This is a genomic window from Rhodothermus marinus (genome assembly GCF_009936275.1).
GTDB lineage: Bacteria > Bacteroidota > Rhodothermia > Rhodothermales > Rhodothermaceae > Rhodothermus > Rhodothermus marinus_A.
This window is the reverse complement of the sequence record NZ_AP019797.1, coordinates 634,637-865,322: the sequence shown is the minus strand read 5'-3', so window position 1 is coordinate 865,322 and position 230,686 is coordinate 634,637. Positions and strand designations below refer to the sequence as shown.

Sequence of the window (230,686 nt, the reverse complement as noted above, 5' to 3'; positions counted from 1 at the left end):
GACGGCTCGAAAAACAGGTTGACCACCGTCACGCCCCGAAGCGTGGGCACACGCCGGATGGGGCGTTCGAGCACCTCCCGGAACTGGCGGGCCGTCTGCAGAATGAGCTGGATCTCCTCGGCGGAATAGGTGGCCAACCCCAGCAGGTGTCGGTGCCGGAGCCGGCCCTGAAGCGGCGTATCGGCTGACGTACTCATGTTCGGTTCAGCGCAGGTTCAGCTCAGCGCGGCCAGGTTGGCCTGCAGGCGCTCCAGTTCGGCCCGGGCATCCTGCTCCTTCTGGCGCTCGCGGGCCACCACCTCGGCCGGCGCCTTTTCCAGAAACTGCGGATTCTGGAGTTTTTTGCGCACGCTTTCCAGAAAGCGTTCCTTCTGCGCGATCTCTTTTTCCAGGCGTGCCCGCTCCTGCTCCAGATCGATCACGTCAGCCAGCGGCACGTACACCTCGTAGCGGCCCACCACCACGGTGGCGCTGGCCTTCGGCCGCTCCAGCCCGACCCCGACGCTCAGCTCACCCACACGAGCCAGTCGCGCAAAGTAGTCGCGATGGGCCTCCAGGTGGGCCACTTCTTCTGCCTCCGTCTCCGGGACGTTGATCAGCGCCCGGATTTCGCGGCCGGGCGGCACGCCGTAGGTGCTCCGCACGTTCCGAATGCCCGAAATCATCTCCTGAATGCGGCCAAAGCGCACCAGCGCCGTCTCGTCAATTTCTTCCGGGTTCTGCTCGGGCCAGCGCGAGACAATGCACGCCTCCCGTTCGCCGCGCGGCCGCAGCCGCCACCAGAGCGCCTCGGTGATGAACGGCATGAACGGATGCAGGAGCTGGATCATCTTTTCGTAGAGTTCGACGGCCAGCGCGATCGGCTCGTCGTCCATGGCCTGGCCGCGTGGCGGCTTGATCAGCTCCAGATACCAGTCACAATAGTCGCCCCAGAAGAGATCGTAGATGGTCAGCAGCGCCTCGTTGAGCCGGTAGCGATCGATCGCCTCGTTGACCGTGGCGATCGTCTGGTTCAGACGCGTCACCATCCAGCGCTCCACGAGCGACAGCTCCTCGAAACGGCGCTGGCGGCGATAATCCCGCAAGGGCCGCCCCTCGTCGTCGGTCTCCATGAACTGACCGAAGACGTTGAAGGCGTTCCAGATCTTGTTGGCAAAATTGCGACCCATCTCGAACTTCGAGGGGTCGAGCTTGATGTCCTGCCCCTGCGTGCAGAGCACCGTCAGCGAGTAGCGCACGGCATCGGCCCCGTACTGATCGATCATCTCCAGCGGGTCGATGCCGTTGCCCAGGCTTTTCGACATCCACCGGCCGTACTTGTCCTTGACCATGCCGGTGATGAACACATCCCGGAAGGGGATCTTGCCGGTGAAGTGAATGCCCGCCATGATCATGCGGGCGATCCAGAAAAACAGGATGTCGTAGCCCGAGACGAGCACCGTGGTCGGATAGAAGTACGCCAGATCGGGCGTCTGATCGGGCCAGCCCAGCGTGGCAAACGGCCAGAGCCAGGACGAAAACCACGTGTCGAGCACGTCTTCGTCCTGCACCATGCCGGGCTCGGGCTGCTCGATCGACACCACGAAGCCCTTCGACTCGTCGATCTGGCCGTTTTCGTCCGTGTAGTACCAGACCGGAATGCGGTGGCCCCACCAGATCTGGCGGCTGATGCACCAGTCGCGGATGTTTTCCATCCAGCGGAAGTACTCGTTGGCCCACCGCTCCGGATAAAACCGGATCTCTCCCCGTCGCACAGCCTCGATGGCCGGCTCGGCCAGCGGCCTCATCCGCACGAACCACTGCCGGGAGAGCATCGGCTCGATGATCGCCTTCGAGCGGCTGGAAATGGGCACCGTGTGGCGGTAGGGCTCCACCTTTTCGAGCAGCCCCTGCGCCCGCAGGTCCTCGACGATGCGCTTGCGCGCCTCGAAGCGATCCAGTCCGGCATACGGCCCACCGTTTTCGTTGATGGTGCCGTCCGGGTTCATGATGTTGATGATCGGCAGGCCATGGCGCTGGCCGATCTCGAAGTCGTTCTTGTCGTGGCCGGGCGTGATCTTGAGGGCACCCGCGCCGAAGTCCCGCTTCACGTGCTCGTCGGCGATGATCGGGATCTCGCGTCCGAGGAGCGGAAGCCGCACCTTCTTGCCGATCAGATGGCGGTAGCGCTCGTCTTCGGGATGCACGGCCACGGCCGTGTCGCCCAGCATCGTCTCGGGGCGCGTTGTGGCGATCGTGATGTAGCCGCTGCCGTCAACGAGCGGGTAGCGGATGTACCAGAGGTGGCCGTCCTGCTCGACGTTGTCCACCTCCTCGTCCGAGAGCGCGGTCTGGTCCACCGGGCACCAGTTGACCAGGTAGTCGCCCCGGTAGATGAGTCCCTCGTTGTAAAGCCGGATGAAGGCCTCCTGCACGGCCCGCGTGAAGCCCTCGTCCATCGTGAAGCGCGTGCGCGACCAGTCGCAGGAGTCGCCCAGCCGGCGTTTCTGCTGCAGGATGATGTCGCCGTACTCCTCCTTCCACCGCCAGACGCGCTGCAGGAAGGCCTCGCGGCCCAGATCGTGCCGCGTCTTACCCTCTTTGTCGCGCAGCTCGCGCTCGACCACGTTCTGCGTGGCAATGCCCGCATGGTCGATGCCCGGCAGCCAGAGCGCCTCGTAGCCCTGCATGCGCCGGATACGCGTCAGCGCGTCCTGAATCGTATCCTGCAGCGCATGGCCCATGTGAAGCCGCCCGGTTACGTTGGGCGGCGGCATCATGATCACGAAAGGCGTCCTGTCGGGTCGGATTTCCGCCCGGAAAAAGTTGTTCGCCTCCCAGTAGGCGTACCAGCGGGGCTCGATCTCCTGCGGATCGTAGACCTTTCGTACCCGCTCGGTCTTCAGCAGCGGCTCTCCTGCCATAACCTCGGCCGTTTCAGACGCACATCAGCTCAGCGTTTTCTCTCAACCTGAGGCACTGCCGGGAGTTCCGGCGGCATTTTTTTTAAAGATAGCACAGAAACACGTGCGCAACCTTTAATCCTTGTTGAACTGCAGTGCGCACATGTTGCACACCCCTCATTACTTCTTTTCGCACCCAATCACTGCTTTTCTGCTCATTTTGTGCAGATCTGTTACTGGCATCGTTGTTGCGACAGCAATTCAGCGTCGCGTGTCGTGTTTCACCAAACCAAATGGAGGCGATCATGCAACGCATCGCTACGACCCTGGCGGTAGCCCTGCTGCTGGGACTGCTGGCAGGCACCGCCCGCGCCGACGATCGACCCGGCGTTTCGCTGGAAGGAAGCATCGAGGCGATCGGCGAGGCCGATCTGACGCTACACGGCGTCACCTTCCGGGTCACCGCGCTGACGCGCATCTACAACACGATGGAGCAGCCCATTCCCTTCGGGCAGCTCACCGTGGGACAGCGCGTGGAGGTCGAAGGCTACCTGGGCTCGGACGGTTTCTACTACGCCCACAAGATCGAGCTGGAGCATGCCGAAGACCGGCCGGACCGCGTGGAAGCCCGCGGCCGCATCCACGCCCTGAGTGAAGACAGCCTGGTCGTGCAGGGCTTCACCTTCTGGCTGACCGCCCAGACCGAAATCGAGGGCGAGCTGGCCCTCGACCGCTATGTGGAAATCGAAGGTGAAGTCCAGAACGAACAGTTCATCGCCCTTCAGATCGAGGCCGGAATGCCGGGCGCCGAAGGCGGAGAGGACCTGCCGGAGATCGAAATTGCCGGGCCCATCCTGCAACTCCAGGATTCCGTTCTGGTGGTGCGGGACTTCCGGATCCGGGTGACCGCCCACACGCGCATCCAGGGCGAAGAAGACCAGCCGCTCACGCTGGCCGATCTGCAGGTGGGCCTGCTGGTCGAAGTCAAGGCCCGAATCGACCAGAATGGCCAACTGCTGGCCACAAAAATCGAAGTCAAAAATGAGACGCACGTAGAAGTCCACCGCCGGAAGGTGGAGATCAAGGGCTTCATCCGGGCGCTGACCGACAGCACGCTGACCGTGGGCGGCCTGACCTTCCGGGTGACCAACCTGACGCGCATCCACGGCGAAGACGACCAGCCGCTGTCGTTTGCCGACCTGCAGGTGGGCCAGTTCGTCGAGGTCAAAGGCTACTTCGACCCACGGCATCAGCTGCTCTTTGCGCTGAAAATCGAAGTGGAAGACGTCGACGAACACGAATTTGAACTGGTGGGCCGCATCGAGGCGATCGGCGGCGACAGCCTGGTCGTGGGGGGTCTGACCTTCCAGGTAAACAACAATACGGTGATCGAAGATGCCTGGGACCGGCCGCTCACACTGGCCGACCTGCAGGTGGGCATGCTGGTCAAGGTCAAGGCGCTGATTCAGCCCGACGGCACGCTGCTGGCCACCAGGATCAAGGTGCGCAAAGCGTTCCATCCGGTCGTGGACGTGCGCGGTCCCATCGAAGCGCTGACCGACAGTACCCTGACCGTGGCGGGTCTGGTCTTCCATGCCCGTCCCGGCATCTACGTGATCGATGCGCAGGGCCAGCAGGCCACGCTGAGCGACCTGCAGGTGGGCATGGTAGTGCGCGTGCGCGGCGTGGTGCATCCCGACGGTACCTACTGGGCCATGCGGATCCGGGTGCTGACCGGCGAGGACGCGCAGGAAGTGGAATTCAAAGGCACCATCGAAGCGCTGGGTGCCGACAGCCTGATCGTGGCCGGATTGACGATCTTCGTGGATGCCGGCACGCAGATTCTGGCCCATGACGGCACGCCCATCACGCTGGCCGACCTGCAGACCGGCCAGATCGTCGAGGTGAAAGCGACGATCCAGCCCGGACTGGGACTGGTGGCGCTGGAAATCAAGCTGGAGGACTTCGTTGCCGCCACCGGCCAGGCCGACAGCGTGCGCGCCGATGCCGTGGTCGTGCAACAGATGACGTTCCTGATCGACGCGCAGACCGTGGTGGTGGACGAGCACCAGCGGCCCATCGCCTGGAGCGACGTGCAGGCCGGCCAGCAGGTGATCGTCTACGGACGCCGACCGGCTCCGGCCGGCAAGACCGGCGCCACCACGGCCGGCACCACCTACACGGCCGACTACGTGACGGTGCTGGGCACGCCCTCAACGACCAGCGCCGAACCTTCAGCCCTGCCCGCCACGTTCGAGCTGGCCCCCAGCTACCCGAATCCGTTCCGCCAGCAGACCACCATCCGCTTCACACTCGGCGGCACGACACCGCAGCCCGTCACGCTGGAAATCTATAACGTGCTCGGGCAGCGGGTGCGCACGCTGGTGCAGGGCATGCTGTCGCCCGGGCAGCACGAGGTGATCTGGGATGCCACGGACGAGGCCGGACGTCCGGCCGCCAGCGGTCTGTACCTCTACCGCCTGCGTGTGGGCAACCAGGTGCAGACGCGCTCCATGGTGCTGATGCGGTAGCCGCGCGTCCCCCGAACCACCACCCCACAGAAGCCCGGCCGCAGGGGCCGGGCTTCTTTTTTGTTCAGGCGGTCGAGGTGTTCTCCGGCTTTTCCGTACGGCGTGGCCGGGCGGTCCGCAACTGGCGCAGCAGCCAGCGCCGGTAGACCTCGGCCGCCTCCTGCTTGCCCGACCAGCGCGCCCGGTTGAACATGGTCAGCGCCATCACCATCGCATGGTGCTGCCCCGCCCGGTCGCCGGTGCGGGCAAACTGCCGATAGAGCTGATCGATCAAGGCCACACTCTCACGGGCCGTTTCCACGTCCCGATAGCCCAGCCTGCCGGCAAAGTAGCGCGAATAGACGTTCATCGGGTGCCGCGTCGACGTGTACAGATCCACGTAGCCCGGCGCCAGCCCGGCCTCGCGCAGCACGGCGCCGACGTAGCTGGGACGGCTTCCCGTCAGCAACGCCAGATCCTCCACGTTCTGAATGCCGGATCGGTAAAGCGAAAGGATCTGCGCTTTTTTGGTCGGCTGTTTCGCTCGCTGCTTCTCCATCCCCACAAAAAATCTGTTTTTCCAAAAGTTAAAACGAAAACAACCCCGTTTCGTTCGCACAAAAAAAGCCCGCCGATCGACTGATCGGCGGGCTTGGTACCGCGTACGGGATTCGAACCCGTGTTACCAGCGTGAGAGGCTGGCGTCCTAGACCCCTAGACGAACGCGGCACATAGCGAAAAACCGCTGCTGCAAACGCACAAAGCTACTTTCGGGTTTCGCTTGAACGTTTTTTTGCGGAAAGCCGCCGCCGGCCGGATCTAATCGGCGGGCGCTCCGTTGCACTGCCGTTGTCTTTCCCCGTACCTCCATCACAACAGGTTGCTTTTATGTTTTCCGCACTGTTGCTGCACGCAGGCCGTCTGCTTCGCCTGCCGGCCCTGCTGAGCCTGACGTTGCTGCTCCTTCTGGGCTGCCGCGCGCAGGATACCGAAGCCAATGCCACCAGCGGCGACGATGATCGCTCCTATCAGGTGGGCGCGCCGGTGTCCGATTCGACGGTGGCGGCCATCGTCACCTCGGAATACGGCTCCGATACGCTGACCGCCGAGGAATTTCGCCAGCAGCTCGGCTTCATTCTGCAGCGCTATCCGCAGATTCAGATGAACCCGGCGCTAATGCCGGAGGTGCACAAGAGCATCATCGAGGACTTCATCGTACGCCACGTGGTCGAAGGTGAGATCGCCCGGCAGGGCATCCAGGCCGATCCGACCGCCGTCGAGCAGGAGCTGGAGCAGATCCGGGCACGCTTTCCCAGTCCCGAAGCCTTCCAAGAAGCGCTGACGCAGGACGGGTTGACCGAGGACTCGCTGCGCGGCATGATCGCGCAGATGGTCCGGCAACGGACGTTCCGGGAACAGATTGAATCGCGCGCCACCCCGCCCACCGACGACGAAGTCGAGCAGTTCCGCCAGCAGCAGGCCGAGGAAGTGCACGTGCAGCACATCCTCTTCCGCCTGGCGCCGAACGCCTCCGAAGAGGAAGCCGCCGCCGTGAAGGCCCGCGCGCAGGCCGTGCTCGACAGCATCCGGGCCGGCGCCGACTTTGCCGAAATGGCCCGCCGCCACAGTGAGGACGGTAGCGCCCAGGAAGGCGGCGATCTGGGTTTCATCCGGCGCGGCGAGACCGTCGAGCCTTTCGAGGAGGCGGCCTTTGCGCTGCGCGACTCCGGCGACGTGACGACCGAACCGGTGCGCACCCGTTTCGGCTACCACCTGATCCGCCTGCTGGAGCGTCGCCAGGGCACGCCGATGGACGCGGCCGAGGCCCGCGAACAGCTCCTACAGGAACGCAAGCAGGAGGCCGTGCAGCACCTGCTCGAAGAATTGCTGGCCAAGGCGACCGTCCGGATCAATCCGGCGCTCGTGCAGGCCCAGTTATAATTCCTTCATGGCAGCACCTCAGGCGCCGATCGGCTTCGGCCGGTCGGCGCTTTTTTGTTCCCGCCAGATCATCTGCACGTGCGGAATGCCAGCTTCCACGAAGCGATGGCCGGTGCTCCGAAAGCCCAGGCTTTCGTAGAAACGCTCCAGATGGGCCTGCGCGTGGATCAGCAACGTCGAGAACCCGGCCCGCCGCGCATCTTCCATCACGTACTGCACCAGTGCGCGGCCGTAGCCCCGTCCACGATATCCCGGCAGCACGGCAAAGCGCTCCAGCTTGGCCACCAGACGTTCGTTGAAGGGCACCACGCGCCAGCGTGCCGTCGCCACCGGCACCCCGCCGACCCATCCCAGAAAATGGCGGCTCACTTCGTCGAATCCGTCCCACTCCTCCTCGGGCGGACAGCCCTGTTCTTCGATAAACACGCGCGCCCGAATGGTCCGGGCCTGTGCCCATTCCTCTTCGTTGCGCACCGGATGGATATGGAAAGTCGCTGCGTTCATGAGTTCGCGCCTGCCAGTTCGTCCAGCAACGCCCGAATGCGCTCCAGGCTGCCGGGCAGCAAGATCAGCTCATGCGCTTCGCTTTCGTACAGGTACACCTGGAACGAGACAGGGCGGACCGAGGCGAGGCGTTCGGCCTCCGAGGCCGGAATTACCGGATCCTGGCGGCCGTGGTGCCACTGACCCGCCGGTAGCCGATCGGCGAACCAGACGGGCGAGCGCCGCAGCAGGGCCCACCGCGCTTCGGCCATCGAGAGCGTGCCGTCTCGAAGCGGCACGAGCACCTGCTCGCTGAAGGCGGCCAGTCCCGGCACGGGCCGGACCGTCCCCCGCAGGGCTTCCTCGACGACCTGCTGCATGAACGCCCCGAAGAAATCCGTCAGACCGGCCGCGCCGATCGCCGCCTGAATACGCGCGTCCCGCACGGCCATCAGCAACGCCACGGTAGCCCCGCGATCCATACCGAACGCCACGATACGCTCCGGATCGGCCATCGGCACCCGGGCCAGCACGACGTTGAGCAGAGCCAGTGCATCGTCCACGTCGCCGTCCCAGGGATTGCGCGCGCCCTCGGCCGAAAAGGTAAGCCCCTGATAGGCCAGCGCTTCGCCCCGAAAAGCCGGGATCACCAGCACGAAGCGGCTCAGGTCCAGACTGTCGACAAGCGGCCAGACGTCGGTCTCCAGTTGCACGCCTGCATCGCCGCCGTGCAGCCACACCAGCACGGGCGCCGGCGCCTGCAAACTGTCGGGCACCACCACCGCCCCCACATGTCGCTGCCCTTGCACCGTATGGTGCAGGATCTGCAGCGTCACAGGCGTGCCGTCGAGTTCAAGCGAAGCCCGGGCAACCTCCTGCGCGTTGTGGGCGGACACGTCGCGGGCCGCCCACGCGTCGAGCACCTGCTGTCGTTCCTGCGGCGTGGGCGGTGCAAAGAGCTGGTTCAGGTCCACCCCGGCCACGATGCGCTCGGTCTCGATCTCGAGGTCGGTCGATACCTCCCCGCAGGCTGCCAGAAGCAGTACCAGAAGCAACACGCTGCCCGCCAGGTACGGTTTTACGTTTTCACCGAATCTGCACAGCATATTGTTTAGATATAGTCTAAATTATTTCGACAACCAACCTGATGGCAGCCGGGTCGGTTGAACGGACAGGCGGCGGCGTCTTCGCAGCAAGGCGCCGCCGCTTCTGTTCTGCCTGCGAAACTCCCCCCGAGGCCTTCCGTTTCAACTCCAGTCCCGTTCCCCGACGAAATTCCCATGCGCCGACCGGTTTATCTGGATTACAACGCCACCACGCCCGTCGATCCGCGGGTGCTGGAGCGTATGCTGCCGTACTTTACCGAGCGCTTCGGCAACCCGGCCAGCAGGGGCCACACCCACGGCCTGGAGGCCGAGGCGGCCGTCGAGGTGGCCCGTGAGCAGGTGGCGGCCCTGCTGGGGGCCGATCCGGAAAGCCTGATCTTCACCAGCGGCGCCACCGAAGCGCTGAACCTGGCCATCAAGGGGGTGGCCGAGGCTTCCCGGCATCGGGGGCAGCATATCGTGACGGTCCAGACCGAGCACGCGGCCGTGCTCGAAGCCTGCCGGACCCTGGAACGCCGGGGCTGGCAGGTGACCTATCTGCCCGTCGATGCGCAGGGACGGCTGGATCCGGACGCGCTGGAAGCGGCGCTGACGCCGCAGACCGTCCTGGCGGCCGTCATGTGGGCCAACAACGAAACGGGCGTGCTGCACCCCATCGAGGAGATCGCCCGGCGCACACGGGCCCACGGTGTGCCGCTCCTGGTCGATGCCACGCAGGCCGTGGGGAAGATTCCGGTATCGGTCGGGGGAATCGATCTGCTGGTCTGCTCGGCCCACAAGTTCTACGGCCCCAAGGGCGTCGGCGTGCTCTACGTGCGCCGCCGCCCGCCGCTGCGCCTGGTGCCCCTGCTGGACGGTGGCGGGCACGAGCAGGGGCTGCGCAGCGGAACGCTGAACGTGCCGGCCATCGTCGGCATGGGAGTGGCCGCCGAACTGGCCGCCCGGGAAATGGCCGACGAAAGCCGCCGCCTGCAATACCTGCGCGATCGGCTGGAGCGCGAACTGCAGGCCGCCCTGTCCGATGTCCGCATCAACGGAGCGCAGGCGCCACGGCTACCCCAGACGAGCAGCATCACGATCCCGGGCGTTCGGGCAGACCGTCTGCTGGCCGCCGTGCGCACGCTGGCCCTTTCGGCCGGCAGCGCCTGCGGCTCGGGTCGCGGCAAGCCCAGCCACGTGCTCCGTGCCATGGGTCTCAGCGAGGCCGAGGCGCAATGCGCCATCCGCATCAGTCTGGGTCGCTTCACCACCGAAGCCGACATCGACGAGGCCCTTGAACAGCTGACGGCGGCCGTACATCGGCTCCGCCAGCGTTCCGTCGCCACGCCAACCACCTGAGCTGCTATAGGCCATGGAACCGATCGTCAACCGCGTCGCGCAGAGCGACATTGTCGTCTATAACCTGGAGGCGCTCTGGGACGAGCGCCCGATCGTCGAACTGGACCTGGCGCCGTTTCTCGAGGAAGGGTTGATCCTGCGCGAAAAACCCTTCCGGCAGCAGGTGCAGGCGCACGACTGGTCGCAGTACGCCGATCAACACGTGGCCATCTACTGCTCGACGGACGCCATCGTCCCCATCTGGGCGTACATGCTCGTGGCCACGAAACTGCACGGCATTGCCCGCTCCGTGGCCTTCGGACGACGGGAAGACCTGCTGCGCAACTATTTCGTGCGGGCGCTGGAGCGGGAGGACTGGTCGAAGTACCGGGACCGCATTGTGGTGGTCAAGGGATGTGCCAGCAAGATCGTGCCGGTCGATGCCTACGTGCAGGCGGTGCTCCGGCTGCAGGAAGTGGCCCGCAAGGTGATGTACGGCGAGCCCTGCTCGTCGGTCCCGCTCTGGCGCCGGCCGGAGGCGCGCCCGACCCCGCAGGCGCAGGCCGTGCGCCCGGCCTTCCCGGAACGTTCGGAGTGAGATGGGGCTGACGCAGCGCGTGCAGACGCTTCAGCAGCGGCTGGACGCCCGGCTGGGCCGCTTTCGCCATCTGCTTCCGGCGGCATTTTTTCTGGGCGGCGTCACCTGGGATGCGCTCACGCTGCGGCGCATCGACGCCTGGCTCGACAACCTGATCCTGCTCGGCTACCTGCTCATTCTGGGGATCGCGCTCGCCCTGGCCGTTCTGGTCGAGCACGAGCAACTGGCCGCGCCCCGCCTGAAGCGCCTTCGGCCCTACTTTCCGGCCATCCTGCAATTCTTCTTCGGCGCACTTTTCAGTGCCTACGTGGTCTTCTATTTCCAGAGCACCACGTTGCCTGCGCACTGGTTGTTTTTCGTCGGACTGGTCGCCCTGCTGGTCGCCAACGAGTTCATCCACCGCCGTCTGCTCAACCTGTACGTATTGCTGCTCCTCTATACGCTGGCCAGTTTCACGTTTTTCGTCTTTTTCGTGCCGGTGGTGCTCCGACGCATGACCGATCTGATCTTCGCGCTGTCCGGCCTGCTCAGCCTGGTACCGGTCGGACTGCTGGTCCACCTCTTCCGGCGCCGCGGCGTGGTGCACGGACGTCAGGCCGCCACATTACTTGGGAGTGCGCTGGCGCTCGTGCTTGTGCTGAACGGACTCTATGCGCTGAACTGGATTCCGCCGGTCCCACTGGCCCTGCGCGAAGGTGGTGTCTATCACCATGTGCGCCGCGAAGGCGACGTGTACCTTCTGCATTACGAGCCGGCCCCCTGGTATCGATTCTGGCAGCGGGTAAGCCCGCGTTTTCATTACACCGAAGGCGACACGGTCTTCTGTTTCGCGGCGATTTTTGCGCCGACGCAGCTGCGCACGGGCGTGCAGCACGTCTGGCAGCGGTACGATCCGGACCGCCGCGCGTGGATCACGCAGGACGCCATCGCCTACGCGGTGGTGGGCGGCCGCGACAACGGCTACCGGGGCTACACGTTCAAGCGCCACGTGCAACCGGGTCGCTGGCGCGTCGAGGTGCGCACCGAGACGGGCCGTCTGCTGGGGCGGATTCCGTTCGAGCTGGTTCCGGCCGAACGGCCACCGCGGCTCCACCTCCACCGCTATGAATAGGCGCCAGCTGATATGATTTCCGGGAAATCATAGTGCATGTGAGAAAGCACGGGCGCACACTGCGGTGCGCCCCTACAGATCCTTGGCGTTTTCCCTATCCCGTAGGGGCGGACCCCTGTGTCCGCCCGATCATACCCGCCGGATCACGTCCGCCACACGGGGTGTGGCCTCCTCATGCACCAGTAAATCAGCGATCCCATATGACATGATCCGGGCACACACTGTGGTGCGCTCCTACTTCAATTCGCCATTTTCTGTAGGGACTGTCCTCCGTGTCCGCCCGAACCCGGATTCAGTTCACGAAGGCGCGTTTCAGGTCGCTCCACGAAGGGGTTTCGCCCTGCTGGCGGTCGGTCCAGCGCGACAGCGCCCAGAGTCCACTCGGTTGCTGCGTGATTTCCCAGATCAGGCGTCCCTCGACGATGGTCGGCGCATCCGGGCGGGTGTGGGGCACGGTGAGCCGATAGCTGGCCTCCAGCACGTAACGGCTGTCGCTTTCGAAGCTGGCGGTCTGGTCGCTCAGCTGGAGCTGCGGCGCGGCCGAAGGCGTGATGGCCACCACCATGGCCGTGAAGTACTGCTCCTCCCGCGCCCGATTCCATCCGGCCCAGAGCGCCGGATCGCGGCTCTGCGCCGAAGCCGTGGGCACGAACGCAAAGTCCTCGGCCAGCGAGCGCCCGTAGTTGCCGGCATTGCGTTCGGCGATGGCCGCCTGCAGGTTTTCCACGACGCGCTCGGGTGTATCGGGCTGCAAAAACGTGCCACTTTCGGCGACGGGCGCTTCGGGCTCGCGCGGCGCGAACAGATCGCACCCGAGCAATCCCACCAGCACCAGCACCCAGCTATACCGCAGCTTTTCGCGCATAGAGAATCAGACGGGGGCTTTCCGAAGTGAACGGCCGCCCGGCATAGTCGCCGAGCACCGCCTGCAGATTCAGGCCGGCCGCCCGGTACAGCTTCTGAAAATCCGAAAGCCGGAGCAGCCGGACCGATTCGTAGAATACCTGCTCGATACCGTTTCGACGCAGGCGGATGCGTTTGTTGACGCGCCCGTTTTCGATCCAGCGTTCCTGCACCACCTCGATGCCGTCCAGCTGAAACCGATCGCGCGGCACCAGGTGACGCTGCACGTACTCGGCGTTCAGAAAATCCTGCACGAGCCAGCCGCCCGGACGCAATGCCGTCGCCATCGCCTGAAGTGCCCGCAGGTGATCGGCATCGTCTTCGAAAAAGCCGAAGGCCGTGAACAGATTCACGACGCCGTCGAAGCAGGTCCGGCAGAGCGGCTCGCGCATATCGTGCTGCAGGAAAAGCAGGTTGTGCAGCCCCTCGGCCTCGGTCCGCTTGCGGGCGATCTGAAGCGCGCGCTCGGCCACGTCGATGCCGGTCACCCGATACCCCCGTCGCGCCAGCACCCGCGCATGGCGTCCACGCCCACAGCCTACATCCAGGATCTCGCTGTCCGGCGCCGGTCGCACCAGTCGCTCGATCAGGTCCACCACCTGTTCGGCCTCGCGCTCGTCGCGCCGGTGGTAGACCAGTTCGTACTCGTCGCGGTCAAACCATTCCTGATACCAGGCCATGCGCGTTCAGGCGACGGCTTCCAGGTAGGGAGCCAGCACCTCCTCGACGGGTCGCACCGGTTCGAACCAGCGCAGCACGCGCTGCAATACGGCTTCCAGCAATGCGTCCGGGCACGAAGCCCCTGCCGTCAGCACGATCTCGACGGGCCGGTGCGCGGGCAGCCAGCTTTCGGTTTCCCGAACGGCGCCGAGCGCCAGATCGTAATGCCGGATGCGCGTGGGCGAAAGCAGCTCTTCCGGTCCCTTCACGAAGTAGGTGGGCATGCGCTCGGCGCACAGCTCCACCAGATGGCTCGTGTTCGACGAGTTGTAGCCGCCCACCACCAGCGCCAGGTCGCCGCCCGAGTCGATCAGCGCCCGCGTGGCCTGCTGGTTTTCGTGCGTGGCGTAGCAGAGCGTGTCGCTCGTGTCGGCGAAGTGTTCATGCAGGTTTTCCGGTCCGTAGCGATCGATCATGGCCTGGCGCAGCAGCTCGGCGATCGCCTGCGTCTCGGTGGCCAGCATGGTGGTCTGATTCACCACGCCGATGCGCACCAGGTCGCGCTCCGGGTCGAAGCCTTCCGAGTAGCGGTCATGGAACCGCTCGTAGAAGAACGCAGCGTCGGCCTCGCCGCGGATGACGCGGGCCAGATCGGCCGCCTCTTCCAGGTCGCGCACGACGACGACGGGCGCCTCGCGGGCCGCCCGCGCGAACGTCGCCCGCGTCTCCTCGTGGTAGCGTTTGCCGTGGATGACGATCGTGTAGCCGCGCTGACCGAGCTGACTGCTGCGTTTCCAGACCTTCTCGACGAACGGACAGGTCGTGTCGTAGCGGCGCACGTCCACACCCCGGGCGGCCAGCTCAGCTTCGATCTCGGGCGTCGTGCCGAAGGCGGGAATGATCACGATGTCGTCGGGCCGGAGCACGTCGAACGGGATGAGCTGCTCGCCGCGCGTGGTTCGCAGAAAGCGCACGCCCCGCTGCTCCAGATCGCGGTTGACATGCGGATTGTGGATCATTTCCGAGAGCAGAAAAATCCGACGGCCCGGATTTTCCTCCAGCGCCCGGTAGGCGATCTCGACGGCCTGTTCCACCCCGTAGCAGAACCCGAAATGCCGCGCCAGCTTGAAGCGTACCGGGCCGAAGTCCAGCACCGTCGGCGAAAAATCCTTCTTGCGCGGATCCTGGCGGCGGCGGGCCTCCTTGACGCGCGAGATGATCGGACTGCGATAAAAAACCGGGATGTCAAACTGCCGGGGCATGACCGTTGTGGATTGCCTGCTGCGAATGCTCCGCTCTAACGCCCCGGTTACCGGACCGGTTCGGTTTCAGAGGCGGCGGCTGATGCGCGGCAGCATTTCGTTCATCCAACTCCGGTAGCGCCCCTCCAGAATGGCCCGGCGGGCTTCCCGCATCAGCCACAGGTAAAAACTCAGGTTCTGGATCGTGGCGATCTGCAGGCCGAGAATCTCTCCGGCCTGAAAGAGATGGCGCACGTAGGCCTTCGTGAAGGTCTGCGAGACGTACCCGTCCAGTCCCGGATCGAGCGGCGAAAAGTCGGTCTGCCACTTCCGGTTGCGGATGTTCAGGATGCCCTCGGTGGTGAAGATCGTGCCGTTGCGGCCGTTGCGTGTGGGCATGACGCAATCGAACAGATCCACGCCGCGCGCGATGTTTTCCAGCAGGTTGGCGGGCGTCCCCACGCCCATCAGATAGCGGGGCCGGTCGGCGGGAAGAATCTCTGTCACCACTTCCACCATCGCGTACATGAGTTCGGTCGGCTCACCCACCGAAAGCCCGCCGATGGCATAGCCCGGAAAATCCATCGCCACCAGCGCCCGGGCCGATTCGCGCCGCAGTTCCGGAAATACGCCGCCCTGCACGATGGCAAACAGCACCTGCTCGTAGCCGTAGAGCGGTGCGGTTTCCTCGAAGCGACGCTTGCTGCGCTCGGCCCAGCGCAGGGTCAGCTCGTGCGCCCGGCGTGCCGCCTCCAGCGACGCATCGCCCGGCGGACACTCGTCCAGTACCATCATAATGTCGGCCCCGATCACGCGCTGGTAGTCGATCACGTTTTCCGGCGTGAACAGGTGGCGAGAGCCGTCCAGATGGCTCTGAAACCAGACGCCTTCTTCCGAGAGCTTGCGCAGCGCGGCCAGCGAAAAAACCTGAAAGCCACCCGAATCCGTCAGAATGGGGCCGTCCCATCCCATGAAACGATGCAGTCCGCCCGCCCGGCGGAGCACTTCGAGCCCGGGCCGCAGGTAGAGGTGATAGGTGTTGCCGAGAATGATCTGCGCGCCCACGTCCCGGCGCAACTCGCGGGGGCCGACGGCCTTCACGCTGCCGACGGTCCCCACCGGCATGAACATGGGCGTTTCGACGACGCCATGAGGCGTTTCGAGCCGTCCGGCCCGCGCCCGCGTTTCCGCATCGACGTGTTCCAGCGTAAACCGCATGGTGCGTTGCGCGTCTGCGGCGCCCTTCCACGCAGCCCGCTGCAAGAGGATCCTCAAGGGACGAAATGGATCGGCCTTACGTCGCGGCGTCGGCCGGAGTCGCCTGTTGCATGCGTTCGGCCCAGGCGGCCAGGGCGGCGCGCGCCTCGGCGTCGAATTCGGTCCGCAGCGCGCGCTGCAATCGGGGAAGGGCAGCTTTCAGTTTCCAGCAAGACGGTTGCGGGCACAGGTAGGCGCCCCGGCCGGGTTTTTTCTGTTCGGGATCCAGCTCGACGCGTCCGTCCGGCCGCCGCACGATGCGCACCAGCTCGTGTTTGGGACGCCGCGTGCGGCAGACCACGCAGGAGCGGATGGGCACGTGCTTTTTCGACATGGCCCTATTCCGTTACCTCGGTCGATTCGGGCGTCGTAGCACCGGCGAGTTTCTCGCGGGCTTCCCGGTAGCTCTGATAGAAACCCACCAGGATGGCTGTCGTGGGCACGGCGATGAGCAGCCCGAACGCACCCAGGAAGTATCCGAACACGAACAGCGACAGCAGAATCAGCACCGGGTGCAGCCCCACTTGGTGGCTGAGAATGTGGGGCGAGAGCACGCTGGCTTCCAGCAGTCCCTGTCCCAGCAGCACCCCGGTCACGATCACGGCGTCCAGCAGGGGCGGATCGCCGAACAGCAGGGCAATCAACAACGCGATGATGTTCGTCAGCACGGCGCCCAGGTTGGGAATCAGGTTCAGGACGCCGGCCAGCAGGCCGATCAGGAGTCCGAACGGTACATCGAAAATCAGCAGCGCCACCGACACGTTGAAGGCCGCGATCAGGCTGATCAGGAGCTGGCCGCGCAGGTAATTGCCCACCACGGTGCCTGCGTACATCAGGTAGTCGCGGCGGCCGTTGTGCTTCGGAAACAGGCTGATCAGCGCATCCCGCAGCTTCGGGTAGTCCTTGAGCGTGTAGAAGATCAGCATGGGCAGAATGGCCAGCACGGTCAGCGCGCCCAGCAGCGAGCCGATCGACTGCGCGACGGTCGCCAGCGCATCGGGAAGGCTCTGCGTAAGCGCGTTGAGTTGCTGCTGCAGAAACGTGGTAAACTGCTGGATCAACGCCTGTCGATCAATAGGCAGGACTTCCTCCAGCCGGTCCAGCAGGGGATTCTCATAGAGCCAGCGGCGCAGCTCGCCGACGCTGTTGAGCATCTGGCGGATGAGTTCGACGAGCTGTCCGACAATGGTCGGAATCAGCAGCAGCAGGATGGCGGCCAGGGCCCCCACCACCAGCACGGTGACGGTCAGCGCCGACACCCAGCGCGGCACGTGCAGCCGACGTTCCAGCAGATCGACCAGCGGATTGGAGAGATAGGCCAGCAGGTAGGCGACCACGAACGGGATGAGCACGACCCGGAGCTGGCTCAGCAGCCAGAACAGCAGCAGAAAGCCGCCGGAAAGCAGCAGCGCCCGCACCGAGCGGTACCGGCGTAGCGGCCAGAGCAAGATCGTGGCGGCGATCGCGATCAGCGGCGGATTCAGAAACTCCCGCATTTCGTAGAGCAGCGCTAGAAACAGCGCCAGCCCACCGCCCAGCAGGAGCGTCTCGAACGGCCCCAGCCGCGGTTCTTCCAGGTCGTTCGGCGTGAACTTCGGAGGCGTCATGTTGCCGTGCTCAACGTCTATCGGTACCGGCCAGCGAGTCGGCCAGGGCCGATAGGCGCGTTTCCAGCGCCTTCAGCCGGGCTTCTCGTTCCTGCAATTGTCGTTCCCAGGCGTCCAGCTCACGCATACGGGCCTGTAGTTGTCGGTAAGCCTGTTCGATGGCCCGCTCCCGCACCTCGAAGGGGGCCCGCTCCATGTAGCCGCGCTCCTCGAAGTAGCGCCGGAAGAGCCAGTTGTGCTTGGCCGCTTCCATCAGCTCGGCGAACCGATAGGCCCCCAGCGCCCCCCAGTTGGCCGCGTTTTCTGCGGCACCTGTGATGGCCCGCAGGTCGGAAGCCACCAGCCGGAGCGTATCGGCCGTAGCCAGCAGCCGCTCGTAAAGCGCCGGGTCGTTCAGCATCCGGGCCATCGTACCCTCGCCCCGGTCGATCTTGTCCAGGATCGACTGTACGCCCTGGGTGGCCTCTTCGGCCAGCGCCACCAGTGCCTCGGCGTTGTTCGCCAGGTTGTTCAGCACGCGCCGCGTCTCGTTCGTGGTGGCCACGAATTCGTCGTAGAGCGTCGGATCGTAGATCAGCTTGCCCAGCGTGCCCTCGCCGGCCCGCACGTCGAGCATGATCTGACGGAAGGCGTTGGCCGCGTCCTCGAAGCGCTGCACCGAGGCCAGCGCCCGGTCCGTGATCTCGAACAGGTCGAACGGATCGACCCCCACGATCAGGTCGCCCTCCGAAACCGGCTCGCCCTGCACGCCCGGCGGATTGACCAGCACGACGATCTGCTGACCGACCAGCCCCTCGCTTTTGATCTGCGCCTGCGTGCGCATGTGGATCACACGCCGGGCTTCTTCCTTGATCGCCATCGTCACTTCGATCTGTCCGCCCGGCTCCGGCGGCAGCTGCACCGACTCGACGCGCCCCACGTTCACGCCCTGAAACTGTACGGGCGCTCCGGGTACCAGCCCGGCCACCCGGTTGAAACGGGCGCGCAGCAGAAACGTGTCGCTCAGCAGAAACGAGCGGTTCGCAATCGCAAACAGTGCGATGACGAACAGCGCGATGCCCGCCAGCGCCAGCAGTCCGACCCGTGCTTCGCGCGACATGACGATAAGCGGTTGGTGAACAGTTATGCCGAAAAAGCCGTGCCGCAGCGGTTTGAATTCGTCAGGTTCCGAAGAAGTTGCGCAGCACGGGGTGATCGGACCGCCGTAGCTCGTCGAGCGTCCCGCTCATCAGGATGCGGCCTTCGTGCAGGAAGTGCGCCCGGTCGGCAATGATTTCCGCGCAGAGCAGGTCATGCGTGATGGCGATCGACGTAATGCCCCGCTCGTCGCGCAGCCGTACGATCAGTTCCGAGACGGTGCGGACCGAGACCGGGTCGAGGCCAGTTGTCGGCTCGTCGTAGAGCAGCAGTTTCGGCTGCAGGATGATGGCCCGCGCCAGCGCGATGCGCTTGCGCTGGCCGCCGGACAGTTCGGCCGGATACTGCGTGGCCGTATGGCGCAGGCCCACCCAGTCGAGCGTCTCCAGAATCCGGTCGCGGCGCTCGGCCCGGCTGAGTCGGGTGTGCCGCTCCAGCAGGAAGTCCAGGTTTTCGTAGACGGTCATCGAGTCGAACAGCGCACCGCTCTGGAACAGGTAGCCGATCGAAAGCCGCAGGCGATCGAGCGCTTCGCCTTCGAGCTGATCGACGCGCTGGCCGAACACCCACACGGCGCCCCGGTCGGGCACCAGCAGCCGCACGATGTGCTTGAGCAGCACGCTCTTGCCTGTGCCCGAGCCGCCCATCACCACGGCCGACGTGCCTTCCTCCACGTCGAGCGACACCCCGCGCAGCACTTCCCGCTCGCCAAATCGCTTGTGCACGTCGCGCAATGCCACCACGATCTCCGACGGGGGCGGCGCTTCGATCCCTTCAATGGTAGCGTGAGCTTCTTGCATCTTGCATATCGTCCTGAATTGGCTCCTTTCACAGCGCCCCGAAAAGGAACAGCGAAATGCGCACGACGACGACGTCGGCCAGCAGAATCAGCAGCGACGAGATCACCACGGCCTGCATGGCCGCCTGCCCGACTTCGCGCGTGCCACCCCGCACCGTGTAGCCCAGGTAGCAGCTTACGATCCCCACCAGAAAACCAAACACGCTGGTTTTGAGCGTATCGACGATCAGGTCCGAAAAGCGCAGGCTCGAAAAAGCGCTGTTCCAGAACAGCCGGTAGTCCATGTCGGCTGAGATGACCGACTCGACGTAGCCCCCGGCCAGTGCGATCATGTTCGTCCAGGTCGTCAGCACCGGAAACATCACGATGCAGGCCACCACGCGCGTGATGACCAGATAGTGAAAGGGCCTGAGGGCGGCCACCTCCAGCGCGTCGATCTGCTCGGTCACGCGCATCGAGCCGATCTCGGCAGCCATCCCTGCCCCGAGGCGCCCGGCCAGCACCAGCGACGTGATGACCGGCCCGATCTCTTTGAAGACCGACAGCGCCAGCATGTTGGGTAGCACCGCCTCGGCCCCGAAGCGGGCGAGCGTGCCCCGGCTCTGCATGGCCAACACCACACCGATGGCAATGCCCGTAACGGCCGTCAGGATGAAACTCTTCGAGCCGGCTTCGTCCATCTGGTTGATCAGCTCACGCACCTCGTAGGGCGGCCGCCACACGTCCCGGAAGAAGCGGCCCATGAACAGCACCAGCCCACCGGCTTTCTCGAAAAACGCGCGGCCGATGCGCTCAGGTGGACGCTTCGGGATGTCGAGCGCTTCCGACTCAGTAGGCATAGCGCCACAGCAGGTTAATCCGCATGGTCGTTCCCTGGCTGGTCACGCGCACGATCATCGCGTCGAAGATCGTGTATTCGACGGTGAACTCCGTGTAGACTTCGGTTCGTTGCGTGGCCGCATTGTTGCCGAAGGCGATCGGCCGGCTGACGGCGGCAAACAGCCGCGGCGAGACGTACTTGCCGACGGTCAGCTTGGCGCCCTGCAACCCGTCGGGTTCGATCTCGACCACGTCGAGTCCGAGTTCTTCGCCGGCCAGTCCCTCGACGACGCCGGCCAGCTGGCCAAGTGCCAGACCGGCTCCGCGGCCCAGCAATCCACCGCCGGCTCCGTTGCTACCGGGCGCCAGCGAGGCGAGCGCCTGCCCGGCCGGTCGGCCGAAGACAATGTACGAGATGATGTCCGGCAATTCGAGACCCGAAGGGTTCTCGGACGAAAACTCCAGGTTGAGCCGGTCCAGCCGTCCGCTGACCGAGAGCAGGATCGTGACCTGGCTGGATTGATCCTCACGGGAGGGCACCACGTAGCGGGCTTTCAGGTTGAGTTCCGGATCGTCGGCCGGCCCGTTGAACGACAGCGTTCCTTCCGTAATCTCGAACCGTTTGCCGAACTGCACGATGTAGCTGCGCTCCGGGATCACCTCGATCGTCCCGAAGAGCTGCAGATCCTGATAGGGCTCCTTCTGGACGGTGAGCGTGCCCGTGAACTGCACGTTCATCTTGGGGTTGGCATTCGAGCGCAGCCACACGTCGCGTTCCATGCGCAGGTTCAGGCGCATGCGCGAGGCTTCATAGAAGTCGAAGGTGGTCGTGTCCTCTTCGGTAATGCGCACGCCGAAATACTGACGCAGCATCTGCAGGTCGGCTTCGGAGAGCTGGACTGGTTCCAGGTCGGCCACCGTGGTCTGCTCGATCAGGTAGATGTCGGCGCTGACCACCTGCAGGTCGCCTTCGATTTCGGGCCGTTCGGTCGTGCCGGTCAGCCGGAGCGTTCCGGAAAGGACGGTGCGATAGGCGCGGTTGTCGGCGGCCAGGAACGAGCGGGCCCGCATGCGCAGGTCGAGCGTGCCCAGCGTGAGCGCCTCGAGTTCGACGGTGCCGCTGCCGGCGAGGCGACCGCCCGATTGCAGTTCGAAGGCGGTCAGGATGATCCGATTGCCTTCCATGTGGGCTTCGGCCCGGATGTCGCGGTAGGTGACGCCCAGCTCGGGAAGATAGACGGCCCCGTCGAAAAGCCGGGCCTGGCCCTCGAGCCGTGGAGCAGCCAGCGTGCCGCCGATATGAACACGTCCGGCCAGACGGCCTCGCACGTCGCGGAGGATCTCGGGATCCAGAAACGGCTCGATCCAGGCGATGGCGAACGTATCGGCGGCCAGCGTCAGATCGAGCGGTGCCTGGTTCGGATCGAACGGCGGCGCATCGGGCGGCACCTGTAGCCGGAGATCCATCGGAACCGTGCCGCGTAGCGTCATCGTGCTGGCATCGGCCCGGTGCTGGAGCCGGGCGTCCACCTGCAGCCGCAGGCTGTCGTATTGCAAATTCAGTTGTAGATCGCCCACCGACCGCCCTTCCGAGGTCAGATCGAGCAGAAGCTGCCCGCCGAGCCGCGGCGCCGCAGCCGGACCGGTCAGGTCCACCGTGCCGCTGAGCGCACCGCCCAGTCCGGCCAGGTCGAACAGGTCGGTAACGGTCTCGAGCCGGAAGCGTTCGAGCGTCAGGACGAAGCTCTGCATGCCGTCCGGGTCGATCACGCCGTCGGCCGCGAGCTGCTGATCCTGCGCTTCGGTGTAGAGCAGCAGGCCCTGAATACGATAGGCCTCGCCGTAGGTGAACGTGGCCGGCTGCAGCAGACGCCAGCGGGCGTCGTGCAGCCGCATGTCGAGCCGCGTCAACCGGATCTCCTGCTCCGCCGGAAGCACCTGGCCTTCGAGGCGGGCCGTATGCCGGCGATCGATATCGAGGCGCAGCTCGTAGTCGGCCTGCCGGCCGTCGTAGCGCAGCTCGGCCCGGGCGTCTTCGATCTGGAAGGTGCCCAGCGTCAGCAGATGCACCTGCGACCGGATCTCGGCCTTCGAGAGATGACGCTGCCGGTCCAGTTCGCCGGCCGTGCGGCCCTCGAGTTCCACCAGACGCAGTTCGTCGTAGATCAGGTTCTGGAGCGTCCAGCTCCCCTCGAACCGGAGCTGACCGGGCCGTCCGTAAGCGCGGGCTTCGATCCGGCCGCCGTCGAGCGCCAGCAGGCGCGCCCCGACAAGGCGTCGCAGCGGCTGCAACCGATGGAGCTGCACCTGCAGCGTCAGTTCCGACATGCGCACGCCTTCGGGATCCACAAGTGCCACCTGGCCGCCGCCCTGCGCCGTCGCCACGTTGCTTTCCAGCCGGAGCGTATCGAGGCGCAGCAGCCCTTCGGCCATCGAAAAGCGGGCGTCCAGTCGGTCGACGGCCAGCGCGTCGAGGTGGGCCCCGTCGCTCTGCAGGCGGCCGTGAGCCTGCATGGTGGCCGGATCAAAGCCTTCGCCCTCCAGCTCGGCGTCAAGCGAGAGCCGGGCCGAGAGCGTGTCGATGCCCAGGAGGGGCATCGGGTCGAGCTGCTCGGCCACAAGCGTCAGCGCGTAGCGGGGCGTAGGTCCATCCAGCAGCAGTCGGGCGTCGAAGCGGGCCTGTCCGTCGGCCACGCCCATCTGCCCGCCGAGCTGCCAGCGTCCGGCCACGGCGGCCACGCGGAACTGTCCCGAAACAGGCCGGTCGCTTACCTGCGAGGCGTCGAGCCGCAGCCTTGCGGCGAGCTGCATCGCGCGCGGCTCCATGCCCCGGCCGTGCAGCGTCAGCACGCCGTTCAGCCGGGTTCGGGGCCGCTGCTGCCCGGTCCAGGCCGCCAGATCCACGCCGCGAAAGACCAGCCGCTCGATCGTGTAGACCGGCGTGGTCGTCAGCGAGTCGGCCTGCGCCTCCAGCTGTAGCGATCCGTCGGGCCAGGTGGCCCGGGTTGCCAGCGTCAGCAGCCCGCGCCGCAGCGTGGCGTTCAGCGTGGCCGCTTCCAGTGGCTGTGCGTTGAGCCGGGAGTCCTCCAGTTGCAGCACCAGCTCGGCTTCCGCATCGGCCGACGTCGCGCCCCGGTAAAATCCTTCGAACGAGCCGTTCAGCACCGAAGACCAGTCCGGTATCACGGCGGCCAGGTTCACCCGCTCCAGGCGGCCGCGGTCGATCTGCCAGCGGGGCCGCCGGGCCATCGGCCGTCCCTGTAAGCGGAAAGCCACATAGCCCTCGTCCAGCCCGATTTCAGGCGTGGCTGTTAGCAATCCGCGATCCATCCGGACGGGCACGCGTACGGGCGCCAGTCGGTAGGTGCCATAGACCAGGCTATCCAGGTCGAGCGTGGCCTCCAGGCGAAGCGCCTCGGGCGCCGTCCCGCTCCCGCGCAGCCGGAGTCGACCGCTGACCGCGCTGTGCAGCGTATCGCCCAGCAGGGCCGCCACGTCGATTCGCTCCAGCACGAAGGGCTCCACCTCGTAGGAAGGCGTCGAGGCGCCGGCCAATCGCCCGCGTCCCTGCAGGCGGCCTCCGGCCAGCGTCGCCTCCAGCGCAAAGCGGAGCGTGTCGCCCCGCCGGTGTACGGCCAGTTGCCCGCTGTCGATCGCCGCCCGGTTCAACCGTGAAGGCTGCAGCATGAGCCGCCCGTCCAGCCGCGTCGCCCCTTCGCCCTCCAGCTGAAAGGCCAGGTTCAGTTGTCCCGTCCAGCTCGTGTCGGACAGGAAGCGGGCCGGGTTCAGGTTCTGCAGCAGACCATCCAGGCGATAGGTGGGCGTCGGGTCGAACGGACGCCCCCGGCCGTCCAGTTGCAGCCGGGCGCCGCGCAGACCGGTCTGTGCCGTCAATCGGCCTTCGCCCTCCACGAAGCGCACCTGAAGCCGGGTGGGATCCAGTCGGTAGGCGCCCAGTCGCGCCTCCGACACGTCGAGCCTGGCCTCGCCGTCCAGCGCCTCCAGCGACGGTCCCTGCAGGTCGGCCCGGAGCTGCAGATCGAGGCGGCCCGCCGGTCCGCCGAAGAAAGCCGGGTCCAGCCGTCGCACCTGCACGTCGGCCCGATAGCGCACCGAATCGTCCAGCAACGGCGTGAACGTGGCCGCCAGTGCCAGTTCGCCACCCGTGCCGGTACGCAGTTCGGCCTGCGCCTGCAGCAGACGGCCGCTGCCCTGCACGGTCACGAAGCCCGCGAGCGTCCGACCGGGATCCGGGACCGCCACGAACGGCGTCAGGTCGTAGAGGGCCAGCGGCTGCGCTTCCAGCCGGAACTGCACCGCTTCGATTTGTCCCGTATCGGCCGGGAGCAGCAGCGTCCCGCCACCGGTCACCCGGCTGCTGGCGGACCATACGCGCAGCGTGTCGAGCCGGAAGCGCCGCTCGCGCAGCGCCAGTCGGGTGAGGACGTGCACCGAGTCGGGAGCGCCGGGCGGCTGCAGCACCGCTTTCAGCGTGCGCACCGAGAACGCGGGCCAGCCTTCCGGTGGCAATCGCAGCGTGTCGAGCTGCACGTCGAGCCGGTGCAAATGCCAGGTCGAGTCGGCACGGGGCGTGTGGAAGTGCAGGGCCGCCGTCCCGTCGCGCAGCGCCAAGTGGTCGATCCAGATGTCCAGGACGGCACCGGCTCCCGTTTCCTTTGCGGTCGTGTCGGGTGCCGTGCCGAACAGACGCAGCAGGTCCCAGGTGCTGTCGGGTTGCTGCGTCAGCTCCAGGCGCGGACGGATCAGGCGCACCCGCCGCAGATGTACACGCCGGTCGAAAAGCAACGCCTCGGGCACGTAGGCTATTTCGAGCGAATCCAGCGCCAGCAGCGCACGTCCGGACGCGTCGCGCAGGGCGACGTCGTAGAGTGCCAGCGTGCGCACGAAGTTACCCCGCAGCGCCCCGATCTCCAGCCGTCCACCCTGAAGCTGCGCGTTCACCTGACGTTCGATCAGCCGACGCACCTGCTCGGCACCCCACGACGTCTGCAGCACCAGCAGAAGCAGCCCGACCAGCACGATCGGCGTGCCGATCACCAGAAGCAGCGCCCATCCGATGCGGCGCAGCCACCGACGTGCAGGCGTTATGGACGAGGTGGGTTCCATGTGCCGGCGCGTTTCAGAACGTCTGGCCGATGCTCAGGTGCAACCGCAGGCGGCGTTGCCAGTGGACCTCCGGAGGGCGATCCGTCAATCCCTGGCGGTAGCGGTACACGTCGGCCGGATCGCGCAGGTCCTCGTAGCTCGGATTGAGCTTGTAGGCCAGATCGAGCCGGATAAAACCGGCAGGCGTCTGGTAACGCACGCCCAGACCGGCCGCCCATCGGAAAGCCGTCGTGCGCAGCACCAGCCGATCCTGGCCGAGCTGGCCGCCATCGAGAAAGGCGGCGCCCTGCCAGTCGCTGCCGAGTCCCGGCAGGCCAAAGCGCAGCTCCAGGTTCAGCAACAGCTTCCGGTTGCCCCCGATCGGCTCGTAGTAGATCGTCGTATCACCGTCGCTGATCTGCAGACGGGTTACTTTCGGTCCGAGCTGTTGCAGTCCCCAGCCACGCACGTCGCTGCTACCGCCCGCGTAGAAAAGGATCGGGTCGAAGCGATTCTCGTAGCGCAGGCTATCGGCGCGCCCCAGACGGCCGGCCAGCGCCTCGCGGCTGCGTCCCAGCGGCTCCAGCCGTCCAAAGAGCAGGCGGCCGGCCAGCACGCTCCGACGCGTAAGCGGCAGGTAGCCCGTCAGCTCGGCTCCCAACCGATAGTATTCGATCTCCGAGCCGATGAGTCCGCCGCCCAGCTCGGCGAACGGTCGGACGAGATAGCCGCGTCGGGGATTGAAGTAGTTGTTCGTGCGGCCGAAGGTGGCCGTCAGCGACAGGATGCTTTTGTCGAACAGGTCGCGCGTGCTCGTCGTGTCGCGCCGCTGCTGCGTGAGCTGCAGCGCCCGGCTGAAGGCGTGCTGCAACGTAACGGTGCGAAACGGATAGATTTCATAAAACAGCGTGGTGTTCAGACCGAACTCGCGCGTGTTGATCTGGAGCGGCTCGTCGCTGTCTTCCAGCAGCGGATCGCGCTGATACTCCAGGAAGGGTGAGAGCAGCAGCTCCATCCGCCGCGAAAACAGATAGGGCTGGCGAAACAGCGCGCTGAAGCGAAACAGCCGGGGGGGTGGCGTGCCCGGTCCCCGACGGGCCAGCAGGCCGGTCTGCGCCGCCAGGTTCAGCGTCAGCGTGCGGGCATCGCCCAGAAAGTTGCGATGCGTCCAGCGCACCTCGGCCCCGAGCCCCTCGCTGCGGCCAAAGCCGCCCTGCAGCACCAGAAAACGCAGCGCCGACTCGGCCACCCGGTAGCGTACGGTCACCGTGCTGTCGCGTGGCTGCGGCGGGATGTCGGCCAGCGCCACGCGGAAGATCTCCAGCCCGAACAGCTGGCGCTGTCCTTCCACCACCTTACGCTGCGCGAACACATCGCCTTCGCGGAACGGCAGCTCCCGGCGCAGTACCCGATCGCTCACCCGCCGATTGCCTTCGATCTGAATTTCCGAAAAATAGCCGCGCGGCCCCGTGTCCACCACGAAGCGCAGGTCCACCGTGTTGAAGGTCGAATCGATACGGGCGTCGGAACGCACGCGTGCAAAGGCATAGCCCCGGTCGCGAAACCAGTTCAGCACGGCGTCCTGAATCTCCACGCGCCGCGCTTCAGTGTAGCGGTCGCCCACCCGAAAGGCGATCTGATCCCGAAATCGACGCCATCGCTCCCGCAGCTCCGGATCGAGCGTGGTCACCAGATAGCGTCCCTCCGGATCGAAGAAGCCCACGTCCTGGATGACGAGCGGCGGCCCTTCGCGAATGCTCAGCACGATGTGGATCTGGTTGCGTACGGTGTCGAGCTGCGAGGCCGGATAGGTGATCTCCGTATGCAGAAAGCCGTTGCGGGCATAAAAGCGGCGAAGTCGCACCACGTCGCGGGCCAGTTCGATCGGATCGAACGGATAACGGGCCGGCGAGACGAACGGCAGCCAGCCTTTGACGCGATCCCACCACGAGGGTGCCCGCAGCACCATCTGCTCCCGGAGCTGGTCCTCCTCGAAGCTTTTCGTGTCCACGAACCGAAACGAAATGGTCCGGATCGTGGTGCGCTCGTTGACCAACCACAGCGGCGCCTGCGCCATGAGCGGCCGCACCAGCCCCAGCAGCAGTGCCGCGACGATCCCGATCCGACAACGCCCGCGCTTCATGCGTCCACTTCAGAAATTACGGTGGTAGCCGGCATTTCCTTCCGGTCGCGCTGGTGTTTTTCGTAGAGCAGCACCAGCAACGCCCCCAGGATAAACACCACGCCCGAATAATACACCCAGAAACCGAAGGCCAGGATCAGGCCGAAGACGTGCCCGATCGCCGAAATGCCGCTATTCGCGAAGCGTTCAAAAAACGTGGAGCGGGCCGCGTAAAAGGCGAACGCGGTCTTGGCCGCTTCCCAGAGCAGCGCCGCCACGACGGCACCGAGCAGGGCGCCCTTGACGGGCGGCCGGGGCTTCGGTGTAAAGTAGTAGAGTTGAAAGAACATGGCCAGGCTGAGCAGATAGGGAATGAGCAGGCCCAGCACCTGGAGGATGCGCCGCCATCCTTCCTGCACCCACATGTAGTCCAGGTGCAGCCGCTGCAGCCATTCCAGACCGGCCACGTTGATCGCCTGAATCGTCAGCGAAACGCCGAACGTCAGCAGAAACAGTCCGCCGACCTGCACCATCATGCGCAGATCGAACAGATACCCGCGCAGGATGGAGCGCCCCTGATGCCAGGGCTCGTCGAACACCTGGCTGAGCACGCCGCGCAGCGTGGTGAAGAGCGTCATCGTGGCGTAGAGCAGGCCCAGAATACCGATGATGGTGAAGGTGCCGCTGGCCCGCTGGAGCTGCTCCAGAAACTGAATGAGCTGGTCGCTCTGATAGGGCGGCAGAAAGTCTCGGATGAAACGGGCCACGGTTTGAAAGGGACGCTCCTGACGCAGGATACGGCCCAGCAGACCGGTTGCCAGCACGAGCACGGGCACGATCGTCACCAGCACCTTGAAGGCGATGGCCTGCGCCCAGAGAAAGACCGGCTTGCGGTCGAGCAGATGGTAGAGCCCCACCAGGTAGTAGCGCAGGGTCCGCCAGATACGCCGCAACGCCTCACGAAAAGCCGCCCATCGAAGTTGCATGCCGGAAACAGGCCGGGTTCTGGGGGGACCGCACAACGCCAGGGCTAAATCCGTCGGCTACCAGGGGTTCCGGCCGCTTCTGCAACCGTTGCGTTACGCGCTGGCGCGACGTTCTTCGTAGATCGGGGCCTCGCCATAGCGGACCGTGGCGGCCGTAATCCGGCACACGCCCACGTCGGGCATCGTGTGGATGTTGAACATGATGTCGAGCATCACCTCCTCCATGACGGCCCGCAGTCCCCGCGCGCCGGTCCCCAGCTCCTTGGCCCGCTCGACAATGGCATCGAGTGCCTCCTCCTCGAAGATCAGCTCGATGCCGTCCATGGCGAACAGCTTCTGGTACTGGCGCACCAGCGCATTCTTCGGCTCGGTCAGAATGCTCCGGAGCGCCTCGTCCGAAAGCGCCTCCAGCGGCGTGATGACGGGAAGACGTCCGATGAATTCGGGAATGAGTCCGAACTTCAGCAGGTCGTCGGGCTCGACGTAGTAGAAAATACGCGGATCTTTCGGATCGACGCGCCTGCCCCCCGAGGCAAAAAATCCGATCGACGAGGTCGAAAGGCGACGGGCAATGATCTCTTCCAGCCCTTCGAAGGCCCCGCCACAGATGAACAGGATGTTGCGCGTGTCGATGTTGATCAGGTTCTGCTCCGGGTGCTTGCGGCCACCTTTCGGCGGCACCCCGGCGATCGTGCCCTCCAGAATCTTCAGCAACGCCTGCTGCACGCCTTCGCCCGAAACGTCGCGCGTGATCGAAGGGCTGTCGCTTTTGCGGGCGATCTTGTCGATCTCGTCGATATAGACGATGCCCTGCTCGGCCCGCTCCACGTTGAAGTCGGCCGCGTGCAGCAGGTGCGCCAGAATGCTTTCGACGTCTTCGCCCACGTAACCGGCTTCGGTCAGCGCCGTGGCGTCGGAAATCGAAAACGGCACGTCGAGAATGCGGGCCAGCGTGCGCGCTAGCAACGTCTTGCCCGTACCGGTCGGACCGATCAGCAGGATGTTGGATTTTTCCAGCTCGACGTCGTCGTAATCGGACAGATAGTGCTGATGGTCGATCCGCTTGTAATGGTTGTAAACCGCCACGGCCAGCGTCTTTTTGGCCCGCTCCTGGCCGATCACGTATTCGTCGAGGGCGGCCTTGATCTCCGGAGGGGTCAGGCGACGCCGATGCGCCTGGGGGCGCCGACGGGCGGCCGCATGGGCCATCAGATCGTTACGGACGATGCCGGCCGCGTCGTGAATACAACGGTCACAGATGTACACATCGTTCGGACCGGCCACCATCGAAAGGACTTCCTGGGTCGTCCGCCCACAGAACGAGCAGCGAATCGTGTCGTCACTTCGGCGCATTACGTTCTCAGGTTACCTGATCGAAGACACGGCGCCCTGCCTGCTATGGTAAGAATATCGGCATCTTCGCGCAACCTCTTCAATCACCGGGCAAAACTACCGGCAGCGAGGTGCGTTAAGGAGCAGGCCTGCAACCTACCGTAACTCCTTTTCCCGCTTCCGGTTCTTCGGAAAATGATCACCGCCCTGCCGGAAGCCTTCCTGGAGCGGCTCCGGCGGCTGGTGCCGCCGGACCGGTTGCCGATGGTTGAAGCGGCTTTCCGAGAGCCGCGCGCCATGGCCTTCCGGGTCAATACGCTGAAGGTCGATCGCGATACCGTGCAGGCCGCGCTGGAAGCCGAAGGCCTTCAGCCGCGGCCGGTGGCGTGGTATGCCGACGCCTTCCAGGTGCCCCCGGAAGCGCGCGCAGCGCTGCTCGAAAGCAGGCCCTACCGCGAGCGGTGGATCTACGTGCAGGACCTGGCCAGCATGCTGCCGCCGCTGGTGCTGGCGCCCGAGCCGGACGCGCGCGTGCTGGACCTGTGCGCGGCGCCGGGGAGCAAGACGCTGCAACTGGCCTGCCTGATGCAGGGCCGGGGCGAAATTGCCGCCGTCGAGGTCGTACGCCCGCGCTTTTATCGCCTGAAGGCCAACGTGCAGGCCTACGGCGCCCCCAACGTGCGGTTGTACCTGCAGGACGGCACGCGCGTGGGGCGCTACCGGCCCGAATCCTTCGACTACGTGCTGGTCGATGCGCCCTGCTCTTCGGAAGGACGCTTTCACCTGAGCGATCCCGAGACGTTCGCCTACTGGAGCCCGCGCAAAATCCGCGAGATGGCCCGCAAGCAGTACCGGCTGCTGGTGTCGGCCGTCCAGAGCCTGCGCCCGGGCGGCGTGCTCGTTTACGCCACCTGCACGATGGCGCCGGAAGAGAACGAAGCCGTGCTCGATCGCCTGCTGCGCACCTTCGACGGCGTGCTGACCGTCGAACCCGTCGACCTGCCCCTTGCCAACCAGCTGCCCGGCCTTGAAAGCTGGGAGGGTCGTTCGTTCCACCCCGCACTCCGCCATGCCCGGCGCATCCTGCCCACCACCGAAATGGAAGGCTTCTTCCTGTGCCGCCTGCGTAAGTGTGCTTCCACGCAGCGCGCCCGCCATTGAGTCAGGCCACGAGCACGCCCAGCTCGCGGCCGACTTTTTCGAAGTCTGGGGAAGCTCCGGTTTATCGAATAAGGCGTACCTGGCTCCCCAGTGCCTGCCAGGCCCGATCAGCCGTAACGACCGGCCATCCCAATCGTAAACCCAGGGCCAGACAGGCCCGGTCGGCCAACGAAAGCCCGAGCGGTCGCGTCTGCTCCCAGAGGCCGGCGGCAATCTCCGCATCCCGGATGATGAATGGCTCGATCTGCAGTCCCAGCGCCTCCAGATCCTCTCGCAATCCCTCCACTGCGACGCCGCGAGCCAGGCTTTTCTGGAGCACCTCTGACCAGTTGACGGCAGACATTACCGCCACCTCCAGCAGCGCTTCCACCTGGTCGCCGCCGGGCTCGTCATGTAGCCAGGCCAGCAGGGCCGAGGCATCGAGCACAACACCATGTTCCATATCAGGGACGCTGTGCGTCGGCCCGACGCTCCGCAATCAATTCGTCGGACAGACAGACCTCTGAGGGAATGTGGGCGAACCGGGCCTTCACCCGTTCGATCACTTCCTGGCGCTTTTCCAGGATCAATCGGCCATCTTCCACACGCACAATCAGCCGGTCGCCCGGCGCCAGTCCCAACTGCTGACGCACATTGGCTGGAATCACCACCTGGCCACGCTTGCCCAGGCGAATCTCTTGCGGCGTCTGTGTTTTTCTCATCACATCCCTCTGCTTTACGCCACGAGCACGCCCAGCTCGCGGCCGACTTTTTCGAAGGCCCGGATGGCAAAGTCCAGGTCTTCGCGCGTGTGTGCGGCGCTGGGCATGACGCGAATGCGGGCGGCCCCCTTCGGCACGGTCGGATAGCCAATCGCCATGGCGAAGACGCCCTCTTCGAACAGGCGGCGGCTGAACTCCTGCGCCAGCGGCGCCTCGCCCAGCATGATCGGCGTGATGGGCGTTTCGCTCTTGCCCGTATCGAAGCCCAGCTCCTGCATTTTCGCTTTGAAGTAGCGGGCGTTGTCCCAGAGGCGATCGACCAGCTCGGTGCTCTCCTCCAGCAGGTCGATGGCCGCCAGGCACGCGGCCACGTCGGGCACGGTCATGGCACTGGAGAACAGGAACGGCCGTCCGCGCTGGCGGAGCCACTCGACGAGCCGACGGCTGCCGGCCACCACGCCACCCATCACGCCGAAGGCCTTCGACATGGTGCCCACTTCGATGTCCACCACGCCGTGCAGGCCGAAGTGATCGACGATGCCCCGGCCGCCCCGGCCCAGCACGCCCTCGCCGTGCGCGTCGTCCACCATCAGGATGCAGCCGTAGCGTTTGGCCAGCTCGGCCAACCGCGGCAGCGGCGCGATGTCGCCATCCATGCTGAAGACGCCATCCGTCACGATCAGCTTGCGGCGGTACTGCGGGCCGTGCTCCTTGATCAGGTCTTCGAGCGCGTCCACGTCGTTGTGCGGATATGCCACAATGGTAGCCCGGCTGAGGCGGCAGCCGTCGATGATGCTGGCGTGGTTGAGCTGGTCGCTGAAGATCACGTCTTCGCGGCCCACGATGGCCGGGATCGTGGCCAGGTTGGCCGCAAAGCCGCTCTGGAACGTGATGGCGGCTTCGACGCCCTTGAACTTGGCCAGCCGCCGCTCCAGCTCCACGTGCAGCGTCATCGTGCCCGCGATCGTGCGTACGGCGCCGGGCCCGACGCCGTACTGCTCCATCGCCTTTCGGGCCGCCTCCACCAGGCGGGGATGATTGGCCAGCCCCAGATAGTTGTTCGAGCAGAAGTTCAGCACCCGCTTGCCGTCGACGGTCAGCCAGGCGCCCTGCGGCGACTCGATCGTGCGGATGTACGTGTACAGGCCGGCCTCTTTCAGCGCGGCCAGCTCGTCATCGATCCAGCTCAACGGGTGGCTCATGGCAGGCTCCGGTTGGGTTCGGGACGTTTCTTCAAAGATAGCAGGTTTCAGGGCTTCAGTCCATGCCGTTGGGGTACAGGATGACCTTGGCGACCACTTCGTCGCCGGGATTCATCAGCAGCCGGAACGCTTCCTCGTAGGCCTCCAGCGGCAGGCGGTGCGTGATGAGCGGACGAAGATCGACGGCGCCGGTCTGCAGGAGCGCCCGCATCCGGTGCCAGGTGTCCCAGATCTTGCGGCCGTAGATGCCCTGGACGGTGGCGCCTTTGATCACCACCAGGTCGTTCCAGTCGAGTGCGATCGGCTCGGGCGTCAGGCCGAGCGCGGCCACCTGTCCCCCGGGGCGAAGCGCTTCCAGCGCGGTCTGAATGGCCATCGGCGCTCCACTCATCTCCAGCACGACGTCCACGCCGTCCCCGCCGGTCAACGCCCGCACCTGCTCGGCCACCTCGTCGCGCCGGGGATTGAGCACCACGTCGGCACCCATGCGCCGGGCCAGCGCCAGCCGCTGCTCGTTGGGATCGGTGGCAATGATCAGCCGGGCGCCCGCCACGCGGGCCACCGGAATGGCCATGAGGCCGATCGGCCCGCACCCGCTCACCAGCACCGAGCGACCGGCCAGGTCGAACGTGTAGACAGCGTGCACGGCATTACCGAACGGATCCTGCAGCGAGGCGATCTCCGGTGGCACATCGGGTGCATTGACCCAGACGTTCTCGGCCGGCACGCACACGTACTCGGCGAAGGCACCGGGACGGTCGATGCCGATCACACGCGCATTGCGGCACAGGTGTGGCTGACCGGCCCGACAGGCGGCACAGGTATGGTCCACGATGTGCCCTTCGGCCGAAACCGGCTGACCCACCTCCAGCCCCTCGACCGCTTCGCCCACCGCCACGATCTCGCCGGCAAACTCGTGGCCCAGAATCAGCGGTGGCCGGATGCGCTGCTGACTCCAGCCATCCCACCGGTAGATGTGCACGTCGGTGCCACAGATCGACGTCGCCGTTACGCGAATCAACACATCCCGCGGGCCGGGCTGTGGCACCTCGGTCTCGATCAGTTCCAGCCCGGGCCCCGGGCGCATCTTGGCCAGTGCTTTCATTTTCATAGGCTCCCACAAAGCTCAGGGGCACAGAACCCCGACGTTTTTCGTCGCAAAATACAACGCGCGAGGGTTTCAACCGGGGGGCTTCAGTGAAAAAGATGTGGGCAGCCCTTTGATGGACGCCCGGGATAGCTTCTTGCTGAAGCGCCCGATCCCGCAGGCCCCTGTCGTTCAAACGGTCCGGATTGGCTACAACCGCTCTGCCCGCCATGAAGTTTATGAGCGAGCGGCGCGCTCGTGTTCTGGCTGCTACCCGGCTGATCGCCTCCCTGTGCCGGAACCAATCCGCAGGAACGTAGGGGCGGACACGGCGGTCCGTCCTACGTGGTAGAAATGGTATCGTTTATCCGGTAGCAACGTACCGCCGGAAACGCCCGTGCTTTCGGTCCGAAAAATGACGTGTGGTCAGGGGATTCTACGCACCTGCCTTACGTTTTAAGGGGTCCGCAGCACCACCGTAAACCGTCTCGGGCCGTGGATGCCGTGGACAAGCGTCTGCTCGATGTCGGCCGTCTTGGAGGGGCCGGCCACCCAGAGCCCGAACCCCTGCCACGTCGGCGCCAGTCGGGCATAGGCTTCGTGCAGGTCGGCCACAAGGTGACGACCGTCCAGCACGACGATCAGGTGCTCGACCAGAAAAGCGGCGGCCCGGTGGACGAGCGCTTCGTCGTCGAGCCAGACGGCTCCGTTTTCGGCCACGCCCAGCCGCGCAGGGCACACCAGCGTCTCCAGATCATCCAGCGCGTGCGGATCGTCCACGGCGTCCAGATGCACCGACCCGGCCAGTCCCGGCACCGTCGAAGCCCATTGCGCCGGAAGCAGGGGTTGCAGTACGGCCTCCAGTTCATTCTCCGGCGCTTCGAGCACCTCGCCCCCGGCCCGCCGGACTTTTTCCACGAAGCGTTCCCGCAGCGCCGCCTCCCCCGCCGCTGCAAAGGCCGGAATCTCGGGCAACGGCGCCGCGGGCGGCCGGTTTCGGCGAATGGCTTCCAGCATATGCCGACGGTCCGGGTCCGACATGGCGTTCGTAGATTTTCGATGGCGTTTCGGTAGGATTTACAGCCTGCCGTTTGAAGCACGACCCGTGCGCTCGTAGTCAGGCACGGAGCAAAGCGGAGTGCCGTCTCGGGTGATGCCACTACGGCTGGCGCCTTCGTGGCTTACTACAAACCCGTGCTCCTGACACGCAGCGCAAAGCCCTGGCTTACCGGATCATCCTCTGGTGTATGTGAGAAAACACGGGCGCACACGGTGGTGCGCTCCGGCCTGGGCAAACGACGACCTTCCTACCAGGTAGGGGCGGACCGTTGTGTCCGCCCCGTCGTACCGGATGATGTCCGGTACACAGAAGGTTGTGCCATCATGCACTGGCAAATCAGCGATCCCATATAAGTTCTAAAAACGACTCATCGGACGCGCGTACTGGCGCGTCCCTGCCGAACCCGCCGGAGCGGTTATCGTTGCGCCGTGGCCGAGGCTCTGGTTTTCCGATACCATTCCAGAAAACTTTCCGCCGGGGCCGAGGGTAGCTCGCGGGCACGTCCCCAGCCGTTCCAGGGGCCGTAGAGGATCCGGCGCGGCAGGCGCCGCAGGCTCCAGCGCAGCAGGCGTCCGGCCCTCCGGTAGCGCCCCGGCGAAGCCAGCACCCGGGCGGCCAGCCGCATGGCGAGGCGCTTCAGGCGGGGGACATAGCGCGGACCGACCTCCTGCCGCCAGGCATAAAGCTGCTCGTCGATGTCGATCTGCACGGGACACACTTCGCGACACGAGCCGCACAGCGACGAGGCATAGGGCAGCGTCCGATAGCGGGCCGCGTCGTAGCCGGGCATCAGAATGGCGCCGATCGGTCCGGGCACCGTGGCTCCGTAGCTGTAACCACCGCTCCGGCGATAGACCGGGCACGTGTTCATACAGGCCCCACACCGAATGCACTTCAGCGCCGGCCAGAAGCGTGGCAGCCCCAGCCGACGGCTTCGGCCGTTATCGACCAGCACCACATGCACTTCCTGGCCGGGACGCGGCCGCCCGATGTGCGTCGTGTACACCGTGAGGGGCTGGCCGGTAGCGCTGCGCGCCAGCAACCGCAGAAACACACCCAGATCGACGAGACGCGGGATGAGTTTTTCGATCCCCATTGCGGCAATGTGCACCGGTGCCAGGTGCATGCCCAGATCGGCGTTGCCCTCGTTCGTGCAGACGACGAGCGTTCCGGTTTCGGCCACGGCAAAGTTGACGCCCGTGATGGCCGCCTCGGCTTCCAGAAACTTCTGGCGAAGCACCCGGCGGGCGACGGCCACCAGTTCGTCGGGCGTCAGGTTTTCGGGCACGCCGAGCTTTTCATGAAAGAGCCGGGCCACCTCTTCGCGACGCAGATGGATGGCCGGGGTAACGATGTGGCTGGGCGGCTGCCGGAGCAATTGCATGATGCGCTCGCCCAGATCCGTATCGACCACCTCGATGCCACGCGCCTCCAGGTAGGGGTTCAGACCGCACTCTTCGGTCAGCATCGATTTGCTTTTGACCACGCGCCGCACATGGCGGGTGGCCAGCAGCTCATGCACGATACGGTTGTGGGCGGCGGCATCGCGCGCCCAGTGCACCTGGATGCCGCAGGCGCGCGCCTGTGCCTCGAACTGCTCCAGGTAGCGATCCAGATACGTGAGCACGTGCGCCTTGATCTCCGAGGCCAGTCGCCGCAATTCCTCCCATTCGGGCACCTCGGCAGCGGCCCGATCGCGCTTCAGCCGCACCTGCCAGAGCAGCGCATCGTGCCACTGCACACGTTCGGCATCGGCCACAAAACGGGCGGCCAGCCGGGCATGATCGACCACAGGCAGTTCGATGAACCCCTCCATCAGTCCGCTCCGGCAAGGATCTCGGCCACGTGCAGAAAGCGCAGGGGCAGCTGCTGCCGCCGTGCCAGCCCCTCCAGATGCATCAGGCAGGACATATCGGTACTGACGACCACTTCGGCGCCGGCCTGCAGGAAGTCGTCGAGCCGATCCTGCCCCATGCGCACCGACATCGCTTCTTCTTCGACGGCGAACGTTCCACCGAAACCGCAGCACTCGTCGGGGCGCGACGGCTCGACCAGCTCCAGTCCATCGACCTGACGCAGCAGGTCACGCACCACGCTGTAGGCGGGGACCATACGCTCGGACGGACGGCCCAGTCCCAGGCCGCGCAGGCCGTGGCAGCTGTCGTGTACTGCCACACGGTGCGGGAAGCGCGCTTCAATCCGCTCGACCTGCAGCACTTCGCGCAGAAACTGGCACAGCTCGTAGGTGCGCTGCTGCACGTGCCGGACGGCTTCGGCGTCGTCCGCTTCCAGATGATGTCGCACGTGAAAGACGCAACTACCCGAAGGCGCCACGATGTAATCGTACGGCGCGAACACTCGCACGAAATGCGCCATGACAGGCCGCGCCTCCCGGGCAAAACCCGCGTTGGCCAGCGGCTGCCCGCAGCAGGTCTGATCCAGCGGGACCTCCACGCGACAGCCCAGCCGCTCCAGCAGCGTCAGCGCCGCCCGCGCCACGCGCGGGTAAAACTGATCGATATAGCAGGGCACAAAAAGCGCGACGGTCATCGCAGAAAGCCTTCCGGAATGCCGCCGTCCACGTGGAGCACCTGGCCGGTGGTTTTGCTCAGGCGGCGTCCGCTCACCAGCAGGAAGATCGCTTCGGCCTGATCGTCCAGCGTGATCGGCGCTTTGAGCAGGTTGCGCCGCGCGTAGAAGTCGGCCAGTCGCTGGCGAAGCGTTTCGGTGTCTTCATTTTCGTCGAAGGGGATGCCATAGCGCAGGAGGGAAGCGATGACCCGCTCGCGCGGAAACATGGCGCTGCCTTCGACGACCGTCGCAGGCGCCACGCCGTTGACCCGGACGAGCGGTGCCAGTGCGAGGGCCAGCTCGCGCACGAGGTGGTTGGCGGCCGCTTTGCTCGTATCGTACGCCATACTGCCCACCTTGGGCACTACGGCGTTGACGCTGGTGGTAATCACCAGCGAGCCCGGGAGGCCCTGGGCTTCCCAGATGCGCCGAGCTTCGTCCGCTACGATGAACGGCCCTGTCACATTCACCCGGAAGGTGTCGTCCCAGCGGGCATCGGGGATCTCGCCGGTGGGCGGCGGCGGCACGTAGAGTCCGGCGGTGATCACCAGATGGTCCAGTCCACCATAGGCCAGAATCACCGAACGAAGCGCCCGGCGCACGGCCTCGCGATCGGTCATGTCCACTTCCAGGCCGATGGCGTCGCCGCAGGCCGAAATGCCCGTACCCGCTACCCCGATGCCCATGCCCACCTGCTCCAGGATGCGATCGGCCGTTTCACGGGCGGCCGGACCGTTCAGGTCCAGTGCAGCCACTACCGCGCCTTCCTGTACCAGCCGTTCGGCCACGCGACGGCCGATGCCACTACCCGCTCCCACGACGACGACAATCTGCCGAGCCAGTTCCTTCTCGGGCGGCATACGCCGCAGCTTGGCCTCCTCCAGTGCCCAGTACTCGATGTCGAACGCCTCCTGGCGCGGCAACGCCGTGTAGGTGCTGACCGACTCGGCCCCGCGCATCACCTCGATGGCGCTCTTGTAAAACTCGGCCGTCACGCGGCTTTCGCTTTTGGTCTTGCCCCAGGCGATCATGCCGACGCCGGGAATGAGCACCACCGTCGGGTCGGCGCCGCGCATGGGCGGCGAGTCGGGCTTGCGATGCGCTTCGTAGTAGGCCCGATAGTCGGCGCGGTACCGCTCCAGCCCTTCCTGCAGGCGCTCTTTGAGCACCTCCAGCGACTCAGCCGTCGGATTCCAGTCCACGTAAAGCGGCTTGATCTTCGTGCGCAGGAAGTGGTCCGGACACGACGTTCCCAGTTCGGCCAGTTCCGGCGCTCTGTTCGAGTTGACAAAATCTAGGACGTTTTCGCTCGCCTCGACGGTAGCGATCACCCGCTTCTCCTGGCTGAGCTGGCCACGCAGCCAGGGCAGGATTTCAACCAGCACGGCTTCCCGTTCGGCTTCGGAAAGCGCCGGATATTTCCGTCCGCCGAACGTTTCGATACCCCGATCGAAGCGAGCCAGATATTGCGCAGCCTGGTCGATCAATCGCAGCGTGAGCAGGTAGCACTCCTTGTCGTCGTCGGCCCAGTTGATGAGGCCGTGCCCTCCCAGAATCGCCCCGCGGGCCGAAGGATGCCGACGGCAGAGTTCCTGCAGTTTGAGCCCCAGCTCGAAGCCGGGCCGCTGCCAGTCCACCCAGAGCACCTCGTCACCGTAGATCTCCCGTGTCAGGTCCGGTCCGTCTTTGGCGGTCGCGATGGCAATGCAGGGGACCGGATGGGTATGGTCGACGTGCCGATAAGGGATAAAACTATGCAGCGGCGTGTCGATGCTGGGCGCGCAGGGGTTCAGGTTGAAGATGCAGTGGCGAAACAGTTCGACCATCGCATCTTCGGCTGGCGTCTTGGGGCCACGCGGTTCCATACGGGCGTAGATTTCCTGCAGCGCCAATAGTTTCTGCTGGTAAAGCGAGGCGAAGTTTTTCCGCGTAGCCGTGCGCAGATCACCTCCGGAGCCTTTGACCCAGAGCACCTCGACGGGCTCGCCGGTGATCGGATCACGCTCGATCAGCTTGGAGGACGTATTGCCACCGCCGGTGTTCGTGATGCGCCAGTCGCTGCCCAGCAGGTTGGAACGGTACACCAGGCGTCCCAGCGGATCCAGTTGATCCGCGACCGCATCGTCCCAGCGGTTTTCCACGAACGTAAACGTCATCTGTGTTTCCATCTATCCTTCAGTTAAGGTTTGCGGAATGGGTTCCTGATGAGGTTCGTAGATCCAGCAGGTCTCGGAGCGGGCCACAACGTCACGCAGTGTGTAGCCTTCGGGCAGGTCGCCCAGCGTGCGGGCCTGAATGAGCAGGTTGCCCATGGCCGTCGCCTCGGCTGGACCGGCCACCACACGCACCTCGCAGGTGTCGGCCGTGAGCTGACAGAGCAGCCGGTTACGGGCGCCGCCCCCCACGATGTGCAGCGTATCGACCGGCGCTTCGATGAGCGCCTCCAGCTGGCGCAGCGCCCGCCGGAAGTTCTGGGCCAGGCTTTCCAGGATGGCCCGCACCATCTGGCCCCGGCCTTCCGGTACCGGAAGGCCGTGCCGCCGGCAATAGGCCACAATGCGCTCGGGCATCTGCCCCGGTTCGAAGAAGTAGGGATCGTCCAGGTCGAGGTAGCACCGATCGGCGGGCGCCGCACGCGCTTCGGCTTCGAGCGTTTCCCACGAGACCGGTCCTTCCTGGCGCCATGCTCGAAGGCACTCCTGCAGCACCCAGAGGCCCGTCAGGTTTTTCAAAAAGCGAATCGTACCGTCAAGTCCTGCCTCGTGCGTGAAGCCGGCCTCCCGGGCGGCGTCGGTCAGGATCGGCGTGGTACGCTCCACGCCCAGCAGTGCCCAGGTGCCGAGGCTGATGTAGGCCCAGCGGGTGCCCGGACGAGCGGGCACGGCCGCCACCGCGCAGGCCGTGTCGTGCGAGCAGGAAGCGATCACGGCCACGGATGGATGCCCCCGCACCTGGCCGATCACCTGGCCTGAAGGCACAATGTCGGGCCAGCACGGAAAATCGAGCCCGAACGCGCGCAGCAGCTCCGCGTCCCACTGGCGGGTATGCACGTTCATGAGCTGGGTGGTGCTGGCCATCGAGACTTCGACCACGGGTTGCCCGCCCAGCCGTTGGTTGAAGTAGTCGGCGATCAGCAGTAGCCGTTCAGCCCGGCGAAGCATCGCCGGGTCCTCCTCCAGGTCGGCCAGCAGCTGGTAGAGCGTGTTGATAGGAATCAGCTGGATACCTGTCCGGGCGTAGAGTTCAGTCGGAGAGACCCGGGCAAAGGCCCGCGCCATCATCGGGCGCGTCCGCGTGTCCCGGTAGCTGTAAGGCGGCCGGAGCGGACGTCCCTCCCGGTCCAGCAGCACGTAATCGACCGCCCAGGAATCCACCGACACCGCACGCAGCGCTGGCATCTGCTCCAGCGCCTGCTGCAGGCCGGTCCAGATCTCCTGTTCCAGCGCCTCCACGTCCCAGAAGAGATGGCCGTCCCGTTCGATCAAAGGCGTCTCGAAGCGATGCACTTCGGCCATGTGCAGGACCGGCCCTTCCAGCCAGCCCAGCATGGCACGCCCGCTGGAGGCGCCCAGATCGAAGGCCAGGTAGCCTGCTCGCCGCTCACGCATAGCCGGGTGCCTGTGCGGTTGCCGGAGTGCTTCGTTCGCGGGCTTTCTGTTGGCGGTAACCGGACTCCCGGAAAGCCAGTACGGGGTCCAGGGCACCACCGCGACGGCGACGCACTTCGGCCACCAGCGGCCCGACGTCGGTCTCGAACGCCGCCCGTAGCGTTCGCTCGGCCATGAGCACGTCGCCCGTCTCCTGGTAGTGGCTGAGTGCCTCGCGATCGACCAGCAGCGCCCGCGCATAGGCCCGCTGCAGGTGATCGACCGTCTGCAGTAGCGCCTCGATCGGATCCTTCACGTTGTGGCTCTGATCGATCATGTAGGCCGGCCGAAAGCCCGGCACGCCCTCGCGCGCTGCATCGACCAGTTCGTTGAATACCAGGAAAAGCTGGTAGGGCTTGATCGAACCGGCCGTCAGATCGTCGTCGCCATACTTGGCATCGTTGAAATGAAAGCCTCCCAGCTTGCCGGCCCCGATGAGCCGTGCCACGATGAGCTCGATGTTGGTGTTGGGCAGGTGATGGCCCAGATCGACCAGACATTGCGCACGCTCACCCAGCGCCTGAGCCAGCAGCAGGGCCGAGCCCCAGTCCTGAATGACCGTGGCGTAGAAAGCCGGTTCGTAGGGCTTGTATTCGATGAGCATCCGCCAGCCTTCGGGGAGCGCCGCGTAGATTTCGGCCAGGCTTTCCTGCACGCGCTCGAAGCTGCGGCGCAGGTGCATCTGGCCCGGATAGTTGCTTCCGTCGGCCAGCCAGACGGTCAGTGCCGTTGAACCCAGCTCCTGTCCCCAGGCGACGACCTGCAGGTTGTGCGCGATGGCCTGGCGCCGGACGGCCGGATCGGCGTGACTGAGCGAGCCCAGTTTGTAGGAATATGGCTGGTCGGGTTGATCCTGAAACGTGTTCGAGTTGACCGCATCGAAGCCCAGCCCCAGTGCCTCGGCATGGGCCCGCAGCGCCGCCCAGTCATCTACCACGTCCCAGGGGAAATGCGGCGACACGCGCGGCGTGGCCCGCGTGAGCTGATGAATGACGGCAGCATCTTCGAGCTTTTCGAAGATGGTGCGCGGTTCGCCCGGTATCGGAAAGCGCCCGAAGCGTGTACCGCCGGCCGCCATGGCCCAGGTGGGCAGCGCCACCTCGAAAGTGGCCAGTTCGTCGAGCACCGCTTCCAGCACGATCCCGCTTCGCGCCAGCCGCTCGGCCAGGTACTCCAGATCACGCCGGTGCGCGGCCTCGCGCTGTCGGTTGTGTCGTTCCAGAATTTCCGCGTCGATCATGGCTTTTTTCAGAGCATGTCCGCTTTCGATCGCATCCAGAACGGTGCCGTCGCAAACCAGAGGGCCGTTCCCACCAGCATCAGATCGGCATGCATCTCCCAGGTGATCCGGCCGGCAAACACCAGCCACGAGGGAGCGACCGTCAGGACCAGCCCCAGGCCAGACAATCCCTGCAACAGACGGCGTAACATGGTTTTATTTCGTCACGTTTGCGGTAACTTCGGGTGTCGTCACCGGCGCCGCGCGGCGCTGCTGCAGGTAGCTGAGCCCCACGTAGAGCGCCACGGCCACGAACCATCCGGGCAAGCCGAGGAAGAAGATCTGCCAGCCCAGCAGCAGGTTCAGCAATCCGCACACGAGCAGCGTCCCACCCCAGGCCACGGCGGCGGGCCAGCTGAAAAGCAGTCTGCGCCACTCGGCATAGTAGGAGCGCAATCCCAGGCGCGGCAGCAGCCAGAAATCGGCAAAGATCACCGCACCCATAGGCATCAGAAGCAGCCCGTAGAGCGCCACGAAGTCGAGCAGCCGCATCATAATGGCTGGGAACAGCGCAGCGATGGTGGTCACGGCGCCCACGGCCAGCGTAACCTTCCAGCGCTTCCAGTTGGGCGTGATTGTCTGGATGGCCAGTCCGGCCCGATAGATGGTGGGGTTGGCCGTCGTCCAGCCGGCGATCACGACGGCGATCAGCCCGGCCACGCCGGCCCCCAGGTAGGCGATGGGGCCGGGGGCCACGTCGCCGCCCTGCTCCAGCGCGGCCGCCACCAGGATGCCCGAGGCGATCCAGGCGATGAAGTGCCCCAGGTACATGCCGGCCGCGCTGGCAAAGCCGTAGGTCCATTTGCGCGCGTAGCGCAACACGGTCAGATCCGCCATGCCGATATGCATGGCCATGTTCGTAAACCAGGAGAAAAACACCACATGCCAGAAGGTGAACTTCACGCGGCCCGGCATGGGCTCGCCGGTCCAGATCTTCTCCTGGGCCACGCGCCAGAAGTCGCTCCACGAATGCACGCCCAGCTGCGGCAGGACAGCCAGCGCGCAGGCCACAAACACCAGAAACATCCACGGGGCCGCCACCTTACCCAGCTGGGCGATCTTTTCGAAGCCCAAGATGGCGAAGACCGTCACCACCGCCCCGACGAAAAACACAGTCAGCACCCAGCCCACACTGTTCGGATACAGATCGTCGAGCCCGGGCATTTTCATGTCGAAGGGCATGCCGACGGCCGTGGCTGCCACCGAGATCATGGAGCCGGCCAGGAAGCAGAACATCAGGGCATTGACAAGATTGTAGAGCACCAGCAGGTACGGCCCCGTGATCTTGCGGAGCTGCCAGTAGAGGTTCAGGCGCGTGCGTACGGCAATCGGCGCACAGATGAACGCCCAGGAGAGCACGGCCAGCAGGTTACCCAGCAGCAATCCGCCGATCAGATCGGCCGCCGCCACGCCGTGCGCGACGAACAGCGGCCCGATGACGAACTCCGTGCCCGCCACGTGCTCGCCGGCGTAAAACCCCAGAAAACTGCCTAGCCCCTGAAGCCGATCGGGCGTTACCGGCTCGCGATCGAATTCGTTGAGCGCGTCGAGCCGCGCCGCCAGGGCCTGCATGCGGGAAGATTGTGCCATCCGTTACGGTGGGTTTTGTGTGGCTAAAAGCTCACCGTCACAGGCTGTCCTACCTCGGGCTGCGTCTGAATGCGCCGGACCAGCTCCGCCGAGGGCGGATAGGTGAACCGGTAGGTGCCCGAGCCGACTTCGATCACCACGTCGGCGCCGTCCTGATAAGCCCGATGCACCCCGGCCGCCGATTGCACCGGCTGCCGGCCTTCCTGCACCGACGCCAGCTGCGCACCCGGCAGGCGCACGGTGGCGGTGGTGTTCGGCGGGATGGTGACTTCCAGCACGAACGTCTGCGGATCGACCAGCTCCCAGCTTGAGGCCACCTCGCCGTAGAGCGAATGGTAGCGCGCCTGCACCCACTTCAGCCCACCTCCCGGCTGCGGCGCAATGCGCAGCCGCTGGTAGCCCGGCGTTTCCGTATCGATTCCCGCCACCACGCGATACATCCAGTCGCCCACCGAGCCATAAGCATAGTGGTTGAAGGAATTCATGCTGGGGTCCTGGAAGGTGCTGTCGGGCTTGATGCTGTCCCAGCGCTCCCACATCGTGGTGGCGCCCATTTTCACCTGGTAGAGCCACGAGGGGTAGGTGGTCTGCCGCAGCAGCGTGTAGGCCACGTCGAGCTGGCCGGTGTTGCTGAGCGCGTGCAGTAGCTGCGGGGTGCCCAGAAAGCCCGTGGTCAGGTGCATGTTATGAGCGCGCACGTCTTCGGCCAGCCGGCGCCCGGCTTCGGCCCGCAGGTGCTCGGGCAACAGATCGAACTGAATGGCCAGCGTGTAGGCCGTCTGAGTGGCCTGCGCAACGCGCCCGTTGGGTGTGACGAATTCGCGGTTGAAGGCTTCCCGGATGGCCTCGTACAACTGCCGGTAGTGCCGGGCCTCGTCGGTTTTCCCGATTACTTCGGCCGCCTGCGCCAGCAGCCGCGTGCTGTAGGCAAAGTAGGCGGTTGCCAGAAAATCGCGCCCGGTCGTCGCCCCCGGATAGGCCCGCCGCACATTCTCTTCGGGCACGAATGCCAGCCAGTCGCCAAAGTGGAAGCCCGTGTCCCAGATCAGATCCTCCCCTGCTTCCCGGCGCATGTACTCGACCCAGGCCTTCATGCTGGGATACTGCACCTCCAGAATACGCCGGTCGCCATACACCTGGTACATCGTCCAGGGAATGACCACGGCGGCATCGGCCCAGCCGGTCGCACCGCCCGGAAACCGTCCCGCAAAGGAAGGCAGGACGTTGGGCACGACATGGGGTACAGCTCCTTCCGCACTCTGATCGGCCGCTACATCACCCAGCCACTTGGTAAAAAAGCCGCCGACCAGCCCGTTGAACATGGCCGTCCGGGCAAACACCTGGGCGTCGCCCGTCCATCCCAGCCGCTCGTCGCGCTGCGGACAGTCGGTGGGCACGTCCAGGAAGTTGCCCTTCATGCCCCACTGGATGTTGAGCTGAAGCCGGTTCAGCAGCGAGTCCGAGCTGATCCATGTGCCGGTCGGCTCAAAGGCCGAGTGGATCACGATGCCGGTAATGGCCTCAGGTGTCAGCTCCCCCGGATAGCCGCTGACGGCCACGTAACGGAAGCCGTGGAAGGTGAAATGGGGCTCGAAAACTTCCTCGCCGTGCCCTTTAAGGATGTACTGGTCCGTCTGTCGGGCACGGCGGAGGTTTTCCGTGTAGAAATTGCCGTGTTTGTCCAGCACTTCGGCGTGGCGGAGCGTCACGACCGTGCCGGCCGGCCCCCGTACGCGCAGTCGCACCCAGCCCACCATGTTCTGGCCCATATCCACCACCGTATCGCCTTCGGGCGTGTACAGGATCGCGACCGGACGGATCTCCTGAATGCGACGCACGGGCGGACCGATGGGCGCGATCAGGATGTCTTTCGGGTGCTCCAGTACACGCACGCCCCGCCAGTCGCTGTCGTCATAGCCCGGCTCGGTCCAGCCTTCTTTTTCAAGGCGGGCGTCGTAGATCTCGCCCATGTAGATGTCCGACATGCGGATGGGCCCGGTCGTCGCCTTCCAGTCGGGGTCCGAGGTCACGACCTGCGTGCGGCCGTCCTCGTAGGTGATTTCGAGCTGGGCCAGGAGTGCCAGTCGGTCGCCATAGACGTTGCGGCGCCCACCCCATCCCAGATAGCCCCGGTACCACCCATCGCCCAGAATCACGCCCAGGGCATTTTCGCCCGGACGCAGCAGGTCCGTTACGTCGTAGGTCTGGTACTGGAGGCGATGGTGGTAGCTCGTCCAGCCCGGCGTGAAGAGCTGGTCGCCCACGCGGCGACCGTTCAGGTGCGCCTCGTAGAGTCCCAGGCTGGTAATGTAAAGGCGGGCGCGGCGCACGCGGCCATCGACGCGGAACGTCCGGCGCAGCATCGGTGCGGGTTGAGGCTGCGAGGTATCCTCTTCCCAGTCGTACGTGATCCACTGCGCCTGCCATTCCTCAGGCGACAGCAGCCCCATTTCCCAGAAGGCCGGCTCGCTCCAGGCCGAGCTGCGGCCGTGGTTGTCCCAGACGCGCACGCGCCAGTAGTAGCGCTGGCGGCTCTGCAGCGCCGGTCCGCCATAGGGGACGAAGACCGACTGGTCCGACTCGACGCGGCCGCTGTCCCATACGAGCTCGCGTCCGCGCGCGAGCGCTTCGCGGCTGGTGGCCACCTGAATCTGATAGGCCACCTGGCGTACATCACGCCGGTCGCTCTGTAATTGCCAGCTCAACCGCGGCTGCCGGACCTCGATCCCGATCGGATTGACATGGTATTCCGTGCGGAGCGAAGTAACCTGCAACGCCTGGTTCGACTGCGCAGCCCCCTCTTTCGCTCCTCCCAGCAAGAGGAGCACCATTAAGCAAAGCCAGATTCGCATGTTAAAATCCGGGGTTGGTTGTCAATAGCCGGGGTTCTGTTCCAGGTTATTCAAGATAACTTCGCGCAGCGGAATGGGGTAGAGCAGTCGGTACGGCTCGATCTGGTAGGCATTTTCGCGGGCCAGGCGTTCCGAGATCTGACGCATCCGCTCTCCGTGGGCACGCATCACGTCCAGCGCCTGGCCGGTCCGGAGCAGCTGGAACCAGCGCTTGTTCTCGAAGGCCAGTTCCACCCGCTGCTCGTGCCAGACGGCCTGCCGAAATTCCTCCTGGGACAGCCCCGTGAGCGGCGGCAGCCCGGCCCGTGCCCGCACCGCGTTCAGATAGGGCTCCGCCTCGGCCGTACGTCCTTCTTCGTTCAGCGCTTCGGCCAGAAGCAGCAGCGTCTCCGCGTAGCGGTAAACCGGCCAGTTTTCGTTCGTCCGGTTCAGTGCGTTGAAGGGCCAGGCAAACTTCTTGACGTAGGGAATGGAATCGCCAATGGCGACGTCGTACTGCACGTTGGAGGGATCTTCGTACCAGCCGATGGACACACCCTTGCGCAGATCACCGGGCTCATAGGCGTCGAGCATGTCGCGCGTCGGGATATTCCAGGCAAAGACGCGCGCCCCCTGGCACGGCCCCTGCATCAGCGCACAGCCCGAGTTGAACGGCGCAAACTGAAAGATCCAGTCCGCCTCTTCCCCCTCGTAGTTGTTGCTGTACTGGATCTCAAAGATGGACTCCCGGTGGTTTTTGTTGGCCGGGTTGAACACCTCCGCGTAATCCGGAAGCAGTTCGTAGATCCCCGCACTTACGATCTGCTCCAGAGCGGCACGCGCCTCGCTGAAGTTCTGGCGGGTCATATGCACTTCGGCCAGCAGCATCAGCGCCGCTCCTTTCGTGGCCCGGCCGGCCTGTTCCGCCGGATAGGTCCAAGGCAACTTCTGCACCGCATCCTGCACATCGGACAGAATCTGTGCATAGACCTCGTCCACCGAAGCCCGCCCTTCGGCATACGCTTCCGATGGCGTTTTGATTTCGTGCAGTTTCAGCGGCACGCCGCCGAACAGCCGGACCAGATTGAAATAGTTAAAAGCACGCAGAAATTTTGCTTCGCCAATATGCTGATCTTTCAAAGCAGTATTATTGCCATATTCCACCGACTCAATTCGATCCAGTATCACATTGGTCTGATAAATTCCCTGATATGAAGTCTGCCAGAAAGCTTGTATTTCTATATTTTCAGATTGTTCTCTAAATTCGTCAATCTGCTCGGCATGAAGCGCACCCCGATTGTCCACATTAAACTGATACGTTGTGTTATCGGAACGCATTTCGAGCAGACTATAGGCACCAGTAAAGGCACCAGGGCCATTTGCTGCATAAAGCGTCTGCAAATAGCCATAGGCGCCTAGGATCGCCTGATCAATCTGCGCAGGCGTGCGGAAGAAGGTCTCCGTCGAAATGTCCGATTGCGGCTGCACGTCGATCAGGCTGTCGCACGAAGCACCCAGCAGGCCGGCAATCAGAATGAGTGTATATCGTTTCATGGCTTGCCTCGCTGTTTGAAATCCTGCCATTCAGAACGAGAGTTCGATGCCCAGCGTCACCGTACGGGGCAACGGATAGGGCGCATAGTCCAGTCCGGGCGTCAGGTTGGGATTGCCATAGCGCAGGGGGTTGCCTGTATCGTTGTAGTTGGTCTGCTCCGGATTGCCCGGATAGCTCGTGAAGTAGTACACGTTCTGGGCGCTCAGATAGACGGACGCCCGGTTGATCGACATCCAGGACTGGAACCAGCGGTTGGGCAGGTTATAGCGGACCGTGATGTTCTTGATGGCCAGGTGCGAGGCGTCTTTGACCCACAGCGAGTTGACATCGCGATACAGGACCCGGCCAAGTGCGGTCCCGGCCGTCGTGGGCACCCGGCCGTTTCCGGGGTCTTCGGGCGAGCGCCATTGCTGCAGCATCTCGCGCTCCACATTGAACACGCCGTCGATGTTGTTCAGCGACTCCTTGAAGGCCATCAGCTTCTCCCCGCCCAGTTGCCCCGTAAGCACAAGCTGCACATCCAGGTTTTTATAGGTGATACTGTTGGTGATACCGAATACCAGATCCGGGTAGGGATTTCCAATGATGTCGAAGTCGCTCACCGGCGAGATCGTACCGTCTCCGTTTACGTCGCGGTACTTCACGTTCCCCGGGATCGCGCCCGGAAAATGCGGACTGTTGTTGACGTCATCCCAGTTGCGATAAAGCCCCTCAAACACATACCCGAAAAACATACCCACCGGCTTGCCGATCATCGTGATATGCGTAGGGTTTGCCTCGCCGCTGCGACCACTGTAGATGGGCGCGCCGGTGGGGCCCAGCTCCAGGACGACATTTCGGTTGGCCGACACGTTGAAGCTCGAGATCCAGACGAAATTGCTTCTTCTGACCGGGGTCGTCTGCAGCGCCACCTCGATCCCCCGGTTTCTGACCTTGCCGCGATTCTCCTTGATCGTAGTAAAACCGGAAGACAGCGGGATTTCTACGTCAAGAAGCAGATCCGTCGTATAGCTCTGGTAAACCTCGGCGCTCAGGTTGACGCGATTGTTCAGCAGCGTCACATCGAGCCCCAGGTTGGTCTCCCGCGTAGTCTCCCATCCCAGCAGATCGTTGCCCAGCGAGGAAACCACGCGGCCGGAAGCCAGGCCGCCGCCCAGTACGTAATTCTGCGAGGTCACCCGGCTGATGTAATCATAGTTGCCGATGTTGTTGTTACCGGTTTCGCCCCAGGAAAACCGCAGCTTCAGATCGTCAATCCAGTTAACCCCCCGCAGGAATCCTTCCTCAGACAGGCGCCAGCCAAGCGCGATGGCCGGGAAAGTCCCCCATCGATTCCTCGGGCCAAACCGGGACGAACCGTCGCGACGCAGCGACGCCGTGAAGAAGTATTTATTCCGATACTCATAGTTGACCCGTCCGAAATAGGAGATCATGCCCCATTCCTCGATCAGCGTCTGGCCCGTAATGCGCGCGGCCGCGTTCAGCGTCTTGACCTCGTCGCTTGGATATTCTTCGCCGGTAAAGCTTCCGGTCCGCTGCGTGTGTTTCTGAAAGCTGGTGCCCAGCAGCACCTCGACCGCATGATCCCCGAGCGCCAGATTCCAGGTGGCCGTATTTTCGTTCAGCCAGTTCAGATAGCTGCTGGTCTGGTAGCGTCCCTGCGGCGCCAGAGGAGGTGGCGTGTTAATTGTTCCGATCGTCGAAGGCCGATAGAACTGGGTCTCGCTCCCGAACACTTCCGTATTCAGCTGCGACTTCAGCCGCAAACCCGAGACAGGTTCGAGTTCCACGAAGGAACTGCCCACAAAACGGGCCGACTCCGTGCCAAGCGCCAGGCTTTCCAGCGCCTGAACAGGATTGGGCCAGGAGAAAGTGCCCGGGCATCCCACCTGCACATCGTCGAGACTGGCAATCGGGCAGGTTACCAGAATCTGTCCCATCGAAATGGCCCCTGCATTGCGCGCGAAGGTTTCATCCCAGATGCCACCTCCACCCTGGACGGGTAGATTGCGCTGTGCAAATACCGGCGACACGTTCAATCCCAGGTTGATCCAGTCGTTGGGATAGAAGCGCAGGTTGGCCCGGAGGGAATACCGCGTAAAGTCGGTGTTCCTGAGCACGCCTTCCTGCCGCAACACACCGGCCGAAAAGTAGGCGGTAACGAGCTGGCTTCCTCCACTGACGCTTACGTTCAGGTCCGACATCAGGGCCGTCCGTGTTACGGCGTCGAACCAGTCCACGCCCTGCACGCTTTCCGGATTGCGATAGGGCTCCGGAATATCATCCGGGGTTGGCTCCCGGCCCAGGTCGATCCGCACGTGATCCTCGTAACGTTCCTTCATCCACTGAGCAAACTCCCGGGCACTCATGATGTCCGGCTTGCGCTCCGGCGGGATCTGCTGCACGCCGATCGAAGAGGTGATCGTTACGGTAGGCCGCTGTCCCCGCCCGCTCTTTGTCGTAATGATCACCACCCCGTTGGCCGCCCGGGAGCCGTAGATCGCCGCCGCCGAAGCGTCCTTCAGGATTGTAATCGATTCGATGTCTTCGGGGGGAATGTCGTTGAGCGGATTGCGAATTTCATTGGTCGAACTGGGAAGCGGGAAGCCGTCCACCACGAAAAGCGGTTGATTTCCCGCGCCGATCGCACCGACGCCACGCACCTGAATCTGCGGGCCGCCACCGGGAATGCCGCTCCCCTGCAGCACCTGTACCCCGGCCACCTGACCGGCCAGCGCCTGATCGGGCCCCGTCACGGGCATCAACGCCAGGTTTTCCGTACGGACCGCCGCCACCGAACCCGTCACATCCTCCCACCGCTGCGTGCCATACCCCACCACGACCACCTCCTGCAAGCCCAGGGTCGTGGGCTGCAGGGCAAAATTCACCTCCACCGTCTCTCCGGCACGCACCACAACCGCTTGCGTCTGGTCCTCATAGCCCACAAAGGAGGCCCGTAGCGTGTAGGTACCCGGCCGCAGCCCGGAGATCGTATACCGCCCTTCCACATCGGTGGCTGCTCCGGTCGCCAGTTCTTCCACCACCACATTCACACCGGGAAGCGGCTCGCCCGTGTCGGCATCTGTCACGCGTCCCGTAACCGCTCCCGTCTGCGCTTGGGCTATCGAAGCGCTTGCTGTGAGCAGCCAGACATGCACCAACCAGAAGCCGAATCGCTTCCAGCCGTTTCGCCAGACGTTGTACCGGTCGTTCAACATAGTGCCTCCATTTTTAATCATTTGATCAGTTATGATCAATCTGATACGATAGAATTTTATCTTTTCTTGAAAGCTTCTACAAGATCTGTTTTTGAAGATAAGATGAAATTATCAAATGGACATTTGTGAGAATATGTTCAGATATTGTATTCTCCCATCAGCGTCGCACCCGAACGATTGGAAAATCCTCCATGCCTCGACCGCGGAGTCCGTTTGATCTACGGCTGCTGACGAAGGTCAGCGAGCTGTATTACCTTCAGAACCTGACGCAACAGCAGATTGCCCGGCGGCTGCGGCTGTCGCGGCCCAAAGTCTCACGCCTGCTGCAACAGGCCCGACGGCTGGGCATCGTCCAGATCACCATCCGGGGCGCCAGTCAGTTCGTCGAACTGGAATCGGAGCTGGAGCGGCGCTACCGCCTGCTGGAAGCGGTGATCGTGGAGACGCCCTCGCCGGGCGATGATGCCCTGCTGAAAAAGCAACTGGGTGCTGCCGCCGCCGATTACCTGCGCCGTACCGTCCAGGCCGGCGACGTCATCGGGATGACCTGGGGCACCACGCTGCAGGCCATGATCCAGCAACTGCAGGCCATGCCCACCACGAAGGTGCACGTCGTCCAGACCCTCGGCGGCATCGGTCCCCCGGAAGCCGAAGCCTATGCGGCCGATCTCTCCCGCCGGCTGGCCCAGCTCCTGCAGGCCCCGGTAACCCTGCTACCCGCACCGGGCATCGTGCACCGCCCGGAAGCCCGCGAGGTGCTGCTGAGCGACCGTTACGTGCAGGCCGCCCTGTCGCTCTTCCCCAGGCTAACCGTGGCCTACACCGGCATTGGCGCGCTGAACACCAATCCCGTCTTTCAAACGAAAGACGAGCAGCTTCAGCGTTTTTACGAAGAACTGCAAGCGGCCGGCGCCATCGGAGACATCGCCATGCGCTTCTACGACAGCCGGGGCCGCTCCGTGCGGACGTCGCTGGATCAGCACCTGATCGGGATCACGCTGGAAGAACTCCGGCGCGTTCCGCGTGTGGTGGGCATTGCCGGCGGCCCGGCCAAAGTGGAGGCCATCCGTGGCGCCCTGCGCGGCGGCTACATCAAGGTGCTGATCACCGACCACGAAACCGCCGAGCAGCTGCTGGCCGATTAGCGTGGCTCTTTGTGTCCGCCCTGTCGTGCCCGGAAAATGAAGCGGGGCCATGGATGTCCGGGAAATCGCCGGGCGGGCTTCAATGTAGCCACCATCGAATAGGCCGCTCGGATCTGCCCCAACCTGCCCGGTCTCGTCCAACCGGTGTACTCTACCGAAATAGAGCAGAGGTCACCAGATCGTTACACAGAGCCTTGATACGCTGATTTTATGGATTCTTGAAGCCCATCGATTGCTTTTGAAGCTACTCATTCACTATCTATACTGAGTCTAAATTCATGTCGAACCCAAAATCTCTTGTATCCTATGAGACGGCTGTTACTTGGCCTGCTGTTTTTGGCCCCGATGATAGCCCAGGCGCAGGAAAACTTCGGCACGCTGCAGGGGCGTGTCGTTACCTCCGATGGGCAACCCGCCGAATTGATCAACGTCTGGCTTCAGGGAACTTCGCTCGGTAGTGTTACCGATTCCACCGGACACTTTCTCATTGCACAGATTCCGCCGGGCACCTACACGCTGGTGGTGTCGGCGGTCGGGTTAGAGACCCAGACGCGCCGTGTGACGATTCGCGCAGGTGAGGTCACCAGCCTGCCTCCTGTGGTGCTGCGCGAAAGCATTGCCGAGCTTCAGGAAATTGTCGTCACGGCATATGCCACGAACTACCGCGCGGCTTATCCCTCCCCTACGCTGCTGCTGCAGGCGCCACTGGCCGAAATTCCCCAGAACATTCAGGTCGTCACGGCCGACCTGCTACGCAATCAGCAGTTGCTGAACATGCGAGAAGGCGTCGTGCGCAATGTCAGTGGGGCCATTGAAGCCGAACACTGGGCCCAGTTCACCCGCGTGCACATGCGCGGCGCCCGCGTCGCCGCCTTTCGAAACGGCCTGGACGTCTCGTCGACGTGGGGGCCGCTTTCGGAAGATATGGCGCTCGTGGAGCGCATCGAGTTTATCAAAGGACCGGCCGGCTTCAAGCTGGCCAACGGTGAGCCCGTCGGCTTCTATAATGTGGTGACCAAAAAACCGACCGGGCGCACCCGTCAGGAAGTTTCCCTGTCGCTGGGCAGCTTCAATCTGTACCGGGCCACTATCGATCTGGATGGCCAGCTGGGAAGCCCTCGGCTGCTCTATCGGCTGAACGTACTCGGCTACCGCACCGAATCTTTCCTGCAGCACGACTTTCAAAGCCGGCTGGCGATCGCTCCTGTCCTCACCTACCGTCTATCCTCTCGGACTACCGTGACGTTGGAGTACACTTATCAGTATGCCAGCCTGCTAAATCCCGGGAGTGTCTATCAGTTTTCCGCACGCGGCTTTGAACCGGACGCCCTGCCCGAAGGGTTTACCATTGCCGATCCAAGTCTGGACCCATCTAAAATCAGAGAAAACAGCTTTTTCTTATATTTTACCCATCAACTCAATGACAGGTGGCAACTACGTGCGCAGGGAACCTTTTTTGACTATCGACCCACTGGTAGCTCCATCTGGCCCGCCGCGATCGATTCGGCGGGAAACATGTTGCGTCAGATCGGCCTCTGGGATAGCCACCTGCAGCAAAAAGCAGCCCAGGTATTTCTCCAGGGGACTGAGCAAACCGGCGCTGTGACCCATTATTTGCTGATCGGCCTGGATATGGCCGACAAAGACTATTTTGCCGAATTCGGGCAATATCAGCTACTGGATAGCGAAGCGCAGCCCTTCAATATCTACCGGCCCACCTATGGCCTCTCTGCTGCGCAACTGCCCCGTTTCGATCGGTCGCAGCCGCTTCGGAATCGTGCCAATTACGTGACCTTCGCCAGCCATGAAGCGCTCTACGTGCAGGATGAACTGCGGTTCTTCGAGGAGCGCCTGCGGCTAACACTGGGGGCACGTTTCACACAGGCACGCAGCAATTCCCGTTACAATACGCCGTTCGGGGAAGAGCTGGTGGAACACGTCATCACGCCGCGCGCCGGACTCAGCGTAACGCTTCGTCCAAACACGCATGTATATGGTCTCTACGATCAAACTTTCCTGCCACAGGCTGGCTCCGACGCACAGGGCCGCGCTTTCAAACCCGTGCGCGGTCACAACCTCGAAGTCGGCTTGAAGCACGACGGCGGGGAAGGCCGCTGGAACCTCACGCTGGCCGCCTACCGAATTGTCAAAACCAACGTGCTGACCACCGACCCGGAAAACCCGAACTTTTCCGTTCAGCTCGGTGAGACGCTCACCCGTGGGATCGAGGTTGATCTGCGAGGCGAGCTGTTTCCCCGACTCGACGTGGTGCTCAATTATGCTTTCACCGACGCGTTCATTTCCAAAGACACGGACCCGGAACGCGAAGGGGATCGCTATGGCGGCGCGCGCCACGTTACCAACGGATGGGCCACCTATCATCTGCCCGCTGGTTTCAGCGTGAGCCTGGGCTACCGCTGGATGTGGGATCGCACTTCGGCCTGGGCTTCGCCCGGCGCTCAGGAATCGCTTCCCGACTATTTCCGGCTAGACGGCGGGCTGAGCTGGCGCTACGATCGCCTGCAGCTTGCGCTGAACGTGAACAACATCCTCGATGCCACACTCTACACCGGCACGCGCTACTACGGCTTCTACTACTGGCAGGTAGAGCCACCCCGCAACTTCCGTCTGCTGGTGCGCTACACGCTCTAAACAATGAAAACGGGGCCAGGGAGCAGGCTCCCTGGCCCCATAAACGGATCGGCACCACCATGACCGTTCGCACGTTTGCCGTCACGCTTCATCGCTGGCTTGGACTGATAACCGGCCTCGTCGTTTTCATAGTTGCCACAACCGGCGCCCTCTACGTCTTCGAAGAAGAGCTGCAGGATCTTTTCGATCGGGACGTGCGCTTCGTGGCCTCCCAGCCCTCTCCGATGCTTCCACCCAGCGAGGCTCTTGCCCGCATGCAGGCCCGGGTCGGGCCCGAATATGGCGTGCTCCTGATCAGCTATCCCAATGAACCCCGCACCTATCACGTCTGGGCCTGGAACCGCAACGATCTGGAAGACTGGATCGGAGCTTACATGAATCCCTACACGGGAGAATTTCTGGAAGTTTACAACTATCACGACACCTTCTGGGCCACGGTCGAGCACCTTCATACCACGCTATTGCTACCGCACGAGATCGGCCGGATCGTCGTTGGAAGCGCCACGATTATTTTTGTGATCCTGCTGCTCACCGGACTCATCCTCTGGTGGCCACGCAATCGCCGGGTCTGGACCACGCCACAGGGCCGCCGCTCCCGCTTCCGGATTACCTGGGGACTTGGCCCCAAGCGACTGACCTACGATCTCCACAACGTACTCGGATTCTACGCCTCCTGGATTGTGGTTTTCCTGGCGATCACCGGGCTGGTCATGGCCTTCGGCTGGATGAAAAGCGGCGTGTACTGGCTGTTCTCCGGCGGCCAGTCGATACCGGAGCCGCCCCGGTTCGAACTCGCCGCTTCCGCTGCTGTCGCATCCCGTTCGCCCGAAGCGCTCATGGACAGCCTCTATCTGCACACGCTGCGGACCTATCCCGATGCCCATATGGTGATCGTACGCGCACCCGCAACGCCTGCAATGCCTCTGCAGATCGACGTCTATCCGGATGAGGGCACCTTCTACCGACGGATTGAACAGTACTTCGACCCGTACACCGGTGAAAAGCTGGCCACCGATCGCTTCGAGGAAGGCAATCTGGGCGACAAAGTGCTCCGCATGAACTATGACATCCACAGCGGAGCGATTCTCGGCTGGCCCGGACGACTTCTGGCGTTTTTCGCCTGTCTGATCGTGGCCAGCCTGCCGATTACCGGCTTTCTGATCTGGTTTCCGCGCTGGCGGCGACAGCGCCGTTCCAGACGGAGTCCGACTACGACCCGTGGAACTGCTTCACGGGTTCGCCCGACCGCACCGCCGTCCGCTCAGCCGGCCGACGCTGAAGCGACTGCATAGTCGCTAAGCTGCACCTCCCGGATCGATTCACCTTCGTCCTGAATTACGGCCGCACGATCCCCGGGCGCCGGAAAGACCAGCGCGCTCAGGACGAGCCGGGCCTGCGGGGCGAAAACTTCCAGACTGTAGCGGTCGAAAAGGATCTCCAGGTCGAGTTCCTCTGGCGCATCGGGCGGTAGCAGCGCCGCAAAGCGAGCGGGAAAGTCGGGCGAAAAGTCGGTCCGGCCGGCCGCGCGGCGATCCAGAAAAAGACGGCGGGTTTCGGCGTCGTAGCCCACAATCACGCCCGGCGTGGTGCCGGTGAAAAACCGAACGTGCCATGCGCTGTCGGTACGCATCCGGAGCCGTAGCAGCCCGGCTTCGGGTAGCGGAAACGAACGCCCGATTGGCGGCGCCTCCACCGGCCGCATGCGTGCGTAGCACTCCCGACAGGGACGCTGCACGAGATGGTGGCGGCCATCGACTTCCACCATCGACAGCTCGCGCGGGATCGTCAGCATGCCCCGCCACGGATGGGTGGGCAACGCGTTCGCGTAGCGCCAGTTGTTCATCCAGCCCAGCCACACCCGGCGCCCATCCGGCATGTGATTGAAGGCCTGCGCCGCATAGAAGTCGGGTCCGGACTCCACCCAGCGGACCGTTTCGGGCGGATCGTCCGGCACGAAGCGTACGCCGTCGAAATGCCCGGTGAAATACTGCGCGCCCGAGCCGCCCGTCGGCGCCCCGCCGTCCACGTCCACCTCCAGCAGCCAGTGCGTGCGGTCGGAACCGTCCACGGGCAATTCCAGCAGGGCCGGACATTCCCAGTGGGGCGCCTCCTGCCAGCAGCCGGCCGGACCAAACGTGCTCAGCAGCTCCCAGCGTTTCAGATCGTCCGAGGCGTAGAAGGCCACCTGCCGGTCGTCGGCCAGGGCCACGGCCATCACCCAGTAGCCGTCCGGTTCGTACCGGAAGACCTGCGGATCGCGCACATGCGGCCGCTCGGGATCCACCAGCACCGGATTTCCCTCGTAGAACGTCCACCGCTCCCCACCGTCCGGGCTGTAGGCCAGGCATTGCGCCTCCCGATCGTCCCGGTAGTGGGCCGTATAGACGGCAATCAGCGCGTCGGCGCCGAAACCGGCCGTGCTGGTCTGATCAACGACGGCCGAGCCTGAGAAGATCATATGGTCGGGCTGCTCCGGGAGCGCCACAGGCCGATCCTCCCAGTCCAGCAGCGAAGGCCCGACGGCGTGTCCCCAGCTCATGTGCCCCCAGACCGGCGCGTAGGGATTGTGCTGGTAAAAGAGGTGATAGCGGCCGCGGTGGTAGACCAACCCGTTCGGGTCGTTCATGAAGCCCTGCGGCGGGGCGAAGTGCAACAGCGGACGGGGCCAGTAGTCGCGCGCCATCGGCTACGGAATGTTGAGTGGAAGGGAGACTTCACCTTCGAGCCATTGCGAACCGCAACGCCGATAGGCTTCGCGCAACGCCTCCAGTCCCCCTTCGGCCGGTTGCATTCCGGACAGATGCAACAGCAGCTCGGCGTGCAGTCGTTCGAAGGTGTAGCCGTGCCGACCGGCCCGTTCACGAGCCGCTTCCAGGTAGCTCCGGGCCTGCTTGGGGGCCCGTTCTTCGAGCAGCAGCAGCTCGGCCAGGCCCGTGTAGGCGTAGGCGATGCCCCGGTCGTCGCCCGTTGCGCGAAAGAGCGTAAGCGCCTGTCGGAATCGCTCGCGGGCCTGTTCGAGCCGGTGCGTCACCTTGAAAAGCGTCCCCTCGCCCCAGAGCGTGTAGGCGTAGCTGACCCGATCGCCGATCTGGTGGTAGCGCTGCTGGGCCTGGGTAAAATAATGATGGGCGGCCTCGACGTTGCCCAGCATGCGGTGGGCGTTGGCGATGCCGCAGGCGGCATAGGCGCGGCCGAAGAGGTCGTCGCAGGCCGTCAGGATACGCTCGGCCGCCTGGTAGTAGGCCAGTGAAGCGTCGTATTCGCCCCGCATCCGGCTCAGGCCGCCCAGCGCGCAGCGGACGTATCCCTCGGCCGTCGAAGGCTCCTCGTCTTCGAAGATGTCCAGCGCTTCCAGCAGACAGTCGAGCGCTTCGTCAAAGTCGCCGGTCAGGCGCAGCGCACCACCCAGACACCAGAGCGTGTAGCCGATGCCTTCCGGATCGTCCTGTTCCTGGTAGTAGTCCAGCGCTTCTCGGAAGCAGGCGATGGCCGTTTCAAGGTCGCCCATGGCACGGCGGGCCATCCCCTCGCCGACGCGCGCGTCCATCCAGAGCGCCTCGTCGCCGAGCTGCTGCGCCAGGGCCTGCACCCGCTCGTAGAGCTGCAGGGCCCGCCGAAAGTATCCCACCAGGCGCAGCGCATGCGCGGCCTCCAGCAGGGCCTCGGCGCGCCGGTCGGGACGATCGCCCAGCAGACGGGCCGCCGCCAGATACAGGCGTGCCGCCTCGGCAAACCGACTGCTTGCATGGGCCGCCCGCGCCCGCTGCAACAGCGTCTGGCTTTTGACTTCCTGTCGTGCAGGTGTTTCGCTCATGTGTCCACCGATGCTGAAACCCGAGCGAACAAACGATCCAGCACCGGCGGCGTTTCAAGCGGATGTGCATGGCCGAAGCATGCCACTGCGCCCGATGCTTTCATGGTCCGGCCGTCGGCAGGACCGTGCTTGCTCGAAGGCAATGCGCCCGGGCTTCGGCACCCGCGCGATCAGTCTTCGCGCAGTCCTCCCTGCATGCGTAGAAAGGCGTCCAGAGCCGCTTCGAGCCAGCGCAACGCCTGCGTTTCGGTCAGTTCAACCTGCAGGGAAGCGGCTTCGAGGTAGAAGCGATCGCCGCGGCGCTCGTACCGATCGATGAGCCCGAGTTCAAGGGCGCGTTGCAGCAGCTGTTCGACGGAGCCGGGGTGAGTGTTCGGCATACGACGTCCATGTTACTGCCAGGGTGACCATGCCGAACCCCTCTTCGTTCAGAGCTGAACAATCCGCACGCACGCGCCCAAAAAATGGATTTTTCATATTTCGAAATATCGCCTCCGGCGCACCCGAAGATGCGTTTTCAGCGCACCGAAGCGCCGTAGAGTTGGTGTTCGATGATGTATTGTCGGACCGGCTCGGGTACGAAATAGCGAATGGAACGGCCCTCGCGACAGCGCCGGCGGATCTCGGTGGCCGAAATCTCCAGCAGCGGGGCCTCGACGAACGTGGTTCGGGCCAGAAAACGTGGATCGACCGGATGGTCGGGCGCATCGGGCCGGCGATAAACGACCAGCGGCACGCGGGCGACGATCTCTTCCGGAGCACGCCAGGTGTGGAAGGTGCGGAGGCTGTCTTCGCCCAGGATCAGCCTCAGTTCCCAGTCAGGGTGCTGCGTCTGCAACGCACGGATCGTGTCGATCGTGTAGGAGCGGCCCCTCCGGCGAATTTCTATATCGGAGACCTCAAAAAATGGATTACCCTCGACGGCCAGCCGCACCATGGCCAGTCGGTGACGCGGCGCGGCCAGCTCCTGTTCGTCCTTGTGGGGCGGTGTGTGACAGGGCACCCAGAGCACCCGGTCCAGTCCGGCCTGCTCACGCACCTGTTCGGCCACGATCAGATGGGCCAGGTGCGGGGGATTGAACGAACCGCCGAAGAGCCCGACGCGCTGCCGTGCCATGCGTCAGTTCTGGCGTTGCCCCTGGGCCAGCGAAGCATCCCCTTCCAGCTCCGTCAGTCGCTGCCGGGCCTGTGTGTAAAGCGCTTCGGCCGTGCGCAGCAGCGGACTTTCGGGGAAGATCTGGAGCAGGCGCTCGTAGAGTTCGACGGCCCGCCGGTAGCGCTCCGGCTGGCGAGCCCGCACGCTCTGCTCGGCATAGGCGATGTAGGCCCGCATGGCACCGACCAGCGCGTCGTCGGCCCAGGGGGTGTCGGGGTAGGCGTCGAAGACCGCTTCGTAGGTGACGGCGGCCGCTTCGTAGAGTTCACGACGTTCGTACAGCCGGGCGGCCTCGTACTGCTTGCGGGCCAGCTTCGCGCGGAGTTCGCGGATTTTCTGCGTAGCGTCGTCGACCAGTTCGTGATTGGGGTAGCGGTCGATGAAGAGCTGAAAAGCCTCGATGGCCTTGCGCGTGTCGGTCTGGTCCAGTTCGTAGGGCGGCGAGAGCTTGTAGTAGCACATGGCCCGCTCGTACTCGGCCTGCGGCACGCGGGGGTCGATCTGGTAGATCTGGATGAAGCGCTCGTACTCGCTGGCGGCCAGCAGGTACTCCTTGTTCTGGTAGTAGGCACGGGCCAGGTAGAACTGCGCGTCGGCGGCCCATTCGTGCGTGCGCCCGTAGGTAAAGACCGCCTTGAAGTACTCGATGGCGCGGTCGTACTTCCCCTGGTTATAGAATTCCATGGCGCGCTCGAAGGCCTCCTGCGGCGAGCTGTGCCGCAGACGCCCGCTTCCCGCACAACCGGCCACCAGCAGGCCGATCACCAGCAGCCACCCGGTTCCAATCTGTCGAAAGCTTTTCAGCATAAGCTTCTGTTTTTAAAATGCCGCGACTGGTACGAAGCGCCGCAGGGCCTGTTCCTCTCAGCGCAGCAGCTCAAGCCGTCCGTCACGGTAGCGATGGAAATACAGGGCGCGATTGACCTGGCCGCCGTCGAAGTGCAGCCGGATGCCCAGTCCCTGGTAAAACGGGGCCGTCCGGATGCGGTCGGCCAGATCCACCAGCGCCGCGCGATCCGGCAGCTGCGTCAGCAGAAAGCGCGTCACATCGTAGCCGGTGTAGACCAGCCGGTCGGGCGCCTCCGTGCGGCCCAGGGCCTGATGGCGCCGGATAAAATCTTTCACTTCGGCCCGACTGGTATCGACGTAGAAGTCGTTGCTGAAGGTCAGCAGGTAGCGGCTGGCCTGCAGGGCCGCCTGCACGTCGCGCCAGGCGGCATTGCCCAGCACGCGCGGTGTGAGCCCGGAGCGATCCAGGCTGCTCAGTGCCGCACGGGCCAGCAGGGGTGCGTTCGCGCCTGAAAGCGGCAGGTAAAGCGCCCGCACCCGGGCCAGCGTATCGCGCCCGACGTGCTGCACCAGTTGTGCCCAGGCCTGCGCATCGGACAGCAATTTGTAGAACGGGACGGCGGCTCCCAGGCGGAGCGCTTCGGCCTGAAACGCCTCGGCCATGCGCTCGGCGGTCGGGTCGCCGAACTGGGCCACCACGCCGATGCTGTCGAGCCGGAGCCCGTAGACGGCCATGCGGGCCATGAGTTCGCCGCGCACGGTCAGTGTCGGGTTGGCCTGAAACACAAAGCGGCGGGCTTCGGAAACCCGTTCGTCGGTCGCCAGCGGGGCCACGAGCACGACGCCCCGCTGCTCGGCCACCTCGGCGGCCGCCCGTGCCTGCTCGCTGTAGAGCGGACCGATCACCAGATCGGCCTGCTGTTCATCGAGAAGCGCCCGCAGCGCCGCCTGCACCCGGGCCGGATCGTTTCCGGCATCCCGGAACACCATGCGCACCGGTGCGGCCAGGCTGTCGGCATTGTGCGCCGCGACGGCCAGCCGGATCCCGTCGAACAGCGCCTGGGTCAGCGGTGCGTTGTCGGCGTCCATGGGCAGCAAAATGCCCAGCGTGATCAGACGGGCCGCCTGTCGGCGGCGCAGCAGGGCCGCTTCGGCCAGATGCCGGAGTCGTTCGGCCTCGGAGCGGTAGCGACTCGTCGGGTACCGTGCCACGAACTCGTCGGCCCATCGGATCACATGGTCGTACTCCCCCATGCGATAGAGCGCCTTGGCGGCCATGATCCAGGCGGCCGTCGTGCGCCGATGCGCCGGATAGGCGTCGATCACCCGCCGGAATTGCCGGTAGGCCAGTCCGTAGTCGCCCCGCTCGAAGGCTTGCAGCGCCTGCCCGAATTCGGTTTCGGCCGCTTCGATGCGCGGGATTTCGGTCGGCTGAGCCCACGCGCCGAGCCCCATCAGGCCCAGCAGCCACCCGATCAGAAGCGCCTGTATGCCGCGGCGGCTCATTCCCATTCGATCGTGGCCGGTGGCTTCGAGCTGATGTCGTAAACGGCCCGGTTGATGCCCCGCACCTCGTTGACGATGCGGTTGGACACGTGCGCCAGGAATTCGTGCGGCAGGCGGGCCCAGTCGGCCGTCATGCCATCGACGCTGGTCACGGCCCGCAGCGCGCACACGTACTCATAGGTGCGCTCGTCGCCCATCACGCCCACCGTCTGCACGGGCAGCAGCACGGCAAAGGCCTGCCATACCTGGTCATAGAGGCCGTGCCGCTGCAGCTCTTCGATGAAAATCGCGTCGGCCTCGCGCAGCAGGTCCAGCCGTTCCTTCGTCACCGGACCGATCACCCGGACGGCCAGACCCGGTCCGGGGAACGGATGGCGGTGCAGGATCACCTCGGGCACCTGCAGTAAACGGCCGATGGCCCGCACTTCGTCTTTGAAAAGCTCCCGAAACGGCTCGATGATCTCAAAATTGAGTTTTTCGGGCAGGCCACCCACGTTGTGGTGCGTTTTGATCGTGGCCGAAGGCCCCCGGAACGACACGCTTTCAATCACGTCGGGGTAGAGCGTGCCCTGGGCCAGAAAGCGCGGACGGCGCCCCAGCTCGCGCGTCAGCTCTTCCGTGGCCTGCTCGAAAACCTCGATGAACGTGGCGCCGATGATCTTGCGCTTCTGCTCGGGATCGACCACGCCTTCCAGGCGCGAGAGAAACAGCGCTCCGGCATCGACGGCCTTCAGCCGGATGTGGAAGTGATCCCGGAACGTGGCCACCACCTGCTCGGCCTCGCCCTTGCGAAGCAGGCCGTTGTCCACAAAGATGCAGGTGAGCCGGTCGCCCAGCGCCCGGTGCAGCAGCACGGCCGCCACGGACGAATCGACGCCGCCCGAGAGGCCCAGAATTACGTGCTCGTCGCCTACCCGCTCGCGCACCTCGGCGATCTTTTCTTCGATGAACGAGGCCGGCGTCCAGTCGCCCCGACAGCCGCAGATCCGCAGCGCGAAGTTCTGCAGGATCTGGCGCCCGTAGTCGGTGTGCACCACCTCGGGGTGAAACTGCACGCCGTAGAGGGGGCGATCGACGGCCCGCACGGCCGCGATCGGCGCGTTTTCCGTATGGGCGATGACCTCGAAGCCCTCGGGCAGGCGCGTCAGGTGGTCGCCGTGGCTCATCCAGACCGTGGTCCCCGAAGGCACCCCGGCGAACAGATCCGAGTCGTCGTCGATCTCCAGATGGGCCCGCCCGAACTCACGCCGATCAGCCCGCTCGACGGCCCCGCCCAGCGTCTGGGCCATCGCCTGCAGCCCGTAGCAGATGCCCAGCACGGGCATCGGCGAGCCGTCTTCGCGCCGCAGCTCCAGCATCTCGCGGGGCAGTTGCGGCGCGCCCGGATCGTAGACCGAGCAGGGCCCGCCCGAAAGGATCAACCCCTTCGGACGCAGCGCCGCCACTTCGTCCGGCGTAAGCGTGCAGGGGTAGATCTCCGAGTAGACCCCCGCCTCCCGCACGCGCCGGGCGATCAATTGCGTGTACTGCGAGCCGAAGTCGAGAATGACGATCTTTTCGTGCATTGCCGCTCGTTTCCCTTCCTGCTCACCCCACCATGGCCGCGTACTCCTCGGCCGTCAGCAGCGTCTCCACCTCCGAAGGATCCTTCACCGCAATGCGGATCATCCAGCCCTCGCCGTAGGGCGACTGGTTGACCAGCTCCGGATGATCCTGGAGCGCCTCGTTGACGGCGATGATGGTGCCCGAAACCGGCATGAACAGCTCCGAGACGGTCTTGACCGCCTCGACCGTCCCGAACACCTCATCTTTGGCCAGTTCGGTCCCCACGGGCTGCAGCTCGACGTAAACAATGTCGCCCAGCTCCCGCTGGGCGAAGTCCGTGATGCCGACCGTGGCTTCCTTACCGTCGGCTTCCAGCCGCAGCCACTCGTGCTCTTTCGTGTAACGTAATTCGCTGGGGAATTCCATGGCGTCGTTGGGTTTCTGGTTCGTCAGGAGGTTGGCTCGGGTTCCAGGCGAAAAGTTGTTTCCAGAAAGCGCGTGTCGAACCGCCCCGCCTGAAAGTCGGGATGTTCCAGCAGCTGGCGATGGAAGGGGATGGTCGTGCGTACCCCTTCGATGACAAACTCCTCGAGCGCCCGCAGCATGCGGCGGATGGCCTGCTGGCGCGTGGGTGCCCGCACGATCAGCTTGGCGATCATCGAATCGTAGTAGGGCGGGATCATGTAGCCCGCGTACACGTGCGTGTCGAGCCGCACACCCGGCCCACCCGGCGGATGAAACACGGTGATCTTGCCCGGCGAGGGGCTGAAGTTCTTGAACGGATCCTCCGCGTTGATGCGGCACTCAATGGCGTGTCCCTCGATCCGGACGGCCTCCTGGGGCGGCAGCGGCTCGCCCATCGCGATCCGCAACTGCTGTTCGATCAGGTCGAAGCCCGTCACCTCCTCGGTGACGGGGTGCTCGACCTGAATGCGGGTGTTCATCTCCATGAAGTAGAAGTTACGGTTGGCATCGACCAGAAATTCGATCGTGCCGGCCCCTTCGTAGTTGACGGCCTGGGCGCCGCGCACGGCCGCCTCACCCATGCGTCGCCGCAGGTCTTCATCCATGATGGGCGAAGGGGCTTCCTCCAGCAGCTTCTGGTGGCGCCGCTGGATGGAGCATTCGCGCTCGCCCAGGTGAATGACGTTCCCTTTGCCGTCGCCCAGCACCTGAATCTCCACGTGGCGGGGCTGGACGATGAACTTCTCCAGATAGACGTCGGGCCGTCCGAAGGCCGCCTCGGCCTCGCGGCGCGCCGCATTGAACTGGCGCTCGAAGTCTTCCTCGCGCTGCACCACGCGCATCCCGCGTCCGCCGCCTCCGGCCGCCGCTTTGATCATGACGGGATAGCCGATCTCGGCCGCCACGCGCAGCCCTTCCTTCACGTTCTCGATCACCCCGTCGGAGCCGGGCACCACGGGCACCCCGGCCTTCCGCATCGTCTCTTTGGCCAGGCTTTTGTCGCCCATGAGCCGGATGGCTTCGGGCGAGGGGCCGATGAATTTCAATCCGTTGTCGGCACAGATGGCACTGAAGTCGGCGTTTTCCGACAGGAAACCGTAGCCCGGATGGATGGCGTCGGCGCCGGTCACTTCGGCGGCCGCGATGATGCGGTCGATGCGCAGGTAGCTTTCGGAGGAAGGCGGTGGTCCGATGCAGACCGCCTCGTCGGCAAAGCGCACGGGGAGCGAGTCGCGGTCGGCCGTCGAGTAGACCACGACGGTCTTGATGCCCAGTTCGCGGCAGGTGCGGATCACCCGCAGCGCGATCTCTCCCCGGTTGGCGATCAGTACTTTGCGAAACACGGCTGGCTCAGTCGAGGGCGATGACGAAGAGGGGCTGGTCGTACTCCACCGGCTGGGCGTTTTCAACCAGGATTTCTTTGACCACGCCGGCCACCTCGCTTTCGATCTCGTTCATGAGCTTCATCGCCTCAATGATGCAGAGCACGTCGCCGGGTTTGACGCGGTCGCCCACCTCGACAAACGGATCCGCATCGGGGGCCGGCGCGCGGTAGAAGGTGCCCACGATCGGCGCCCGCACAATGTAGGTTTTTTCCTTCTCTTTGACGGCCGCCGGGGCTCCATCGGCGCTCTGGTCGGTCTGCGCCGCAGGAGCTTCAGCCGCCGAGCCCGGGTTGGATCCCACTCCGGCCGGCGCAGCCACCGGCTGAGCGGCCGGCACGGGCGCTGGGGCCGGCGTCGGCATCATCTGGGGCATGCCGTAGGGCATGGCGTAGGCCGGCACGGGCGCCGACTGCATCACGATCGTGGGCGCATTTTTGCGAATGACCAGTTTGAAGTCCTCTTCCTCGATCTCCACCTCCGCCACGCCGCTTTCGGCGACGATTTTCAGCAGTTCGCGGATGCGTTCCAGGTCCATGGTAGGGCTGGGATGGTTGGGGGAGGATCACCCGGCCTCGGCCGTGGCCACGCGCGTGATGTATTCGCCCGTCTCGGTGTTCACGCGCACCACGTCGCCCTCGTTGATAAAGAGCGGCACCTGAATGACCGCCCCGCTTTCCAGTTTGGCCGGCTTCGAGCCACCCGTGGCCGTGTCGCCCCGCACGCCGGGCTCGGTCTCGACCACGCGCAGCTCCACATGTTTGGGAATCTCGACGGTGATGGGCGTCTCCGTTTCGGCATGCACGAGCACGTCGGCCTCACCGCCCTCCTTCAGGAATCCCCGCCGGGGCACCAGATCAGGCGAAATCGTAATCTGCTCGTAGGTCTCCAGGTTCATGAAGTGCAGCCCCAGCTCGTCCTCGTACAGGAACTGGTGCGGCCGGCGCTCGATGCGGGCCGTCTCGACGCGCTCGCCCGCCCGGAAGGTGTTGTCCACCACCTGTCCGGTCCGCACGTTCTTCAGCTTCGTGCGCACGAAGGCCCCGCCTTTGCCGGGCTTCACATGGAGAAATTCGACGATCTGCCAGAGATCGCCTTTCCAGACAAGGACCAGTCCGTTTCGGAAATCGCTCGTGTCCGCCATCGGTGCAACGGGTTTCGTTTGCTATAAAATACGCCACGCAGTAGATCAATATAGGCTGCCCGCCGCACAGGTGTCAACGAAACCGCCTCGCTGGCGCGACGGGCGCCGAGCAAACCTCGAAGAAGGGGCTTCGTCTCCCGAATCACGGAGATTTCACGAAGAGAGCCCGGCGTTCCGGCCCGTTAACGGTACGGTTTTTCGTGACGCAACACGGCCATCAGGTCTCTGACGCCCACCGGTCCGTGTCGGTACAGAAAGGGCTCGCCGTAGGTGGCGCCGATCATGTAGCCGTAGCTCCGGGCGCGCGCCTCGATCCACCGGAAAAACTCGGGATTGGAAACGAACGTCTCCGGCTCGTCCTCGGCCGGCTCGTATTCGGGATTGTAGAACTGGGAGCGAAAGGCGAGCAGGGCCTCGATGCGTTGCTCCCAGACCTCGGTGACATCCACCACGAAGGTGGGCTCGAAGGGCACGGCCTGCATGTAGTGGAGCACGTGGTGCGGGCGCCAGGGCTCCTGGGGAGTGCCATCGGGCTCGAAGGTCTCGATGCGACGCAGCCCGGCCATGAACAGCGCCGAAGCGGCCAGGCGAGCGGCCGCGCCGTGATCGGGATGGCGGCACTCCGGCGCGTTGATCAGCACGATGTGGGGGCGGTAGCGCCGGACGGCCTGCACGACGGCCAGCCGCTGCTCCCAGGAGTCCTCCAGGCGTCCGTCGGGCAGGCCCAGGTTTTCGCGTACGGCCAGCCCGATAATGCGGCCGGCCTCGGTGGCCTCCTCCAGACGGCCTTCCGGTGTGCCGCGCGAGCCCAGCTCGCCCCGCGTGAAGTCCACAATGCCCACCCGGTAGCCCTGGCGGGCGAGCAGGCAGACCGTGCCGCCCGCGCACAGCTCCACGTCGTCGGGATGCGCCGCCAGCGCCAGCACGTCGAGCGGCCGGCCGGGCTCGGCATCTTCGATGAGCACCACACGCCGATCTTCCATGAGCGCACCGCCGGTTAGCCCACCACGAAGTTGATGATGCGGCCCGGCACGTAGATGGCCCGCCGGATCGGTTTGCCGTCGATGTAGCGGGCCACGTTTTCATGCTGGCGGGCGATGGCCAGCGCCGTCTCCTGGTCGGCCTCGGCCGGGATTCGGACGGTCGCCCGCACCTTGCCGTTCACCTGCACGGCGATCTCGACCTCGTCCACCTTCAGGTACTCCTCGTTCACCTCCGGCCACGGTTCGTAGGCCAGCGACTCCGTGTGGCCCAGGCGCTCCCAGAGCTCTTCGGCGATGTGCGGGGCAAACGGGCTGAGCATGAGCACGAACGGCTCGGCCACCGCCCGCGGGAACGTATCCCAGCGGTTGGCCTCGTTGACGAACTCCATCATGGCGGCGATGGCCGTGTTGAAGCGCATCGCCTCGATGTCGTCCGTCACCCGGCGCAGCGTCCGGTGCAGCACGCGGAGCTGCTCCCGCGTCGGTTCGGCGTCGGTCACGCGCAGTGAGCCATCCGCGTCGTTCACGTAAAGGCGCCAGACCCGGTTCAGGAAGCGGTGGACGCCCTCGACGCCGCGCGTGCTCCAGGGCTTGACCTGCTCCAGCGGCCCCATGAACATCTCGTAGAGCCGGAGCGAGTCGGCGCCGTACTGCTCGACCACGTCGTCGGGGTTGACCACGTTGCCCCGACTCTTGCTCATCTTGTAGGCGCGGGCCTCCACACGGATCTCGGGATGCGCCTTGAGCACGAAGAAGTCGCCCTGCTTTTCGACTTCATCCTCTTTGAGCTTGACGGCTTCCAGCTTCTGGCCGGTGCGCACGTCGATGCCGTCGTCCACAAACTCAGCCGACACCCAGCGTCCCTCGGCATCGCGGAAGGCCGTGTACTCCATCTCGCCCAGAATCAGCCCCTGGTTGACCAGCTTCATGAAGGGCTCGGGCGTGGAGACCAGCCCCAGATCGTAGAGCACTTTGTGCCAGAAACGGGCATAGAGCAGATGCAGCACGGCGTGCTCGGCCCCGCCCACGTAGAGATCGACGGGCATCCAGTAGCGCTCCTTCTCCGGATCGACGAAACGCTCGTCGTTGTGCGGGTCGATGTAGCGCAGATAGTACCAGCAGGAGCCCGCCCACTGGGGCATCGTGTTCGTTTCGCGATGGAAGTTTTTGATCTCGACGCCGGGCGGTGGCTCCACGCCGGGCTTGAGCAGCCGGACGGTCCCCTCGGGCGTCACCCAGCCCCTGACGCGCACCCAGTCGACGGCGCGGGCCAGCGGCGGCTGGGGCTCGGCATCGGGATCGGGGGCCGGCTGCGGCCGGAAATCCTCCAGGTCGGGCAGTTCGACGGGCAACTCCGACTCGTCCAGCGGATAGGTGCGGCCGGTACGGCGCCCTTCTTCGTCCACTTCGTGCACGATCGGGAACGGCTCGCCCCAGTAGCGCTGGCGGCTGAAGAGCCAGTCGCGCAGCCGGTACTGGACGGAGCGCTTGCCCAGCCCTTTGCGCTCGAGCCATTCGACGATCACGCGCTTGGCCTCCTCGTTGTGCAGGCCGTTGAGCGAGACCTCGTCGTTGGCCGAGTTGACGTGCGGGCCGTCGCCCTCGTAGGCGCCTTCCTCCAGGTTGCCGCCCTGCACAACCTCGACGATCGGCAGGTTGTGCTTGCGGGCGAACTCCCAGTCGCGCTGGTCGTGGCCGGGCACGGCCATGATGGCGCCCGTGCCGTAGTGGCCGAGCACGTAATCGGCAATCCAGATGGGAATCTGCTGGCCGGTGGCCGGGTTGATGGCATAGCCGCCGGTGAAGACGCCGGTTTTCTCGCGAGCCAGTTCGGTGCGCTCCAGATCCGACTTCTGCTGGGCCTGGCGCCGATAGGCTTCCACTTCGGCCCGGTGCTCCGGCGTCGTGATCTGGTCCACCAGCGGATGCTCGGGCGCCAGCACCATGTAGGTGGCACCGAAGAGCGTATCAGGCCGGGTCGTGAACACGCGGATGCGGGCATCCAGCCCCACCACGGGAAACTCGATCTCGGCACCTTCCGACCGCCCGATCCAGTTGCGCTGCATTTCCTTGATGCTCTCGGGCCAGTCGAGCAGCTCCAGGTCTTCAAGCAGCCGGTCGGCGTAGGCCGTGATGCGCAGCATCCACTGGCGCATGGGCCGGCGATAAACGGGATAGCCGCCACGCTCCGACTTACCGTCGATCACCTCCTCGTTGGCCAGCACGGTCCCGAGCGCCGGACACCAGTTGACGGGCACTTCGGCCTCATAGGCCAGCCCCATCTTGTAGAGTTGCAGAAAGATCCACTGAGTCCACTTATAGTAGCGCGGATCGGTCGTGTTGATCTCGCGGTCCCAGTCGTACGAAAAGCCCAGGCTTTTGAGCTGGGCCCGGAAGCGGGCAATGTTGCGTTCGGTGGTGATGCGCGGATGCGTGTTCGTCTCAATCGCGTACTGCTCGGCCGGCAACCCGAAGGCGTCCCACCCCATCGGGTGGAGCACGTTGTAGCCCTTCATGCGCCGGTAGCGGGCCAGGATGTCGGTGGCCGTGTAGCCCTCGGGGTGCCCTACGTGCAGCCCGGCCCCGCTGGGATAGGGAAACATGTCGAGCACGTAGTACTTGGGCTTGTTCGGATCGAAGCCCGGCTCCTTGGGACCGGCCGTCCGGAAGGTTTTATGCTCGTCCCAGTAACGTTGCCACTTCTTTTCGATCTCTTTGAAAGGATACCCGGCCATAGTCCGTGCTCGCTTGCGCCATTTTTTCAAAAGCAGGGGCAATATACGCCGCGAATCGAGAGATTGTTTGTCGGAAAAATGTGCAGAAGGACCTGCTCGGGAAAGCGATCAAAAGCCAGCGCTCCTGGCTACCCGCGCCCGGAAGCCACCCGGCGGGCGAAGCGTTCGACTTCGTGGGTCAGACGCGTGCGCAGCGGCTCCAGGCGGGGGTCGTCGTGCCCGGCGGCCAGCTCCAGCAAAGCCCGGTGGAAGCGCAACTGGGCTTCGGGTCCGGCACTGAGCGCCCGCCGACCGGGACCGTCGGCGAACACGTCGACGCCGACCTGCAGGCTCTGGTTGATCGTCCACAGGTTGTGCAGCTTGTCGGCCAGACTGATGGCGACGGCGGCCGGCGTGGCCGTGCGCAGATGGGCCAGGTAATCGGCCTTACGCTCCTCCCAGCTCCGACGCCGTCCCTGTTCGTCGTATTTCTGTTCGGTTACATCGCGCACCAGTCGGGCCACCGCTTCGCCCATGCGCTCGCGCAGGACTTCATAGCGAAGCTGCTGGCCGTGGCGGTTCGTGTCTTCGAGGGCGTCGTGCAGAAAAGCGGCCGCCACGGTCACGTCGTCCCAGCCGGCCCGGTCCACCAGCAGCGCCACGGTCGTCAGATGGGCCATGACCGGCACGGGCACCAGATCGTCAGGGTCCGGCGAAGGCATCAGCGGCGGCCGCCACTGGCTTTTGCGGTAGGTTCCGTCGTGCCAGCGGGCGGCCAGTTCGATGGCCTGTTCCACCAAAGGACTGAACAATGCCCGTCCGTCTTTTCCTCCTACCATCATTGCAGATATACCACCTGCAGCGCTGACGTGTCGGTCGAGAGCACCTGTTGCAGTCGGCGCGGTAGCTCCGGCCCGTATTTGTTCAGAAAATACACGGGCGAGAGCACGCGCTCCTGCAACACACCGTTGGGAAACAGGCTGTTCCGTGCCCGCACGAGCTGGTTTCGGAGCGTTTCTTCGCGGCGTTTGCCGGCCTTCAGCACACGGGCCCAGAAGCGATCCAGCTCATGCTCCAGCCCGGTGGCCCAGGCCTCGGTAGCCGGTCCCAGCGACGGATCCACGCGTTCGACGAGCGGCCGCAGCCGGACGCCCAGCTCGCGGAGTTGCCGCCGGGCCTCCTCGAAGGCAGCCTCCAGCTCGCCGTCGAGTTGCTCCTTCACCAGGCGGTGAAACAGCCGGTCCGGTTCTTCCTGCAGGGCTTCGGGGCGCAAATGATAACGTTCCAGCCAGCGGGCGATCCGGGGTTCCACCAGCAACATCAGCGCCCGCGGATAGACGAGCGGCATCGGCAGCCCGGCCCATTCATACAGGGGTTTGAGCTGAGCCCAGTAGGCAATCTCGGCCGGTCCCGCCACGTAGGCGAGCGTGGGCAGCAGCCAGTCCTGGTAGAGCGGCCGCAGCAGGGCGTTCGGACTGAAGCGTTCGGGCGCCTCCTGCAGCAGCTGCAGCGCTTCGGTCTGCGAAAGCACGGGGCCTTCGCCCCGCAGGTGGAATCCGTCCGGTTCGGCGTCCAGCGGAATGCGCCGATGACCTTCCAGCAGAAACAGGTTAAGCGGCCGGGTCTGCACCTGCACATGATAGCGGGCCGCCAGCTCCCGACTCACCGCTTCGAGCCGGGCGTGCGCGGTCTCCCAGTCGGTCAGCTCCCGCTCAAAAAGCGGGCGGGCCAGTGCCTTCAGGCGGGCATCGTCCGGGTCGATTAGCACCAGGCCGACGTCCTCGGGCACCAGCCGTTTAAGCAGTCGGGCAAACGCATCCTGAAACGAGACGCCGGGCCGATAGGTCTCCTGCAGCAACGCCAGCAGCGGCTCCTGAAATTCCGTAGGCGGCAATAGATCGGCCAGTTCATCCAGCAGCGTCCGAATCGTTTCTGGCAGGGCCAGTCGCCCCACCGGTCCCGCATAATTCGGATCAGGCCGCTCCAGCCGGAGCGTCACCGGTTCGGCTCCCTGCAGCACCGTGACGGACGCGACCTCCTCGTAATCGTGGTCTTCGCCGGCCAGCCAGAAGACGGGCACCACGGGGCGGTCCAGTTCGTCGGTCAGCTGGCGGGCCAGTTTGCCCACCGTGAGCGCCTTGTAGAGCGTGAAAAGCGGCCCGCCCAGCAGCCCTACCTGCTGACCGGTCACAAGCGCCACGCTTTCCGGATCACGCAGCGCCTCGATGTGCTTCTGCGTGGCGGCATCCAGACCCCAGCGTTCGTTCTGCTCCTCAAGCACCTTGACCAGCGTCGCCCGATCGCGTGGGTGGGCGGCCGCCCGGACGGCCCGTTCGCGGCGCACGGCCGGATCGCGGTAATCGCCGGCATAAAACGCCGCCAGCGGCTCGTACTCGGTGGCGTAGGTTACGAACAGCGTGGAAAAATCCCGCAGGGCGGTCAGCGGCACGCGCTCGTGCGGCAGAACCTGCAGGTTGGCTTCCATGGGCATGCGGTTTCGGTCAGGTAGAAACACAAAAAGCGAAGCTTCACGGCAGGGACCGGAAAGCTTCGCTTCTATGTAGCAGCAACACGGGCGAGCGTATCAGTTCTGGCCCTGTTCTTTTTTCAGGCGGGCGATCTCGTCGCGCAGCTGAGCGGCCCGTTCGTAATCCTCCTCCTCGATGGCCTTCTCCAGCATGCGCTGCAGGCGCTCCAGGCGCGACATGGGCGGTTCGGGTTCTTCCTCTTCCGGACGTGCTTCGCTCCCGACCGAAAGTCCTGCTCCCTCTTCGGTGGGGATGCCGGCCTCTTCCATCACAGCCGGCGCCACGAAGATCGGCGCATCCACCCGCACGGCCAGCGCCACCGCATCGCTCGGACGCGCATCCAGTTGCCGCTCCCGGCCGTTGTGCACGAAGCGAATCTTGGCGTAGAACGTGCCGTCGCGCAGCTCGTCGATCACCACGCTGAGCACCTCGGCACCGACGGCCTCGAACAGGTCGCGCAACAGGTCGTGCGTCATCGGACGCGGCGGCTGGATCTTTTCCAATTCCAGGGCAATGGCCTGCGCCTCGAACGCACCGATGATGATGGGCAACCGACGATTTCCCTGGATTTCGCCCAGGACCAGCGCATACGCGCCCCCACTGGTAGGACTGGTCGAAAGCCCGACAATATCAACCTGAATCAATTCCATCGCGCACGCGCAAACGGTTAAACAACCTCTGGATCAGGCCTCCGGCTGCGCGACCTGGCTTACGGGGTCTCGTCGCCGGCGAGCGCCTTCTTCAACGCGACCATAAAAGCCCGGTTCTCCTCGGGTCGCCCTGCGTTTACCCGCACATACCCGCGCAGCTCGGGGTAGCCGCTCATGTTGCGGATCAGGATCCCGTCTTTCGCCAGACGAGCGAGCAGCACGTCGGGTTCCAGCGGTGTCCGAAAGATTACAAAATTGGCCTGCGAGGGCACCGGCGCGACGTCCGGCAACGCCGCCAGTTCCCGATAGAGCCACTGCACGCCGGCCTTGATCTCGGCCACGCGCTGTTGCACCAGATCCAGATGCCGGAGCAGCGTGAGCGCCACCGTTTCGGCCAGCCGATCCACCATGAAGGGAATGCGTGCCTTGTAGAGTTCGCGGACCACGTCCGGGTGGCCCACCAGATAGCCCAGCCGTAACCCGGCCAGCCCGAAGGCTTTCGAGAACGTCCGCAGCAGCAACACGTGCGGGTAGCGGTCCAGCAGCGGCCGGGCCCCCACCCCGTCGGCAAACTCCACGTAGGCCTCGTCGATCAGCACCAGACCGGGCGCCGCCGCCACCACCGCCTCGACGTCCTCCGGCGCCATAGCCAGCCCCGTCGGGTTGTTCGGCGTGGTCAGGACCACCAGCGCCGGCCGGTGCCGGCGCATGGCCTCCAGCAATCCTTCGACGTCGAAGTGCAGATCCGGGTGCGGTGCCACGGCATGGATGCGGCCGCCGTGTAGCCGCACGATCATCTCGTAGAGCGAAAACATGGGCCGGGGCAGCACCACGGGCGTCCCCTCCTCGATCACGGCCAGTCCCACCGTGAAAGCCAGCTCGTTCGAGCCGTTGCCCACGACGATGCCCTCCGGGGTCCAGTCCAGGTACTCAGCCAGCGCCCGGCGCAACCGTTCCGGGTGTTCGGCCGGATAGCGATTGAACGGCAGCGCGAAGAACGCCTCCAGCAGCTCGCGCTTGAGCGGCTCGGGCAAATCCCAGGGGTTTTCGTTCTGGTTCAGTTTGACGGGCGCCTCGGGCGGCGTTCCCACCAGGTACGGTTTGCCCTGGCGTACGGCAGGCCGGATGGCCGCCAGGGCCTGCTCCAGCGTATCGGCCACAGGTATCATCGCAGTCGGTTTCGTTTCAGGCAGACGAACGCACGGCGGAGTCCGGCGCTTGTTCCGCCAGGCGGGCCAGCCGGACGGCCACCGCCTGGGCGTGCGCGGGCAGCGCCTCGGCCTCGGCGAAGCGCATGATACGCGGACCGGTCCGGCGCAGCCGCTCGGCCGTGTAGGCGATGATCGACTGGCTCCGCACGAAGTCGTCCACACTCAGCGCCGAGGCGTAGCGGGCCGTGCCCCCGGTGGGCAGCACATGGTTGGGTCCGGCGAAGTAGTCGCCCACCGGCTCCGTCGAAAACGGCCCCAGAAAGATGGCCCCTGCATGGCGGATGTGCGGCAACGCCGCCCAGGGGTCCCGCACGATCAGTTCCAGGTGCTCGGGCGCCAGTTCGTTGACCACCGCGTACGCCTCGGTCATCGATGGCGTCACGATGCAGGCGCCGTAGCGCGCCAGCGACGCCTCCAGAATGGTGCGACGGGGCGCTTCGGCCACCATGCGTTGCACGCGCGCCCGGACCGCCTCGGCCAGCAGCGCGTGAGGTGTAACCAGCACGGCCGAAGCCCGCTCGTCGTGCTCGGCCTGCGAGAGCAGGTCGGCCGCCACGAATTCTGGATCGGCCGTGTCGTCGGCCAGCACCACGATTTCACTGGGACCGGCCACGGCATCGATGTCCACCCGGCCGAAAACCATTTTCTTGGCCAGCGCCACGTAGGCGTTCCCCGGCCCCACGATCTTGTCCACGCGCGGAATCGTCTCCGTTCCGAAGGCCAGCGCCGCCACGGCCTGCGCCCCGCCCACGGCGTACACATGCCGAATGCCCAGAAAGTGGGCCGTGGCCAGCACCAGCGGATGCGGCCATCCGGAAGGCCCCGGCGGCGACACCAGATGTAGCTCCGGCACGCCGGCCACCTGGGCCGGAATCGCGTTCATCAGCAGGCTGGACGGGTAGAATGCGCGGCCGCCCGGCACGTAGAGTCCCACCCGCTCCAGCGGCACGATGCGCTGGCCCAGCACCACGCCGTCGCCGTCCTCGACGAACCACGAGGTGCGCCGCTGGTGCTCGTGGAAGCGCCGGATGTTGTCGACCGCTTCGGCAATGATGGCCTTCAGCTCGGGGTCCATGGTCTCGTAGGCCGCCGCCAGCTCCGCTTCCGGCACCCGGAGCGAGGGCGGACGCACCCCGTCGAACCGTTCGGTCAGCGCCAGCAGCGCGGCGTCGCCCTGCTGTTGCACCTGCTGCAGGATCTCCTGCACGGCCCGCTCCACTTCCGGATCGAACGTGCCGCCGCGCGTCCAGAGCGCCGCCAGTCGCTCGGCGCGCTGCTCGTAGGAAACGATGGGAAGCAGTTCCATGACGCTTTCTTCAACAAGAACCGAAAAACAAAAAGCCGGCGTTGCCGGCTTTTTGCCTCTATATCTTTTCGTATGTTGTTATCTCAATCGGCCACTTCATCATCCTGCGAACGCCGCGGTGCCAGCGGCAGTTCGGGCAGATCCTTGAAGTCGTAGTCGGGCAGATATTCCTCACGAATATGCTGCACCACTTCGTGAATAGCGGCAATGAACTTGCCGAAATCCTCCTTGTACAGGAAGATTTTGTGCTTTTCGTAGTGATGATCGTCGATGCGCTTGCTCTCGGTGATCGTGATGAAGTAGTCGTCACCGGAGCGTGTCGGCTTCACATCGAAGAAGTAGGTGCGCTTACCGGCCGGTACGCGCTTGGAGTACACCTCTTCCCGGTAATGCCGGTCCTCCCGCGGAGCGCGCCGATCCTGCATGTTGTACCCGTCCGAGTGCGCTCCCTGGTACCCGTAGTCGGTGTGTGGTTCGTAGCTCATGAACGTCCCTTCGCTGCTTCACGGACATACATACTTCTCAGAACCGGCTTTTCCGGTGGCCGGAAAAGCCGATCGGCCTTAAATATGCAAAGAAATCCTCGAAAACTCAATGCCCCGTCTGATTTTTTGTTTACAGGCCCGTCGATTCTAAAATTTCTTCGCAGATTGTTGATAAAGAATGCCTCGGATCAGTCGCTCCAGCCGATCGCGCACCTGGAGTCCCACCTGCAGCACCTCTTCGTGCGTGAGGGGACCCGCATGGAGCCCGGCCGCCATGTTGGTGATCGTGGAGATGCCCAGCACCTTCATGCCCAGCTGGCGTGCCTGCAGCACCTCGGGGACCGTGCTCATGCCGACGGCATCGGCCCCCATGCGGCGGTACATGCGGATCTCGGCCTTCGTCTCGTAGCTGGGTCCCAGCGTCCAGAGATAGACGCCCCGCTGCGTGGGAATGCCCAGGCGCAGCGCCACGGCTTCGGCCTCGGCCAGCCAGTCTGGGTCGTAGGCCCGGCTCATGTCCGGCATCCCACGCATCAGCGGCCACCGATCGGCGAGCCGGCCCACCAGCGGATTGCGGAAGGCGGCGTTGATGTGATCGACGATAAACATGAGCGTACCGGGCCGAAAATGCGGATTAAGTCCACCGGCCGCATTGGTCACGATCAGACGTTGCGCTCCCAGCGCATGGACCAGCCGCACCGGCAACGTAACAGTCTGCGGCGGATAGCCCTCGTAGCAGTGCAACCGTCCCTGGAGCACCACGACGCGGCACCCTTCCAGCCGGCCGAAGACCAGACGTCCGGCATGCCCCGAGACGGTCGGTGCCGGGTAGCCCGGGATTTCCCGGACCGGCACCTCGACGGCCTCGCTCACCGCTTCGGCCAGCGCACCCAGCCCGGACCCCAGAATCAAGGCGACTTCGGGCGCTTCCCGGAGCTTCGGCCGCAGCCAGTCCAGCGCCGCCTGCAAAGACGCTTCAGTTCGCATACCCGGACTGTTTTACTTCCAGCAGAATGGCCGTCAGGTCGTCGGCCAGTTCGGTCGTACCGGCAAACGCGCGCACCTGCTCCTCCAGCACCGCCAGGGCCTGTTCCGGTGCGTATCCATGCCCGCTGCTTTCGCGCAACCACTGTTGCAGGCGCTCGAGTCCCCAGCGCTCTCCCGCAGGCCCCGCCATCTCGGTGATGCCGTCCGTGTAGAGCAGCACGCGGTCGCCCGCTTCCAGACGAAACACACAGTTTTCCAGCGCCCTGTCGAACAGCTCGGCGTCGGCCAGTCCGATGCCCATTGCCGGAGGTCGCAGGCACTGCACCTGCTGCGTGCAGGCCCGGTAGTGCAGCACCGGCGGATGGCCGGCTCGCGCCAGCGTGAACGTGCGGGTCGTGGGATCCAGCACCCCGTAGATCATGGTCACGAAAAGGCCGCGGGGCGCCTGCTCCCGGAAGAGTCGGTTCAGATGGCGCAGCACGTCGGCTGGATCGCGCGTCGAGAGGCTGAGCGCCCGCACGTGGCCTTTGATCAGCGTCATGAAGAAGGCGGCCTGAATGCCTTTGCCGCTCACATCGCCCACGACGACGGCCAGTCGCCCGTCCGGCAACGCGAAGACATCGTAATAGTCGCCGCCCACCTCGTAGGCCGGTTGGCAGAGGGCCGCCATCGCGACGCCCGGGACCTCGGGAAGCGAGCGGGGCAGCAGGGAAGCCTGCGCCTGACGGGCGATTTCCAGCTCCCGCTCCAGGCGTTCCTGTCGGGCCAGTTCCTGCAGGTAGGCGGGTACGTAGCGGGGCAACTCCGCTGCAGAGCGCCGGCTTCGAATGCCCACAAAGCCGATCACCAGCCCGGTCCCCACCATGGCCAGCACGATCCATCCGTCCGGCCCGAACGGCCCGTCCGGCGCCATCCAGCCCGAGGCACTTCGCCACAGCGCCCAGGCGGTCATGGCTCCTATTCCGCTGCACGCCGGCTCGTAGCGCCAGCAGGCCCATGCCAGCACCACGCTCCAGAGTGCGTGCACGATCAACTCGAAGCCGAGCTGCTCCAGATCGATCGCGCTGACGCCAGCCAGCAACAGCAGCAGGGTCAGCGCGCCCACCACCCGCCCGCCATCGCGCCAGGGCAGCCGGGCCATCACGGCCAGCAGCAAATAGACCAGCAGCATGCCCACCCACACGGCAAAGCCCAGCCACACGGCCGCCTGCATGCCGGGCCACGGGACGGTCCATGCACCCGCATCCAGCCGCAGGGCCGCCCGCGGCCAGAGTCCGAGCAACCCGACCGTCACGCCCAGCAGCAGCCCGCCCAGTGCCAGGCCCCGTAGCAGCGAAGCCCCTACCACCACGTTGCGCACCTGTCCGTTGCGCAACAGCGTCAGCACGGCCAGTTTCTCCGGCCAGCGATCCCGCGCCAGCGCATCGGACGTACCGGCCAGCAGAAAGACGCTGGCCGCCCCGAAAACGCCCACGACCAGCGTCGACATCAACAGGATCAGCAGGCGCAACCAGAGGTCCGGCACCTGTAGCATCCCGGGCAATGCACCACCCAGCGTCGCCACGGCAAAGACCAACCCGCCCAGCACGGCGTCCCGCAGCGGCCCCTGGGTGTCGAGCATCCGACGATGCAACCGCCGCAGAAACACGGTCAGCAACCAGATGCCCAGCACCGCAAAAAGGAGCACGGACAGCAGATCCTGCACTTCGTGCACTGTGAATCCGCGCTCGCCCCGCCGCGGCGGTCCTTCTTCGAGCGGCGAGGGCTCCGGCAGGTGCAACGTCCTCCACGTCGCTTCCAGCGTGCGCAACTGCCCGCTGGCGGCCACCACCACCTGCACCGTCACCGAGTCGCCCGTGGGGGACAGGCCCCGAAAGCGCACCACTGCCTGCTGCGGGCTGCTCGTCGCCAGCAGCCCGACCGAGTCCGGCCGCAGCGGCAGCACCGAACCGATCGCATGCTGCAGGTGATAGCGGGCCAGCGCGACGGCTGCCGCCGGACCGGGCCGCTCCGGTGTTTCCGACGAATCCGGCGCGCCGGACAGCTTCCCCCACGATGCCAGTGGATCGAAAGCCTCGGCGGCAATCCCGACGGCCGCCCGGGCGGCCGGATCTTCACCCGGCGTCTCCGGTCCGCGAAAGCCCCAGATCGTTCCGTCTCCGGCCAGCACCACCTGCCAGCGCTGGCCGTTCATCTCGTCGGAAGACCGGTACACCACCCATCGGTAAACCGGCAGCCAGGACAAGTCCTCCAGGCGTCGCACCAGTTCCGGCCGCCCCCATCGCGTCTGCCAGCGACGCAACAACTCGGGCGCGCGCCGCAGCACCACGAGCGCGTGCGTCGTGTCGACCTGGTAGCCCCGCTGCGCCAGAAAAGCAGCGGCCCGATGCCGGGCGACCTCGGCCGACCGCATATGCTGCAGGGCCACGTCGGGATGCTGACGCGGCAACAGCCACAGGCCCAGCACCAGCCCGATCATCCCGGCCAGCGCCAGCACCAGATCTGACGTTGCAAAACGACGGCTGCTCATCGGGCCGATGCGTTCAAAATACGATAGTTGCGCACCCCCCAGCGAACCTGTTCGATTGCCACCCGGACGATGGTCAGCATGGGGATGGCCAGCAACATGCCCACGATGCCGGCCAGCTGCGCCCCCACCAGCACGGCAAACAGGATGATGAGCGGATGCGCCCGCGCCGCCCGCGAAAATATCAGCGGCTGAAACAGCACGTTATCTGCAATCTGGGTTAGTCCCATTGCAACGAGCACCTCCGGCACCATGGAAAAATCCCCGGTCTGGGCGATACTCACCAGCGTGCCCGCCAGAAAACCCATCAGCGGGCCAAAATATGGGATCGTGTTGGCAATGCCGGTAAAAAGTCCCACGGCCACGGCAAAGCGCAGTCCTACCAGGGCCAGCAGCACGCTGGCCAGCGTGGCGACCGACAGGCTCTGCAGCATAAGCGCCCGGAAATAGCGGCCCACGTTCGCCCCCAGTTTATCCAGCACGGCCAGCGTCAGCTCGAAGTAGCGATTGGGAACCAGCCGAAGCAACGAGCGCCGCAGCCGCGTACCGTCCTTGAGCGCGAAAAACGTCACGAATGGAATGACGAGCACCGCATAGAACAGATTGGCAAACAGATCCAGCATCGAGCCGATCGTGCTGGCCAGTTGCCGCTCTCGGATCAATGTTTCGAAACCCTGACGCAACGTTTCCATCAGCGTGCCCGGCTGGATGGGGAAAAAGCGCATCAGCCATCGCTCGAATTGCGTCACGGCTCCCTGCAGCGATTCGAGCGAAATCAGCCGCGACAGTTCGGCCAGCTGACGCGCCAGAAAAGGCACCAGCGAGGTAAAAACCAGGCTGATCAGTCCGGCCAGCAGCGACATCGTCAGCAGAATCGCGGGGACACGTCCCAGCCCCAGTTGCTGAACGCGATCCACCATCGGCCGCAACAGATAGGCCAGCAACAACCCGACGACCAGATAGACCACCAGGTTGGTAAAATAACCGACCACCCAGATCAAGCCGCCCAGCAATACCAGGCCGATCAACAGCCGGCCCGCCCAGTGCCGGGTAAGGAATTGCCAGGCCGAGACGGGCGCTGCCTGTTCGAGAGGCGTTTCCGGTTCCAGTCGCAGCATCGGTCAGTCCAGTTCGCGCAGAAGCGTGTAGGCAATTTCGGAAGAAAAGCCCCGTCGTTGCAAAAAAGCGATCAGTTTTTGTCGGCGCTTTCTGCGATCGGGCTCGTTCTGGCAGAGCAATTTCCAGCGTCGCCGGGCCAGCGGACGGGCGATCTCCAGCGGATCGGTCTCGGCCAGCGCCGCGTCCAGTGTCGCCTCCACCACGTCCGGGGGCACGCCACGTCGGCGCAACTCGGCCTGCAGGCGCCGCGGTCCGTAGCCGCGCCCGGCCAGCCGCCCCTGCACATAGGCCCGCGCGTAGGCCCGATCGTCCAGATAGCCCAGCGCTTCCAGTCGGGCCACCATCTGATCGATCACCTCCACCGGGAAACCGGCCCGTTCCAGCCGTCGCCGCACTTCCTGCACCGTGCGCGGCCGGTGTTCCAGATAACGCAACGCCACCGATTGTGCCTTCCGGACCAGCTCGGCCCGATAGAGCGCCTGCTGCACGGCCAGCGGCAGCATCTGTCCTTCTTCCACCGGATGCTCGCGCAGCACGTCGCGATGCACCCCCATCCAGAACGCCCCGTCGATGAAAATCGACACGCGCTCCGGATCGTACGTCTGCGGCTCAAGACGGGTTACAACCCCTTCTCGAAACACGGGCGGTTCGGGGGCCTTCGAGGTGCGTGCGCGGCTCATGGGTTTATCGTCAGTCGAAGCGAATCCAGCGCAATACCGGCCACGATGCCCAGCCCTCCGTCGACGTTGGAGACGGGCTCCCGGCGTTCCGGAAACTCGCGCGTGGCGGCGAACCGGGCATAAGCCCGTCCGCTTCGCAGCAACGCCACCCGTAAGGTGTGCGCGGGCAGCGGGGCCCGGGCCGAATCGACCGGTACGGCATAGACGCCGGTCCAGCGTCGCCGTCCGTTGCCGTCCGTCGGACTCTGTAGTTCCAGCAGCACCTGCTCGGTCCGCAGAAACAGGTCTACCACCACCGACGAAAACGGCACGGCCGGTTGCAGGTGCGGCCGCACCCAGTAGGTGCTGTCCGGATCGTCTGGAGACCGCCACCAGAGCGTCACCTCCACGGGGTACAGATACCCCTGGCGGGCGCCGATGGCCAGCGAGTCGTTGAGCACCAGCGAGTCGAGCAGCACGGCCGGCACGGGCGCGTCCGGAAACGACACCTGTACGCTGTCGATCCGGATCGGCGGTGGAAGTGCATCGCGTGCCAGGATCAGGCGACCGCGCCACGTAATTTCCAGCGTGAACGTTGCTTCCGGTGGCAGCAGCAGATCGCTGCGCTCCGGACGGTAATAGCCAGGGGCAGCCGGATCGGCCCGGTAGGGAACGATCAGGGTGTCAAGAAAGAGCGTTACCGTTGCATCCGTGACTGCCTGCGCGCCGTTCGGGTCATAGGGGCCGGCCAGCGGACCGGTCTGGCGCAGGCGGATCGTCGGTGGCGGCGCATCGGTCTGCAGAAACGCCTCCACCACCAGGACGGGCTCCGAACCGGGCACCACGGTATCGCAGCCCACCAGTCCTATTGCCAGCAATAGCAGCCCAACGCGCCTTCTCATAACTCCATCTGCAGTTCCAGCAACGGAAGCAGCGGAACGCCCCGCCGGTCGATAATGCGCACGCCTGTGGACGTCGGCTCGTAGCGCCGGTCAATCACGTTGCGGTGGTTGAGCAGGTTGTACACGTACAATTCCACCTGCCAGCGCGCCCCCAGCCAGCCAAAGCGATAGGCCACACGCGCATCGACCCGCCAGTAGGGCGGCAGGCGTCCATTGTTGATGTCCGGCCGGTAGAGATAGACGATCGGCTCGGGCTCGAGCGGATCGCCCAGTTCGTAACGTGCCACGGGCACGGTGGTCGGGTAGCCGCTGCGAAACTCCCCGGCCAGCATCACCTCCCAGCGGGGCCGGGTGTAGCGCACAAAAGCGTTCAGCGCCCGCGGTACGTCGAAGCGGGCCGGTCGGTCGGACCGCTCTCCGAGTGCCGGTGCCCGGTTCAGCGAGCGGCCGCCCCGGTAGCTCACCCAGAACTGCCAGGGATCACGGTCCACCCGCATCAGCGCCTCGATCCCGTAAGCCCGTGCCCGGGCCGGGACGTACTGCCCCAGCAACACACCGGTCTCGATACCCGGTCCATCCAGTCCGTCCTTGGTCTGATACGCGTCCCGGGGCAACAGCGTCGCATGCAACCGGCGGTAATAGAGCTGCGTGCGCACCGTCAGCCAGGGATGTGGCCGCGCTTCCAGCTCCGTCGATCCCTGCCAGGCAACGGCCGGCCGCACGCCGGGCCCGGCCGGTATCCAGCGCGTTGAAACGACATCGTAAAGGTAGGAGAATCGGTCGCGCAACTGGTGCAGGTACTGCACGTACCGCCCCACGCTCACACGCAGCACCACCTGATCCGGACTCAGACTGTAGCGCATGGACAGCCGGGGCTCCAGTTCCACCGGCAAGGCATCGAAACGACTGACCCGGAGCCCCACTTGCCCTTCCCAGCGCGTGGTGGGACGCCACACGTGCTGCACATACAGCGCCGCCTCGAACGCCTGTTGGTGACTCTGTTGCGCGAGCGTATCGACGGCCGTGGGCGCCCGCTGCACCCACGCATCCAGCGTGCTGCGAAACGTACGGCGCACGAGTTGCACACCCAGTTGCGTTTCGTGCTTCAGCGCGGCATAGTGGCTGGCTTCCACCCGGACGCCTGCATCTTCCAGCCGCACCGTGTAGTCTGAAGCCACGGCCGCGCTCCCGGTGGGTTTTACAAAAAAGGCCTCCCGCGCCCGGTAGCCCGACACGTAGGCCACCGTGCTCACGAAAAACCGCCGCGTGGGCAGGTACTGATAGCGCAGGCTGAGCAGCCGGTTGCCCCAGCGCTGATCCACTTCGAAAAACAGATCGGCCGGCCGCAGCCACGACGAAAAATCCAGCGAGAAATCGAACGGCAGCCGCAGGTCCAGGTCGTCCCCGCCTTCGTAGTAACTGAGCGAAAGCCGATGGCGCACCCCGGGCCGATAGGCCAGCTTGGCGCTCACATCATAAAAATAGTAGCCAGTCCGAAGCGTATCGCGCCGGCCGCTTTCATCCTCGACCGGATGCTCGCGCCCGATGAGCTGATCCAGATAGGAACGCCGTCCGGAAAGCATGAACGAACTGGTGGACGTGATCGGGCTTTCGACGACGAAGCGGGCGCTGAGCGGACTGAGCCCCAGCAGGGCGCGCGGATGCTCCAGGTTGCCGTCGCGCATCTCGGCTTCCAGCACGGCGCTGAGCCGCCCCCCGTGCCCGGCCGGAAACGCGCCCTGATAGAAGCGAACGCCCTTGAAGGTCTCGGTCTGGAATGTCGAGATCAGGCTGAAGGCGTGCCAGGGATGGTAGACCGGCGCGCCGTCGAGCAGGTACAGGTTCTGATCGGGCGCGCCGCCCTGCACGAGCAATCCGCCGCTGACCTCGCCCGAACGCTGCACGCCCGGCAGCCACTGCAGCACCTGAAACAGGTCCTGCTCGCCCGGAAACGACGGCAGGCGCTCCAGATAGCCGACCGGTAGCGCAAACGTCCCGGCCGTCGTCGCCTGCTCTTCCAGGGGTAGCCGACTGGCGTCGATCCGCACCACGCCGATGCCCAGCGTGACCGGCCGGAGTCGAAGCGTCAGCGGCTCGCCGCCGGCCCAGAGCACCGTATCGACCGTCGCGTAACCCAGGTAGGAAATGCGGACCCGGTAGAAGGCGCGGGCCAGCGCCGGCAGCGCGAAATAGCCGGCCGCGTTCGTAATAGCTCCGCGCCGGAGGTCCGGCAGGTAGATGTGCGCTCCGGGCAGCACCTCGCCGGTCTGTGCATCGAGCACGAAGCCGGAGAGCAGCCCGGTCGAAGGTCCCCAGCTCCGCCGGGACGAGCGCGTGGCCACCAGCACGTACTGACCATCCCGAATGCGGCGGGCCCGCAGGCTCGTGCCCTGGAGAATACACGCCAGCGCCTCCTCTACCCGTTCGCCCCGGTAGCGGCAGGTGCTGCGCTGGCGCGCGACCACGCGCTGTGCGTAGATCAACCGGATGCCGGTCTGCGCCTCCAGGCTCCGAAGCGCCTCTGCCAGCGGCACGTCCTGCACGTCGATCTCCACCGGCGCGCTCTGCGCCCGCGCACCCGACGCGCCGAACAGCGCGAGCACCAGGGCCAGCAGGCCATACTTCCAGCCGAAACGGACATGTTGCCAGGCCGATCGCGACATGTGCAGGACCCTTCAGGGCGCCGTGGAGGAACGCGCCTATCTTACGCCCGGAAGGGGCCGGAGTTGTCCTTCAGCCGATGGGAATCAGGCGGTAACCGTCCGGCAACTGCTCCACGCGGGCGCCCAGCGTGGCGGCCAGCGCCTGCAGGATTTCGGGAAGGGGCTGATCCTGTGCGAACGTCCCCACGATAGGCTCCTCGGCCAGCGACGCGTCCACGGTGATCGACACGCCGTAAAAGTCCGAGAGATAGCGGACGATCTCACCCAGTGGCATCCCGTCGAAGATATGCAGGCCGGTCCACCGAAGCGCCTCGGGCACCCGCACCGGCTCGGGCGGTTCGGGTGTCTGTCCGGCCGCCACAAGGCTTCGCTGTCCCGGCGTCAGCACGACCGGCGCTCCGGTACGTCCTTTTCCGCTTAGCGCCACGCGGCCTTCGACGAGCACCACCTCGGTCCGTCCCCTGGCGCTTCGCACGCCAAAGCGCGTGCCCAGCACCGTAACAACCGCTTCGGGCGTCTCCACGACGAAGGGTCGCGTGTTGGGCTGTACCTCCAGAAAAGCCTGTCCTTCGAGCTCCACCTTTCGGTCGAAGCGGACGGCATAGCGCAGCACGGCCGGTCCCACCAGCCGCACCGTGGAACCGTCGGCCAGCGTGCGCACCTCGACGGCGCCGTCGGCCACCGCCCATTCAACCCGCTGCCCGGTCTGCTGCCACCAGAGAATGCCGACCAGCGCCAGGACCACTCCGCTCAGCGCCACACGCACCACCCAGCGGTAAGCTGGCCGACGGTGCAGCGGACGTGGCCGCCGTTCGGCCGCCGGACGCAGCCCGGACGTCGCCGGAAAATGTGCCGCCCAGGCCTCCTCGAAGTCGACACAGGCCGCCGCAATGTCTTCCGCGACCGTTTCCAGTCCCGGTAGCGCCTGCAACGCCCGCTCCAGCGCGGGCCGCGCCGCCTCCAGCTCGGCCCGTTCTTCCGGCGTCAGCAGCGCTTCGCGCCCACTGCGAACCAGCGCGTAGAGCACGAGCAACCGCCGATCCGGCACCGCCGCCTCCACACGCTCACGCAGATGGGCCTGCAGCGCCTCCCAGTGCCGGAGCGCCCGCGCCAGCGCCGGCTCCCGCCGCAACAACGCCTGCAGCGCCGCTTGCTCCTCCGGCGGCAACTCCTCCCGGAAAGGCAATGCGTCAAAATCGGCGGCCATGAGCGTTTACGCTAACTTCTTGGAATCTCGCTGTACCTCTTATAAAGCCGCTGGATGCGTTTCGCAGGTAACGGGATGGCTCAGGACTTTTCCGACCAGCCGGGCAGCAATCGGCGCATCTTTTCGAAGGCACGCTTGACCTGCATCTTGACGGCGGCCTCGGTGATGCTGAGCATTCGGGCGATCTCCTGATAGCGATAGCCGTAGGCCCGGAGCTCCAGAATGCGCCGCGCATGCGGCGTGAGCGCCTGCAGCGCCTGCTCCAGATCCAGCCGGGGTTCGCTTCCTCCGGGATCATCGGCCACCGGCGGTGGCTGCTCCGGATCGAAAAGCTGCTCTCGCCCGTGGTAGCGCCCGCGATAGTAATCCTGCAACTCGAACAGCGCCGCCTTCATGGCGAACGCCTTGAGCCGGGCATCGTCTTTCAGGTCCGAAAGCCCCGTGTGTACCCGGAGCAGCGTATTCTGCACCAGATCGTCGATTTCCGGCACGTTGCCCAGTCGCTTGAAGAAAAAGGCGCGCAGCACCGGCTCCAGCCGACGCAGCAGCAGGTTCTGCGCCTCGGACTCGCCCTGCCGCGCCCGGGCAACCAGCCGGGCCGAAATGTTCGGCGCACGGGCCATTGCGATGCCTCCTGAGCGTTGCCGTCTGACGGCCCGTGACCGTCAGATCGGTTCGAAGCGGTTGGCCTCCCGATTTTTTCGCACCCGATCTGGGTGAAAGATACGGCCGTTCATGGCGATGTACACGCCCGGCGGCAGCGTCTGCACGGCCGCCAGCGCAAAGCCGATGTTGAACTCGGCGTCGCTGCTCTTAAAGCGGGCCGGACTGAGCGACCCCACCAGCACGATGGTCTTGCCCGGAATGCCCTGCAGCGCCTTGGCCGTTTCGATCATCGTATCGGTGCCGTGCGTGATCAGAATGCGCGGGCAGGGCTCCTGCCGCACTTTTTCGACGATGACCGCCCGGTCCTCGTCGGTCAGGTCCAGGCTGTCCTTGCGGAAAAGCGTTTCCAGCTCCCAGTCGATCGTGACGTTCGCCTCGCGGAGAATATCCACGATCTGCGGGTCACCCACCTCGTAGGTGCTCTTCGCGTCGAAGTACACCTTGTCGATGGTGCCGCCTGTGGTGAAAATCTTCACATCCATGTTCTTCGATCCATCTGCTGCCCGCGCCGGAATCTGTACGGAGCCTTTCCGGTTCCCTCAGAGGTCAAAGATGATGCGGGCGTACCACTGGCCGTCGCGCCGCTCCAGCTTGAGCCCGTGATAGGTGATGGCCTTGACTTCGGTGTAGATCGTGTGGCGCGCCGGATCGATCGGTTCGCCCCAGGCCTGTGCCACAAGGTGCCGCTCGCTGAGCTGCTGCACTTCGAAACGCGAAAAGACCCACCGTTTCGTGATGTGGTAGTAGTTCAGTTCCGACAGCCAGCGCACCAGGAGCGCCTGCACGTCGGGTGCTTCCAGCTCGAAGGAGACCGCCTCGCGGGGCGTCACAGTTTCGGGATCGGTGAGAATGGCGAAGAGTCCCCAGGCGGCCCGCTCGAAAAGCTCCGGCAGCGACTCGGCCCAGACTTCGATGCCCGTGTCGGCCGTGTGATCGAGTTCACGGAACCAGGACGGCGCGCTTTGCTCCATAGCACAATGATCGTACATTGTCCGAAAACCGTTGCCTTCATACGCCCGAGATGACCGCTTTTGTTCGCTTCCGCGACCGGCGCGATGCCGGACGGCAACTGGCCCGCCTGCTGATGCCTTACCGGGCCGAGCGTCCGCTGGTGCTGGGCCTGCCGCGCGGCGGTGTCGTTGTCGCCTACGAGATTGCCCGCGCGTTGCAGGCGCCGCTCGACGTGATCGTGGCCCGCAAGATCGGCGCGCCGCAACAGCCCGAGCTGGCCATCGGGGCTGTAGCGCCCGGCGGCGTCGTGTTCTTCTACCCCTATGCGCTCCGGGCGCTGGGCATCTCGCCGGAGATGGCCCGCCGGCTGGCCGAACGCGAGCAGCAGGAACTCGAACGTCGCATCCGCCGCTACCGGGGCGATCAGCCCATGCCGGACGTAACAGGGCGCACCGTGATCGTGGTGGACGATGGGCTGGCGACCGGCGCCACGGCGCTGGCGGCCGTCCGGGCCCTGCGCCGCCAGCAACCCCGCCGGATCGTGCTGGCAGCCGGAGTGTGCGCACCGGAGACGGCTGAAGTGCTGGAGCCCGAGGTGGACGACCTGGTATGCGTGGCCATGCCCGAAGACTTCGTGGCCGTCGGTCAGTGGTACGAGGATTTTCGGCCCGTGACCGACGAAGAAGTGATCGCCCTGCTCGAAGACGCACGTCGCTGGAGCACACCCGACGCCAAGTCGTCCTCCGACGCCCCGAATGCTTCCTCGTAGCCCCCGGCGACCGGCGCCCGACACACCTGCTTGTTACCATCGCGTTGCTCCAGAAGCCGCCCCGTTGTTTGCTCACATCCCGAAGCGGAGTAACGTCGATGGCCTTTCGCCTGCACGTCGAGTCCGCCTGCAGGTTGCGTGTAGTCAACCGGGCGTTTCGGCGGCCACTGCTTTACTTCGCGCCCCCTACATGCCCGGACCCTACCGCTCCGTTTCGTCCCCTTCGGTTGCATTTTCGCGAAACCGAAAGCACGGCCGCGGGGTTCACTGAAGCGCAATTGCCCGGGTGGCGGAACTGGTAGACGCACGTGACTCAAAATCACGTGGCCCCCGCGGCCGTGTGGGTTCGAGTCCCACCCCGGGCACCAGCACCCTGTTTTTTGAAGTAAGTAAACCCTATCTCTACGGGCACCGGGGCACGATACCCCGACTGAACAGGCTCCCCACAGCCTCCGCCACGGCACGGCACTCGACGGGATCGGCAAGATGTCGGAGCAGGAGCTGTGGAATGCGGGTCTGAAACGTGGCCTTCTTCAAAGCAGGATCATTGCCCAGGTCCCAGAGGCCCAGCAATTCTACCAGCGGCGCCAGGCGTGGATCGCGGGTGCCAGGCACAAGGCGCGCCAGCGTGGCCTCGATCCAGGGCAGGTCTTCATCGGACGGTTTGGGCAGATGCGGACCGCCCGTGTTGCCAGTGGCTGCCCGAAGCTTCCCGAGTTCTTCCTGGCGTCGGAGATACCGTGCAACGCGCCGGAGCGTCTCCGGCTCATCCCAGCGCTCCTCGACGAGCCGCCGCACGCCGGCAAATCCCCACCGTCCGAACAATGCCAGCGTCATTTCGCCCCCTTCTTCCTCGCGGAGCGCCTGCATCAGAAGCCGCCAGACGTTCTCCCGGAGATCCGCCGGAATCTCCAGCGTCTGGTGGATGAGCCAGAGTCGGTGTTCCAGCGATAGATTTGGATCCTCGAGCGCCCGGCGAATCAGCCAGGGATCGAGCATTTCCCGGGGGACAAGGTGCCCGATGAGCACGAGCGGCAGTGGATCTTCCTCGGCCCGGACAAAAAATTCGATCATCCGCTGCAGGGCTTCAAGACCAAACTTCGGCGGCATGGAGGCCCAGTCCTTGAGTGGCCGAGAGGCCAGCCGCTCCAGCAGCGCCCGGACTACAATCGAATCGGCTGGCGGTCCTTCGGCCAGGGCTTTGCGCCAGCGTGCCGGACCCTTCCGCTCCAGAACGATGGCCAGCAGGCGATCCACCGATCCGGGCTCCCGGCGCAGGGCATGCAGGTAAGCACGCTCAAGACCGCGCACGACGTTTTCGTCCGGATCTCCTTCGCGTAGCCGCACCTCCAGACGGTCCACCAGTTCCGGCGTCCAGCCGCGGGCCAGGCCCAGGGCCATGGCGGAAAAGTGCCGCACGTACTCGCTGGCGTCCTGTGTGGCCTCCAGGAGGGCGACCGTGGTGGCAACTTCCCGGGCGGGTACGGTGGCAAAGTAGCCCGCCACGGCGCGGCGCACCTCTGGCTCGGGATCGCCAAGCAGCGGCCGGAGCTCGCCTTCCACTACCTTCGGCCAGGAGCCCGGCTGTGCACGAGTCAGCAGGTCAATGGCGCGGCGCCGCACCGGCCCACTGGAATCCTCCCGGACGATGCGTGCCAGGGCAAGGGCCAGCGAATCCGTGAGCTTCGGCCGGAAGCCGCTCAGGAACGTCTGGAACTGATTTTCTTCGTCCATGCGAAGCGCCGCGAGCAATGCCGGGCGGGTGGTTTCGTCGCCGAGCCAGAGGAGGGCCCGGAGTGCCTCGCGTCGAACCGCAAGGTCCTCGTCCTTCAGGGCTTCCTGTACACGAGGCAGAAGGTCCGGTCGTTGTGCAAGCGATGTGGCCAGCATTCGTCCGTGTCCGGTGTTCCCCGTTCGTGCCAGCTCGTCTTCCTCGGGTGCCAGGGCCAGTCCCAGCACGAAAGCCGCCTCCCGCCGGAGGGCCACATTCGGAGAGGCCAGGGCCTCGAAAACCGGCTCCCAGCGTCCGGCGCGGGCCAGCAGGCGCACATGCCAGGGCGCCGGGTTCGCCCGGTAGGCGGCTTCAATCTCCTCAGCAATTTCGCCGGCCTGTTCAAAAAGTGTACTCCAGCGGTCCCACTCGCAGGGCCGGGGGTTCCGGATCGGCGCATTCCAGTCTCGCCGGTCTTCCTCCACCATCCGAAAAAGCCGCCTCAGGCCCTCGAGACCGGCCGCCGCCAGCAGACGCACGGCTTCCTCGCAATTTTCCCGGATGGCCCACGCCTCCAGCAGCGGCAGCATTTCCGGCGTCGGGAGTGGCAGGGGCTCTTCCCGATACCACCAGGTACGCACCAGCCGGAACACGGCATGCCGAAGCTCCGGCTCAGCGAGAAGTGCCACGACCTGCCGCTTCTGCTCCAGCGTCAGGCGGCGATTTTCCAGCGTTTCCAGAAACACTTCGCGCTGTCGCTGGGGGTTTATCCACCGGGCTTGTTCTGGCGGCAGGGGCGGCGGATTGAGCGCAAAGGCGATGAGATGTTGCGTCCCTGCGGCCGTGGTATCCAGCGCCAGAATGCGGGGCAGGTACCATACGTGCGGTCCACGGTAGCGGCGCAGGCGCTCGACAAAGGCGGGGGGCAGACCATCGGGCAGGTGCGTTTCGGTGGAAAGCGCCATCCGCTCGGCCAGCAGGGACATGACAACTTCAAAGTCTTCCTCGGGCCACGTGGCGGCCGAGGCCAGCACGGCCGGCAGCGCCTGCAGAAAGACTTCCTGCAGATTTTGTCCGTAGAGGATTTCCCAGCCCAGGGACAGAACACCGAGGGCAAAACGCCGGCGCTCCGGATCTTTCCCCTGCAGCCAGCCCAGCGGCCCGTGCACGAACAGCGTCTCCGCCAGGCTCGGCTCCATGGCCGCCAGAGCCGGCGCGATCATGCCGTAGATTTCCTGCAGTTGAAAGCGCACCGCGGACGGCGCCGCCGGATCCTCCCAGAATCGCCGGGTCAGCCGGGCGATGCGTGCTTCCTCGCCGAACAGCTCACCCTCTTTCAGGGCCCGGGCAAGCTGCTCCAGCAGGGGATGCGCCTCGGCGGGCGTGCGGGCGGTTTCCAGCTTCCGAAGTAGCTGCTCGCTACGCGACACCGGTTGTGCCCGGGCAGTAATCACAAGCAATAACGTCAACGCCAGAAGCCATCGGCACATGATCTATGGTCGGGTCCATGCACGAACGATCTGAAGCCGCGTACGCAGGAGCGCCAGAAATCCCCAGTCGCCCTGAATGCGCTCGTAAAATGACGAGTGCAGCGGCAGGCCCAGTCCCAGATGTCCCCATCCGCTGCCGGGCCGCCGCACGCCCACGTTGGGAAACAGCATCACCCCGGTAAAATCCAGATCCGGTGCCGCACGGGCCACGCCGGGATAGACGACCAGCCCGAGCGCGTAGCGGTTGTTTTCAAACGGCTCCCAGAAGCCCTCGCTCCCCAGGTACAGGCCGCCGAACAGATCCCAGCCGATCCGGACCTGCACACCGTATAGGCCCTGCTGGTACTCGAAAAACCCGGTCAGTCCAAAGGGGAATATCTGTCCCTCCAGCGCGACACCCACGCGCCAGACCTGTCCGAAGGCCGGCGGGGTTGCCGACAGGATCAGCAGCCCGGCCACGACCGGTGTCAGCCCGCGTCGCATCGGCTATCGAAGCATGGTGATCGTTCGGCTCTGTACCCCGTTGCCGGTTTCTAAACGCAACAGGTACACCCCGGCCGGAAGCCGCGCGCCCGCATCGCTCCGTCCATCCCAGACCACCTCGTGCACGCCCGGCACCAGCGGCCCCTCCAGCAGCGTCCGCCCCGAACGCCCCAGCAGGTCATAGACCACCAGCCGCACGCAGTCCGGCATCTGAACCCTGCGCGGTTTTTGCTCCGCCAACGACGACTGAGCCATCAGCCGACACGCCTCGCGCCCAGCTCTCATTGCCTCCCAGCGTCCCCAGCCATACCAGTTGCTGGGCTGCGGCGGTACCGACGCCAGGCAGCGTCACCAGGAATGCCAGCGCAATGTGCACGCGCTTCATGGCCGCCTCCGCTCATTGTTTAACAACCACTCGACTCACCGCCTCCGCCCCAGCCGGAGCGACATGATGCCTTCGTAGCGGCCGGTTGCCACTTCGTAGTAAATGCTCTCATACCCGCCGTTGTCCGCCACGATGCTCAGCAGGTGCTGCGGGTTGCCGATGCCCTGCCCGGCCAGCCAGGCGGCAAAGGCAAGAGCACACTGATTGGCTAAAAGCCGACGCTCCCGCTCGGTGCGTCCGTCGCCCCCATCGCCCACGATAAGCAATCCGCCGCCGTGCTGCCGCACCACCTCCAGCTCGCGCTTCAGGCGCTGCACCAGGTCGTTCCACGCCTGCCCACTGGCGCGCACCCGCACTTCATCCGGGGCAAAGGGATTGGCCGGAAGATCGATTACCACCAGCGTGGCCTCCTGCCAGCCGTAGCGCCGTTTTAGCGCGTCCAGCGCTGCGCTCGTGCTGACGGTCTGGCTCTGCGCGGCCAGGAGCTGCGGCAGGCCCTCCTGCGCTCCGGGCAGCGCCCAGTAGAGGAAGACGCCGCCGGTGGCACGTCCCACAGGGCGGCTGTAGCCGGCGATGCGGAGGCCGTCCACGAGCGCCGGGCGGTCCTTATAAGGCAGTTCGTGTCCGCTCCCTGCATCAAAGATGAATCCGATGGCTACCAGCGGCGCTTCGGGACGGAAGGGCGTGAGGGCGACCCGCATGCCGTCCACGAAGAGCTGTAGCTGCCCACCGCGGACCTGCAGCGCCACCTGGCGCGGCTGATTCGGCGTGAACTTGTAGGAGCCGGGCGAGACCACATCCTGATAGCGGCGCTGCGTCGGATCGTACACCCGGAGATGCACGAAATCGTGGTCCGGATGGTAGCCCCGACCTACGATCAGGTAAACCTGTGAGGGGCCATCAGGACCCATCCGCTCCCGCTCCAGATCACGCGCCGTGTAGAGAAACAGCTTGAGATGGGCTCCCGCCTGTGCGGAAAGGTAGGTGGTAAACTCCACGGAAAAATCCTGCGGGAACGGAAGCGGCCGCAGCATGCGGGTGTCCCGCTCCAGCGGACGGAACCAGCGCTTATCCAGAAACTCCGCCACCTCGTAGCTTCCCCGGACGATTTCCCAGCCTTCCACCTGGCCGCCGATGGGCGTGCCCGAAAGGTCTTCCTGGTAGAGCACGTGGTCGCCGGGCTCGAGCTGTGCCGTTTCGGCACCGCCGCGAATCTGGGCATAGCCGTACCCGGCCAGCAGCCATCCAAGCAGCAGCAGGCAGACGAGGCGATCGTGTTTCATGGCTCCCTTCAGGTTTCAGGGTACCCGTGGGCGAAAAACTCGATTGCCGATCCAGCTCAATCGTGATTCCAACCACAATGCCGATCTGCATCGCGCGACAATCAGAGGACGCTCGACAACGCCGGAGCCATCCACCCGAATGCGGGATAGCCGACTCAGAAACAACGTGCAAACCCACCCTGCGCCGGCCATGCATTGCATGCTGCATGGTCCGTACCCGATCTGTCCAGCCTCCGAGGGGCCGATTGTCAACCGACCGCGCCGGGGAATGAAGGGAATTACGTAATATTACGCAAAAACTGAGTTTGACGCAACTATGAGCGCTGCGCTTTCAGCAGGTCCCGGATTTCCATCAGCAGTTGCTCCTGCGGCGAGGGCTTCGGCGGCGCAGGCGGTGCTTCCTCCTGCTTGCGCTGCAGCTGATTGATCCCCTTCACCACCAGAAACACGCTGAAGGCCACGATCAGAAAGTTCACCACGCTGTTCAGAAACACACCAATGTTAAGGGTAACCGCACCCACCTCGCGCGCGGCTTCCAGCGTGGGATAGGGGCCGGGGATCGTCCCCTCGCGCAACACGATGAACAGATCCGAAAAATCCACACCACCCACCAGCAATCCGATCGGCGGCATCAGCACGTCGTTGACCAGCGATTGGACCACGGCGCCGAAGGCCAGCCCGATGATGATGCCGATCGCCATGTCGATCACGTTGCCGCGCAGGGCGAATGCCTTGAATTCTTTCCACATGACCGGCCTCGAACAGATGGTTTCGGGGGAGGTGACCGACTCAAACCTGCACGATCGGTCGTGCCGGTGCATGGGCGAAATGGCCTTTTTTCCCTGCGTTTCCGGCGCATTCGGCTATGCGCCGTTTTTTCAACCCCTGCGTCGGCTGATCAGGGCGACGGTGGCCAGGGGCGCCAGCAGCGTCGCAGCGAGCAATCCGCCGATGACGGTCACGGCCAGTCCCAGCCAGAAGCCCTCTTCGTCCGGAAAGATCAGCAGCGGCAGCAGGGCTACCACGGACGACAGCGTGGTGGTCCACATGGGACGCAACCGCTCGCGCACGGCCAGACGGATCAGCTGCGCGGGCCGCCCGTGCGGCCGCTGCGCCTGAAGCTGGCGGTAACGGTCGAGCAGCAGCAGGCTGTCGTTGACGGCCACGCCGGCCAGCAGCACCAGTCCGATGAACGCGCCTTCGGCGAAGTTCGCCCCGCTCCAGAGGAAGCCAACCGCCACGCCCAGGGCGGCCATGGGCAGGCTCAGCAGCATGACGAAAGGCAGCCGCCACGACTCGAACACCATGGCTGCAATCAGAAATACCAGCGCGATCGTGATGGGCAGCATCCAGCCGGCCGTGCGTTTGAGTTCGCGTTCGCCGAAGATGGCGTAGGTGGGATACTGCAGGCGGTAGCCCGGCGGCAGCGGCATCGATTCGACCACCTGGCGGATGACGCGGTCGCCCAGCCGCCACGGTCCCCGGAAATCCACGCTGATGTAGCGCCGGTACTGCTGGTCGAAGCGTTCGATGGCCGAGGGTGTGGGCACGATCTCCGGTGGCGCCAGCGCGGCCAGTTGCACCTGTACGCTGTCGGTCACGGGCAGCGGCTGCGTGATCAGCCGCGCCACGTCGATCTGCTCGGCGCCGGCCACTTCGATCCGCACGGGCAGATAGGGTTCGTCGGCCACAGGCGCCCGGAAGAACGGAAAGCGCGTGTTGAAGACGGGCCGCAGGGCGGCGGCCAGGTCGCCGGCGGTCAGTCCGGTGCGCAGTTGCGCTTCGGGCGTCCAGCGAAATTGCAGCACTTCGCGGGCGTCGGGTCGGCCGTAGCGGTCCACGTTGTAGTTGACGGCCGCCACGCGGGGCGTGGTCGCCTTCAGCCGTTGCGCCAGCCGCTCGCAGAGCGCTTCCAGATCCTCGTAGCTGGGTCCATAGGCGGCGATCCGAAATTCGGAAATACTCACGCCGCTGCCGCTGTAGTAGCCCTGCTCGAGCAGGCCACTCACGGATAGATAGCGGAGCCCGGCCAGTTGAACGGCCTGCTGGATGAGCCGCTCGCGCACCAGGTAGGGTTCGATGGTACGCAGCGAGGCTTCCGTAAAGCGCACCTGCAGGTAGGCCACCTGCTCGGTGATCTGGGCCACGGTACGGGCCACCGACGGTGAAGCCAACGCCACGGCCTCGAAGCGCCGCATCAGCGTGTCGGCTCGTCCGACGGGCGTGCCCGGTGGGAAGGCCATGTAGACGTACACCTCGGGGCGGACCTCGAAGTGCCAGCGCCTACCGAAGGTGGTTTTCTGGAAGAAAGGCAGCAGCACGCCGCCCAGCAACGGCTCCACAAGCCGGCGCACTTCCTGCACGCGCTCGTGCCCCAGCGTGGCGTTGTACAGCCGGGCCAGCCGCGCTTGTGCCAGGTGCCAGGTTTCGTTTTCGATGGTCTCCTGCTCGTCTTCGTCCGGAAGCTTCCATTCGTCGGGCAGCACCCAGAGCGGAATGCCCACGGCCAGAAACAGCACGAGCAGCGTCAGACGCGGCCAGCGGGCGGCCAGCCGATAGGGCAGCGCGATCAGCCGGCGCAGGCGGCGACGCTGGCGCACCGGCACGGGCGGCGGCGTGGGCAGAAAACGGCCCAGCACGGGTACGATCAGCACGGCGCTGAGCAGCGAAGCGCCCAGCGTGAAGGCCACCAGCACGCCAAAGGGCAGAAACAGCGTGCGCAGCTCGCCGCTCAGGTACACGAGCGGCAATGCCACGACCATGGTGGTGAGCGTGCCGCCCAGCAGCGGTAGCCAGACGGTCTGCAACGCCCGACGCGTCGCTTCGGCATCGAGCGCCAGTCCCTGGAGCCTCCGGGCACGCAGCCGTCGCCGTTGGACCAGGAGCTGCTCGACCACGACCACGCTGTTGTCCACCAGCAGCCCGGCCACCAGCGCCATGCCCGCCAGTGTGATCAGATTCAGCGTCAGCCCCAGCGGCCGGAACAGCAGCAGCGCCACGGCTACCGCCACGCCCACACTGAAGAGTACGGCCACGCAGGCCCGCACGCTCTGCAGCAATGCCAGCAGCACCAGCACGAGCAGCGCAAAGCCCAGCCCGCCCCGGAGCATCAGGTCCCGCAGTTGTTTGCGCACATCCTCGCTGCGATCCAGCACCACCAGCAGCCGCACGCCTTCGGGCAGCTCGGCGCGCAGCCGTTCGACGGCTGAATGCACGGCCTCGGCCACCGTCAGCAGGTGGCTGCCCGGCTTCCGGTCGATCGACAGCGTCACCACCGGCTGGCCGTCCACGCGGCTGATCGAGCGGGCCGGGGCCGGTCCCAGTCGCACACGGGCCACATCGCGCAGGCGGACCGGCGCGGCGTCGGGTCCGGCTTGATGCAAGACCAGGTTACGAATGGCGTCCAGATCGGTCTCGGGAGGCGTAAAAAGCAGCCAGGAGCTCCGGCCGGTCTGCCAGCGGCCATAGCTCCGGTCGCGCAGGGCATCGAACAGCTGTTGCTGCACGCGGGCCGGCGCCAGCCCGTAGGCTTCCAGCCGATCCGGATCCAGCGTAATGCGCAGTTCCCGCTCGCGCCCGCCGGCCACATGCACGAACGCCACGCCGGGCACGCTCCGCAGGCGCGGGGCCACCAGCTCGTCGGCCAGCCGGCGCAGCGCTTCGGGTTCGAGGGGTCCCACGAGCTGCAGCGTCAGAAAGCCCTGCTGCTCACGGAGCTGCTCGGGCACGGCCCGCGTGAGCTGCGGCACGACGCGATCGGGCAACACGCCACGCAGCCGCGCCAGCTCCTCACGCACCTGCGCCACGTAGGGTCCCAGCGGGACGTCCGGGGCCACCTGCAGGATGACGGTCGCGCGCCCTTCTTCCGAAAGGCTCTCGACGTGCACCGTGCCGGGCACGCGCTGCACGGCCCGCTCGATGGGTGCCGTCACGTACTGCTCGACCTGCCGGGGGGCTGCCCCCGGCCAGGAGGCAGCAAGGTGCACTTCGGCCAGCTCCACCCGCGGCACCCACTCGATGGGGATCTGCTGCCCCACCCACAGCCCGGCCAGCAGCAGCGCCGTCGCCCACGACAGGATCGCCACGGGACGGCGTAACCACCCGGTCCATCCGCCGGTTGTCGAGGGTGCATTCATAGCGTTCGTCGCTCGCTTCCGGCCACGAGCACGTAGAGCACGGGCACCACGATCAGCGTCAGGAGCGTGGCGCTGGTAAGCCCGCCGATGATCGTGATCGCCAGCGGTTGCTGCAATGCCGCCCCGGCCCCCAGTCCGAGTGCCAGCGGCAGCAACCCCAGCACGGTCGTGACCGTGGTCATCAGAATCGGACGCAGTCGGTCGCGGCCGGCCGCCTCGATCGCCTCAAGCAGCGGCATGCCCTCGGCCCGACGCCGGTTGATGAAGTCCACCTTGATGATCGCATCGTTCACCACGATCCCGACAAGCACCACCAGCCCGGTCAGGCTCATCAGATTGACGGACTGTCCGGTAAGTGCCAGCGTCAGCGTAACACCGATCGTAGCCAGCGGCACGGTGAAAAGAATGATGAACGGCTGGCGGAGACTCTCGAACTGCGCCGCCAGGATCAGAAACACCAGCAGCAGGCTCAGCAGCAGACTCCAGGCGGCGCCGCGTAGCCCTTCCCGAAACGCATCGGTAGCCCCGCCGATCGTGCCGCGCACGCCCGGAGGAAGTGCCTCCAGGGCCCGCGTCAGCGCCGCGCGGGCTGCGGCCAGATCGGCCCCCGGTGCCACATCGGCCAGCAGCCGCACGACGGGCGCCTGTCCCGCCCGCAGCAACGAGGCCGGCAGCGAAACCGGCCGGGCTTCGACGAACAGGCCGATCGGCTTGAGTCCCTGCGCCGTGGGGATCTCCGTCTGCAGCAGACGCTGCAGCGCCTGCGCTTCGGGCAGGCGAAGCCGGATGGGAATGGCCTCGTTGACGGTCTGCAGCGCCGTCGCCTCCAGTCCGCGAGCGGCCGCCGCCAGCCAGTCGGCCAGCTGCCGCGCATCTACGCCGAAGCGGGCCATCACATCGCGCCGGAAATGCAGCGCATAGCCCGGCACCTCTTCGGCAAAGGCCCGCCGCACGTTGACCAGCGCCGGCTCTCGGCGCAATTGCGGCAATATCTGATCGGCCGCTGCCTCGGCCTCGGTGCGCAGATCCGCCTGCAGGTCCAGCCACAGGTCGGCCTCACCCCGGGCCAGCAGGGCTTCCAGTTGCGTACGCTCGGGCAGAATCTCGACGGTCAGCGCCGGGGGCATCGGCATCCGGCGGAGCTGCTCGGCGACCGTTTCCGAGCGAACCTTTTCATCAAGCAGGAGCGTCAGCGTGCCCTCGTAGGGCGGACGCGGATCCAGGTCGAGCCGTGCTTCGTCGCGCTCGCCCAGATCGGCCAGCACGTGCTGCACGGTGGGCAGCCGGAGTGCTTCGGCTTCGATCTGTTCCGCCCAGCGGCTGAGCTGCGGCAGGTCCGTGCCGGGCGGGGCGCTCAGATGGACCGTCAGCCGCTTCAGATCGGCGTGCGGCATCACCTGCCGGGGCAGGTGCCAGGCAAGCACGGCCGTCCCGGCCAGCGCGCCAAGCGTCAGCAACACGACCAGCCCACGCCGACGAAGTGCACGCCGGAGCAGCGCCTCGTAGTGGACGAGCAGCCAGCGCGTACCGAACGGCTCCAGGCGGCCCGGTCGGCGGTCGCGCGCGGCCAGGACGGGCACCACGGTCAGCGCCACCAGCAGCGAGGCCAGTAGCGAAAAGACTACGGCCAGCGCCTGATCCCGGAAGAGCCGCCCGGCCAGTCCCTCGACGAACGCCAGCGGCCCGAAAACTGCAATGGTCGTCAGCGTGCTGGCCGTGATGGCCGCAGCGACCTCGACGGTCCCCTCCCGGGCGGCGTCCAGCGGGGCATAGCCCTGCTCCCGCAGCCGGGCGATGTTTTCGGTGACCACGATCGCGTTGTCCACGAGCATCCCCACGCCCAGCGCCAGCCCGCTCAGCGAGAGCAGGTTCAGCGTGATGTCGGCCACCTCGAACGCAATCAGCGTGAGCGCCAGCGACAGCGGTACGGCCACCGCCACGGCCAGCAGCACGCGCGGCCGGCGCAGGAACACCAGCAGCACGACGAGCGCCAGCACGCCGCCCAGCAGCACGGCCTGCTGCACTCCGGCGATGGCCTGCCGGATGAACAGGCTCTCGTCCACGACCACGTCGAGCCGAACGCCCGGCACCTCGGCTTCCAGCTCGCGCAGCGTGCGGCGCACCTGGCGGGCGGCGACGACCGTGTTGGCGTCGGCGGCCCGCTCCACCAGCAGGAGCAGCGCTTCTTCGCCGTCGAAGCGCACCAGTCCGCGACGCTCGGCCACGCCCGGCCGCACCTCGGCCACGTCGGCCAGCCGCAGCGGGGTGCGTCCCGCATAGCCCACGATCGTTTCGGCCACGTCGGCCGGCTCCGTAAAGGCCCCGCTGACCTCGACGGCGTAGCGGAAGGGTCCGCGACGGATCAGTCCACCCGGCAGCGTGACGTTGGCCGCCCGCAGGCGCTGCTCAATCTGCGCCACGGTGAGCCCGTACCGAATCAGTCGCTCCGGGTCGAGCCGCACCTCGACCTCGGGCTCGTAGCCGCCGGTGACGCGCACGCGGGCCACGCCCTCGAGCTGCTCCAGTCGGCGCGCGACCACATCGCGGGCCAGTCGCTTGAGCGCGACCAGATCCTGAAAGCTTTCTCCGGCGGCCGCGCGTCGGACCGTATCGCGCGGCAGGGCCTGGCGAAGCGCCAGCAGCATGATGGGTCGGTCGCTCGGGTCGAGCCGGAGCACTACCGGACGCTCGGCCTCGTCGGGCAGCGCGTCGCCGAGCTGGTCGAGCTGCTCCCGGACGTTCAGCAGCGCCAGGTTCAGATCCGTGTTCCACCCGAAGCGAAGCACGACCAGGCTGCCGCCCAGCAGGCTGCGGCCCGTCACCGCCACGACCCCTTCCACGCCGGCCACCGCCGCCTCCACGCGTTCGGTCACGGCCCGCTCCACGCGTTCGGGCGGCACGTCGGGATAGGCCGTCCAGACCGCCAGCGCCGGATAGCGCAGATCGGGCAGCAGCGCCACCGGCAGCCGCACGTAGGCGATCACCGCCAGTCCGACGGCAAGCAGGCTCCAGGCCGTGACGGCCACCGGACGCCGCAGGCACCAGCCAACCAGCGCGCGCATGGATCCTGACCGTTTCAGTCGTTCACCTCGAAGGTCGGATGCACGGCCGTCACCTCGACGGGCGCATCGTGCGCCAGCGCATGATGGCCGCTGACGGCCACCGTGTCGCCCGGCGCCACACCATCGAGCAGCACCACGTGATCCCCCGAGCGCGGCCCGGTCGTCACGTAGGTCCACTGCGCCCGCCCGTTGCGAATCACAAAGACCAGATCGCGTCCCTGGCGCACGAGCACGGCCTCGGCCGGCACGACCAGCCGGTCGGGCAGCGTGCGCGTCTCCAGCGCCACGTAGGCGAACATGCCGGCCAGCAGGCGTCCTTCCGGATTCGGCACGGCCACGGTCACGCGTCCGGCCCCGGTCTTCGGGTCGATGCGGGGATTAACCGTGTGCACGACGCCCGCCACCACCGTATCGCCAAGCGCCGGGAGCCGCACCCAGGCCGAAGCGCCCGGACGGATATGCACCAGATCGGCCTCCAGCACATCGACTTCCACCTTCATGCGGCGGTCGTCCAGGAGCCGCATCAGCACCTGGCCGGGACTCACATGCCGACCGACCTCTACCTGCAGGTCGGCCACGCGCCCGGCAAACGGCGCCCGGATGCGCGTGCGGTTGAGCTGGAGCCGGGCCCGTGCCACGCGCTGTTCGGCCTCGGCCAGACCGGTCACCACGCGACGCACGGCCTCGCGCTGCGCGCCGGAGAGCAACAGCAACGCCTCATAGCGCTGCCGCGCCTCGTCCAGCGCCGCCTCGTCGATCTCCCCGCGCGCATAGGCCTCCTGGGCGGCCTGCCAGGCCCGTCGGGCTTCGGCCAGGCGCGTCGAGTCGATCCCGGCCGCCCCGCTCTGGCTGAGCTGGACGGCATACTCGCTGCGGGCCTTCAGCAGGGCCGCCTCGGCCTCGGCCAGCGCCAGCCGCGCCTCCTCATCATCGAGCACCACAAGCACCTGTCCGGCCCGTACCCGATCTCCCTCTTCCACGCGGCGTTCCACGACGCGCCCACTGAGCTCGGCGCTGATTTCGGTCTGGCGCCAGGGCGCCAGCGTACCGGTCGCCTCGGCCCGCAGCGGGAAGTCCACCGGCTGCACCACCACGGCCTCGACGGCCACCGGCGGCGCTGTGGCCTGCACGTCCTCGGGACGCGTGGTTTCCTCGCGGCCGGTAAGCACCGGCCAGAACGCATAGAGCAGCAAACCGCCGACGGCCAGCACGAGCACCAGCGCCGCCACGTGCCAGCTCCGGACGCGCCGCCCGGCCGTCCTCTCTCTCGTCTCAGAAAGGCCCCGGTTCATGAGCAACGAAGTGCAAGAGGATTACCGCCTGTTCTTCAGAATTTAAAACAAAACAGCCGCATAGCTGAAACGACCAGTTCCGTCCCGCCGACATTCCCCATCAAAGCTTTTGGAAATTCGCATGCGGCACAGCTAACGCAAGATGGTTCGAGATTAAGGTATTATCATTTTCATAGAAAAACAAGGCTCACCAATGCTTTGCGCCGATTGGCTTGCTCCCCTTCCTGAACCGTCTTATCTTGGGCGGCCTGAAGGTGGGGACGGTCATGTACCTGAGCAAGCTCGAACTGCAAGGTTTCAAGAGTTTCGCAGACCGGACGGTCCTGCACTTCGATCCCGGCATCACGGCCATCGTTGGCCCCAACGGCTGCGGCAAGTCGAACCTGGTCGATGCCGTCCGATGGGTCATCGGCGAGCAGCGCGCCCGCGTGCTCCGCTCCGAACGCATGGAGCACGTGATCTTCAACGGCACGGCCCGTCGCCGCCCCGTCGGCATGGCCGAGGTGCTGCTGACCATCGAAAACACGCGCGGCATCCTGCCGCTCCACTACAGTGAGGTCACCATCGGCCGCCGCCTCTACCGCTCCGGCGAATCCGAGTACCTGCTCAACGGCACCCCCTGCCGCCTGCGTGACATCCAGGAGCTGTTCATGGACACGGGCATGGGGGCCGGCGCCTACTCGGTCATCGAGCTGAAGATGATCGAGGACATCCTCTCGGACAACGCCCAGGACCGACGTCATCTTTTCGAGGAGGCGGCCGGGATCACCCGCTACAAACTGCGGCGCGCGCAGACGCTTCGCAAGCTCGACGCCACACGCAACGATCTGACCCGCCTGCGCGACCTGATCGAAGAGGTACGGCGCCAGGTCGATACGCTCAAACGCCAGGCCGACCGCGCCGAACGCTACCGCCGCTACCGCGACGAACTGCGCACGCTCGAACAGGCACTCCTGCGACACGACTACGACCGGCTGCGCGAACAGGCCGACGCGCTCGAAGCCCTGCTGGACGAGGTGCAGACGCGCCTGCGCGAGGCCCGCACCCGCTACGAAGCGCTCGAAGCGGAACAGACCGAACTGCAGCAGCAGCTCACCCGGACCGAAACGGCGCTGGAGGCCGCGCAGGAACGCCTCCACACGCTGCAAAATCGCCTGCAGGCGCTCGAAAGTGAAGGCCGCCTGCTGGACGAGCGCCTGCGGGCCGCCCGAAGTGAACAGGAACGGCTGCAACGCGAAGCGGAAGAGGCTGCACGTCAGGAGCAGCGCCTGCAGCAGGCGCTGGAAGCCGCCGAGGCGGCCGTCCGGGAAGCCATGCCCCGGCACGAAGCGGCCGAAGCTGCCCTGCGCCGGGCGCTGGAAGACCGAGACGCCGCCCAGCACGCGCTGGAACAGCAGCGGGAGCGCGTCCGGGAAGCCCGCCGCCTGCTGCAACAGGCCGAGCAGGCCCTGCTCGAAGCGCGCCGCCAGCTCGACCGCCAGAGCAACCGGCGCGAACTGCTGGAACAGGAGCGCGAGCGCCTCGACGCCGAGCAGAAGACGCTCGACGCACAGCTCCAGGCGCTCGAAACCGAGCAGGAAGAAATCCTCCGGAAACGCGAGACCGCACGCCAGACGTGCGAAAATCTTCGGAAGGAAATCGAAGTGCTGGAGCGCCGCCGACAGGAGCTGCGTCAGGAGATCGCCGCCCGCGACGAAGCGCTGCACCAGCAGGAGCGACGTCTGGAGGCCGTCCGGGCCGAAGCGCGATTGCTGGAACAGGTACTCACCGCCTACGAGGACTTTCCGGAGGCCGTCCCCTTCCTGGCCCGCACGCCGGGCTGGACGGATGCGCCGCTACAGACCGTAGCCGACCTGCTCGGCATCGCGCCCGAGCTGCAGCCGGCCCTCGACGCCGCGCTCGGCGAGCGGGCCGCCTGGATCGTCGTGGCTACCGAAGAGGAAGCCCGACAGGCACTCCGGCTGCTCCGTGAGGCGGAAAAAGGCCGGGCCACCTTCATCGTGCTGGAAGGGTTGACGCCCCCGAACGATCCGCCCGAGATCCCCGGCGCCCGTCCCCTTCTCGACCATGTGCGGCTGGCCCGTCCCGAACTGCGACCGCTGGCCGCCTCGCTGCTGCACGACGCCTATCTGGTCGACGATCTGGAAACGGCCCGGCGTCTGGCACAGAGCACCTCGGAGCCGGCCCGCTTCTTCACGCCACAGGGCGAGTGGATCGACAGCCGGAACTGGTGGCACGGCGGCAGCGCACAGGCGCCGCGCTCGCCCCTCAGCGGCCGCCTCGACCGCCGCGAGCGCCTGAACGCCCTTCAGACCGAGGCCGCCTCGCTGGAAACGGAGATCGCCCGCCTGCGCAACGAGCGCGCCACGCTGGAACAGCAACTACAGGCGCTTCCCTTCGACGCAAAACAGCAGACTTTGCGTGAGGCCGAGCAGGCGCTGCGTGCGCTGGAGCAGCAGGCCACCCGCCACGAGGCCACGCGCGAGTCGCTCCGCCAGCGCCTCGAAGCCCTGAAAACCCGCCGGGCGCAACTGGACGAAGCACAGGCGACCCTTGCGACCGAACTGCAGACGCTCCGGCAAGCGCTGGCGGAAGCCGAACAGGCGGTGGCCGAACGCCAGCGTGCGCTGCAGGAGGCCGAAGCCGCCCTTCAGCAGGCAGAAGCCGGGTACCGCGCCGCCATGGAGCAGTTGAACCAGGTGCAATTGCAGGCGGCCGAAACGCGCAACCGGCTGGAAAACCTCCGGCGCGAGCAACAGCAACTCCGCCAGCGGCTGGAAGGTCTCCGGCGTCGCCAGCAGGAACGCGCGCAGCAGCAGGAACAACTGGCAACGCGCCTGGCCCGAGATCAGGAACGACGCCGGGCCATCGAAGAAGAGCGAAGCGCCCGGAGCGCCGAACTACCACCCGTCGAGGCCGAAGTACAGCAGCTTCGCCAGCAACTTGTCGCGCTCCGCACGGCCTTCGAGCGCGTCGAGCGCCAGCTTCGCGAACTTCGCCGCGCCTACGAGCAGGAGCAGCAGCAGGAACGTCAGTATCAGGTGCAGCTCGCCGAAACGCGCACGCGCCTGGCCGGTCTGACCGAGCATGCCCGAGAGCACCTGGACGTGGACGATCCCTCCCGCCTGCCCGAACCGCCGGCCGACTTCGACGTGCAGGCCGCCCGGGAACAGATCGAAACGCTACGCCGCCGGATGGCCAACCTCGGCACCGTCAACGAACTGGCGCTCGAGCAGTATCAGGAAGAAAAAGAGCGGCTCGACTTTCTGCTGGCCCAGCAGCAGGATCTGGAATCGGCCGAGGCCACGCTGGAAACCACCATTCAGGAGATCAACCAGACGGCTGCCGCCCGCTTTCTGGAAACGTTCGAATCGATCCGCCGCAATTTTCAGGAGCTGTTTCGCGAACTGTTCGGCGGCGACGCCCGGGCCGATCTCGTGCTGGCCGATCCGAACGATCCGCTGGAGTCTCCCATCGAGATTCTGGCGCGTCCCCGCGGCAAGCGTCCCAGCACGCTCGCTCAGCTCTCCGGCGGCGAAAAGGCCCTGACGGCCATCGCCCTCCTTTTTGCCCTGTATCTGACCAAACCCAGCCCATTCTGCATCCTCGACGAGGTGGACGCGCCGCTGGACGAAGCCAACGTCGAGCGCTTCATGCGCCTGCTGCGCAGCTTTTCTGAAAACACCCAGTTTATCCTGATCACGCACAACCTGCGCACGATGGAGCTGTCGGACCGGCTCTACGGTGTCACGATGCAGGAGCCGGGCGTCTCGACGCTGGTCAGCGTCCGCCTTGAAGAAGCGGCCGAGCTGGCCGGTCGCTGATCAGAGGGGTACGGCCTCCGGACGGGCCTCCGTCACCTCCCACTCCCCTTCCAGAATCAGCCGCGCCAGGTCGCGCTTGGCCATCCACTTGTAGCGAAGCTCCGGCCCGTAGGGCACCGGCTCGCCGTCTTCCGTCAGCCACTCGTAGTACACGTTCAGCGTGTCCTCGAAGAGCACGCCCAGCCGGCAGCCCTTGCCTTCCAGAAAGTACTTGTAGCGTCCCTGCCCGGGCAGCAGATGGAAGGTGAAGCCCTCCGGCGCGGCCTTCCAGAACTCCTTCAGCTTCTCGTACATGCAACCCACCGGATATTTTAGACGCTGTCTAAATTAACACACTTTCGGCGCCGGAAGTGCCGGGGCATTGTGAAAATTGCATGGGTTCTGTTGAACAGGGCCCATCCAGGCCAAACAAAAAAAGCCGCCCCCGAGGGGCGGCTTTGCAGTGGTGTCCAACGCGGGTCAGTCGATGGCGACCAGCTCGATTTCGAAGGTCAGGTCTTCGCCGGCCAGCGGATGGTTGGCGTCGATCGTCACGGTTTCCTCGGTCAGGGCCGCCACGGTTACCGGGATGATCCGGCCGTCCTGCAGCCGGAGCTGCAGCTGCTGTCCGACGGCCAGCTCCAGTCCGGGCGCTACCTGGTCGCGTCCGACCTCGATGAGCAGATCGTCGCGCCGGGGGCCGTAGGCTTCCTCTGCCGTGATGGTGACGGTCTTGGTTTCGCCGGGCTCCATGCCCATGACCGCCTGCTCGAAGCCAGGAATGACTTCCCCTTCGCCCAGCGTGAATTCGAGCGGCTCGCGATCCCGAGACGAGTCGAAGATGGTGCCGTCCTGAAGGCGACCGGTGTAATGGACCTTGACGTGGTCGCCTGCTTTTGCCTGTGCCACGGTGTACGCTCCTGATTTGCGTGTGGTTGTTGGATACTTTTCCTCCTCAACGGGTTGCCATGCAAAAAGTTCGCTGCCCTTTTACATTTTCTTTTTTGATCTGCCCGAATAATGCATTGCCGAAGGCGCCACGCCTGGTCTTTCTTACAGATCGGCCAACCCGGGCGCTCGTTTTCTACAGCACCGTCTCGACAAGACGAGAACTACCGCTTCAAATGGAAGAACGCGCCAATGCACTGACGCACGGCCTCGGCGTGCTGTTGAGTCTGGCCGGAACCGGCTGGCTCTGGCTCTCGGGTCGCGACGGCACGACGGGGCAACGGATCGCCTGTCTGGTCTTTGGCCTCAGCCTGATCGTCCTGTATCTGGCTTCCACGCTCTACCACAGCGTGCGCCGGCCGGACTGCAAGCGGCGGCTGCGCGTCGTCGATCACGTGGCGATCTACCTGCTCATCGCCGGCACCTACACGCCGTTTCTGGTGGCCTACGTACCACCGCCCTGGCGGGTGGTGCTGCTCGGGGTGATCTGGAGCGTGGCGCTGGCCGGGATGGTGTTCGAGGGGCTCTTTACCGGACGTTTTCCCCGGCTCTCCACGGCGCTCTACGTCGCCACCGGCTGGCTGGCCGTGCTGATGTTGCCGGTCCTGTGGCGCCATCTGCCCACGGGTGCGCTGGTGCTGATCGTGGCGGGCGGCCTGGCCTACACGGGCGGTGTGCTGTTCTACCGCTGGGAGCGTCTGCCCCTCCACCATGCGATCTGGCACCTGTTCGTGCTGGCGGGCAGCGCCTTTCATTATGCGGCGGTGTTGCGCTACGGGACGCCCGGTCCCTGAAGGGCCGTATCCGGAGGCAGCGGCCGCAACAGCGTATCGGGCGGAATCATACCGTTCGGGCCGCCGCTGCGGAGCACGATGTCGCCGTGCGCGGTGCGGAGCGTGACGCGGGCGCGCCCCTGCCCGAGCTTTCCGACGAAACGGGCGCCGGCCGCCTCCCGGGGCTGCAGGCTGCGCTCGGTAAAGGTCAGGCCTTCGACGCGCACCTCACCGGCTGCGGTCTCGGCCTGCAGCTGCGCGTTGGCTTCCGGCGGAAGCGTCAGCCACAGGTCACCGTTTTCCGTCTGGATCGTCACGATGGCATCGGTCGGCAGACGCCGGAAATGCACCGAGGCCGAGCCGTTCTGGAGCCGGATCTCCAGGCTGTCGGCAGCCTCGCGGACGTGCACCTCGCCCGCGGCCAGTTGCACCCGGATCGGTCCTTCAATGTGCGTCAGGTCCACGTCGCCGCCCGCGCGTGTGATGACCAGGCGGGCATTGCGCGGGACGGTGCCCTCCACGTGCACCTGCGCCAGCGCCGCCTGCCGGGCTTCCAAGCGATACCGGAAACTCCCCGCCGTACCCTCCTCGCGGAGCTGGATGTCGCGCAGCGTCCGACGGGCGGCCGCCGCGTCGGCGCCCCGTCCTACCCGGATGAACGTCAGGCGCGCCACGTCCACGTCGGCGCCCTGCAGCGACACCCGACCGCTCAACCCCTCCAGCACCAGCGTGCGCCCGGCCAGCAGGACGCCACGGTGCAGCGTATCGGACGCCTCGACTGCACCGGGCAGCAGCGCGCCTTCTTCCGTCTGGCCCACCCCGGGCGATTGTCGGCAGGCCCCGAGTCCCAGCAGCACGAGCAGGGCCGCCTGTACGCAGAAAAGTAAACGCGCCTTGCGCATGAGCATTGCTGTCGTTGCCGGTTTCGCTTCGATGGAAGCGTGTGAGAAAACACGGGCGCACACTGCGGTGCGCCCCTACCAGATTATTGACGTTTTCCCTGTCCCGTAGGGGCGGACCACTGTGTCCGCCCCATCGTACCGGATTATGTCCGGTGCACAGGGGGATACGCCATCATGCATCGGTAAATCATCAATCCCATATCAGACGGCATGCCGCCCCGCACGTTTCAGGCGATCACCATGGATCGCCCTGCGATTTGCCCCTGACCGATACGACGCTGTGGCAAGATAGGCTGCGGCCGACAGCGAGACAATGCCCCTGGTTCATTTTTGCATTGACAATTTCATCCACATGTTTTAGCATTCAACCCACCTTCACACCATCAGCACAACGGCTGTACGGATGGTTGTCTTTACCTGGATCGACTGGCTGTGGGTGGCGCTGTACCTGCTGCTGATGATCGGCAGCGGTTTTTTCTTCTACCGGCTCGGCAAGCGTTCCCAGTCGGACTTCTTTCTGGCCGGGCGCGGTCTGCCCTGGTGGTTGCCGGCCGCTTCGGTCTATGCCACGCACACGGCCACCGACACGCCCATGTGGGTGACGGGCGTCATCTATCGCTACGGCCTGGCCGGCATCTGGTACACGTTCTTTTCGGCCTGGTGCGCCATCAGCGCGTTCGTCTCTACACGGATCTTCCGGCGCTCGCTCGCCTACACCCAGGCCGAGTGGAGCGTGCTGCGCTTCGGCGGACTGGGCGCCGAGCTGATCCGCGGCTGGATGGCCGGCTGGCAGGTCTTCATGAACATGTTCATTCTGGGCTGGGTGGGCATTGCGATGGGGAAGGTCTGCAACTTTCTCTTCGGCTGGGCGCCCTGGGTGGGGCTGGTCGTCTTTTCGGGCGCCTGTGCCATCTACGTGCTGGCGGCCGGTTACTGGGGTGTGGTGGTGGCGGACTTCCAGCAGGGTATCATCGCGTTTTTCGTAATCGTGCTCGTCTCGATCTGGGGCATCGCCGAGGCGGGGGGACCGTCGGCCATCGTGCAGAAGCTCACCAAGATGGGCGAGGCGCACCGGCTCGACCCGTTCGCCTTCACGGGCTGGTTTACGGGCGATTTTCCCGTGGCCTGGTTTCTGACCATGCTGTTCATCGCGCTGCTGGGCGGTTTCGGCATGGGCACGACGATCGACTGGTTCGCCGAAGCCCAGCGCATTCAGTCGGCGCGCACCGTACGCGACGCCAGTTACAGCATCTGGTGGGGCAGCGCGCTGGTGCTCATGCGCAACGCGCTCTGGGCCGTCGCTATCCTGGCGTTCTACGTGATGTTTCCGGACATCGAAAACACGGCCGAGTACGAGCTGGGCTGGTTCCGATTGGGCTTCGACTTTCTACCGGCCGGCCTGATGGGCTTTTTCTTTGCTGCCATCGTGGCCATTCATCTTTCGACGATCTCCACGCACCTGAACCTGGGCGCGCTCTACGCCACGCGCGACATCTACCAGCACTACGTCAAACCGCACGCTTCCGAGCGCGAGCTGGTGTGGGTGGGCCGCATCGCCACGCTGATTCTGCTCATCGGCTCGCTCATCTACGGGCTGATGATGGAAGAGATCACCTCGTGGCTGATCTTTGCGCTGTGGATCATGGCCGCGGGCGTGTGGCTACCCAACATCCTACAGGTGGTCTGGTGGCGCTTCAATGCCTGGGGCTATCTCTCGGCCTGGATTGCCAATCTGGGCTTCAGCTGGCTCGTCGTGTGGGTGCTGCCGGCCTTTGGCGTGCTACCGCCGCTGGCCGACTACGAGCAGTTCTGGCTGCTGATGGTGCTGGGCGCGCTCGTGTACATTCCGGTGACGCTGCTGACGCCACCGGAAGACATGGACCATCTGGTGAAATACTACGTGATGGCCCGACCGATCGGCTGGTGGGGGCCCGTGCGCCGGGAGGCCGAGCGCCGCGGGTTGCTCACGCCAAAGGGCCAACCGGCTTTCGTCGATCCGAATCAGACCAGACCTTCCTGAGCTCATGGGCTGGATTCGACGCAATTGGACGGCCGCCGAGGCCGACGAGTGGACAAAAGAAGACGTGCTGGCGATCATCATCTCGCCGCTGGCCTACGTGGCGCTCACGCTGGGCGTGGCCCTGAGCCTGCTCCTGCGCTGGGAAGGATTCGTCACGCTGGGGATCGGGATCGTGCTGACGGCCCTGTTGCACTGGATCATCGATCCGAAACTGAAAGCGATCTCCGAGGAGTACGAGCGTAAGCAGAAGGAATACCTGCAGCAACTGGAAAAAACCGTCCGCTGGGAGGCCTGAAATGGATCAGGGACTGGCTACCGCCATCGGGATGACGATCGCCTATGCGGCGTCGCTCCTGGGCCTGTTGCTGGCCTGGCGTGCCTACCGCCGCCATCACCGGCAACCGACGAAATCCACCACCGACGATACCCACCGCCATGGCTGACCTGCTGCTTCTGCTGCAACAACAGCCACCGGCCGGACGCGAGCTGACCATCTGGGGCATTGTCATTCCGGCGGCCGTGCTGTTCGTTTCGTTTCTGGTGGCCGTGGGGCTCTACCGCCACTTTTCGCGGCCGCACTGAGCGTCAGTGCAGCGGGACCTGCCGGATGAAGCGGCGGGCGGCCCAGGCGGCGCCGAGCCAGCCCAGCACGACGCCGGCCAGCACAATGCCGCCGAGCAGCCCGAGCAGAAACAACCCCTGGCTGCCTTCGAGCTGGGGCAGGTAGCCCGCCACCATCTGGTAGCCCAGCGCCACGATGCCGGCCGCCAGCAGCCCCGCGATGAGCCCCTGCGCCATGCCCTCGACCACGAAAGGTCGGCGGATGAAGCTGTCGGTGGCGCCCACCAGTTTCATCGTGCGGATGAGCAGCCGCCGCGCATAGACCGTCAGCCGGATCGTGTTGGCCACCAGAAAGACGGCGGCCAGCACTACCAGCAGCCCCAACGCCAGTCCGATCAGCGTGATCAGTCGGAGGTTCTGCTGCACCTTCACCAGCAGCGGCTGGTTGAAGACCACCTCATCGACGTGATTCCAGGTCGAAAGCCACCGGACCATGCGGGCCAGCGTGTCGGGCGCGGCCATCGAGGGTTCGAAGCGCACCCGGATCGAAGCGGGCAGGAAGGGCTCGTCCAGAAACACCTCGCCTTCGCTTCCGAACTCTTCCAGAAAGATCTGGCGGGCCTCTTCGCGTGAGATGTAGCGGGCTTCGGCCACGCCGGGAATGGCCTGCACGCGTGCGTAAAGCGCCCGGGCGACGTTTTCGTCCACGTCGTCTTCCAGGAAAATCTCGATCTCCCCCACGCGCTGGCGGAGCCAGTTCGTCACCTGATGGGCGTGGTAGCCCACGGCCGCGAACACGCCGATCAGCACGAGCGCCACGGTCATGGCGCTTGTGGCGGCCACCGTGGCAAAGCGGGCCCGGCGCAGGCCGGCCAGTCCCTCCCGGATGCTGTAGGTCAGCGACATGGTTTTCGCTCAGTCGACGCGTCGGCCGCGCGGATACGAACCCAGCACCCGCACGAACGCCGCCACCTCGGCCAGATGATCCAGCGCCCGCTGCACAGCCTCCTCGTGCACGGAGCCCGCCACGTCCAGGTAAAACAGGTAGCTGCCCGGCACGCCCACCAGCGGACGGCTTTCGATCTTGTACAGGTCCAGGTCACGCAATGCGAACACGGCCAGGCTTTTGAACAGGGCGCCGGGAACGTTCTCGCGCAGGGCAAACACGATCGACGTTTTCATCGTTCCCGGCGGCCCCTCGGGCGGCGTGACCTCGGGGCGGGCCAGCACCAGAAAGCGCGTGTAGTTCTGCGGGTGGCTTTCGATCCCGGAAGCCAGTACTTCCAGCCCGTACTTAGCGGCCGCGCGGATGCCAGCGATGGCGGCCGCCTCCGGATCGCCCATTTCGGCCACCATGCGGGCGGCACCGGCCGTGTCGTAGGCCGGAATGGCTTCGGCGTGCTGCAGGTGCGTGCGCAGGTAGGTCCGGCACTGCCCGAGCGCCTGCGGGTGCGAGTAGACGCGTCGAATCTGCTCGATGCGACTGCCGGGAAGCCCGAGCAGATGGTGCCGAATACGCAGCTCCAGCTCGCCGATGATGCCTACCTCGTGCGCACGCAGCAGGTCGTAGTTGACGTGCACGCTGCCGAACAGAGAGTTTTCGATCGGGATCATGGCCCGATCTACCTCACCGCTTTCGAGCGCCTCGAAGACCTGCTCGAACTCGGGCAGCGGCACCGGCTCGGCCTGCTCCGCGCCGAAGTAGGCCAGAATCGCCTCCTCGCTGAAGGCGCCCAGCTCGCCCTGAAAGGCCACCGTGTACTTCTCGGCCATGGTTACATCCGTTCCGGTGCGGAAATGCCCAGCACACGCAGACCGTTGGCCAGTACCAGCCGCGCCGCCCGCGCCAGCGCCAGCCGGGCCTGTGCCAGCGGCTCGGGCTCGCCGATAATGCGGCACTGGTCGTAGAATTTCGTGAAGGCCACGGCTACCTCGCGCAGGTAGTTGGCCACGCGGTGCGGCTCGTAGGTCTGGGCCGCTTCCTGGATCACCTCCGGGAAGCGCATCAGCTCCTTGATCAGCGCCTGCTCGGCCTCATGCCGGAGCAACGTCAGATCCGGGTTCGGGCTCTCCTTCAACCCCACTTCGTCCGCCTTGCGCATGATCGAGCAGATGCGGGCGTGCGCGTACTGCAGGTAGAAGACCGGGTTCTTCTCGCTGGCCTCACGGGCCAAGTCCAGGTCGAACTCCAGGTGCGTGTTGGGCGAACGCATCAGGAAGAAAAAGCGTGTGACGTCTTCGCCTACCTCGTCGATCAGCTCGTCGAGCGTCACGTAGGTGGCCTTTCGGGTGGACATCTTGACGGGCTCGCCACCCCGCACCAGCGTCACGAACTGGTAGATCACCACATCCACTTTGCTGACGTCATACCCGAGCACTTCGAGCGCCCGGAGCACGTCCGGGTAAGTGGCGATGTGGTCGGCCCCGAAGACGTCCACGATTCGCTCGAACCCCCGCTCGAACTTCGTGATATGGTAGGCGATGTCGGGCAGGCGATAAGTCGGCTCGCCCGTACGCTTGACCAGTACCGTATCCTGATCTTTGCCCAGTGCGCTCGTGCGGAACCACACGGCGCCGTCTTTTTCGTAGATGTAGCCTTTCTCGCGCAGCGCCTCGACGACCTCCCAGATTTTGCCGTTCTCGTAGAGCGTGTGCTCGTTGAAGTAGTTGTCCATATGAATGCCCAGGCGGGCAAGCGTCCGCCGGATGTCCTCGAAGATGACTTTTTCGGCGGCCTCTTTGAAGGGCGTGATGTCTTCCACGTCGCGAAGCGCGTCGCCGTGCTGCTCGTAGAGCATGCGGGCGATGTCGATGATGTAGTCGCCCAGGTAGCCGTCCTCGGGGAAAGGCTCGGGCACCTCCACCCATTCGCCCTCGGCCACCTGGATCTTCTTGGTGGGCAGGTTCGGATCGACAAGTGCCAGGTAGCGGGCCCGCACCGACTCGCCCAGCACGCGCATCTGGCGGCCTGCATCGTTGTAGTAGTATTCGCGCGTGACGCGGTAGCCGATCCAGTCGAGCAGGTTGGCGATCGTGTCGCCCAGCACGGCGTTGCGGCCGTGCCCCACGGTGAGCGGCCCGGTGGGGTTGGCGCTGACGTACTCGACGATGGCGGGCCGGCCCTGGCCCAGATCGCTGCGGCCGTAGCGTTCGCCGGCGGCCAGGATGTCGGCCAGCACCTGAGCCAGGTAGTCCGGAGCGAAGCGGAAGTTCAGGAATCCGGGTCCGGCCACCTCGACCGAAGCGACGCGCCGCGGATCGAGCGGCAGCGCCCGGAGCCGCTCGGCGATCTCCTCGGCGATCTGACGCGGCGGCCGCTTCAGGTAACGGGCCAGTTGCATGGCCGCATTCGTGGCCAGGTCGCCGTGCTCGGGGTTGTTGGGTTTCTCCAGCTCCGGCCGGAAGTCCTCCGGCACCCCGTCGATCGTGCGCAATACCTGGCGGAGGGCTTCTTCGATATATGCCTTCATCGGGTTCGAACGTTTGTCTCGACAGACACCGGCGCGCTTCTACAAAAAAGCCGCCTTGCGTGTTCAGACGAAGATGGAAAAGTCATCGCGGCGCATGTGCAGATTGAGCACCACCGCCAGCATCAGCGTGTTGGCCAGCAGCGACGAACCGCCGTAGGAGAGGAAGGGTAGCGGAATGCCGATCACGGGAAGGAGTCCCGTGGCCATGCCGATGTTGATGAACACGTGCACCAGAATCACGCCGGCCACCCCGGCCGCCACCATGAGCCCGAAGGGATGGCGGCACTCCGTTCCCATTCGGATGAGTCGCACCAGCAGGAGCGCAAAGAGCAGCAGCACAAGGGCGGCGCCCACGAAGCCGAACTCTTCACCGATGACGCTGAAGATGAAGTCCGTGGACTGTTCCGGCACGTAGGCACCCTGCGTCTGGGTGCCCTGCATGAACCCTTTGCCGAAAAGGCCGCCTGAGCCGATGGCCGCCTTCGACTGTACCAGGTGGAAGCCGTAGGTCTTGCGGTAGGCTTCGGCCTCAGGGTTCGTAAACGAGAGCACGCGGGCCAGCTGATAGGGCTTGAGCACATAGGCCAGCGCAAAAGAAGCCACCGCTGCCGTTCCACCGGTAAACAGCCCGGCCAGCGCGGCCATATAAGTCTCGCGCGTGTGCCAGTAGATACCCAGCGTAAAAAGCACCGCAAAGGCCACGGCGGCCGGCCAGTAGACAAGCGTCAGGTAACCGGCCAGTGCGGGCGAGATCACCAGCAGCACGGTCGCCACCGGCAGACCGCTCCAGTAGAGCATGACGGGCACCAGCGCCAGGAAGACCAGCGCCGTGCCCATGTCGTTCTGCAGGATGATGATGACGGCCGGCACCAGGATGAGCGCTACGGCGCCCAGCGCGTAGCGCACCGTATCGATACGGGCCTGACGCGCCGAGAGCAGGCGGGCTACGGCCAGCACCGTTCCGACCTTGGCCAGCTCGGAGGTCTGAAACCCGATCGATCCGATGTAAAGCCAGGCTTTCGCTCCGTTGATCTCACGGCCGACGGCAAGCGTGAGCAGCAGCAACACCACCGTGGCGCCGTAAATCACATAGGCCATGCTCTGGAAGAAGCGGACGGGCAGCAGGAGCACGGTGCCCATTGCCATCAGCGAAAGCCCAGCCCAGAAGAGCTGACGCACGAAGTTGTCGCGCACGCCCGGCGGCAGGAATTCGGCGGCTGGCCCGTGCGTCGTGCTGTAGAGCGCCACCAGTCCCGCCGTCACCAGCGCGGCCCAGAGCAGCAGAAGCAGCAGGTCCGGTCTACGTGCAAGGCGTGCCATGGGCTTATCGGGAAGCGGCCTGCGTTACGGTGGGTTCATCCAGCGGCTGGCTTCGCTGGCGAAGTACGTGTTCGAGCATGTAACGTCGCTGTGGCGTGGTGGCCACCTCGCCGGTCAGATACAGCTCGGCCATCAGGCTGGCGATGGGCGCGGCGACCGTCGCGCCGAAGCCTGCGTTTTCCACAAACACCGCAATGGCGATCTTCGGCGCATCGTAGGGTGCAAACATGATGAAGAGCGAATGGTCCTTGCGGCCGCCGGGCGCCTGCGCCGTGCCCGTCTTGCCGCCGCTCGGAATGCCCGGGATCTGTACCCACCGGCCGGTACCTGCTTCCATCACGCGCCGCATACCTTCCCGCACGATCTGGAAGTACTCCGGCCTGATGGGAATGTGTTCGGGCGGGGGCAGCTGGGGTTTAAGGACTTCGCCGGTTTCCGGATGGACCAGCTCGCGCACCAGATGGGGCGGATAGAGCGTACCGCCGTTGGCGATGGCCGCCACGTAGCGTGCCAGCTGCATGGGTGTGACGGTCATATCGCCCTGCCCGATACCGAGGTTGATCGTGTAGCCGGCCGTCCAGCCGCGTGGATAACGTCGGTTGTAGTAGGCCGAATCGGGGATCAGGCCCGGATTCTGCTCGGCAATATCCATGGGCACCGGCACACCGAATCCGAAGCGGTTGGCCCAGCGGCGGAGCGTGTTCACGTCGAGGCGCATCATCACGGTGAAAAAGAACGTATTGCAGGAAAGCCGAATCGCCTCGCGCACATCGAGCGATCCATGCGCGCCACCGTGGCAGCGGAAAAGCCGACCTCCCAGCAGATAACCACCTGGGCAGTAAATCGTACTGCGTTCTGTGATCACGCCCTCCTGCAGCCCCACCAAGGCCATGAAGGGCTTCCAGGTCGATCCCGGCGGCACGCCGCTCATTGTGGCCCGGTTAAATAGTGGTTTTTCGGGGCTGGAGGTCAGGTAGCGCCAGGTCTCGGGATCGATCGGCCCGGAGAGCACCTCCGGATCGAAGTCAGGCATGCTCACCAGCGCGATGATCTCGCCGTTGTTGGGATCGAGCGCTACGGCCGCTCCCCGCTTGCCCACGAAGAGCGACTCGGCCAGCGCCTGCACGCGGTAGTCGAGTCCAAGATGCAGATCGTAGCCGCTGATGGGCGGCACGTCTTCGGCCCCGTCGCGATAAGGCTTGATCTCCTGGCCGTGGATGTTGACCAGCTTGAAGGCCCGTCCCGGCACACCACGCAAGGCCTTCTCGTAGAACTTTTCGAGCCCGGCTTTACCGATGCGATCGCCCATCGCATAGCCATCGTCCCGGAGCTGTTCCAGCTCGGCCCGGGTGATCTCGCGCACGTAGCCCAGCGCATGGGCTGCACGGGCCGGCGTGTGATAGCGGCGGCGCTGGTCGATCTCGTACTGGACCCCGGGCAGGCGGTAGAGATTTTCGACGACGCGGCTGAAGGTCTCGAACGGCAGGTCCGTAAAGACCCGACTGGGGCGGTAGGCGCTCCAGGCCCGCGCCTGCGCCAGCCGATTGGCCACCACCGAGTCGGGCACCTCCAGCAGCCGGGCCAGCAGGGGGATGTTTTTCGGATCGAAATACCGGGGCGTGATCAGCAGCGAATAGGCCGGCGCGTTATCCACCAGCAGCACGCCGTTGCGGTCGTAGATGGCGCCGCGGGCCGGTATCACGCGCTGCTCGCGCACCGCATTGCTGCGCGACTCGCCTGCGTACAGCTCGGTCTGCCAGAGCTGCATCTGGGCCAGACGCAGCACCAGCAGCCCCAGCAGCAGGGCAATGACTCCGACGAAAATCCGCGCTCGAACCCGGTAGTCGATCATCGGCCAGACGAGCTGACTTTCTGCTTCAAGGTCTTATACGCACGCCTGTTCCATTTACGCGACAATTTGCTGTACACCTCGGACGGCAAGAACCGCATCCGCGCACCCGTTCGCTACATGGCGCATCTTTTGTCTGTGACAACAGAAGTCGGGAAGCTTGCAGAACCGATCGGGATCTGCTACGTTTGGACATAAGAAGCTCCGGTTGATTTTCGTTTGATCCGGTGTCGTCTCCCCGCCAGACCGAACAGGGAATCATGCGCGCCTTTCGCATCGCCGGCCTGCTGCTCCTGCTGACGAGCTGGAGCCTCTCGGCCTGGGCCCAGTACTTTGGCCGCAACAAGGTCCAGTACGAATCCTTCAACTGGCGCGTGCTGCGCACGCCGCACTTCGAGATCTACTACTACCCCGAAGAGGAGCTCGCTGTGCGCGATGCGGCCCGCATGGCCGAACGCTGGTATCAGCGCCACAGCCGCACGTTTCTGCACGAGTTCGGTGAGCGCAAACCGATCATTTTCTACGCGGACGACGCCGATTTCCATCAGACGAACGCCATCAGCGGCGAGATCGGCGAAGGCACCGGTGGCGTGACCGAAGCCATCAAAGAGCGGGTGATCATGCCATTTACGGGCATCTATCGGGAGAACGACCACGTGCTCGGTCACGAGCTGGTGCACTCCTTCCAGTACGACATTGCGCTGAACCGCTCCGACAGCCTGAGCCGCTTCAACCTGGCGCTGCTGCCACTGTGGCTCGTCGAGGGCATGGCCGAGTACCTGTCGCTGGGACGCAACGACCCGCACACGGCCATGTGGCTGCGCGATGCAGCGCTGCGCGACGACCTGCCCACCATTCGCCAGCTCACACGCGACCTGCGCTACTTCCCCTACCGTTACGGTCAGGCCTATCTGGCCTACATCGGCGGCAAGTATGGCGATCAGGCCGTCACCGAGCTGTACAAGCTGGGCGGGATCGTGGGCGTCGATACGGCCATTACGATTACGCTGGGCATCACGCCCGACTCGCTTTCCAGGGAATGGATTCAGGCGGTCAAGAATACCTATCTGCCGCTGCTCAAAGATCGCACGCCCCCCGAGCAGGCCGGACGAAAGGTGCTGGCGCCCGACATCGACGCGGGCGAGATCAACCTGGCCCCGGCGCTCAGTCCCGACGGGCGCTACGTGGCCTTCCTTTCGGAGCGCGACCTGTTCACGATCGACCTGTTCGTGGCCGACGCCGAGACCGGCAAGGTGTTGCGTCGGCTGAGCAGCAGTGCCAGCGATCCCCACTTCGACGCGATCCGCTTCATCAACTCCTCGGGCTCCTGGTCGCCTGACGGCCAGCGCTTCGCGTTTATTACGTTCGCTCAGGGCAACAACGAAATCGCCATCTGGAACCTGCGCAAAGGCAAGCTGGAGCGCCGCATCGCGGTCGAAGGCGTCGGTGCCATCCACAACCTGGCCTGGTCGCCCGACGGCCGTACCATCGCCTTTTCGGGGCTTTCGGGCGGCATCAGTGATCTGTACCTGCTGGACCTGGAGACGAATCAGGTCCGGAAGCTCACCGACGACCGCTACGCCGACCTGCAGCCGGCCTGGTCGCCCGACGGCCGCACCATCGCCTTCGTGTCGGACCGGGGGCCGGACGGCACCGACTTCGAGATCCTACGCTACGGGCACGAACGCCTGGCCCTGCTCGACCTCGAAACCGGCAAGGTGCGCGTGCTGCGGCCCTTCCGGAGCGGCCAGCAGATCAACCCGCAATTTTCACCGGATGGCCGAAGCCTGTATTTCATTTCCAACCACGACGGCTTCAAGGACATCTACCGGATGGACCTGAACACCGGAGCCGTCTATCGCATCACCAGGTTGCAGACCGGCGTCAGCGGCATCACGAGCATCTCGCCGGCCATGAGCGTGGCCGCTCAGAACGGCCGCATGATGTTCTCGGTCTTTACCGACAACAAGTACCTGGTCTTTTCGCTGGAACCCGACCAGTTGCAGGGCGAACCGGTCGAGCCGGAAAGTGACACAGGCATTGCCAGCGCCGGTGTGCTTCCCCCGCTGCAACCGCCCACCCAGGGACTGGTCAGCAGCTACCTGAACGATCCGCTGACGGGCCTGCCGGACGAACTGGCACTCCGCCCCCAGCCCTATCGTCGCAAACTACAGCTCGACTACGTGGCGCCGCCCAGCTTCGGCGCCAGCGTCGGGGGGCCGTTCGGGACGATGATCGCCGGTGGTGTGGCCTTCTTCTTCAGCGACATGCTGGGCGATCAGCAACTGGCCGTGGCTGCCCAGGCCAACGGCACCTTCAAGGACATCGGCGGCCAGGTGCTCTACATCAATCAGGGTCGCCGTCTGAACTACGGAGCGCTGGCCAGCCACATCCCGCTGCTCTACGGCTATGCCTATCTGGACGTGTGTACGGATCCGGCCACCGGCCTGCAGGTCTACTGCTACATCCAGCTCCTGCAGCGCATCTACATCGACGAAGCCGGCGTGCTGGGCTACTATCCGCTCAACACCACCCAGCGCTTCGAGTTGATGGTGGGATTCCAGCGCTACGGCTTCGACTACGACGCCGAGATCTACTACCTCTACGGGGCCGGCTACCGACGCTCCACGCAGAACCTACCCGCACCGGACCCGATCTACTTCTTCCAGGCCTCCGGGGCGTTCGTGGGCGACTTTTCGTTCTTCGGTTTCACCTCGCCGGTTCGCGGCTCGCGCTATCGGCTGCAGGTAACCCCGCTAATCGGTACCGAACGTTTCGTACAGGTGCTGGTTGACGGGCGCAAGTATTTCTTCTTCCGCCCGCTGACGTTCGCCGTACGCCTGACGCACGTGGGCAACTACGGCGCCCAACCCCAGGGTTCGGATCGGCTCTCCTTTGCCCAGGAATATCTGGGCTACGGAAGCACGCTCACGTTCGTACGCGGCTACGGCTTTTACTCGCTGGAGCCGGACGAATGCACGCCCTCGACCTCAACGCCGAACCTCTGCGCCGAAGTGGCCCGTCTGGTGGGCACGCACGTGGCCGTAGCCAGCGCCGAGCTACGCATCCCGCTGTTTGGCACCGAGCGCTTCGGGCTGTTCAACTTCCCCTACCTGCCCACCGAGCTATCGCTCTTTGCCGACGCGGGCGTGGCCTGGTCGAAAGGTGATCTGCCCAAGTGGAAGTTCGTGCGCCACACGGGCGATCGAGTGCCCGTCTTCAGCACGGGCATTTCGACACGGTTCAACATTCTGGGCGCCATGGTACTGGAGCTGTTCTACGTCTATCCGTTCCAGCGCCCCTACAAGGGCTGGCATCTGGGCGCCCAGCTCGTACCGGGCTGGTAGGCTATTCCGAGAGCAGCTTGCCCTGCAGCACCGTGACGGCCCGGCCGCCCAGGTGCACGCGCTCGCCGTGCACTTCCACCTCGATGCGGCCGCCCCGTGCCGACACCTGATAACCGCTCAGCCGCGTGCGGCCCAGCCGCTCAGCCCAGAAGGGTCCCAGGCAACAGTGGGCCGAACCGGTAACCGGATCCTCCGGCACGCCCAGCTGCGGCGCGAAAAAGCGCGAGACGAAGTCGGCGGGCACGTCTTCGGCCGGTGCCGTCACGATCAGGCCCCGGATGTCCAGTTCCTGCAACCGCGCCAGATCCGGCCTGAACGTGCGCACCGTGGCCTCCCGGTCCAGCAGCACCAGGTAGTCCATGCGGTTGCGTCCCACGTAGCGGATCGGCGCCGAGCCCAGCACGCGTAGCAGTTCGGTGGGCGGCTCACAGGGCACAGGCGGTTCGGCGGGGAAATCCATCCAGATCGTACCGTTTTCCGAGCGCCACGCCGTCAGCCGCCCGCTTTTTGTAAAGAAAACGGCCGGTTCGTCGGGCTGCAGGCATTCGATCTCCCAGAGCACGTGCGCGCTGGCCAGCGTGGCATGCCCGCACAGATCAACTTCCTGCACCGGCGTAAACCAGCGGAGCGAAAAACCTTCGCCTTCCGGGAGCAGAAAGGCCGTTTCCGGACGGTTCATCTCGGCCGCCACGGTCTGCATCCAGCCTTCCGACCGCGGACGATCGAGCAGGCATACGGCGGCCGGATTGCCGGTAAAAGGCCGTTCGGCAAAGGCATCGACCAGAAAAAGCGGAAGCTTCATACGTTCCCCGGCTTTGCAATGAACGGGTTTTTTCTATCTTGAGCCCGGGACCATCGCTCCCACCGGCCGGATCCCGGGGACGCTTTCGGTCTTTGAAGGCTGACCCTGCCCACGTTCGCCATGTACCGCTTGTTCCGCCCCCTGCTGTTTCGTCTGGACGCCGAGCGCGCCCACCGGCTGACGCTCGCCGCTGCGCGTCTGGTGCAGCCGCTGGCGCCGTGGCTGGTGGCCCCGTTTTTCAAAGAGGAGCATCCCGCGCTCGCCGTGCAATGCTGGGGCCTTACGTTCCCGAATCCGGTGGGACTGGCGGCCGGTCTGGATAAAAATGCCCGTCTGGTGCGCTTCTGGGAAGCGCTGGGTTTTGGATTTGCCGAAGTAGGATCGGTCAGCGCCCGACCGAGCCGGGGCAATCCGCGTCCCCGGCTGTTCCGGCTCCCCGAAGATCGAGCGCTGATCAACCGCATGGGTCTGAACAACGACGGGGCCGAACGGGTAGCGCGGCGTCTGCGTCGCCTCCGCCACCGGCGCCCGCTGGGGATCAATCTGGCCAAAACGCACGATCCGAACATTCTCGGCGAAGCCGCCGTGATCGACTTCTGCGAGAGTTTCCGGCTGCTGGCCCCGCTGGCCGACTACGTGACGCTGAACATTTCGTGCCCCAACACGGCCGAAGGCAAGACGTTCGAAGATCCGGAAGCGCTCGACACGCTGCTGCGGGCCATTTTTGCCGTGCGCCGGGAGTTGAACCTGTCGGTGCCCGTGTTGCTCAAGCTCTCGCCGCCCCCCTCCAGCCGCACCGTATTCGACAGCCAGCTCGAAGAAATCGTCGAAGTGGCCCGCGCGCACGGCATCGCCGGTTTCGTGGCCACGAATACGGCCTCCGATCGTGAAGGATTGCGCACCGATCCGGAGGTGCTGGCGCGCATCGGTCCCGGCGGCCTGAGCGGCCGTCCGCTGGCCACCCGCGCCCGTTGCCTGCTGTTTTACCTGTACCGCCTGACTGAAGGAAAACTGCCCCTGATCAGCGTGGGAGGAATCGACTCGGCCGAGGAAGCCTACGGCCGTATTCGCGCCGGTGCTTCGCTTGTGCAGCTCTACACGGGCCTCATCTACGAAGGCCCCGGGCTGGTACGCCGCATCAAGCAGGGGCTGGTCCGACGGCTCGAGCAGGACGGCTTCGACTCGGTGCAGGCGGCCGTTGGCATCGACGCGTGAAATTCGATTACGTGTTGTCCCAAATTGTTTTTTCGCCCGCCAGCGTGTAGTTTGAAACCCGGTTACGCAACTGTTACGGAAGCGCTATGCCTGCCATCGTTGCCTTTGAGACCATCCCTCAGCTTTTTAACCGACTGGTAGCGCACTACCGCGGCCAGCATCGGCCTGCGCTGAGCTACAAGGACCGGCGCACGAAAACTTGGGTGGACATCACCTGGGAGGAGCTGGAGCAGCGCGTGCACGCCATGGCCGGCTACCTGTACAAGCAGGGCGTACGCCCCGGCGACCGCGTGGCCATCCTTTCAGAAAACCGTCCGGAATGGGCGATCACCGATCTGGCCACCCAGATCCTGGGCGGTGTCAACGTGGCCCTCTACACGTCGCTGCCAGCCTCTCAGGTGGGCTATATCGTCAAAGACTCCGGTGCGCGCATCCTGGTGGTTTCGTCGGCCGTGCAGCTCCGTAAGGCGGAGACGATCTTCGACGAATGCCCCGAGCTGCAGGAGATCGTCACGCTGAGCGAAATGCGCAAAGACCACCCGCCCTACGTGCGGGCCTGGGACGACGTACTGGCCGAAGGCGCCGCCTACTGGGCCGAACACGAGGCCGAGCTGTCGAAGCTGGCCGAGCAGGTGCAGCCCGACGACCTGAGTGCGCTCATTTACACCAGCGGCACCACCGGCCTGCCCAAGGGCGTCATGCTCACGCACCGCAACTTCTGCTCGAACGTGCAGGCGGCGCTGCAGCGCGTGGACTTCGGTCCCTCCGACCACCACCTGTCGTTTCTGCCGCTGTGCCACTCGTTCGAACGGACGGCCGGCTACACGGCCGTACTGGCCTGCGGCGCCCGGATTTCCTACGCCGAAAGCATCGAGGCGCTGAGCCAGAACCTGCTCGAAGTGCGGCCGACCGTGATGATCTCGGTGCCGCGCCTGTTCGAGCGCGTCTACAACGCCATCCACAAGTCCGTCGAGAAAAGTCCGTCGCTTCAGCAGAAGATCTTTCACTGGGCCGTCGGTGTGGGTCGACGCATGGCCGCCTGTCGGCTGGAGGGACGCACGCCCGGGCCGGTACTGCAGCTCCAGCACCGGCTCGCCCACCGGCTGGTCTTCCAGAAACTGCACGATCGGCTGGGCGGCAACCTGCGCTTTGCCGTATCGGGCGGTGCGGCTCTGCCCCGCCACATCGGCGAATTCTTCCTGGCCATCGGCCTGACGATCATCGAAGGCTACGGCCTGACCGAAACGGCTCCGGTCCTGACCGTCAACCCGCCGGACCGCCCGCGCTTCGGCACCGTCGGCTGGGTGTTGCCGGGCGTGACGATTGCCATCCAGCGCCTGACCGACGGCAAGATCGTGGGCCAGCTCTCCGGCGACGACTACCCGAGCGATCTCACTACCGAGGAGGGGGAAATTCTGGTCAAAGGCCCGAACGTGATGAAGGGTTACTGGAACAACGAGGAGGCCACGCGCGAGGTGTTCGACGCCGACGGCTGGTTCCATACGGGCGACGTGGGCCGCTTCGATCAGGGCTACCTAGTCATCACCGACCGCATCAAGCACATGATCGTCTCCCGGGGCGGCAAGAACATCTACCCGGGGCCCATCGAAGACCAGCTCAAACAGGAACCCTGGATCGACCAGATCGTGGTGCTCGGCGAGGGACGGGAATTTCTGACGGCGCTCATCGTGCCCGACTTCGAGACGCTTCGCCAGTACGCCCAGGAGCACAACCTGCAGGCCGCGTCCGACGAAGCGCTGCTGGCGCTTCCGGAGATCCGGGCGCTTTTCGAGCAGAGCCTGCGCCGCTACAACCGACATGCGCCGGCCCACGAACGCATTCGGGCCTTCCGGCTGCTCAGCGAGCCGTTCACCATCGAAAACGGCCTGCTCACGCCCACGCTGAAACCGCGCCGCCGTCAGATCGAAGCGCACTATGCGGACTTGATCGAAGCGATGTATGCCGAATTCGGCGGCGACGGCGATTAATTAACCTTGAACTCCCGCCCTCGGCGCGCGTAGAACTGGAACCCGTGCCGATTCTGGCGTATATTGAGCCCTTGCCTGTCGGGGCGTAGCGCAGCCCGGTAGCGCGCTTCGTTCGGGACGAAGAGGTCGCCGGTTCAAATCCGGCCGCCCCGACTCAAAAAAGGCCGCGCCTAAACGACGCGGCCTTTTTCTATTTTCACAACCACGCAGCAAGACAGCGCGTCTCGCCCGGCGGGAAGGGCGCCCCTTCGACCCGACCCTGAAAGCTGCTTTCCAAGACCCGGGTAGCAGGCTGGTTCGGACGCTGGATTCATCGGAGCACCACCAGCGGTCGGTCGTCCAGCACTTGCCCGCTCACTATCAATCGTAACAGGTACACTCCCGCCGGAAGATCCGCCACCCCCAACTGCGCCAGATGCCGCCCCGGCCCCTGAAACCCCTCCTCTACCTGCCACACCTGACGCCCCAGCACATCATAGAGCAGCAGCGCCACCGCACCAGCCCGCTCCACCACGTACGAGACCCGCACACCACCTCGGACCGGGTGCGGCCACACGTCCACAATCCCCGCACGCCCGGACATTCCCTTCGTCTCAACCGCCAGAGAAGTCGGCGTGCCATAACTCTTCGTACCTATCCGCGCATAAACCAGCGTCTCCATATTATCACCTGGACTTTCTCCTATCAGTGTTTCGTATAAGCCAATATCTGCAAGAAAAGAAATAGAAGATCCATCCCAGGTAGAGAAAGATTTTTTCGCTGTTCTTATTGTATCTTTGTCTATTTCCACCAGCATATTATATCCTCCATGTACATCTACATTCCACCCATCTCCGCATTGACTGTAAAAAGGTGCATCCAGTCTACAAGAGCCTCCAGGCCAATAACATCCATCACCCTTGCGATATACACATGCATTGACTGTATCATAACGGATATACCAGAATAATGTATCGTTTACTTGATCAAAACAACATTCCACTCCTTTTCTTCGAACTTGAAATACAAAATAATGCTCATTGTCCAGTAATGTATCTCCGATTATATACCATTGTGTTCTCATCATCAGAGTATTGGTCCATATATACACATAATGCCATTCGTTGCCGATCTGGAGGGGAAAGTAACGCCGCCAGTCCAGCGTGTCCGGGACCGGGCTCGGCTGCGCATGGGCCGAACTCAGCCACATCAGTCCCAGCCCCAGCCAGTAAGCATTCCCTGAAGTCTTTTTCCTGCTCCTAACCGTCATTTCTCTACTCCATTAGCTTAACGTGTAACCGTCACCTGCTGCAACACCACCGAACCCGAAGAGACGCCCACCGGCACATACCCGAACGACAGCGCCTGCCCAAACCCTCTGTACATTTGCCCCACCACCTTCCCTCCCCGAAGCACCACCAGCTCCCGATCCGGCACCCGCTCCGGAAGCAATCCGTAAAGCCGAACCTCTCCGCCTTCCACCCGGCACCGCCGCGGATACATCATCCCGTCCTCGATCCGGTAAGGCCCCTGCTCCTGACCCGTTCGCACGTCTATGAGACTTAATGTAGTAGAACTTATCCGGAAAACAAAGGGAGATCCGGTAAGCTGGCGCTTTGCGCTGTGTCTCAGAAGCACGTGTTTGCAGGAAGGCGCCAGCCGTAGTCGCGTCCACCCGGGACAGCACTCCGCTTCGCTCCGTGCCGGACTACAAGCGCGTGGGTTGTGCTTCAAACGGCAGACTATAAAGCTCAGCGAAACGCTATGCAAAGTCGAAATCGCGAATTCCCTGGACTTATTTTCCGGATGACTTCTACCATAAAGAGCGACAACCCTTCACCGAGCCCCCTGCTTTTTACCTGGAAGGGTCCTTGCTTATGGGGCCGTCCATTCTCCGGTACATGAGGCACAACACCACAGGTGTCGGAGAAATGAACTGCGGGCACGACAGGTTGGACACAGGGGGCCGCCCCTACGGGATAGGGAAAATGACTCTGCTAGGGACACGCCGCAGTGTGCTTTGGGCCCGAGAAATGGGGTATGATCCGAAGACTCCACACACATGCGCCATGACAGTGGGGCAATCGTATCAAGCTCTACTGAGCTGATCGGCCAGACGGGTGGGTTCCGGCAGGCGGTAGCGGGTCGTGCAGCGAAGGGTCAACGCCACGGCGGCCTCCAGCGTCATGCGGTGTCCCACGCTCACGTACACGGGCCGTACGCCCGTGCGTGTACGTACCACGGCCCCGATCACCTCGCCGTCGTCGTAAAGAGGCGTCCAGCTTCCCTTCTCTGGACCGGGCTCTGCGTGGCGCCCGAACAGGCGCGACTTGGCCACGCCTACGGCCGGATGATCGAGCAGCACACCCAGGTGGGTGGCCAGTCCGCATCGGCGGGGATGCGCCAGTCCCTGTCCGTCCACCATGAGCACGTCCGGTGTGGTGCGGAGCTGCGCCAGTACCTCCAGCAGCAACGGCACTTCCCGGAAGCTGAGCAGTCCGGGCACGTAGGGAAACGACACCCTGCCTTCGGCGACGGCACGCTCCAGCACCTGTTGCTCGGCCACATGCCAGACGACGGCGGCTGCCCGCCCCTGCTCGCCCCGCACGCTTATGTCCAGCCCGGCCACCGTCTCCATCCGTTCCGGTACCTCGAAGCGGACCCGGCGGGCCAGCTTTCGCTGCAGCGCCTGCGCCTCGGCCGGCGACAGGTTCCACGGGTGCGTAAAGCGCGGCGTCAGTCCCATACGATTCGGCCTGCTACGCTTCCGACAAGATACGAACGCCCCCGCGTAGGCTTTCTGTCAGCTACCCACGACTGAAGTCGTGGGCTTGCCCTCCCGACCACCGGCCGGGATAGCACCAGGGGCCGGCTGACAACGACCCATGCCCTCAGAGCCCGCTCTTCGGGCAAGGTTCAGCGCCGCCACCATGTCCGCATTGTGCTGAAATCCACACGCCCGGCACCGAAACAGCCGTCCACTCCGACGATTGCGTCGATCAACGTGCCCACAACGCGGACATGTCTGGCTCGTATGCGCCGGGTCAACCACCACCATCCGCACCCCCTTGAGCCGCGCCTTGTATTCCAGCAAGTGCCGAAACAAACCGTACGGCCACAACTGGTGCAGGTGGCGCGCTTTGCCCTTTCGCTTCGTACGTCCGCGAAGACCGCGAAGGTCTTCGATCGCCAGCACATCGCCGGGTGCAAGGCCGTCCACAATGCGGCGACTCGCCTCATGCAGCACCTGCCGCACAAAGCGCCGCTCCCTCCCCGAAAGCCGTGCCCACAGCCGCCTCAGCGACCGGGTGCGTTCGGAAGGGCGATCCAGCTTCAAGCGAACCTCGGCGCGTTTTGCGCGGTAGTGGAGCCGCTTCGTCTTGAGCGCGCCCCCGGACAGACGCTCGCCCGTCGAAAGCGCCGCCAGGTGACGTTGCCCCAGATCGACGCCCACCACCCGACCGGTCGGCAATGCTTCCGGCACCGCAACGCGAACGGTCAGGTGGACATACCAGCGCCCGCGTCGGTCGCGACGCAGCCTCCCACCCTGCACGCTGCGCGCCCGAGCAAGCCAGTAGCGATGATACGGACTCAACCGCATGGGAATGCGCAGCCGCCCGCGCGTGGTCGAAAGGCTGACGCTTTCGCCTCGCAGCGAGAGCGTGCGTTGGTCATAGTCGCAGGAGGTGGGACGGTAGTGCTTTGCACGATGGCCTTTGCGATGGCCCACGCGGGCGATGGCCCGAATGGCCAGGTTGGCCGACAGGCCCAGCGCGCGGAGTTGTCCGTAGACGAGCCGCTGGAGTTTGAACTTGCTGAAGGTGCGGCATGCACGGGCTACCTCCAGCGTCAGATTGCACGCCTGCGCAAAGCACTCGAGGGTTTCCTGGAGGGCGTCGGCTTGCGCGGGCGTGGGCTCAAGCCGGGTGCGGAGCGTCAGCGTCTGCATGGCGGCGAGCGTTTGTGGGAAGGTATTGTGTGCTGGTGTCAACGGTATGTCACGGGTATGGAGCAATTCCTCCCCGGCTGAAGCCGTGGGCTTCCTTGTCTGAGTTATTGTGAAAGCAGCCGATCCGGGAACCTCGCGGCCGACTTGTGGCTTGAAATGCCCGCACCGGGCACGCTATCTTTCCGGTGCGCCGTGGGTCCTTAGCTCAGTTGGTTAGAGCGCCACGTTGACATCGTGGAGGTCAGTGGTTCGAATCCACTAGGACCCACCCTGAAGGGCGGACGCGTAAAGCCTCCGCCCTTTTCATTTTCAGGCGCCCCAGGTGTAGGTCCACTTCACCAGCAGCACGCTGGTGGGCGAGCGCTCCAGCAGTCGCTGCGCAGCCTCCCGGACGTCCATCGTGCCCTGCGCGCTCCAGTCCTGCTGGCCCCAGGTCCAGACCACGTAGAGCGTCGAGCCCGGCCGATATTCGTAGCGCAGGATCAGGTTGACATTCAGCGTACCCTGCTGGAAATCGGGGTTGCCGTAGCGTGTGCGATCGTACGGCACCGCCAGCGGGGCCAGTCGGCCATCATCGCCCAGTTTCTGGAAGTTCCGGTAATGCCCCCGAGCCCAGAACCATTGCAGGTAACCCTGTAGCGTCAGATCGCGCGTGAACGTGTGCGATCCTCGGAGTCTCAGGTTGAAGCGGTCCACGTCGCGCCGCCCGAACACGCTGGTGAGCGCGCCGGGCGCCTCCAGGTCTTCGACGTTCCGCGCCCAGGCCACTTCCCCGCGCCGAAAGCCCAGACCGGGATTCACGGCCAGATCGGTGCGTTCGCTCAGTCGCACGACGGCCTCCAGTCCGACGCCCCAGGCCCGCCCGCCATACCGATCGGCGCGGTAGTTACCGTTCGCATACAACACCACCGGTCGGCGTTCGTCCGTCGAAACCCCCATCCAGAGGTTCCAGCTCAACGCCCGGCGAAAGAGCCCGGCGCCGCGCGATTCGTACAGATCCCACCCTTCGGACTCCACGTTCAGCCCGAGCCGGGTCCACCAGAAATTCCGCCATTGAAGGTGCAGGTTCGGGCTGATGCCCCGACTCAGGTGCAGCCAGGGATCGAGCCGGTACACCCACCAGTAGTTCTGATTCAGGCGCACCTGGAGCATCGGTCCCCACGGGCGCAGATAGCGAAACTGCGTCCAGATGTAGGTGATGGCAACGTTGGTCATCGTGTGGAAGCCCACGTCGTTGGGGTCGTAGTCCCGGGTGGCGAAGTTGGCGCCCACCACGCCCACGACGTACGGGTGGCGAAGCGATCCGATACGTGCCTGCCCCTGGTAGCCCACGCGGGGCGGTGCGTCCGGGCGCTGACGGCGGCTGAAGGAGAAGAGTCCTTCGGTGACCAGCCCGTAGTCCCAGGGATTCCAGCGCCAGTCAAGCCCGCTCGTGTAGGCCTGCCGCACCGGGCCTGCCTCGCGCCAGGTGGCCGTGCCGATGAGCCCCACGTAGGAGCCGGGCGCGGGTAGCTCACGCTGCATGCGGGCGACCGTGTAGTTCGCCAGCGGCTCGGTGCGAATGCGTTGCCGCCCGCCGTTGACGTGCGCAAACGTGGCGTAGGTACGCTGCGTGAGCGCATCCAGCAACCCGAAGGCCCAGCCATTGGCCGTTTTTCCGGTGAGCTTGACCGCGCCCAGAAGGGGCACGGCCGACGGATTCTCCACCACCCGCCAGTCCTCGACGTCCCCGGTGTCGGGCAGGCTGTAGTAGCCCTGCGGCTGCCGACCGATCCGCCGCGAGTAGAAGAGATAGGTTCGTAAATCCCCGTCGTCGTCCGCTCCTACCGTCTGAAAGATCGAAGTGCCTTCGAGAAAAAAGGGCCGTTTTTCCGGGTAGAAGGTCTCGAAGGCCGTCAGGTTGAGCACCACCTCGTCCAGCTCGACCTGGCCGAAGTCCGGATTGACCGTCAGGTTCAGGATGGTGTTGTTGGTCAGGTTGTACTGCACGTCGCCGCCCAGCCGGAAGGTGGGGCTGATCGGATCCAGATAGCGCGGCGTCAGGTCACGGCTCCAGTGCGTGCCCCCTGCTACCGCATACGGCGTCAGCAGCAGTGCCCGGGACGGTCGAATACCTTCGAGCCCTTCGAGCGTGCCGAATCGGGACACAAAGCCGCCCGAAGTCCGGGGCACATAGGCCCAGAAGACCTGCTCGTTCTTTCGCCCGATGATCCGGCCGAAGTTGATTCCCCAGCGCAACGTGTCGGACCGGCTGAAGCGCAGGGCGGTGAACGGAATCCGAAACTCTGCGCTCCAGCCGTCGGGTCGCATGGCGACGCGCGCCTCCCAGAGCGCGTCCCAGTTGAAATCCTCGTCGTTGCCGTCGTTCAGAATAAGAAAGTCGGCCTTCGTGCCGACCGCATTGACGAGAAAGGCAAAGGCGGTCTTGCGATCCCGGTAGCTGTCGATCAGCACACCCACCCAGTCGGCGGGCACGACACGATCCCGGCGGGCCAGCCGCCGCAGAATCCGGTCCGTCTCGCGGTCGTAGCACACGAACGCCACGTACAGCGCCGCGTCGTCATAGAGCACACGCACCTCGGTGCGCTCGGTGGCCGGCTGGCCGTCGTGCGGCTCACGCTGCCAGAAGTCGGTGGCGGCCGGCGCCTGTCGCCAGGCGGCTTCTTCGACGTGGCCGTCCAGTTCTACGGAACCCGTAAGGCGAACGGCACGAAGCGTCGGAGCCTGGCGCGGCTGTGCCTGCAACACTCCCACAAGCCCCAAACACAGCCCCACAACCAGCATACGGCAGGACTTCATCGCAAAGGAGGGCGGGTTGACGGTGGGCACCAATCGGAAGGCCTCTTCAGGAACGGCCCGGTCTACGGAAGCATTGCCCGACAGGTTACAACCTGAGCGCGGCCGGGAGCATCCCTGCAAGGTTGCGGGTAGAAAAGGCCATGCAAACCGGAGTGACGATGGCAGGCAACGGACAACAGCGCGAGGTTATTCGCATCACGTTTCCGGACGGATCGGAGCGTACCTTCCCCAAAGGCATCACCGGCCGCGAGCTGGCCGAGCAGATCTCACCGCGTCTGGCCCGCGAAGCGCTGGCCATCGAGGTCAACGGCGAGGTACGCGACCTGACCCGTCCCATTGAAGAGGACGCCCGCGTGCGCATCCTGACCTGGGAGGACCCGGAAGGGAAGGCCGTCTACTGGCACTCGACGGCGCACCTGATGGCCGAGGCGCTGGAGGCCCTGTACCCAGGCGTCAAGTTTGGCATCGGCCCGCCCATCGAGCAGGGCTTCTACTACGACGTGGACCTGGGCGGCCGCAAGCTCTCGGCCGAGGACCTGGCCCGCATCGAGGAAAAAATGCGGGAGCTGGCCCGCCGCGACGTGCCCTACGAGCGCATTCCGGTCTCCAAACAGGAAGCCCTGGAGTACTTCAAAAAGAAAGGCGATCCCTACAAGGTCGAGCTGATCGAAGAACTCGAAGACGGCACGATCACTTTCTACCGCCAGGGCAACTTCACCGACCTGTGCCGCGGGCCGCATCTGCCTTCGACGGGCTACATCAAGCACGTGAAGCTGCTCAACGTCGCGGGCGCCTACTGGCGCGGCGACGAGCGCCGGCCCCAGCTCACCCGCATCTACGGCATCAGCTTCCCCAAGAAAAAAGAACTCGACGAATACCTGCACCGGCTCGAAGAAGCCCGCAAGCGGGACCACCGCCGGCTGGGCCGCGAGCTGGAGCTGTTCACCTTCAGCCAGAAGGTGGGTCCGGGCCTGCCGCTCTGGCTACCCCGCGGGGCCACGCTGCGCGAGACGCTGATCAATTTCCTGCGCGAGGAGCAGATCCGGCGGGGCTACCAGCCCGTGGTTACGCCCCATATCGCCCGGCTGGAGCTGTACAAGACGAGCGGGCACTATCCGTACTACAAGGATAGCCAGTTCCCGCCCATGATCGAAAATCCGGAGACGGGCGAGGGCTATCTGCTCAAGCCGATGAACTGCCCGCACCACATCATGATCTACGCCGACCGGCCCCGCTCTTACCGGGAGCTGCCGCTCCGGCTGGCCGAGTTCGGGCAGGTCTATCGCTACGAGCAGACGGGCGAGCTGAGCGGCCTGACGCGCGTGCGCGGCTTTACGATCGACGACGCCCACATCTTCTGCCGTCCGGATCAGGTCAAGGACGAATTCAAGAACGTCATCGACCTGACGCTTTACGTCTTCCGGTCGCTGGGCTTCGACGAATTCGAGGCCCAGATCTCGCTCCGCGATCCGAACAACCGCGAGAAGTACGTGGGCGACGACGAGCTCTGGGCGCAGGCCGAACAGGCCATCCGCGAGGCGGCCGCCGAAATGGGCCTGCAGGCCACCGAAGAGCTGGGTGAAGCGGCCTTCTACGGGCCCAAGCTCGACTTCATGGTGCGCGATGCGCTGGGCCGCCGCTGGCAGCTCGGCACCGTCCAGCTCGACTACATCCTGCCGGAACGCTTCGACCTGTACTACATCGGCGCCGACAACCAGAAGCACCGGCCCGTCATGATCCATCGGGCGCCGTTCGGCTCGCTGGAGCGGTTCATCGGCGTGCTCATCGAGCACTGCGCCGGTAACTTCCCGCTCTGGCTGGCGCCCGTGCAGGTGGCCGTGCTCCCGCTGAGCGACGAATTGAACGACTACGCCGAAGCGGTGGGCCGCCGGCTGCTGGAGGCTGGCTTCCGGGTGGAGGTGGACACCCGCACGGAAACGATCGGCTACAAGATCCGCCAGGCCGAGGTGCAGAAGATTCCCTACATGCTGATCGTCGGCCGTCGCGAGCGGGAGGCCGGCACGGTGGCCGTCCGCAAGCACGGCGAGGGCGACCAGGGCCCCGCCACGGTGGAGGAATTCATCGAGCGGCTCCGCGCCGAAATCGAAGCGGCCACCCGACGTGCAACCGTTTCGGAAAACGCGTGAATTTGCCCCGTCACGGGCGGAACTCACGGACATGCTGCGCGTGAGTCCGCCCCGATCGGCGTTGTTCATCCATTAACCAAACCAGGGTACGAGCTATCGCTAAGGCAGACAAATTCCGGGTCAACGAGGAGATTCGCGCGCCTCGCGTTCGTGTTGTTGACCCCGAAGGGAATCACGGGATCTACGATCTGAAAAAGGCGCTGGAAATGGCCCGCCAGCGCGGGCTGGACCTGGTGGAGATTGCCCCGAACGCCAATCCACCGGTCTGCAAGATCATCGACTACGGAAAATTCCGCTACGAACAGCAGAAGAAAGAAAAAGAGGCGCGCCGAAAGCAACTGGCTCAGCAGATCAAAGAGATCCGCTTTCGTCCGCACACGGACACCCACGACTTCGAGTTCAAAACGCGCCATGCCCGCCAGTTTCTGGAAGACGGGCACAAGGTGAAAGCGTGGGTGCAGTTCCGCGGGCGTGACATCATCTATCAGGATGCCGGACTGGATCTGCTGCGCCGGTTCATCGAGGCCCTCCAGGACATTGCCAAAATCGACCAGCCGCCCAAGATGGAGGGCCGGCGCATGACGGTGATTCTTTCACCCACGAAGAAAAAGTAAAGGTTTCACCCAAAATTCCCCGGCCATCCACGGGAGGTTCGGCGTGTCGGCTTGCCGAACCGGTGGGTTGGATCGTATAATGGCCGACTCTGTTGGTTCTGTCGCAAGCGTGCAGCACGTACGGAAGCCATGCCAAAAGTCAAAACGAACAGCGGCGCCAAGAAGCGGTTCAAGGTGACCGCCACCGGTAAGATCAAGCGGCGGCGGGCGTTTCACAGCCACCTGCTCACCAAAAAGTCCAAAAAGCGGAAGCGTCACCTGCGCCAGCCTGCGCTGGTCGACGCCACGGATGTACGCCGCGTCCGGCGCCTGCTGCACATCGGTCTTAAGGGATAAGCCAGGAGGGAACGAGAGCCATGCCACGCGCAACGAATAAAGTCGCGGCACGCCGCCGGCGTAAGAAGATCCTGAACATGGCGAAGGGCTACTGGGGCCGGCGGAGCAAGATCTACACGATTGCCAAGCATGCCGTCGAAAAGGCGCTCCAGTACGCCTACCGCGACCGGCGCCAGCGCAAGCGCCAGTTCCGGCGGCTGTGGATCATCCGCATCAACGCGGCCGCACGCCAGAACGGCACCACCTACTCCCGCTTTATGGGCGCGGTTCGCCAGGCGGACATCCAGTTGAACCGCAAGGTGCTGGCCGATCTGGCCGTCAACGATCCGAACACGTTCAGCCAGATCGTGCGCGCCGTTTCGGCATGAAGCGGTCGGCATCCATCCGATTTTTCCGCGTTCGCGCCGCTGGCCTGTAACCGGGGCGCCGAACGTTCTGCAGGCAATCCCCAGCCCGCCCCTGTTACAGGCCGGCGGGCTTTCTTATTTCCGGACACGCCATGGCTACGCTTTCCATGCAGGAAGAACTCGAGGCGCTGCGCCACGCCATCGAAACCACACCCATCGACTCGGAGGAGGCGGCCGAGGCCTTCCGCATTCGCTTTCTGGGACAGCGCAGCGGTCAGATCACGCACCTGTTCAAGCGCATCCGGGAGGCCCCGCCCGAGGAGCGTCCCCGCATCGGCCAGCAACTGAACGCATTGAAACGGCTGGCCGAGCAGCGGCTGGAGGAAGCCCGTGCCCGCCTGCGCCGGGCGGCCCGCCCTCGCACCGAGGTGCCCGACCTGACGCTACCGGGCCGCCGCACGTTTACCGGATCGCTCCATCCGCTGACCCGGACACTCGAAGCCATCGTCCGCGTCTTCGAGCAGCTCGGCTTTTCGGTGGCCGAAGGCCCGGAAATCGAAGACGACTGGCACAACTTCACGGCGCTGAACTTCCCGCCGGACCACCCGGCCCGCGACATGCAGGATACGTTCTTCCTGCACCAGGGCGCTTCCCATCAGGAGGCCGTCGTGCTCCGCACGCACACCTCGCCCGTGCAGATTCGCGTGATGGAACGGATGGCCCCGCCCATCCGCATCATCGCTCCGGGCCGCGTCTACCGCAACGAGGCCGTCTCCTACAAGTCCTTCTGCCTGTTTCACCAGGTCGAAGGGCTCTACGTGGATCGAAACGTGTCGATGGGTGACCTGAAGCAGGTGCTCTACCTGTTCGCACGGGCGCTCTTCGGCGAAGACGTGCGCATGCGCTTCCGCCCCAGCTTCTTCCCCTTCACCGAGCCGAGCGCGGAGGTGGACATCTGGTGGCCGCTGCCCGACCACCCCGAGGGCGGCCAGTGGATGGAAATTCTCGGCTGCGGCATGGTCCATCCCAACGTGTTCCGCGCCGTGGGCATCGATCCCGAGCAGTACACCGGCTATGCGTTCGGCATGGGCGTCGAACGCATCGCCATGCTGCGCTACGGCATCGACGACATCCGGCTGTTTTACGAAAACGACCTGCGTTTCCTGGAGCAATTTTAAGCGATGAAACTCTCCTACCGCTGGCTGCAGCAATACATCGACCTGGACCTGTCCCCTTCGGAGCTGGCCGAGGCCCTGATCGGCCTGGGTCTGGAGGTCGAAGAGGTCGAGCCGCTGGGCACCGACCTTAAGGGCGTGGTGATCGGCCAGGTGCTGGAGGTACGCCCCCACCCCAACGCCGACCGTCTGACGCTCTGCCGCGTCGATCTGGGGAGCGGCGAGCCGGTCCCGATCGTCTGCGGAGCGCCCAACGTGGCGGCCGGACAGAAAGTGGCCGTCGCCACCCCCGGCACCACGCTGCTGCTGACCGACCGCGAGGGCAACCGCCAGCCTGTCACAATCCGCAAGACGAAGATCCGGGGCGAGGTGTCCGAGGGCATGATCTGCGCCGAGGACGAACTCGGCCTCTCGGACGACCACAGCGGGATCCTCGTGCTGCCCGACGATGCGCCCGTCGGCCAGCCCTTTGTCGAATACCTGCAGCAACAGGGCCTGACGGTACCGGACTACCGGCTCGAAGTCAGCCTGACGCCCAACCGGGCCGACGCGGCCAGCCACCTCGGCGTGGCCCGCGACCTGTCGGCCCTGCTCGACCGGCCATTGCGCCGTCCCGAAGTGGCCGTGCCCGAACCCGGCGGCGAGGCCGCCCGTCAGGTGCAGGTGACCATCGACGCCCCGGAGGCCTGTCCGCGCTACGTGGCGCTGCTGGTGCGCAACGTGCGCATCGGTCCCTCGCCGCTCTGGCTGCGCCAGCGCCTGGCCGCCATCGGCCTGCGCTCGATCAACAACGTAGTGGACGTGACCAACTACGTGCTGCACGAGTGCGGCCAGCCCCTGCACGCCTTCGACTTCGACCGGCTGATCGGCGGGCGCATTCACGTGCGGCTGGCCCGCGCGGGCGAGCAGTTCACCACGCTCGATGGCAAGACCCGTCAGCTTCCCGAAGGCGCTTTGCTGATCTGCGATGCCGAGCGGCCGGTGGCGCTGGCCGGCATCATGGGCGGCGAAAACTCCGAAGTGACCGACACCACGACGAACATTCTCATCGAAAGCGCCTATTTCGATCCGTCCACCATCCGGCGCACTTCGAAGGCGCTGGGTCTGCAGACGGATTCGTCCTACCGCTTCGAGCGTGGGGTCGATGCCGGCCTGCAGCGCTGGGCGGCCGCCCGTGCCGCGCAACTCATCGTGGAGGTGGCCGGTGGCGAGATCGTGCCCGGCGTGGTGGACGTGCAGGTGCGGTCGTTCGAGCCGCGCACCGTGACGCTGCGCCTGCCGCGTCTGGCCCGCGTGCTGGGCACCGAGATCCCGTCCGACGAGGTGCGACGCATTCTGGATCGGCTGGGCTTCGAGCCGAAGCCGGAAGGCGAGGCCTTCCGCTGCACGGTGCCGCTCTACCGTCCGGACGTGCACGAGGAGATCGATCTGATCGAAGAGGTGGCCCGCGTGCACGGCTACGACCGGCTGCCCATGCCCGAGGCGTTCTCCGTACCGGCGCGCGTGCCCGAAGAGCCGCCGGCCCAGGCGCTGCGTCGCCGCGTGCGCACACTGCTGACCGGCTTCGGCCTGCGGGAAATCTACACGAACAGCCTGCTGCCACGCGAGGTGGTGCGCCGCTTCGTGCCCGCCTCGGGTTCCGACCACCAGACCGACGCGCCGCATCTGGTCGAAACGCTCAACCCCATCTCGGCCGAGATGGCCGTGCTGCGACCGTCGCTCCTGCCCGGTCTGGTGCAGACCCTCGTCTACAACCAGAACCGGGGTCAGCAGGTGCTGCGCTTCTTCGAGTTCGGGCGCGTCTTTGCCCGCACGGACCGCACCGACACGCCCGTGCCCGGCTTCGCCGAGCACGAAGCGCTCATCATCGGACTGAGTGGCCCGCACGCTCCCGAAGGCTGGGACGTGCAGCCGCGCCTGACGGACTTCTTCGACCTCAAAGGGCTGGTCGAAACGCTGCTGGACACGCTGCACCTGAGCGACCGCATCGCGCTGGTCCCGGCCGAATCGCCCGAGCCGACGGCCGCCTATCAGATGAACCTGGTGGCCGACGGGCGTGTGCTGGGCACGCTGGCCCGCCTTTCGGACGCGCTTCAGGAGGCCTATGAACTGCGTGCCCCGCTCTACTACGCCGAACTGAACTGGGATGCCTTTGCCGAGATCGCCCACCCAGCCCAGCAGCGCCGCTACCGGCCCTTCAGCCGCTTCCCCGAGGTGGATCGCGACCTGGCCGTGCTCGTCGATCGCGACCAGCCGGTCGGTCCCCTGCTCGAAACCATCCGGGAAGCCGGCGGCGAACTGCTCCGTCACGTGGGCGTCTTCGACCTGTACGAGGGCGAGCGCATCCCGTCCGGCAAAAAGAGCGTGGCCTTCTCGCTGCGCTTCGGCGCCGACCGGACACTGACCGACGAAGAGGTGGATGCCCGCGTCGAGGCGATCGTCCGCGAGCTCGAGCGCCGCTTCAGTGCACAACTGCGCCGTTGAGATCGTATATTGTGCCTGTTGAAACAGGCTGCAACTATGGGCAACCGCAAAAACAAAAAATCACGGCGGCATCGGCGGCCCCACCGGAGCGGGCCGGTTCACCTGCGGAGTCTGGAGGCGCTGGAGCAGTTGCGCGACCGCGTCGTGGAAACGGCCCGCGAGCTGGCCCGTCTGCGCGAAGCACAGCACGCACTGCGCGAGCAGCTCGGCGCGCTGGCCGCCGAAATGCCGGCCCTGCCACCGGGCGGTGGTGGCGCGCGCATCGTCTTTCCGGAAGATCCGGAAGTGCTCCGTCAGAAGGTACAGGCCTTCATCGAGGCCGTCGATTATTACCTGGAGCAGGATCTCGGTGCGGCCGGCACCCCGCCGCCTGCGGCTTCCTGATCAAAAAGCGCGGCCATGGCGCTGGAAAAATCCATCCAGATCTCCATTCTGGGACGCAGGTACCCGCTGCGGGTGCGCGCGGAGGACGAGGCGTTGATGTATCGCCTGGCCGCCATGGTCGAGGAAAAAATGCGGGCCTTCCGGGAAGCACACCCGGAGCAGTCCGAACTGACCGCCGCCGTGATCGTAGCGCTTTCGCTGGCCGAAGCGCTGCATGAAGCGCAGAAGGCGCTCCGGGAGCTGGACGAAACGCTCTACGAAACGATCCAGGAGCTGCTGGAGCTGCTGGAACATCCGGAATCTTCCGCAACCCCGCCGGAACAGCCTGCCAGCGATGCAATATAAAGGCGCTGCCTGCATCAGGCAGGCCGGCGCAAGCCTGCAGTCACGCGTAATAAAGGGACCTAACACCTGTACGCGAGGGAGCCTTCCTTCCGATCCGGACGACAGGCCTCAGTCCCGACCTCGTCGGGATCTCCTTCCGCACCGGAAGGGGCCGAGGAAGTCGGAACGATCGGAGCGGCACCCACTGTGTCGATGAGGGGGTTCCTTGAACCCGGGCTGCAGGTTTGTGGCCGGATTTTTTCCACGCCCCGGCAGGGTTACGGAACCTGTCGGGGCGTCTTTTTTTAATCCTTCTTAACCGTTATCAGACGTCTTCACGCTTAATCCGGACGACTATGGAACTGTTATGGATAGCCGGCCTGGCGCTTCTGGCTGTAGGGGCCGGCATTGCACTGGATAGATGGCTGCTGACCCGTTCCCTGCAATCCGCCCGGGAGCAGGCTCGAAAAATCCTGGCCGAAGCGGAGGCCCAAGCCCAGGCCTACCAGCAGGAACATCTGGAAAAAGCGCAAGAGGCGCTCCGGCGGGAACGCCAGGCGTTCGAGCAGGAACAGGCCGAAGCCCGCAAGGCGCTGCAGCAGGCGCAGGAGCGCCTTGCCGAACGCCAGGAGGCGCTGAACCGCCGCACGTTCCGCGTCAACGAGCGCGAGAAAACGCTGGCCAAGGCCGCCGAAGCCATCGAAGCACTGCGCCGGGAGGCCGATGCCAACTTCCGCCAGGCCGAAGCGCTTCATCAGCAGGCACAGGCGCTGTTCGAGTCGCTGCGCCGCCAACAGGAGGCGCTCGCGCAACGGGAAGCCGAGGTCAACCGCCTGCAGGAAGAACTGACGGTCAAACAGGCCGAACTGGACCGGACGCTGGAGGAGCAGTTGCGTCGGCTGGAGCAGATCGCGGGCATGTCGCGCCAGGAGGCCAAGGAAGCGCTCATGGCGCAGATGGTCGAAGAAGCCAAGCTGGAAGCGGCCTCCATGATCAAAGAAATCCGCGACGAGGCCCGGATGAAAGCCAACCGCGAGGCTCGCAAGATCATCCTGACGGCCATTCAGCGGACGGCCGCCAGCCACGCCATCGAAAACACCGTCTCGGTGGTCAACATCCAGTCTGACGAGATGAAGGGCCGCATCATCGGGCGCGAGGGTCGTAACATTCGCGCCTTCGAGGCGGCCACCGGCGTCGAGGTGATCGTCGACGACACGCCCGAGGCGGTGATCCTTTCGGCCTTCAACCCGATCCGTCGCGAGATCGCCCGCCTGGCGCTGACCAAGCTGATCCAGGACGGCCGCATCCACCCGGCCCGCATCGAGGAAGTGGTCGAAAAGGCCACGGCCGAGATCGAAGAAGAGATCATGGAGACGGGCGAGCGGACCGTCATCGATCTGAACCTGCACGGCATGCATCCGGAGCTGATTCGACTGATCGGCCGGATGCGCTACCGCACGAGCTACGGCCAGAACCTGCTGGCCCACTCCATCGAGACGGCCCGCATCGCCTCGCTGATCGCCGCCGAGCTGGGTCTGGATGCCGACAAAGCCCGCCGTGCCGGGCTGCTGCACGACATCGGCAAGGTCGTCGAGGAAGAGATCGACCGCCCGCATGCGCTGGTGGGCATGGAACTCTGCCGCAAGTACAAGGAAGATCCGGAGGTGTGCAACGCGGTGGGTGCCCACCACGACGAGATCGAAATGACCACGCTGATCGCGCCCATCGTACAGGCAGCCGACGCCATTTCGGGTGCACGTCCGGGTGCCCGTCGCGAGGCGCTGGAAGCCTATATCAAGCGGCTGGAAAAGCTCGAGGCATTGGCCGCCTCGTTCCCGGGCGTCGAGCGCGTCTACGCGATCCAGGCCGGACGCGAGGTGCGCGTGATCGTCAACCACAGCCTGGTCTCCGACGCCCAGGCCGAGCAGCTGGCGATCGACATTTCGAAAAAGATCCAGAGCGAGATGCAGTATCCGGGCCAGATCAAAGTGACGGTCATTCGCGAGGTGCGCTCGGTCGCCTATGCCAAGTAATGTTACCGGGTCCACGACCACCCCGCCTGCAGCCCCACTTCGGCTGTGTTTGATCACCGATGATCCGCTGCTGGTAACAGCGGTCCAGTTGAGTTGTCCGCCTCCGCACGAACTGTGGGTGTTCGGATGGCAGGCGCTGGGCGGCCCACAACATACTCTGTCGGAACAGGGGCAGCAGCTGCTGGAAACCGCCCGACAGGCCAGTGCTGTGCTGGTGGACTGGCAACTGGCGCAGGCACCGCTGATCAACACGCTGGGCTTTTACCTGCGTCGTCAGGCTACTGCTCCCCTGATTGCTCTGTGCCGAACCGGCCCGGAAGCCCAGATTGCCGCCCTGGTAGCCGGCGCCGACGCCGCCCTGACCTTTCCCCTCCAGCCTGCTTTGATCCAGGCACACCAGGTAGCCTATCAGCGGCTGGTGCGCGACCTTCGTTTGGAAGCCACAGCCGCCACCCTTCCCCATGATGTACGACAGGTGGGACGCCTGCGGCTTGACCGCACCGCCCATCGCTTCTTTATTGATGATCAAGAAGTGGAGGTAACACCCCGGGAATTTGCCCTGCTGGACTTTTTGCTCTCGCGCCCCGGGGTCGCCTGCTCTCGCCACGAGATTCTGGCCCACGTCTGGGGTATCACATTCGACACCGGCACCAACATGGTGGACGTTTACATGTATTTTCTGCGGCGGAAACTGGAAGCACATGGCCTCAAGAATGTGATCCGCACCATTCGTGGATATGGCTATCGGTTGGATTTGCCCGCCGAACCGCCGGAAAAAAACACGTAACGGAGCAATCTCGGCTCAACTTTCACCGGGGGTACGCGTTTCAGCGGTTGCAGTACTTGCCGCAGGATTCCGGTTGGCTGATCCCGGCCTGCACAAGGCCCGCCGGGCGGCAACGTGCGGCGTCCGTTCGGGAAGACGGACCAAGGGACGGCCCGGCCGGAAGGCATTCATTTAAGGCAGGAGGTGTACGCTTCTATGACGTACGCGGCGCGTATGGAGCGGTGGGGTGGGTATAGTGCGTTGCTTATGGCTGCGCTGTTTGTGGCCAGTGTCTCCCTGACGGCTTGGATGCCGCCCCTGGATGAGCAATCTCCGATCCCTTTCTGGCCCCACTTACTGTTTGACTACCTGTTCGCCCTGATGGCGCTGCTGGGACTGGCCCTGATCCCGGCGGTTCATCAACGCCTGCAGGCCAGTTCCCCTCTCCTGACCTGGAGTGCCGGCGTCGCACAGGTAGGTTTTGCCCTGACGGCTATTGTCAGTCTCTGGCAGGCTGACTACGAAACCAGCCTGTGGCGCGAAGCCGCCAGCGAGGCCTCCGGATCGCTGGGACTGCTACAGGGTGGCTGGAGCGGCTGGTTGCAGCTGCTGCTGGAACGCATGCCCCGGGGCTGGCTGGAGACGGCCGGAGTCGGACTGTGGATTTTTGTGGTAAGCTGGATCGCGCATCGCCTGCCCGTCTGGCCCACCAGCCTGACTCAGAGTGGCCTGGTGCTGGGAGCGGCGATGGCCTGTATCGCCCTGGGCGCCACCACCGGCTTCACGTTCCTGCAGGTGTTTGGCCTGCTGAACTATCTGATCCTCTGGCCCTTCTGGCTATTGCGACTGGGGCTCTTTCTGCTCCATCCAATTCCGGTGCTGGCGCCTTCCTTTGCGCACATGCGGCGCAAGGCGGAGGCTCTGGGACGCCGCCTGCATCTGCGGCGCACGCCGGTGGCTCGAACGCCGGAGTCGCCTCAGTAACGCAATGCCAACCGGGCACTGTCCGGAAGGGCCCGGAAAACCGCCCGAATATCACCAGGCGGCAGTTCCAGCACGATGGGCACCGGGATCGTGGCGTCGCCTTGCAACAACGCGGCGATAAGTCGGGCTTCGCGCCACAGGTGCGTGCGCCCGACAAAAAACCAGCGTTCCAATCGTTCGCTCAGGCTGGTCGGCGGCGACAGCAGCCAGAGCTCCAGACCCCGATCGAATGCCAGGTAGACCCAGACGCCCCCGGAATCCTCCCGCGGGGGCAGGATCGGTGGCCGCTGCTGCGCTTCGAGCGTATCGGCCGGTGCCTCTACCTCGGTAATGGGATAACGTGGAATGGAAGCGCGATAAGCCCGCCACACGAACGGATGGGCCGTTGCTTCCATTTTTCGAAGCGTTGTCGGTACACTCAGTCGTTGAATCGACACTTCACGTACCGGCAAGCCGGCAATCTCCAGCGTCAGGCGTCGGGCCGGCAGATCGACCACCAGCCCTACCTGCCGAGAGCGAGCCATTTCGAGCCGCTGCTGCAAAAAAGCCTGGAGCAGCCGAAGAGAATCGATGGTGCCGTCTCCGGTACGGCTCGACGGTACGGGGGTCTGGGCAAGCAACACGGGCAGCACGACCAGCAGGAGCAAAACCAATCCCGGAAGCAGCAGTGCTCGTATCCAGAAACTGCGCTGCCCCAACACCTGCCTGCTCAGCTCCCGGAGCCTCCGCAATCTTTCAGTAACCTGCGTCTTCATCGGCTGCTCATACGATTTCCGGGCAATCATTTTGCATGTGAGAAAGCACGGGCGCACACTGCGGTGCGCCCCTACCAGATTATTGATGTTTTCCTTATCCCGTAGGGGCGGACCACTGTGTCCGTCCCATCACACTGGATTATGTCCGGTGCACAGAGGGTTGTGCCATCATGCACCGGTAAATCATCGATCCCATATCAGTAGATGTACACGGGTGCGCCCAGGGGAAGCGTTCGATAAACAACTTCCAGATCGGCATCGCCCAGGCGCACACATCCGTGGGTTACCGGAAGTCCCAGCAGGCGCTGATACAGGGTCCCGTGGATCAGGTATCCGTTGCCAATGGCCAGTGCATACCGCCCGAGCACCCCGTACTCGTACCGCTCGGGAGAACCAGGCGGCGGAATGGGTTTGCCTTCTTCGACAAAGGCCCAGTCCGGCTTATGCCAGACGGGATTGACGATTTTGGACTGCACGAAAAACTGACCACGGGGCGTTTGAAAAAGCCAGCTGCGTCCCCCACTTCCTTTCAGGTACACATAACTGCCGGTCGAGCAGCGGCCTTCTCGAATCAGCCGCCCTCCCACGTAGAGCCAGAAGTGGTTTTCCGTAGTACTGACGACCAGATAGGCGCCAGCGGGACGCCGGGCTGCCAGTCGTCGTTCCAGACGCGCAATGCTTCGCCGGAGCGTAGCCTCATCGACCGAAGCCGCCTCGGCATAGACCGGCGCGGTCTCGAGCGATAGCAATGCGCTGCGCAGCACCGGCGCCATGCCGACGCATCCCAGCGACAGCAGAAGGCCGGCCATCCACCCGCCCCATCTTGCCATCCGCGCAATGTTCATCGTGCATGCACCGCAATCATTTGTTGGACCCACGACGGCGGATCCAGTGTGCCGACGATCACGACCGGTGTACCCACCGGAATCATTTCATAGAGGCGACGCATGTCCTGATTGTGCAGGGCCACGCAGCCTTCCGTCCAGTCGGCCCCGCGCCCCCCTTCGCCATGGATTTCAATCAGGCCCCCGATTTTTGCCCCGGGAGGCAGCAATCCTTCCCGCCGGGCTCGGGCAAAACGTGCCCGATCCTCGGCATTGGGATAATCCAGAAGGAGCGCCCGGTAGTACCGGGTTTCGCCCGGCCCCAGCTTGCGCACCACGCGATAACGTCCCTCGGGCGTGGCCCGATCGCCTGCGTAGTGTTTGGAGCCCATCCAGTTGGGCCCGAGCTCTATGGGAAAGACGGCCACCTGTCGGTCGCCCCGATAGACCAGGCATCGTCGGGCCATTTTGTCCACGACAATCAGCCACTGGTTCTGGCGTCGGGCTTCGGCGCGGGCTTCGGCCACCCATTGCCGCCAGCGCGGTACCTGGGCCAGGTAATCGCGCACATAATCGCTTACCTGTTGCGTCAGGGCCAGCGTTTGCAGGTGGGCCTGCCGGGCCTTTCGGGCGGCCTCCCAGAGCGCCTGTTGCTCAAAGGCATACTGGGCCGCCTGATATTGCTGTTGCGCGACCTGTAGCTGCTGGAGCCAGGCCGGGCGATACGGCAGCAGCCGCAGCCACCGCTGTAGCGAATCCAGACGCGGTGCAAGGGCCGCCAGCATCTGACGACTTTCCCGGTGGAGCGAGTCGCGCACCTGCGCGGCCTGTGCGGCGGCCACGATCGCCTCGTGCTGCGCCTGCCGGGCCAGCGCGGTTATCTGCGCATAGTCGTCCGGGAGGCTCCACCAGCGCTGGTTGGCAAGCCGCCACCGCCGGAGCACCTCCTCCCAGACCTGCTCGGCCTTTCGCCAGTGCGTGGGCGCATACTGCTCGGCGGCTACGGCGCGCGCCTGCGCCAGCGCTTGCTGCGCAGCTTCGACCGCCGTTCGAGGGCTCTGGCGCAGGGCAAAGTAGCCATACGTCAGGCCGGCCAGCGGCATCAGAAACAGACCGATCAGGCCCAGCCGATACCCCCAGCGACGTCCAGATGTGCGGAAGGCCTCCGGCCTTCCCATCCGATGGGAAGCACCGGAGGCCTTCCGCCATGACCGGCGATCCGACACGTCAGCTTCCCTGTCCCGGACGCGTCTTGGCAATGGCCTCATTCAGTTCGTTGACCAGGCCGGCGGCACGATCGCGGGCTTGCTGCGCCAGCTGATGCGCCTGGAAAACGTCACCGCGCTCCAGCGCCGCCGCGGCTTCGTTCAGCAGGCCTTCCACGCTGGTGGCATCTTCCCGGATCGACACCAGCGCGATGGCGCCCTCTTTGCCACGCGGCGCCCGTCCCAGCAGCTCATGCGTCTGCATCAGCGCCTGACGCGCCTCGGCAATGAGCGCCTCGGTCTCTGCCCGGAGCGCCTCCTTGCGTTCGGCGACCTGCTGGGTCGCCTGCTGCGCCGTCTCCGTTACAAACTGCAGGAGTTGCTCGGCCCGCTTGTAGTCCCGGGCCAGTGCGAAGCGGGCATTCTGCGCCTCAATTTCGGCCTGGGCCGCAGCCAGTGAATCCTGCGCAGCCCGGTAGAGATCGGCCACATAAACGTCCGCTTCGGCACTGTCTGCGGCCTGAAGCGCACGCTGCGCCGCTTCAAGTTGTTCGTTCGGGGCACTGGCACAGCCCGCCCATAACAGGCCGATAGCCAGCAGTCCGCCCCATGTCCAACGCGTCTTCATACGCTGCCTCCTGGTTGGTTTATCGGGTGAGCCTTACGCCGACGATGACGCCAACCGCCATCATCCAAACGCGGCGCTTTATACGCCAGGTCGGCCGCCGCTTCTTTCTATGTGCGATTAAAAGTGGAGCTTGGATCGATTAAAAGTGGCTTAAAGCGCTGCCCGCCCCAACAGATAGGCGCCGTACAGACCCAGCAACAACAGGCCTTCACCTCGATGGATGCGGTGGCCACTCCACATCAGCGGCAGCAGGACCCAGGTCAGTGCGTTCATGACCAGCAGGTCCAGATGCTGCACGTCCGTGGTCTGCAGCGGACGCACCACGGCCGAAAGTCCCAGAATGGCCAGTAGATTGAACAGATTGGAACCCACCACATTCCCCACGGCAATATCGGCTTCGCGGCGCAGCGCGGCCACCACCGAGGTAGCCAGTTCCGGCAAGCTCGTACCCACCGCCACCACGCTCAAGCCAATAAAGGCCTCCGACAATCCCAGCCAGCGAGCGAGCGTTACCGCTCCTTCCAGAAACCAGTGCCCGCCCACCACCAGTAACCCCAGTCCGAGCACAACGATCGCACCTTCGATCCACGGATGACGCAACGGATGCGGCAGGGTGGCGGTCCCCTCCTGCAACAGTTCCGGGCTTTCTTTGCGACTCAGGTAGAAGTTGAGCCCCGTGTAACAACCCAGCAGTCCCAGCAACAACACCCCGCCCTGCCATCCCAGCCGCCCATCCCACAGCAGCCCTCCGCTCAGCAGCGAAACCCCGATCAGCAGCGGTACGTCCAGCCGGAGCAGACGCGCCTGTACCCTGAGCGGCTGCAAGACCGACGCCAGACCGAGAATCAGTGCAATGTTGCAGATGTTGGACCCCACCACATTGCCCACAGCCACATCCGCACTTCCCCTCAGCGCGGCCTGCACACTCACGACAATTTCCGGACTACTGGTCCCCCAGGCCACGATCGTCAGCCCGATGACCAGCGGCGAGACGCCCAGCCGAAGGGCCAGTGCCGCACTTCCCCGCACCAGCCCCTCCGCCCCGAGATAGAGCCCTCCCAGACCCAGGACGATCCAGAGCAGCGCGTCGCCCATCGATCCATGCCCGAACATTTGGCATCGCCAACGCCGCTGCTCAGCGTTTGTGCCTCAGGAGCGCGCCAGCTCGCGATCCAGATTGTAGCGTTTGCGCTTCTCCCAGAGCGTCTTTTTGGAAATGCCCAGCATGCGGGCGGCTTCGGTGAAGCTGGCCTTGTAGTGCTTGAGCGTGTGCAGGATATAGGCTTTTTCCAGCTCTTCCAGCGTGCTCCCGCTGGGGAAGTAGAACACACCGTTGGAAGGCGGCAGGGCCACTCCGTTGGAAGACGCAGTAGCAGGCAGCAGGTGCAGATCGTCGGCGTCGATCCACTCCTTTCTGTTGAAAATCATGGCCCGTTCGAGCACGTTGCGCAGCTCACGCACGTTGCCGGGCCAGTGATAGTCCAGCAGCTTCTTTTCCGCTTCGGGCGTCAGGCCCTTCACCTGCCGGCCCAGTTCTCTGTTGAACTGCTCGATGAAATGCCGGGCGATCAGAAGCACGTCGCGGCCCATCTCCCGCAGCGCCGGCAGGTAGATATTGACCACGTTGATCCGGTAGAAGAGGTCCTGCCGGAACTTCCGCTCGGCCACCAGCTGCTCCAGGTTGACGTTGGTGGCGCACAGAATACGCACGTTGACCTGAATGTCGTCGATACCGCCCAGACGCCGGAACGTCCGGCTTTCCAGAAACGAAAGCAATTTGGCCTGCAGCGCCAGACTCATCGAGTCGATCTCGTCCAGAAAGACGGTCCCCCCGTCGGCCACTTCGAGCAGACCCGGCTTGGAGGTGCGTGCATCGGTGAAGGCGCCTTTTTCATAGCCGAACAGTTCGGCCTCCAGCAGGTTGTCGGGCAGCGCCGCACAGTTGATCTCCACAAAACGCCCGCTGCTGTAGCAGGAGTTGGCGTGAATGGTGCGGGCCACCAGGTTTTTGCCGGTGCCGGTTTCGCCCCGGATCAGTACGATCGTACCCGGCACGTCCCGGAGCATCTCGATGGTCTGGCGCACCCGACGAATCGGCTCGCTGTCGCCCAGAATGCCTTCGATCGGATAGGCGGCCGCTTCCCCCTGCGGCGAGGGCTGTGAAACCGACGTGCGCTCATTCCGGCCGATGGCCTTCTTGAGCAGCATGCGCATTTCTTCCAGATTGACCGGCTTCTGCAGATAGTGAAAGGCACCCCGGCGCATGGCCTCGACGGCCGTCTGCACCGACGAATGCGCCGTCATGATAATGACCGGCACGTGAAGCCGACGTTTGCGAAGCCGTTCCAGCAATTCGATGCCGTTGATCTCCGGCATCATCAGATCGGCCAGCACCACGTCGGGCTGCTGCCCGTCTTCGATGGCTTCCAGCATTGCCTGGGGATGCACGAAGGCATGCACCTCGTAACCGTCCCGCCGGAGCACGTTGGCAAACAGCTCGCCCAGCTTGGGCTCGTCATCCACCACAAACACACAGGCCTTCGACATAGCGCGGGGGGTGTAGATTGGTAAATTCCGTCGCCTCTACTTGCTTTTGCCGAGCTCCTCTTTAGTATCGGCCGAGTAGTTTCGAACTCAAGCGATTCCGTTCGGAAAATTTGCGGCTGCCCCTGAACGTGCCTTTTTCCGCTTTCTTCGGATTTTACTTCGTTTTGTAAAAAAGAAGGGGCATTCGGTGTGTGCTTCTTCGATGCAAAGTAAAAACGAAACTCTCCGGGAATTCGGGCTGTTTTCACGAGCCGTCTCTATTTTAGATGACCTGCACGCCAGCCTTCAAAAAGATGAAGCCTGTCCGGTTGCTCCTGCTGCTGTTGTTGCTGGGGCTCGGCGCCTGCCAGCAGGCGTCCGGGCCTGCCAGCGGTGCGCTGACGGTTACCGACGATCTGGGCCGCACGATCACACTGCCGCACGTGCCGGAGCGCGTCGTGACGCTGGCACCGAGCCTGACCGAGATTGTCTTTGCCGCCGGGGCCGGGCCCAAGCTGGTGGGCGTCACCACGGCCGACGATTATCCGCCGGCCGTCGATACGTTGCCGCGCTTCGGTGCGCTGCCGGTCAACTTCGAGGCGATCGTCGCCCTGCAACCGGACCTGGTGCTGGCCACCGATCAGGTGAACAATCCGCGCGATGCGGCCACCTTCGAGGCGCTCGGTCTTCCCGTGTATTTCTTCTCATACCATTCGCTGGAGGACGTGCTGGAAGCGATCCTGACCACCGGAAAATTGCTGGGCACCGAAGCAGCCGCCCGTCGCACCGTCGATTCGCTACGGGCACGTCTGGCGAAGCTGGCGGCGGCCGTCGATACGCTGCGCCACCGCCCCACCGTGCTGGTGCTGATCAGTGACGAAACGCTCTACGCCTTCGGTCAGGGTAGCTACGTACACGACCTGGTGGCGCGGGCCGGAGGCAAAAGCCTGACGGACTCGCTGTCCAATCCGGCCCCGGTGCTGAGCGACGAGCTGGTGCTGCAGCTTCAGCCCGAGGTGATCGTCGTGACGGCCGGCGCCGACTATGACCCGGCCCGGCTGCTCCGGCACCACCCGTCCTGGGACCTGCTGCCGGCCGTTCGCAACCGGCGCATCTGTGGCGTCGAACCCTCGCTGATCCTGCGGCCCGGTCCGCGCCTGGTGGCCGGTCTGGAGGCCCTGCTGCACTGCCTGCACCCGGAGCTGGCCCGCAAGCTGTCGCCATGAGGCTGCGTCCGCTCACGCTGAGCTGCTGGCTGCTCGGGCTACTGCTCGCCTCGGTGGTGGCCGGGGTTGCGCTCGGAAGCGTCTCGCTGGCGCCGGACGTGGTGGTGCGCGTGCTGCTCGGACGCATGACCGGCGCGGCGGTCGATCCGGTGGCCGAACGGATCGTCTGGCAACTCCGGCTGCCCCGCGTGCTGATGGCCCTGCTGACCGGTGGCGGGCTGGCCATCGTGGGCGTGGCCATGCAGACGCTGGTGCGCAACCCGCTGGCCGAGCCCTACATTCTGGGGCTTTCGAGCGGGGCCAGTGCCGGCGCTTCGCTGTTCTACCTGGGCTTTCTCCCACCGCTGCTGTCGCGCACGCTCTCGATGCCGCTGGCGGCTTTTCTGGGCGCCCTGCTGGCGCTGACGCTCGTCTATCTCGTGGCGCGACAGAACGGTGTGCTTTCGGTCACACGGCTGCTGCTGGGCGGCGTGGCGATCTCGGCGCTCATGGCTTCGATCACGTCGTTCGTCACGTTCGCCTCGCCCAGTCCCGACAAGCTCCGCGCCGTACTGTTCTGGCTGATGGGTTCGTTCAGCGGGGCCCGCTGGTCGCTGCTACCGTTGCCCGCTCTGGCCACGCTGCTGGGGCTGCTCGGCATGCTGGCGCTCACGCGGCCTATGGACCTGCTGCTGCTGGGCGAGGAGCCGGCCGCCCAGCTCGGCATCCCTGTCGAACTGGCCAAACGCCTGCTGATCCTGATCTCGGCACTGGTCACCGGTACGCTCGTGGCGTTTTCCGGAACGATCGGCTTCGTCGGGCTGATCATTCCGCATGCCGTCCGCGCCCTGACGGGCGTGCCGCACCGGCGGGTGGTGCCGCTGAGCTTCCTGCTGGGCGCCGCCTTTCTGATCTGGGCCGATCTGGTCGCCCGCCTGCTGCTTCCCGGCACCGAACTACCGGTGGGCGTCGTCACCGCCCTCTGTGGCGTGCCGTTCTTTCTGATGCTGCTGCGCCGCAGCCACTATCGCTTCGGCTGACGACTCATCCAGCCCAGAACCAGCGCGGCCAGCACCTGCAGCGTCACGGCCACCCCGACCAGCGCCGGAATCGAGATGTCGTAGAGCACGCCCAGCAGCGCGCTCCCCGCAAACCAGCACACGCCGAAGACCGCGTGAAACAGTCCGAAGGCGGTACCCCGCCGTTCCGGCGCGATCATCCGGGCCAGCGTGGCCCGCAGGATGGACTCCTGCGCGCCCATGCCCACGCCCCAGAGCGCCATACCCGTCCAGGCGGCCGCCGCGCCTCCCAGAAACACCAGCGGTGCGAAGGCGGACGTCAGCGCCACGGCCAGCGCCAGCGTGATCGGGCCGAAGCGGTCGAACCAGCGCCCCAGCAGCAGGGCCGCTCCTGCATCGACGCCCATCGCCAGCGCATAGCTCAGGGGAATCCAGGCTTCGGGCAATACGCCGGCCTCCCGGAAGTGATAGGCGATCAGCGGAAAGTCTGCGTATCCGGCGGCCAGCAGGCCGGCTCCGATCAGGTAGATCCAGAACGTGCGTGGAAACGTCCGATCCGCCGGAGCCACCGTGGGGGTTGCTTCCAGCTCCTGCGGTCGCGGGTAGCGTAGCCGGGCCACGCCGAGCAGTCCCAGCGCGAGCAGCGCCGGCACCAGCAGCAGCGCGAAGGCCGTCCGGTAGTCGCCGCCCTGCAGCAGCACACCGGCCATCAGGAGCGGTCCGGCCACGGCCCCGATCTGATCGAGCGCTTCGTGCAGTCCGAATCCCCGGCCGTGGCCTATCTGGGCTGTGGCGTGCGAGAGCAGCACGTCGCGCGCCGGGGTGCGCAGCGCCTTGCCGGCGCGTTCGGCAATGATCAGCGCGGCCGCCACCTCCCAGCGACCGACCAGCGCCAGCGCCGGCACGGCCAGCAGGTTCACCGCATAGCCCAGCAGCGTAAGCGTCCAGTAGCGGCGCGTCCGGTCGCTCAGATAGCCGCTGACAAGCCGCAGCCCGTAGCCCACCAGCTCACCTGCACCGGCCACCACGCCCACCGCCGTGGCCGAGGCGCCCAGCCAGCCCAGGTAGGGACCGATCAGGCTCCGGGCGCTCTCGTAGGTGAGATCAGCCAGCAGGCTGACCAGCCCGAACAGCACGATCAGCCAGAAGGCCCGTCGCGTGGTTGGCGTCGTGGCGGGACGTGTCATGATGCTACGTCAACGCAGGGCGGCGGTGGGTTCGGCGGTCTGCGTGCGTTGCTGCCGGGCCAGCCGTTGCTGAAAAACCCGGGTTCCTTCTTCCAGAAACGCCAAAAATTCTTCCACCGAAGCCATCCCGGTGTGTCGAGCCAGCAACGGCCCGCCTTCCGGCGCCACGATCGCGTAGGTCGGCAAAGCCACCGTACCGGTCAACTGGAGCTGATACCGCTGCCACTCCGGCCCCACCGAAGCATCGTCGGTATAGAGCCGGAGCCGCACGAAGTCGTTCTGCAGCCGCTTTGCGACTTCCGGATGCGGGAAGACGGTGGCCTCCATCTGGCGACAATTCGTGCAGGTGTAGCCTGTAAAGTCGATGAACACAGGTCGGCCCGTCGCCTGCGCTTCCGCAAAGGCGGCGTCCGGGTCTTCGTGCCAGCTCATCTCTGCCCCATTTTCGCCGTTTCCGCTTCCCTGAAGCAGCGCCACCAGCCCCACATCGGTGGCACGGCGCGGCGGCAGGTAGGCGTCCAGGTTCCCCAGCGGCGCGCCCAGCAGTCCGGGCAGCATGTAGAGCGACAGGCCGAAGAACAGCACGGCCACCAGTAGACGCCCGACGCCCACGGTCTCGACGGGCGGCTCATGGGGCAGTCGCAACTTGCCGATCAGGTACAGGCCCGTCAGGAAAAACAGCACCGAGACCAGCGCGATCACCAGCGGCCGGGAAAGCAGCCCCCAGCCCCAGACCAGATCGGCGTTCGAGAGAAACTTCAGCGCGGCGGCCAGCTCCACGAAGCCCAGCACCACCTTGATCGTCTGCATCCAGGCGCCCGATCGCGGCAGCGCTTCGAGCGCCCGCGGAAACAGCGCAAACAGCACGAACGGCGTCGCGAACGTCAGGCTGAAGGCCACCATGCCCAGCACAGGATAGCCCCACTCGCCCAGCGCCGTAGCGGCCAGCAGTCCGCCGACAAAGGGGGCCGTGCAGGAAAACGATACGAGCGTGAGCGTCAGCCCCATGAAGAGCACGCCCAGGTAGCCGCCGTGCGTCTGGCTCTGGCGGTTGAAGTAGTTGACGAGCCCGGAGGGCAGGCGCAGCTCGTAGAGTCCGAGCAACGACAGCGCAAACAGGATGAAAACCAGCCCGATGAACAGGTTGACCCAGGGATTGGCCGCGATGGTCTGTGCACCGGAAGCGCCCACGAGCAGGGCCGTCAGCACGCCCAGTCCCGTGAAGGTCACGACGATGGCCAGACCGTAGACGAGCGCCATGCGGACGGCCTGTGCGCGGCTGCCGCTCTGCCGCGTGAAGAACGAGACGGTCAGCGGAATCATGGGAAAGACGCAGGGCGTGAGCAGCGCGGCCAGTCCGGCGCCTACGGCCAGCAGCAAAAAGCCCCAGAGGCCGCCCGAACGGGCCCGCACCAGGTCCTGCGCGGCGGCGTCGGTCAAAGCCGGGGTCTCGTCGGACGTCGGCGGTGCAGCCTCCGGCTCGATGGGCGGCACGGCCGGCTCGAAACGTGGCGGCGCAGTCTTGGAGGTGGCCTGCGGGTCGATCTGTACGGTCGCTTCGACCGGCACTTCGGTGGGCGGCAGGCAGACCCGATCGTTGCAGGTCATAAACGCCACCCGGGCACGCAGCGTGCGCGTGCCGGGCGTGGCGTCCGCCGTCACCACCAGCGGCACCGCCAGCGCGGCCCGGTTCAGGAAATAGCGGACGACTTTCTCAAAGAAAGGATCGTAGCTTTCCAGCGGCGTCTGCTGGCGTGGCGATCCGGCCTGTCGGAGGTCGGGGAGCGTGTCGAGACGCACCCGGACGCCCCGCGTGGGCGGCGGCGAGTCGAGCGCATAGACCTTCCACCCCTCGGCGATCGTCGCCTCCAGGCGGAGCCAGAGCGAGTCGCCCGGCGCCACACGCTCGGGCTGCGTACGGGCGCGCCACTGCACGATCTCGGTCGCCCGCTGCGCCCGGGCCGGCGACGCCAGCAGCGCGAGTAAGATCAGAAGCCCTGTGTATCGCGACCGCCTGCAGATCTTCATGGCTCGACCGAAAGCCAACAAAAAAGGCGTTCGTCGGGAAAACGAACGCCTCGAACAATTGTTGCCGCTGGTTGCGGGGCGTCAGCCTTCGGCCGTCTCCGGCTCGACGCGGATCTTGATCTGCGCCACCACTTCGGGATGGAGCTTGACGCGGGCCGTGTAGACGCCCAGCATACGGATATCTTCGGGCATCTCGATGCGACGCCGGTCGATCCTGAAGCCTTTCTGCGCCAGATAGTCGGCCACCTGCGTCGAGGTAACCGTCCCGAAGATGCGGTTCTCCTCGCCGACCTTGGCGCGAATGACCACTTCGGTCTTCGCCAGCTCCTCGGCCATGCGCTGGGCTTCTTCCCGCTGGCGGGCCAGCTTACGCGCCTGCTGGCGGCGCCGCTCTTCCAGGTCCTTGAGCACGCTCGGCGTCGCCTCGATGGCCAGGCCCTTCGGAATCAGGTAGTTCCGTCCGTAACCGTCTTTGACGGTAACCACCTCCCCCTCCAGACCCAGCTTCTCTACGTCCTGCAACAAGAGTACTTTCATGGCAAAATCGCGGTTATGGGTCATGCGTCCAGATCGGCAGCGGCTTACTTGACCGCTTCGGCCACAAACGGCAGCAACGCCAGGTGGCGCGCCCGCTTGATGGCCCGGGCGATCTGCCGCTGCGTCTTGGCCGACACGCCGGTAATCCGACGCGGCAGGATCTTACCCTGCTCGTTGATAAACTGCTTCAGAAACTCGACGTCCTTGTAATCGACGTATTCCAGATCGCGCTTGCGTGCCATGGCTCGATTTCGCTTCGTTTTGGTGAAGATCGACGATTATTCCTCTTCTTCTTCCTCATCCTCCACTTCGACATCCTCCTCTTCTTCCACCGCTACGTCTTTCGGACGCGGCCGCGCCGCCTCGACGGCCTGCTGCTTACGCCGCTCGTAGTGACGCAGCATCTTCGCGTCCATGCGCAGCGTCAGGTAACGCAGCACCTGCTCGTCGATCTCCAGGAAGCGCTCCAGGGCGGCGATCAACGAGGCGGGCGCCCGGAAGTACATGTTCACGTAGTAGCCGTTCCGCCGCTTCTGGATCGGATAGGCCAGGCGCCGCGTGCCCCACTCGTCGACTTCAACGATCTCGCCGCCGTGCTCTTCGATGTACTGGTTGACGCGGCGGATGACTTCCTTGATCTGGTCGTCGCTGAGCGCCGCGTTGATGATGTAGGTCAGCTCGTAGAAGTTCTTCACTTCCGACATGATCCCTTCCCTGTGGAATGATTACCGGTTTCGGTTCATGCCCCCGCCGACGGACGGGAGCAGGGAGGTACGTAAGGTACGGCGCTTCAACGCCGGAGGCAAAGGGGTGGTTCTTCTTTGCGGAAAATTAGGCCTTGAGCTGAGCCAGACGCTCGGCGTGTTCGGCCGTGCGCAGCGCGTTGATCAGTTCGTCCAGCTCGCCTTCGATGATGCGGTGCAGCGGCCAGTTTTTCAGCTCACCTTCGAGGCGGTGGTCGGTCACCCGGTCCTGCGGGAAGTTGTAGGTGCGGATTTTGGCCGAGCGGTCACCGGTTTTGATGGAAGCCCGTCGCACCGCGTCGCGTTCGGCCCGCTGGCGCTCCTGCTCCAGTTCATACAGGCGCGCGCGCAGGATGCGCATGGCGCGTTCTCTGTTCTGATGTTGACTCTTTTCGTCCTGACAGGAGACGACAATGCCGGTAGGGATATGTGTAATGCGGACGGCCGACTCGGTGCGGTTGACGTGCTGCCCACCGGCACCGCTGGCCCGGAACACGTCGATGCGCAGGTCTTCGGGCCGGATCTCCACGTCCACTTCCTCGGCCTCGGGCAGCACGACCACGCTGGCGGCCGAAGTGTGGATGCGTCCCTGCGATTCCGTGGCGGGCACACGCTGCACGCGATGCACCCCGCTTTCGTACTTCATGGTGCCGTAAACGTCCGGCCCCTTCAGGCTGAAGATGATCTCCTTGAAGCCGCCCACCGTGCCCGGCGAAGCGTCGAGCACTTCCAGCTTCCAGCCCTTTCGCTCGGCAAAGCGGCTGTACATGCGGAACAGATCGCCGGCAAACAGCGCCGCTTCGTCGCCGCCCGTGCCGGCCCGGATCTCCACGATGGCGTTGCGCCGGTCCATTTCGTCCTGCGGAATCAGGCGCAGCCGCAGGTCTTCCTCGACGGCCGGTAACCGCTCCTCCAGTTCTTCCAGCTCATGCCGGGCCATGCGGATCAATTCCGGGTCCGACTCGGTGCGGATCAGCTCGCGCAGGCTTTCCTGCTCGGCCAGCAGGCGCTCGTAGGCTTCGATGGCCTCGACGACGGCGCGCAGGCTGGCATGTTCGCGTCCGAGCTCGGCCAGCCGCTTCGGATCGGCGGCCACCTCCGGGTCCGACAGCGCCTGCGTGACTTCCTCGTAACGGCGTTTGATTTCCTCCAGCGGCTCTTTCGGGATCATAAGCGCAGCGCTTCGTTTCCGCTGCTAACGCCGCGATCGGCCTGTAGGTGCCTGTAGGCTACTCCACCGTCACGCTCTTGGCCAGGTTGCGCGGCTGATCCACGTTGCACCCCCGCATGACGGCGATATGATAGGCCAGCAGTTGCAGCGGAATCACCGTCAGGAGCGGCGTCAGGAAGTCCGGCGCCGGTGGAATGCGGATGACGTACTCGCAGAGCTTGTCCAGCTCGCCGTTGCCTTCGTCGGTGATGGCGATGACCGATCCCTGGCGGGCCACCACCTCTTCGATGTTGGAGACCACCTTATCGTAGGTGCGGTCTTTCATGGCGATGAAGACCACGGGCATGAAGCGGTCGATGAGCGCAATCGGCCCGTGCTTCATCTCGGCGGCCGGATAGCCCTCGGCGTGGATGTAAGAGATCTCCTTGAGCTTCAGCGCGCCTTCGAGCGCCACCGGGAAGTTGTAGCCGCGGCCGAGGTACAGGAAGTTGGACGCGTAGCGGTAGACGTGGGCGATGCGCCGGATCTCTTCGTCGAGCGTGAGCACCTGACGCACCTTGTCGGGAATCTCGGCCAGCGCCCGCAGCGCCTGTGCCATTTCGGCTTCCGAGAGCGTGCGCCCTTCGGCCAGCTTGAGCGCCAGCATGGTCAGCACGGCCACCTGCGCCGTGAACGCTTTGGTCGAGGCCACGCCGATTTCAGGGCCGACGTGCAGGTAGACGCCGGCGTCCGTTTCGCGGGCGATCGTTGAGCCGACCACGTTGCAGATGCCCAGCGTCAGCACGCCCTGTCGTTTGGCCTCGCGCACGGCGGCCAGCGTGTCGGCCGTCTCGCCACTCTGCGAGATGGCAATCACCACGTCGTTGGGCCGCAGCACGGGATTGCGGTAGCGAAACTCGCTGGCATACTCCACCTCGACGGGAATGCGGGCAAATTCTTCGATCAGATATTCGCCCACCAGTCCGGCATGCCACGAAGTGCCACAGGCGCAGATGATGATGCGGTCGGCCGCCCGGATGCGGTCCATCACATCGATGAGTCCGCCCAGCTTCACCGTGTTGTGCTGCAGGTCGAGCCGCCCGCGCAGACAGTTTTCCAGCGCCTCGGGCTGCTCCATGATCTCCTTGAGCATGAAGTGGGGATAGCCGCCCTTTTCGATCTGCTCCAGGTCCCACTCCAGCTCGTGGACTTCCTTTTCGAGCAGCACGTTGTCGATCGTGCGCACTTCGTAGCCGCTGCGGCGCACGATCACCACCTCGCCGTCGTTCAGGTAGACTACCTGGCGCGTGTGCTCCACGATGGGCGCGGCATCGGAGGCCAGGAAGTACTCGCCCTCACCGATGCCCAGGATCAGCGGACTCCCCTTCCGGGCGGCGATCAGCAGGTCCGGATCGGAAGCCGATACGATAGCCAGTCCGTAGGTCCCTACCACCTGCGTGAGCGCCTGGCGGACGGCTTCCGGCAGCGGCAGGCCCGTGGCGCGGCGCACATCGTCGATCAGGTGCACGAGCGCCTCCGTGTCGGTCTCGCTCCGGAACACGTAGCCCTTCTGCTGCAGACGTTTGCGCAGCGCCGCATAGTTTTCGATAATGCCGTTGTGCACCAGCGCAAAGTCGCCGTCGCTGCTGACGTGCGGATGCGCGTTGACGTCGTTGGGCTCGCCGTGGGTGGCCCAGCGGGTGTGGCCGATGCCCAGCGTGCCTTCTGGCAGCCGCTCGCGCAGGGCAGCCGCCAGTTCGTCCACCTTGCCTTTCTGCTTGTGCACCTGAAGCCGACCGTCGCCCACCACAGCGATTCCAGCCGAATCGTAGCCGCGATATTCCAGACGCTTGAGGCCGTTGAGCAACAGCTCGGCCGCCGGACGATGGCCGATGTATCCGACAATTCCACACATAGGCGAAGAAAGGCTTGCGTTTCAAAAACCTGGTCGGGTGCCGCGCGGCCCCTCCCTGCAAAATGCTTGCCGGCCCGGCGGTGAAGCGACCTCTTCCCCACCGGACCGGCAACACCTGGAAGGCAACCGCGAACGCGTCAGACGGTTTCCGAGAGCGGCTCACGGACCGTCCGCCCGATCACCTGGGCAATGAGCCGGATCTGACGCATCAACTCGGTAAACTGGTCGAAATAGAGCGACTGTGGCCCGTCGCTTTTGGCCGAAGGCGGATCCGGGTGAACCTCCACCATGATGCCGTCGGCGCCCGCCGCCACGGCCGCCCGCGCCATCGGGATCACCTTGTCGCGCAGGCCCGTCCCGTGGCTGGGATCGGCCACGATGGGCAGATGACTCTTCTGCTTGACCACCGGGATGGCCGAAAGGTCGAGCGTGTTGCGCGTCTGCGTCTCGAACGTACGGATGCCGCGCTCGCAGAGGATCACCTGCGGGTTGCCGTGCGCGATCACGTACTCGGCGCTCATCAGCCACTCTTCGATGGTGGCCGCCGGGCCCCGCTTCAGGAAAACCGGCTTGTCCACCTTGCCCAGCTCCTTGAGCAGGGCGAAGTTCTGCATGTTGCGGGCGCCCACCTGGAAAATGTCGGTGTACGGATAGATCAGCTCAATCTGGTTGACTTCCATCACCTCCGTGATAACCCGGAGGCCGTAGCGGTCGGCCGCCTCACGCAGCAGCTTGAGCCCTACTTCGCCGAGTCCCTGGAAGGAATAAGGAGAGGTGCGCGGCTTGAAGGCCCCCCCTCGCAGGAAGGTCGCGCCCTGCGCGGCCACGTGCGCCGCCGTCGCCATGATCTGCTCCTCGCTTTCGACGGAGCACGGCCCCGCCATCACCACCACCTCGGGCCCGCCGATCACCACACCGTTGACTTCGATCTGGGTGTCCGTCTTCTTCCAGGTACGGCTGGCAAACTTGTACGGTTCGGTCACCCGGTAAACGTCCGCCACGCCATCGAGCACTTTGATGTGACGAATGTCAAAGTCCGGCTTGACCCCGATCGCGCCCAGCACAGTCTGGTTGACCCCGGTCGAACGGTGCACGTCGAACCCGTAGGCGTTCAGTCGCTCGATCACGGCTTGAATCTGGGCTTCGGTGGCCCCGGGCTGCATCACGACAACCATATCCCCTTGCCATTGCTCGTTGTGAGAGAGGGATTTCATGCGCAAAGATACGAAAGTTCCGGGCGCTTCAAAAATCTATGCGCGTTTTTTGCCGAACCTGAAGCCGCCTTGACCATTTACTTTATTTCAAATAAACGAGAAAGATTCATGGTCGAGCAAACCACCGGCGAACGTTCCCGGACGCTGCTGTTTCTGCGGCCGGCTTCGGAGCTGACGCTCAAATCGAGCCGGACGCGCCGGCGCTTCCAGCAACTGCTGGTGCGCAACCTGAAAGACGCGCTGCGCAGCCAAGAGATTCCGTTTCGCTTCGTGGGCTCCTGGAGCTGGTTTCTGATCGAGACGGAGGCGCCGCTTCAGGCCATCGAGGCACTGCGCCACGTGCCGGGCATCGGACCGATCATGCCGATCGAACTGGTCACCGGCACGTCGCTGGAGGAGATCGTGCAGCGCGGGGCCGAGGCGTTTGCCGAGCGCGTGCGCGGCCGTCGCTTCGCCGTGCGCGCCCGGCGGCGGGGCAACCACCCCTACCGCTCGCGGGACATCGAAGTCGAGCTCGGCGCGGCACTGCGCCCCTTCGCGGAGCGGGTCGATCTGACCAATCCGGAAGTGACGGTGTATGTGGAGGTGCGGGAAGACCGTGCCTACTTCTACACCACGATCATCAAAGGCCTGGGTGGCCTCCCGATCGGAAGCCAGGGACAGGCGCTGGTGCTCATCTCCGGCGGCTTCGACTCGGCCGTGGCAGCCTGGCTGGCCATGCGGCGTGGCGTGGCCGTCGATTACCTGTTCTGCAACCTGGGCGGCAAAGCCTACGAACGCGCCGTGCTGCAGGTGGCCAAGGTGCTGGCCGACGCCTGGAGCTTCGGCACACGGCCCCGTTTCTACTCGGTGGACTTCGGGCCGGTTGTCGATGAAATGCGCCGCCACGTGCGCCCCGCCTACTGGCAGGTGGTACTCAAGCGGTTGATGTACCGGGCCGGCGAGGCCGTGGCCCGCCGGACCGAAGCGCTGGCGCTCATCACCGGTGAATCGCTCGGTCAGGTCTCCTCACAGACGCTCAAAAACCTGCAGGCCATCGAGGCGGGCACCTCGCTGCCCGTATTGCGCCCGCTGCTGACCTATGACAAGGAGGAGATCATCAATCTGGCCCGGCAGATCGGTACGGCCACGCTCTCGGAACGCGTGCGCGAATACTGTGCGCTGACCCCCGATCGGCCCGTAACGGCCACGCGTCCCGAAGCCGTCGATGCCGAGCTGGCCAAGCTCGACCTGTCGGTGCTCGACCAGGCCGTCGCCTCGGCCGAAGTGTACGATCTGCGCGCGCTGTCGGCCTCGGAGCTGGTGACCCCCTACCTGTTCATCGAAGAAATCCCGGAAGGCGCCGTGGTCATCGATTGCCAGAGCGAGGCACTCTACGAACACTGGCACTATCCGGGCGCCCTTCACATGGATCCCTGGCAGCTCCTCCAGCAGTTCCGGCACCTGGACCGCGATCGCGTCTATGTGCTCTATTGCCCGCGTGGCTTGCAATCAGCTTACGTGGCCGAGGTCATGCAGCGCGAAGGGTACGAGGCCTACTCGTTCAAGGGCGGGGTGCCGGCCCTTAAGGCCTACGCCCAGGCGCGGGGCATCGAGGTCCCTGAGCTTTAACGGCTGAATACAGCCCTTCACTGCGATCCCGAAGTGTATTCAGCGGTAGCGTTCCAGCGTGAACTTTTCGCCCAGATAGCGGCGGCGCACTTCGGGATCGGCGGCCAGTTCTTCGGCGGTGCCGTGTTGAAAGATGTGTCCTTCGTAGAGCAGATAGGCGCGGTCGGTGATGGCCAGCGTCTCGTGCACGTTGTGATCGGTGATGAGCACGCCGATGCCGCGCGCCCGCAGATCGGCCACCAGCGCCATGAGTTCTTCGACGGCGATCGGGTCGATTCCGGCGAAAGGCTCATCCAGCAGCAGAAAACGGGGCCGGGTGGCCAGCGCCCGGGCGATTTCCGTCCGCCGCCGCTCCCCGCCCGAGAGCATGTAGCCCTTCGAACGACGCACGCGCTCCAGCCCGAATTCCTGCAGTAACTGCTCTACCCGAGCCCGCCGTTCGGCGCGGCTCAGCGGCTGGAATTCCAGCACGGCCTCCAGATTTTCTTCGACGGTCAGCTGACGAAAGATCGACGCCTCCTGGGCCAGATAGCCCACGCCCAGCCGCGCCCGTCGGTACATGGGCAGGTGCGTGATCTCCCGGTCGCCCAGGAAAATTTTGCCGGCGTTGGGCCGCACCATGCCCACGATCATGTAAAAAGTGGTCGTCTTGCCGGCCCCGTTCGGACCGAGCAGTCCCACGATTTCGCCCTGGCGGACCCGCAGGCTGACGTCCTGCACGACAAAGCGCTTGCGATAGCGCTTGAAAAGCCCTTCGGCCCGCAGCTCAGTGGTTTCCGGCGCGTTCATAGGCGGTAGGGTTCGAGGCCGGCATCACCGGCGGCGAAGGCCGCCGCCACTCCGGTGCGGTGCGCAGCCGCTGCCGGATCCAGCTTTCCCGAAGCAAATCGGCCGGATCGGGCCGAAGTTCCGGCACCCAGCGAAAGCCCTCGAGCTGGAAGGGCTCCGGAATTCGGTCACGGTCGTACTGCACGCCCTGCACGCCCCCCTGCACCCGCACCCGCCGCACCCGGTCGCCAGCAAACCAGAAGGTGATCTCGTCGCCGGAGACGCGCACGGCTCCCCGGAGCGAGTCGTTCCGATCGCGCAGGTAGTAGATCGCCTCGGCGTTGGGACCGACCACAAGCTGGCGGAGCGAATCCTGCTCGAAATAGCCTACCAGTCGCCGCCCTTTGAGCTGCTGGAGGCGGTCGAGTACCGTGTCGCGCTGCACGACAAAGGCATTCGGAAACACCCGGAGCGTGTCGCGCTCGCCGCTACCGTGCAGCCAGAGCGTATCGCCGAAGACCTGGGTTTCCTCGAACCAGGCGATCGGATCACCGAACAGACGCACTTCCTCCCACACCACTTCGCCATTCCGGACGATACGGTCGTACACCAGCGAGTCGGCGCGGGCGGCCAGCCGTCGCTGCCAGAGTTGCACGGAATCGACGGCCACCAGTCGTCGCAACGAATCCTGTCGCGTAAAGTGCAACTGGCCAGCCCGCACGAGCAGCGTATCGACTCGGCCGGTGGAATCCGGCCGCAACAGCACCAGCAGCGGCCGGCCCGTCATCCGACTGTAGCCGGTCTGCTCGTTGTTAAAGGCCTGGCGCCCAAAAAGCAGCGTGCGCGTGACCGTACCGTCTTCGGACGTGTCCTGCTGTTCGATAAAGACACGCCCCTGCGCCAGCGCTACTTTGGTGTCGCGAAAGTAGACGACCGTGTCGGCCTCCAGATAACGGTTTTCGCCTGTAAGCCGCACGTTTCCATGGAATTCCGCCCGCTTTTCGTCGGACCAGTACACGCCCCGCTGGCTGGTGAGCACGGCGGCACTGTCGGCCAGCCGTACGCCGGCTTCAAAGACCGCCCGTTTCTCCCGGGTGTAGTACCAGCCCAGCGGGGCCTCCACCGTTACCGTGCCATCCCAGAGCCGCACACGCCCGATGGCGCGCCCGACCTTCTGGCGACTGTCGTAGTAGATCGTGTCGGCCCGGAGCGAGTCGCCGCGCTCCACGATGCGCACGTTTCCCACGAAGCGAATGCGCCGCTCCTCGGGCCATTGCGTGGCGCGCTCGGCCCAAAGTCGTGTCGAATCCTGTTGGAGAAAAACACGTCCGATCAGCTCACGGAAGCGCCGGCCGGCCGCATCTACACCTCCGACCAGCGAATCGGCCTGGAGCGATACCGGGCGACGGCTCGTGTCGGCCGGCTGCGCCAGGAGCGCCGGGGCAAGCCCCCATCCCATCAGCAATAGCAGGAGCAGACGTGCGCTCATTCGGACGTTTCCTCTTCGATAACGACGCGGCCGGTCACGCGGCGCAGCCGGTAGCTCGTAAGCTGTTCGTCGGCGTCCAGTTCGAACCCTTCCACCTGCTCGTCGGGCGCCAGCAGACGCACAAAGCCCGGCGCATAAAGCCGTTGCCGATCCTCGAACCAGCGCAGCCGATCGGTCAGGAGCCGGCGCCCTTTCCGGGTGACCACCTCCACCTCACCTTCGGCCTCGAAGCGGCGGGCGTTTTCGTAGTACACGACCCGTTGCGCCCGGAGGGTTGCGCTCGAGTCTCCCTCCGGCGTGAAAAGCCATCCCCGGACCGGCTCCTCGGCCGTTCCTTCAAGCACCACGTAGGTGCTTTCAGGGAATTCCTGGCGGATCAGGTGGGCGGCCAGCAGGCGTGCCCGGGGTCGTCCCTCCAGCGAAAGCCGGTAGTCCACCTGCCAGCTCTCCTGCTCGGGCTCCTGCTCGGCCTGCACGGCCGCCACCACCTCGGGCGCAGGCGACTGTCGGCAGGCGGCTACCAGCAGGCAACCCACCAGCAGAATGCCCTGTAGCAGGCGTTTCATACCGTCACGGTCTGCTCCGGCGGCAACACGGCCCAGGCCGTCTCCACGCGATCACCGCAGCGGGCCAGCCAGTCCGCAAAGTCCCGGCAGATGGCCTCCAGCGCTTCCACAGAAACCGCCGCGGCGGGCGCATAGACGCACGCCATGACGCGCGTGGTCGTCGCGTCCGTCTTGGTGGCCAGGCTGTCCTTGACCGGATTGACGATGGGTTCGTCTGCACCGGAGTCCGGATCCACACGGCAACCGACGATCAGGTCCGTCAGATCGATCTGCTGCCCGGCCGTGTTGAACACGTAGGCCTCGCCGGCACGCCCCAGTCGAAAGCGAAAACGCGTGCTGGCGGCGCGGTCCAGGTCCCAGAGCGACACCGGCAGCATGTGCAGCAGGCTGATATAGTTGGCCACGTCCACGGGGCCATTGATGCGGGGGAAGCCGCCAGCCTGCGCCTCCCGGAGCAGGTATTCGCTGGCCGGTTTGGCGCGACCGGTGGGTTTGTAGCGGCCGTTGCGGAGCAGATCGCGCACGGCCTGCCGGCGCGCTTCCAGCTCGGGCGGCAATTGTTGCCGCCCGGCAAGCAACTGTTGCAGCGCTTCGGCCAACCCTTCCGGCTCGGTCGCGACATGCACGCCTTCTGCACGGATCAGGCCGAGCAGCGCATCGCTCCGCGGAATCTGATTTTCAACATGAATCTGCATGGGCATCGGACTTTCCTTTTGCATGAAAAGGTTGTACTATATAGTGCCCCGGGTGGTATGGTGTTTGAAGTCGCAACCGTCCAGTCCGGAAACGTGCGCTTTAGCCACGCCTGGACCGGACGATACTTTGAACCACCCGGAACCAGCCCCCAAACGTGTGATGCACAACCCGTCGGTCATGAGTTTCTCGGTCGAACCCCTGAATGCGGAAACCGTCGTCATTCGCGTCGGCAAGGCGCTGGACTTTCGCAACGCGGCGGAATTCAAGGCCATCTGCCAGGAACAGGTGCAGACCGGCGTCCGCAACTTCATTCTGGATTTTTCCGAAACGGGCATCCTGGACTCCACAGGACTGGGCGCCATTTTTTCCCTGTACCGGCAGGTTTCGCCGCGCAACGGCCAGGTTGTTTTCGCGTCGGTCTCGCGGCCCGTACAGGTGGTCGTGCAGTTGACGCGAACGTACAAGGTTTTCCGGCAGTTTCCCACGGTCGAAGCGGCGCAGGAGGCGCTGCAGCAAACCTGACGGGCACGACAGGCTCCGGCTGCCGGGTTGATCCTGCCCCTTACCTGGACGTGGCCCGAATCCATGATGAAAGAAGTGCGCTACCGATTCAACAACCTGGAGGATCTGATCGACCGGGTGCACGCCCTTTTTGCGAAGCCGGATGCCGGCCTTCCGCTGCCTCCGGAAAATGAAGACCTGCGTTATCGCGTCCAGCTGACCGTCCATGAGTGGTTGGCCAATTTAATTCAACACGCACATTTTGGCAACCGCGCGCCATCCATCGAGTTAACGATCCGCAGCAACGGTCGCATCGTCGAATGCTTTATCGATGACAATTCGGAAGGCTTCGACCTGAACGGACGGCTGGAGTCCAATCCGTCGATTCAGGAAGCTTTTCCCGAGCGGGGCATGGGCCTCCATTTTATTCGCGCCTGTACGAAAAAACTCAACTACATCCGCCTGAAGGACGGAAGACACCGTCTGGTCTTTACGCTGGCCAACGACGAAGATCCATGGCTCGATATTCCATTTTAGTGGTCGAGGACGAGCACACGCTCCGCCGCCTGCTCGAGTACCGGCTGAGCAAATACTACCGGGTGCGCTCGGCCGCCAACGGCGAGGAGGCCCTCCAGCTCGTGCTGGAGGAGATCCCCGACCTGATCATCTCGGACATCATGATGCCGAAGATGGACGGGTTTGCCCTGCAGCAGGCCCTGCAGAGCCGCAAAGAAACCCGGGCCATCCCGTTCATCTTTCTGACGGCCAAGGCCGACGAGCACAGCCGCATGCGCGGCATGCGCATGGGCGTCGACGACTACATCACCAAACCCTTCGACATCGACCAGCTACTGGCCCGCATCGAACGCCTGCTGGAACGCACCAAGTACTTCCAGACGCAGCTCGATGCCCGCATCGGACAGGACTTCTCCAAAAAGCTCATGCCCAAACAGCTCCCGTCCGTTCCGGGCTACCGACTCTACTTTCACAACAGCCCCAAGGAATACGGCGGCGGCGACTTTTTCGACTGGACGCAGCACCCGAGCGGCTCGTTCTTCATCACGATCGGCGACGTGATGGGCAAAGGCCTGCAGGCCAAGTTCTATGCGTTCAGCTTTCTCAGCTACATCCGGGGCACGCTCTACGCCATGCTCCAGACCGCACAGTCGCCCGCCGAACTCCTCCGACGGGTCAACCACGTGCTGATGCAGGACACCGTCATGGAGGAAACGTTCGCCTCGCTGCTGATCCTCCGCTGGGATCCCACCACACACGAGATCACCTACGCCAACGCGGGCCACTGCCGTCCCATTCTGGTCAAAGACCGCCAGACGGCCGAAGTGGTCGAATACAGCGATCTGATCCTGGGGCTCGATTCCAATGCCACGTTCCAGGATGCGACGATCACCATCCCGGCGGGCGGCGGCCTGCTGCTCTACACAGACGGCCTGATGGAGCAGCGCACGGCTTCCGGGGAAATGATCGGCGAACAGGGCCTGTGCGAGCTGGCTCCGAAGATGGTCGGTGCCGAAGATCCCGTCCAGACGCTCCTGCAGGGCATTCTGAGCCGCTGCAACACCGACACCTTCGACGACGACATCCTCTTCTTCTGGATGGAGCGCCTGAGCTGAGCAGCTACGCACGGGCGCTCACCTGTCTTCCCTTTCGGCCGGAGACCAGCGCCGTCGGGCTTCTTCTTTCAGAAGCCGTCGAGAAGCCTTGATGCCTCCGTCCGGCAACGCGGGCCAGGGCCAGAACGCCACCGGCACCATGAAACCCGGCAGCGCCCGGCGCAGCTCCGCGCGCCAGCGGTCGGGCTCCCACCGCTTCTCCTCTGTTCGCACGAAGGCGGCCGGACGCTCGCCGAATTCCGGATCGGGCACGGGTACGACGACGGCCTCGGCAACGCCGGGAAGGCGCAGCAGAGCGCGCTCGATCGCTTCGGGCTGAATGTTTTCGCCACCGGAGATGAACCGGTTGTCGCGCCGCCCTTCGACGTGCAGGTAGCCTGCTTCGTCCAGCCATCCCAGATCGCCCGTGTCGAACCAGCCGGCCTCGTCGAAGGGTCGGCGCAGCCGACCGTTTTCCAGATAGCCGACAAACCGCACCGGCCCGCGCACCAGGATGGACCCGTCCGGGCCGATCGTCAGCTCCCGATAGGGCAGCACGCGTCCGGAGGTTCGCAGCAACTCCAGCGAAGCACCGGGCGGCGTAGCCGTGACGGTCGAAGCCATTTCGGTCAGGCCGTAGCTGGTATGCAGCGGCCAGCCCCGCGCCGCCCCCTCCTGCAGCACCTCCTCCGGGATGGCGCTGCCGCCCAGCAACACCGCCCGGAGCGTCCGGGGCGGCGGCCCTTCGGTGTCGCGCAGCAGCCGCCAGAGTTGCGTATGCACCAGCGAAACGTGCGTGGGCGCATAGTGCACCAGCGCCCGGCCGAGCGGCTCCCGTCGCTCCGGAATCACGACTTCCGCACCGACCAGCAGACAGCGCATGAGCACCCCCATGCCGCCCACATGATAGAGCGGCAGCACCAGCAGCCACCGATCGCCCGGCTGCAGATGCAGATGCGCCGCCACCCCACGCGCGCTGTCGATGAGGTTGCCGATCGTGTGCAGCACCCCTTTGGGCGCGCCGGTACTGCCTGAGGTGAAAAAGACGGTGGCGTGCTGCTCCATGGCCAGCCGGGGCGGTGCTTCCGGAGCAGTCGGTGGCGCGTCCTGCAGCGCCTCCGGGTGCCAGCAGAGCAACGTCGTCGCGCACGGCCGATCGGTGATCAATGCCTGCAGACCGACCTGGCGGATCGGAGCTTCGAGCCCGGCGGCCGGCAGGCGTGTGCTCAGCAGACAGGCCACGGCCCGCAGGCGCCAGAGCGCCAGCAGGATCGTCAGCGTGGCGACGGGATCGTCCAGCCAGAGCCCGATCCGATCCCCCGATCCCACACCTTCGGTCCGAAGACGCGCGACGGCACGCCGGACCCGTTCCTCCAGCGCGGCCGCCATGATCGGCCCGGACGGGAGCCGCACCAGCGGACGGTCCGGCGTCTCCCGGCTCCAGCGAAACAGCGGGCAGACTGTCTCACGCGACGACATCGATCGTCTCCAGTACGGTCAGGTTGGGATGCCAGGGACCGGCTAACGCTTCGCGCACCGACATTTCCGGCTGCCATGCCAGTCGGGGATGCAGCACGTCGTCGGCCAGCCAGCGATAAGGATCCAGTCCGGCCGCCGCCGTGCTCCGAGAAGCGGCCGCCAGTGCCAGCAACCCGCGCGTGCCGACGCCGGTCTCGAAAGCCGCGCTCCAGACCACCGTCATCCCCAGCGCACGCGCCTCCTCCGCACGGCGCCAGGCGTGTAGCAGTCCCCCCAGCTGCGCCGGCTTCAGCACCACAGCGGTCACCCCTTCCCAGTAGCTCAGGGGCCGCTCCGGCTGCTCGGCCAGCGTCTCGTCGAGCGCCACCGGCAGCGGACTCCGCTGCACAAATTCCCGGAGCTTCTCCGGGTCACGCAGCGGCTCCTCGACGTAGGCAATCTCCAGATCGGCCACCGCTTCGGCGAACGCCAGCGCTTCGCGCAGCGTCCAGGCCCGGTTTGCGTCCACCCGCAGCGTCATTTCTCGGCCCAGCACGTCCCGGAGCCGCCGCACGCACCGCGCCGCTTCGTCCGGGGGGCGGCCGCTTACCTTGACTTTGACCGTCCGGTATCCGGCCGTCCGAATCGCCGCCAGGCACGCGGGACGCTCACGCCAGTCCGTCGACACCAGTGCGTTGATTGAGACCACAGGCAACGGATCGGACGCCAGCCAGGTGTCCAGTCGTTTTCCCGCGCGGGCGGCCTGCCAGCTGGCAAGCGCCAGCTCCAGGCCCCACCGCACCGAAGCCGGCGCGTCGGCCAGCAGCGGCGCCACGGTTTCGGCCCATTCTGCAAACGTGGACGTTTCCGGTACGGAAGTCAGACGTGGAAGCAATGCCTGCAGCGCCTGAAAGGCTGCTTCCGGCGTCTCGCGGCTGAAGCCCGGCAGCGGCGCCACCTCGCCCCAGCCGACCGCCCCGCTTCCCTGCACCTGCACCAGCCAGCCCCGGCGCACCGACGCACCGGACGGCAGCGGCATCGCCAGCGGCACGCTGAAGCGAAACAGGCGCCAGGTGCGTTCGGGCATGGCCGCTCAGGTCAGGATCCACCCAATCGAGAACAGCAGGCTGTAGAGCAGGAGCAGACGTCCGGTGGCCGCCAGCAACGCGTTCAGCACGGCACCGTCCCGCTCGAGCGCCAGCGTCCGGATGGCGCGCACGCTGGCCGGCAGCAGCGCCAGCACGGCCATCGCCCCGCCATGTCGGTAGGTGAACAGATACCAGACGACCGGAAGCAGCAACGCGCCGAGCAGGCAGCAGGCATAGAGTCCCACGCCAAACGCCCGCCCAAAGCGCACCACGGGCGTCCGCTTGCCGGCCTGACGGTCTTCCTCGATGTCCCGGACGTTGTTCACCAGCAGGATGCCCGTCGAGATCAACCCCGGCGCCAGGCCCATCAGCAGCACTTCCTGCGTGATCGTGAGCGTCTGCACGTAGTAGGTGCCGCCCACGGCCACCGGACCGAAGAAGATGAGCACGAAAAGCTCGCCCAGCCCCAGATAGGCCAGCGCATAGCGACCGCTCGTATACAGGATGCCGAACAGGATCGAAAGCAGCCCGATGGCCAGCACGGGCCAGCCGCCCCGCCAGATCAGGTAAAGGCCGGCCACGACGGCCAGCGCGAACGTCAGCGCGGTGGCACGCCGCATGGCCTCGGGCGTCACCAGCCCGGCCGCCGTCACCCGCAACGGTCCTTTGCGCGTGGCCGTATCGGCGCCCTTCAGGTAGTCGGCATAGTCGTTGGCGAAGTTCGTCCCGATCTGGATCAGCAGGGCGCCGATCAATGCAAAGAGCGCCGAGGGCAGGTGAAAACCGCCGTCAGCCCAGGCCATGGCCGTACCCATGAGCACGGGCGCGACGGCCGCCGCCAGCGTTTTGGGGCGGGCAGCCAGCACCCAGATGCGCCAGCGCGGCAGCGCCGGCACCGAGGCCGTCGAACCGAATCCGTCCGGCATGATGCGTTTGCCTTCCTGCTTTTCGGGGACGGCCTCCTTCACGCCGCAGCCGCTCGTCCGTTCCGGGCTGCTCAGGAAGGAACGTCAGCCGCGGAGCATTTCGGGCCGGATGGGTAGCTGCCGTACGCGGCGGCCTGTGGCGGCAAAGATTGCGTTGGCCAGCGCGGGCGCCACAGGGGGCACGGGCGGTTCGCCCAGGCCGGTCGGATCCACCTCGCTCTCCACAAAGTGGACTTCGATCACCGGCGGCACCTCAGGCTGTCGCAAAAGCGGATAATTGTCGAAGTTGGACGAGACGACCCGGCCGCCGTCCAGCACGATCTCGGCCCGAAGCGCTGTCCACAGGCCATCGAGCACCCCGCTGATCACCTGCGCCTCGGCCCCGCTCGGGTTGACGACGCGGCCGCAGTCCAGCACGGCCACGACGCGATGCACGCGCACCTGACCGTCGTCGTCCACGGAGGCTTCGACCACCTCCGCCGCATAGCTGGCAAATGCCCAGTGGCAGGCGATGCCCAGCCCGTGGCCTTCGGGCAGCCGGCGTCCCCAGCCGGCCTTCTCGGCCGCCAGTTCCAGCACGCGCCGCAGGCGGGCCGGCTCGTAAGGGGGTGCCCAGCCGCCTCCTTCGCTTCGCGCCTCCATGTCGAACAGCTCCAAGCGATAGGCCAGCGGATCGCGTCCGGCGGCCGCCGCCAGCTCGTCGATGAAGCTTTCGACGGCAAAAGCCGTGTGCGTGTGCTCGACCGAGCGCCACCAGCCGCGAAAGATCGGACTCTGGAACGGGCGGTACTCCAGGCGCCAGTTCGGCACGCGATAGGGCAACCGGTCCGCCCCGCCGACTTCCGAGCGGTGCTGATCGGGCGCATCGGGCCCCTCCAGCGCCGCCCGGATCGATGTAGACACCAGTCGATGGTACCAGGCCAGCGGCCTGCCCTCGGCGTCGAGCGCCGCCTCGATGCGGTGCACGGCCATGGGCCGGTAGAAATCGAATTGCAGATCGTCCTCGCGGGTCCAGACCACCTGCACGGGCGTGCCCACGGCTTTCGAGAGATAGGCCGCTTCGACGGCGTAATCGTCCATGAGCCGCCGACCGAAACCACCCCCCAGCAGCGTGATGAAGACGCGCACGTTGCGCTCGGGGATGCCCAGCACCTCGGCAACGCCCCGGGCCGCCCATTCGGGCGTCTGCGTAGGTGCCCAGATCGTGCAACGGTCGCCTTCGACGTGCGCCACCGCATTGACCGGCTCCATGGGCGCATGCGCCAGGAAGGGCAGCACGTAGGTCGCTTCGACGCGGCGGCTTCCCTGCGACAGGGCCGTTTCGACCGAACCGCGCTCGCCCACGACCTGACCCGGTTCGGCGGCCATGGCCTGCATTTGCTCCAGGTAAGCCGCCGAGCTGTGCCGTTCGGCGTCGCCCGGTTCCCACTCGATGCGCAGCGCCTGCCGCCCCCGGAAGGCCGCCCAGGTGTTTTCGGCGATTACCGCCACGCCCGGCCGCACCCGGTAGACGCCCGATCCGAGCGCCGGCACCTCGACGACGGCACGCACGCCCGGCACCTGACGGGCGGCCGTATCGTCGTAGCGCAGCAGCCGTCCGCCAATGTACGGACAGTGCTCGATGCTGGCCACGAGCATACCCGGCACGCGCACATCAATGCCGTAGGTGGCCCGTCCCGTGACGATGTCGGGAACGTCCACGCCGCGCTGAGGCCGCCCGATCAGCCGAAAGCTGGCCGGGTCTTTCAGACGCACCGAAGCCGGCGGCTCCAGGCGGGCCGCCTCGGCGGCCAGTTCGCCATAGGGCAGTGCCTCGCGCCCGTTCGGGTGCAACACCCGTCCCTGCTCCGTGCGACAGCGGGCCGGATCGACGCCCCAGCGCCGGGCGGCTGCCTCGACGAGCAGCGCCCGGGCCATGGCGCCGGCCTCGCGCAGCTCCCGCCAGCGCGTGCGCACGCTGCTACTGCCGCCCGTTCCCAGGCTGCCGTATTTCGGATCGAGCGGGGCCTGCTCCACGCGCACCTGCGCCCAGTCGGCGTCCAGCTCCTCGGCCACCAGCATGGCCAGCGAGGTGCGCACACCCTGGCCCATCTCCGACTTGGGCACGTAGATGCGTACCGTCCCGTCCGGATCGACCTGCACGTACGGGTTCAGTTCGACCGGGGTATCGTCTTCCTTCCCGCTGCCGATACGCGGGACCAGTCCGCCGACGAGCAGTCCGCCCGTAGCGGCCACCCCCACCTTCAAAAACGCGCGACGGCTGAGCTTGAATGGATTGCGTCGCGCCTCGATGTATTCCCAGAGGTCGAAGCCACTCATTGCGTACCCTCCTGCCGCATGAGTTCCGCGGCCCGATGAATCGCCCGACGGATCCGATGATAGGTGCCGCAACGGCACAGATTGCCGCCCATGGCGGCGATGATGTCTTCGTCGGTGGGATTCGGGTTCTGCCGCAGCAGCGCGGCGGCCGTCATGAGCTGACCGGCCTGGCAATAGCCGCATTGCGGCACGTTCAGCTCGCGCCAGGCCCGCTGCAGCGGGTGATTCCCTTCCGGATCCAGCCCTTCGATCGTCGTAATGGGCTGCCCGACCACGGCCGAGACCGGCAGCACACACGAGCGCACCGGCGTGCCGCTCAGATGCACCGTGCAGGCGCCACAGAGCGCCTTGCCGCAGCCGAACTTGGTGCCCGTGAGCCCCAGCACATCCCGCAGCACCCAGAGCAGCGGCATGTCCGGCGGCACGTCGACCGTGTGACGGGTTCCGTTGACCAGCAGTTCAAAGCGTGCCATGATCGCTGTAGGTTTTCTTCCCCGCTACCGGAGCTTATTTTCATGCCAATCGCCTCGGCGCTTGCAGTCAGGCACGAAACGAGGCGGCGTGCTTCCGTGCTTCCCGCGTAACGCCACTACCCTTCAGGATTTTACCCCGACCGCCGCACGCGGTCAAGTGCGACTTTTCCATTTTCTTTGTACATTTTTACAAAATCATCATGTGCCGCGCAAGCCTTATTTTGCCAGTGGCACGCTGGAAGACATGAACGACACCGGACGGAGACCATCGCCATGAATCGCCGCACGTTTCTACAGCAGACGCTGGCCGCCGCGCTCCTGCCGCTTGTTTCGCCCCGGGTTTTTCGCCTCCAGGAAGATCCGTTTCGCCTGCTTCGCCGCAACGTGGGCATTTTCACCGGACGCGGCGGCACGATCGGCTGGCTGGCCACGGCCGATGCGCTCATCGTGGTCGATGCCCAGTTTCCCGAGACGGCCACGCAGTGCTGGGAAGGGCTGCACGCCCGCACCGAGCGCATGATCGACGCGCTGATCAACACGCACCACCACCGGGATCACACGGCCGGCAACATCGCGCTGAAGCCCCATGCACGCCAGATCATCGCCCATCGAAACGTGCCGGAGCTGCAGCGCCGCGCCGCCGAGCAGCAGGGCACGCTCGACCAGCAGGCCTACGCCGACCGGACGTTCGACACATCGCTCACGCTCGAAGCCGGCGACGAGCGCGTGCACATTGTCTATTACGGCCCGGCCCACACCGGCGGCGACGCCATCATCCATTTTGAAAAGGCCAACATCGTACACGTGGGCGACCTGGTCTTCAACCGGATGCCCTGCTTCATCGACCTGCCGGGTGGTGCCACCACCGAGGGCTGGATCGCCGCGCTGGAGCGCCTGCATGCCACCTATGACAACGAGACGCAATTCATCTTCGGCCACGGTAATCCGAAGTACGGCGTGGTGGGCGGCCGCGCCGACCTGCTGGTGATGCGCGACTTTCTGGAGGGATTGCGGCGCTACGTCGAAGCCGGGATCAGGGCCGGAAAGACGGCCGATGAGCTGGCCGTGGATCGGCTGCCGGACTTCCCGGAGCATTACGTCGAGAGCTGGCCGCAGGGCATTCCGAACGCCATCCGGGCCGTCTATCAGGAGCTGAGCGGCTCGTAGAAGGCTTCGCGCAGGTCGGCCAGCGCCGCTTCCAGCTCCTGCCAGCGGGCGTGGGTGCGGGCGCGCTCGGTGCGCACTTCGATCAACGTAGCGCTCGGACGCGCGCAGGCGGCCCGATAGGCCTGCGCCAGTTCCGTCAGCGTCCGGGGGGCCTCGTAGTTCAGACCGAACAGACGGGCCGCGTGCGCGAACTGCAGGCCGTGCGGCGTCCCGAAGAACGGTTCGAACACTTCGGCATGGCGGGCAATCGGTAGAAATGAAAAGATACCCCCGCCGTCGTTGTTCAATGCCACCACCACGACGGGCCGTTCGCGCAGCAGTGCCAGGCTGTTCAGATCGTGCAGCAGCGCCAGATCGCCGATGAGCAGCGTGACGGGGCGCGCCAGTCCCAGCGCAAAGCCGGCCGCCGTGGCCACCGTGCCGTCGATGCCGCTGGCGCCCCGGTTGGCGGCCACCGGCGGTCGGGCGCCGTCGGGTGCGGCCCAGGCGTGTACGAGCCGCACGGGCAGGCTGCTGGCCAGCACCAGCCCGTGCGTGGAGGGCATCCACCGGGCCAGATGCCAGGCGACGTCCGGCTCGGCAAGCTCCTCCGTCTGGAATTGCTGCTGCAGCCGTTCCCGAACGGCTTCGTCGGCCTGCTTCCAGCGCCACGCCCAGGGGGATGGCTCGGTCGCCTCCGGCAACGCCTCGCACAGCGCCGCGCAGGTGCGGGCGACGTCCGCCTCCAGCCGAAGCGTCACGCGATGCGCCGGGTCGAGCCGGATCGGACTGTCGTGCACGTGGACGTACGCGCGTAGCCGGGCGGCCTGCACGAATTGCAGCAGGCGTTTGGAGACGAAGCGCCCGCCCACGTGCAGCACGACTTCCGGCTGCAGCATGCGGGCCGCCCGCTCCGGCTCGGCCAGCAGCAGCTCGGCAAACGGCACTCGCGGGAAGGCTCCCTCGCCCAGCCGCAGCCCGGAGGTCACGTCGGGCAATAGCGGCCAGCCCAGACGTTCGGCCAGCTTCTCGACGGCAGCCGCCGCTTCGACCGTGCGCAGCCTGCCCGCCACGATCAATCCACGCGCCACGGACCGCAGCATGGCGGCCAGCTCGGCGACAGCTTGCGGATCGGGCGCCATGACGGGCGCCACATAGCGCGTGCGAGGCGCCCCGGCGGCTTCAAGCGGAGGAAGCGCGCCGGGTGCTGGAATCAGCGGCTCACGGAACGGACAGTTCAGATGCACGGGGCCGGCCGGCGGCCGCACGCTTCGATAAACGGCCTGAGCTATCGTGGTCTGCACCAGCGCCATGTCCAGATCGGGGTCGGGCACGGGCAGCTCGAAGTGCCAGCGCACGTAGCTTCCGAAGAGCTTGACCTGATCGATCGTCTGATTGGCGCCCGTGTCGCGCAGCTCCGGCGGACGGTCGGCCGTGAGCAGCAGCAGCGGGATTTCGTCCTGGCTGGCTTCGACGACGGCGGGAAAGCCGTTGGCGACGGCCGTCCCCGAAGTGGTGATCCAGGCGGCGGGGCGTCCGGTAGCGCGGCCGTAGCCCAGCGCCAGAAAGGCCGTGCCCCGTTCGTCGTAGTGGACGATGGCGCGGGCTTCCGGGTGGCGGGCCACCGCCGTGACCAGCGGCGTGGAGCGCGAGCCGGGCGCGATGTAGAAGTGCGTCACACCGCAGCGCACCAGCTCGTCAATGAGCCGATCGGCCCAGTATTGCTGGTTACGAACGTCGAAGCTCAAGGCCCAGCACGTTCACAAAATCACTGATCTTGTGTTCGATCTCGTCCCACTCCAGCGCCGGCACCGAACCCTCCACGATTCCGGCGCCGGAATAAAGATACAGATGGCGTCCGGCCACCAGTCCGCAGCGAATGGCCACGGCAAATTCGGCCGCGTCGGCGCCCAGCCAGCCGATGGGACCGGTGTACCAGCCACGGTCGAACGGCTCCCAGGTGCGGATGGCCTCCATGGCCGCAGCCCGCGGGTAGCCGCCGACGGCCGGCGTGGGATGCAAGGCCTCCAGCAACGCGCCGGTAGGCACATTGGGCCGCAGTCGCCCGCGAATGCCCGTGTACAGATGCCGCCCGCGGGCCAGCGTCATTTCGGAAAGCTGCGGATCGGCGTCCAGCGCCTCGCACAGCGGCCGCAGCTCTTCGACGATGCTCTGCTGGACGTAATACTGCTCGCGCCGATCTTTTTCGCTCTGGAGCAGCTCGGCGGCCAGCCGGGCGTCGTCGGCTTCCGTGCGGCCACGGGGACGGGTGCCGGCGACGGCCTCGCTCCAGACGTGCCCGTCGGCGCGTCGGAACAGCCGCTCCGGCGAGGCGCCCAGAAAGGCCATTCCAGGCTCAGGCTGGTAGTAAAAGTGGAAGCAGCCCGGCGTGGCTTCCTGCAAGCGCTGCAGCAGGGCCAGTCCATCGAGCACCTCGCCAAAAGCGTACTGTACCTGACGGGCCAGTACGACTTTTTCCATCTGACCCCGGCGGAAGGCGTCCAGCGCACGCTCGACGTTGCGCGTCCAGCCCGTCTGATCCGGCGTGTCCCGGCGATCCAGCGGCAATGGCAGCTCGGGAGTCAGCGGCACCTCGGGCCAGCGAAGCTTCTCCAGCGCTTCGATCACTGCTTCAGGGTGCTCCCGATCCAGTTCGGACACCAGGTTGCAGATCAGCCAGTAGCGGTTCGCTTCGCGCCGGAGTTCGAAGCGGGGAAGCCAGAAGCGCCCGGCACCGAACGGTTCCCAGTGCGGTGCCACCGGCGCCCGGCTGTCGAAACGTCCTCCGCCGTAAAACCGCACACCAGGGTCGGCCCGTCGGAGTCGGTCTTCCACGGGCGCGATCGCCTCGCGGGTAAGCGGATGCGTGGCTTCGTGCAGCAGAACCGCACCCAGTGCGGCCACGGCCTCGGCGTTTTCACGATCGGCCCAGTAGAATCTGACAGGCTCCGGCTGGGCGGCCAGCCAAGCCAGCAGATCGAGCGGCGCGACGGGACAGCGCAGTTGGACAATTTCCGCGGTGGGCTGACGCAGGGCCCGCCGGATGCGGCTCCCCAGCACCCGGGGCAGCTCCTCCGGGGCACATACGGGCAACGCCCCTTCCACCGCCGATGGATCCATGCGCCTCATGCCGCCACCTCCGTCGGAAGTCCGTCGTCCACCGCCGCTTCCTCCAGGTGTGCCGTACAGTTCAACCGGAGCGCCCGGAAACGGCCGTTTTCATAGACCAGATGATTGACGGCCGTGTTCGTGTGTGGAAGGGCCTCCATGCGGGCCAGTCCGTACTCGGGCAGTACAGAAGCCAGCAGAATGCGCAGAAACCGGCCGTGCGCGACGATCAGCACGGTCTCTCCCTCATGGCGGCTCAGGATGGTTTCCAGCGCCCGCAGCGCACGGCGCTGCACGTCCAGGATGGACTCACCGCCGGGTACCGGATAGTCGTAGTCGCCGGCCCGCCAGCGCTCGTAAATGGCACGAATCTTCGCGTCGTAAGGGGGCGCATAGGGTTTTCCTTCCAGCTCGCCCCAGTCCATTTCTTCCAGATCGGCCAGCTGGTAGAACGGCACCGCAGGATGATACCGACGCACGGCCTCGGCCGTCTCCAGCGCGCGTCGCAGCGGGCTGGCGTAGATGGCATCCAGCGGAACCGCGGCAAAGCGCCGCGCGAGCGCTTCGGCCTGGCGTCGTCCCCGATCGTTGAGCGGCGCATCGACGCCGCGTCCCTGCACGATACTGTTGCGGTTATAATCGGTCTCGCCGTGCCGCACAAAGTACAACGTGGTCGCAGGCATGCATTCGATTCAGTTTCGGTTCCAGGGAAGCTGACGCAGGCGTCGAAGCACCTCCTGCTCCATCGCCTGCAGTTCGGGGAGCGCAACGCGGTGGGCCAGCGCTGCACGGAGGATCAGCGTGCGCAACACCTGATCGGGCAGCGGCAACGGATACAGCGCCGCATGCAGCCGATCCAGCAGAGGCCGGAGCAGCCGGTCGAGCAGTCCCCAGCGCACCAGCACAAAACCGGCCAGTCCCATCCATACGGCCGGTAGCCGTCCGCTCCAGGCCAGCGCAGTCAACCCCGCCACGTAGGCCGCCCCCTGCAGCCAGGGATTGGCCAGCAACGTCAGTATCGGGGTCAGCGGCCGAAGAATCAACAGGGGCAGAAGCAGATGCCCCAGCAGGTACAGCGCCAGCGCAACGCCGACAGCCACGGCGGGCCCGCCTCCCCACAGCAGCGGAAGCAGTGGCCAGAGCATCAGTAACGAAGGGAGCGCCAGCCACGCGTCGGCCTGGCGCAGCAGCCGGTCCAGCGGCTCTTTTTCGAGAAGCGGCCCGGCATAAGCCTGGAGCAACGCCTCGGTCGTGCGAAACCAGTGGCCGGCCGCCGTAAACAGCCCGCGCGGCGTGTCCACGTAGTACTCCGTACGTTGCCCGGCAGCGGAAGTCATGGGCCGCCTCTCGGTTTCAGCGCCGCTCGCTCCAACGAGAGGCCCCGGCCCTTGTTTCGGCTTCAGCAAAAAGCGACAAACGTTCCTGCGAAAAAGGTTTGTGGCCTTTTTTTATGCGGAGTCGTATCGCCAGACGATATGCCGCTGCGTACCCGACCGCCTACTGAATCAGCACGTTGTAGTAGCGAAGGGCCGGTGGAATGACCACGATGTCGCGCACGGCGATGCCATCGGGCAGGTGAATGATGGGGCGCACGCGGCCGGTCGTGTCGGCACGGATGGCCTCGTAGGGAACGGTCGCGAAGAAGTCGGGCGCCGTCATGGCCGCCTCGTACTGGTCTAAGGGCACACGGAAGCGCACGCGCACGGTGGCCGGCTCCAGCGTCACCACACGCTCGGTGGAGGGGACCCCCGTCACGCGGACCGGTAGCTCGCGGACCCCTTCGGTAAAGGGAACCACGCGGGCGTACAACTGCACCGCTTCAGGCGTGACGGTCACCAGCGGCCGCAGCGTGTCGGAAAGGGGGACCCGGATCGCGATCGAGTCGCGCACGTCGCGCATCCGCATGGACACGGTCGGCCAGGCGCTCAGCTTGTTCACAATCGAAACAGCTCCCGAAACCTGCACGCTGTCGGGTTCGACACGCGGAGGGTAGAGCAGGTCGTGCGTGGGCGGCGTTTCGATGACCACGCGCAGCTCGACCGGCAGCCGACGCGTCACGCGCGGTTCTTTTCGCAATTCCACCACCTGTGGCACGACACTTTCCACGACCACCCCCCGGGGCAGATTCAGATCAAGGGTGGTCAGATCGATCACGTCCTGCCGGGCGTCCAGCGTAATGGTCGGTGGGTTGAAATAAAGCTGCACGAGCGGATAGCCCTCGCCACGGAGCTGCACGCGCACAAAAGGCGGCGGTGGAACGGCCAGCGCCTGATCAGGCGGCACGTTGACCACGCGCACCGGCAGATCCAGCGTGGCCGTGTAGGTCTCCTGAAGCGTAAAGGTGAACCAGAGCAAGGTGGAGATCAGAATGCAGATGGTGATGACCGTGCCCTTCGACGGCCCGCCTTCCGGACGGCGTCCGTCGCCAACGGGCGCACGGCGGCTGAAGAGTTGCTGAAGCAGCGGGAAACGCTGGGCGATTTCGCTCCACACGGTCGATCGGGCTCAGGGCGTCCTTTCAATGTTCAGGCTTCGCAATATAGAGTGCCCCGCCGGCTTTTTGCAATTCATCCGGTGGGCGTGCGCATCTGCTCCCATCGTCGGCGCAGCCACCGCCAGCCTTCCCGGAGCTCTTCCGGGCGATAGAGCCGCAAAGCCACCACCAGCGGTCCATAGAGCAGCACCAGCAGCGCGCGCACCGCCAACCGGACGGCCGTCGGCAGCGTTGCCGTCAGGTATCCCACCAGCGCCAGTCCCGTTACCAGCACCAGAACGAGCCCCAGCACCCGCCAGGGATAGGTCGTGGGACGTACCCGGAGAGCGCGCCAGGCAGTTCCTCCGGCCAGTACGCCGTAGGCCACGACGGTGGCCAGTGCGGCCCCCATGGCCCCCAGCTTCGGAATCCACCACAGGTTCAGTGCGACATTCAGCAGCCCGGCCGCCACGACATTCCAGGCGATAAAGCGACTTTCTCCGGCCGCATAGAGCACGTTCACGAAAATATTGTACAGCCCGAACAGCAGGTAGCCCAGGCTCAGCGGCAGTACCAGCGAATCGGCCTTCAGGTAGGCCGCATCCGAGGCCAGCAACGCCGTCACGTCGTAGGCGCCCAGCGAGAGCGCCAGCGCAATCCAGCCGCCCCAGATCGTGTAGTGCCGGAACGTCCGGCGGTGCAGCGCCGCCTCACCTTCCGGCTGCTCACCCAGCGCTTTCAGGCCGATCACGGCGAAGGCCAGCTGGAAGCTCTGCACGAGCAGCATGTTGAGCACGCCGCTCAGGCGGGCCGCCCAGCCATAGACGGCCACCGTCTCGGGATCGGCAAGCCAGCCCAGCAGGTAGCGGTCGCCCACGTGCAGCACGGGCAGCGCCACGCCGGCCAGCGCAAGCGGCAGCCCGAAGCGCATGAGCGCCCCCACTAGATGCGGATCCCAGCGCCGGGGTACCACGCGCAGCATACCGCCCACCAGCACCAGCGCACTGCTACCGGAGGCCAGTGCCATGGCCTGCACGACGCCCCGGAGGCCCAGCTGCGCATGCGCCAGAAAGTAGTACACGCCGCCGATAAGCAGCGCCGTCTCAAGCAATATGGCCGTCGTGTAAAGCGCCGCCCGCTCCCGAAGCCGCAGAAACGCCAGCGGAACGCTGCTCAGAAGCTTCGCGGCCAGGTACCCCCCGAACAGGCGCAGGATGATCTCACCGTCGGTCCAGCCCAGCAGCGTGCCCAACCGGGGTGCCACCAGCCAGCTCAGCCCGAGCACCAGCAGCGCTACTCCCAGCGAGACGCTCAGCACGGTGAAGGGCACGGCTTCCTGTCGGTCGCGCTGCACCGGATCGGTGGCGAACTTGAGCAGCCCCGTAGTCAGTCCCAGTCCCAGCAGCGGCAGCAGCAGCTGTGCCGTGGCCTCCAGCAGCACCAGATAGCCATAGGCCGCCTGCGGAAGCAGCGTGGTGTCGAGGTAGAGCGGCGCCAGGAGCAGTCCGCTGGCCTTCAGCAGCAGATTCCCCAGCGCATAAACGCTGCCCTGCCGGAGCAGGCGGTTCAGCGTGCTCTGCGAAGCGGTACGACTCATCCGGGGCCTTCAATCCGGGCGTAGGGTTTCTGCACGCCTTCAATGGTCATCGTGCCGCCGAGTTCGGCCGTCCAGCGATGTGCAATGGCCTGTTCCTCCGGACGCCCGGCATCGTCCAGCAAAATGATGACCGAAGGACTGAGCCGGTGGCCCAGCACCGGCAGCAGCCCATAGCGGCCGCCTGGCGTGTTGCCCGGCGGCCCATCGCATAGCACCAGCGAAAAACGGGCGGGCAGCATTTCGGGCTTTATATCATACCAGTGAAAGGCCCCGTAATCGCGAAGCGGCGCATGCAGGAGATGAACGTTCGTAATCCCGAAGCGGCGTAGCGCCCACCGCACATGTTCGGCCCAGAAGGCATCGTGCTCCAGCGTCCACACTTCCCAGCCGACCTGCATCCCGATCGCTCCCAGCAGCAGCGTACTCAGTCCCGAACCGCACTCCAGCACCGGTCCCGGTGTCCTCCAGGCTTCCCGAATCAGACCGATCAGTAATTCTTCGCTGACCGACCAGATTTCGTTGCCCCAGCCTTTACGCAGGGCGCGTAGCAACCGGCGGGATGGCAACGTCCCGGGTGGTTGTCGCCGAAAGGCCCGCATGCTCCAGGCGAGCAGTTCCCGGCGATACAACCGGTCGGCCACCCGGTATAGCTTGCGCGCCGGCATCAGTAACGGCCAGTTGGGAAGCCTCATGCGTTCTCGTCTGCATGTGTTCGTTGCCACCACCACGATCGGAGCCGTCCGGCCAGACGCCGCACCGCGGCCGGCATCCAGGCGGCCAGCCAGTAGCCCCAGCGACGGAGCCTGCCCGGATCCATTCGCACGGCGCGCCCCAGCAGCCGTCTGGCCTGCGCCCGGTGTCCCCGAACCAGCGCTTTGCGCCCGGCTCCCTCGTAGATGCCGGCCAGGGCCACCCGCCGGAGCCGTCGCAACTCGGGATGGCGTGCCACCGCTTCTTCCACGATGCGCACACGGGCACGCACCAGCTCGTCCAGCGCAGCCGTACCGGTCTTACGGGCGGGATGATCCCGGATCAGTACCAGCGGCTCCGCTACACGACAGACGGGGTAGTGAGCTGCGATGCGCAGCCAGAGGTCCCAGTCTTCACTGATCCGCCGATCCGGCCCTTCACGAAAGCCATCGACCGCCTCCAGCGCTTCCCGGCGCACCAGCGCGCTGGAAAACGGCACGAAGTTGCTCAGCAACAGCGCCTCCAGCACCCTTCCCTCGGGCATGGCGGCAAGCTGGCTGAGCCGCACTTTTTTGCTCCGGGTCGATGCGTCCACCAGCCAGGCATCCGTGTAGCACCAGCCACAATCCGGGTGTGCCTGCAGGCAGGCTACCTGGGCGGCGAGCTTGCCCGGCAACCAGAGGTCGTCGGCATCCAGGAAGGCCACCAGTTCCCCACGGGCCAGTCGAATGCCATGGTTGCGGGCGGCCGCCGAGCCTGCATTTTCCTGAAACACGTAGCGGACCGGCCCCTGAAACGGCGCGACCACTTCGCGCGTCGCGTCCGTCGAACCGTCGTCCACCACGATCACCTCCAGCACCGGGTAATCCTGCCCGAGTACACTCTGGATCGTTTCAGCTATCCAGCGCTCGGCATTGTAGGCCGCAATCACCACGCTGACTGTGGGCCGCTCGTCCGCCATTGTTCAACCATTCTGGCTCTGCCGAAGCGACTCCAGGGCGGCTATTAACTCATGGATTCTTCGATCCTTCGGGTACAACTGCAGGATGCGTGTCCGGGCTCGCGTTCGCCAGCGCGCATCGCACTGCAACGCCCGACGGAGGGCGTCCACCACGGCCCCGACCTCCGGACGCTCCACGATAAAGCCGGCGTCGCCGATGGCTTCCGGGATTCCGAACACCGGACTGCCCACCGGAATGCACCCGCACAGCATGGCCTCGCACAGCGCATTGGGCAATCCTTCGGCGCGGGAAAGCTGCGCGTACACGGACGTCTCCCCGTAGATGGCCGGAAGCTCCGCACGCGGGACCGGCTCCCGGAGTCGGACATTCGGCGACGGAGCATACCGCTCCCGAATGATCCGCTGCATCTCGGCCGTCACGCCCACCACCTCAAACTGCACCTCCGGCAGATGCGTCGCGGCCGCCAGCAGCAGATCGATTCCCTTACAGCGCAGCACCCGCTCCGAGCCGACAAAAGCAACGGTCCGCACCACCGGCGGGCGCTCCGCGGGACCGGGCGGCCACTGCTCCGGATCGTAACCGGTGGGGACGACCTGGAACGGCGTCCTCAGCCCGGGCACCCAGGCCCGCACGCCCTGCAGCCGATTGCCGGTCCAGGGCGTGGCCGGCATTTCCATGAGCGAAGCGGCGACCGGCAGCAGCAGCGACGCGTTGCGATAGACGTATCGGGCCAGCGGCGCCCGCCAGCGACTGCAGAATACCCCGTCGTTCAGCTCTGGCAGGCAGCGGCTGTCGAATCCCCCCAGCACAACGGCCACCGGAATCTTTCGGCGCCGGGCCATCCGTACCGGTAGCACCATGTGGTAGTCCACAAACCAGCCCAGCACCAGCGCTGCTTCGGGCAGCTCACGCCGCAGCCACGCCCGCTGGGCGCGTAGCATGCGCAACATCCCACCCGGAGTACGCACCCGCCGTACGTCGAAATGAAACGGACGCACCTCGTAATGTGCCTCCAGCACCGCCAGATCGTCCAGCACGAACGGGCTCGGATGCAGATAGATGAAGAGAAGACGGGGCTTCATCCGTCAACCTGCTGCAGCAGTTCGGCAATGCGCTGGCTGGCGGATTGGTCCCGGCAGAAAGCGGAAGGCCCTTCGGGACGGCGCTGGACGGCGGCCACAATGCGATCCGGGTCGGCCCCGACCAGTTGATTCCAGCCACCTTCGAGTGTTTCCACCCATTCGGTTTCGTCGCGCAGCGTGATGCAGGGCACGCCCAGCCAGACGGCTTCCTTCTGCAGACCGCCCGAGTCGGTCAGCACGGCACGGGCGTGTTGCACGAGCGTCAGCATGGCCAGATAGCCCACCGGCTCCCGGAGTTCGACATTGGCCGGCACCCGGATGCCGCCATTCAGACGGGCGCGTGTGCGCGGATGCAGTGGAAGAATAACGGGCAGCGCGAGCCGCCCCAGGCCCTCAAAGATTCCCTGCAGCCGGACCGGATCGTCCGTGTTCTCGGCGCGGTGCACGGTCGCCACGTAGTAGGTGCCCGGCGCATGAGCGGTCAGCGACGCCAGCGGCACCCGGCGGCGTGCAACTTCGGCATAGCAGCGGACGGCCTCTTCCATCACGTCGCCGGTCAGGTGTACGCCCTGCGTAATGCCCTCGCGCCGCAGGTTCTCGACGGCCGTGGGCGTCGGTGCAAACAGCAGCTGCGACAGATGATCGGCCACCACGCGGTTGATCTCTTCGGGCATGGCCCGGTTGAACGAGCGCAGTCCGGCCTCCACATGAGCCAGCGGCAGCTGCAGCTTGGCCGCCACGAGGGCACCGGCCAGCGTGCTGTTCGTGTCGCCATAGATCAGCACCCAGTCGGGCGCCGGACGCATGGCGCGCAAGGCCGCCTCCAGCCGGATCATCATCAGTCCGGTCTGCTCGGCATGCGTACCGGAGCCCACCCCCAGATGCACCCGGGGCGCCGGCAGCCCCAGCTCTTCGAAAAAGACGCGGTCCATGTTCACGTCGTAGTGCTGACCCGTGTGGATCAACACCTCTTCGATGCCGGCTTCGGCCAGCGCCCGGCTCACCATGGCCGCTTTGATGAACTGGGGACGTGCTCCTACGATGCTGCAGACACGCATGGCTCGGCGTGGGTTACTTCTTCCAGCAGGCGGGCCAGTTCGCCGGCAAGATAGGGGCGGCTGTAGCGTCGGGCCAGCTCGGGCGGGGCGCCCGGCAGCGGTCGCCCGGCCGCCCACGCTTCGTAATGCCGGCGCAGGTAGGCGGCGATGCCTTCCACGTCGTCGTAGTCGAACATCTCGCCAGCTTTCGTTTCGCGCAGCACGGCCGCCGCGTCGCCCGCTACCGGACCGATGCCCAGCACGGGCCGTCCGGCTCCCAGGTATTCGTACAACTTGCTCGTAATTATCCAGGCATTCCCGGCCACGCGGTTGACCACGAGCAGCAGCAAGGCGCTGTCGAGCAGGTACTGGAGCACCTGCCGATGCGGAAGAAAAGGCAGCACCTCCACCCTGTCCGTCAGTCCATGTTGCGCGATAGCCCGGTGGACGGACGCATCCACCGTGCCGATCAACCGCACCCGAAGCTGCGTGGCGTCGTTCAGGCTTCGCAGTGCCTGCCAGAGCGCCTCCGGATTGCGCGCCGGATTCATGCTGCCGGCGTAGGTCACCCAGAAGTGTTCGGACGGCCGCGGCTGCAACCCCTCGAAGTCGGCCGGATCAAAGCCGTTCGGGATCAACACGGCCGGCAGTCCCCGGGCTTCCAGGGCCCGCTGCATGGCCGGGGTTACCACCACCCGATGCGAGGCGGCCTGTAGCACCCGACGTTCCAGCCAGGCATCGATCCGACGCGCCCAGCGCGTCATGGGAAGCATTTCGTAATAATCGATCCCGGTCCAGGGATCGCGCAGGTCGGCCACCCAGGGTAGCCCGTAGCGCCGGTGTGCCCGGTAGCCGATCAGATGCGTCGAATGCGGCGGCCCGGTCGTCACCACGGCTTCGATCGGATACCGCCGGAGCAGCCGGGGCAGCGCCCGCAGGGCAAACGGCACCCAGCCCACGCGGGCGTCCGGCAGAAACAGATTCGCCCGGATCCAGCGGGCCAGTCGTTCCTTCCAGCTCCGGTGGGGCCGTCCGGCAAAGCCCACGCTTACCGCTTCCTCCTTACGCTGGCCCAGCAGGCGCGCGTAGGCGGCATACGGATCCCAGGCACGCGTACGGATCACCGGCACGTCGGGCGGCACTTCCTCCAGCAATTCCGGGTCGCGCGACGGATAGGCGGCGTCCTCGGGGCGAACGGTCAGCACCACCGGCTGCCAGCCATGCTGCGGCAGATAGCGCGCGAACTTCAAAAACCGCTGCACGGCCGCCCCACCCGCCGGCGGAAAGTAATACGTGACCAGCAGCACCCACCGCTTCCCCGACCGACTCATCCTTTCCGCCTCTGTCGATACCAGCCCAGTCCCAGCAGCAACAGGACGCCCCCGTACGCCAGCAGGGTCGCCAGCGCGGCGATTCGCACGCCCCAGACGTGACTGGCCGGATCGAAGCGCATCACCACGGTGTGCGTGCCGGCCGGCACCGGCACGGCCCGAAGCAGATAGTTGGCCTGCAGGATCGGGGCGGGCTGGCCGTCTACCGTGGCATGCCACCCGGCCGGATAATACACCTCGTCCACCACCAGCAGCCGCGGCGCGTCGGTGGCCACCTCCCAGACGATCTCGCGGGGACCGAAGCGCACCAGCCGCACCGAAGCCGTGCTGGTCGAATCGATGGGCGTCACTTCGATCCCGGGGTCCTCGCGCAGCAGCACGGTCTGGCGCAGATCCAGCGCCGGATCCAAGAGCCGCTGCCGGTGGGCTGTCAGATCGGGTACCACTTCATACCGCCCCACCAGAAACGCCCGGGGTAGCGCCGAGGGGTTCTCCAGCACGCGCCAGCGCTCGTCCTCGAACACCACGCGCATGCCGGGCAGCGAGGCGCCGGCCGGTACCACCACGTAGCGCACGCTCAACAGATCCAGTGCCCGCGACCGCGGCAGTCCGGTCGCCGGATCGACGAACAGGTGGTCGATGTAATCCTGAAACAGCCGCAGCTTGGCGCCGTGGTAGCCGCCGATCGACTCGTGATAGTAGGACGGCCGGGCGTTCGTCATGGGGTTACCGCTTTCGAGCGACAGCACCCGGAAGTGGCCCGGTCCTCCGGCCTCCCGTTGCCGCTCCAGCAGAAAACGATCGAACGAATAGGTGGGGATCAGATCGGTGGCTTCCCGGGCGTCCGTCAGCACCTCCTCGTTCAGGTGGCGTCGCCCCACGCCCCACAGGTCGATCGTTACCAGCAGGGTCAGTCCGGCCATCAGCCCCCAGCCGGGCAGCCGCTGCCGGTCGTAGAGCCAGAGCAATCCGCCGGCCAGCAGCAGAAATACCAGCGTGCGCTGTGCATCGCGACCGAACAGGTTGGAGCGTACCGTCCGCTGCTCGGCCACGTACTGTCGCACCGCCTGCAGCAGGCGCGGATCGTCCGGGGCCACGTTGTTGGCGGCGGCCACCTGCCGGGCGATCTGTTCCACTTCGCCCGGTCGCTCAAAGGAAAACAGGCTGCCCCGCGCCAGCCAGAGCACCAGTACCAGCCCGACCAGTCCCAGCCACACCTGATAGGCCGGCCGCAGCGTCCGCGACCGCTCCGGCTGCTGTTCGAGCAGCCAGCCGCCGCCCAGTGCGGCCAGCAGGGCCAGTCCCAGAGCCGCCGTGCTCAGCCAGGTTTCCGGCACCCGAAAGGCATCGAACAGCGGGAAATACTCGAACATGAAGCGGTTGAGCAGCGGAAAGTAGCTGCCCAGCGAGAACAGGATCATCAGCAGCGTGCCGGCGCCCAGGATCCAGGCGGTGCGCCCCCGCCGACGCCAGAGCGCCAGCAGGGCCAGCCAGAGCACGATACCGCCCACGTAGTGCGGCCCCTCGGTGAACGGCTTGGGCCCCCAGTAGGTGGGGCTGCCGCCCCCGTAGGCGTCGGCAATCAGCAGCGTGACGAGTTCGCCGGGCGCCTGGCTCCAGCCCATCGCATAGTCCCAGTCCAGCCCGTCGCCCCCTCCGGTGGCTTCGCTTCCACCCCGGATCGTGTACTGTTTGTACTCGTAGACCGGCCAGTAGGGCTGGGCAATCATCAGCAGCGCCAGCATGCTTCCCAGCGCGAGCCAGCCCGTCGCCTGTCCGAATACGGCCAGACGTCCTTCGCGCCAGGCGGCCACGCCTTCCACCAGCCACCAGAGCCCCAGCAGAAACGCCACGTAGTACGTGATCTGCACGTGCCCGGCCCGCAGGTTGGCGGCCAGCACCACGGCAAACAACAGGCCCGACAGCAACCGGGGCCGCCGCAACCCATGCACAAAAGCCAGCACCAGCCAGGGCGCAAAACAGAGCGCGATGAATTTCGAGTTGTGTCCTGCTTTCAGAATGATCGGAATGTAGGTGGTCAGTCCGTAGGCCACGGCCGCCAGCATGCCCGCCCATTGTCGGCGCGTCAGATAGACCACCAGCCAGTAGGTACCGGCCAGCAGAAAGAAGAAATGGGAGGTCGGCCACAGAAAGCCTCGCAGCCAGTTCAGCAGGCTATCGACCTGGGGCACCTTTGCCGGATAGGAAATCATATAGGCCGGCATGCCGGCGAACGCATTCGTGGCCCAGAGCGGTTCGGTGCCCGTCGAATCGCGATAGGCGATGACCGACTGGGCCATGGCCCGCCAGTTGACCGTATCGCTGCCGATCAGCCGCTTACCCCCGAAATGAATCGGCGCAAAAAAGGCCAGCGAGAGCGCCAGCAGCAACAGCAGGCAGATCAGATGCCGATGCCGTTCCGGAAGGCGATCCCAGAGGCCATGCCAGGCCGGCAGGGCGACCGTGGACGCCTTCCGGGAGCGGGACGAGCGGGCCGAAGCAGCCATAGATGCAGCGCGACGGGTTATTCGATCACCTTGGGCACCCGGAAGTAGTCGCTGTCGGCATCGGGTGCGTTGCGCAGCGCGTCCTCGTGCGAAATGCGCTGTTCGACGACGTCCTCCCGGAAGACGTTGTACAGGTCCAGCACGTGCGACATGGGCGGGACGTCGCGCGTATCCAGCTCGTTCAGCTTGGCCACGTAGTCCAGGACCTCGCCCATCTGTTCGGCCAGCATCCGCTCCTCTTCTTCCGAGAACTCCAGGCGGGCCAGCCGGGCAATATAGCGGACTTCTTCGACGGAGATCGCCATCGCTTGCCGATCGTCAGGTTGTGGATGTCGCAAGATAGCAAATGCCGGGCGCGACCGCTACCGCGCAGCGCTAAGCGGAGTTCCCCGCCTCCCGGAGCAGCGCCTGCATGCGGGCCTGCACGGTCTCCATCAGCGTGGTCAGATGCCGCCGTCGGAGTCCCGCTGTCGGGACGGGTTCGCCGATCACTACTCGAATCGTTCCCGGCCGCGAGACCATTCGCCGCTCGTCCAGCCGGCGGTAGCTGTCGAAGATGACCACGGGTACCAGCGGCACGCCGGCCTCGACAGCCAGCAGAAACGCCCCCTTTTTGAACGGCCGCAGCTCCTTCCGGTAGCCACGCGTGCCTTCCGGAAAAAGCAGCACGGGATGCCCCTGGCGGATGCGCTCGCCGGCCAGTTGCAGGCTTTCCAGCGAGCGACGCGGATTGTTGCGGTCGATGAAGAGCGAGGCCGAATGCCGCATGGCCCAGCCCAGCACGGGCACCCGCTCCAGCTCCGCCTTGGCAACAAACCCGAAGGGATAAGGAAGTGCGTAGGACAGCACCAGAATGTCGAGGGCGCACTGATGGTTGGCCACAAAAATGCAGGGCTGCCCCTCGGGAAGGCGTGCGTGGTCTTCGCACACCACCCGCCAGCCACAGGCTTTCAGAATGATGCCCGCCCAGCGCCGTGCCCATTTTTTGAAGTTGGCCGCCGTCGGGTGAAAGCGATGCGTGAGCACCTGGCACGGGGCAATGATCAGCGTGCTGAAAATGCCCACCAGCACGAACCAGAAGAAGTGCAGCCGGGTCCACAGCGTGGCCGGCGGAGCACCCTCGACCGGTGCCTCGACGGACGCCGGAGCCAGCAGCGGTGCCACAGAGGAGGTTTCTCTGAGTTCAGCCATTGCGGTCTATTATTCGGAGGTTGCAGCGGAGGGTTTGCGCACCTGACGCAGCAGCTGCAGCAGACGGGTCGCGTCGTACAGCCCCCGCTTCGTGCGCGGCTCCGCATGCACTTCGAGGCTCAACGGCCCGGTGAAATTCATCGCACGCAGCAGTCGGAGCTGTGCAGGCCACCCCACGGCCCCCTCGCCAAAGGGGGCCGGCTCCCACTCGCCCCGATCCGGATCAAGCCGCCAGTCGCTGCAGCGCACCAGGAAGACACGCCCGGCCAGTGCTTTTAGCCCTTCGGCCGGATTTTCGCCTGCCTGCAGCGCCGCCCCGGGATTCCAGGCGGCCCCCACGGCCGGGTGATCCACGGCTTCCAGCAGCGTGGCCAGCGCCCGCCCCGTGGGAAATGCACCGCCCGGCTCATTGAGCACGGCCACCCGCACGCCGTAGTCGGCCGCTTTGTCACCGGCCATCCGCAGCGCCCGCGCCGCTTCTTCTACCGGCGCCCCTTCCTCTTCGGCCGCGAAGGCCGACACCACCACACAGGGACAATCGATGCGCCGGCAGAAGCTCAGCACTTCATCGAAAGCAGCCACCTCGTTCATCCACGTGCGCCGGTCGCGCACCGAGCCTTCGAACATGCCCGGCACGACGGCCACCGCCGGCAGTTCGTTTTCCAGCAGACGCCGACGCAGTTTTTCCTCATTGACAAACGGCACGCGGTCCGACGGCCCGCCGATCGTGCGCAGCTCCACGCCCTCCAGGCCCCAGAGCAGCGTCAGGTAGAGCGCACGATCCAGGTTCAGCGTCACCGTGTCGGTCAGCAGTGCGGGAATCATGGGTGGTTTTCGGTTACGGGCGGGCGAAGCGTATCTTCACGCACGGGCACCCACGGGTCCGGGGTGATCGCCTCCGGTAACAGGATCGCCTGTGCCGCCCGGACCAGCGCACGGGCACGTTGCAATGCGCGTATGCGAAGTCTTTCAGGCTCAGGTATTGAAACAGCGGCCGAGGCGTTGTAGATCCGCCGGTAGATCTGTTGCCACTCGGAGGGCACCCGCCAGAAAACCTGTCGGTCCTCCTGCAGCGAATCGGGCGGTAGAACCGGCGTGAGCGTCATGCCATATTGCTCGGCCAACCGGTGCAGTTCGGCGAGCGCTTCGGGATCCGGGTCCAGATAGACGATCCGGCGCGTGGCGGCCGGGTCCCATAGTGGCCGCCGGAGATAGGCGCGCAATCCCTGGTGGCCCTGCCGGGCCCCCGACCAGACCGCAAACAGCAACGTGCGGCGGGGCTGCGGCCAGTAGGCGGCCAGCGTACTGTAGAAACGGGCCAGCTCCAGCAGCGCCGCCACCCCTTCGCCCAGATGAGCCCCATCGAAAAGCAGCGGACTACCCGGCAGCGCAATAACATCCAGATCCGCACATACGATCACCAGCTCGTCGCGCAGCCCGGGATCTTTGCCCGCCACGAAGCCCAGCACGTTCAGCGCGCCTGCGCGCGTTTCGCCCATGCGCCGCACCCGGAGGAAGATCGGACGTCGGAGCCGCAGCGTCACGGACGCCGTGTCGGTCAGATGAGCCCGCAGCGCGGACGTCGGCAGAGCCAGCAGGCGAGCGGCCGCCTCCGGTGTGAGCTGCAGAAGCCGAAGCCCGGAAATCGGGGCGTCGGTCAGCGCGGGACGCAGCGGCCCCACCAGCAGCACAGCCTGCGCCGAACGTGCCTTTGCCAGGACCGGAGCTTCCGCTGCAGACGCGCTCGGCAGCACCCAGACCGGCGCCGCGGGACAGGTCCTCGGTTGCGCGCAGAGCGCCACCTGATCGGCCACCACGCGCCCGGTGTCGCTACGCGCATCGGGCCAGAATTCCAGTCCGGGTAGAAAGGCCGCCGTATCCTGATCGGCCCAGCCCAACACGGCCGGCCAGGGCAGATGCACGCGGGCTTCGTAAACGATACGATAATGTCCTTCCAGCGCCGGCTGCAGCCGAAATTCCCGCATGCGGTCCTCCACGTACTGCGCCGCCAGCGCGAAGCTGCGCGACCCTGTCACCCGCCCTCGCATTTCCGGCCGCAACAGCACGTCCAGATGCTCGGCCAGCCACAGCGGATCGTCCGGCTCATGCAGTTGAACCGGGCCCTCCATTGCCGGACGCGGCGCCGGCCCGCAGGCCGCCAGCGCCAGCGCAAGGCCCGAAATGAGCAGCAGACGATACATGTTGTACATGGCGATTCCGGCGGTCAGGCCTTAACCCTCAGGCCCTGCTCCGCGTTTCGCCGACCAGCCCGCAAACAAAAAGCGGGAAGCCGCACAGGGCTTCCCGCCTGCCTCGAGGTGCTGCTACAGATGTCAGTTGCGCGGCATGCGCGTCTGACGCGCCGTTTGCTCGCTGAACCGTTCCAACCGTTCCATCAACTCACGCCGGCTGCGTTCCAGCAGGTTGCGCTCGAGCGGCCGTCGGGCCCGCGCCGTCAGCGGATCGAGCACCTTCACCTGCAGCACGATCAGCAGCTCCGACTGCGTGATCGTGCGCTGCGTGCGCCCGAAGATGTAGCGCAACCCGAAGAACCACCAGGGCAGATCTTTCAGGAAGGGAATACCCTTGCGCGAGATCGACTCGCGCGTCGAGTACAGTCCTCCGATGATCGTCTGCTCGCCGTCGAGCAGCAGTACCTGCGTGTCGGCCGTATTGCGATCGATGATCAGGCCGGCCGCCGACGGCGTGGCGCTGGAGTTTTCGACCATCACGTCCAGGTGCACGAACTCGATCATCGGAGCCCCGGCCGTGTCGGCCGCCGGCTCGACCAGCAGCGTGGGCGTCACGTCGATGATGATACCCGTCGAGACGAACTGCGTGATCGTGTTGCCGGCAAAGTCGCGCGTCTGAATGGGCACGTCCGATCCGATCTGGATCCGTCCCTGCTCCCCGCTTTGCACCGTGATCTGCGGGCTGGCAACGGTTTCGCCGATGCCTTCCGTTTCCAGAAAGCGCAGAAAGTTGGTGAGCTGACGAAAGCTGATGCGGTTAGGGGCTTCGATCAGGGGTGCCAGCGGATCGAAAATATCTTCTGTCTTCAGGTAAAACTCCACGTTATTCTGTCCTCCGGTACCGCTCGTTCCGCCGCCGGTCCCCCCTCCGGTTCCGGTGCCCGTGCCGCTCGTCAGCCCGAAAAACTGATCCCAGTTGATGCCGATGTCCCGCGCCTTGGTCAGGTTTACGCTGAAGAGAATCGCGTTGATCTGGATTTCGCGCGTATCGACGGTGGCCGGCAACACGGCTCCGGCCTGCACGGTACCGACCTCTTCAGTAGCCCGGCGCGGCCCGACCACCACCTCGGTGCGCTCCGGTGCTTTTTCGACAATGAAAAACTTGTCGGTCTCCCGGTAGGTCAGTCCTTTCGTCTGCAATACCAGTTCGAACGCATCGAAAAAGTGCATGCCCGAGATGGAAACCCCGATCGGGTCGGTGCGCTCCTCGGGATCGACGATCTGCTTGCCCGTCACCCGCTGAAAGATCGGGTTGAGCAGCTCGAAGAACTGATTCAGCGGCGTCGTGGGCAGAAACGACACCAGTTGATCGGGCGGCACGTAGGTGCGCATGACCCGCTGGGGCGGCCGGTCCTGCGACAGACCGGGCCAGGCCAGCAGACTCCCGATCAATAGCAGACCGAGCGCGGTCGCAATCCAGGTTCTTGTCTGCACATGCTCCATGGCGACGCTTCAGGTTGGCTTCGTTCACTGGTTCAGCGGCGTGAGCAACACAGGGCCCAGCGCCTGACGGTAGCGCTCCCCGGTTTCCAGGTGAAGTTCGACTTCATCCAGAATCCCGCCGCGGTTCAGCCGGGCCACCACGCGGCCTTCGATGGGATCGATCTCGGTGATCTGGCCCAGGTACACGTTTTCCCCGACCCCCACCGTACGCAACCCTGAAGCATCCTGGAAGACCGCCCGACCACCCACGATCGACACCAGTTTTGCCTTTTCGATGTCGATCAGGTTGTCGGAATTGGGCGGTAGTTGCTCCAGAATGCCCGGGTAGAAGGGGTTGACCGGCGGGTTCTTTTCCGGAAAGACGGCCCGCGGCAGCCGCCGGTAGAGGCTGTCGGCCATGTGGGCTACCTGCAGGTCGGGCAGCCCCCCGTAGTAGGCTTCCAGCTGCATGTTGAAGGAGACCATGACCATCATCCGCTCCTTGCCGCTTGCGCGATCGGCCTTGACCAGGTCGATGTGGTCCAGCGACAGATTGCGGATGCGGTACAGTTCGGGCGTGTTTTCGATCTCCCAGACGAAGCGGTACAGATGATAGAAGTAACCGCGGCCCTCGATGCGGAAGGTGTAGTAATTGACGCTCTGGGTCTGGCCGCTCCCCATGAACTGGACGTTGAAGGTTTCGAAGCCCTGCCGCGAGAGTTCGTTCAGGCGGGCGACCACCTCCGGCGTGCTCAGCGAGGCCGGAATGTAGCGATAGCGCGAGCGCCAGCGGCTTTCGACCTCACGGGCCCGCTCTTCCGAGGCGCTGTATTCGGCCAGCAGCGAGCCCATCTCGGTCTCGCGCATGTGCGCCAGCTTTTCCAGCTTCTCGTAGTGGGCAATCTCATCGGGCAGTTTGAAGTATGTCAAATAGACGCCCACGCCGGTCAGGATCAGCCAGGCAACAAACAGCAACAGGGCGTTTCCGTACTTCTTCCACATGGCCGCTTACGGATTCGAGGGTTTCGACTGCGAAGCCTGGGTGTTGGCGGCAAACTGTTCGCGCAGGTAGCGGGCCGGCTCGGGCAGTTCGTTGGGCAGGGGGATTTCGATCACGAAGGCGTAAACCGGCCACTCGCGGATCTCGGAGAAGGTCAGCGAACGAATGATGCCGTTGAGCCGCCGGGCCAGCTCGACGACACGGTCGCGCGCGACGGCGCTGCCTTTCAGTTCGACGCCGCTGGTGCGCGGACTCCAGCTATCGACCCAGATGCCCCGCACGGCGGCTACCTCGCGGGAAAGCTGGGCCAGGGACCGGCTCCAGCGGTCGCTCCCCACCAGCAGCGAGTCGAGCACGTCGAGTGCCCGCAGCGCCTGCTGCGTGCGCGCGTTGAGGCTGTCGATCCGGGCCTGCAGCGCCCGCGCGTCGGTCTCGGCAATGGCCGGCGGGAGCCGACGCAGCCGCTCCTGGCGCTCGCTGAGTTCGGCTTCGAGCGTCAGGTAGCGCCACACGAAAAAGAGCGTGGTGACGAACAGCAGCGCGTAGAGCGCCCACACGTGCCAGCCGAAGGGCAGCTCCCAGCGCCGCCGCAGGCTGGACGGAAAGAGGTTGACCGGCTCGAAGGCCTTCAGGAACTCCGGATCGCCCACCAGGCGCAGCGCGGCCAGTTGCGCCGCCAGCGATCCGGGTCCGATCTCCTGATCGTCCAGTGGCAGGTAGTGCCGCAGGTTTTCGACGCGAGCGTTCGGGAAGAAAACTTCCAGGCTCCGATGGATCTCGGTCTCTCCGTGCTCGCTGACCAGAAAGACGTGCGACACCTCACCGATGCCGTACTCGTCCTGCAGCAGCAGGATGCGGCTGCATACCGTCTCGGGCGTGTCGTGCACGGTCAGCGAGCGCAGGCTTTCGGCGTGCTGGAGCGTCTCGCCCTGCACGAAGAGCACCAGCGTATCGTCGGAACCCACGCGCAGCACCAGCGAGCGCGTATCGGACGTCTCCGGAGCAAGCTGGCGCAGGGCCGTTCGCACCAGCCCCAAGTAGAGCGAGACTTCGGTCTCGAACAGCCGCGTGCGGGGTAGCTTTCGGTTCGACTCGGCCTTGAGCGCCTGGAGCGTGGCCGTCACCGGTTCGCTGGGACGCGGGTAGATGGCCAGAAACCGATGCGTCTCGGCGTCGGAGGGCGTCATCGGCAGAAAGGCCACCTGCTCCTCCTCGAGCGCCGTTCCTACCTGCTGCTCCAGCAGTTCCAGCAGCGCCTTGCGATCGACCGGACCGGTTTCCTGCTCCTTCACCCGCGCGCGCCGCGGCAACCGGAGTTCCACATAGGCCAGCTCCACCGAGGGCAGGCAGAAGGCCACTTCCGGATCGCCGTAGCCGGCTTCCCGGCATTCGGCCAGGATGTCGGAAAGCTCCATCGTGAAGAGCGAAGCAGGCGGCGCCTGTTCTCCGCCGGCTCCGTCGCCGCTCAGATCGAACTCCGACTTCAGGAACGGCGTCGCGCCCCCGCCTCCCCCGCCAAACTGGATGGAGAAGTCGCCGCCGGCTTCCTGGCCTTTGACTTCCGGCACCCCCTGCTGCACGCTGGCAAAACGGGCCACGCGCTGGCGCGTAAAGCGCCGCACGACCTCCAGCGCGTCTCCTTCGCGCTTGAGCAGCACGGCGTAAACCGTACGGCCCGCAATCGTAACGCCCAGTACGTAAGGGGCCTTCGTGCGTGCGACCTTCTGCTGCTTCGCCTTCATGGGATTACGAAACCGTCGTTGGCGTAACGTTTTGGAATCCGGAACGGCCGCTCATTGCAGCAATTGCTGCAGGCGACGCTTGTTGTTGGCGAAATCGAACGCCACTTCCGGCGTGATCAATTGCTGCCGGACCAGGCGGTACAAATCCTGTTCCAGGGTCGTCATGCCCAGCGCCCCGCCTTCCCACATCATCTGGTAGATTTCGCTGGTGTTCTTGTTTTTGATGGCCGCCCGCGCCGACGGCGTCATCCAGAGCACTTCCTTGGCCAGAATGCGTCCGCCGCCGATCTTGGGTACCAGCTTCTGGGAGATCACGCAGCGCAGCACATCGGCCAGGCGGTTGCGCACGCGGTCCTGCTCGTCGGGCGGATACTCGGCCACGATACGGTCGATCGTCTCCACGGCCGAGCTGGTATGCAGCGTGGAGAAGACCTTGTGCCCCGAGTCGGTGATTTCCAGCGCGGCCGAGATCGTCTCGGGATCGCGCATCTCGCCGATGACGATGATGTCGGGGTCCTGGCGGAGCGCCTGCACGATGCCGTCTTTGAAGGTGCGCACGTCGCGTCCGACCTCGCGGTGGCGAATCAGGCATTTGCGCGAGCGGTGCACGTACTCGATCGGCCGGGCGATGATGACCACGTGCGCGTAAACGTCGTCGTTGTTGGCGTCAATGATGGCATCGAGCGTCGTGCTCTTACCGGAGCCCGTAACGCCTGTCACGAGCGTCAGCCCGTCGCGCACGTGCCGGAACATCAGGCCGCGCTCGATCAGCGGATGGAAGCCCAGGCTTTTGAGCGGGCGGATCTCGTCGCTGATGGCGCGCATGTTCAGCGCCACGTAGTCCATGTCGAAATAGACCGTGGCGCGGAAGCGCCGGGGCATGCCGTTGCGGCCCTCGATGGGCAGCTCGTAGGAAAAGTCCAGCGAGCACTCCTCGAAAAAGAGCTGGAGCTGGCGCTCGGTGAGCAGGTTCAGGATGAGCAGCGCGGCCTCGTCGCAGGAGTAGGTGCCCATTTCTTCGTAGGGCCGCTTGTCGCCGTGCACGCGGTACCAGACGTAGCCGTTCGAGGCCGGGCCACCCATATCTAGGTCGCTGGCATTAAGGTCCAGCATGCGCTTAACCAGCAGCTGCATGTGCTCCCGCAACACCGTGCGGTCTTTATCCAACAGGGCATTGACCTGTTCGGCTAGATAGCGCGCGCGGTCTTCACCGACCAAAGAGGGCGGTACCGAATCCAGCACGGTCTTGCAAATCTTGGGCAATGGGGGCACAGGCCGCAGGCGCGGCCGCTGGGCCGCCGAGGCATGCTGTGCCAGCACTTCAGCAAGCGCGGGATTGCCGTTCGACATGGTACGCCTCCAGATCGGTTTGCCCTTACAGGTATCGCCTCGAAAGCCCATCGCTTAAGTCCGACGGGCAAAAAAAGACGGCGTTACAGCGAAGCCCACTTCTGCCGTAACGCCGCCGTCCTATCGCGAAACGCGAGGGGATCAGGAAGCCGGAACCGGGATGAACTCGATTTCGATCACCTGGTCGCTGAAATCGGGGACGATTTGTCCGTTTACTTTATAATAATTTTTCAACTTATAATACCCAAATTGATCAAACTCATTCCAGCCCATTCCCCCATAACTAAACTTTCCATTACGCTCTCCCCATTGTTTCCCAATTCTTTTCTGCCATATCATATCGCCATATCCATATCTTTTTACATCCATTAATTTATCACTTTCGTTTCCAGATAATTTCTGATCTTCAAATGCTATACGCCATGTATTAGGCTTGGTTGGATGAGGCTGTATCATTACATAAGGTCCTTCTTGCATTTGAGCAAAATCATCAACACTTTCAACTAAAGCAGGACGAACATAATCAAAAAATGGATCATCTATCTCAATCGACGTATCACCTCTTCTGTTTTTACCTTTTTTAGCTCCACAATTATCAAAAGGCGCATGCACCGCAAATATGATATTTGCTCTTTCACCCGGATTTAAAATGGTGGAAACTTGAGTTTGCTCTCCATCTCTATTATTTCCCGGAGCAAAAATAAGCTCAGGTTCAAGAGCAATATATTTTCCTTTTCCGTTTCCTTTTAATTCAATATCTTGTTGAATGTCACAACTACTACCATGTGCTGGATTACTTGGATCACACCCTCCCAGATTATTTCCCATACCATTGTTATTTTTGGGAACATACCTCTGCAGATAAATTGCAATACAACATCCAGTCATCGACTCCAGGAACGTCACCTTTACCTGGCTGGGCTGATCGACCTCCAGCACGTTGCGCAACACCCGATGGTTACCGATCTGGTGCGAGGCGTCTCCGTAGCGGCCGATGGCCACGGCACCGTAGGACGAAGCTCCGATCGGATAGATCCAGGCCTCGTAGGAACCACCGTTGAGCTCGCCGGTCAGCTTACCGGCTGTGCCGTTAACCTCCGCTACCAGCTCGTCCAGCTCGATGTCGGGCTGTTCCACCTCGAGCTGCCGCGCGCGCGACACGATCAGGTTGTAGGCCGAGCGCGCAATTTCACGGGCCAGGGCCTCTTCCTGACGCGCCGCCTGCCGGGTGTCAGCCTGCAGGCGGTTTGTGCTGCTTTCCAGCAGCATCACGCTGGCCCCCACCACAACGGCGGTCACGGCCAGTAAGATTGCCTTCCCCATGGCTACCTCCTGTTGGTTTGGTTAAGAACCCTGCTGCATCTGCCGTTGAATCAAGAGCGTCGAGCCGTAGTACACCTGCCGGAGCACCTGTGAGCGGGCTACCTCAAAGGGTGCCGCCATCGTAAAGCGCACGCGCGTGTTCTGCACCTGATCGGCATTGTTTACCGGGTCGGCCACCGGCTGTGCATCCTGATCGAGCAGATCGATTTTGAAATAGCTCAGCAGACCGGGACCGCCTCCACTGGCCTTCCAGCCCCCTGAAGGGCACCCGCTTCCGACACATTCTTCGCGATAGAGCCGATAGACCGGGATCGTATCGTTGCGGATTATCCGCTCTCCGGCGGGTGTCAGCCGATAGCGGACATACACGCGCACAGCGTTGCCACCGGCATCGGTCGAGTCGTGGAAAAACACGAACCGGACGGTCACGCCGGCCGAATCGACCGGATTTTCGAAGGGTGTTTCGCTCTCCCAGTCCACATTGCGCCCCAGCTTCAGCAGATCGTCTTCCAGCCAGGTGGCCAGATCCCCCGCCTGGCGCTTGACGATATAGTTGACCGTCTGCTCCAGATTCATCTCGGCCACCCGCTGCTGAATGCCCAGCAGCATCAGAAACAACATGCCGCCGACGATCAGCGCATTCAGGTTGTCAAAAATGAACCACATGGCTTCCTCCGATCAGAATCCGTAGGCAAAGACTCGATCCAGCTGGATAGGCGTGGGCAGAAACGGCTTCAGGTCGCCGCCCCAGTCGTCCTGTACCCTGACGATGACCTGTTTGTAAAACGTCTTGCCGGAGGCCGGCGTCGCCTGGCCTGTCGAAGCGTCCCAGTCGACATAGCGCACCGTAAGATCCACGCTGAACCAGATGGTATCCTGACCCATCACGAACGGCCGCAACACCTGCTGGCCGTGAAAGTCGTCGATGTCGTCACACGTGGCCGTGCCCCCGAATGCCTGACAGGTGGCATTGCCCGGCGTACCAAACTCAGTTGAATCACTGAAAAGCGTCAGATCGGCCGCCGTGCCGGTTGTTGTGCCGTCCACAACCGCCTGGTCGAAGGCCCGCGTCCGCACGATCTCCATCGTCTCGACGGCCACCGACTGGGCCATTTCTTCCATTTCGCGGTAAAGCGTCGCCCGCTGGAAGGTGGCATACCACTGATTGACCGACATCGCGAAGTTGACGGTCAGTACCAGCGCCAGCAACGCGAAAAACGACTGGGCCATGATGTTTTCCGGACGATGGTTTCAGGAAAACGATCGCAAGGCCCGTTCCCGCATTGCTGCTGATTTAATCGGCGATCTCCGCCCCTTCCCGACGTTTCCAATCGTAATCCGAGCGATTTCGTTTTGTCATCGATTTCGTGAAAGACCCGCGTTCGGAGGGGATACATGGTGAGGCGAACCCGTGGGCTCGCCCCCGTCAGCGTTCGTATCCGCCGGTTACGCTCACCCCTGCTTCTCTACTCCTCGGTCGTCGTCACGCGGACCATCTCCTCGACGGTCGTTTCGCCGGCCAGTACGACCTCGCGGGCGGCATCGCGCAGCGTCTGCATGCCCTCTTTGATCGCCTGCTCACGCAGCGCGTCTTCGTCGATGGATCCCTGCGCCTCGACGATCATGTGGCGGATCGTCCGCGAGAAGTACATGGCCTCGACGATCGCCCGCCGGCCCTTGTAACCGACGCCCTTGCAGACCTTGCAGTTACGGTCACGACCGGCCTTGTAGAAGGTGGTGCGCTCGATCTCCTCGTCCGTGAAACCCAGTTTGCGGAGCATCACGTAGTCGGGGTCTTTGTCTTCCACCTTGCAGGCCGGACACACCTTGCGGATCAGACGCTGGGCCACGACCAGGTTGATCGCATAGGCGATCAGGAACGGCTCGATCCCCATCTTGTAGAGCCGGCTCACCGCACTGGGCGCATCGTTCGTGTGCAGCGTCGAAAACGTCAGGTGCCCCGTGTTGGCCAGCTTGATGGCCAGCTCGGCCGTCTGGCGGTCGCGCATCTCACCGACCATCACGATGTCGGGGTCGTGCCGCAGGATGGCCCGCAGCGCGTCCTCCAGCCCCAGCTTGTGGTTGAGCTTGATCTGGCGCACGCCGGGAATGATGTACTCGACCGGATCTTCGATCGTCAGCACGTTCACCTCGGGACTGACGACCTGGTGGAGGGCGGCGTAGAGCGTGGTGCTTTTACCGCTGCCGGTGGGACCGGTGACGATCACCATGCCGTGCGGCTGGCGAATGGCCCGCTCGAAGCGCTCCAGCGCCTTCTTGTTGAGACCGAGCAGCCGCAGGTCTTTGATAACCTTGCGGTCGTCGAGCACACGGATGACGATCGACTCCGAGCGCAGGTCTTCGAGCGCGTTGGCGATCGGCAGCACGGAGACGCGGAAGCGGATGAGGTGGTCGTCGATCCAGCGCTGGATGAAACCATCCTGCGCCGCATCGCGCTCGAAGCGGTCCACGTTGATCGACTGGTCCTTGATCACCGCGATGAATGCTTCGGGGTGGACCTTATCCTCGACGTGCCAGCGCGTGAGCCGCCCGTCGATGCGGAAATGGATTTCGACTTTTTTCTGATTGTTCGGGAAGATGTGGATGTCGGAGGCGCCCTGGCGGACGGCTTCGACGAGCGTCGCTTCGAAGAGGTTGATCAGCTTCGAGCGGTTGATCTCGGCCTCCAGCGCATCCTCGTCGATCAGTTCGGTTTCGGCGTCGTAGCTGGTGCCCAGATCGTAGGCGGCTTCTTCTTTGACGCGTTCCAGATACTCGTTGCGACGCGGATAGGCCTCCATCAGCGCCTGCATGATCACGCCCCGGGGCGCATACTGGAGTTCGAAGCGCTCCAGCTTGAGCCGGTGCACCAGGCGGTGCACCTCGGGCCGCATGGGATCGTGCGTGACCAGCACGAGCTTGACGGCGCCGGTCTGGGCATCCAGATCGACCTCGAAAGGCACCACGCGCAGTTCGATCAGGCGCTCGCGCACCTCCTCTTCGAAGGTGTCCATCACCGAGCGCACGAACTCCGGACTGGGCTTGCCCGGTTCGAGCTTGGCGATGGGGAAGGCGTACAGCCGGGCGGCCTCTTCGTAGATGGCATCCTGCGGCACGTGGTCGCTCTGGGCCAGCACGCGCCAGAGCGGTTCCTTGAGCCCTTCGTCCTGTTGCCGCTGATAGGCCTGATAGACCTGATGGAGCGCCACCACCTCTTTTTCGAGCAGCCGGCTCACCACCCGGTCGCGTGCGATGGCGGCCTTCAGCTCGGGCAGGTCGTCCAGTACGATCTTGACAGGCGGCGGGACGTCCTCGCCATCGTCCGCTGCTTCCGAGGCGTCGGCCTCCTGTCTTTCGTCGCCGATCGCGTCGGAGGCTGCATCCAGCGTCTCCACGGCGACTTCCGGAGCTGCTTCGAGCGCTGCTTCGGCCTGAGCGTCGAGCGTAGCTTCCGCCCGGGGCTCCTCCGGGGTTTCCTCCTGTAACGGCTCAAACAGAGATTCCGCCGGAGGTTCTGCGACCGGCGGAGCCTCCCGGGCAAAAGTGGTGGGAACCTCTTCCGCAGGATGGATTTCCGGCGCGGCTGGTTCGGACACCTCGGCCGTTCCGGCCTCCTGCAGGCCGACACCCGCCTCCGGCTCGTCGTCTGCCGGAAACTCCGGAAGCGCCGTTTCCCAGACCGCATCCGTATCGGCCGCATCTGGCGTCGGCGTTTCGGCGACGGGTTCCGGCGGCTCAGGTTCTGGCTGCGCGGGCGCTCTATCGATTTCGGGCTCCGGTGCCCAGGCCTGCGGCTGCGCCCCGGAATCATCCTCCTTCACCGAAGGAGACGCCTCGCCGGCGGGTGCCTCGAGGCCGGACACAGGCGGCCGGAAGTTCTCCAGCTCGGCCAGCCGCTTCGTCAGAATGCGCTCGGGCGCGTACCGGAGTTCTGCAGGAAGCCGCAGTTCCTGAAGCGCCTGCTTCAATTCCGGCCGCATCGGATCGTGCGTGGCCAGCAGCAGCACGCGGCCGCCTTCTTTCCCCTGAGCGAATCCGCAGGGTAACAGTTGCCACGCGAACAGCGCATGCTGCACCGAAGGCGGCAGGAGCAACAGAATGGCCTTGATGAATTCGACCGAAGGGCGCTCTTCGTCGACCGGGGCCGGTGCGATGCCGCCCACACGGGCCGCCTCGGCCAGCACGGTCTCTCGATCGACCCCGGGCACTTCCAGCAGGCAACGCCAGAGCCGTTGCTCCTGCCGACGCCGCCGCAGCACGATGGCCCGCGCGATCTGATCCAGCCGTACCGCCCCGCCGTAGAGCAGCGCCATCACGACGTCGTCTTCGAACATCTCGGCCAACTCGGGGATGAAGGCGCCCTCCGGCAGCGAAGCGCCTTGCGGATCGCGCGCTGCCGGCGGCACACTGCCACGGTCGGCCGTTCCGTCCAGCTGCGCACCGGCGGGTTCCTGTTTCGGACGAGGCGGCTCCTGCCGCGCCCCCTCGCGTCCCGGCGTGGCATCGGCCAGGCTGGCCTGTGGCCGGACTGACGTCGCTTCGGCGGACACGTCCGTCAGCGCAGCGGCCCGATCCGAAGGCTCGGCTTCCGCGGTTTCGGCCTCAGCTTCCTCCGGCTCCGGGATCTCCGGCAATTCCGGCAGCGCATCCTCGGCATGCCCGTCCCCGGCCAGCTCCAGCCAAAGCCCTGTCAACGGCGGATCCTTACGGCTTACCGGCGTTTTCTGGTTTTCCGGCTCGTGCTTTGCCGAAGCCTGATTGGCGGCCTCGGACGCACCGTTCTCTTCGGATTCCTCTGGCTTCGTTCCGAACTTCAGCCGCCGCAGCTCTTCGTTCCATTCACGAGGCGAACGACGGCGCCCGAACAGATCACTCCAGCTCATAGGCTCGATCGTTCTGGCGCGCTTGCGCGTGGTTGGTATGTCGATACCGTCCCTCCAGCGCCCGTTCATCGCCCGCCCATCCGCATCAGGTCGGTGGACGACGGCTGAATCAGGGCCACCTCGGAGGAAATGATCGTCAGGACGGCGATGGCGATCGTTATCAGGATGGCGATGATCGTCTGAATGCCTTCGACCACCGCCTTCAGCTTCAGCGTGGTTTCGCTTTCGTAATAATTGGCCATCTGCTCGGCCGCGCCCCGCACGTTCCCCGTCTCCGAGCCGCTGCGGAAGCGGGCCAGTGCCATCTGCGTGAAGACGCCGCTGGCTTCCATGGCCCGCACCAGGTCCATCCCCTGCGCCACCATCAGCGGCACCGTGACCGTCTTGATCCGGTGCTCCATGTAGCGGTTGCCGCAGGCCTCGGCGGCGATCTTGATCACACTGATGTTTTCACCGCTGTTCGAATACAGGATGGCGAACACCCGGCAGAAAATTTCGATGTTGAGCTTGTGCAGCAGGCCGCCGATGATGGGCAGCTTGATCAGCCAGCGATGAACGATGAGCTGGCCTCTGGGCGAGCGCGCGAACGCCACGAAGCCGACCACCGCGGCCGTGAAGGCAAGCGTCAGCCACAGGATGTTACGGTCGAGCCATTGCGAAAAGACCAGCGTCGCGGCCGTCATGGGCGGCAGCTCCATGCCCAGGTCGGCCAGCAGCCCGGCCGTCATCGGGAAGATGTACCAGACGTACCAGATGAACGTGGCCACCAGCGCGATGATCGTGATGGCCGGCGTGATCATCGCGCTACGGATGCTTTTGCGAAACTCGTTCTGGCGCTCCAGAAACCGCGCGGTCGATTCGAAGATCTCGGCCATGTTGCCGCTTTTCGAGGCCAGGCCGAGCATGTAGGCCGTAAACTTGCCCAGCACGTGCTGGTGCTTCATGAAGGCCTGCTGCGCCTCCATGCCCGCCTTCAGGTCGGCGTTCAGGTCGCGGATGACCTGGCGCAGCGCGTTGGACGAAACGTCGTTGACGAGCAGGTTCAGAACTTCGTCGAAGGGCAGCTTTTCGCGGAGCAGGTTGGCCGCCAGACGCACGAACATGATGATGTCGGTCCGCGGCGGCTTCATCTGAAAATCGAGCACCTTGCGCTCGATGCGAATCACCTCCAGGCCCATCTTGCGCAGGGCCTGGGCCAGCTCTTCGGCCGTGTAGGCCTTCTGCTCGCCGGTGATGACCCGTCCGCTGGGATGCCGCACCTTGTAGATGAAGGTGCGGCGCGGCTGCAGAAGCTGGGGCCGGAAGCCGTGCTTTTCGGCCAGCTCGGCGAGCTTCTTGCGGGCCGCCCGCATCGAGGGGGCCAGCACCGTGCCCTGCACAGGCACCCCGCTCACACTGATCCCACTGAAGCGAAACTCACGGACAGGCATCGCTACTTCTTCCGTTCGGATGCCACGAAAGCCGACGCTTCATACCCGAAGCGTCCCTGTTGCCAGTAGCGCGGACTCAACCGAAGCGAGCCCGTTGCTTCGTAGTACTGTTCTTTGCGTTCGGTCAGCGCGGGCAGATCGCGGATCAGCGCCGGCGCCATGGCCAGAAGCCCCACGACAGCCGCCAGCGCGACCCCCCGCCGACTCCAGGTCGGCCGCTGCTCGACCCGATATGCGGGCAGCTCGGCGAGCAAGCGTCCTATGATGACCGCCAGCAACAGCTGGCTGACCGGCATGACCACCACGCCGCTGACCAGGGCATGGGTGCTACCGGCCACCAGGCTGGCGGTAAGACCGACCCGCATTGCGCCTTCGAAGTCGGTGCCCGCATGCCGTACCCGACGCCGGGCATAGCCCAGCCAGTGCAACATGCCGATCATCACCAGCGCACCCAGCACCAGCGTAGCCGGCACGCCCCATTCGGCCAGCCACTGGAAAAGTACGCTGTGCGGATGCGCCAGCCCGGAGCCATAGGGCGCATAGGCAAAATGCATGGGGCCCACGCCCAGCCATGGATGCTGCTCCATCAATTCCCAGGCGTGGCGCCACATGGCCAGCCGGCCGCTGTCGGTCAGCACGTCACGTGCCAGCAGTCCGCCCGAGGCAATCCAGCCCTGAGCATGTCCCGCCAGAAAAAGCAGCAGGCCGGCCCCTGCAGCGCCCAGCTGCACAAACAGCCAGCGCCGACCGGGTCGTCCCATCAGCAGCGCAACGGTCAGGCCGGCTACCCCCAGCGCCACGAGCGTACCCCTTCCTCCCGAGCCCAACAACAGCATCCAGAAGCACACCGTCGCCAGAAGGCTTCCCCGCTTCAGCCAGACGGACGCGCCCCGCCAGATCAACGGCACCACCAAAAGTGGCAGTACCCAGCTCTGATACTGGTTGAAGAACCGCGGATGGGAAAACCCCAGCCCGCTTTTCGGCCAGGCCGGCAGTCCCCAGCCCAGGTGCACCAGCGTCGTGGCGCCAAAGCGAAGCAGATAGCATCCCGCCGAAACCAGCACCACGGCCAGCAGCAACCGGTCGCCGCGTTCTTCCCAGATCCGGAAAGCCGCAGCCACCAGCAACGCCAGCAGCCACAGCAGCACCAGATGCCCCCATTCCAGCAACGCCACGACGGGCACGGCCGCCTGCAGGGCCGACGCCAGTCCCAGACCGCCCACCGCAAGCAGCCCGAGGCGGGCCCACCCGGGCAGGCGCCGCCAGCTCTTCGCCGCTTCTTGTCGGAGCCCCCGGTGCACAACCAGCGCCAGTGCTCCAGCCAACAGGACCCCGACCTGCACCAGCCGGTGCGCGTCGTAAGGCTCCAGCCCGCGCACCGGCAGCACCTGAAAGGCCGGCAACACCACGATCCCGCACAGACCCAGAAGCACCACCCCGAAGCGCGCCTGCCGGCCTCCTTCGAAAACCGGCCATACACGCTGCAGCACGGGTGCCTGGGTCTGTGCGGGAAACATGGTTTTTGAAAGGATTCAAGATCCTTATGAAGCCTCTTTAAGCGCTCTAAGACTTACTGAATTAGCCAGAGTTAGAGCCAGGGTTAACCACCGTCGTCACATCCCCCACATCAGTGCCCGTAATTTTGACCTGCGCGTAGTGCGTACCACCGCACTCAGTCCCATCCAAGGACTCGTAAGCATCAATGGTAGCCTGTACAGAAGCAGCGTTATCAATTGTAAGCTCAAAGCATCCGTTAGGAGTTATGTAGATATTATCGTCTGCATATCCATATGCACCATCTCCCTTTTCTGGATATCCCAGATCTGCAAAAGTTACGTCTTCACCTCCTTTCTGAAGATCACCTCCACCTCCACCAAAAGCTTCGGGCTTCATAGCCCATGCCTGCAGGTCGGTAGCGATACGCAGCGCATCGCTCACGGCTGCATCGGTAGCGGCTTTCTGACGCCCCTCCGAGAAGGCCTGGATGCCGGCGACAACGGCGATCCCGACGATCACCATGCCGAGCACGAGGAGCAGAAGCTGTTGCTGACCCATAACGAGCCTCCGTTGGTTTGGTTAATGGATGTTGGTTCGGGTTTTCGTCTGGACAGGTCTCCCGGGAAGTATCGGCGGCCGCTTCGGATGCTTAAGCGCCGCGGGCGGCGCGCCCTGCCCGGCCGCGCATCTCCCCGAAAGCCGATCGGTGCCGGGTACACACGCCGTGCCAGCACCCCGGTCCTCTTTCCCCCGAAGGCCCGTTTCTGATAGAAATGCGTTTTTTCAAGCCCGTATGAATCGAAAGCGGCCGTATCCAGGCGTTACGATAGGAAACCGGCCCTGTTCAAAACGAATCGCCACCCCCAACGTCCACTCCGGTAGGGGCGGCCCCATGTGTTTGCCCCAGAACATCGCGCCCATCCCAAACAATCCGGGGCGCACCTGTGTGCGCCCCTACAGATCTTTGACGTTTTCCCTATCCCGTAGGGGCGGACCCCTGTGTCCGCCCGATCATACCCGCCGGATCACGTCCGCCACACGGGGTGTGGTACCCGCATGCACCGGTAAATCAGCGATCCCACACCAGGATGCGACCCCACCGCGATCCGAAACCGTCCCCCAACGCGTGCGTATCTGGCGGGCCAGCAGGTCCTTCAACGACAGGCCATGCCTTTCGAAATTCAGGACTTTCACGACCTCGTTCGACTCCTGGAGGCCCATCCGGAGTGGCGGGCCGAGCTGCGCCGGCTCGTCCTGAGCGAAGAACTGCTCCGCCTTCCCGAACTGGTGCAGCAGCTCATCGAAGCGCACCGCCGCGCCGAAGAACGGCTCGAGCGCCTGGAGGCCACCGTCGCCCAGCTCGTCGAAGCCCAGCGCAAGGCCGAAGAACGCCTCCAGCACGTCGAAGAACGGCTCGAGCGCCTGGAGACCACCGTCGCCCAGCTCGTCGAAGCCCAGCGCAAAGCCGAAGAACGGCTTGAGCGTCTGGAGACCACCGTCGCCCAACTCATCGAAGCCCAGCGCAAAGCCGAAGAACGGCTCGACCGCCTGGAGGCTACCGTCGCCCAACTCGTCGAAGCGCATCGCCGCGCCGAAGAACGGCTTGACCGCCTGGAGGCCACCGTTGCACAGCTCATCGAAGCCCAGCGCAAAGCCGAAGAACGCCTCCAGCGTGCAGAAGCCCGACTGGAGCGCGTCGAAAAGCGCCTGGAGCGGGTGGAAAAACGGCTGGAGCATGTCGAAAAACGCCTGGAGCACGTAGAAATCCGGCTGGACGGAGTCGAAAAACGTCTGGAAAAGACGGAAGACCGCCTGTCGAAAGTCTGGGGTGGCTTTCTGGAAAGTCGCTATCGGGAGCGGGCGCACGCCTACTTTGCGCCGATCCTGTCGCGCATCCGGGTGCTCAGCAGCGAGCAACTGGTGCAGCTCCTGGACGAAGCGCTGGAAGCCGGACGCCTCACCGAAGCGGACCGGCGCGACCTGCTCCTGGCCGATCTGGTGCTGCAGGGCCGCCGCGAAGAACAGGACATGTACCTGGTGGCCGAGATTTCCGGGCTGATTTCCGAAGACGACGTGCGCCGGGCCGTGGACCGGGCGCAGGCGCTGGCACGGGCGACCGAGCGGCCGGTCATTGCCGCTGTGGCCGGCGAGACGCTTCCGACCGACGTGCAGGCGCTGGCCGCGCAGCGCGGGGTCTGGTGCGTTACCGATGGCCACGTGCTGTCGCCGGAGCCCTGATCCTCGCCACGGCTCGTTTTCTTTTTCGGATCACGCCGCGCTTTTCTTTCCCTTGCATTTGCGCGGGGGCGCTTCGATCTTGGAACGCTTCGGTTCACCCGCGCTTCGCTGACCATGAACACGCTTGCCCTGACCGGCCTGGTATTGCTGGCCGTCGCCGTGCTCCTCATCCTGGTGTTGCTCGTGCGCCTGCACGCCTTCGTGGCGCTGTTGCTGACCAGCCTGCTCGTGGCCCTGCTCGGCGGCATCCCGCCCGAGCGCGTGGCCGATGTGCTGCGCGAAGGCATGGGCAGCACGCTGGGTTACATCGCCGTGGTGATCGGGCTGGGCGCCATGATCGGGGAACTGCTCCAGCACAGCGGCGGCACGGCCCGTATCGCCCGCTCGCTGCTCGACCGCTTCGGCGAGCACCGGGCACCCTGGGCGCTGGCGCTGACGGGCTTTCTGGTGGCCATTCCGGTCTTCTTCGATGTGGCGCTGATCCTGCTCCTGCCGCTCGTCTACAGCCTGGCGCATCGCACGGGTCGCTCGCTGCTCTACTACGCCCTCCCGCTGGCGGCCGGCATCGCCGTGGCGCACAGCTTCGTGCCGCCGACGCCTGGTCCGGTCGCCGTGGCCGGTCTGCTGGGCGCCGACCTGGGCTGGGTCATTCTGTTCGGTGTGATCGTGGGGCTGCCCGCCACGATCCTGGGCGGCATCGTCTTCGGACGCTGGATGGCTGCCCGGCTGCACGTGCCCGTCCCGGCCCATCTGTTCGACGAAGCGACGGATGAAACCCGCCCCCTGCCCTCGTTCCTTCAGGCGCTGAGCGTGATTCTGGTGCCGCTGGCGCTGATCCTGATGGGCACGGCGGCCGGCGCCTTCCTACCCGAAGATCATGCCCTGCGGCCGCCGCTCCGGCTGCTCGGACACCCGTTCACGGCGCTCGTGCTGGGCACATTGCTGGCCTGCTACCTGCTGGGCGTGCGGCTGGGCTACCCGATGCGCACCGTGCAGCAGATCGTCTCGAAGGCGCTGGAGCCGGTGGGCCTGATCCTGCTGGTGACCGGCGCGGGCGGGGTGCTCAGCCGCGTGCTTGTCGAAACCGGCGTCGGGCAGGCGCTGGCCGAGCAACTGGCTGCCTCGCGGCTTCCGCTGGTCGTGCTCGCCTTCGGGATCGCACTGGCCGCCCGCGTGGCGCAGGGCTCGGCCACCGTGTCGATGGTGACGGCCGCCGGACTGATCGCGCCGGTCGTGCAGACCGGCACCTATTCGCAACCCCTGCTGGCCCTGACCACGCTCGCCATCGCCGCCGGGGCCACGGCCTTTTCGCACGTGAACGACTCGGGCTTCTGGCTGGTGAGCCGCTACCTGGACCTTTCGGAGGCCGACACGCTCCGCGTGTGGACCGTGCTGGAAACGATTCTCGGCGTGAGTGGCCTGATCGTGGTGCTGCTGCTCAGTCTGGTGGTGTAGCCGCTCAGCGACGGCCCTGCAGATTCCACCGCGTGACGATCGCACGCACCAGCTCGCTTACGGGTCGGGTGGCCTCGAGAATCAGCGCTTCGTCGGCGTCGGGCGCTTCGAGGTCGTCGAACTGGCTCTGCAACAGCTTCGGGTCGAAAAAATGCCCCCGCCGCGCCTCCAGTCGTCGGCGGATCGTCTCGTAGTCGGCCGCCAGGTGGACGAACCGGACGCCCTCACCGGCGCGGCGTAGCACGTCGCGGTAGCTGCGCTTCAGAGCCGAGCAGGCCACGACGGCCGGACGTCCTTCCTGCAGGTGCCGTGCGATCAGTGCCCGAAGCGCCTCCAGCCAGGGCAGGCGGTCGGCGTCGGTGAGCGGCACGCCCTGGCGCATTTTTTCGATGTTGGCCGGCGGATGAAAGTCGTCGCCATCGTAGAACGGCCAGCCGAGCGTTTCGGCCAGGGCGCGGCCCACGGTCGTCTTGCCCGCGCCGGAGACGCCCATGACGACGATCACCATGGCTCAGAGCACGAGCACGCTGCGCACACGGGCGCCCTGCACGTCCTGATCGGTGTCGAGTGGTTGCCGGAAGCGTTTGCGTCCTTTCGGTGGAACGTCCTGCACGGGCACCTGCATCGTACCGATCAGGCGATTGTGCCGGTCGTAGAGGCCAATTTCGAGCTGCAGGTTCGCGATGGGCTGGTCGGTCAGGTTGCGCACGACGCCGGTTACGATCCGCGTACCGCCGGGCAGCTCCTGATAGCGAAAGTCTTCGACTTTTACCGGGCTATCCGACGGCTCCTCTTTCCCGCATCCGGCCACCACGAGCATCAGCAGCAGCCCGAGGCGTCCGCTCCATCGCGCCAGACTTTGCCAGCGTGTCATTCCCGTTTCGGTTCCTTTCTCCAGACAAAGACGGCCGCACCGCCCAATCGGCGATGCCTGGCAGGGCTTGTAAAGATCCAGAGCGCGCGGCTTCGTTTCTTTGAGATTCCGACCAAAAATCACGGAGTCGACGTGGGGGCGGTTTCCACGAGCCAGACGCCTTCGCGATCGTCCACCTCACGCAGGCGCACGCGCACCTCCTCGCCGGGCAGCGTGGGCACCTGGCGGCCGACGATGTCCGGGCAGATGGGTAATTCGCGCAGCCCCCGGTCGATCATCACCAGCAGGTAGACGGCGGCCGGGCGCCCCAGGTCCATGAGCGCATCGAGCGCGGCCCGCGCCGTACGGCCCGTATAGATCACGTCGTCGATGAGCACCAGGTGGCGGCCCGTCACATCGAAGGGAATGTGGGTGGGACGCACCACGGGCTGATGCACCCGCAGCCGCACGTCGTCGCGGTACATGGTGACGTCGAGGATGCCGACAGGCACCTCCAGCCCGGCGGCCTTCTGAATTTTTTCCTGCAGGCGGCGCGCCAGATACACGCCGCGCGTCTGCATGCCGACCAGCGCCAGCTTCTCCTCGCCGCCCGCGTCGAGCGCCGCCCGTTCGATGATCTGCCGGGCCATGCGTTCGAGCGTGCGGTCCAGGTCGGCCGCGTCCATGAGCTGTGCCTTGATGCGATCCTGAGCTTCCATGTGTCCGGTAACTGAGCTCGCTTAACCATTCTGTCGGCCACACGCCCGGAGCCGGGCCAAGGATCCCGACCGTTTAGAGAAGCGACGTGTCCAGCCGGGTCTCCATGCGCTGAAGCCAGCGATCCATGAGCACCGCATAATCCTGCAGACGGGCAAATAACGCCCGGGCCAGCACTTCGTTGTAGGTGCGTACGGTCATGCAAGCCTGGCGCGCTTCCGGCTCATCCAGCAATCCTGCTTGAAAAGCTGCTCGAATCACCTGTCGTGGCGAGGTCGCTTCGATCGCTTCAAAGACGCGAAGATAGCGCTGCGCCGCTTTCCAGGTTGTTTCAAACGAATACGCGAATCGCTGAATAGCCGCATCGCGCACAATGTCGGTGACCGGTTGCACCTGAAGGACCGCCTGAAGCGTACGCACTGCACGACGTGCCACGGCAAGCCGTTCCTGCACGCGATTCAGTTCCATGGAATTCCTTCTCGGAGCACTCGTTCACGAAAAGCTGGATCTACTTCTGACAGATCGACCAGATCCACCTTGAAAAGTATGTTTGCAGATTCAAGCGCATCCCGCAGCGCAATCCAGCGTTCCCGATCGATAGGCTGCTCCGACCAGACAGCCACGTCAATATCGGAGCCGCGGTGTGGCGTGCCCCGGGCAAACGAGCCGAAAAGATAGATGCGTACCGGAAGCCCGGCCAGATGCTCACGGAGGATACGCCGAACCTCGGCCAGGTCGATCTCCGCATGAAATGGAAGCGTTGTCGTGCCGGGATCCATATTGCTTCTGATACCTCCCCGACGTTCGGACCCGCCTGAGGGCACGTCGGCGTTACACGACCATCTGCAGGCCCAGATGTTCGACAAACGGAAGAAAATCCCGATCAGAAAACAACAGCGCGTGCCCTTTTCAATGGAATACGTGGCGATAATTACGTCGATGGTCTTCCGAATCGTAATACCCTGGCGACGAAGCCGGCGATAATTTTCGGCACTGCGCAACGCATACGATACGCCCAGCATTTCGAAGACCGTCAGCGATAACAGCAACGACCGCGCCGTCTGATAGTCGGCCTCGCGACGAAATCCCTGCAGCACCTCAACCAGCATGACGTCGCCGATGGCCAGTGGTTCGACCCCCAGCAACGCGTCCAGCCGGTCGGTTTGCGGGGTGGCGCGACCGTTGAAGTAATCAATCCAGACGCTGGAGTCAACCACGATCATGCTCCGGCCGGTCGGTACGCAGGACATCCAGATCTCCTTCCCAACGGAGCTTACCCCGGAAGTCTTTAATGCGCTCCTGCTGTTTGAGGCGCAGCAATGTCCGTAGCCCCAGTTCCACCGCCTCGCGCTTTGTCTTCAGGCCTGTTACGCGGAGGACTTCCCGCATCAGTTCGTCATCAATTTCGATGCTTGTTCGCATCACGCCCTGTCGGTTGATGTGTAACGCGAAAGAGAGCTATACCCATTGGGTCATCGGGTTCCCCGGTGTTGCGCCTGAGCTTTCTTGATGGCGCCACCGACGCACAGATCACCATCATGGTGCATATGCACGGAATCCCGCGACCACGCCTCATTCTTTGAGCCCAAAGCACACGGCGGTGCATTTCTACGCCGATAAATTCCGGTCATATCGGTACGGCTTCCTGCAAAATGAAAGGTCTGAGTTCCTCTTTAAGTGCACTTTTCTCTACCAGATCCACACGCACGCCCAGTCGATCGCTCAGCCACTGTTCAAGCTCAATGAACTGTAGCAGACTGAAAGGCCGCTCGTCCAGCTCGACCAACACGTCCAGATCGCTTTCAGCCCCGGCCTGTCCCCGCACGTACGATCCGAACAGCGCCAGCGAAACAACGCCAAACCGCTCTCGCAATTCGGGCAGCAATACGCGCAGCTGTTGCCGTAGCCTTTCAAGTTCAGGGATCTGGGTTTTCATTTCCAGACGGAAGTTGTTGCAAAAACGACCAGGCTACGTTGGAACTCCCACACCCCCGAAGGTTCTAACAGGATCGGTTTCTGATACCCACGACCAACCTGCAGGCTCCCTGTGGCCCGTCCGACGGCATTGCAGTACCTCGATCCGGCCGTGCTTTCGCGCCTGAAAAACATGGAACTGCGGGCGCGGCTGATCGTCGAGGGCTTCATCACGGGACTGCACCGCAGTCCATACCACGGCTTTTCGGTGGAATTTGCCGAGCACCGGCCCTACAATCCGGGCGACGAGCTGCGCCACATCGACTGGAAGGTGTACGCCAAAACGGACCGTTTCTACGTGAAGCAGTACGAGGAGGAGACGAACCTGCGCCACTACGTGGTGCTCGACACCTCGCCGTCGATGCGCTATCGCTACCGGGCGCCCCTGACCAAACTGGAGTACGGCGCCTATCTGGCGGCCGCCTTGCACTTTCTGATGCTGCGTCAGCGGGACGCCACGGGACTGATCGCTTTCGACGAGCGCGTGCATACGCTGATCCCCCCGAAAAGCAAGCCGGGCTACCTGCACACGCTGCTGACTCATCTCGAGCGCCTGGTGCGTCTGGAAGACGCCGAGACGCGCCGCACGGCCGTGGCGTCGGTGCTGCACGAAGTGGCCGAACGCATCCACCGCCGATCGCTCGTGGTGCTGATCACGGACCTGTTCGACAACCGCTCGGCACACGACGAACTGCTGCGTGCGCTGCGCCACCTGCGACATCGCGGGCACGAAGTGCTGGTGTTTCACGTGCTGGAAGGCGCCACCGAGCGACGCTTCGAACTTCCGGACCGCCCGCTGCGACTTGTCGACGTGGAAACCGGTGAGGAGATGACGCTGCATCCGGCCCAGTTCCGTGACGCCTATGTGCAGGCCGTGCAGGCGTTCACCGAGCAGTTCCGTCGCCGCTGTCTGGAGCACCGGATCGACTTCGTCGAACTCGACACCGGCCAGCCTTACGACACCGCCCTGCTGGCCTACCTGAACAAACGCCAGCGGCTGCACTGAAAGACCGTGCATCGGTGCCCGCGCCGTGCTTATCTTCCTTCACACCATTGAGGAAAGGTGCTACGCTCCCGCCGGGGTCGAGCCCTGCCGTTTACGCTTCGCATCCGACGACGGCATGCATCGGCTCGTAGTAAGCCACGGAGCGAAGCGGAGTGGCGTCAGACAACGATCTGGAAGCACCACCTGACTAGAAGTCATCCGAAAAATAAGTCCAGGGAATTCGCGATTTCGACCTTGCATAGCGTTCCGCTGAGCTTTGAAGCACAACCCACGTGCTTGTAGTCAGGCACGGAGCGAAGCGGAGTGCCGTCCCGGGTAACGCCACTACGGCTAGCGCCTTCGTGGCTTACTACAAACACGTGCTTCTGAGATGCAGCGCAAAGCGCCAGCTTACCGGATCTCCCCTTGTTTTCCGGATAAGTTCTACCTTGAAGGCACAGCGAATTCGTTCACCCGATACAGGGCAAACCATGCGGCAACGTATTGCACGGACGTTTTTCGGAATCCTGCTGACATGCTGGCCCCTGCTGTCGCAGGCGCAGAGCCAGCGTCCCGCCGTCACCCCCACCGTGTTCGATAACCCGGCGCTCGTGCAGCGCTATCAGGCGACGATCACGCCCGAAGACCTGGCCGCGCACCTGTTCATCGTGGCCTCCGACTACTTTGAAGGCCGCGAAACCACCACGCGTGGCCAGAAGCTGGCCGCCTACTATCTGGCCTCCCAGTATCGCAAACTGGGCCTCGAGCCCGCCGGCACGCTGAAGCCGGACCATCCCTACGCACCGGAAGCCTATTTCCAGCCGTTCACCGTCTACGGCCAGCGGCTGCAGGAAGCGCATCTGATCGCCGTGCAGGGCGCCGACACGCTGGCCGCGCTGGCGTTCGGCCCGGAGCAGGCCGACCCGAACGGCTACCTGTGGCTGGGCGTCCGGCCCGAAAGCGCCGGCGAACTGGTCTTCGGCGGCTATGGCATTGCCGATCCCGAGCTGGGCTACGACGACTACGCCGCGCTGGCGGCCGACAGCATCGACCTGACCGGCCGCTGGCTGCTGATCCTGGCCGACGAGCCGCTGGCCAACGACTCGACCAGCCTGCTGACGCCCGACGGCCGCCCCTCACGCCGGACGGCCCAGCCGTTCCTCAAGCTGCGCCGGGCGCTGGAGGCCGGCGTGGCCGGCGTGCTTCTGGTAGGCGACCGCTCCCCGCGGGCCGACGAGCCGCTGGCCGAACGTGCCGCCCGTGCCGCACTGCGCGCGCGGACCAGCGTCGGACGCCTTTCGCTTACACCGCCGCAACAGGGCGGCTTTCAACTGCCGCCGATCTGGGTGGTCAGCAGTCAGGTGGCCGACGCGCTGCTGGCCCCGAGTGGCCATACCATCGCCGAGCTGCAGCAGCAGATCGACGAAAGCCGCCGGCCCGTCGTGTTCGCCGTGCCCGAGGTCACCGTGCACGGCCGGCTCGTGCAGGAAACCTACCAGGCCCAGACCGAAAACGTCCTGGCCTACATCGAAGGCGCCGACTCGCTGCTCAAAAATGAAGTGGTGGTTCTCTCGGCACACTACGACCACGTGGGTGTCGATCCGACGGCCGAAGGCGACGGCATCTACAACGGCGCCGACGACGACGGCACGGGCACCGTCGCCCTGCTCGAAATTGCCGAAGCCTTCATGCAGGCCGCACGCGACGGCTACCCACCCCGCCGTTCCATCCTGTTCCTGCACGTGTCGGGTGAAGAAAAGGGATTGCTCGGCTCGGCTTACTACACCGATCACGAACCGGTCTTCCCGCTCGAACAGACCGTCACGAATCTGAATATCGACATGATCGGCCGCCACGACCCCACGCGGGAAGGCGATCCCAACTACGTGTACATCATCGGCTCGAACCTGATCTCACAGGAGTTGCACGAGATCAACCTGCGCGTGAACGAAATCACCGGCACGCGCCTCGTGCTCGACGAGCGCTTCAACAGCAAAGACGATCCGAACCGGTTCTACGCCCGCTCCGACCACTGGAACTTCGGCAAGCACGGCATTCCGTTCATCTTCTTCTTCACAGGTACCCACGAAGACTATCACGGCGTGGACGACGAGCCGCACAAGATCGACTACGACCGCATGGCGCGGATCGTCCGTTTGATTTTCGGCACGGCCTGGCAGGTGGCCAACCAGGACAACCGCCCGGCCGTCACGGGCACCGGCTTCAACTGAGCGACGAACCATGCTGCGCGAGATTCAGGCGCTGAGTGAGGAAATCTTTCCGGAAGTGGTCCGGCTTCGGCGGACCATCCATGCGAATCCGGAACTGGCCTTCGAGGAATACGAAACGGCCCGGCTGGTCGTCGAGACGCTGCGGCCGCTGGGCCTGGAGATTCAGACCGGCGTGGCCCGTACCGGCGTGGTGGCCACGCTGCGCGGGGCCGAGTCGGGCCCGACCGTCCTGCTGCGGGCCGACATGGACGCGCTGCCCATCCAGGAAGAAAACGACTTTGAATTCCGCTCCCGGAATTCGGGCAAGATGCACGCCTGCGGCCACGACGCGCACACGGCCTCGCTGCTGGGCACGGCCATGATCCTGTCGCGGCTGCGCGATCGATTGCACGGCCAGGTGCGGATGATCTTTCAGCCCAGCGAGGAAAAGCTGCCCGGCGGCGCCCAGGCCATGATCCGTGAAGGCGTGCTGGAAGCGTCCGACAGCGTACCGGCGCCTTCGGTCGTCTTCGCCCAGCACGTGCAGCCGGATCTACCGGTAGGCACGATCGGCGTGCGTAGCGGCATGTACATGGCCTCGGCCGACGAACTCTACATCACGGTCCGGGCCGAAGGCGGCCATGCCGCCGCCCCCCATCGCCTGGCGGCCGACGGCGTGCTGGTGGCCGCCCACATCATCGTGGCGCTGCAGTCCGTGGTCAGCCGCAATGCCCCGCCCGACGTCCCCACGGTGCTCTCGATCGGGCGCGTGCTGGCCGAAGGCGCCACGAACGTGCTACCGCCCACCGTGCGCATGGAAGGAACGTTTCGGGCCATGGATGAAGACTGGCGCTTCCGGGCGCACGCACTCATCCGCCGCGTCGTCGAGCAGACGGCCCGCGCCTTCGGGGCCGAGGCCGACGTGGAGATCGTCGTGGGCTACCCGGCCCTCTACAACCACGAGGAGCCCACAGAGCTGGTACGCGAGGCCGCCCGCGAGTACGTGGGTCCCGACCGGGTGGTGGAACTCGAGCCCTGGTTTGCCAGCGAGGACTTCGCCTACTTCCTGCAACAGCGGCCGGGCTGCTTCTACCGCATCGGCACGGGCAATCCAGAAAAGGGCATCGTGCACGGCCTGCACACGCCGCGCTTTACGATCGACGAAGAGGCGCTGCGCATCGCGCCCGGCTTCATGGCCTATCTGACCTGGCGCTATCTGCAATCGGCGGCATGAGCACACTCTACGATTTCCCGCCGTTTCCGGGTTTTCGGCCTGAAGCGCTGGACTTTCTGCGCGCGCTGAAGCAGCACAACCGCCGCGACTGGTTCCGGCCACGTAAGGCGATCTACGAAGACGAAGTACGCTGGCCCATGCAGTGCCTGGTGGCCGACGTGGGCCGCGAGCTGATTCGGCGGGGCCTGCCGCTACGTGGCGATCCGGAACAGGGACTGTTCCGGATCTACCGGGACACGCGCTTCTCGAAAGACAAGCGCCCCTACAAAACGCACATCGGCGCCGTGCTCTCGCGCACGGGAAGCCGCCGGGATCTGGGCGTCGTGTACATTCATGTGGAGCCCGGCGACTCGTTTCTGGGGGCCGGCTTCTGGAAGCCCGAGGCGACCTTCCTGCGGCGCTGGCGCCGCAAGCTGTGGCAGGAGGCCGAGGCATTTCTGGACATCGTCCGGCAACTTCAGACGCACGGCCTGACCCTCGAAACCGATTCGATGCGCAAGCGCATGCCCCGGGGTTTCGAGGAGGCCGCCAACAGTCCGGTCGCCGAATACCTGCGCTGGAATTCGTTTCTGGTGTCGCAGGACGTGCCGGACGAAGCCGTGCTGCACCCCGACTTCGCACAGACCGTGCTCCGCTTTGCCGAAATCGTGCTGCCGCTGCTGGAATTCGGATGGGACGCTGCGGATACCTGATCGCGTTGCTGATCGGCCTGCTGGCAAGCTGCGGAGGCGCCCGCGAGATCGTGATGGCACCGCCCCGACCGGCCGCGCCGGGCATGCCCGACAGCGCCGCCGCCCCGGCCCGTCTGTCGTTGACCGTTGCGGCCGATTCCGTGCTACCTCCTCCCTTTCAGGCGCTCACGCTGACGCTACACCCGCTGGCGTTGCGCCGCTCTGACGGCCACCGCCAGCCGTTTCCTTTCGCGCGACGCACCCTGACGTTCTCTGCCACGACCCTTCGTGCCTGGACCCTGCTCGAAGCCGCGCCCGTTCCGCCCGGCCACTACGACACGCTGTGGATCAGGCTATCCGACGTGTCGATGCGCTTCGGTCCCAACGCCGGCGGCACGCTGACCGTCGAAACCGACACGCTGGCCCTGCCCGTGACGCTGACCCTGGATCCGGATCGGGCCTACACCTACCGACTGCTTTTCGAAGTGCGGCGCTCGATCCAGGCCGAGCCCGATTGCCGCTGGCGCTTCGTGCCCCGGATGCACCTCGAAGTGCGTTAATGTGGGATCGCTGATATGGAATCGTGATTTACTGGTGCATGAGGGGCCACACCCCATGTGGCGGACGTGATCCGGCGGGTATGATCGGGCGGACACAATGGTCCGCCCCTACGGGATAGGGAAGCTGTCAATGATCTGGTAGGGGCGCACCACCGTGTGCGCCCGTGCTTTCTCACATGCACCACGATTTTCCAGAAATCATATGATTTACCCGTGCAGGAGGCGTCCTTCTGTGTGGCGGACGTGTTGCGCCTATCCTGCCGCGCGGAGCACGTCGAGCGGCGGACGGCCATAGACGCGGCGGTTGCCGAGCAGCCCGACGCCCAGCGTCAATGCTACGGCGCTCAGCAACGCCGCAGCCAGTACGTCCGGCGCCCCCACGGGCGGCGCCTCGAACACGAGCCCGGCCAGCAATCCGGCCGCGCCCACGGCCAGTACCAGTCCCACCGTCGCTGCCAGCAACCCCAGGAGCCCGTACTCCACGGCCGTGATCTGAAGCACCTGGCGTCGCGAAGCTCCCAGCGTCTTGAGTAGCACGGTCTCCTCCTCGCGGGCCACACGCGTCACGGCAATCGCTCCCAGCAGCACGATCACGCCCGTCAGCACGCTGAACAGCGCCATGAACTGCAGTACCAGCCCCACCCGCCCGAAGATTTCGTCGGCCACGTTCAGAATAAGCTGCAGATCGATGGCTGACACGCTCGGGAACGCCTCGACGGCGGCCCGCTGGATGCGGGGCGAAGCCTCCCCGGCCCGCACCAGCAGCACGAACATCTGGGGCGCTTCCTCCAGCACGCCGCGCGGAAACAGCACGAAAAAGTTCGTCCGGAAGCGCCGCCAGTCCACACGCCGGATGCTTCCCACCACTGTGGGGATCTCGACACCCTGCACGTTCCACACGAGCGTGTCGCCGAGCGTCACGCCCAGCTCGGCAGCGATCTCTTCTTCGAGCGAGACAGGCGGCACGGCCGTACCGGGCGGCACCGAAGGCGTGAAGGTGCCGGCCAGCAACGTTTCGGTGTCGGTCAGATAATCGCGATAGGACGAACGGTACTCACGCCGGAAGGCCCAGCTCAACCGCACGGTGGTATCGGCACGAAGGGCCTCGATCCGGCGTCCGTTGACGGCCGCCAGCCGCATCGTGACGATCGGGACCGTTTCGAGCACCGGTGCCCCGTGCGCCTCGACGAGCGCGACCAGGCTGTCGCGCTGATCGGGTTGTACGTCGAAAAAGACCAGATCGGGCCGCTCGCCGCCTCCGGCCTGACGAACCTGGGCCAGCAACGTCCGCTCGACGAGCAGCACCAGCACGACCAGGAACGTCCCCAGCCCGAGCGCCAGCATCAGCACAAGCGTCTGGTTGTGCGGGCGGTACAGGTTGGCCAGCCCCTGGCGGAACACGTACGGCCAGCGGTCCGGGACCGCGCGCCGGAGCAGGCGCATCAGCCCGCGGGCCAGCAGCGTCAGCGCACCGAAGACGAGCATCAGCCCGACGGCATAGCCGGCCCCGATGGCCGGAGCGGGCGCCTGCAGCATGGCGAACGCGGTCAGTCCGCCCGCCAGCAGCAGCCAGGCCAGCCAGCGCAGCGGATCGCGTCCGGCGGGCACGGGATCGACCGAAGCCTGCAGCGCCCGCAGCGGCGTCACGTGGCGCACGGGCAGCAGCGGAAGCAGGGCAAACAGCAACGTGATGGCCGGTCCGCTCAGCAGCCCCAGCCCCACGGCGGCCGGCTCGATGTGCAGCGGTACCGCGACCGGAAGGAATTCGGCCAGCAGCCGCGGCAACAGCGCCTGCAGTCCCAGTCCCAGCAGCGTGCCGGCTACACCGGCCACCAGTCCCATCGCCAGCGCCTGCAGCAGATAGACCGCCACGGTCTGCGCGGGCGTCGCCCCCAGGCACCGGAGTACGGCCACCGCATCGACGCGCTGGCGCACGTACACATGCACGGCGCTGGCAATGCCGATCCCGCCCAGAATCAGCGCGATGAAGCCCACCAGCCCGAGAAAGCGGTACAGGTTCGTCAGCGCTTCGTCCCAGTCCTCGCGGATTTCTTCGACGGTATCGACGCGCACGCGCAGCGGCCGCAACTCCCGGCGGAGCCGGTCGCCCAGCGCCTCGGCATCCCGGCCGTCGTCGAAGCGAAAGTAAACCGCGTATTCGGCGCGGCTACCGAAACCGAGCAGCAGCGTATCGATCCCGGCCAGCGGAATGTACACGCGGGGCGCGGCCAGTGCCATGGCGGCCGACTCCGACGGGGTGGCGAGCAGCCGTCCCAGGATCGGATAGCTCCGGCGCCCCACACGCACCGAGTCGCCCACGCGGGCGCCGTAGGCGTCGAGCAGCGTGCCGTCGACCAGCGCGCCGTCTTCCTGCAGGTAGCGCGTGGCCGCCTCTGGCGGATCGGTCTGGAGTCGTCCGTACAGGGGCCAGGTGCCGGCAACGGCCCGCACCGACGCCAGCCGCACCCGGCCGGTCCGCGGAAAGTAGACCATCGAAGCGAACGAGACCACGCGGGTCTGGCGGCCGCCGATCGAGTCGATGAGCGCTTCGAGTTCGCCGAACGGCGCTTCCCGCTCCAGGCGCAGATCGGCGCCCAGCAGCTGGCGGGCCTGCTCGTCCACGGCCCGCCGCAGATTGCCCCCGACGCCGCTGATGGCCACCAGCGCGGCCAGCCCCAGCACCATGGCCGACAGAAACAGCAGCAGCCGCCGACGGCTGCCCCGGCTGTCGCGCCAGGCCATGCGAAGGGCCCAGCGCAGCGTCCCCGTACGTGGCTCAGCCATGACGTGTCGCATTGGTGGTGGCGTGGACCGGCTCGTCGGCCACGATGCGTCCGGCCCGCAGGTGCAGAATGCGGCCGGTGCGTCGGGCCAGCTCCAGGTTGTGTGTGACGATGACCAGCGTGGTGCCGGCCGTCGCGTTCAGTTCGAAAAGCAGATCCTCGACGACCGCCCCGGTCTCGGCGTCCAGGTTGCCGGTCGGCTCATCGGCGAACAGCATGCGGGGACGGTTGATGAAAGCCCGCGCCAGTGCCACCCGTTGCTGCTCACCGCCCGAGAGCTGGCGCGGATAGTGATGCAGCCGATCGCTTAGACCCACCCGTTCCAGCAGTTCGACAGCCCGTCGGCGGGCCGTGCGGTCGCCCCGCAGCTCGGCCGGTACCATGACGTTTTCCAGCGCGGTCAGCGTCGGCAATAGCTGAAAAGTCTGGAAAACGAAGCCCACGAGCCGATTGCGAAGCGCCGCGCGGGCGTCTTCGTCGAGCACGGTCAGGTCCTGGCCGTCCAGCCACACCTTGCCCGCCGTGGGCAAGTCCAGACCGGCACACAACCCCAGCAGCGTCGTTTTACCGCTGCCCGAAGGGCCAACCACGGCACAGATTTCTCCTTCGGCCACCGAAAACGAGACATCCTGGAGTACTGTCAGCGTCCGGGTGCCGCTCCGGTACGTCTTCGTCAGATGCGCAACCTGTAACATGCAAACATCGGGCTGATGCACAGATTCGACCTCCTTATAACCGGTCCGACCGATTCGGTTCTGAAACTGCTCCTTTTGCCGCTGCTCATGCTGCTGGCTGCCTGCGGCGGTGCGTCCGAATCGCCCCGCCCTGAAGCTTCGCCGGATACGACGGCCCCGGCCGCCCGCGACACCGCCCGCGCGGAGCGCACGATCAACGTGCTCGTACTGGGCAACAGTCTGGCCGCCGGCTACGGCCTGTCGCCAGAAGAAGCCTTTCCGGCCGTCCTGCAGCGCAAAGTGGATTCGCTGGGATGGCCCGTGCGCATCATCAACGCCGGACTGAGCGGCGAGACGTCGTCCGGCGGTCTGCGCCGTATCGACTGGCTGCTCCGCGAACGCATCGATGTGCTCATTCTGGAACTGGGCGCCAACGACGGGCTGCGCGGCATCGACCCCGAAGTGACACGCCGCAACCTGCAGGGCATCATCGACAAAGTGCGGGCCCGCTACCCGGACGCCGACATCATCCTGGCCGGCATGCAACTGCCCCCCAACCTGGGCCCCGATTACACGGCCGCCTTCCGCGCCATCTATCCCGAGCTGGCCCGTGCCAACGACGCGCACCTGATTCCCTTCTTGCTCGAAGGCGTCGGGGGCGTGCCCGAGCTCAACCAGGCCGACGGCATTCATCCCACGGCCGAAGGGCAGCGCATCGTGGCCGAAAACGTCTGGCGCGTGCTGCGCCCCGTACTGGAGCGACAGCTTTCCCGGCCGACTCGAAACACATCGTAAACCGAACAGGTCGGTACCTGCCATGCGATCTGTAGAATCTGATGTGCAGATCCAGCATGGATGGATCGTTGCAGGCGTTCTGGCAGCCGCCGCCAATCTACGCGCTCCGCTTACGGCGGTGGGTCCCCTCATTCCGCACCTGCAACGCGACCTCTCGCTCTCTCATACGGCCGTAGGTCTTCTGACGACGTTACCGTTGCTGGCTTTCGGGCTGGGCTCGTTCGGGGCTTCCCGACTGGCTGCACGGTTCGGAATGGCGCGCGTGCTGCTGCTCTCGATGATACTGCTGACCATAGGCGAACTGGTCCGGCCGTTTCCGGCCCCTTTCTACCTGTTTATCGGAACGCTCCTGGTAGGTGTTGCTATCGCTGTCGACAACGTGCTCTTGCCAGCCGTCGTCAAAGAATCGTTCCCAGCCCGCCTGGGCGTATTGACCGGCCTTTATCTGGCCACCATGCACCTGATGGCTTCGCTGGCCTCGGGACTCAGTATACCGATGGCCGAAACCTGGGGACTGGGCTGGGAGGGAGCTTTACGCTGCTGGGCCCTGCTGGCTTTTGTGGCGGCCCTGCTCTGGATTCCGCCAGCACGTCGTTCTTCTCCGACAACGTCTCCTGAACCAACGCGGCGATCCCTGCCCTGGCGCTCCGCGCTGGCCTGGCAGGTCACGTTGTTCATGGGCCTGCAGTCCTTCTTTTTCTACTGCATGATCACCTGGATCCCCGCCCTGGCACAGGATCGCGGCCTTTCGGCCACAACAGCTGGCTGGATCCTGTTTGCCTTTCTGCTGGCGCAGCTTCCGCTGCTGTTCATCACGCCTGTGCTGGCCGAGCGACGGCCGCATCAACAATCCCTGGCCCTCGCAGCAGGTCTGCTGACCATAGCCGGCGTGGTCGGCTTTATGATCGGCAAGGGGGTGATGCTCTGGAGCGCTGCCATCCTGGCCGGCGCCGGGGCCGGCATGGGTTTTTCGCTGGCCATGACGCTCTTTCCTCTGCGCACCCGCACTCCCCTGCGTGCAGCGGATCTTTCCGCCATGGCCCAAGCGATCGGATACCTGCTGGCCGCCGTCGGACCGACGGCCTTTGGCTTCCTTTATGACCAGACGCATCGATTTACCGCATCACTCGGGATGTTGCTGGGCGTCACCCTCCTGATGCTGGGCTTTGGCGTGGCCGCTTCACGCCCGCGCTTCGTCGATTGAATGGTCCTGTAACAAAAAGGTCCGGCCGGCCACTAACCCGGTCAGGAACTCCGAGACCGACCGGGCTTTGCCCGTAAAAAGCAGACCGTCATGCTGATCCGCACCGAAACGCCGATTCCTTCGTCCGAGATCACCGACGAGCGCCTGTACTGGAACCGCCGGGAATGGCTGCGTCAGGCCGGGCTGCTGGCCGGAGCGGCCCTCACCGGACTGCTGACGCCGGGCTGCCGGGCCGAAGGCCAGCAGGTACGCCACAAGGCGAACCCCGGGCCCTACGACACCGACGAGCCCTGGACCTCCTACGAAGACATCACCACCTATAACAACTTCTACGAGTTCGGCACGGGCAAACGCGACCCGGCCCGCAACGCCCACCGTTTGCGCACACGCCCCTGGACGATCCGTGTCGAAGGGCTCTGCCACCGACCGGCCACCTACGAGCTGGAGGATTTCGTCAAACCCTACACGCTCGAAGAGCGCGTCTATCGGCTCCGCTGCGTCGAGGGCTGGTCCATGGTGATCCCCTGGCTGGGCTTTCCGCTGGCCGAGGTGATCCGAAGGGCCGAACCCATGGCCAGCGCGAAGTTCGTCGAGTTTACCACGCTGTACGATCCGGAGCAGATGCCCGGTCAGAAGGCCCCCATTCTCGACTGGCCCTACGTCGAGGGATTGCGACTGGACGAAGCGCTGCATCCGCTGACGATCCTGGCCGTCGGACTCTACGGCAAAATGCTGCCCAATCAGAACGGCGCTCCGATTCGGCTGGTGGTGCCCTGGAAGTACGGCTTCAAGTCGATCAAATCGATCGTGCGCATCCGCTTCGTGGAAAAGCAGCCGATCACCACCTGGATGAAGGCGGCGCCGCACGAGTATGGTTTCTACTCGAACGTCAACCCGAACGTGGACCACCCGCGCTGGAGTCAGAAAACCGAACGCCGCATCGGGGAATTCCGCAAGCGCAAGACGCTGATGTTCAACGGCTACGCCGACCAGGTGGCGCACCTGTACGAAGGCATGGACCTGAGGAAGTACTTCTGATGCGCAGGCTGACACCCTGGCTCAACGGGCTGGTCTGGCTGGGCGTGGCCGCGCCGCTGCTCTACCTGACCTGGGGACTCTGGATGGATCGGCTCGGCGCCAACCCCATCCAGGAGATCACGCACCAGACCGGCCGCTGGACGCTCCGTTTTCTGCTCGCCACGCTGGCCATCACGCCGCTCCGGCGCCTGACGGGCTGGAACGGCTGGATCCGCTGGCGGCGCCGACTGGGGCTGGCCGCTTTCTTCTATGCCTCGATCCACCTGCTGCTCTACCTCTGGCTGGACCAGTTCTTCGACTGGGGCGAGATCGGCCGGGACATTCTCGAGCGCCGGTTCATCACCGTGGGGCTGCTGGCCTACGGCCTGATGGTACCGCTGGCCGTTACTTCGACGGCCGGCTGGATCCGCCGCCTGGGCGGACGCACCTGGCGCCGTCTCCACCGGCTGGTCTATGCCATCGCCGTGCTGGGCGTGCTGCACTACTGGTGGGCCGTCAAGTTCGACTGGCGCCCGCCGCTGGCCTACGGTCTCATCCTGCTGGTGCTGTTTCTGCTGCGCCTGCGCCGACCTGCTTCGTCCCGGCCCGTCGTCACCCTGCCCCCTCAACCGCTCTCAAAAATCAGATCAGAAGCATAACGGACGATTCGGTTCTTCCGCATGGCGGCATTGTGTTGCCAGCGCCGAGCTTCACCCCCCGCAAGTCACGTTGTTTACGAATCCGAGGCCACCACCTCGAACCGTGCCTGCAGCCCTTCGGCCGACGAGGGACCCACCCACAGCGTGAACCAGCCCGGCTCCACCACCCAGCCCCCCTCCAAACCCCAGAACCGAAGCGCACGCACCGGCAACCGAAACCGCACCGCCTTCGTCTCGCCCGGCGCCAGCTCCACCCGCGCAAAGCCCTTCAACTCCTTCACCGGACGCGTCACCGACGCCACCTCGTCCCGCACGTAGAGTTGCACCACCTCCTCCCCCCGACGCCGACCCGTATTCGTCACCCACACCACCACCTCCAGCGTGTCGTCCAAACCCAGCCGCGTCCGGCTCAACCGCAGACTGTCGTACACAAACGTCGTGTAGGTCAACCCGTACCCAAACGGATACAGCGGCGTCCAGGGCACGTCCACGTACTTCGACGTGTATTTTTCCTCGGCCCGCGGCGGCCGTCCCGTCGGCTTGTGGTTGTAGTAGAGCGGCTCCTGACCCGTCGCCCGCGGAAACGACACCGGAAGCCGTCCCCCCGGACTCGCCTTCCCGAACAGCACGTCCGCCACCGCGTGCCCCATCTCCGTCCCCAGAAACCACGCCTCCACGATCGCCGGTGCCGAAGCGGCCAGCTCCGGAATCGCCAGCGGCCGCCCGTTCATCAACACCACCACGACCGGCCGACCCAGCGCCAGCAGGCGCCGCGCCAGCTCCAGCTGCACCCCCGGAAGCTCCACCGACGCCCGACTGGCCGCCTCCCCGCTCAACTCCCGGTGCTCACCCAGCACCAGAATCACCACCTCCGCCCAGCGCGCCACCGCCTCCGCCTCCGCAAAACCGCTCGTGTCCGTACTCAACGCCGCCGCCACCATCTCCTGAAAACTCCCCGGAGGCACCTCCGCATAACCCGGCGCGTAGCGCACCGTCGCCCCGGGGAGCGCCGCCCGGATCCCCTCCAGAATCGTCACGGCCTCCTCCGGACGCCCCGCCGCCGCCCACGGCCCCAGCACACTCGCCGAATCGTTGGCCAGCGCCCCGATGACCGCCACCCGCTGCAACGTGTCGGCCAGCGGCAACAGCTCCCCCTCGTTCTTCAACAGCACGATCGCCTTACGCGCCACCTCCCGCGCCAGCCGCCGGTGCTCCGGCGACAGCAACACCTGCTCGCGGCTGACGTCCCGACAGTAGCGGTAGGGATCCTCGAACAAGCCCAGCCGAT

192 protein-coding genes, 4 tRNA genes and 1 pseudogene (2 of these 197 cut by a window edge) are annotated in these 230,686 nt (G+C 65.1%); 51 read left to right on the top strand and 146 right to left on the bottom strand.

What is annotated here, in order from left to right; all coding sequences use genetic code 11:
- Both GYH26_RS03795 and GYH26_RS03790 read right to left on the bottom strand, forming a co-directional pair.
- A protein-coding gene (locus tag GYH26_RS03795; protein ID WP_161540549.1) for an aspartate carbamoyltransferase catalytic subunit crosses the window boundary here: on the bottom strand, positions 1 to 197 show its 5' portion. 763 nt of this gene lie to the left of the window's left edge; the window shows 197 of its 960 coding nt (coding positions 1-197); it begins with the start codon at positions 195 to 197; the stop codon falls past the left edge of the window.
- Between the two features lie 18 nt (positions 198 to 215).
- Positions 216 to 2,903, bottom strand: coding sequence for a valine--tRNA ligase (locus GYH26_RS03790; protein WP_161540548.1), 2,688 nt, complete (start codon positions 2,901 to 2,903; stop codon positions 216 to 218).
- 284 nt (positions 2,904 to 3,187) lie between these two features.
- Here GYH26_RS03790 and GYH26_RS03785 point away from each other — a divergent pair, with 284 nt between their 5' ends.
- Complete coding sequence (locus tag GYH26_RS03785; protein WP_161540547.1) at positions 3,188 to 5,413, top strand: DUF5666 domain-containing protein; 2,226 nt, start codon at positions 3,188 to 3,190, stop codon at positions 5,411 to 5,413.
- A 64-nt stretch (positions 5,414 to 5,477) separates the two neighbouring features.
- Here the strand turns inward: GYH26_RS03785 and GYH26_RS03780 are convergent, their stop codons facing one another.
- Together GYH26_RS03780 and GYH26_RS03775 are read right to left on the bottom strand one after the other, a co-directional pair.
- A complete protein-coding gene (locus GYH26_RS03780) occupies positions 5,478 to 5,951 on the bottom strand; it encodes a hypothetical protein (protein WP_161540546.1) in 474 nt (157 codons plus the stop codon).
- A gap of 94 nt (positions 5,952 to 6,045) precedes the next feature.
- Positions 6,046 to 6,121: transfer RNA gene (locus tag GYH26_RS03775), tRNA-Glu, on the bottom strand.
- A gap of 159 nt (positions 6,122 to 6,280) precedes the next feature.
- Between GYH26_RS03775 and GYH26_RS03770 the strand changes: the two genes are divergently transcribed.
- Positions 6,281 to 7,333, top strand: coding sequence for a peptidylprolyl isomerase (locus GYH26_RS03770; protein ID WP_161540545.1), 1,053 nt, complete (start codon positions 6,281 to 6,283; stop codon positions 7,331 to 7,333).
- Positions 7,334 to 7,351: 18 nt separating this feature from the next.
- Here the strand turns inward: GYH26_RS03770 and GYH26_RS03765 are convergent, their stop codons facing one another.
- Both GYH26_RS03765 and GYH26_RS03760 read right to left on the bottom strand, forming a co-directional pair.
- Positions 7,352 to 7,837, bottom strand: coding sequence for a GNAT family N-acetyltransferase (locus tag GYH26_RS03765; RefSeq protein WP_014067663.1), 486 nt, complete (start codon positions 7,835 to 7,837; stop codon positions 7,352 to 7,354).
- Positions 7,834 to 8,874, bottom strand: a complete 1,041-nt coding sequence (locus GYH26_RS03760) for an alpha/beta hydrolase family protein (RefSeq protein ID WP_242006579.1) — start codon at positions 8,872 to 8,874, stop codon at positions 7,834 to 7,836. The genes GYH26_RS03765 and GYH26_RS03760 overlap by 4 nt, the downstream gene beginning before the upstream one ends.
- Positions 8,875 to 9,096: 222 nt before the next feature.
- On the opposite strand from GYH26_RS03760, the gene GYH26_RS03755 reads away from it, so the two are divergent.
- From GYH26_RS03755 to GYH26_RS03745, 3 genes are read left to right on the top strand one after another with little or no spacing between them, the layout of a single operon-like run.
- Positions 9,097 to 10,260, top strand: a complete 1,164-nt coding sequence (locus GYH26_RS03755; RefSeq protein WP_161540543.1) for a cysteine desulfurase family protein — start codon at positions 9,097 to 9,099, stop codon at positions 10,258 to 10,260.
- A 13-nt stretch (positions 10,261 to 10,273) separates the two neighbouring features.
- Complete coding sequence (locus GYH26_RS03750; RefSeq protein ID WP_014067666.1) at positions 10,274 to 10,837, top strand: DUF2480 family protein; 564 nt, start codon at positions 10,274 to 10,276, stop codon at positions 10,835 to 10,837.
- A gap of 1 nt (position 10,838) precedes the next feature.
- On the top strand, positions 10,839 to 11,948 hold the full coding sequence (locus GYH26_RS03745; RefSeq protein WP_014067667.1) for a DUF2914 domain-containing protein: 1,110 nt from the start codon (positions 10,839 to 10,841) through the stop codon (positions 11,946 to 11,948).
- Positions 11,949 to 12,240: 292 nt separating this feature from the next.
- On the opposite strand, the gene GYH26_RS03740 is transcribed toward GYH26_RS03745, so the two are convergent.
- The 13 genes from GYH26_RS03740 to clpX form a co-directional block, all read right to left on the bottom strand.
- Positions 12,241 to 12,813 carry a hypothetical protein gene (locus GYH26_RS03740; RefSeq protein WP_014067668.1) on the bottom strand — a complete coding sequence of 191 codons (573 nt, stop codon included), beginning with the start codon at positions 12,811 to 12,813 and terminating at the stop codon, positions 12,241 to 12,243.
- Positions 12,791 to 13,531, bottom strand: coding sequence for a class I SAM-dependent methyltransferase (locus GYH26_RS03735; protein ID WP_161540542.1), 741 nt, complete (start codon positions 13,529 to 13,531; stop codon positions 12,791 to 12,793). The genes GYH26_RS03740 and GYH26_RS03735 overlap by 23 nt, the downstream gene beginning before the upstream one ends.
- Positions 13,532 to 13,537: 6 nt before the next feature.
- The gene (locus tag GYH26_RS03730; RefSeq protein ID WP_014067670.1) at positions 13,538 to 14,773 is read right to left on the bottom strand and encodes a 4-hydroxy-3-methylbut-2-enyl diphosphate reductase; all 1,236 of its coding nucleotides are present in this window, start codon (positions 14,771 to 14,773) and stop codon (positions 13,538 to 13,540) included.
- A 66-nt stretch (positions 14,774 to 14,839) separates the two neighbouring features.
- Positions 14,840 to 15,970, bottom strand: a complete 1,131-nt coding sequence (tgt, locus tag GYH26_RS03725) for a tRNA guanosine(34) transglycosylase Tgt (protein WP_014067671.1) — start codon at positions 15,968 to 15,970, stop codon at positions 14,840 to 14,842.
- Positions 15,971 to 16,046: 76 nt separating this feature from the next.
- On the bottom strand, positions 16,047 to 16,343 hold the full coding sequence (gene rnpM / locus GYH26_RS03720) for an RNase P modulator RnpM (RefSeq protein ID WP_014067672.1): 297 nt from the start codon (positions 16,341 to 16,343) through the stop codon (positions 16,047 to 16,049).
- A 4-nt stretch (positions 16,344 to 16,347) separates the two neighbouring features.
- A complete protein-coding gene (locus tag GYH26_RS03715) occupies positions 16,348 to 17,616 on the bottom strand; it encodes an AI-2E family transporter (protein ID WP_242006578.1) in 1,269 nt (422 codons plus the stop codon).
- Between the two features lie 10 nt (positions 17,617 to 17,626).
- Positions 17,627 to 18,715: an MlaD family protein gene (locus GYH26_RS03710; protein WP_161540541.1), complete on the bottom strand. Its 1,089-nt coding sequence runs from the start codon at positions 18,713 to 18,715 to the stop codon at positions 17,627 to 17,629.
- A 61-nt stretch (positions 18,716 to 18,776) separates the two neighbouring features.
- Positions 18,777 to 19,553: an ABC transporter ATP-binding protein gene (locus tag GYH26_RS03705; RefSeq protein WP_054684850.1), complete on the bottom strand. Its 777-nt coding sequence runs from the start codon at positions 19,551 to 19,553 to the stop codon at positions 18,777 to 18,779.
- 28 nt (positions 19,554 to 19,581) lie between these two features.
- Complete coding sequence (locus GYH26_RS03700; protein ID WP_161540540.1) at positions 19,582 to 20,391, bottom strand: MlaE family ABC transporter permease; 810 nt, start codon at positions 20,389 to 20,391, stop codon at positions 19,582 to 19,584.
- Positions 20,381 to 25,498, bottom strand: coding sequence for a translocation/assembly module TamB (locus GYH26_RS03695; RefSeq protein ID WP_161540539.1), 5,118 nt, complete (start codon positions 25,496 to 25,498; stop codon positions 20,381 to 20,383). The genes GYH26_RS03700 and GYH26_RS03695 overlap by 11 nt, the downstream gene beginning before the upstream one ends.
- Positions 25,499 to 25,511: 13 nt before the next feature.
- Entirely contained in the window at positions 25,512 to 27,620 is a 2,109-nt protein-coding gene (locus tag GYH26_RS03690; protein WP_161540538.1) for a BamA/OMP85 family outer membrane protein, read from the bottom strand.
- Entirely contained in the window at positions 27,617 to 28,585 is a 969-nt protein-coding gene (locus GYH26_RS03685; RefSeq protein ID WP_161540537.1) for a YihY/virulence factor BrkB family protein, read from the bottom strand. The genes GYH26_RS03690 and GYH26_RS03685 overlap by 4 nt, the downstream gene beginning before the upstream one ends.
- A gap of 93 nt (positions 28,586 to 28,678) precedes the next feature.
- The gene (gene clpX / locus GYH26_RS03680; protein ID WP_161540536.1) at positions 28,679 to 29,938 is read right to left on the bottom strand and encodes an ATP-dependent Clp protease ATP-binding subunit ClpX; all 1,260 of its coding nucleotides are present in this window, start codon (positions 29,936 to 29,938) and stop codon (positions 28,679 to 28,681) included.
- 174 nt (positions 29,939 to 30,112) lie between these two features.
- On the opposite strand from clpX, the gene GYH26_RS03675 reads away from it, so the two are divergent.
- On the top strand, positions 30,113 to 31,078 hold the full coding sequence (locus GYH26_RS03675) for an RsmB/NOP family class I SAM-dependent RNA methyltransferase (protein ID WP_161540535.1): 966 nt from the start codon (positions 30,113 to 30,115) through the stop codon (positions 31,076 to 31,078).
- Positions 31,079 to 31,139: 61 nt separating this feature from the next.
- Here the strand turns inward: GYH26_RS03675 and GYH26_RS03670 are convergent, their stop codons facing one another.
- The 15 genes from GYH26_RS03670 to GYH26_RS03600 form a co-directional block, all read right to left on the bottom strand.
- Complete coding sequence (locus tag GYH26_RS03670; protein WP_161540534.1) at positions 31,140 to 31,520, bottom strand: type II toxin-antitoxin system VapC family toxin; 381 nt, start codon at positions 31,518 to 31,520, stop codon at positions 31,140 to 31,142.
- Between the two features lies 1 nt (position 31,521).
- Positions 31,522 to 31,779: an AbrB/MazE/SpoVT family DNA-binding domain-containing protein gene (locus GYH26_RS03665; protein ID WP_054685498.1), complete on the bottom strand. Its 258-nt coding sequence runs from the start codon at positions 31,777 to 31,779 to the stop codon at positions 31,522 to 31,524.
- Between the two features lie 14 nt (positions 31,780 to 31,793).
- The gene (locus tag GYH26_RS03660) at positions 31,794 to 32,981 is read right to left on the bottom strand and encodes a glycine C-acetyltransferase (RefSeq protein ID WP_161540533.1); all 1,188 of its coding nucleotides are present in this window, start codon (positions 32,979 to 32,981) and stop codon (positions 31,794 to 31,796) included.
- Between the two features lie 55 nt (positions 32,982 to 33,036).
- Positions 33,037 to 34,092, bottom strand: coding sequence for an L-threonine 3-dehydrogenase (gene tdh / locus GYH26_RS03655; protein ID WP_161540532.1), 1,056 nt, complete (start codon positions 34,090 to 34,092; stop codon positions 33,037 to 33,039).
- A gap of 432 nt (positions 34,093 to 34,524) precedes the next feature.
- Positions 34,525 to 35,109 carry a LutC/YkgG family protein gene (locus GYH26_RS03650; RefSeq protein WP_161540531.1) on the bottom strand — a complete coding sequence of 195 codons (585 nt, stop codon included), beginning with the start codon at positions 35,107 to 35,109 and terminating at the stop codon, positions 34,525 to 34,527.
- A 434-nt stretch (positions 35,110 to 35,543) separates the two neighbouring features.
- Entirely contained in the window at positions 35,544 to 36,944 is a 1,401-nt protein-coding gene (locus tag GYH26_RS03645) for a lactate utilization protein B (protein WP_174238457.1), read from the bottom strand.
- The gene (locus GYH26_RS03640) at positions 36,944 to 37,678 is read right to left on the bottom strand and encodes a (Fe-S)-binding protein (RefSeq protein ID WP_161540530.1); all 735 of its coding nucleotides are present in this window, start codon (positions 37,676 to 37,678) and stop codon (positions 36,944 to 36,946) included. Before GYH26_RS03640 ends, GYH26_RS03645 begins: the two co-directional genes overlap by 1 nt.
- Positions 37,675 to 39,867 carry a bifunctional rhamnulose-1-phosphate aldolase/short-chain dehydrogenase gene (locus GYH26_RS03635; protein WP_242006577.1) on the bottom strand — a complete coding sequence of 731 codons (2,193 nt, stop codon included), beginning with the start codon at positions 39,865 to 39,867 and terminating at the stop codon, positions 37,675 to 37,677. Before GYH26_RS03635 ends, GYH26_RS03640 begins: the two co-directional genes overlap by 4 nt.
- On the bottom strand, positions 39,868 to 41,307 hold the full coding sequence (locus tag GYH26_RS03630; protein WP_161540529.1) for a rhamnulokinase: 1,440 nt from the start codon (positions 41,305 to 41,307) through the stop codon (positions 39,868 to 39,870). It lies immediately after the preceding gene.
- Entirely contained in the window at positions 41,300 to 42,598 is a 1,299-nt protein-coding gene (locus GYH26_RS03625; RefSeq protein ID WP_431768143.1) for a TIM barrel protein, read from the bottom strand. Before GYH26_RS03625 ends, GYH26_RS03630 begins: the two co-directional genes overlap by 8 nt.
- On the bottom strand, positions 42,595 to 42,777 hold the full coding sequence (locus GYH26_RS03620) for a hypothetical protein (RefSeq protein WP_012843201.1): 183 nt from the start codon (positions 42,775 to 42,777) through the stop codon (positions 42,595 to 42,597). Before GYH26_RS03620 ends, GYH26_RS03625 begins: the two co-directional genes overlap by 4 nt.
- A gap of 4 nt (positions 42,778 to 42,781) precedes the next feature.
- Entirely contained in the window at positions 42,782 to 44,215 is a 1,434-nt protein-coding gene (locus tag GYH26_RS03615) for a purine-cytosine permease family protein (protein WP_161540527.1), read from the bottom strand.
- 23 nt (positions 44,216 to 44,238) lie between these two features.
- Positions 44,239 to 47,046, bottom strand: a complete 2,808-nt coding sequence (locus GYH26_RS03610) for a glycoside hydrolase family 78 protein (protein ID WP_161540526.1) — start codon at positions 47,044 to 47,046, stop codon at positions 44,239 to 44,241.
- Between the two features lie 42 nt (positions 47,047 to 47,088).
- Positions 47,089 to 48,600 carry a RagB/SusD family nutrient uptake outer membrane protein gene (locus GYH26_RS03605; protein ID WP_161540525.1) on the bottom strand — a complete coding sequence of 504 codons (1,512 nt, stop codon included), beginning with the start codon at positions 48,598 to 48,600 and terminating at the stop codon, positions 47,089 to 47,091.
- A gap of 30 nt (positions 48,601 to 48,630) precedes the next feature.
- Positions 48,631 to 51,819 (bottom strand): SusC/RagA family TonB-linked outer membrane protein, encoded by a 3,189-nt coding sequence (locus GYH26_RS03600; RefSeq protein WP_161540524.1) that lies wholly within the window; start codon positions 51,817 to 51,819, stop codon positions 48,631 to 48,633.
- Positions 51,820 to 52,010: 191 nt separating this feature from the next.
- Here GYH26_RS03600 and GYH26_RS03595 point away from each other — a divergent pair, with 191 nt between their 5' ends.
- From GYH26_RS03595 to GYH26_RS03585, 3 genes are all read left to right on the top strand, one after another.
- Positions 52,011 to 52,964 (top strand): sugar-binding transcriptional regulator, encoded by a 954-nt coding sequence (locus GYH26_RS03595; protein ID WP_161540523.1) that lies wholly within the window; start codon positions 52,011 to 52,013, stop codon positions 52,962 to 52,964.
- Between the two features lie 306 nt (positions 52,965 to 53,270).
- On the top strand, positions 53,271 to 55,616 hold the full coding sequence (locus GYH26_RS03590) for a TonB-dependent receptor (protein ID WP_161540522.1): 2,346 nt from the start codon (positions 53,271 to 53,273) through the stop codon (positions 55,614 to 55,616).
- A gap of 59 nt (positions 55,617 to 55,675) precedes the next feature.
- Positions 55,676 to 56,908, top strand: coding sequence for a PepSY-associated TM helix domain-containing protein (locus tag GYH26_RS03585; RefSeq protein ID WP_161540521.1), 1,233 nt, complete (start codon positions 55,676 to 55,678; stop codon positions 56,906 to 56,908).
- Here the strand turns inward: GYH26_RS03585 and GYH26_RS03580 are convergent.
- From GYH26_RS03580 to GYH26_RS03440, 29 genes are all read right to left on the bottom strand, one after another.
- Positions 56,878 to 58,299 carry a glycoside hydrolase family 32 protein gene (locus GYH26_RS03580; RefSeq protein WP_014067695.1) on the bottom strand — a complete coding sequence of 474 codons (1,422 nt, stop codon included), beginning with the start codon at positions 58,297 to 58,299 and terminating at the stop codon, positions 56,878 to 56,880. The genes GYH26_RS03585 and GYH26_RS03580 overlap by 31 nt on opposite strands.
- A gap of 3 nt (positions 58,300 to 58,302) precedes the next feature.
- Positions 58,303 to 59,430 (bottom strand): tetratricopeptide repeat protein, encoded by a 1,128-nt coding sequence (locus GYH26_RS03575; RefSeq protein WP_161540520.1) that lies wholly within the window; start codon positions 59,428 to 59,430, stop codon positions 58,303 to 58,305.
- 170 nt (positions 59,431 to 59,600) lie between these two features.
- Positions 59,601 to 59,810, bottom strand: a complete 210-nt coding sequence (locus tag GYH26_RS03570) for a hypothetical protein (protein WP_014067697.1) — start codon at positions 59,808 to 59,810, stop codon at positions 59,601 to 59,603.
- Between the two features lie 137 nt (positions 59,811 to 59,947).
- The gene (gene nadD / locus GYH26_RS03565; RefSeq protein ID WP_161540519.1) at positions 59,948 to 60,547 is read right to left on the bottom strand and encodes a nicotinate (nicotinamide) nucleotide adenylyltransferase; all 600 of its coding nucleotides are present in this window, start codon (positions 60,545 to 60,547) and stop codon (positions 59,948 to 59,950) included.
- A gap of 3 nt (positions 60,548 to 60,550) precedes the next feature.
- Complete coding sequence (locus GYH26_RS03560) at positions 60,551 to 61,393, bottom strand: outer membrane protein assembly factor BamD (protein ID WP_161540518.1); 843 nt, start codon at positions 61,391 to 61,393, stop codon at positions 60,551 to 60,553.
- Positions 61,394 to 61,450: 57 nt separating this feature from the next.
- Positions 61,451 to 62,881, bottom strand: a complete 1,431-nt coding sequence (locus GYH26_RS03555) for an ABC transporter substrate-binding protein (RefSeq protein WP_161542358.1) — start codon at positions 62,879 to 62,881, stop codon at positions 61,451 to 61,453.
- Positions 62,878 to 64,446, bottom strand: coding sequence for a glutamine-hydrolyzing GMP synthase (gene guaA, locus GYH26_RS03550; RefSeq protein WP_161540517.1), 1,569 nt, complete (start codon positions 64,444 to 64,446; stop codon positions 62,878 to 62,880). The genes GYH26_RS03555 and guaA overlap by 4 nt, the downstream gene beginning before the upstream one ends.
- Positions 64,447 to 64,468: 22 nt before the next feature.
- Positions 64,469 to 64,852 carry a glycine cleavage system protein GcvH gene (gene gcvH, locus GYH26_RS03545; protein ID WP_014067702.1) on the bottom strand — a complete coding sequence of 128 codons (384 nt, stop codon included), beginning with the start codon at positions 64,850 to 64,852 and terminating at the stop codon, positions 64,469 to 64,471.
- Positions 64,853 to 64,875: 23 nt separating this feature from the next.
- The gene (accC, locus tag GYH26_RS03540; RefSeq protein WP_014067703.1) at positions 64,876 to 66,234 is read right to left on the bottom strand and encodes an acetyl-CoA carboxylase biotin carboxylase subunit; all 1,359 of its coding nucleotides are present in this window, start codon (positions 66,232 to 66,234) and stop codon (positions 64,876 to 64,878) included.
- Between the two features lie 7 nt (positions 66,235 to 66,241).
- Positions 66,242 to 66,811: an acetyl-CoA carboxylase biotin carboxyl carrier protein gene (gene accB / locus GYH26_RS03535; RefSeq protein ID WP_014067704.1), complete on the bottom strand. Its 570-nt coding sequence runs from the start codon at positions 66,809 to 66,811 to the stop codon at positions 66,242 to 66,244.
- Positions 66,812 to 66,838: 27 nt separating this feature from the next.
- Positions 66,839 to 67,417: an elongation factor P gene (gene efp / locus GYH26_RS03530; RefSeq protein WP_012843183.1), complete on the bottom strand. Its 579-nt coding sequence runs from the start codon at positions 67,415 to 67,417 to the stop codon at positions 66,839 to 66,841.
- A gap of 182 nt (positions 67,418 to 67,599) precedes the next feature.
- Positions 67,600 to 68,400, bottom strand: a complete 801-nt coding sequence (gene bshB1, locus GYH26_RS03525; protein WP_161540516.1) for a bacillithiol biosynthesis deacetylase BshB1 — start codon at positions 68,398 to 68,400, stop codon at positions 67,600 to 67,602.
- A gap of 14 nt (positions 68,401 to 68,414) precedes the next feature.
- A complete protein-coding gene (leuS, locus tag GYH26_RS03520) occupies positions 68,415 to 71,135 on the bottom strand; it encodes a leucine--tRNA ligase (RefSeq protein WP_161540515.1) in 2,721 nt (906 codons plus the stop codon).
- A gap of 128 nt (positions 71,136 to 71,263) precedes the next feature.
- The gene (locus tag GYH26_RS03515; protein ID WP_161540514.1) at positions 71,264 to 71,956 is read right to left on the bottom strand and encodes an HD domain-containing protein; all 693 of its coding nucleotides are present in this window, start codon (positions 71,954 to 71,956) and stop codon (positions 71,264 to 71,266) included.
- Positions 71,953 to 73,599, bottom strand: a complete 1,647-nt coding sequence (gene bshC, locus GYH26_RS03510) for a bacillithiol biosynthesis cysteine-adding enzyme BshC (RefSeq protein ID WP_242006576.1) — start codon at positions 73,597 to 73,599, stop codon at positions 71,953 to 71,955. Before bshC ends, GYH26_RS03515 begins: the two co-directional genes overlap by 4 nt.
- Before the next feature lie 99 nt (positions 73,600 to 73,698).
- Positions 73,699 to 74,292: a bifunctional nuclease family protein gene (locus GYH26_RS03505; protein ID WP_161540512.1), complete on the bottom strand. Its 594-nt coding sequence runs from the start codon at positions 74,290 to 74,292 to the stop codon at positions 73,699 to 73,701.
- A 59-nt stretch (positions 74,293 to 74,351) separates the two neighbouring features.
- Positions 74,352 to 75,461, bottom strand: a complete 1,110-nt coding sequence (gene hisC / locus GYH26_RS03500) for a histidinol-phosphate transaminase (protein ID WP_161540511.1) — start codon at positions 75,459 to 75,461, stop codon at positions 74,352 to 74,354.
- 16 nt (positions 75,462 to 75,477) lie between these two features.
- Positions 75,478 to 76,809, bottom strand: a complete 1,332-nt coding sequence (hisD, locus tag GYH26_RS03495; protein WP_161540510.1) for a histidinol dehydrogenase — start codon at positions 76,807 to 76,809, stop codon at positions 75,478 to 75,480.
- 83 nt (positions 76,810 to 76,892) lie between these two features.
- Positions 76,893 to 77,294, bottom strand: a complete 402-nt coding sequence (locus GYH26_RS03490) for a DUF3276 family protein (RefSeq protein WP_161540509.1) — start codon at positions 77,292 to 77,294, stop codon at positions 76,893 to 76,895.
- A gap of 147 nt (positions 77,295 to 77,441) precedes the next feature.
- Positions 77,442 to 78,281 (bottom strand): purine-nucleoside phosphorylase, encoded by an 840-nt coding sequence (locus GYH26_RS03485; protein WP_161540508.1) that lies wholly within the window; start codon positions 78,279 to 78,281, stop codon positions 77,442 to 77,444.
- Positions 78,271 to 80,811, bottom strand: coding sequence for a PP2C family protein-serine/threonine phosphatase (locus GYH26_RS15425; protein WP_161540507.1), 2,541 nt, complete (start codon positions 80,809 to 80,811; stop codon positions 78,271 to 78,273). Before GYH26_RS15425 ends, GYH26_RS03485 begins: the two co-directional genes overlap by 11 nt.
- Positions 80,808 to 81,926 (bottom strand): AI-2E family transporter, encoded by a 1,119-nt coding sequence (locus GYH26_RS03475; protein ID WP_161540506.1) that lies wholly within the window; start codon positions 81,924 to 81,926, stop codon positions 80,808 to 80,810. Before GYH26_RS03475 ends, GYH26_RS15425 begins: the two co-directional genes overlap by 4 nt.
- A gap of 3 nt (positions 81,927 to 81,929) precedes the next feature.
- The gene (locus GYH26_RS03470) at positions 81,930 to 82,607 is read right to left on the bottom strand and encodes a regulatory protein RecX (RefSeq protein WP_014067716.1); all 678 of its coding nucleotides are present in this window, start codon (positions 82,605 to 82,607) and stop codon (positions 81,930 to 81,932) included.
- Entirely contained in the window at positions 82,604 to 83,488 is an 885-nt protein-coding gene (locus GYH26_RS03465; RefSeq protein ID WP_161540505.1) for a DUF4249 family protein, read from the bottom strand. Before GYH26_RS03465 ends, GYH26_RS03470 begins: the two co-directional genes overlap by 4 nt.
- Entirely contained in the window at positions 83,485 to 86,151 is a 2,667-nt protein-coding gene (locus tag GYH26_RS03460) for a TonB-dependent receptor (RefSeq protein WP_161540504.1), read from the bottom strand. Before GYH26_RS03460 ends, GYH26_RS03465 begins: the two co-directional genes overlap by 4 nt.
- Before the next feature lie 70 nt (positions 86,152 to 86,221).
- Positions 86,222 to 87,358: a FecR domain-containing protein gene (locus GYH26_RS03455; protein WP_161540503.1), complete on the bottom strand. Its 1,137-nt coding sequence runs from the start codon at positions 87,356 to 87,358 to the stop codon at positions 86,222 to 86,224.
- An 80-nt stretch (positions 87,359 to 87,438) separates the two neighbouring features.
- Positions 87,439 to 87,981, bottom strand: coding sequence for an RNA polymerase sigma factor (locus tag GYH26_RS03450; protein WP_161540502.1), 543 nt, complete (start codon positions 87,979 to 87,981; stop codon positions 87,439 to 87,441).
- 42 nt (positions 87,982 to 88,023) lie between these two features.
- The gene (locus tag GYH26_RS03445) at positions 88,024 to 88,506 is read right to left on the bottom strand and encodes an asparaginase domain-containing protein (RefSeq protein WP_012843166.1); all 483 of its coding nucleotides are present in this window, start codon (positions 88,504 to 88,506) and stop codon (positions 88,024 to 88,026) included.
- 57 nt (positions 88,507 to 88,563) lie between these two features.
- On the bottom strand, positions 88,564 to 88,995 hold the full coding sequence (locus GYH26_RS03440; RefSeq protein ID WP_242006575.1) for an archease: 432 nt from the start codon (positions 88,993 to 88,995) through the stop codon (positions 88,564 to 88,566).
- A gap of 50 nt (positions 88,996 to 89,045) precedes the next feature.
- Here GYH26_RS03440 and GYH26_RS03435 point away from each other — a divergent pair, with 50 nt between their 5' ends.
- Positions 89,046 to 89,744, top strand: a complete 699-nt coding sequence (locus GYH26_RS03435; RefSeq protein WP_161540500.1) for a phosphoribosyltransferase — start codon at positions 89,046 to 89,048, stop codon at positions 89,742 to 89,744.
- Positions 89,745 to 90,024: 280 nt separating this feature from the next.
- Positions 90,025 to 90,112: transfer RNA gene (locus GYH26_RS03430), tRNA-Leu, on the top strand.
- A 34-nt stretch (positions 90,113 to 90,146) separates the two neighbouring features.
- Here the strand turns inward: GYH26_RS03430 and GYH26_RS03425 are convergent.
- From GYH26_RS03425 to GYH26_RS03390, 8 genes are all read right to left on the bottom strand, one after another.
- The gene (locus GYH26_RS03425) at positions 90,147 to 92,945 is read right to left on the bottom strand and encodes a HEAT repeat domain-containing protein (protein ID WP_014067724.1); all 2,799 of its coding nucleotides are present in this window, start codon (positions 92,943 to 92,945) and stop codon (positions 90,147 to 90,149) included.
- A gap of 3 nt (positions 92,946 to 92,948) precedes the next feature.
- Positions 92,949 to 93,428, bottom strand: coding sequence for a hypothetical protein (locus tag GYH26_RS03420; protein ID WP_161540499.1), 480 nt, complete (start codon positions 93,426 to 93,428; stop codon positions 92,949 to 92,951).
- Between the two features lie 3 nt (positions 93,429 to 93,431).
- Positions 93,432 to 93,638 carry a FlgD immunoglobulin-like domain containing protein gene (locus GYH26_RS03415; RefSeq protein ID WP_161540498.1) on the bottom strand — a complete coding sequence of 69 codons (207 nt, stop codon included), beginning with the start codon at positions 93,636 to 93,638 and terminating at the stop codon, positions 93,432 to 93,434.
- Between the two features lie 210 nt (positions 93,639 to 93,848).
- Positions 93,849 to 95,096, bottom strand: a complete 1,248-nt coding sequence (locus tag GYH26_RS03410; protein WP_161540497.1) for a hypothetical protein — start codon at positions 95,094 to 95,096, stop codon at positions 93,849 to 93,851.
- Between the two features lie 314 nt (positions 95,097 to 95,410).
- Positions 95,411 to 95,845: a large-conductance mechanosensitive channel protein MscL gene (gene mscL, locus GYH26_RS03405; RefSeq protein ID WP_161540496.1), complete on the bottom strand. Its 435-nt coding sequence runs from the start codon at positions 95,843 to 95,845 to the stop codon at positions 95,411 to 95,413.
- Between the two features lie 129 nt (positions 95,846 to 95,974).
- Positions 95,975 to 99,232, bottom strand: coding sequence for an efflux RND transporter permease subunit (locus GYH26_RS03400; protein ID WP_161540495.1), 3,258 nt, complete (start codon positions 99,230 to 99,232; stop codon positions 95,975 to 95,977).
- A complete protein-coding gene (locus tag GYH26_RS03395; RefSeq protein ID WP_161540494.1) occupies positions 99,229 to 102,294 on the bottom strand; it encodes an efflux RND transporter permease subunit in 3,066 nt (1,021 codons plus the stop codon). The genes GYH26_RS03400 and GYH26_RS03395 overlap by 4 nt, the downstream gene beginning before the upstream one ends.
- A 14-nt stretch (positions 102,295 to 102,308) precedes the next feature.
- Positions 102,309 to 103,586, bottom strand: a complete 1,278-nt coding sequence (locus GYH26_RS03390; protein ID WP_161540493.1) for an efflux RND transporter periplasmic adaptor subunit — start codon at positions 103,584 to 103,586, stop codon at positions 102,309 to 102,311.
- 239 nt (positions 103,587 to 103,825) lie between these two features.
- Here GYH26_RS03390 and smc point away from each other — a divergent pair, with 239 nt between their 5' ends.
- Positions 103,826 to 107,410, top strand: a complete 3,585-nt coding sequence (smc, locus tag GYH26_RS03385) for a chromosome segregation protein SMC (RefSeq protein ID WP_242006574.1) — start codon at positions 103,826 to 103,828, stop codon at positions 107,408 to 107,410.
- Here the strand turns inward: smc and GYH26_RS03380 are convergent, their stop codons facing one another.
- Together GYH26_RS03380 and GYH26_RS03375 are read right to left on the bottom strand one after the other, a co-directional pair.
- Positions 107,411 to 107,704 carry a hypothetical protein gene (locus GYH26_RS03380; protein WP_161540492.1) on the bottom strand — a complete coding sequence of 98 codons (294 nt, stop codon included), beginning with the start codon at positions 107,702 to 107,704 and terminating at the stop codon, positions 107,411 to 107,413.
- A 165-nt stretch (positions 107,705 to 107,869) separates the two neighbouring features.
- Positions 107,870 to 108,298, bottom strand: coding sequence for an FKBP-type peptidyl-prolyl cis-trans isomerase (locus GYH26_RS03375; protein WP_014067731.1), 429 nt, complete (start codon positions 108,296 to 108,298; stop codon positions 107,870 to 107,872).
- 215 nt (positions 108,299 to 108,513) lie between these two features.
- Between GYH26_RS03375 and trhA the strand changes: the two genes are divergently transcribed.
- The gene (trhA, locus tag GYH26_RS03370; RefSeq protein WP_014067732.1) at positions 108,514 to 109,131 is read left to right on the top strand and encodes a PAQR family membrane homeostasis protein TrhA; all 618 of its coding nucleotides are present in this window, start codon (positions 108,514 to 108,516) and stop codon (positions 109,129 to 109,131) included.
- Here the strand turns inward: trhA and GYH26_RS03365 are convergent.
- On the bottom strand, positions 109,110 to 110,012 hold the full coding sequence (locus GYH26_RS03365; RefSeq protein WP_161540491.1) for a DUF4097 family beta strand repeat-containing protein: 903 nt from the start codon (positions 110,010 to 110,012) through the stop codon (positions 109,110 to 109,112). The two genes, trhA and GYH26_RS03365, sit on opposite strands and share 22 nt — an antisense overlap.
- A 403-nt stretch (positions 110,013 to 110,415) precedes the next feature.
- Here GYH26_RS03365 and GYH26_RS03360 point away from each other — a divergent pair, with 403 nt between their 5' ends.
- From GYH26_RS03360 to GYH26_RS15035, 4 genes are read left to right on the top strand one after another with little or no spacing between them, the layout of a single operon-like run.
- Positions 110,416 to 112,032 (top strand): sodium:solute symporter family protein, encoded by a 1,617-nt coding sequence (locus GYH26_RS03360; protein ID WP_014067733.1) that lies wholly within the window; start codon positions 110,416 to 110,418, stop codon positions 112,030 to 112,032.
- A 4-nt stretch (positions 112,033 to 112,036) separates the two neighbouring features.
- The gene (locus tag GYH26_RS03355) at positions 112,037 to 112,327 is read left to right on the top strand and encodes a hypothetical protein (protein ID WP_161540490.1); all 291 of its coding nucleotides are present in this window, start codon (positions 112,037 to 112,039) and stop codon (positions 112,325 to 112,327) included.
- 1 nt (position 112,328) lies between these two features.
- Positions 112,329 to 112,475, top strand: a complete 147-nt coding sequence (locus GYH26_RS15040; protein WP_174238067.1) for a hypothetical protein — start codon at positions 112,329 to 112,331, stop codon at positions 112,473 to 112,475.
- Entirely contained in the window at positions 112,468 to 112,614 is a 147-nt protein-coding gene (locus GYH26_RS15035; protein ID WP_174238066.1) for a hypothetical protein, read from the top strand. The genes GYH26_RS15040 and GYH26_RS15035 overlap by 8 nt, the downstream gene beginning before the upstream one ends.
- 3 nt (positions 112,615 to 112,617) lie before the next feature.
- On the opposite strand, the gene GYH26_RS03350 is transcribed toward GYH26_RS15035, so the two are convergent.
- From GYH26_RS03350 to mrdA, 5 genes are all read right to left on the bottom strand, one after another.
- Positions 112,618 to 113,499 carry a cell division protein FtsX gene (locus GYH26_RS03350; RefSeq protein WP_161540489.1) on the bottom strand — a complete coding sequence of 294 codons (882 nt, stop codon included), beginning with the start codon at positions 113,497 to 113,499 and terminating at the stop codon, positions 112,618 to 112,620.
- Between the two features lie 9 nt (positions 113,500 to 113,508).
- Complete coding sequence (gene pheA, locus GYH26_RS03345) at positions 113,509 to 114,366, bottom strand: prephenate dehydratase (protein WP_161540488.1); 858 nt, start codon at positions 114,364 to 114,366, stop codon at positions 113,509 to 113,511.
- A gap of 2 nt (positions 114,367 to 114,368) precedes the next feature.
- Complete coding sequence (gene argS / locus GYH26_RS03340) at positions 114,369 to 116,063, bottom strand: arginine--tRNA ligase (protein WP_161540487.1); 1,695 nt, start codon at positions 116,061 to 116,063, stop codon at positions 114,369 to 114,371.
- Positions 116,064 to 116,126: 63 nt separating this feature from the next.
- On the bottom strand, positions 116,127 to 117,383 hold the full coding sequence (gene rodA / locus GYH26_RS03335; RefSeq protein WP_161540486.1) for a rod shape-determining protein RodA: 1,257 nt from the start codon (positions 117,381 to 117,383) through the stop codon (positions 116,127 to 116,129).
- A 4-nt stretch (positions 117,384 to 117,387) separates the two neighbouring features.
- Entirely contained in the window at positions 117,388 to 119,235 is a 1,848-nt protein-coding gene (gene mrdA / locus GYH26_RS03330) for a penicillin-binding protein 2 (RefSeq protein WP_161540485.1), read from the bottom strand.
- A gap of 257 nt (positions 119,236 to 119,492) precedes the next feature.
- Here mrdA and GYH26_RS03325 point away from each other — a divergent pair, with 257 nt between their 5' ends.
- On the top strand, positions 119,493 to 122,579 hold the full coding sequence (locus GYH26_RS03325) for a BamA/TamA family outer membrane protein (RefSeq protein ID WP_161540484.1): 3,087 nt from the start codon (positions 119,493 to 119,495) through the stop codon (positions 122,577 to 122,579).
- Position 122,580: 1 nt separating this feature from the next.
- On the opposite strand, the gene GYH26_RS03320 is transcribed toward GYH26_RS03325, so the two are convergent.
- Positions 122,581 to 123,381 (bottom strand): PhzF family phenazine biosynthesis protein, encoded by an 801-nt coding sequence (locus GYH26_RS03320; RefSeq protein ID WP_161540483.1) that lies wholly within the window; start codon positions 123,379 to 123,381, stop codon positions 122,581 to 122,583.
- Positions 123,382 to 123,501: 120 nt separating this feature from the next.
- Between GYH26_RS03320 and GYH26_RS03315 the strand changes: the two genes are divergently transcribed.
- From GYH26_RS03315 to GYH26_RS03305, 3 genes are all read left to right on the top strand, one after another.
- Positions 123,502 to 124,596, top strand: coding sequence for a quinone-dependent dihydroorotate dehydrogenase (locus tag GYH26_RS03315; protein ID WP_161540482.1), 1,095 nt, complete (start codon positions 123,502 to 123,504; stop codon positions 124,594 to 124,596).
- Positions 124,597 to 124,682: 86 nt separating this feature from the next.
- A complete protein-coding gene (locus GYH26_RS03310) occupies positions 124,683 to 126,584 on the top strand; it encodes an AMP-dependent synthetase/ligase (RefSeq protein WP_161540481.1) in 1,902 nt (633 codons plus the stop codon).
- 79 nt (positions 126,585 to 126,663) lie between these two features.
- Positions 126,664 to 126,737 (top strand) — tRNA-Pro (locus tag GYH26_RS03305).
- A 157-nt stretch (positions 126,738 to 126,894) separates the two neighbouring features.
- Here GYH26_RS03305 and GYH26_RS03300 read toward each other — a convergent pair.
- From GYH26_RS03300 to GYH26_RS03285, 4 genes are all read right to left on the bottom strand, one after another.
- Complete coding sequence (locus tag GYH26_RS03300) at positions 126,895 to 127,245, bottom strand: T9SS type A sorting domain-containing protein (protein ID WP_161540480.1); 351 nt, start codon at positions 127,243 to 127,245, stop codon at positions 126,895 to 126,897.
- Between the two features lie 605 nt (positions 127,246 to 127,850).
- Positions 127,851 to 128,114 (bottom strand): hypothetical protein, encoded by a 264-nt coding sequence (locus tag GYH26_RS03295; protein WP_161540479.1) that lies wholly within the window; start codon positions 128,112 to 128,114, stop codon positions 127,851 to 127,853.
- A 538-nt stretch (positions 128,115 to 128,652) separates the two neighbouring features.
- Positions 128,653 to 129,309 (bottom strand): deoxyribonuclease V, encoded by a 657-nt coding sequence (gene nfi / locus GYH26_RS03290; protein ID WP_161540478.1) that lies wholly within the window; start codon positions 129,307 to 129,309, stop codon positions 128,653 to 128,655.
- Between the two features lie 57 nt (positions 129,310 to 129,366).
- Positions 129,367 to 130,512, bottom strand: coding sequence for an RNA-guided endonuclease InsQ/TnpB family protein (locus GYH26_RS03285; protein ID WP_161540477.1), 1,146 nt, complete (start codon positions 130,510 to 130,512; stop codon positions 129,367 to 129,369).
- A 194-nt stretch (positions 130,513 to 130,706) separates the two neighbouring features.
- Here GYH26_RS03285 and GYH26_RS03280 point away from each other — a divergent pair.
- Positions 130,707 to 130,780 (top strand) — tRNA-Val (locus tag GYH26_RS03280).
- Positions 130,781 to 130,821: 41 nt separating this feature from the next.
- Here GYH26_RS03280 and GYH26_RS03275 read toward each other — a convergent pair.
- The gene (locus GYH26_RS03275; RefSeq protein ID WP_161540476.1) at positions 130,822 to 133,311 is read right to left on the bottom strand and encodes a DUF5916 domain-containing protein; all 2,490 of its coding nucleotides are present in this window, start codon (positions 133,309 to 133,311) and stop codon (positions 130,822 to 130,824) included.
- A 140-nt stretch (positions 133,312 to 133,451) separates the two neighbouring features.
- On the opposite strand from GYH26_RS03275, the gene thrS reads away from it, so the two are divergent.
- From thrS to GYH26_RS03220, 11 genes are all read left to right on the top strand, one after another.
- Positions 133,452 to 135,458, top strand: a complete 2,007-nt coding sequence (gene thrS / locus GYH26_RS03270) for a threonine--tRNA ligase (RefSeq protein ID WP_174238065.1) — start codon at positions 133,452 to 133,454, stop codon at positions 135,456 to 135,458.
- 71 nt (positions 135,459 to 135,529) lie between these two features.
- A complete protein-coding gene (infC, locus tag GYH26_RS03265) occupies positions 135,530 to 136,072 on the top strand; it encodes a translation initiation factor IF-3 (protein ID WP_014066289.1) in 543 nt (180 codons plus the stop codon).
- A 129-nt stretch (positions 136,073 to 136,201) separates the two neighbouring features.
- Positions 136,202 to 136,408 (top strand): 50S ribosomal protein L35, encoded by a 207-nt coding sequence (rpmI, locus tag GYH26_RS03260; RefSeq protein WP_012843133.1) that lies wholly within the window; start codon positions 136,202 to 136,204, stop codon positions 136,406 to 136,408.
- Between the two features lie 20 nt (positions 136,409 to 136,428).
- Positions 136,429 to 136,776 carry a 50S ribosomal protein L20 gene (rplT, locus tag GYH26_RS03255; RefSeq protein WP_054683859.1) on the top strand — a complete coding sequence of 116 codons (348 nt, stop codon included), beginning with the start codon at positions 136,429 to 136,431 and terminating at the stop codon, positions 136,774 to 136,776.
- 146 nt (positions 136,777 to 136,922) lie between these two features.
- Complete coding sequence (gene pheS, locus GYH26_RS03250; RefSeq protein ID WP_014066288.1) at positions 136,923 to 137,933, top strand: phenylalanine--tRNA ligase subunit alpha; 1,011 nt, start codon at positions 136,923 to 136,925, stop codon at positions 137,931 to 137,933.
- A gap of 3 nt (positions 137,934 to 137,936) precedes the next feature.
- Positions 137,937 to 140,414, top strand: a complete 2,478-nt coding sequence (pheT, locus tag GYH26_RS03245; RefSeq protein WP_161540474.1) for a phenylalanine--tRNA ligase subunit beta — start codon at positions 137,937 to 137,939, stop codon at positions 140,412 to 140,414.
- A 36-nt stretch (positions 140,415 to 140,450) separates the two neighbouring features.
- Positions 140,451 to 140,798 (top strand): hypothetical protein, encoded by a 348-nt coding sequence (locus GYH26_RS03240; protein ID WP_161540473.1) that lies wholly within the window; start codon positions 140,451 to 140,453, stop codon positions 140,796 to 140,798.
- Between the two features lie 15 nt (positions 140,799 to 140,813).
- Positions 140,814 to 141,143: a cell division protein ZapA gene (locus tag GYH26_RS03235; protein WP_161540472.1), complete on the top strand. Its 330-nt coding sequence runs from the start codon at positions 140,814 to 140,816 to the stop codon at positions 141,141 to 141,143.
- Between the two features lie 335 nt (positions 141,144 to 141,478).
- A complete protein-coding gene (rny, locus tag GYH26_RS03230) occupies positions 141,479 to 143,155 on the top strand; it encodes a ribonuclease Y (RefSeq protein WP_161540471.1) in 1,677 nt (558 codons plus the stop codon).
- Entirely contained in the window at positions 143,145 to 143,942 is a 798-nt protein-coding gene (locus GYH26_RS03225; protein ID WP_161540470.1) for a winged helix-turn-helix transcriptional regulator, read from the top strand. The genes rny and GYH26_RS03225 overlap by 11 nt, the downstream gene beginning before the upstream one ends.
- 246 nt (positions 143,943 to 144,188) lie before the next feature.
- The gene (locus tag GYH26_RS03220) at positions 144,189 to 144,905 is read left to right on the top strand and encodes a hypothetical protein (protein WP_242006573.1); all 717 of its coding nucleotides are present in this window, start codon (positions 144,189 to 144,191) and stop codon (positions 144,903 to 144,905) included.
- Here GYH26_RS03220 and GYH26_RS03215 read toward each other — a convergent pair.
- From GYH26_RS03215 to GYH26_RS03190, 6 genes are all read right to left on the bottom strand, one after another.
- Positions 144,899 to 145,660 (bottom strand): hypothetical protein, encoded by a 762-nt coding sequence (locus GYH26_RS03215; RefSeq protein ID WP_242006572.1) that lies wholly within the window; start codon positions 145,658 to 145,660, stop codon positions 144,899 to 144,901. The two genes, GYH26_RS03220 and GYH26_RS03215, sit on opposite strands and share 7 nt — an antisense overlap.
- A 197-nt stretch (positions 145,661 to 145,857) precedes the next feature.
- Positions 145,858 to 146,469 (bottom strand): L,D-transpeptidase, encoded by a 612-nt coding sequence (locus tag GYH26_RS03210; protein ID WP_242006571.1) that lies wholly within the window; start codon positions 146,467 to 146,469, stop codon positions 145,858 to 145,860.
- 32 nt (positions 146,470 to 146,501) lie between these two features.
- Positions 146,502 to 147,662 (bottom strand): L,D-transpeptidase family protein, encoded by a 1,161-nt coding sequence (locus GYH26_RS03205; RefSeq protein ID WP_161540466.1) that lies wholly within the window; start codon positions 147,660 to 147,662, stop codon positions 146,502 to 146,504.
- Positions 147,663 to 147,711: 49 nt separating this feature from the next.
- A complete protein-coding gene (locus tag GYH26_RS03200) occupies positions 147,712 to 148,317 on the bottom strand; it encodes a DUF4398 domain-containing protein (RefSeq protein ID WP_014066283.1) in 606 nt (201 codons plus the stop codon).
- Positions 148,318 to 148,467: 150 nt separating this feature from the next.
- Positions 148,468 to 149,412 carry a calcium/sodium antiporter gene (locus GYH26_RS03195; RefSeq protein WP_012843120.1) on the bottom strand — a complete coding sequence of 315 codons (945 nt, stop codon included), beginning with the start codon at positions 149,410 to 149,412 and terminating at the stop codon, positions 148,468 to 148,470.
- Positions 149,413 to 149,466: 54 nt separating this feature from the next.
- A complete protein-coding gene (locus GYH26_RS03190; protein WP_161540465.1) occupies positions 149,467 to 150,864 on the bottom strand; it encodes a sigma-54-dependent transcriptional regulator in 1,398 nt (465 codons plus the stop codon).
- Positions 150,865 to 151,130: 266 nt separating this feature from the next.
- Between GYH26_RS03190 and GYH26_RS03185 the strand changes: the two genes are divergently transcribed.
- Both GYH26_RS03185 and GYH26_RS03180 read left to right on the top strand, forming a co-directional pair.
- A complete protein-coding gene (locus GYH26_RS03185) occupies positions 151,131 to 152,069 on the top strand; it encodes an ABC transporter substrate-binding protein (protein WP_242006569.1) in 939 nt (312 codons plus the stop codon).
- Positions 152,066 to 153,088, top strand: a complete 1,023-nt coding sequence (locus GYH26_RS03180) for a FecCD family ABC transporter permease (RefSeq protein WP_161540464.1) — start codon at positions 152,066 to 152,068, stop codon at positions 153,086 to 153,088. Before GYH26_RS03185 ends, GYH26_RS03180 begins: the two co-directional genes overlap by 4 nt.
- Here GYH26_RS03180 and GYH26_RS03175 read toward each other — a convergent pair.
- The 8 genes from GYH26_RS03175 to aroF form a co-directional block, all read right to left on the bottom strand.
- Entirely contained in the window at positions 153,073 to 154,254 is a 1,182-nt protein-coding gene (locus GYH26_RS03175) for an MFS transporter (RefSeq protein WP_161540463.1), read from the bottom strand. The two genes, GYH26_RS03180 and GYH26_RS03175, sit on opposite strands and share 16 nt — an antisense overlap.
- 9 nt (positions 154,255 to 154,263) lie before the next feature.
- Entirely contained in the window at positions 154,264 to 156,282 is a 2,019-nt protein-coding gene (locus tag GYH26_RS03170) for a protein-disulfide reductase DsbD family protein (RefSeq protein ID WP_161540462.1), read from the bottom strand.
- A gap of 81 nt (positions 156,283 to 156,363) precedes the next feature.
- Entirely contained in the window at positions 156,364 to 156,819 is a 456-nt protein-coding gene (gene rplI / locus GYH26_RS03165; protein ID WP_054684070.1) for a 50S ribosomal protein L9, read from the bottom strand.
- 44 nt (positions 156,820 to 156,863) lie between these two features.
- A complete protein-coding gene (gene rpsR / locus GYH26_RS03160; RefSeq protein ID WP_012843113.1) occupies positions 156,864 to 157,061 on the bottom strand; it encodes a 30S ribosomal protein S18 in 198 nt (65 codons plus the stop codon).
- A gap of 36 nt (positions 157,062 to 157,097) precedes the next feature.
- Positions 157,098 to 157,523 (bottom strand): 30S ribosomal protein S6, encoded by a 426-nt coding sequence (rpsF, locus tag GYH26_RS03155; protein WP_161540461.1) that lies wholly within the window; start codon positions 157,521 to 157,523, stop codon positions 157,098 to 157,100.
- A gap of 127 nt (positions 157,524 to 157,650) precedes the next feature.
- The gene (prfA, locus tag GYH26_RS03150) at positions 157,651 to 158,733 is read right to left on the bottom strand and encodes a peptide chain release factor 1 (RefSeq protein WP_161540460.1); all 1,083 of its coding nucleotides are present in this window, start codon (positions 158,731 to 158,733) and stop codon (positions 157,651 to 157,653) included.
- 58 nt (positions 158,734 to 158,791) lie between these two features.
- The gene (glmS, locus tag GYH26_RS03145) at positions 158,792 to 160,627 is read right to left on the bottom strand and encodes a glutamine--fructose-6-phosphate transaminase (isomerizing) (protein ID WP_161540459.1); all 1,836 of its coding nucleotides are present in this window, start codon (positions 160,625 to 160,627) and stop codon (positions 158,792 to 158,794) included.
- Positions 160,628 to 160,764: 137 nt separating this feature from the next.
- Positions 160,765 to 161,802: a 3-deoxy-7-phosphoheptulonate synthase gene (gene aroF / locus GYH26_RS03140; RefSeq protein ID WP_161540458.1), complete on the bottom strand. Its 1,038-nt coding sequence runs from the start codon at positions 161,800 to 161,802 to the stop codon at positions 160,765 to 160,767.
- A gap of 147 nt (positions 161,803 to 161,949) precedes the next feature.
- Between aroF and thiI the strand changes: the two genes are divergently transcribed.
- Entirely contained in the window at positions 161,950 to 163,452 is a 1,503-nt protein-coding gene (gene thiI, locus GYH26_RS03135; RefSeq protein ID WP_161540457.1) for a tRNA uracil 4-sulfurtransferase ThiI, read from the top strand.
- A gap of 39 nt (positions 163,453 to 163,491) precedes the next feature.
- Here thiI and lptB read toward each other — a convergent pair whose 3' ends face one another.
- From lptB to GYH26_RS03115, 4 genes are read right to left on the bottom strand one after another with little or no spacing between them, the layout of a single operon-like run.
- The gene (gene lptB, locus GYH26_RS03130) at positions 163,492 to 164,241 is read right to left on the bottom strand and encodes an LPS export ABC transporter ATP-binding protein (protein WP_012843107.1); all 750 of its coding nucleotides are present in this window, start codon (positions 164,239 to 164,241) and stop codon (positions 163,492 to 163,494) included.
- The gene (locus GYH26_RS03125; RefSeq protein ID WP_161540456.1) at positions 164,219 to 165,709 is read right to left on the bottom strand and encodes an LptA/OstA family protein; all 1,491 of its coding nucleotides are present in this window, start codon (positions 165,707 to 165,709) and stop codon (positions 164,219 to 164,221) included. The genes lptB and GYH26_RS03125 overlap by 23 nt, the downstream gene beginning before the upstream one ends.
- Entirely contained in the window at positions 165,706 to 166,275 is a 570-nt protein-coding gene (gene lptC, locus GYH26_RS03120; RefSeq protein ID WP_161540455.1) for an LPS export ABC transporter periplasmic protein LptC, read from the bottom strand. Before lptC ends, GYH26_RS03125 begins: the two co-directional genes overlap by 4 nt.
- Positions 166,272 to 166,976, bottom strand: coding sequence for a phenylalanine--tRNA ligase beta subunit-related protein (locus GYH26_RS03115; protein WP_242006568.1), 705 nt, complete (start codon positions 166,974 to 166,976; stop codon positions 166,272 to 166,274). The genes lptC and GYH26_RS03115 overlap by 4 nt, the downstream gene beginning before the upstream one ends.
- A gap of 172 nt (positions 166,977 to 167,148) precedes the next feature.
- Here GYH26_RS03115 and GYH26_RS03110 point away from each other — a divergent pair, with 172 nt between their 5' ends.
- The 3 genes from GYH26_RS03110 to GYH26_RS03100 all read left to right on the top strand — a co-directional run bounded on the left by GYH26_RS03110 (position 167,149) and on the right by GYH26_RS03100 (position 169,103).
- Complete coding sequence (locus tag GYH26_RS03110; RefSeq protein ID WP_242006567.1) at positions 167,149 to 167,493, top strand: STAS domain-containing protein; 345 nt, start codon at positions 167,149 to 167,151, stop codon at positions 167,491 to 167,493.
- Between the two features lie 63 nt (positions 167,494 to 167,556).
- The gene (locus tag GYH26_RS03105) at positions 167,557 to 168,009 is read left to right on the top strand and encodes an ATP-binding protein (protein ID WP_161540453.1); all 453 of its coding nucleotides are present in this window, start codon (positions 167,557 to 167,559) and stop codon (positions 168,007 to 168,009) included.
- On the top strand, positions 167,988 to 169,103 hold the full coding sequence (locus GYH26_RS03100; protein ID WP_161540452.1) for a PP2C family protein-serine/threonine phosphatase: 1,116 nt from the start codon (positions 167,988 to 167,990) through the stop codon (positions 169,101 to 169,103). The genes GYH26_RS03105 and GYH26_RS03100 overlap by 22 nt, the downstream gene beginning before the upstream one ends.
- An 18-nt stretch (positions 169,104 to 169,121) precedes the next feature.
- Here the strand turns inward: GYH26_RS03100 and menE are convergent, their stop codons facing one another.
- From menE to GYH26_RS03075, 5 genes are read right to left on the bottom strand one after another with little or no spacing between them, the layout of a single operon-like run.
- Complete coding sequence (menE, locus tag GYH26_RS03095; protein ID WP_161540451.1) at positions 169,122 to 170,561, bottom strand: o-succinylbenzoate--CoA ligase; 1,440 nt, start codon at positions 170,559 to 170,561, stop codon at positions 169,122 to 169,124.
- A complete protein-coding gene (gene menC / locus GYH26_RS03090) occupies positions 170,548 to 171,627 on the bottom strand; it encodes an o-succinylbenzoate synthase (protein WP_161540450.1) in 1,080 nt (359 codons plus the stop codon). Before menC ends, menE begins: the two co-directional genes overlap by 14 nt.
- A gap of 6 nt (positions 171,628 to 171,633) precedes the next feature.
- The gene (locus GYH26_RS03085; RefSeq protein WP_014066263.1) at positions 171,634 to 172,596 is read right to left on the bottom strand and encodes a 1,4-dihydroxy-2-naphthoate polyprenyltransferase; all 963 of its coding nucleotides are present in this window, start codon (positions 172,594 to 172,596) and stop codon (positions 171,634 to 171,636) included.
- Positions 172,597 to 172,638: 42 nt separating this feature from the next.
- Positions 172,639 to 174,873 (bottom strand): xanthine dehydrogenase family protein molybdopterin-binding subunit, encoded by a 2,235-nt coding sequence (locus tag GYH26_RS03080; RefSeq protein WP_161540449.1) that lies wholly within the window; start codon positions 174,871 to 174,873, stop codon positions 172,639 to 172,641.
- A complete protein-coding gene (locus GYH26_RS03075) occupies positions 174,870 to 175,346 on the bottom strand; it encodes a (2Fe-2S)-binding protein (RefSeq protein WP_054685686.1) in 477 nt (158 codons plus the stop codon). Before GYH26_RS03075 ends, GYH26_RS03080 begins: the two co-directional genes overlap by 4 nt.
- A gap of 273 nt (positions 175,347 to 175,619) precedes the next feature.
- Here GYH26_RS03075 and GYH26_RS03070 point away from each other — a divergent pair, with 273 nt between their 5' ends.
- Entirely contained in the window at positions 175,620 to 176,513 is an 894-nt protein-coding gene (locus tag GYH26_RS03070) for an MBL fold metallo-hydrolase (RefSeq protein ID WP_161540448.1), read from the top strand.
- Here GYH26_RS03070 and menD read toward each other — a convergent pair.
- The 27 genes from menD to GYH26_RS15020 form a co-directional block, all read right to left on the bottom strand.
- Positions 176,492 to 178,240 carry a 2-succinyl-5-enolpyruvyl-6-hydroxy-3-cyclohexene-1-carboxylic-acid synthase gene (menD, locus tag GYH26_RS03065; protein WP_161540447.1) on the bottom strand — a complete coding sequence of 583 codons (1,749 nt, stop codon included), beginning with the start codon at positions 178,238 to 178,240 and terminating at the stop codon, positions 176,492 to 176,494. The genes GYH26_RS03070 and menD overlap by 22 nt on opposite strands.
- Positions 178,221 to 179,621: an isochorismate synthase gene (locus tag GYH26_RS03060; protein ID WP_161540446.1), complete on the bottom strand. Its 1,401-nt coding sequence runs from the start codon at positions 179,619 to 179,621 to the stop codon at positions 178,221 to 178,223. The genes menD and GYH26_RS03060 overlap by 20 nt, the downstream gene beginning before the upstream one ends.
- On the bottom strand, positions 179,618 to 180,283 hold the full coding sequence (locus GYH26_RS03055; protein WP_161540445.1) for a histidine phosphatase family protein: 666 nt from the start codon (positions 180,281 to 180,283) through the stop codon (positions 179,618 to 179,620). The genes GYH26_RS03060 and GYH26_RS03055 overlap by 4 nt, the downstream gene beginning before the upstream one ends.
- A gap of 9 nt (positions 180,284 to 180,292) precedes the next feature.
- Positions 180,293 to 180,937, bottom strand: coding sequence for a hypothetical protein (locus tag GYH26_RS03050; protein WP_161540444.1), 645 nt, complete (start codon positions 180,935 to 180,937; stop codon positions 180,293 to 180,295).
- Between the two features lie 160 nt (positions 180,938 to 181,097).
- Positions 181,098 to 182,093: a hypothetical protein gene (locus tag GYH26_RS03045; protein WP_161540443.1), complete on the bottom strand. Its 996-nt coding sequence runs from the start codon at positions 182,091 to 182,093 to the stop codon at positions 181,098 to 181,100.
- A gap of 74 nt (positions 182,094 to 182,167) precedes the next feature.
- Positions 182,168 to 183,670 carry a lipopolysaccharide biosynthesis protein gene (locus GYH26_RS03040; protein ID WP_161540442.1) on the bottom strand — a complete coding sequence of 501 codons (1,503 nt, stop codon included), beginning with the start codon at positions 183,668 to 183,670 and terminating at the stop codon, positions 182,168 to 182,170.
- The gene (locus tag GYH26_RS03035; RefSeq protein ID WP_242006566.1) at positions 183,667 to 184,335 is read right to left on the bottom strand and encodes a class I SAM-dependent methyltransferase; all 669 of its coding nucleotides are present in this window, start codon (positions 184,333 to 184,335) and stop codon (positions 183,667 to 183,669) included. Before GYH26_RS03035 ends, GYH26_RS03040 begins: the two co-directional genes overlap by 4 nt.
- Positions 184,336 to 184,358: 23 nt before the next feature.
- Positions 184,359 to 185,321: a glycosyltransferase gene (locus GYH26_RS03030; RefSeq protein ID WP_161540440.1), complete on the bottom strand. Its 963-nt coding sequence runs from the start codon at positions 185,319 to 185,321 to the stop codon at positions 184,359 to 184,361.
- A 3-nt stretch (positions 185,322 to 185,324) separates the two neighbouring features.
- Complete coding sequence (locus GYH26_RS03025) at positions 185,325 to 186,404, bottom strand: glycosyltransferase family 4 protein (RefSeq protein WP_161540439.1); 1,080 nt, start codon at positions 186,402 to 186,404, stop codon at positions 185,325 to 185,327.
- Positions 186,401 to 187,462, bottom strand: a complete 1,062-nt coding sequence (gene wecB / locus GYH26_RS03020) for a non-hydrolyzing UDP-N-acetylglucosamine 2-epimerase (protein ID WP_161540438.1) — start codon at positions 187,460 to 187,462, stop codon at positions 186,401 to 186,403. The genes GYH26_RS03025 and wecB overlap by 4 nt, the downstream gene beginning before the upstream one ends.
- Positions 187,441 to 188,772: a glycosyltransferase gene (locus tag GYH26_RS03015; RefSeq protein ID WP_161540437.1), complete on the bottom strand. Its 1,332-nt coding sequence runs from the start codon at positions 188,770 to 188,772 to the stop codon at positions 187,441 to 187,443. Before GYH26_RS03015 ends, wecB begins: the two co-directional genes overlap by 22 nt.
- Positions 188,769 to 191,279: a YfhO family protein gene (locus GYH26_RS03010; RefSeq protein WP_014066250.1), complete on the bottom strand. Its 2,511-nt coding sequence runs from the start codon at positions 191,277 to 191,279 to the stop codon at positions 188,769 to 188,771. The genes GYH26_RS03015 and GYH26_RS03010 overlap by 4 nt, the downstream gene beginning before the upstream one ends.
- Before the next feature lie 17 nt (positions 191,280 to 191,296).
- Entirely contained in the window at positions 191,297 to 191,584 is a 288-nt protein-coding gene (gatC, locus tag GYH26_RS03005; protein WP_012843082.1) for an Asp-tRNA(Asn)/Glu-tRNA(Gln) amidotransferase subunit GatC, read from the bottom strand.
- A gap of 70 nt (positions 191,585 to 191,654) precedes the next feature.
- A complete protein-coding gene (locus GYH26_RS03000; RefSeq protein WP_161540436.1) occupies positions 191,655 to 192,470 on the bottom strand; it encodes a lysophospholipid acyltransferase family protein in 816 nt (271 codons plus the stop codon).
- 9 nt (positions 192,471 to 192,479) lie between these two features.
- Complete coding sequence (locus GYH26_RS02995; protein ID WP_161540435.1) at positions 192,480 to 193,295, bottom strand: sugar phosphate isomerase/epimerase family protein; 816 nt, start codon at positions 193,293 to 193,295, stop codon at positions 192,480 to 192,482.
- Entirely contained in the window at positions 193,292 to 194,680 is a 1,389-nt protein-coding gene (locus GYH26_RS02990; protein ID WP_242006565.1) for a M28 family peptidase, read from the bottom strand. Before GYH26_RS02990 ends, GYH26_RS02995 begins: the two co-directional genes overlap by 4 nt.
- A 123-nt stretch (positions 194,681 to 194,803) precedes the next feature.
- Positions 194,804 to 196,165 carry a type II secretion system protein GspD gene (locus GYH26_RS02985; RefSeq protein ID WP_161540434.1) on the bottom strand — a complete coding sequence of 454 codons (1,362 nt, stop codon included), beginning with the start codon at positions 196,163 to 196,165 and terminating at the stop codon, positions 194,804 to 194,806.
- A gap of 24 nt (positions 196,166 to 196,189) precedes the next feature.
- Positions 196,190 to 197,146 (bottom strand): hypothetical protein, encoded by a 957-nt coding sequence (locus tag GYH26_RS02980; RefSeq protein WP_161540433.1) that lies wholly within the window; start codon positions 197,144 to 197,146, stop codon positions 196,190 to 196,192.
- 6 nt (positions 197,147 to 197,152) lie between these two features.
- The gene (locus GYH26_RS02975) at positions 197,153 to 198,886 is read right to left on the bottom strand and encodes a PilN domain-containing protein (protein WP_161540432.1); all 1,734 of its coding nucleotides are present in this window, start codon (positions 198,884 to 198,886) and stop codon (positions 197,153 to 197,155) included.
- A gap of 51 nt (positions 198,887 to 198,937) precedes the next feature.
- On the bottom strand, positions 198,938 to 200,236 hold the full coding sequence (locus GYH26_RS02970; protein WP_161540431.1) for a type IV pilus twitching motility protein PilT: 1,299 nt from the start codon (positions 200,234 to 200,236) through the stop codon (positions 198,938 to 198,940).
- Between the two features lie 141 nt (positions 200,237 to 200,377).
- Positions 200,378 to 201,559 carry a hypothetical protein gene (locus tag GYH26_RS02965; protein WP_161540430.1) on the bottom strand — a complete coding sequence of 394 codons (1,182 nt, stop codon included), beginning with the start codon at positions 201,557 to 201,559 and terminating at the stop codon, positions 200,378 to 200,380.
- 21 nt (positions 201,560 to 201,580) lie between these two features.
- Positions 201,581 to 202,225: a hypothetical protein gene (locus tag GYH26_RS02960; RefSeq protein WP_161540429.1), complete on the bottom strand. Its 645-nt coding sequence runs from the start codon at positions 202,223 to 202,225 to the stop codon at positions 201,581 to 201,583.
- A gap of 12 nt (positions 202,226 to 202,237) precedes the next feature.
- A complete protein-coding gene (locus tag GYH26_RS02955) occupies positions 202,238 to 202,789 on the bottom strand; it encodes a hypothetical protein (protein ID WP_161540428.1) in 552 nt (183 codons plus the stop codon).
- 236 nt (positions 202,790 to 203,025) lie between these two features.
- Positions 203,026 to 206,442 (bottom strand): GspE/PulE family protein, encoded by a 3,417-nt coding sequence (locus tag GYH26_RS02950; RefSeq protein ID WP_242006564.1) that lies wholly within the window; start codon positions 206,440 to 206,442, stop codon positions 203,026 to 203,028.
- A gap of 65 nt (positions 206,443 to 206,507) precedes the next feature.
- A complete protein-coding gene (locus GYH26_RS02945; protein ID WP_242006563.1) occupies positions 206,508 to 207,872 on the bottom strand; it encodes a type II secretion system F family protein in 1,365 nt (454 codons plus the stop codon).
- Between the two features lie 2 nt (positions 207,873 to 207,874).
- Positions 207,875 to 209,389: an O-antigen ligase family protein gene (locus GYH26_RS02940; RefSeq protein WP_161540427.1), complete on the bottom strand. Its 1,515-nt coding sequence runs from the start codon at positions 209,387 to 209,389 to the stop codon at positions 207,875 to 207,877.
- Between the two features lie 61 nt (positions 209,390 to 209,450).
- Positions 209,451 to 209,927, bottom strand: a complete 477-nt coding sequence (locus GYH26_RS15020) for a hypothetical protein (RefSeq protein WP_162556494.1) — start codon at positions 209,925 to 209,927, stop codon at positions 209,451 to 209,453.
- 609 nt (positions 209,928 to 210,536) lie between these two features.
- Here GYH26_RS15020 and GYH26_RS02935 point away from each other — a divergent pair.
- Together GYH26_RS02935 and GYH26_RS02930 are read left to right on the top strand one after the other, a co-directional pair.
- Positions 210,537 to 211,607 (top strand): hypothetical protein, encoded by a 1,071-nt coding sequence (locus tag GYH26_RS02935; RefSeq protein WP_161540426.1) that lies wholly within the window; start codon positions 210,537 to 210,539, stop codon positions 211,605 to 211,607.
- 114 nt (positions 211,608 to 211,721) lie between these two features.
- A complete protein-coding gene (locus tag GYH26_RS02930; RefSeq protein ID WP_161540425.1) occupies positions 211,722 to 213,062 on the top strand; it encodes a GntP family permease in 1,341 nt (446 codons plus the stop codon).
- Positions 213,063 to 213,066: 4 nt separating this feature from the next.
- Here GYH26_RS02930 and GYH26_RS02925 read toward each other — a convergent pair whose 3' ends face one another.
- The 8 genes and pseudogenes from GYH26_RS02925 to GYH26_RS02890 form a co-directional block, all read right to left on the bottom strand.
- Entirely contained in the window at positions 213,067 to 213,570 is a 504-nt protein-coding gene (locus GYH26_RS02925) for a gluconokinase (RefSeq protein WP_161540424.1), read from the bottom strand.
- A 3-nt stretch (positions 213,571 to 213,573) separates the two neighbouring features.
- Positions 213,574 to 213,936, bottom strand: a complete 363-nt coding sequence (locus GYH26_RS02920; protein ID WP_161540423.1) for an FxLYD domain-containing protein — start codon at positions 213,934 to 213,936, stop codon at positions 213,574 to 213,576.
- 119 nt (positions 213,937 to 214,055) lie between these two features.
- Positions 214,056 to 214,634, bottom strand: a complete 579-nt coding sequence (pyrR, locus tag GYH26_RS02915) for a bifunctional pyr operon transcriptional regulator/uracil phosphoribosyltransferase PyrR (protein WP_161540422.1) — start codon at positions 214,632 to 214,634, stop codon at positions 214,056 to 214,058.
- Positions 214,635 to 214,707: 73 nt separating this feature from the next.
- Positions 214,708 to 215,100, bottom strand: coding sequence for a nucleotidyltransferase substrate binding protein (locus tag GYH26_RS02910; protein WP_161540421.1), 393 nt, complete (start codon positions 215,098 to 215,100; stop codon positions 214,708 to 214,710).
- Positions 215,091 to 215,411: a type VII toxin-antitoxin system MntA family adenylyltransferase antitoxin gene (mntA, locus tag GYH26_RS15615; protein WP_161540420.1), complete on the bottom strand. Its 321-nt coding sequence runs from the start codon at positions 215,409 to 215,411 to the stop codon at positions 215,091 to 215,093. The genes GYH26_RS02910 and mntA overlap by 10 nt, the downstream gene beginning before the upstream one ends.
- Before the next feature lie 52 nt (positions 215,412 to 215,463).
- Positions 215,464 to 215,855, bottom strand: a pseudogene (vapC, locus tag GYH26_RS15610) (type II toxin-antitoxin system VapC family toxin).
- The gene (locus GYH26_RS02895; RefSeq protein ID WP_161540419.1) at positions 215,842 to 216,054 is read right to left on the bottom strand and encodes a type II toxin-antitoxin system VapB family antitoxin; all 213 of its coding nucleotides are present in this window, start codon (positions 216,052 to 216,054) and stop codon (positions 215,842 to 215,844) included. Before GYH26_RS02895 ends, vapC begins: the two are co-directional and overlap by 14 nt.
- A 205-nt stretch (positions 216,055 to 216,259) precedes the next feature.
- Complete coding sequence (locus GYH26_RS02890) at positions 216,260 to 216,568, bottom strand: nucleotidyltransferase family protein (RefSeq protein ID WP_161540418.1); 309 nt, start codon at positions 216,566 to 216,568, stop codon at positions 216,260 to 216,262.
- 111 nt (positions 216,569 to 216,679) lie between these two features.
- Between GYH26_RS02890 and GYH26_RS02885 the strand changes: the two genes are divergently transcribed.
- From GYH26_RS02885 to GYH26_RS02865, 5 genes are all read left to right on the top strand, one after another.
- Positions 216,680 to 217,612, top strand: a complete 933-nt coding sequence (locus tag GYH26_RS02885) for a DUF58 domain-containing protein (RefSeq protein WP_161540417.1) — start codon at positions 216,680 to 216,682, stop codon at positions 217,610 to 217,612.
- 470 nt (positions 217,613 to 218,082) lie between these two features.
- A complete protein-coding gene (locus GYH26_RS02880; RefSeq protein WP_161540416.1) occupies positions 218,083 to 219,822 on the top strand; it encodes a M28 family peptidase in 1,740 nt (579 codons plus the stop codon).
- Between the two features lie 10 nt (positions 219,823 to 219,832).
- The gene (locus GYH26_RS02875; RefSeq protein ID WP_161540415.1) at positions 219,833 to 221,035 is read left to right on the top strand and encodes a M20 metallopeptidase family protein; all 1,203 of its coding nucleotides are present in this window, start codon (positions 219,833 to 219,835) and stop codon (positions 221,033 to 221,035) included.
- Positions 221,032 to 221,727 (top strand): DUF2461 domain-containing protein, encoded by a 696-nt coding sequence (locus tag GYH26_RS02870; protein WP_161540414.1) that lies wholly within the window; start codon positions 221,032 to 221,034, stop codon positions 221,725 to 221,727. The genes GYH26_RS02875 and GYH26_RS02870 overlap by 4 nt, the downstream gene beginning before the upstream one ends.
- Entirely contained in the window at positions 221,706 to 222,266 is a 561-nt protein-coding gene (locus tag GYH26_RS02865) for a hypothetical protein (RefSeq protein ID WP_161540413.1), read from the top strand. The genes GYH26_RS02870 and GYH26_RS02865 overlap by 22 nt, the downstream gene beginning before the upstream one ends.
- Positions 222,267 to 222,518: 252 nt before the next feature.
- Here the strand turns inward: GYH26_RS02865 and GYH26_RS02860 are convergent, their stop codons facing one another.
- A complete protein-coding gene (locus GYH26_RS02860) occupies positions 222,519 to 225,050 on the bottom strand; it encodes an ABC transporter permease (RefSeq protein WP_161540412.1) in 2,532 nt (843 codons plus the stop codon).
- Entirely contained in the window at positions 225,043 to 225,744 is a 702-nt protein-coding gene (locus tag GYH26_RS02855) for an ABC transporter ATP-binding protein (protein WP_161540411.1), read from the bottom strand. Before GYH26_RS02855 ends, GYH26_RS02860 begins: the two co-directional genes overlap by 8 nt.
- Before the next feature lie 15 nt (positions 225,745 to 225,759).
- On the opposite strand from GYH26_RS02855, the gene GYH26_RS02850 reads away from it, so the two are divergent.
- From GYH26_RS02850 to GYH26_RS02835, 4 genes are all read left to right on the top strand, one after another.
- On the top strand, positions 225,760 to 226,518 hold the full coding sequence (locus GYH26_RS02850; RefSeq protein WP_161540410.1) for an arylesterase: 759 nt from the start codon (positions 225,760 to 225,762) through the stop codon (positions 226,516 to 226,518).
- Positions 226,519 to 226,540: 22 nt separating this feature from the next.
- Positions 226,541 to 227,722: a CynX/NimT family MFS transporter gene (locus GYH26_RS02845; RefSeq protein WP_161540409.1), complete on the top strand. Its 1,182-nt coding sequence runs from the start codon at positions 226,541 to 226,543 to the stop codon at positions 227,720 to 227,722.
- A 90-nt stretch (positions 227,723 to 227,812) separates the two neighbouring features.
- Positions 227,813 to 228,760, top strand: a complete 948-nt coding sequence (gene msrP / locus GYH26_RS02840) for a protein-methionine-sulfoxide reductase catalytic subunit MsrP (protein ID WP_161540408.1) — start codon at positions 227,813 to 227,815, stop codon at positions 228,758 to 228,760.
- Positions 228,760 to 229,398, top strand: coding sequence for a sulfite oxidase heme-binding subunit YedZ (locus GYH26_RS02835; protein WP_161540407.1), 639 nt, complete (start codon positions 228,760 to 228,762; stop codon positions 229,396 to 229,398). Before msrP ends, GYH26_RS02835 begins: the two co-directional genes overlap by 1 nt.
- Positions 229,399 to 229,472: 74 nt before the next feature.
- Here the strand turns inward: GYH26_RS02835 and bglX are convergent, their stop codons facing one another.
- Positions 229,473 to 230,686, bottom strand: partial view of a beta-glucosidase BglX gene (gene bglX, locus GYH26_RS02830; protein WP_161540406.1) — the 3' portion only. The gene runs 1,060 nt beyond the window's last position; only the last 1,214 of its 2,274 coding nucleotides appear in the window; its start codon lies beyond the right edge, outside the window — the gene reads right to left on this strand; the stop codon is at positions 229,473 to 229,475.

Coding starts and splice junctions, on each gene's coding strand:
- GYH26_RS03790 (WP_161540548.1), bottom strand. CDS start 2,903: ATGGCAGGAGAGCCGCTGCTGAAGACCGAGCGGGTACGAAAGGTCTAC.
- GYH26_RS03785 (WP_161540547.1), top strand. CDS start 3,188: ATGCAACGCATCGCTACGACCCTGGCGGTAGCCCTGCTGCTGGGACTG.
- GYH26_RS03780 (WP_161540546.1), bottom strand. CDS start 5,951: ATGGAGAAGCAGCGAGCGAAACAGCCGACCAAAAAAGCGCAGATCCTT.
- GYH26_RS03770 (WP_161540545.1), top strand. CDS start 6,281: ATGTTTTCCGCACTGTTGCTGCACGCAGGCCGTCTGCTTCGCCTGCCG.
- GYH26_RS03765 (WP_014067663.1), bottom strand. CDS start 7,837: ATGAACGCAGCGACTTTCCATATCCATCCGGTGCGCAACGAAGAGGAA.
- GYH26_RS03755 (WP_161540543.1), top strand. CDS start 9,097: ATGCGCCGACCGGTTTATCTGGATTACAACGCCACCACGCCCGTCGAT.
- GYH26_RS03750 (WP_014067666.1), top strand. CDS start 10,274: ATGGAACCGATCGTCAACCGCGTCGCGCAGAGCGACATTGTCGTCTAT.
- GYH26_RS03745 (WP_014067667.1), top strand. CDS start 10,839: ATGGGGCTGACGCAGCGCGTGCAGACGCTTCAGCAGCGGCTGGACGCC.
- GYH26_RS03740 (WP_014067668.1), bottom strand. CDS start 12,813: ATGCGCGAAAAGCTGCGGTATAGCTGGGTGCTGGTGCTGGTGGGATTG.
- GYH26_RS03735 (WP_161540542.1), bottom strand. CDS start 13,531: ATGGCCTGGTATCAGGAATGGTTTGACCGCGACGAGTACGAACTGGTC.
- GYH26_RS03730 (WP_014067670.1), bottom strand. CDS start 14,773: ATGCCCCGGCAGTTTGACATCCCGGTTTTTTATCGCAGTCCGATCATC.
- tgt (WP_014067671.1), bottom strand. CDS start 15,970: ATGCGGTTTACGCTGGAACACGTCGATGCGGAAACGCGGGCGCGGGCC.
- rnpM (WP_014067672.1), bottom strand. CDS start 16,343: ATGTCGAAAAAGCACGTGCCCATCCGCTCCTGCGTGGTCTGCCGCACG.
- GYH26_RS03715 (WP_242006578.1), bottom strand. CDS start 17,616: ATGACGCCTCCGAAGTTCACGCCGAACGACCTGGAAGAACCGCGGCTG.
- GYH26_RS03710 (WP_161540541.1), bottom strand. CDS start 18,715: ATGTCGCGCGAAGCACGGGTCGGACTGCTGGCGCTGGCGGGCATCGCG.
- GYH26_RS03705 (WP_054684850.1), bottom strand. CDS start 19,553: ATGCAAGAAGCTCACGCTACCATTGAAGGGATCGAAGCGCCGCCCCCG.
- GYH26_RS03700 (WP_161540540.1), bottom strand. CDS start 20,391: ATGCCTACTGAGTCGGAAGCGCTCGACATCCCGAAGCGTCCACCTGAG.
- GYH26_RS03695 (WP_161540539.1), bottom strand. CDS start 25,498: ATGGAACCCACCTCGTCCATAACGCCTGCACGTCGGTGGCTGCGCCGC.
- GYH26_RS03690 (WP_161540538.1), bottom strand. CDS start 27,620: ATGAAGCGCGGGCGTTGTCGGATCGGGATCGTCGCGGCACTGCTGCTG.
- GYH26_RS03685 (WP_161540537.1), bottom strand. CDS start 28,585: ATGCAACTTCGATGGGCGGCTTTTCGTGAGGCGTTGCGGCGTATCTGG.
- clpX (WP_161540536.1), bottom strand. CDS start 29,938: ATGCGCCGAAGTGACGACACGATTCGCTGCTCGTTCTGTGGGCGGACG.
- GYH26_RS03675 (WP_161540535.1), top strand. CDS start 30,113: ATGATCACCGCCCTGCCGGAAGCCTTCCTGGAGCGGCTCCGGCGGCTG.
- GYH26_RS03670 (WP_161540534.1), bottom strand. CDS start 31,520: ATGGAACATGGTGTTGTGCTCGATGCCTCGGCCCTGCTGGCCTGGCTA.
- GYH26_RS03665 (WP_054685498.1), bottom strand. CDS start 31,779: ATGAGAAAAACACAGACGCCGCAAGAGATTCGCCTGGGCAAGCGTGGC.
- GYH26_RS03660 (WP_161540533.1), bottom strand. CDS start 32,981: ATGAGCCACCCGTTGAGCTGGATCGATGACGAGCTGGCCGCGCTGAAA.
- tdh (WP_161540532.1), bottom strand. CDS start 34,092: ATGAAAATGAAAGCACTGGCCAAGATGCGCCCGGGGCCCGGGCTGGAA.
- GYH26_RS03650 (WP_161540531.1), bottom strand. CDS start 35,109: ATGTCGGACCCGGACCGTCGGCATATGCTGGAAGCCATTCGCCGAAAC.
- GYH26_RS03645 (WP_174238457.1), bottom strand. CDS start 36,944: ATGGAGGGGTTCATCGAACTGCCTGTGGTCGATCATGCCCGGCTGGCC.
- GYH26_RS03640 (WP_161540530.1), bottom strand. CDS start 37,678: ATGACCGTCGCGCTTTTTGTGCCCTGCTATATCGATCAGTTTTACCCG.
- GYH26_RS03635 (WP_242006577.1), bottom strand. CDS start 39,867: ATGGAAACACAGATGACGTTTACGTTCGTGGAAAACCGCTGGGACGAT.
- GYH26_RS03630 (WP_161540529.1), bottom strand. CDS start 41,307: ATGCGTGAGCGGCGAGCAGGCTACCTGGCCTTCGATCTGGGCGCCTCC.
- GYH26_RS03620 (WP_012843201.1), bottom strand. CDS start 42,777: ATGTTACGCCGTCTGTTGCAGGGATTGTCTGGCCTGGGGCTGGTCCTG.
- GYH26_RS03615 (WP_161540527.1), bottom strand. CDS start 44,215: ATGGCACAATCTTCCCGCATGCAGGCCCTGGCGGCGCGGCTCGACGCG.
- GYH26_RS03610 (WP_161540526.1), bottom strand. CDS start 47,046: ATGGTGCTCCTCTTGCTGGGAGGAGCGAAAGAGGGGGCTGCGCAGTCG.
- GYH26_RS03605 (WP_161540525.1), bottom strand. CDS start 48,600: ATGAAACGATATACACTCATTCTGATTGCCGGCCTGCTGGGTGCTTCG.
- GYH26_RS03600 (WP_161540524.1), bottom strand. CDS start 51,819: ATGTTGAACGACCGGTACAACGTCTGGCGAAACGGCTGGAAGCGATTC.
- GYH26_RS03595 (WP_161540523.1), top strand. CDS start 52,011: ATGCCTCGACCGCGGAGTCCGTTTGATCTACGGCTGCTGACGAAGGTC.
- GYH26_RS03590 (WP_161540522.1), top strand. CDS start 53,271: ATGAGACGGCTGTTACTTGGCCTGCTGTTTTTGGCCCCGATGATAGCC.
- GYH26_RS03585 (WP_161540521.1), top strand. CDS start 55,676: ATGACCGTTCGCACGTTTGCCGTCACGCTTCATCGCTGGCTTGGACTG.
- GYH26_RS03580 (WP_014067695.1), bottom strand. CDS start 58,299: ATGGCGCGCGACTACTGGCCCCGTCCGCTGTTGCACTTCGCCCCGCCG.
- GYH26_RS03575 (WP_161540520.1), bottom strand. CDS start 59,430: ATGAGCGAAACACCTGCACGACAGGAAGTCAAAAGCCAGACGCTGTTG.
- GYH26_RS03570 (WP_014067697.1), bottom strand. CDS start 59,810: ATGCCGAACACTCACCCCGGCTCCGTCGAACAGCTGCTGCAACGCGCC.
- nadD (WP_161540519.1), bottom strand. CDS start 60,547: ATGGCACGGCAGCGCGTCGGGCTCTTCGGCGGTTCGTTCAATCCCCCG.
- GYH26_RS03560 (WP_161540518.1), bottom strand. CDS start 61,393: ATGCTGAAAAGCTTTCGACAGATTGGAACCGGGTGGCTGCTGGTGATC.
- GYH26_RS03555 (WP_161542358.1), bottom strand. CDS start 62,881: ATGAGCCGCCGCGGCATACAGGCGCTTCTGATCGGGTGGCTGCTGGGC.
- guaA (WP_161540517.1), bottom strand. CDS start 64,446: ATGCACGAAAAGATCGTCATTCTCGACTTCGGCTCGCAGTACACGCAA.
- gcvH (WP_014067702.1), bottom strand. CDS start 64,852: ATGGAATTCCCCAGCGAATTACGTTACACGAAAGAGCACGAGTGGCTG.
- accB (WP_014067704.1), bottom strand. CDS start 66,811: ATGGACCTGGAACGCATCCGCGAACTGCTGAAAATCGTCGCCGAAAGC.
- efp (WP_012843183.1), bottom strand. CDS start 67,417: ATGGCGGACACGAGCGATTTCCGAAACGGACTGGTCCTTGTCTGGAAA.
- bshB1 (WP_161540516.1), bottom strand. CDS start 68,400: ATGGAAGATCGGCGTGTGGTGCTCATCGAAGATGCCGAGCCCGGCCGG.
- leuS (WP_161540515.1), bottom strand. CDS start 71,135: ATGGCCGGGTATCCTTTCAAAGAGATCGAAAAGAAGTGGCAACGTTAC.
- GYH26_RS03515 (WP_161540514.1), bottom strand. CDS start 71,956: ATGATGGTAGGAGGAAAAGACGGACGGGCATTGTTCAGTCCTTTGGTG.
- bshC (WP_242006576.1), bottom strand. CDS start 73,599: ATGGAAGCCAACCTGCAGGTTCTGCCGCACGAGCGCGTGCCGCTGACC.
- GYH26_RS03505 (WP_161540512.1), bottom strand. CDS start 74,292: ATGGAATTGATTCAGGTTGATATTGTCGGGCTTTCGACCAGTCCTACC.
- hisC (WP_161540511.1), bottom strand. CDS start 75,461: ATGATACCTGTGGCCGATACGCTGGAGCAGGCCCTGGCGGCCATCCGG.
- hisD (WP_161540510.1), bottom strand. CDS start 76,809: ATGGAACTGCTTCCCATCGTTTCCTACGAGCAGCGCGCCGAGCGACTG.
- GYH26_RS03490 (WP_161540509.1), bottom strand. CDS start 77,294: ATGAGCTACGAACCACACACCGACTACGGGTACCAGGGAGCGCACTCG.
- GYH26_RS03485 (WP_161540508.1), bottom strand. CDS start 78,281: ATGCGAACTGAAGCGTCTTTGCAGGCGGCGCTGGACTGGCTGCGGCCG.
- GYH26_RS15425 (WP_161540507.1), bottom strand. CDS start 80,811: ATGAGCAGCCGTCGTTTTGCAACGTCAGATCTGGTGCTGGCGCTGGCC.
- GYH26_RS03475 (WP_161540506.1), bottom strand. CDS start 81,926: ATGCTGCGACTGGAACCGGAAACGCCTCTCGAACAGGCAGCGCCCGTC.
- GYH26_RS03470 (WP_014067716.1), bottom strand. CDS start 82,607: ATGAGCCGCGCACGCACCTCGAAGGCCCCCGAACCGCCCGTGTTTCGA.
- GYH26_RS03465 (WP_161540505.1), bottom strand. CDS start 83,488: ATGAGAAGGCGCGTTGGGCTGCTATTGCTGGCAATAGGACTGGTGGGC.
- GYH26_RS03460 (WP_161540504.1), bottom strand. CDS start 86,151: ATGTCGCGATCGGCCTGGCAACATGTCCGTTTCGGCTGGAAGTATGGC.
- GYH26_RS03455 (WP_161540503.1), bottom strand. CDS start 87,358: ATGGCCGCCGATTTTGACGCATTGCCTTTCCGGGAGGAGTTGCCGCCG.
- GYH26_RS03450 (WP_161540502.1), bottom strand. CDS start 87,981: ATGGCCCGTGCGCCGAACATTTCGGCCCGGCTGGTTGCCCGGGCGCGG.
- GYH26_RS03445 (WP_012843166.1), bottom strand. CDS start 88,506: ATGGATGTGAAGATTTTCACCACAGGCGGCACCATCGACAAGGTGTAC.
- GYH26_RS03440 (WP_242006575.1), bottom strand. CDS start 88,995: ATGGAGCAAAGCGCGCCGTCCTGGTTCCGTGAACTCGATCACACGGCC.
- GYH26_RS03435 (WP_161540500.1), top strand. CDS start 89,046: ATGACCGCTTTTGTTCGCTTCCGCGACCGGCGCGATGCCGGACGGCAA.
- GYH26_RS03425 (WP_014067724.1), bottom strand. CDS start 92,945: ATGTGCCGATGGCTTCTGGCGTTGACGTTATTGCTTGTGATTACTGCC.
- GYH26_RS03420 (WP_161540499.1), bottom strand. CDS start 93,428: ATGCGACGCGGGCTGACACCGGTCGTGGCCGGGCTGCTGATCCTGTCG.
- GYH26_RS03415 (WP_161540498.1), bottom strand. CDS start 93,638: ATGCCGGACTGCGTGCGGCTGGTGGTCTATGACCTGCTGGGGCGTTCG.
- GYH26_RS03410 (WP_161540497.1), bottom strand. CDS start 95,096: ATGAAACACGATCGCCTCGTCTGCCTGCTGCTGCTTGGATGGCTGCTG.
- mscL (WP_161540496.1), bottom strand. CDS start 95,845: ATGTGGAAAGAATTCAAGGCATTCGCCCTGCGCGGCAACGTGATCGAC.
- GYH26_RS03400 (WP_161540495.1), bottom strand. CDS start 99,232: ATGAATGCACCCTCGACAACCGGCGGATGGACCGGGTGGTTACGCCGT.
- GYH26_RS03395 (WP_161540494.1), bottom strand. CDS start 102,294: ATGCGCGCGCTGGTTGGCTGGTGCCTGCGGCGTCCGGTGGCCGTCACG.
- GYH26_RS03390 (WP_161540493.1), bottom strand. CDS start 103,586: ATGAACCGGGGCCTTTCTGAGACGAGAGAGAGGACGGCCGGGCGGCGC.
- GYH26_RS03380 (WP_161540492.1), bottom strand. CDS start 107,704: ATGTACGAGAAGCTGAAGGAGTTCTGGAAGGCCGCGCCGGAGGGCTTC.
- trhA (WP_014067732.1), top strand. CDS start 108,514: ATGGAAGAACGCGCCAATGCACTGACGCACGGCCTCGGCGTGCTGTTG.
- GYH26_RS03365 (WP_161540491.1), bottom strand. CDS start 110,012: ATGCGCAAGGCGCGTTTACTTTTCTGCGTACAGGCGGCCCTGCTCGTG.
- GYH26_RS03360 (WP_014067733.1), top strand. CDS start 110,416: ATGGTTGTCTTTACCTGGATCGACTGGCTGTGGGTGGCGCTGTACCTG.
- GYH26_RS03355 (WP_161540490.1), top strand. CDS start 112,037: ATGGGCTGGATTCGACGCAATTGGACGGCCGCCGAGGCCGACGAGTGG.
- GYH26_RS15040 (WP_174238067.1), top strand. CDS start 112,329: ATGGATCAGGGACTGGCTACCGCCATCGGGATGACGATCGCCTATGCG.
- GYH26_RS15035 (WP_174238066.1), top strand. CDS start 112,468: ATGGCTGACCTGCTGCTTCTGCTGCAACAACAGCCACCGGCCGGACGC.
- GYH26_RS03350 (WP_161540489.1), bottom strand. CDS start 113,499: ATGTCGCTGACCTACAGCATCCGGGAGGGACTGGCCGGCCTGCGCCGG.
- pheA (WP_161540488.1), bottom strand. CDS start 114,366: ATGGCCGAGAAGTACACGGTGGCCTTTCAGGGCGAGCTGGGCGCCTTC.
- argS (WP_161540487.1), bottom strand. CDS start 116,063: ATGAAGGCATATATCGAAGAAGCCCTCCGCCAGGTATTGCGCACGATC.
- rodA (WP_161540486.1), bottom strand. CDS start 117,383: ATGGCACGCCTTGCACGTAGACCGGACCTGCTGCTTCTGCTGCTCTGG.
- mrdA (WP_161540485.1), bottom strand. CDS start 119,235: ATGATCGACTACCGGGTTCGAGCGCGGATTTTCGTCGGAGTCATTGCC.
- GYH26_RS03325 (WP_161540484.1), top strand. CDS start 119,493: ATGCGCGCCTTTCGCATCGCCGGCCTGCTGCTCCTGCTGACGAGCTGG.
- GYH26_RS03320 (WP_161540483.1), bottom strand. CDS start 123,381: ATGAAGCTTCCGCTTTTTCTGGTCGATGCCTTTGCCGAACGGCCTTTT.
- GYH26_RS03315 (WP_161540482.1), top strand. CDS start 123,502: ATGTACCGCTTGTTCCGCCCCCTGCTGTTTCGTCTGGACGCCGAGCGC.
- GYH26_RS03310 (WP_161540481.1), top strand. CDS start 124,683: ATGCCTGCCATCGTTGCCTTTGAGACCATCCCTCAGCTTTTTAACCGA.
- GYH26_RS03300 (WP_161540480.1), bottom strand. CDS start 127,245: ATGGAGACGCTGGTTTATGCGCGGATAGGTACGAAGAGTTATGGCACG.
- nfi (WP_161540478.1), bottom strand. CDS start 129,309: ATGGGACTGACGCCGCGCTTTACGCACCCGTGGAACCTGTCGCCGGCC.
- GYH26_RS03285 (WP_161540477.1), bottom strand. CDS start 130,512: ATGCAGACGCTGACGCTCCGCACCCGGCTTGAGCCCACGCCCGCGCAA.
- GYH26_RS03275 (WP_161540476.1), bottom strand. CDS start 133,311: ATGAAGTCCTGCCGTATGCTGGTTGTGGGGCTGTGTTTGGGGCTTGTG.
- thrS (WP_174238065.1), top strand. CDS start 133,452: ATGCAAACCGGAGTGACGATGGCAGGCAACGGACAACAGCGCGAGGTT.
- rpmI (WP_012843133.1), top strand. CDS start 136,202: ATGCCAAAAGTCAAAACGAACAGCGGCGCCAAGAAGCGGTTCAAGGTG.
- rplT (WP_054683859.1), top strand. CDS start 136,429: ATGCCACGCGCAACGAATAAAGTCGCGGCACGCCGCCGGCGTAAGAAG.
- pheS (WP_014066288.1), top strand. CDS start 136,923: ATGCAGGAAGAACTCGAGGCGCTGCGCCACGCCATCGAAACCACACCC.
- pheT (WP_161540474.1), top strand. CDS start 137,937: ATGAAACTCTCCTACCGCTGGCTGCAGCAATACATCGACCTGGACCTG.
- GYH26_RS03240 (WP_161540473.1), top strand. CDS start 140,451: ATGGGCAACCGCAAAAACAAAAAATCACGGCGGCATCGGCGGCCCCAC.
- GYH26_RS03235 (WP_161540472.1), top strand. CDS start 140,814: ATGGCGCTGGAAAAATCCATCCAGATCTCCATTCTGGGACGCAGGTAC.
- rny (WP_161540471.1), top strand. CDS start 141,479: ATGGAACTGTTATGGATAGCCGGCCTGGCGCTTCTGGCTGTAGGGGCC.
- GYH26_RS03225 (WP_161540470.1), top strand. CDS start 143,145: ATGCCAAGTAATGTTACCGGGTCCACGACCACCCCGCCTGCAGCCCCA.
- GYH26_RS03220 (WP_242006573.1), top strand. CDS start 144,189: ATGGCTGCGCTGTTTGTGGCCAGTGTCTCCCTGACGGCTTGGATGCCG.
- GYH26_RS03215 (WP_242006572.1), bottom strand. CDS start 145,660: ATGAAGACGCAGGTTACTGAAAGATTGCGGAGGCTCCGGGAGCTGAGC.
- GYH26_RS03210 (WP_242006571.1), bottom strand. CDS start 146,469: ATGGCCGGCCTTCTGCTGTCGCTGGGATGCGTCGGCATGGCGCCGGTG.
- GYH26_RS03205 (WP_161540466.1), bottom strand. CDS start 147,662: ATGGGAAGGCCGGAGGCCTTCCGCACATCTGGACGTCGCTGGGGGTAT.
- GYH26_RS03200 (WP_014066283.1), bottom strand. CDS start 148,317: ATGAAGACGCGTTGGACATGGGGCGGACTGCTGGCTATCGGCCTGTTA.
- GYH26_RS03195 (WP_012843120.1), bottom strand. CDS start 149,412: ATGGGCGACGCGCTGCTCTGGATCGTCCTGGGTCTGGGAGGGCTCTAT.
- GYH26_RS03190 (WP_161540465.1), bottom strand. CDS start 150,864: ATGTCGAAGGCCTGTGTGTTTGTGGTGGATGACGAGCCCAAGCTGGGC.
- GYH26_RS03185 (WP_242006569.1), top strand. CDS start 151,131: ATGACCTGCACGCCAGCCTTCAAAAAGATGAAGCCTGTCCGGTTGCTC.
- GYH26_RS03180 (WP_161540464.1), top strand. CDS start 152,066: ATGAGGCTGCGTCCGCTCACGCTGAGCTGCTGGCTGCTCGGGCTACTG.
- GYH26_RS03175 (WP_161540463.1), bottom strand. CDS start 154,254: ATGACACGTCCCGCCACGACGCCAACCACGCGACGGGCCTTCTGGCTG.
- GYH26_RS03170 (WP_161540462.1), bottom strand. CDS start 156,282: ATGAAGATCTGCAGGCGGTCGCGATACACAGGGCTTCTGATCTTACTC.
- rplI (WP_054684070.1), bottom strand. CDS start 156,819: ATGAAAGTACTCTTGTTGCAGGACGTAGAGAAGCTGGGTCTGGAGGGG.
- rpsR (WP_012843113.1), bottom strand. CDS start 157,061: ATGGCACGCAAGCGCGATCTGGAATACGTCGATTACAAGGACGTCGAG.
- rpsF (WP_161540461.1), bottom strand. CDS start 157,523: ATGTCGGAAGTGAAGAACTTCTACGAGCTGACCTACATCATCAACGCG.
- prfA (WP_161540460.1), bottom strand. CDS start 158,733: ATGATCCCGAAAGAGCCGCTGGAGGAAATCAAACGCCGTTACGAGGAA.
- glmS (WP_161540459.1), bottom strand. CDS start 160,627: ATGTGTGGAATTGTCGGATACATCGGCCATCGTCCGGCGGCCGAGCTG.
- aroF (WP_161540458.1), bottom strand. CDS start 161,802: ATGGTTGTCGTGATGCAGCCCGGGGCCACCGAAGCCCAGATTCAAGCC.
- thiI (WP_161540457.1), top strand. CDS start 161,950: ATGGTCGAGCAAACCACCGGCGAACGTTCCCGGACGCTGCTGTTTCTG.
- lptB (WP_012843107.1), bottom strand. CDS start 164,241: ATGAACGCGCCGGAAACCACTGAGCTGCGGGCCGAAGGGCTTTTCAAG.
- GYH26_RS03125 (WP_161540456.1), bottom strand. CDS start 165,709: ATGAGCGCACGTCTGCTCCTGCTATTGCTGATGGGATGGGGGCTTGCC.
- lptC (WP_161540455.1), bottom strand. CDS start 166,275: ATGAAACGCCTGCTACAGGGCATTCTGCTGGTGGGTTGCCTGCTGGTA.
- GYH26_RS03115 (WP_242006568.1), bottom strand. CDS start 166,976: ATGCCCATGCAGATTCATGTTGAAAATCAGATTCCGCGGAGCGATGCG.
- GYH26_RS03110 (WP_242006567.1), top strand. CDS start 167,149: ATGAGTTTCTCGGTCGAACCCCTGAATGCGGAAACCGTCGTCATTCGC.
- GYH26_RS03105 (WP_161540453.1), top strand. CDS start 167,557: ATGATGAAAGAAGTGCGCTACCGATTCAACAACCTGGAGGATCTGATC.
- GYH26_RS03100 (WP_161540452.1), top strand. CDS start 167,988: ATGGCTCGATATTCCATTTTAGTGGTCGAGGACGAGCACACGCTCCGC.
- menE (WP_161540451.1), bottom strand. CDS start 170,561: ATGTCGTCGCGTGAGACAGTCTGCCCGCTGTTTCGCTGGAGCCGGGAG.
- menC (WP_161540450.1), bottom strand. CDS start 171,627: ATGCCCGAACGCACCTGGCGCCTGTTTCGCTTCAGCGTGCCGCTGGCG.
- GYH26_RS03080 (WP_161540449.1), bottom strand. CDS start 174,873: ATGAGTGGCTTCGACCTCTGGGAATACATCGAGGCGCGACGCAATCCA.
- GYH26_RS03075 (WP_054685686.1), bottom strand. CDS start 175,346: ATGGCACGCTTTGAACTGCTGGTCAACGGAACCCGTCACACGGTCGAC.
- GYH26_RS03070 (WP_161540448.1), top strand. CDS start 175,620: ATGAATCGCCGCACGTTTCTACAGCAGACGCTGGCCGCCGCGCTCCTG.
- GYH26_RS03060 (WP_161540446.1), bottom strand. CDS start 179,621: ATGAGGCGCATGGATCCATCGGCGGTGGAAGGGGCGTTGCCCGTATGT.
- GYH26_RS03055 (WP_161540445.1), bottom strand. CDS start 180,283: ATGCCTGCGACCACGTTGTACTTTGTGCGGCACGGCGAGACCGATTAT.
- GYH26_RS03050 (WP_161540444.1), bottom strand. CDS start 180,937: ATGACTTCCGCTGCCGGGCAACGTACGGAGTACTACGTGGACACGCCG.
- GYH26_RS03040 (WP_161540442.1), bottom strand. CDS start 183,670: ATGAGTCGTACCGCTTCGCAGAGCACGCTGAACCGCCTGCTCCGGCAG.
- GYH26_RS03035 (WP_242006566.1), bottom strand. CDS start 184,335: ATGCCGGCGCGCAAGCTATACCGGGTGGCCGACCGGTTGTATCGCCGG.
- GYH26_RS03030 (WP_161540440.1), bottom strand. CDS start 185,321: ATGGCGGACGAGCGGCCCACAGTCAGCGTGGTGATTGCGGCCTACAAT.
- GYH26_RS03025 (WP_161540439.1), bottom strand. CDS start 186,404: ATGAAGCCCCGTCTTCTCTTCATCTATCTGCATCCGAGCCCGTTCGTG.
- wecB (WP_161540438.1), bottom strand. CDS start 187,462: ATGCGTGTCTGCAGCATCGTAGGAGCACGTCCCCAGTTCATCAAAGCG.
- GYH26_RS03015 (WP_161540437.1), bottom strand. CDS start 188,772: ATGAGTCGGTCGGGGAAGCGGTGGGTGCTGCTGGTCACGTATTACTTT.
- GYH26_RS03010 (WP_014066250.1), bottom strand. CDS start 191,279: ATGGCTGCTTCGGCCCGCTCGTCCCGCTCCCGGAAGGCGTCCACGGTC.
- gatC (WP_012843082.1), bottom strand. CDS start 191,584: ATGGCGATCTCCGTCGAAGAAGTCCGCTATATTGCCCGGCTGGCCCGC.
- GYH26_RS03000 (WP_161540436.1), bottom strand. CDS start 192,470: ATGGCTGAACTCAGAGAAACCTCCTCTGTGGCACCGCTGCTGGCTCCG.
- GYH26_RS02995 (WP_161540435.1), bottom strand. CDS start 193,295: ATGATTCCCGCACTGCTGACCGACACGGTGACGCTGAACCTGGATCGT.
- GYH26_RS02990 (WP_242006565.1), bottom strand. CDS start 194,680: ATGTACAACATGTATCGTCTGCTGCTCATTTCGGGCCTTGCGCTGGCG.
- GYH26_RS02985 (WP_161540434.1), bottom strand. CDS start 196,165: ATGGAGCATGTGCAGACAAGAACCTGGATTGCGACCGCGCTCGGTCTG.
- GYH26_RS02980 (WP_161540433.1), bottom strand. CDS start 197,146: ATGTGGAAGAAGTACGGAAACGCCCTGTTGCTGTTTGTTGCCTGGCTG.
- GYH26_RS02975 (WP_161540432.1), bottom strand. CDS start 198,886: ATGAAGGCGAAGCAGCAGAAGGTCGCACGCACGAAGGCCCCTTACGTA.
- GYH26_RS02970 (WP_161540431.1), bottom strand. CDS start 200,236: ATGTCGAACGGCAATCCCGCGCTTGCTGAAGTGCTGGCACAGCATGCC.
- GYH26_RS02965 (WP_161540430.1), bottom strand. CDS start 201,559: ATGGGGAAGGCAATCTTACTGGCCGTGACCGCCGTTGTGGTGGGGGCC.
- GYH26_RS02960 (WP_161540429.1), bottom strand. CDS start 202,225: ATGTGGTTCATTTTTGACAACCTGAATGCGCTGATCGTCGGCGGCATG.
- GYH26_RS02955 (WP_161540428.1), bottom strand. CDS start 202,789: ATGGCCCAGTCGTTTTTCGCGTTGCTGGCGCTGGTACTGACCGTCAAC.
- GYH26_RS02950 (WP_242006564.1), bottom strand. CDS start 206,442: ATGAGCTGGAGTGATCTGTTCGGGCGCCGTCGTTCGCCTCGTGAATGG.
- GYH26_RS02945 (WP_242006563.1), bottom strand. CDS start 207,872: ATGCCTGTCCGTGAGTTTCGCTTCAGTGGGATCAGTGTGAGCGGGGTG.
- GYH26_RS02940 (WP_161540427.1), bottom strand. CDS start 209,389: ATGTTTCCCGCACAGACCCAGGCACCCGTGCTGCAGCGTGTATGGCCG.
- GYH26_RS15020 (WP_162556494.1), bottom strand. CDS start 209,927: ATGGGTCAGCAACAGCTTCTGCTCCTCGTGCTCGGCATGGTGATCGTC.
- GYH26_RS02935 (WP_161540426.1), top strand. CDS start 210,537: ATGCCTTTCGAAATTCAGGACTTTCACGACCTCGTTCGACTCCTGGAG.
- GYH26_RS02930 (WP_161540425.1), top strand. CDS start 211,722: ATGAACACGCTTGCCCTGACCGGCCTGGTATTGCTGGCCGTCGCCGTG.
- GYH26_RS02925 (WP_161540424.1), bottom strand. CDS start 213,570: ATGGTGATCGTCGTCATGGGCGTCTCCGGCGCGGGCAAGACGACCGTG.
- GYH26_RS02920 (WP_161540423.1), bottom strand. CDS start 213,936: ATGACACGCTGGCAAAGTCTGGCGCGATGGAGCGGACGCCTCGGGCTG.
- pyrR (WP_161540422.1), bottom strand. CDS start 214,634: ATGGAAGCTCAGGATCGCATCAAGGCACAGCTCATGGACGCGGCCGAC.
- GYH26_RS02910 (WP_161540421.1), bottom strand. CDS start 215,100: ATGGAACTGAATCGCGTGCAGGAACGGCTTGCCGTGGCACGTCGTGCA.
- mntA (WP_161540420.1), bottom strand. CDS start 215,411: ATGGATCCCGGCACGACAACGCTTCCATTTCATGCGGAGATCGACCTG.
- GYH26_RS02895 (WP_161540419.1), bottom strand. CDS start 216,054: ATGCGAACAAGCATCGAAATTGATGACGAACTGATGCGGGAAGTCCTC.
- GYH26_RS02890 (WP_161540418.1), bottom strand. CDS start 216,568: ATGAAAACCCAGATCCCTGAACTTGAAAGGCTACGGCAACAGCTGCGC.
- GYH26_RS02880 (WP_161540416.1), top strand. CDS start 218,083: ATGCGGCAACGTATTGCACGGACGTTTTTCGGAATCCTGCTGACATGC.
- GYH26_RS02875 (WP_161540415.1), top strand. CDS start 219,833: ATGCTGCGCGAGATTCAGGCGCTGAGTGAGGAAATCTTTCCGGAAGTG.
- GYH26_RS02870 (WP_161540414.1), top strand. CDS start 221,032: ATGAGCACACTCTACGATTTCCCGCCGTTTCCGGGTTTTCGGCCTGAA.
- GYH26_RS02865 (WP_161540413.1), top strand. CDS start 221,706: ATGGGACGCTGCGGATACCTGATCGCGTTGCTGATCGGCCTGCTGGCA.
- GYH26_RS02860 (WP_161540412.1), bottom strand. CDS start 225,050: ATGGCTGAGCCACGTACGGGGACGCTGCGCTGGGCCCTTCGCATGGCC.
- GYH26_RS02855 (WP_161540411.1), bottom strand. CDS start 225,744: ATGTTACAGGTTGCGCATCTGACGAAGACGTACCGGAGCGGCACCCGG.
- GYH26_RS02850 (WP_161540410.1), top strand. CDS start 225,760: ATGCACAGATTCGACCTCCTTATAACCGGTCCGACCGATTCGGTTCTG.
- GYH26_RS02845 (WP_161540409.1), top strand. CDS start 226,541: ATGCGATCTGTAGAATCTGATGTGCAGATCCAGCATGGATGGATCGTT.
- msrP (WP_161540408.1), top strand. CDS start 227,813: ATGCTGATCCGCACCGAAACGCCGATTCCTTCGTCCGAGATCACCGAC.
- GYH26_RS02835 (WP_161540407.1), top strand. CDS start 228,760: ATGCGCAGGCTGACACCCTGGCTCAACGGGCTGGTCTGGCTGGGCGTG.